General features: G+C 41.7%; 191 protein-coding genes, 2 tRNA genes and 3 pseudogenes (2 of these 196 running past the window's edge). 56 read left to right on the top strand and 140 right to left on the bottom strand.

All coding sequences use genetic code 11. The features are described from left to right. The 7 genes and pseudogenes from coaE to HXT55_RS02980 all read right to left on the bottom strand — a co-directional run. Positions 1-8, bottom strand: partial view of a dephospho-CoA kinase gene (coaE, locus tag HXT55_RS03010; protein ID WP_048729962.1) — the 5' end (the start) only. 688 nt of this gene lie to the left of the window's left edge; the window shows 8 of its 696 coding nt (coding positions 1-8); the start codon lies at positions 6-8; its stop codon lies beyond the left edge, outside the window. 69 nt (positions 9-77) lie between these two features. Continuing rightward, positions 78-686, bottom strand: a complete 609-nt coding sequence (locus tag HXT55_RS03005; protein WP_421792449.1) for an NINE protein — start codon at positions 684-686, stop codon at positions 78-80. Positions 687-910: 224 nt separating this feature from the next. Further along, a pseudogene (locus tag HXT55_RS03000) lies at positions 911-1027 on the bottom strand (dephospho-CoA kinase); the annotation flags it as partial. Positions 1028-1082: 55 nt separating this feature from the next. After that, the gene (locus HXT55_RS02995; protein ID WP_101892091.1) at positions 1083-1607 is read right to left on the bottom strand and encodes a GNAT family N-acetyltransferase; all 525 of its coding nucleotides are present in this window, start codon (positions 1605-1607) and stop codon (positions 1083-1085) included. A 284-nt stretch (positions 1608-1891) separates the two neighbouring features. After that, positions 1892-2221: a TM2 domain-containing protein gene (locus tag HXT55_RS02990; protein WP_020760807.1), complete on the bottom strand. Its 330-nt coding sequence runs from the start codon at positions 2219-2221 to the stop codon at positions 1892-1894. A gap of 220 nt (positions 2222-2441) precedes the next feature. Beyond that, complete coding sequence (rpsA, locus tag HXT55_RS02985) at positions 2442-3944, bottom strand: 30S ribosomal protein S1 (RefSeq protein ID WP_004113153.1); 1503 nt, start codon at positions 3942-3944, stop codon at positions 2442-2444. 163 nt (positions 3945-4107) lie between these two features. Continuing rightward, positions 4108-4992 (bottom strand): bifunctional methylenetetrahydrofolate dehydrogenase/methenyltetrahydrofolate cyclohydrolase, encoded by an 885-nt coding sequence (locus HXT55_RS02980; RefSeq protein ID WP_421792447.1) that lies wholly within the window; start codon positions 4990-4992, stop codon positions 4108-4110. Positions 4993-5235: 243 nt separating this feature from the next. On the opposite strand from HXT55_RS02980, the gene HXT55_RS02975 reads away from it, so the two are divergent. After that, entirely contained in the window at positions 5236-6309 is a 1074-nt protein-coding gene (locus HXT55_RS02975; protein ID WP_004114839.1) for a metal ABC transporter solute-binding protein, Zn/Mn family, read from the top strand. A 133-nt stretch (positions 6310-6442) separates the two neighbouring features. Here the strand turns inward: HXT55_RS02975 and HXT55_RS02970 are convergent, their stop codons facing one another. Continuing rightward, entirely contained in the window at positions 6443-7039 is a 597-nt protein-coding gene (locus HXT55_RS02970) for a CarD family transcriptional regulator (RefSeq protein WP_009994378.1), read from the bottom strand. A gap of 146 nt (positions 7040-7185) precedes the next feature. Here HXT55_RS02970 and glgB point away from each other — a divergent pair, with 146 nt between their 5' ends. The 3 genes from glgB to HXT55_RS02955 are packed head-to-tail and all read left to right on the top strand — an operon-like array spanning position 7186 to position 11352. After that, complete coding sequence (glgB, locus tag HXT55_RS02965; protein ID WP_004117613.1) at positions 7186-9459, top strand: 1,4-alpha-glucan branching protein GlgB; 2274 nt, start codon at positions 7186-7188, stop codon at positions 9457-9459. Between the two features lie 47 nt (positions 9460-9506). Then, positions 9507-10247, top strand: a complete 741-nt coding sequence (locus HXT55_RS02960; RefSeq protein ID WP_004113162.1) for a response regulator transcription factor — start codon at positions 9507-9509, stop codon at positions 10245-10247. Further along, on the top strand, positions 10219-11352 hold the full coding sequence (locus HXT55_RS02955; RefSeq protein ID WP_004114833.1) for a sensor histidine kinase: 1134 nt from the start codon (positions 10219-10221) through the stop codon (positions 11350-11352). Before HXT55_RS02960 ends, HXT55_RS02955 begins: the two co-directional genes overlap by 29 nt. Positions 11353-11359: 7 nt before the next feature. Here HXT55_RS02955 and HXT55_RS02950 read toward each other — a convergent pair whose 3' ends face one another. Both HXT55_RS02950 and HXT55_RS02945 read right to left on the bottom strand, forming a co-directional pair. Continuing rightward, positions 11360-12145, bottom strand: a complete 786-nt coding sequence (locus HXT55_RS02950; protein WP_004138176.1) for a ComF family protein — start codon at positions 12143-12145, stop codon at positions 11360-11362. Between the two features lie 118 nt (positions 12146-12263). Then, a complete protein-coding gene (locus tag HXT55_RS02945; RefSeq protein WP_004113169.1) occupies positions 12264-13082 on the bottom strand; it encodes an HAD-IIB family hydrolase in 819 nt (272 codons plus the stop codon). A gap of 175 nt (positions 13083-13257) precedes the next feature. Here HXT55_RS02945 and HXT55_RS02940 point away from each other — a divergent pair, with 175 nt between their 5' ends. After that, positions 13258-13686, top strand: a complete 429-nt coding sequence (locus HXT55_RS02940; protein ID WP_004138024.1) for a metallopeptidase family protein — start codon at positions 13258-13260, stop codon at positions 13684-13686. A gap of 28 nt (positions 13687-13714) precedes the next feature. On the opposite strand, the gene HXT55_RS02935 is transcribed toward HXT55_RS02940, so the two are convergent. Both HXT55_RS02935 and HXT55_RS02930 read right to left on the bottom strand, forming a co-directional pair. Further along, positions 13715-15316: a DUF5719 family protein gene (locus tag HXT55_RS02935; RefSeq protein ID WP_004114828.1), complete on the bottom strand. Its 1602-nt coding sequence runs from the start codon at positions 15314-15316 to the stop codon at positions 13715-13717. A gap of 49 nt (positions 15317-15365) precedes the next feature. Next, a complete protein-coding gene (locus HXT55_RS02930) occupies positions 15366-18665 on the bottom strand; it encodes a glycosyltransferase family 2 protein (RefSeq protein WP_421792444.1) in 3300 nt (1099 codons plus the stop codon). Positions 18666-18769: 104 nt separating this feature from the next. Here HXT55_RS02930 and HXT55_RS02925 point away from each other — a divergent pair, with 104 nt between their 5' ends. From HXT55_RS02925 to HXT55_RS02910, 4 genes are all read left to right on the top strand, one after another. Beyond that, positions 18770-20224, top strand: coding sequence for an LCP family protein (locus tag HXT55_RS02925; protein ID WP_285084903.1), 1455 nt, complete (start codon positions 18770-18772; stop codon positions 20222-20224). A gap of 141 nt (positions 20225-20365) precedes the next feature. Then, a complete protein-coding gene (locus HXT55_RS02920) occupies positions 20366-21751 on the top strand; it encodes an LCP family protein (RefSeq protein WP_009994387.1) in 1386 nt (461 codons plus the stop codon). A 95-nt stretch (positions 21752-21846) separates the two neighbouring features. Next, the gene (locus HXT55_RS02915) at positions 21847-23736 is read left to right on the top strand and encodes an FtsK/SpoIIIE domain-containing protein (RefSeq protein ID WP_421792442.1); all 1890 of its coding nucleotides are present in this window, start codon (positions 21847-21849) and stop codon (positions 23734-23736) included. Between the two features lie 179 nt (positions 23737-23915). Next, a complete protein-coding gene (locus tag HXT55_RS02910; RefSeq protein ID WP_004113182.1) occupies positions 23916-24188 on the top strand; it encodes a WhiB family transcriptional regulator in 273 nt (90 codons plus the stop codon). Between the two features lie 7 nt (positions 24189-24195). On the opposite strand, the gene HXT55_RS02905 is transcribed toward HXT55_RS02910, so the two are convergent. Further along, on the bottom strand, positions 24196-25680 hold the full coding sequence (locus HXT55_RS02905; protein WP_004114821.1) for a sensor histidine kinase: 1485 nt from the start codon (positions 25678-25680) through the stop codon (positions 24196-24198). A gap of 235 nt (positions 25681-25915) precedes the next feature. Here HXT55_RS02905 and HXT55_RS02900 point away from each other — a divergent pair, with 235 nt between their 5' ends. After that, entirely contained in the window at positions 25916-26269 is a 354-nt protein-coding gene (locus tag HXT55_RS02900) for a type II toxin-antitoxin system HicA family toxin (protein WP_013399666.1), read from the top strand. Further along, the gene (locus HXT55_RS02895) at positions 26263-26661 is read left to right on the top strand and encodes a type II toxin-antitoxin system HicB family antitoxin (protein WP_004113191.1); all 399 of its coding nucleotides are present in this window, start codon (positions 26263-26265) and stop codon (positions 26659-26661) included. Before HXT55_RS02900 ends, HXT55_RS02895 begins: the two co-directional genes overlap by 7 nt. A gap of 29 nt (positions 26662-26690) precedes the next feature. On the opposite strand, the gene HXT55_RS02890 is transcribed toward HXT55_RS02895, so the two are convergent. After that, entirely contained in the window at positions 26691-27299 is a 609-nt protein-coding gene (locus tag HXT55_RS02890; RefSeq protein ID WP_004114816.1) for a pyroglutamyl-peptidase I, read from the bottom strand. A gap of 325 nt (positions 27300-27624) precedes the next feature. Here HXT55_RS02890 and nox point away from each other — a divergent pair, with 325 nt between their 5' ends. Both nox and HXT55_RS02880 read left to right on the top strand, forming a co-directional pair. After that, positions 27625-28965: a H2O-forming NADH oxidase gene (gene nox / locus HXT55_RS02885; protein WP_004113194.1), complete on the top strand. Its 1341-nt coding sequence runs from the start codon at positions 27625-27627 to the stop codon at positions 28963-28965. Positions 28966-29146: 181 nt separating this feature from the next. Next, positions 29147-30277, top strand: coding sequence for a 4-hydroxybutyrate dehydrogenase (locus tag HXT55_RS02880; RefSeq protein ID WP_064623003.1), 1131 nt, complete (start codon positions 29147-29149; stop codon positions 30275-30277). A gap of 108 nt (positions 30278-30385) precedes the next feature. On the opposite strand, the gene HXT55_RS02875 is transcribed toward HXT55_RS02880, so the two are convergent. The 4 genes from HXT55_RS02875 to HXT55_RS02860 all read right to left on the bottom strand — a co-directional run bounded on the left by HXT55_RS02875 (position 30386) and on the right by HXT55_RS02860 (position 35558). Then, positions 30386-32464 (bottom strand): YhgE/Pip domain-containing protein, encoded by a 2079-nt coding sequence (locus tag HXT55_RS02875; RefSeq protein ID WP_064623001.1) that lies wholly within the window; start codon positions 32462-32464, stop codon positions 30386-30388. Then, positions 32454-33221 (bottom strand): ATP-binding cassette domain-containing protein, encoded by a 768-nt coding sequence (locus tag HXT55_RS02870; protein WP_020761271.1) that lies wholly within the window; start codon positions 33219-33221, stop codon positions 32454-32456. The genes HXT55_RS02875 and HXT55_RS02870 overlap by 11 nt, the downstream gene beginning before the upstream one ends. Before the next feature lie 610 nt (positions 33222-33831). Beyond that, positions 33832-34794, bottom strand: a complete 963-nt coding sequence (locus HXT55_RS02865; protein WP_064623601.1) for a 2-keto-3-deoxygluconate permease — start codon at positions 34792-34794, stop codon at positions 33832-33834. 11 nt (positions 34795-34805) lie between these two features. Beyond that, entirely contained in the window at positions 34806-35558 is a 753-nt protein-coding gene (locus HXT55_RS02860; RefSeq protein WP_004113203.1) for an SDR family NAD(P)-dependent oxidoreductase, read from the bottom strand. 278 nt (positions 35559-35836) lie between these two features. Here HXT55_RS02860 and HXT55_RS02855 point away from each other — a divergent pair, with 278 nt between their 5' ends. Both HXT55_RS02855 and HXT55_RS02850 read left to right on the top strand, forming a co-directional pair. Next, a complete protein-coding gene (locus tag HXT55_RS02855) occupies positions 35837-37168 on the top strand; it encodes a Na+/H+ antiporter family protein (protein WP_004138216.1) in 1332 nt (443 codons plus the stop codon). Positions 37169-37519: 351 nt separating this feature from the next. Next, positions 37520-39889, top strand: coding sequence for a hypothetical protein (locus HXT55_RS02850; RefSeq protein WP_421792438.1), 2370 nt, complete (start codon positions 37520-37522; stop codon positions 39887-39889). Positions 39890-40077: 188 nt separating this feature from the next. Here the strand turns inward: HXT55_RS02850 and HXT55_RS02845 are convergent, their stop codons facing one another. Beyond that, positions 40078-40632 carry a LemA family protein gene (locus HXT55_RS02845; RefSeq protein WP_004113214.1) on the bottom strand — a complete coding sequence of 185 codons (555 nt, stop codon included), beginning with the start codon at positions 40630-40632 and terminating at the stop codon, positions 40078-40080. A gap of 73 nt (positions 40633-40705) precedes the next feature. Then, positions 40706-41691: pseudogene (locus HXT55_RS02840) on the bottom strand (DUF3137 domain-containing protein). A 354-nt stretch (positions 41692-42045) separates the two neighbouring features. On the opposite strand from HXT55_RS02840, the gene HXT55_RS02835 reads away from it, so the two are divergent. The 4 genes from HXT55_RS02835 (at position 42046) to HXT55_RS02820 (ending at position 45172) form a co-directional block, all read left to right on the top strand. After that, positions 42046-42645, top strand: a complete 600-nt coding sequence (locus HXT55_RS02835; protein WP_004114802.1) for a sensor histidine kinase — start codon at positions 42046-42048, stop codon at positions 42643-42645. 78 nt (positions 42646-42723) lie between these two features. Next, positions 42724-43524 (top strand): energy-coupling factor transporter transmembrane component T family protein, encoded by an 801-nt coding sequence (locus tag HXT55_RS02830; RefSeq protein WP_020761102.1) that lies wholly within the window; start codon positions 42724-42726, stop codon positions 43522-43524. Then, on the top strand, positions 43506-44357 hold the full coding sequence (locus HXT55_RS02825; protein WP_064623397.1) for an energy-coupling factor ABC transporter ATP-binding protein: 852 nt from the start codon (positions 43506-43508) through the stop codon (positions 44355-44357). The genes HXT55_RS02830 and HXT55_RS02825 overlap by 19 nt, the downstream gene beginning before the upstream one ends. Next, positions 44357-45172, top strand: a complete 816-nt coding sequence (locus HXT55_RS02820) for an energy-coupling factor ABC transporter ATP-binding protein (RefSeq protein ID WP_004114797.1) — start codon at positions 44357-44359, stop codon at positions 45170-45172. Before HXT55_RS02825 ends, HXT55_RS02820 begins: the two co-directional genes overlap by 1 nt. A gap of 187 nt (positions 45173-45359) precedes the next feature. On the opposite strand, the gene HXT55_RS02815 is transcribed toward HXT55_RS02820, so the two are convergent. After that, positions 45360-47162: an ABC transporter ATP-binding protein gene (locus HXT55_RS02815; protein WP_064623399.1), complete on the bottom strand. Its 1803-nt coding sequence runs from the start codon at positions 47160-47162 to the stop codon at positions 45360-45362. Positions 47163-47434: 272 nt separating this feature from the next. Further along, positions 47435-48244: a nucleoside phosphorylase gene (locus tag HXT55_RS02810; protein WP_064623618.1), complete on the bottom strand. Its 810-nt coding sequence runs from the start codon at positions 48242-48244 to the stop codon at positions 47435-47437. A 647-nt stretch (positions 48245-48891) separates the two neighbouring features. Here HXT55_RS02810 and cysK point away from each other — a divergent pair. Then, entirely contained in the window at positions 48892-49824 is a 933-nt protein-coding gene (gene cysK, locus HXT55_RS02805) for a cysteine synthase A (protein ID WP_064623483.1), read from the top strand. Positions 49825-49963: 139 nt separating this feature from the next. Beyond that, positions 49964-50821 carry a serine O-acetyltransferase EpsC gene (gene epsC / locus HXT55_RS02800; RefSeq protein WP_004117532.1) on the top strand — a complete coding sequence of 286 codons (858 nt, stop codon included), beginning with the start codon at positions 49964-49966 and terminating at the stop codon, positions 50819-50821. A gap of 7 nt (positions 50822-50828) precedes the next feature. On the opposite strand, the gene HXT55_RS02795 is transcribed toward epsC, so the two are convergent. From HXT55_RS02795 to HXT55_RS02685, 23 genes are all read right to left on the bottom strand, one after another. Beyond that, a complete protein-coding gene (locus tag HXT55_RS02795) occupies positions 50829-51251 on the bottom strand; it encodes a GNAT family N-acetyltransferase (protein WP_004113245.1) in 423 nt (140 codons plus the stop codon). Between the two features lie 100 nt (positions 51252-51351). Continuing rightward, entirely contained in the window at positions 51352-52608 is a 1257-nt protein-coding gene (gene sstT, locus HXT55_RS02790) for a serine/threonine transporter SstT (protein ID WP_004117528.1), read from the bottom strand. A 209-nt stretch (positions 52609-52817) separates the two neighbouring features. After that, positions 52818-54125: an MFS transporter gene (locus HXT55_RS02785; RefSeq protein WP_064623609.1), complete on the bottom strand. Its 1308-nt coding sequence runs from the start codon at positions 54123-54125 to the stop codon at positions 52818-52820. Positions 54126-54544: 419 nt separating this feature from the next. Then, complete coding sequence (locus HXT55_RS02780) at positions 54545-55483, bottom strand: ABC transporter permease (RefSeq protein ID WP_014554499.1); 939 nt, start codon at positions 55481-55483, stop codon at positions 54545-54547. Further along, entirely contained in the window at positions 55480-56259 is a 780-nt protein-coding gene (locus HXT55_RS02775; protein WP_004114776.1) for a hypothetical protein, read from the bottom strand. The genes HXT55_RS02780 and HXT55_RS02775 overlap by 4 nt, the downstream gene beginning before the upstream one ends. A gap of 10 nt (positions 56260-56269) precedes the next feature. Continuing rightward, on the bottom strand, positions 56270-57376 hold the full coding sequence (locus HXT55_RS02770; protein ID WP_064623225.1) for an ABC transporter ATP-binding protein: 1107 nt from the start codon (positions 57374-57376) through the stop codon (positions 56270-56272). A gap of 666 nt (positions 57377-58042) precedes the next feature. Continuing rightward, a complete protein-coding gene (locus HXT55_RS02765) occupies positions 58043-58975 on the bottom strand; it encodes a nucleoside hydrolase (RefSeq protein ID WP_014554495.1) in 933 nt (310 codons plus the stop codon). Then, complete coding sequence (locus HXT55_RS02760; RefSeq protein WP_004114772.1) at positions 58975-59769, bottom strand: energy-coupling factor ABC transporter ATP-binding protein; 795 nt, start codon at positions 59767-59769, stop codon at positions 58975-58977. The genes HXT55_RS02765 and HXT55_RS02760 overlap by 1 nt, the downstream gene beginning before the upstream one ends. Positions 59770-59771: 2 nt before the next feature. Continuing rightward, positions 59772-60611, bottom strand: a complete 840-nt coding sequence (locus HXT55_RS02755) for an energy-coupling factor ABC transporter ATP-binding protein (RefSeq protein ID WP_004117513.1) — start codon at positions 60609-60611, stop codon at positions 59772-59774. Continuing rightward, positions 60611-61348 (bottom strand): energy-coupling factor transporter transmembrane component T, encoded by a 738-nt coding sequence (locus HXT55_RS02750; RefSeq protein ID WP_075038906.1) that lies wholly within the window; start codon positions 61346-61348, stop codon positions 60611-60613. Before HXT55_RS02750 ends, HXT55_RS02755 begins: the two co-directional genes overlap by 1 nt. After that, positions 61341-61952, bottom strand: coding sequence for an ECF transporter S component (locus tag HXT55_RS02745; protein ID WP_016820556.1), 612 nt, complete (start codon positions 61950-61952; stop codon positions 61341-61343). Before HXT55_RS02745 ends, HXT55_RS02750 begins: the two co-directional genes overlap by 8 nt. A 591-nt stretch (positions 61953-62543) precedes the next feature. Continuing rightward, a complete protein-coding gene (locus HXT55_RS02740) occupies positions 62544-63242 on the bottom strand; it encodes a Crp/Fnr family transcriptional regulator (protein ID WP_004113258.1) in 699 nt (232 codons plus the stop codon). Positions 63243-63797: 555 nt separating this feature from the next. Next, positions 63798-64004 (bottom strand): hypothetical protein, encoded by a 207-nt coding sequence (locus HXT55_RS02735; protein WP_064623652.1) that lies wholly within the window; start codon positions 64002-64004, stop codon positions 63798-63800. 281 nt (positions 64005-64285) lie between these two features. After that, positions 64286-64840, bottom strand: coding sequence for a hypothetical protein (locus HXT55_RS02730; RefSeq protein ID WP_075038907.1), 555 nt, complete (start codon positions 64838-64840; stop codon positions 64286-64288). A 295-nt stretch (positions 64841-65135) separates the two neighbouring features. Beyond that, positions 65136-65489: a DUF1016 N-terminal domain-containing protein gene (locus tag HXT55_RS02725; protein WP_004113264.1), complete on the bottom strand. Its 354-nt coding sequence runs from the start codon at positions 65487-65489 to the stop codon at positions 65136-65138. A 338-nt stretch (positions 65490-65827) separates the two neighbouring features. Then, on the bottom strand, positions 65828-67036 hold the full coding sequence (locus tag HXT55_RS02720; RefSeq protein ID WP_004114761.1) for an ATP-binding protein: 1209 nt from the start codon (positions 67034-67036) through the stop codon (positions 65828-65830). Positions 67037-67393: 357 nt separating this feature from the next. Then, entirely contained in the window at positions 67394-67690 is a 297-nt protein-coding gene (locus tag HXT55_RS02715) for a type II toxin-antitoxin system RelB/DinJ family antitoxin (RefSeq protein ID WP_421792791.1), read from the bottom strand. Between the two features lie 168 nt (positions 67691-67858). Continuing rightward, positions 67859-69130 (bottom strand): ABC transporter permease, encoded by a 1272-nt coding sequence (locus tag HXT55_RS02710; RefSeq protein ID WP_421792431.1) that lies wholly within the window; start codon positions 69128-69130, stop codon positions 67859-67861. Further along, positions 69121-70728, bottom strand: a complete 1608-nt coding sequence (locus HXT55_RS02705) for an ABC transporter ATP-binding protein (RefSeq protein WP_421792429.1) — start codon at positions 70726-70728, stop codon at positions 69121-69123. Before HXT55_RS02705 ends, HXT55_RS02710 begins: the two co-directional genes overlap by 10 nt. 100 nt (positions 70729-70828) lie before the next feature. Further along, positions 70829-71263, bottom strand: coding sequence for a hypothetical protein (locus tag HXT55_RS02700; RefSeq protein ID WP_032834394.1), 435 nt, complete (start codon positions 71261-71263; stop codon positions 70829-70831). A gap of 247 nt (positions 71264-71510) precedes the next feature. Beyond that, positions 71511-71651 (bottom strand): hypothetical protein, encoded by a 141-nt coding sequence (locus HXT55_RS02695; RefSeq protein ID WP_174143094.1) that lies wholly within the window; start codon positions 71649-71651, stop codon positions 71511-71513. A 153-nt stretch (positions 71652-71804) separates the two neighbouring features. Next, entirely contained in the window at positions 71805-72947 is a 1143-nt protein-coding gene (locus HXT55_RS02690) for a YcxB family protein (RefSeq protein WP_421792426.1), read from the bottom strand. Positions 72948-72971: 24 nt separating this feature from the next. Then, on the bottom strand, positions 72972-73097 hold the full coding sequence (locus HXT55_RS02685; RefSeq protein ID WP_275895718.1) for a hypothetical protein: 126 nt from the start codon (positions 73095-73097) through the stop codon (positions 72972-72974). A 345-nt stretch (positions 73098-73442) separates the two neighbouring features. Here HXT55_RS02685 and HXT55_RS02680 point away from each other — a divergent pair, with 345 nt between their 5' ends. Further along, on the top strand, positions 73443-73853 hold the full coding sequence (locus HXT55_RS02680) for a hypothetical protein (RefSeq protein WP_116437719.1): 411 nt from the start codon (positions 73443-73445) through the stop codon (positions 73851-73853). A gap of 97 nt (positions 73854-73950) precedes the next feature. On the opposite strand, the gene HXT55_RS02675 is transcribed toward HXT55_RS02680, so the two are convergent. Continuing rightward, positions 73951-74910, bottom strand: coding sequence for a hypothetical protein (locus tag HXT55_RS02675; protein ID WP_064623632.1), 960 nt, complete (start codon positions 74908-74910; stop codon positions 73951-73953). 115 nt (positions 74911-75025) lie between these two features. After that, on the bottom strand, positions 75026-75532 hold the full coding sequence (locus HXT55_RS02670; RefSeq protein WP_101888711.1) for a GNAT family N-acetyltransferase: 507 nt from the start codon (positions 75530-75532) through the stop codon (positions 75026-75028). A gap of 360 nt (positions 75533-75892) precedes the next feature. Between HXT55_RS02670 and HXT55_RS02665 the strand changes: the two genes are divergently transcribed. Together HXT55_RS02665 and HXT55_RS02660 are read left to right on the top strand one after the other, a co-directional pair. Then, positions 75893-76207: a type II toxin-antitoxin system RelB/DinJ family antitoxin gene (locus HXT55_RS02665; protein WP_004114757.1), complete on the top strand. Its 315-nt coding sequence runs from the start codon at positions 75893-75895 to the stop codon at positions 76205-76207. Then, complete coding sequence (locus HXT55_RS02660) at positions 76204-76536, top strand: type II toxin-antitoxin system RelE/ParE family toxin (RefSeq protein WP_004113282.1); 333 nt, start codon at positions 76204-76206, stop codon at positions 76534-76536. The genes HXT55_RS02665 and HXT55_RS02660 overlap by 4 nt, the downstream gene beginning before the upstream one ends. Before the next feature lie 254 nt (positions 76537-76790). Here the strand turns inward: HXT55_RS02660 and HXT55_RS02655 are convergent, their stop codons facing one another. The 3 genes and pseudogenes from HXT55_RS02655 to HXT55_RS02645 all read right to left on the bottom strand — a co-directional run bounded on the left by HXT55_RS02655 (position 76791) and on the right by HXT55_RS02645 (position 78232). Continuing rightward, positions 76791-76946, bottom strand: a complete 156-nt coding sequence (locus tag HXT55_RS02655) for a hypothetical protein (RefSeq protein WP_004114756.1) — start codon at positions 76944-76946, stop codon at positions 76791-76793. After that, positions 76933-77016, bottom strand: a pseudogene (locus HXT55_RS02650) (toxin-antitoxin system protein); the annotation flags it as partial. The pseudogene HXT55_RS02650 and the gene HXT55_RS02655, both read right to left, overlap by 14 nt. Before the next feature lie 22 nt (positions 77017-77038). Next, positions 77039-78232 carry a hypothetical protein gene (locus HXT55_RS02645; protein WP_004114755.1) on the bottom strand — a complete coding sequence of 398 codons (1194 nt, stop codon included), beginning with the start codon at positions 78230-78232 and terminating at the stop codon, positions 77039-77041. A 192-nt stretch (positions 78233-78424) separates the two neighbouring features. Here HXT55_RS02645 and HXT55_RS02640 point away from each other — a divergent pair, with 192 nt between their 5' ends. Both HXT55_RS02640 and HXT55_RS02635 read left to right on the top strand, forming a co-directional pair. After that, the gene (locus tag HXT55_RS02640; protein WP_019261341.1) at positions 78425-78628 is read left to right on the top strand and encodes a helix-turn-helix transcriptional regulator; all 204 of its coding nucleotides are present in this window, start codon (positions 78425-78427) and stop codon (positions 78626-78628) included. Further along, positions 78625-79026, top strand: coding sequence for a DUF2178 domain-containing protein (locus HXT55_RS02635; RefSeq protein WP_421792423.1), 402 nt, complete (start codon positions 78625-78627; stop codon positions 79024-79026). The genes HXT55_RS02640 and HXT55_RS02635 overlap by 4 nt, the downstream gene beginning before the upstream one ends. A 24-nt stretch (positions 79027-79050) precedes the next feature. On the opposite strand, the gene HXT55_RS02630 is transcribed toward HXT55_RS02635, so the two are convergent. From HXT55_RS02630 to aroC, 22 genes are all read right to left on the bottom strand, one after another. Continuing rightward, complete coding sequence (locus HXT55_RS02630; protein ID WP_421792421.1) at positions 79051-79695, bottom strand: helix-turn-helix domain-containing protein; 645 nt, start codon at positions 79693-79695, stop codon at positions 79051-79053. 918 nt (positions 79696-80613) lie between these two features. Further along, on the bottom strand, positions 80614-81600 hold the full coding sequence (locus tag HXT55_RS02625; RefSeq protein ID WP_103013161.1) for a helix-turn-helix domain-containing protein: 987 nt from the start codon (positions 81598-81600) through the stop codon (positions 80614-80616). 468 nt (positions 81601-82068) lie between these two features. Next, the gene (locus HXT55_RS02620; RefSeq protein ID WP_421792419.1) at positions 82069-83352 is read right to left on the bottom strand and encodes a YcxB family protein; all 1284 of its coding nucleotides are present in this window, start codon (positions 83350-83352) and stop codon (positions 82069-82071) included. 13 nt (positions 83353-83365) lie between these two features. Further along, the gene (locus HXT55_RS02615; protein ID WP_285068936.1) at positions 83366-83662 is read right to left on the bottom strand and encodes a type II toxin-antitoxin system RelB/DinJ family antitoxin; all 297 of its coding nucleotides are present in this window, start codon (positions 83660-83662) and stop codon (positions 83366-83368) included. Between the two features lie 213 nt (positions 83663-83875). Beyond that, complete coding sequence (locus HXT55_RS02610) at positions 83876-84487, bottom strand: CadD family cadmium resistance transporter (RefSeq protein ID WP_004120505.1); 612 nt, start codon at positions 84485-84487, stop codon at positions 83876-83878. 173 nt (positions 84488-84660) lie between these two features. Continuing rightward, entirely contained in the window at positions 84661-84939 is a 279-nt protein-coding gene (locus HXT55_RS02605) for a hypothetical protein (RefSeq protein WP_285068935.1), read from the bottom strand. A gap of 186 nt (positions 84940-85125) precedes the next feature. After that, positions 85126-85305 carry a hypothetical protein gene (locus tag HXT55_RS02600; protein ID WP_004128547.1) on the bottom strand — a complete coding sequence of 60 codons (180 nt, stop codon included), beginning with the start codon at positions 85303-85305 and terminating at the stop codon, positions 85126-85128. A 452-nt stretch (positions 85306-85757) separates the two neighbouring features. After that, positions 85758-87236 carry an Lsa family ABC-F type ribosomal protection protein gene (locus tag HXT55_RS02595; protein ID WP_004113321.1) on the bottom strand — a complete coding sequence of 493 codons (1479 nt, stop codon included), beginning with the start codon at positions 87234-87236 and terminating at the stop codon, positions 85758-85760. 107 nt (positions 87237-87343) lie between these two features. Continuing rightward, entirely contained in the window at positions 87344-87628 is a 285-nt protein-coding gene (locus HXT55_RS02590) for a hypothetical protein (RefSeq protein ID WP_004114737.1), read from the bottom strand. A 91-nt stretch (positions 87629-87719) separates the two neighbouring features. Further along, the gene (locus HXT55_RS02585) at positions 87720-88313 is read right to left on the bottom strand and encodes a DUF4097 family beta strand repeat-containing protein (RefSeq protein WP_004111245.1); all 594 of its coding nucleotides are present in this window, start codon (positions 88311-88313) and stop codon (positions 87720-87722) included. A gap of 270 nt (positions 88314-88583) precedes the next feature. Continuing rightward, positions 88584-90011 carry a class I SAM-dependent RNA methyltransferase gene (locus HXT55_RS02580; protein WP_421792416.1) on the bottom strand — a complete coding sequence of 476 codons (1428 nt, stop codon included), beginning with the start codon at positions 90009-90011 and terminating at the stop codon, positions 88584-88586. A gap of 55 nt (positions 90012-90066) precedes the next feature. Further along, positions 90067-90840 (bottom strand): DUF3159 domain-containing protein, encoded by a 774-nt coding sequence (locus tag HXT55_RS02575; protein ID WP_421792414.1) that lies wholly within the window; start codon positions 90838-90840, stop codon positions 90067-90069. 42 nt (positions 90841-90882) lie between these two features. Next, on the bottom strand, positions 90883-91689 hold the full coding sequence (locus tag HXT55_RS02570) for a DUF3710 domain-containing protein (protein ID WP_421792412.1): 807 nt from the start codon (positions 91687-91689) through the stop codon (positions 90883-90885). A 123-nt stretch (positions 91690-91812) separates the two neighbouring features. Beyond that, entirely contained in the window at positions 91813-92676 is an 864-nt protein-coding gene (locus tag HXT55_RS02565; RefSeq protein ID WP_004113341.1) for an exodeoxyribonuclease III, read from the bottom strand. A gap of 132 nt (positions 92677-92808) precedes the next feature. Further along, positions 92809-94836, bottom strand: a complete 2028-nt coding sequence (locus HXT55_RS02560; RefSeq protein ID WP_116437078.1) for a dipeptide ABC transporter ATP-binding protein — start codon at positions 94834-94836, stop codon at positions 92809-92811. A 23-nt stretch (positions 94837-94859) separates the two neighbouring features. Further along, a complete protein-coding gene (locus tag HXT55_RS02555) occupies positions 94860-95834 on the bottom strand; it encodes an ABC transporter permease (protein WP_004114677.1) in 975 nt (324 codons plus the stop codon). Positions 95835-95846: 12 nt separating this feature from the next. Then, the gene (locus HXT55_RS02550) at positions 95847-96773 is read right to left on the bottom strand and encodes an ABC transporter permease (protein ID WP_004114675.1); all 927 of its coding nucleotides are present in this window, start codon (positions 96771-96773) and stop codon (positions 95847-95849) included. 232 nt (positions 96774-97005) lie between these two features. Then, positions 97006-98637, bottom strand: coding sequence for a peptide ABC transporter substrate-binding protein (locus tag HXT55_RS02545; RefSeq protein ID WP_421792410.1), 1632 nt, complete (start codon positions 98635-98637; stop codon positions 97006-97008). A 543-nt stretch (positions 98638-99180) separates the two neighbouring features. Then, on the bottom strand, positions 99181-100848 hold the full coding sequence (locus HXT55_RS02540; protein WP_410309814.1) for a CTP synthase: 1668 nt from the start codon (positions 100846-100848) through the stop codon (positions 99181-99183). A gap of 49 nt (positions 100849-100897) precedes the next feature. Beyond that, positions 100898-101365, bottom strand: coding sequence for a type II 3-dehydroquinate dehydratase (aroQ, locus tag HXT55_RS02535; RefSeq protein ID WP_421792408.1), 468 nt, complete (start codon positions 101363-101365; stop codon positions 100898-100900). Between the two features lie 3 nt (positions 101366-101368). Continuing rightward, entirely contained in the window at positions 101369-103111 is a 1743-nt protein-coding gene (locus HXT55_RS02530; protein ID WP_421792406.1) for a bifunctional shikimate kinase/3-dehydroquinate synthase, read from the bottom strand. After that, a complete protein-coding gene (gene aroC, locus HXT55_RS02525) occupies positions 103108-104295 on the bottom strand; it encodes a chorismate synthase (protein ID WP_421792404.1) in 1188 nt (395 codons plus the stop codon). Before aroC ends, HXT55_RS02530 begins: the two co-directional genes overlap by 4 nt. A 211-nt stretch (positions 104296-104506) precedes the next feature. Here aroC and HXT55_RS02520 point away from each other — a divergent pair, with 211 nt between their 5' ends. Continuing rightward, a complete protein-coding gene (locus HXT55_RS02520; protein ID WP_004574870.1) occupies positions 104507-105037 on the top strand; it encodes a hypothetical protein in 531 nt (176 codons plus the stop codon). Positions 105038-105074: 37 nt separating this feature from the next. Here the strand turns inward: HXT55_RS02520 and mltG are convergent, their stop codons facing one another. The 12 genes from mltG to HXT55_RS02460 all read right to left on the bottom strand — a co-directional run bounded on the left by mltG (position 105075) and on the right by HXT55_RS02460 (position 120405). Continuing rightward, on the bottom strand, positions 105075-106232 hold the full coding sequence (gene mltG, locus HXT55_RS02515) for an endolytic transglycosylase MltG (RefSeq protein ID WP_285070642.1): 1158 nt from the start codon (positions 106230-106232) through the stop codon (positions 105075-105077). A 98-nt stretch (positions 106233-106330) separates the two neighbouring features. Next, on the bottom strand, positions 106331-106801 hold the full coding sequence (gene ruvX, locus HXT55_RS02510; protein WP_004113362.1) for a Holliday junction resolvase RuvX: 471 nt from the start codon (positions 106799-106801) through the stop codon (positions 106331-106333). Between the two features lie 58 nt (positions 106802-106859). Then, complete coding sequence (gene alaS / locus HXT55_RS02505) at positions 106860-109544, bottom strand: alanine--tRNA ligase (protein ID WP_421792401.1); 2685 nt, start codon at positions 109542-109544, stop codon at positions 106860-106862. Between the two features lie 187 nt (positions 109545-109731). Then, positions 109732-109971: a hypothetical protein gene (locus HXT55_RS02500; protein WP_004121066.1), complete on the bottom strand. Its 240-nt coding sequence runs from the start codon at positions 109969-109971 to the stop codon at positions 109732-109734. Continuing rightward, positions 109971-110405: a DUF948 domain-containing protein gene (locus HXT55_RS02495; RefSeq protein ID WP_004113368.1), complete on the bottom strand. Its 435-nt coding sequence runs from the start codon at positions 110403-110405 to the stop codon at positions 109971-109973. The genes HXT55_RS02500 and HXT55_RS02495 overlap by 1 nt, the downstream gene beginning before the upstream one ends. A 160-nt stretch (positions 110406-110565) precedes the next feature. After that, a complete protein-coding gene (locus HXT55_RS02490) occupies positions 110566-111240 on the bottom strand; it encodes a histidine phosphatase family protein (RefSeq protein ID WP_285067856.1) in 675 nt (224 codons plus the stop codon). A 153-nt stretch (positions 111241-111393) separates the two neighbouring features. Continuing rightward, entirely contained in the window at positions 111394-112788 is a 1395-nt protein-coding gene (galT, locus tag HXT55_RS02485; RefSeq protein ID WP_310648341.1) for a galactose-1-phosphate uridylyltransferase, read from the bottom strand. A gap of 1109 nt (positions 112789-113897) precedes the next feature. Continuing rightward, a complete protein-coding gene (gene rpsD, locus HXT55_RS02480; protein WP_004113375.1) occupies positions 113898-114524 on the bottom strand; it encodes a 30S ribosomal protein S4 in 627 nt (208 codons plus the stop codon). A 214-nt stretch (positions 114525-114738) separates the two neighbouring features. Next, positions 114739-115524 carry an ABC transporter ATP-binding protein gene (locus HXT55_RS02475; RefSeq protein WP_009994906.1) on the bottom strand — a complete coding sequence of 262 codons (786 nt, stop codon included), beginning with the start codon at positions 115522-115524 and terminating at the stop codon, positions 114739-114741. Between the two features lies 1 nt (position 115525). Further along, positions 115526-116737, bottom strand: coding sequence for an FtsX-like permease family protein (locus tag HXT55_RS02470; RefSeq protein WP_004113385.1), 1212 nt, complete (start codon positions 116735-116737; stop codon positions 115526-115528). Between the two features lie 21 nt (positions 116738-116758). Continuing rightward, on the bottom strand, positions 116759-117184 hold the full coding sequence (locus HXT55_RS02465) for a DUF4418 family protein (RefSeq protein WP_004113387.1): 426 nt from the start codon (positions 117182-117184) through the stop codon (positions 116759-116761). 374 nt (positions 117185-117558) lie between these two features. Further along, the gene (locus tag HXT55_RS02460; RefSeq protein ID WP_421792397.1) at positions 117559-120405 is read right to left on the bottom strand and encodes an ATP-dependent helicase; all 2847 of its coding nucleotides are present in this window, start codon (positions 120403-120405) and stop codon (positions 117559-117561) included. A 330-nt stretch (positions 120406-120735) separates the two neighbouring features. Here HXT55_RS02460 and HXT55_RS02455 point away from each other — a divergent pair, with 330 nt between their 5' ends. From HXT55_RS02455 to HXT55_RS02430, 6 genes are all read left to right on the top strand, one after another. Next, the gene (locus tag HXT55_RS02455; protein WP_004113391.1) at positions 120736-121317 is read left to right on the top strand and encodes a xanthine phosphoribosyltransferase; all 582 of its coding nucleotides are present in this window, start codon (positions 120736-120738) and stop codon (positions 121315-121317) included. Positions 121318-121539: 222 nt separating this feature from the next. After that, positions 121540-122790: a thiolase family protein gene (locus HXT55_RS02450; protein ID WP_004114646.1), complete on the top strand. Its 1251-nt coding sequence runs from the start codon at positions 121540-121542 to the stop codon at positions 122788-122790. Between the two features lie 191 nt (positions 122791-122981). Further along, positions 122982-124307 (top strand): hydroxymethylglutaryl-CoA reductase, degradative, encoded by a 1326-nt coding sequence (locus tag HXT55_RS02445; RefSeq protein WP_421780072.1) that lies wholly within the window; start codon positions 122982-122984, stop codon positions 124305-124307. Between the two features lie 143 nt (positions 124308-124450). Then, positions 124451-125758 carry a hydroxymethylglutaryl-CoA synthase gene (locus HXT55_RS02440; protein ID WP_421792395.1) on the top strand — a complete coding sequence of 436 codons (1308 nt, stop codon included), beginning with the start codon at positions 124451-124453 and terminating at the stop codon, positions 125756-125758. 182 nt (positions 125759-125940) lie between these two features. Beyond that, entirely contained in the window at positions 125941-126702 is a 762-nt protein-coding gene (locus tag HXT55_RS02435) for a Bax inhibitor-1/YccA family protein (RefSeq protein WP_004113400.1), read from the top strand. An 84-nt stretch (positions 126703-126786) separates the two neighbouring features. Next, positions 126787-126871, top strand: a tRNA-Ser gene (locus HXT55_RS02430). A 148-nt stretch (positions 126872-127019) separates the two neighbouring features. On the opposite strand, the gene HXT55_RS02425 is transcribed toward HXT55_RS02430, so the two are convergent. The 5 genes from HXT55_RS02425 to HXT55_RS02405 form a co-directional block, all read right to left on the bottom strand. Next, a complete protein-coding gene (locus tag HXT55_RS02425) occupies positions 127020-128297 on the bottom strand; it encodes a hypothetical protein (RefSeq protein WP_004113402.1) in 1278 nt (425 codons plus the stop codon). A gap of 371 nt (positions 128298-128668) precedes the next feature. After that, positions 128669-129475, bottom strand: a complete 807-nt coding sequence (locus tag HXT55_RS02420) for a GTP pyrophosphokinase (protein WP_004574898.1) — start codon at positions 129473-129475, stop codon at positions 128669-128671. 237 nt (positions 129476-129712) lie between these two features. After that, the gene (locus tag HXT55_RS02415) at positions 129713-130843 is read right to left on the bottom strand and encodes a class C sortase (protein ID WP_174190865.1); all 1131 of its coding nucleotides are present in this window, start codon (positions 130841-130843) and stop codon (positions 129713-129715) included. 316 nt (positions 130844-131159) lie between these two features. Next, positions 131160-132779, bottom strand: coding sequence for a SpaH/EbpB family LPXTG-anchored major pilin (locus HXT55_RS02410; protein ID WP_421792392.1), 1620 nt, complete (start codon positions 132777-132779; stop codon positions 131160-131162). Positions 132780-133073: 294 nt separating this feature from the next. Next, positions 133074-139226 carry a Rib/alpha-like domain-containing protein gene (locus HXT55_RS02405; RefSeq protein WP_421792789.1) on the bottom strand — a complete coding sequence of 2051 codons (6153 nt, stop codon included), beginning with the start codon at positions 139224-139226 and terminating at the stop codon, positions 133074-133076. A gap of 795 nt (positions 139227-140021) precedes the next feature. On the opposite strand from HXT55_RS02405, the gene HXT55_RS02400 reads away from it, so the two are divergent. Next, positions 140022-140303 carry a DUF6725 family protein gene (locus tag HXT55_RS02400; protein ID WP_009994887.1) on the top strand — a complete coding sequence of 94 codons (282 nt, stop codon included), beginning with the start codon at positions 140022-140024 and terminating at the stop codon, positions 140301-140303. Positions 140304-140542: 239 nt separating this feature from the next. On the opposite strand, the gene HXT55_RS02395 is transcribed toward HXT55_RS02400, so the two are convergent. The 15 genes from HXT55_RS02395 to coaD form a co-directional block, all read right to left on the bottom strand. Further along, on the bottom strand, positions 140543-141382 hold the full coding sequence (locus HXT55_RS02395) for a ParA family protein (protein WP_004113420.1): 840 nt from the start codon (positions 141380-141382) through the stop codon (positions 140543-140545). A gap of 53 nt (positions 141383-141435) precedes the next feature. Then, entirely contained in the window at positions 141436-142443 is a 1008-nt protein-coding gene (locus HXT55_RS02390; RefSeq protein WP_102720776.1) for a site-specific tyrosine recombinase, read from the bottom strand. Between the two features lie 24 nt (positions 142444-142467). Beyond that, positions 142468-143535: a prephenate dehydrogenase gene (locus HXT55_RS02385; protein ID WP_421792389.1), complete on the bottom strand. Its 1068-nt coding sequence runs from the start codon at positions 143533-143535 to the stop codon at positions 142468-142470. Then, positions 143529-144557, bottom strand: a complete 1029-nt coding sequence (locus HXT55_RS02380) for a prephenate dehydratase (protein WP_421792387.1) — start codon at positions 144555-144557, stop codon at positions 143529-143531. The genes HXT55_RS02385 and HXT55_RS02380 overlap by 7 nt, the downstream gene beginning before the upstream one ends. 128 nt (positions 144558-144685) lie before the next feature. Further along, positions 144686-145120, bottom strand: coding sequence for an alcohol dehydrogenase (locus HXT55_RS02375; protein ID WP_174190693.1), 435 nt, complete (start codon positions 145118-145120; stop codon positions 144686-144688). A gap of 9 nt (positions 145121-145129) precedes the next feature. Further along, positions 145130-147052 (bottom strand): translational GTPase TypA, encoded by a 1923-nt coding sequence (typA, locus tag HXT55_RS02370; protein ID WP_004114597.1) that lies wholly within the window; start codon positions 147050-147052, stop codon positions 145130-145132. 82 nt (positions 147053-147134) lie between these two features. Continuing rightward, positions 147135-147911, bottom strand: coding sequence for a Fe-S cluster assembly ATPase SufC (gene sufC / locus HXT55_RS02365; protein WP_004113429.1), 777 nt, complete (start codon positions 147909-147911; stop codon positions 147135-147137). Between the two features lie 9 nt (positions 147912-147920). Further along, the gene (gene sufD / locus HXT55_RS02360) at positions 147921-149222 is read right to left on the bottom strand and encodes a Fe-S cluster assembly protein SufD (RefSeq protein WP_421792384.1); all 1302 of its coding nucleotides are present in this window, start codon (positions 149220-149222) and stop codon (positions 147921-147923) included. Beyond that, positions 149222-150811, bottom strand: coding sequence for a Fe-S cluster assembly protein SufB (sufB, locus tag HXT55_RS02355; protein WP_004113432.1), 1590 nt, complete (start codon positions 150809-150811; stop codon positions 149222-149224). The genes sufD and sufB overlap by 1 nt, the downstream gene beginning before the upstream one ends. Before the next feature lie 155 nt (positions 150812-150966). After that, positions 150967-152040: a tyrosine recombinase XerC gene (locus HXT55_RS02350; RefSeq protein WP_064622834.1), complete on the bottom strand. Its 1074-nt coding sequence runs from the start codon at positions 152038-152040 to the stop codon at positions 150967-150969. Between the two features lie 42 nt (positions 152041-152082). Further along, positions 152083-152979, bottom strand: coding sequence for a ribonuclease III (gene rnc / locus HXT55_RS02345; RefSeq protein WP_048730208.1), 897 nt, complete (start codon positions 152977-152979; stop codon positions 152083-152085). A gap of 112 nt (positions 152980-153091) precedes the next feature. Continuing rightward, complete coding sequence (gene rpmF, locus HXT55_RS02340) at positions 153092-153286, bottom strand: 50S ribosomal protein L32 (RefSeq protein WP_004113441.1); 195 nt, start codon at positions 153284-153286, stop codon at positions 153092-153094. Between the two features lie 250 nt (positions 153287-153536). Continuing rightward, positions 153537-154181, bottom strand: coding sequence for a YceD family protein (locus HXT55_RS02335; RefSeq protein WP_421792382.1), 645 nt, complete (start codon positions 154179-154181; stop codon positions 153537-153539). 2 nt (positions 154182-154183) lie between these two features. After that, positions 154184-155113: a hypothetical protein gene (locus tag HXT55_RS02330; RefSeq protein WP_421792380.1), complete on the bottom strand. Its 930-nt coding sequence runs from the start codon at positions 155111-155113 to the stop codon at positions 154184-154186. A 73-nt stretch (positions 155114-155186) separates the two neighbouring features. Next, on the bottom strand, positions 155187-155756 hold the full coding sequence (gene coaD / locus HXT55_RS02325; RefSeq protein ID WP_014554409.1) for a pantetheine-phosphate adenylyltransferase: 570 nt from the start codon (positions 155754-155756) through the stop codon (positions 155187-155189). Between the two features lie 336 nt (positions 155757-156092). Between coaD and HXT55_RS02320 the strand changes: the two genes are divergently transcribed. Beyond that, positions 156093-157502: a nicotinate phosphoribosyltransferase gene (locus tag HXT55_RS02320; protein ID WP_421792378.1), complete on the top strand. Its 1410-nt coding sequence runs from the start codon at positions 156093-156095 to the stop codon at positions 157500-157502. Here the strand turns inward: HXT55_RS02320 and HXT55_RS02315 are convergent. Then, positions 157499-157846: a DUF3039 domain-containing protein gene (locus HXT55_RS02315; RefSeq protein ID WP_421792376.1), complete on the bottom strand. Its 348-nt coding sequence runs from the start codon at positions 157844-157846 to the stop codon at positions 157499-157501. The genes HXT55_RS02320 and HXT55_RS02315 overlap by 4 nt on opposite strands. A gap of 139 nt (positions 157847-157985) precedes the next feature. Between HXT55_RS02315 and cysS the strand changes: the two genes are divergently transcribed. The 7 genes from cysS (at position 157986) to trmD (ending at position 164897) form a co-directional block, all read left to right on the top strand. After that, complete coding sequence (cysS, locus tag HXT55_RS02310) at positions 157986-159566, top strand: cysteine--tRNA ligase (RefSeq protein ID WP_421792374.1); 1581 nt, start codon at positions 157986-157988, stop codon at positions 159564-159566. 72 nt (positions 159567-159638) lie between these two features. Beyond that, the gene (ffh, locus tag HXT55_RS02305; protein ID WP_004114574.1) at positions 159639-161339 is read left to right on the top strand and encodes a signal recognition particle protein; all 1701 of its coding nucleotides are present in this window, start codon (positions 159639-159641) and stop codon (positions 161337-161339) included. Positions 161340-161364: 25 nt separating this feature from the next. Further along, complete coding sequence (locus tag HXT55_RS02300) at positions 161365-162435, top strand: endonuclease/exonuclease/phosphatase family protein (protein WP_421792372.1); 1071 nt, start codon at positions 161365-161367, stop codon at positions 162433-162435. A gap of 308 nt (positions 162436-162743) precedes the next feature. Then, on the top strand, positions 162744-163205 hold the full coding sequence (gene rpsP / locus HXT55_RS02295) for a 30S ribosomal protein S16 (protein ID WP_004114571.1): 462 nt from the start codon (positions 162744-162746) through the stop codon (positions 163203-163205). Between the two features lie 2 nt (positions 163206-163207). Then, positions 163208-163441, top strand: coding sequence for an RNA-binding protein (locus HXT55_RS02290; RefSeq protein ID WP_421792370.1), 234 nt, complete (start codon positions 163208-163210; stop codon positions 163439-163441). Next, the gene (gene rimM, locus HXT55_RS02285) at positions 163438-164034 is read left to right on the top strand and encodes a ribosome maturation factor RimM (RefSeq protein WP_080576530.1); all 597 of its coding nucleotides are present in this window, start codon (positions 163438-163440) and stop codon (positions 164032-164034) included. The genes HXT55_RS02290 and rimM overlap by 4 nt, the downstream gene beginning before the upstream one ends. Positions 164035-164066: 32 nt before the next feature. After that, positions 164067-164897 carry a tRNA (guanosine(37)-N1)-methyltransferase TrmD gene (trmD, locus tag HXT55_RS02280; protein WP_065189543.1) on the top strand — a complete coding sequence of 277 codons (831 nt, stop codon included), beginning with the start codon at positions 164067-164069 and terminating at the stop codon, positions 164895-164897. 384 nt (positions 164898-165281) lie between these two features. Here the strand turns inward: trmD and HXT55_RS02275 are convergent, their stop codons facing one another. Beyond that, the gene (locus HXT55_RS02275; protein ID WP_101890344.1) at positions 165282-165863 is read right to left on the bottom strand and encodes an RsmD family RNA methyltransferase; all 582 of its coding nucleotides are present in this window, start codon (positions 165861-165863) and stop codon (positions 165282-165284) included. 225 nt (positions 165864-166088) lie between these two features. Between HXT55_RS02275 and HXT55_RS02270 the strand changes: the two genes are divergently transcribed. Both HXT55_RS02270 and HXT55_RS02265 read left to right on the top strand, forming a co-directional pair. Beyond that, complete coding sequence (locus HXT55_RS02270; RefSeq protein WP_004113476.1) at positions 166089-167027, top strand: nucleoside hydrolase; 939 nt, start codon at positions 166089-166091, stop codon at positions 167025-167027. 28 nt (positions 167028-167055) lie between these two features. Then, complete coding sequence (locus HXT55_RS02265) at positions 167056-168477, top strand: MFS transporter (RefSeq protein WP_004114561.1); 1422 nt, start codon at positions 167056-167058, stop codon at positions 168475-168477. 125 nt (positions 168478-168602) lie between these two features. Here HXT55_RS02265 and HXT55_RS02260 read toward each other — a convergent pair whose 3' ends face one another. From HXT55_RS02260 to infC, 18 genes are all read right to left on the bottom strand, one after another. Next, complete coding sequence (locus tag HXT55_RS02260; RefSeq protein ID WP_101886566.1) at positions 168603-169751, bottom strand: PfkB family carbohydrate kinase; 1149 nt, start codon at positions 169749-169751, stop codon at positions 168603-168605. Positions 169752-170005: 254 nt separating this feature from the next. Continuing rightward, the gene (locus tag HXT55_RS02255) at positions 170006-172417 is read right to left on the bottom strand and encodes an ATP-dependent DNA helicase RecG (RefSeq protein WP_421792366.1); all 2412 of its coding nucleotides are present in this window, start codon (positions 172415-172417) and stop codon (positions 170006-170008) included. A gap of 495 nt (positions 172418-172912) precedes the next feature. Then, entirely contained in the window at positions 172913-173107 is a 195-nt protein-coding gene (gene rpmB / locus HXT55_RS02250; protein WP_004105392.1) for a 50S ribosomal protein L28, read from the bottom strand. A gap of 144 nt (positions 173108-173251) precedes the next feature. Further along, positions 173252-175741 carry a type 2 isopentenyl-diphosphate Delta-isomerase gene (gene fni / locus HXT55_RS02245; RefSeq protein ID WP_421792364.1) on the bottom strand — a complete coding sequence of 830 codons (2490 nt, stop codon included), beginning with the start codon at positions 175739-175741 and terminating at the stop codon, positions 173252-173254. Next, on the bottom strand, positions 175738-176877 hold the full coding sequence (mvaD, locus tag HXT55_RS02240) for a diphosphomevalonate decarboxylase (RefSeq protein ID WP_174160413.1): 1140 nt from the start codon (positions 176875-176877) through the stop codon (positions 175738-175740). Before mvaD ends, fni begins: the two co-directional genes overlap by 4 nt. Before the next feature lie 66 nt (positions 176878-176943). Further along, positions 176944-178101, bottom strand: coding sequence for a mevalonate kinase (mvk, locus tag HXT55_RS02235; RefSeq protein WP_421792361.1), 1158 nt, complete (start codon positions 178099-178101; stop codon positions 176944-176946). 915 nt (positions 178102-179016) lie between these two features. Then, on the bottom strand, positions 179017-186525 hold the full coding sequence (locus tag HXT55_RS02230) for a peptidase (RefSeq protein WP_421792359.1): 7509 nt from the start codon (positions 186523-186525) through the stop codon (positions 179017-179019). Positions 186526-188143: 1618 nt separating this feature from the next. Further along, positions 188144-188590 carry a 50S ribosomal protein L9 gene (rplI, locus tag HXT55_RS02225; protein ID WP_004117309.1) on the bottom strand — a complete coding sequence of 149 codons (447 nt, stop codon included), beginning with the start codon at positions 188588-188590 and terminating at the stop codon, positions 188144-188146. Between the two features lie 16 nt (positions 188591-188606). Continuing rightward, a complete protein-coding gene (rpsR, locus tag HXT55_RS02220) occupies positions 188607-188855 on the bottom strand; it encodes a 30S ribosomal protein S18 (RefSeq protein ID WP_004105399.1) in 249 nt (82 codons plus the stop codon). 205 nt (positions 188856-189060) lie between these two features. Continuing rightward, positions 189061-189702 (bottom strand): single-stranded DNA-binding protein, encoded by a 642-nt coding sequence (ssb, locus tag HXT55_RS02215; RefSeq protein ID WP_004112976.1) that lies wholly within the window; start codon positions 189700-189702, stop codon positions 189061-189063. 94 nt (positions 189703-189796) lie between these two features. Next, positions 189797-190093, bottom strand: coding sequence for a 30S ribosomal protein S6 (rpsF, locus tag HXT55_RS02210; protein ID WP_004112977.1), 297 nt, complete (start codon positions 190091-190093; stop codon positions 189797-189799). Between the two features lie 172 nt (positions 190094-190265). Next, positions 190266-191282, bottom strand: a complete 1017-nt coding sequence (locus HXT55_RS02205) for a ribose-phosphate diphosphokinase (protein ID WP_004112979.1) — start codon at positions 191280-191282, stop codon at positions 190266-190268. Between the two features lie 67 nt (positions 191283-191349). Then, a complete protein-coding gene (locus tag HXT55_RS02200; RefSeq protein WP_182835734.1) occupies positions 191350-192372 on the bottom strand; it encodes a ribokinase in 1023 nt (340 codons plus the stop codon). An 81-nt stretch (positions 192373-192453) separates the two neighbouring features. After that, entirely contained in the window at positions 192454-193818 is a 1365-nt protein-coding gene (locus HXT55_RS02195; RefSeq protein WP_421792357.1) for a PFL family protein, read from the bottom strand. 13 nt (positions 193819-193831) lie between these two features. Beyond that, positions 193832-194125 carry an ACT domain-containing protein gene (locus tag HXT55_RS02190; RefSeq protein ID WP_101891779.1) on the bottom strand — a complete coding sequence of 98 codons (294 nt, stop codon included), beginning with the start codon at positions 194123-194125 and terminating at the stop codon, positions 193832-193834. 376 nt (positions 194126-194501) lie between these two features. Beyond that, on the bottom strand, positions 194502-194885 hold the full coding sequence (gene rplT / locus HXT55_RS02185) for a 50S ribosomal protein L20 (protein WP_004114536.1): 384 nt from the start codon (positions 194883-194885) through the stop codon (positions 194502-194504). Between the two features lie 56 nt (positions 194886-194941). Then, positions 194942-195136, bottom strand: coding sequence for a 50S ribosomal protein L35 (gene rpmI / locus HXT55_RS02180; RefSeq protein ID WP_004112988.1), 195 nt, complete (start codon positions 195134-195136; stop codon positions 194942-194944). After that, positions 195117-195851: a translation initiation factor IF-3 gene (gene infC / locus HXT55_RS02175; RefSeq protein WP_013399724.1), complete on the bottom strand. Its 735-nt coding sequence runs from the start codon at positions 195849-195851 to the stop codon at positions 195117-195119. Before infC ends, rpmI begins: the two co-directional genes overlap by 20 nt. Positions 195852-196152: 301 nt before the next feature. Between infC and HXT55_RS02170 the strand changes: the two genes are divergently transcribed. From HXT55_RS02170 to HXT55_RS02150, 5 genes are all read left to right on the top strand, one after another. Beyond that, on the top strand, positions 196153-196890 hold the full coding sequence (locus tag HXT55_RS02170) for a thiamine diphosphokinase (RefSeq protein ID WP_004112993.1): 738 nt from the start codon (positions 196153-196155) through the stop codon (positions 196888-196890). 175 nt (positions 196891-197065) lie between these two features. Continuing rightward, a complete protein-coding gene (gene gap / locus HXT55_RS02165) occupies positions 197066-198121 on the top strand; it encodes a type I glyceraldehyde-3-phosphate dehydrogenase (RefSeq protein ID WP_004117281.1) in 1056 nt (351 codons plus the stop codon). Between the two features lie 110 nt (positions 198122-198231). Next, positions 198232-198732, top strand: coding sequence for a Cys-tRNA(Pro) deacylase (ybaK, locus tag HXT55_RS02160; RefSeq protein WP_064623090.1), 501 nt, complete (start codon positions 198232-198234; stop codon positions 198730-198732). A gap of 71 nt (positions 198733-198803) precedes the next feature. Beyond that, on the top strand, positions 198804-199763 hold the full coding sequence (locus HXT55_RS02155; protein WP_421792354.1) for an aldose 1-epimerase family protein: 960 nt from the start codon (positions 198804-198806) through the stop codon (positions 199761-199763). A 102-nt stretch (positions 199764-199865) separates the two neighbouring features. Next, complete coding sequence (locus HXT55_RS02150; RefSeq protein WP_369803150.1) at positions 199866-199940, top strand: 50S ribosomal protein bL37; 75 nt, start codon at positions 199866-199868, stop codon at positions 199938-199940. A 335-nt stretch (positions 199941-200275) separates the two neighbouring features. On the opposite strand, the gene HXT55_RS02145 is transcribed toward HXT55_RS02150, so the two are convergent. The 3 genes from HXT55_RS02145 to HXT55_RS02135 form a co-directional block, all read right to left on the bottom strand. Further along, the gene (locus tag HXT55_RS02145; RefSeq protein WP_421792352.1) at positions 200276-201064 is read right to left on the bottom strand and encodes a zeta toxin family protein; all 789 of its coding nucleotides are present in this window, start codon (positions 201062-201064) and stop codon (positions 200276-200278) included. 38 nt (positions 201065-201102) lie between these two features. Further along, positions 201103-201576 (bottom strand): helix-turn-helix transcriptional regulator, encoded by a 474-nt coding sequence (locus tag HXT55_RS02140; protein WP_004113003.1) that lies wholly within the window; start codon positions 201574-201576, stop codon positions 201103-201105. A gap of 535 nt (positions 201577-202111) precedes the next feature. After that, a complete protein-coding gene (locus HXT55_RS02135) occupies positions 202112-203515 on the bottom strand; it encodes a hypothetical protein (RefSeq protein WP_421792350.1) in 1404 nt (467 codons plus the stop codon). Positions 203516-204352: 837 nt separating this feature from the next. Here HXT55_RS02135 and galE point away from each other — a divergent pair. Beyond that, positions 204353-205363 carry a UDP-glucose 4-epimerase GalE gene (galE, locus tag HXT55_RS02130; RefSeq protein ID WP_004116755.1) on the top strand — a complete coding sequence of 337 codons (1011 nt, stop codon included), beginning with the start codon at positions 204353-204355 and terminating at the stop codon, positions 205361-205363. A 224-nt stretch (positions 205364-205587) separates the two neighbouring features. Here galE and HXT55_RS02125 read toward each other — a convergent pair whose 3' ends face one another. From HXT55_RS02125 to HXT55_RS02110, 4 genes are read right to left on the bottom strand one after another with little or no spacing between them, the layout of a single operon-like run. Further along, complete coding sequence (locus HXT55_RS02125; protein ID WP_004113009.1) at positions 205588-206700, bottom strand: ROK family transcriptional regulator; 1113 nt, start codon at positions 206698-206700, stop codon at positions 205588-205590. Positions 206701-206747: 47 nt separating this feature from the next. Continuing rightward, positions 206748-207605: a carbohydrate ABC transporter permease gene (locus HXT55_RS02120; protein ID WP_004113011.1), complete on the bottom strand. Its 858-nt coding sequence runs from the start codon at positions 207603-207605 to the stop codon at positions 206748-206750. Then, positions 207602-208555, bottom strand: a complete 954-nt coding sequence (locus HXT55_RS02115) for a carbohydrate ABC transporter permease (protein ID WP_075038671.1) — start codon at positions 208553-208555, stop codon at positions 207602-207604. Before HXT55_RS02115 ends, HXT55_RS02120 begins: the two co-directional genes overlap by 4 nt. After that, a complete protein-coding gene (locus HXT55_RS02110; protein ID WP_421792347.1) occupies positions 208552-209892 on the bottom strand; it encodes an extracellular solute-binding protein in 1341 nt (446 codons plus the stop codon). The genes HXT55_RS02115 and HXT55_RS02110 overlap by 4 nt, the downstream gene beginning before the upstream one ends. Before the next feature lie 346 nt (positions 209893-210238). Between HXT55_RS02110 and HXT55_RS02105 the strand changes: the two genes are divergently transcribed. Then, positions 210239-211555, top strand: a complete 1317-nt coding sequence (locus HXT55_RS02105; RefSeq protein WP_004113017.1) for a PTS sugar transporter subunit IIC — start codon at positions 210239-210241, stop codon at positions 211553-211555. Positions 211556-211560: 5 nt separating this feature from the next. After that, entirely contained in the window at positions 211561-213462 is a 1902-nt protein-coding gene (locus HXT55_RS02100) for a DUF4838 domain-containing protein (RefSeq protein ID WP_421792344.1), read from the top strand. A gap of 206 nt (positions 213463-213668) precedes the next feature. On the opposite strand, the gene galK is transcribed toward HXT55_RS02100, so the two are convergent. Together galK and galT (HXT55_RS02090) are read right to left on the bottom strand one after the other, a co-directional pair. Next, on the bottom strand, positions 213669-214946 hold the full coding sequence (gene galK / locus HXT55_RS02095) for a galactokinase (protein WP_174190884.1): 1278 nt from the start codon (positions 214944-214946) through the stop codon (positions 213669-213671). Between the two features lie 118 nt (positions 214947-215064). Beyond that, complete coding sequence (gene galT / locus HXT55_RS02090; RefSeq protein ID WP_421792342.1) at positions 215065-216411, bottom strand: galactose-1-phosphate uridylyltransferase; 1347 nt, start codon at positions 216409-216411, stop codon at positions 215065-215067. A gap of 340 nt (positions 216412-216751) precedes the next feature. Here galT (HXT55_RS02090) and HXT55_RS02085 point away from each other — a divergent pair, with 340 nt between their 5' ends. Further along, positions 216752-217522: an exonuclease domain-containing protein gene (locus HXT55_RS02085; protein WP_421792340.1), complete on the top strand. Its 771-nt coding sequence runs from the start codon at positions 216752-216754 to the stop codon at positions 217520-217522. 21 nt (positions 217523-217543) lie between these two features. Beyond that, complete coding sequence (locus tag HXT55_RS02080; RefSeq protein ID WP_421792338.1) at positions 217544-219337, top strand: UDP-N-acetylmuramoyl-L-alanyl-D-glutamate--2,6-diaminopimelate ligase; 1794 nt, start codon at positions 217544-217546, stop codon at positions 219335-219337. 38 nt (positions 219338-219375) lie between these two features. Here the strand turns inward: HXT55_RS02080 and HXT55_RS02075 are convergent, their stop codons facing one another. Continuing rightward, the gene (locus tag HXT55_RS02075) at positions 219376-220830 is read right to left on the bottom strand and encodes a bifunctional folylpolyglutamate synthase/dihydrofolate synthase (RefSeq protein ID WP_421792336.1); all 1455 of its coding nucleotides are present in this window, start codon (positions 220828-220830) and stop codon (positions 219376-219378) included. Positions 220831-221347: 517 nt separating this feature from the next. Here HXT55_RS02075 and HXT55_RS02070 point away from each other — a divergent pair. Both HXT55_RS02070 and HXT55_RS02065 read left to right on the top strand, forming a co-directional pair. Further along, complete coding sequence (locus HXT55_RS02070; RefSeq protein ID WP_004114512.1) at positions 221348-222046, top strand: ECF transporter S component; 699 nt, start codon at positions 221348-221350, stop codon at positions 222044-222046. 145 nt (positions 222047-222191) lie between these two features. Further along, positions 222192-222265: transfer RNA gene (locus tag HXT55_RS02065), tRNA-Ile, on the top strand. A 106-nt stretch (positions 222266-222371) separates the two neighbouring features. On the opposite strand, the gene HXT55_RS02060 is transcribed toward HXT55_RS02065, so the two are convergent. The 6 genes from HXT55_RS02060 to HXT55_RS02035 form a co-directional block, all read right to left on the bottom strand. Continuing rightward, entirely contained in the window at positions 222372-223268 is an 897-nt protein-coding gene (locus HXT55_RS02060; RefSeq protein WP_004114510.1) for a carbohydrate kinase family protein, read from the bottom strand. A 248-nt stretch (positions 223269-223516) separates the two neighbouring features. Then, entirely contained in the window at positions 223517-225109 is a 1593-nt protein-coding gene (locus HXT55_RS02055) for an aminopeptidase P family protein (RefSeq protein WP_116439854.1), read from the bottom strand. A gap of 121 nt (positions 225110-225230) precedes the next feature. After that, entirely contained in the window at positions 225231-227843 is a 2613-nt protein-coding gene (gene pepN / locus HXT55_RS02050) for an aminopeptidase N (protein ID WP_421792334.1), read from the bottom strand. A gap of 36 nt (positions 227844-227879) precedes the next feature. Then, positions 227880-229859: a ribonuclease J gene (locus HXT55_RS02045; RefSeq protein WP_101888643.1), complete on the bottom strand. Its 1980-nt coding sequence runs from the start codon at positions 229857-229859 to the stop codon at positions 227880-227882. A gap of 147 nt (positions 229860-230006) precedes the next feature. Beyond that, a complete protein-coding gene (locus tag HXT55_RS02040) occupies positions 230007-230150 on the bottom strand; it encodes a hypothetical protein (protein ID WP_004113042.1) in 144 nt (47 codons plus the stop codon). A 271-nt stretch (positions 230151-230421) separates the two neighbouring features. Beyond that, positions 230422-230686, bottom strand: partial view of an MFS transporter gene (locus tag HXT55_RS02035; protein ID WP_004116711.1) — the final stretch only. Its footprint extends 1115 nt past the window's final position; the window shows 265 of its 1380 coding nt (coding positions 1116-1380); its start codon lies beyond the right edge, outside the window; the stop codon is at positions 230422-230424.

Raw genomic sequence — 230686 nt, 5'->3', positions numbered from 1 at the left:
ATTGTCATATTTTGATTATAATTAATGCCCCAGTAACTAATTACCGGGGCATTATATGCTAAATAGTAATTGTAAAATTAGTCTTGAAGTTCAGCACCATCGGCATCCTTATGCCACTTAGAACCAGGCTGAGAGCAAAGAATGCAAATTCCTTCAATAAATGCCCAAATTCCAGAAACAAAAGCCAGCAAGCCGAAAGAAAGAATAGAAATAAGAAGCTGGGCAATAGCCTTGCCTTTAAAACCAAGATAGAAATTGTGCACACCCAAAGCGCCCAAGAAAATCGCTAACAGGCCTGCAGCAATCTTGTTACGAGAGCTTCTGTATGTGTTTGATGAATAATTAGACCCATAGTTAGAGTATGAAGATGCTTGATTGTACTGAGGAGTAGACTGAGAGTACTGACCATATTGCGGCTGAGCATTGTACTGAGGCTGAGCATATGAATTCTGATTATACTGAGTCTGACCATACTGTGGCTGAGCATTGTACTGAGGCTGAGCATTGTATTGCGGCTGAGCATTGTACTGAGTTTGAGCACCATACTGGGATTGGTTGTTATATTGTGGCTGAGCCTGGTTATACTGCTGGGACTGATCATTGTACTGTGGCTGTCCGTACTGAGTCTGTCCGTCAGAGCCGGAGTAATCTCCAGTTTGCTTATCTAAATCACTCACAATAATCACACTTTCTCTCGTAAGAAATTTATTTTCTTAAAAACTGTATAATAAAAAATTAATAAATCAAAGCGTTATTACTAAAGATATTAAAAGATGCCCCGATGATTACTCACCGAGGGCATCTTATTTATAAGATTTTAGTAGAAAACTACTTCTTTTCGCTCAAAAGCTGTTCGCGCAAAGCTGCGAGCTGATCGGAATCAGCTAAAGCACCTTCGGTAGAAGCCTCATTCACGCGCTAAAACATCGTAATCTATAGCAAACGCGCCAAGCGAACGCAAATGATTTGCTACTGTAGATTTTCCAGCTGCAATTCCGCCCTTTACCGCAATCCGCATCATTGTCATATTTTGATTATAAACGATACACTTCTCACAATAACGTAAGTTTTAATTGACCCAACTAAAACTTCTTATATAGTACGCAGTAAATAGGCCCGTAATAAGATTTCCAATTATCGGTTAATAAACTGTATCCAAGCTTATTATAAAAATCTAAAGCAACAGCATTATTATCTTTTTCTGTAGATAAAATTATTGTTTTATATAATTTAAGATTTTCGACTTTCTTCATAAGCGCACTGCCAACGCCTATATGCTGAAACTCAGGATCTACAAACAACTCATTTAGCTCTAAGCTTTGATTGTACCAATCATAATTTTCTGATAAAAATGGCTTAATTTTATTCGCATACCAATTATCTTGTAATAATTCTATGCCATATAAAACACCGATAATACGATTATTCATTGTAGCAACAAGTAAAAGCGCACTATTGTTATCTTTCAAACTATCTAATATGCGCTCACGAACATTATCTATACGATCCAGTTCTTTAGGGAATGCTTTTAGATATAAATCTAAAATTATATTCATATTATCTTTGGCTTCTAAATAATCTAATTTTTTAATTTCAATATTCTTCATAAAAATCCTTTATACAAGCTACTATCCGTATTACAACACAACATATTTAATCGACATATGCATATTTGATTTTACATAACCATCGTTATATAAGTACTAATTATCTCTGCAGCATTAATGAAATTAAAAAATATGCAATATTAAAGAATAAGTGTATTTACTATATTATTCATTTGTTCTAATGTTTTAGGCATAAAAATAAAAGATGCGTTTTGGAAATTGAATTCTAAAACGCATCTTTTATTTGTAAAATTACTTATAAATCTTAATACTAAATATTTATTTTAGTCTTTTAACTCGGCACCATTAGCATCTTTGTGCCACTTAGTTCCAGGCTTTGAGCAAAGAATCAAAATACCCTCAACCAATGCCCATATTCCCGTAATAATCAACAGGAAACCAAAGGAAAGAACAGAAATAAGCAGCTGTGCAATCGCCTTTCCTTTAAAACCAAGATAAAAATTGTGAATACCTAAAAATCCTAAGAAAATCGCTAGCAAACCTGCAACAATTTTATTGCGCGAGCTTACTAAAGTTGCTTTAGCGTTTTCCTCATTATTCCCATCGTACGAAGGGAACTGAGCATTTTTCTGATTGTTGTCAAACGTGCTCATAATCTTCACCAATCCTTTTAAGAATTATGATTAATGTTTAAAAGCATCATATAATCATTATTCTTAAAAGAAAATTAATTGTACCTATATTTAATTACAAAACTTGAGTCACAAAAATACTCGTAAAACATACTCAAAACAGTAGTCAAACATAAACAAAATTGCCCCGATGGTAACTCATCAGGGCAATTGTTAATAAACTTCTGGTAGAAAGTAGAAACTACTTCTTTTCGCTCAAAAGCTGTTCGCGCAAAGCTGCGAGCTGATCGGAATCAGCTAAAGCACCTTCGCTAGCTGCTTCAGAAGAATAGTTGGAAGCAACTTCTTCCTTCTTTTCTTCCTTAGCTGGCTTCTTTTCAGCTTCTTCGTTCTGACCATCAGCGGCTGCGGATTCTGCTGCAGCTGCGAGTTCCTTAGCGGCAAACACCTTGTGCTGCTCCCACAATTCGTGAGCTGCTGCATACTGTGCTTCCCACTCTTCGCGCTGCTGCTCGTAACCAGCAATCCACTCGTTAGTGTTTGGATCGAAGCCTTCTGGGTACTTGTAGTTTCCTTCTTCGTCATACTCAGCTGGCATGCCGTAGAGAGCTGGATCGAAATCTTCAGAATTTGGATCAACAGCCTCGTTAGCCTGCTTCAAGGAGAGCGAAATACGACGACGATCGAGGTCTACGTCAATAACCTTAACGAATACTTCTTCGCCACCCTTAACAACAGTTTCTGGGTTCTCTACATGACGGTTAGCAAGCTCGGAAATGTGAACCAAGCCTTCGATGCCGTCTTCAACGGAGATGAACACACCGAACTGAACAATCTTGGTGACCTTACCCTTAACAACCTGTCCAGGAACATGGGTACGAGCGAAGCGCTGCCATGGATCTTCCTGAGTTGCCTTAAGGGAGAGGGAGATGCGTTCGCGATCGAGATCAACGTCGAGAACCTCAACAGTGACCTTATCGCCAACCTTAACAACCTCGGATGGGTGATCGATATGCTTCCAAGAAAGCTCGGAAACGTGAATGAGACCGTCAACACCGCCGAGATCAACGAATGCGCCGAAGTTCACGATGGAAGACACAACGCCTTCACGAATCTGACCCTTCTTAAGCTGCGAAAGGAAGGTCTCGCGAACTTCGGACTGGGTTTCCTCGAGGAATTGACGACGAGAAAGTACAACATTGTTGCGATTCTTATCAAGCTCAAGAATCTTAGCCTTAATCTTCTGACCAATGTATGGGGAAAGATCGCGAACGCGACGCATTTCAACGAGGGAAGCTGGCAAGAAGCCGCGCAAACCGATGTCTACAATCAAGCCGCCCTTAACAGCCTCAATAACGGTACCTTCAACAATACCGTCTGCATCCTTGATCTTCTCAATATCACCCCAAGCACGCTCATACTGTGCACGCTTCTTGGAGAGAATAAGACGTCCTTCCTTGTCTTCCTTAGTTACAACAAGGGCTTCGATGGTGTCGCCAACTTCAACAACATCATCTGGATCAACGTCTTTCTTGATGGAAAGTTCACGGGAAGGGATTACACCTTCAGTTTTGTAGCCGATGTCCAACAATACTTCGTCGTGATCAATCTTTACGACTGTACCTTCAACTAAATCACCATCGTCAAAATTCTTGATGGTTGAATCGACTGCCTTGATGAAGTCTTCTTCGGTGCCAATATCATTAATCGCAACCTTGGCGACTTCGTTATTATTCTCTGCCATTACTTATTAGTGGTTTCTTCTTGGGGTGGATATTACTCGATATTAAATTATGACTTTTGCACGCGCACTATGCACGCGCTCTGTCAATGTTATATATAGGCATAGCCAAAATCGCCGTTTTACTTCGGGCGTGTCGCGCTACTTGATATTTGCTACTTAACACTTACTTGCCGCTTGCTGCTCGCTCAGCCATGTCAACAACATTAGCCAATAACATTGCGCGAGTCATTGGACCCACTCCACCAGGATTTGGCGAATACGCTCCCGCGACTTCTCTACAAGCAACATCAACATCGCCTTTTACGCGATATCTGCCCACTTCTTCATCAAAAACGCGCGATACACCAACATCAACCAACACACATCCAGGCTTAACATCGCAAGGCTTTACAAATCCAGCGCTGCCCATTGCTGCAATAATAACGTCAGATCGCATCATAATATCATGCAAATCGCGCGTGCGCGTGTGGCATAATGTTACAGTTGCATCTACTCCCCTGCGCGTAAGAAGCAGCCCGATTGTTCGTCCAACAGTAATTCCTCGTCCAAGTACGCACACATTTTTGCCTTCAAGATCAATGTTATAAGCATCTAGCAGTGCCAAAATTCCTCGCGGCGTGCATGGAAGAGGTGTAACAATATCTCCCGAAATATGCATAACCAGCTCGCCTAAATTGTACGGATGCATTCCGTCGCAATCTTTTGCAGGGTCTATTGCCTCAATAATCTTCTTAGAATCCACGCCTTTTGGCAAAGGTAATTGCACTATAAAACCTGTGCAGGAAGGGTCATTATTTAATTTTTCGACAGCAGTAAGAATTTCGTATTCGCTAGCGTCTTCTGGCAAATCGCATCGGATTGAGCGAATCCCCACTTCTTCGCAATCCTTGTGTTTTCCAGCAACATACTTCAACGAACCAGGGTCGCTTCCAACTAAAAGCGTTCCAAGCCCTGGATTAATGTCCTTTTCTTTAAGCTTTTCTACTCTATTTTTTAAGTCGCTTTTAATACTTGCAGCTAGCGCTTTCCCATCTAATACAACAACCATGATTCACTTCCCAGCTCGCATGTTAATTCTTATGTTCAACTTACAAATCATCTAATACAATTCGTACACGTAGTATATTCGTATGGATAGGCTATCGTGAGGTATAGAGGTGCGCGACACAACTACTAATAACAGGATATTAATAATAGAATGGTATTTATTATTAGTAATACAACTTATTAGCTGTACCACAGCAGTACCACACTTTTGTACGTGCACGCTGTTTACGGAAGGGGCGCAAAGATGTGTGAAAATACTTTTCATTTAAGTCGCGCAAAGAAAATATGCAAAGCGATTTTAGCTTGCGCAATTGTGCCATCAATGTTGATTGGCATGGCTGGGTGCGGTGCAAATTCACAATCTTCTGAAAAAACAACACATACAAAAAAAGAAATTAAACAAATTAAAGTTGTTTCCACACTTGAATCTTGGGCAAGCTTAGCCAGAGAGATCGGAGGCAACGATGTTGTTGTTAAGTCAATAATAAACAAGCCAGATGTTGATTCCTCCTCATTTAAACCATCCAGTAAGGATTTGCAAAAACTTTATGATGCACAAGTTGTGATTTCTAACGGGGCTGGATATGACAGTTGGATTGCAAAATACTTATCTAAAAAGAGCGAAACAGTAAATGCTGCTTCTACAGTTGGCGCTTTAAATGGTGATAATCCTTACTTATGGTTGTCCAAAGATGCGAGAAGTGCTATGGCGTCTAATATTTGCGACGTTTTCTCTAAGATTCTTCCGTCAAAGAAGAAGATTTTTACTAAAAGACTTAATACTGTTAAATCTCAAGAAAAGAATCTTGACGAGTATATTGAAAAGTTTGGTAAAGATCACAAAAACTTAAAGTATGCGTCGACTAATCCTATTCTTTTCTGGCTTATGTCAGATATGAATATAGAGGATTCTACTCCTAAAGAATATGCTACTCAGGCTGCTCAAGACGATGCTATTGATAAGACTAATGTGGACAAATTCCAGAAATTAATAGAAGAAAGAAAATTTGACGTAATAATCAACAACAGTCAACGCAATAATACTGACATAAGCATTTTGACTGGAACAGCTGGAAGAAGCTACACGTCTGTAATGTGGGTTAACGAGCTCATGCCAACGTATGCAACCGATTTAAGAAAATGGGTTATGAAAATTTGCGAAGACATTGACAATGCCGGTAAAGCTACGATTAACATGAGAAAAGAGTTGGGAAAGCACGAAGCCTCTCAGCAAAATAAGCCTATTACAGAAAAGCCTACAGTTTCTAAGCCAGATCCAAGTAGGTCTAACAAAGGTCAGCAGGATCCTGGAAAGTAAATCTGAAAAATAAAAATAAGTAGAAGATATAGGAAGATATAAAAAAATATAAATAAAGAATAAAATTCACCTCCTAAATTTTTATAACTTAGGAGGTGAATTTTTATGTCCTATTTCTTTTTAGTTTTATGTCCTACTTCTTTTTAGATTTTTTAGACCTCTCGGCAAGCAATCTAAGAGTATCTGCAGCAGCTTCTTCTGGAGCTTGAGTATGGTGTTGCTCATCTCCAGGCAGAGGATCAGCATATCCAAGATTCACATTTAACAAGCGTTCTGCCTGCTCTTCGTCAATCTTTTCAGATAATGCAATTTCCGAAATAAGAATACTGCGAGCGCGAGCAAGCATACGCTTTTCTCCTGCAGACAAACCATGTTCGTCTACATCTCGCTGTGATAAATCTCGAACAACTTCTGCAATCTTGTTAACATCGCCAGTAGCGATTTTCTCAACATTAAGCTTGTATCTACGAGACCAATTCATTTCTTTTTCGAGAATAGGAGTGCGTAAAATTTCAAAAACTTTAGCAACTTCTTTTGCGCCTACAATATCTCGAACGCCAACTTTTTTGACATTGTCTACTGGGACATTAATCTCTAAACCATCTGAAGACAATACAACTAAGCGTAAGTATTGCCTAGTAATACCTTTGACAGTGCGTTCACTAATTTCCTCGACTCGAGCCGCACCATGACGAGGATAGACGACCATATCGCCGACTTGATAACCCACAGAACCCTCCGTATGCACAGAAAAACTCATTTCAGTTTTCCATAAGGCAAAGACTTGAGGCTCGAAAAGATATTTTTTTGACTGATTAGTCAAACTTTGCTCAAAACACACAAGACATACGCAAATAATGTTGTATGATAGACAACATGAGTACAGTATCTAACATCAATGAAGATGCAATCGCAATGGCTGTCCGTCAGGACGTGCTTGCTGCGGTCAGCAACGCAGAATACTACAATCCACACGAGGTCCTTGGTGGACATCTCGGAACTGGCAAAGGCGCTGGTACTGCCACGGTTCGCGTATTGCGACCAATGGCCAAGAAGGTAACAATTCTTACTAAGGGCGGAGAATACGAAGCCAAACACGAATACAACGGTATTTTTACTGCTGTTGTTCCTGCCACAAAGCATTCTAAGAGCAAAGAGTGGTCTGTTCCTAGCTATCGTATCCGCACTGTGGAAGTGGATGGAACCGAGTCTGTAGATGATGATCCGTACCGTTACTTGCCTCAGATTGGCGATATGGACATGTATCTGTTTGGCGAAGGCAGACACGAAAGACTTTGGGAAGCACTGGGTGCTCATGTTAAAAGCATTACCGATTCTTGGGGTCTTGTTAGCCCAGAAACAGGCAAGATGGTTAAAAAAGTTACTGGAACTGCTTTTACGGTGTGGGCGCCAAACGCACGCGCTGTAAGAGTTGTTGGCAACTTTAACTATTGGAATGGTCGCCGCCACGCAATGCGTTCTCTTGGATCTAGCGGTATTTGGGAGCTTTTCATTCCAGGAGTAGGTGCAGGCGAAGTTTATAAGTTTGAGATTATGACTCAAGCTGGAAACTGGATTATGAAGGCAGATCCTATGGAGCGCTCTCATGAGCTTCCACCTAATACTGGATCTGTTGTTGTTGATTCCGAATTTAAATGGCACGATAGCGAATGGCTTGAACATCGCGCAAAGACTAATGCTCACGATGGTCCTGTAAGCATCTACGAAGTTCAGGCAAATAGCTGGAATCGCGATTACGATAATTATCGCGAACTTGCAGATCACCTGGTTGATTACGTTCAGCAAGAAGGCTTTACTCACGTTGAGTTTATGCCTCTTACCCAATACCCGTTCTCAGGTTCTTGGGGTTATCAGGTGACTGGTTATTACGCTGTTGACTCTAGGCTTGGAAGCCCAGACGACTTTAAGTACTTAGTAAACAAGCTCCACAAGGCTGGAATTGGTGTGATTATGGATTGGGTTCCAGCACACTTCCCTAAGGATGACTTTGCTTTGGGTAGATTCGACGGCACTGCGCTTTATGAAGACCCAGATCCACTCCGCGGCGAGCACCCAGATTGGGGAACGTACATATTTAACTTTGGCAGACACGAGGTTCGTAACTTCTTGGTTGCTAACGCCTGCTTCTGGCTTAGCGAATATCACGTTGATGCTTTGCGTGTAGACGCTGTGTCTTCTATGCTCTACTTGGATTACAGCCGTGAAGCTGGTCAATGGCGTCCAAACATGTATGGCGGACGCGAAAACCTTGAGGCTATTGACTTTATTAAGGAAGCAAACGCTACTGCATACAAGAATAATCCTGGAATTATGATGATTGCAGAAGAGTCCACTGCATATCAAGGCGTTACTGCTCCTACAGACATGGGCGGCTTAGGCTTTGGCTTAAAGTGGAATATGGGCTGGATGCACGACACTTTGCAATACCTTAAGGAAGAGCCAATTAATCGCCGTTGGCATCACAACGAAATCACATTCTCTATGGTTTACGCATATTCCGAACATTATGTGTTGCCTTTGAGCCACGATGAAGTTGTCTATGGCAAGGGATCTCTTCTTGGAAAGATGCCTGGAGACGAGTGGCAGCAATTTGCTGGCCTTCGTGCGCTTTTGGCATATCAGTGGTCTCACCCAGGAAAGAACCTTCTGTTTATGGGTGGAGAAATCGGCCAGTCTTGCGAATGGAACTTCAACAATTCGCTTAATTGGCATGAGCTTCAATGGCCGTTCCATCAAGGTGTACAAAAGTTGGTAGCAGATCTTAACGCTTTGTATAAGAGTTCTAGAGCATTCTGGAGCCAAGACTTTACGCCAGACGGATTCCAGTGGCTTACTAGCGACGATTCTGATCACAATACTTTAAGCTACATTCGTATTGGTGATAACGGTGAAGAAATTGTTGTGGTTGTTAACTTCTCTGGTCAGGCTTGGCAAGATTACCAAGTGGCATTGCCTAAGGGTGGTCAATGGGAAGAAGTTCTTACAACAGACGACGCTAAGTATTGTGGTTCTGATATTCACAATGGCACATTCACAGCCGCTGCTGAAGAGTATCATTCAAGACCATATTCTGCAAGGATTACTGTTCCAGCGCTTGGAGCTGTATTCCTTAAGCCAGTCAGCAAGTAGTTAGTTGATAATTAATAACTTAAGTTAGGAATCTGAATTAGGTTAAAATGTTGGACACTCCATCAGAAAAAGGTGTTCCTCGAACAATTCTTGTTGTAGAGGATGAGCCAGATTTAGCCACAGCTATTGCGCAACGTATTGTTGCCAGAGGTTGGAAGGCTAGAGTTGTTTCTGATGGAGTGTCTGCTGTTAAAGCTGCTTTAACCTTAAAGCCTGATCTTATAATTATGGACGTCATGCTTCCTGTTATGGACGGCATTGAGGCGACTCGCAGAATAGTATCTAGATACCCTATTCCTGTGCTGATGCTTACAGCTAGAGATGCTGAGTCGGATAAACTGGCTGGATTAAGCGCTGGAGCAGACGATTATGTTACTAAACCGTTTTCTCCTAGAGAACTTATCGCAAGATGTGCTGCTATTTTGAGGAGAGTTGAAAGAGCTACTTTAATCGCAAATAGAGCGCAATATAACGCTCTATTTAAGTTTGGAGATTTGATTATTGACCCTAGACAGAGGCTTGTTACTCTTAACGGTAAAGAAATTCATTTTACTCCTACTGAATTTTCTTTATTGACTACTTTTGCAAAGCATCCTCATGATGTTTTAAAACGAGAAACACTTTTAGAAGAAGTCTGGGATTGGCCAGATGCTTCTGGAACTAGAACTGTTGATTCACATGTTAAATCTTTAAGACATAAAATTGGTTCTTCTTGGATTCGCACAATACATGGAATAGGTTATGCTTTTGAGCCACCTGATGAAGATTATGACCAAATATTTAACTAGAAATAATAAAAATAACAATAACAATTCTGTTGATAAAGTAGGTAAAGTCGATTCTTTTTCTGAGGTCACTTTGCGATCTGCTTTGCATCCTAATCGTTTTATAGGGTTTTTTGCGTCTTTAAAAGGTGAATTATCTGCGATTATTGTTGTTGCAACAGCTATAGCATTTGTAATGGCTTGGTTTCTTTTAAAAGTTGGGTTAAGCGGATGGATTGCAATGCCTATAACGCTAGCTGTAGCGCTAGGCATAACTTACGCATTTTCCAGAGGATTAACTGCTCCGCTTAGACAAATGCGAGATGCTTCCGAAGCAATGGCAGATGGTGATTATTCCGTGCGAGTTCAGATTGAGAATAGAAAAGACGAGGTTGGAAAATTAACTCTAGCTTTTAACGAAATGGCTGAAGAACTAGAGCATGCTGATAACATGAGGCGTGATCTTATAGCTAATGTAAGCCACGAGCTTAGAACACCTGTTAGTGCATTACAAGCTATGGTAGAAAATCTTGCTGATGGAGTTGTAGAGCCAACACCGTCGAATATGGAGGCTATTCTAAATCAGATTCACAAGTTGGCTGATTTAATCACTTTTCTACTCGATTTATCTAGAGTAGAAGCTGGTGCAGAAAGTCTTGTTATTACAGAGTTCGATTTTAAAGATTTTCTTAACAGTATTGTCGAACCTATAGAAATAGCGGATGCTGGGCATAATCATCATATAAGTCTTAATGTCGAAAATGATATTACGCTTGTTGGGGACAAAAATCGCCTATCGCAATTGTTTACTAATGTGGTTTCTAATTCTATTAAACATTCTGCAGACAATACTAAAATTCTTATAACAGCAAAATCAAATCATGAGAAGAATACTCTAGTTTGTAACGTTATTAATTTTGGAAACCAGATTCCTAAGGAGGATAGGGCTGATATTTTCCGAAAATTTGTTAAGGGAAGCCAAGGTATTGGAACTGAGTCTGGTGGCACAGGATTGGGTTTGTCTATTGCAAGATGGGCTGCACAATTGCATAACGGTACTGTAAAAGTTGTTGATGATAAGCGTGGAGCTAATTTTGAGATTACACTACCGCTTACGTATAACAAATAACGAGTTATTATAATCCGTATAAAACACTTTCCTTTGACCATACTCCTGCTATAGCAAAACACGCGAAAACTGTTATACCACAATCTTTTAATGCTTCAACACAATTTTTCATCGTAGATCCTGTAGTGATAATGTCGTCTAAAAGTATTACTTTGCATCCTTTTGGCACTATTCTTGTGTCTACTAAAAACCCTTTTGTGGTTCGCAAAGATCGTCCCCTACTTCCTTTAACTTGAACTGATTTTACTTTTATTTTGCCCATTTTGATTGCTTTTACAACCCGTGCATTAATACCATATTCTTTAAGATTTTTAGAAACGTATTTAGCAATAGGATCCATGTGTTTTCTTCCGCGTTTTCTTTGCGATTTAGAAGACGATGGAATTGGTACGATAATAAGATTTTCAATAATATTTTCATCGGTATTTTTGCAATTACTTTCATAACTATTTTTATAATCACTAATAACTTTGATTATCAATTGAGAAACCAAATATGAAAAAGGCTTATCGAGAAGTTGATTACTATGATCCTTCCAACACAACAAAGATTTCCTTACAAAACCTACATAAGTTGAGCACGAATAAATATTTCCGCACATTACGCTTATCAAAGGATCCTTATGCCATTCTTTAAACATACTCGTGCAATCATCGCACAAAACGCAATCAGGAAGATCACATCCTGCACAGCCAACTGGAAGAATAAGATTAACCATGGTTTTCAAAACACTCGTCCAAGAAATGTTAAAAATAAGCCCATTTATTTTATGAGTTAGATTTTTTAAAAGCATAAATCGACGATAAATATTACAAAATGTAATTGCAATAAAATTAAGTCAATGTGGTTAAAGGCTATTTTAAAATTTGAAAATATTTATGGAATTAGAAAATTGTCTAAACATCAGCGCACTAGGAATTAAGATGTTTTAACATTCCAGTGCACAAGTTAAATGTGTCACTAGGATCTTTTACTCTAATAGCCAAAGCTCTAGTTAAAGATGTTGGGTAATCATTACCGCCTTCATACATTCGATCTCCAACAAAAGCCATCTTATTTAAAGGAATATGGCAATAGGAAGAAAGAGCCTTAAGAGCTTGAGCCTTATTATCGCCTTTGCTGACAATATCGACACTAGTAAAACCACCAGCACGCACAGAAAAATCAGGCAAATTTTTAGAAATTTCTTGAGCTAAAGTAGTTTTTAAAATTCCACTAGGATCCCACTGTTTTTTAAATTCAACAGGAGCGAGTTGACCTAAAGCTGAAAAAGTGATTTGCGTACCACGATTCTCTATCTGACTCCCCCAAAGTTTCTCATCTGAATCACACTTCCACAAACCCATTTTTTTAGCACAAGATATAATTACTTCAATAACATGATTTGCATCATCGTCAGAAATATTATGCGAGTAAATGCAGTACAATCTCCCATCCGAAATGCGATAATAGCTTGCTCCATTAGTCGGCATAATGTGTAGATTATCAAGTCTTGTATATGCAGGTAAAACATTTAAAATCTGACTTTTAACTAGTCGCAAGTCACCGCCAGTAATAACAGCAATAGGCAACCTATTTATCAAATCACCAAAAACTGTACGCATTCCACTTGTCATAGGCTTTTTTGAACAAGCAAGAGTATTGTCTAAATCAAAACCAATAAGCGAATACGATACAAGATACTCACAAAGTCCTTGCTCATTCCACTCATGAATATTAGACTCCAACACTTGCCTCCTGTACAAACCTTGCAATTCAAGTATTCCATATTATTAACATATTTACTACAACGTGTCTTGCATGTTTTGCAGACCACTCATTTCACCATCTATTTCACCATCTATTTCACCATCTATTCCACTATGAGTTTGTCAAATTGCCCTAGCATACAAATAAAGTTAAAGCATGACGTCTTTAATATGGGAACAGCGAAGATATAAAAATCGACACGGCAGAGGAATGAGAATGCCAATGTTTGGCACAAGACTACCACGGTACAGAACAGCAAGCGGAATGTTTGACTCAATGGTAGCTGGTCAAATACGAAGACTTAATGGCGCATGGTCTAATCTTACAAAAGGCGTGCAGTTTGCTGTAGAAGACGTTCCACCATCTCAACCAGTACTTTGGGAAAGCAACAAAAGAATAATGTCTCAAGTATTTCCAGCTTCCAAAGGAATACCACCTAGAATCGTATTGTACAGGCTGCCGCTATGCACACATGTTACTAGTCGCGCAGAATTACAATACGCCATTCGAGATGAGATGGTCCAACGACTAGCAGAATTGTATGGCAGAAGACCAGAAGAAATAGACCCAGACTGGGGATTGTAAAGATAATTAAAATAGTTTACTAAATAAACTACTTCACAATAGCAGGATTTGCTCTAACCTTAACACTTATTCTGTTAGGATCAAGTGATTTAGAAGGAATCCAAGCAACTCCTGCAAGTCCCGCGCTATTTACCGTATTATTTTGAATCCTAGAAGCAAAAGATACGCCAGACTTTGATTTAAGCGTAAACATAATTGCTTTAGGATTAATATCTTTTGCATATATTGTTGAAACAGTATAAGGTTTAATATCAACCGCTTTAGAAGATACCTTTATTCCATAAGAATCATAAGCATTTATGGTTACGTGAGAATTATCCACTAAACCATTTGCAATATATAACGAAGTTTCATCTGCAGAAAGCGGAGATACAAAAGCACTATTAGTCATAGGATTAACAGCATTAACAAAAGCAATATCACTCTGACCATCTTTACCGTTTCTTTCAACAGAAGCCATAATAAAAGTCGAGACAGTGCTTTGAGCAAAAATAGCGCCAACTCCCTTAGGAGCATTTCCTAAATCAACAACCTGAACTTGCCTTGCATTAAGATCTACTTCCTTAATGCTTTTCTTTCCTGAATCATCCAGCCAATATAAATCGAGTTTCCCACTTTTATCAGACCAAATATAAGCTTTGACCTGATCTCCATCTGTAATGCCGGGTAAAACAGGTTCCTTAGACGCCGAGCTTGTTGGCTGAATAATATCCACTCCCTTAGAAACAAGTCCTTGAGAGCGAACGACTTTAACAAAAGATGAAACTGGTGCTTGGTCACTTGAAACTTGAATATACAGCCCATTAGTTTTCTCGGCTGCGGCAGAAATGTTAAAAGAAGAGTCACTATGCGCTGGAACAGTAAAAGTACTTCCAGTAGATAGATTCATTTGAGCACCTGATCTACTTGTTGACCACGCTTTAACACTCACAACAGTTGGTTTTGATGAAAGATTAATAGAATTTAATCTTATTGACACACCTTCCGATATTTGCGGAATAATAAAGTTTTGTCGCATTGATGGAGATACGCAAGAAGTAGCAGACAAACCTTTTAAATCCCCATTTGTTGCCCAAGATACACTAGAAGCAACTGATCCAGTACCAGACTGTGCATTAAGAAAATTGCTTTCTAAAATTTGAGCATCTTTGTCTACATTATTTTCAGCAAAATAAGCTTTACTATCATCATCTGAATTAGAAACATTAGTAAAAGATTTATTGACTAAATCTTTAGAATTTCCAGAATCTTTTAAACCATGTACAGAGGACTTATAAACATTGCCAAAGGACGCATATCGCGCAACCGACTTTAAATCACCTTCGGATTCTTGAAACTCACTATCGCCATAATTTGCTAAATCTGGCAAAGATACTCTAGTCGGACAAACCGTTTGAAAATTAGTAGAACTTACTTGTTTTTCCACACTTCCATTCGGATAAATAGGATCATCCATAATATGTTTAAATGGAGATGTGTAGGATATTACAACAGCAGTAGAAACTAGTATTGCAGCGCTTAAAAGCGACAATAACAATAATTTGAATCTTCTAAAACGAGTAGAAAGATTAACAGAAGCATACTCTTCTGCATGGCGATGACTATTTTTAGAATTCTTATTCGACTTCATTTAAATCTTCCCTGACATATTATTCGTTTAATAAATCATAATCATCTAACTAATCATCTAAACGCTCTATTAAATTGCTATTATTAAAACGCGGCAACGCTACTACGCAATACAATAATAGGACTAAAGCAAAAACAATAAACCAAGGCATTCTCCATGAAAGTGGACGAGAATGGCTATAAATCGATGTTTTTGAAACAGATTTTTTACTGTTATCAACATCAAAACGGCAGTATGTTCCGTGATCAGATGAAACAACAAGTTGAGTACCATCGGAAGCATTAACGTTAGCAATCAGGTTTTCTGTAGCCTCCTTATTAGAAGTACTATCAGAAGACAAGATGGAATTGTTAGCAGATAAGTTAGTTTTAGTTATGGAATCGTTAACAATATAAATTCCACCTATTCCAAGCTGTTTCAGAGTTTCTATAGACTCATCGTCTGCATGAGAAAGAAGCTTAGAAGCTGCATAATATAGTGTGTTTCTGCTAGGAGAATACCCGTAAAGTACATCTCGAACTTGTAATGCTGGAGATAGATCAATAAGATCACCTCGAACAGTTCGCATAAGTGAAATATCTAGCTCACGACTATTTATTGCTTTAATAGCAAGGACTCGATTAGAGTCATTCTTCCTTAAATAGTCAGAAACAACCATTGGTAAACCGTTATCACTTGCATAAACAGAAGTTAAAGGACCACTTGTTATAGCAAATAATCCGAGCAGAATAGCAACAGCAAAAATACCAAAAGCTAAAATTCCTCTAGCAAGATGAATAATCTTACGGAGCATCGCTTTAGCAGAGCGCCTAATAGCAGCACGCTTAGAAACGCGCGTCGTATAATCGTCTGGATTATTATCAATATTTATATTAGATCTTCGCAAAGGCTCAAAACGATGAACAGCTTTACCGGCAACCATGCACATGCAAGCAAGCACACCAAGCGCGCTTAAACATACGCCTGGAAGAACGCTAGAAGATATAGGACCATCAAAATCCGCTGCGATAACGACTCGAGATGCAACTAATGAAATAGCCATACCACTTACTATCACAACCCACATCATTCTAGAAGTTCTTAAAGCAAATGGAAGAGCAAGAGAAGCTAAAGCCATTAACAAAGCGAGAACAGCAAACACAATCATTATGATTCCGCGAAGCTGCATAATAGGCAAAGATTGAGAAGAAAAATGATTCAAATCAATATTGAAAGCTCTAAGTAAAACATCTAAATAGTTGACAACTCTAGGAGCACCATTGATTTTTTGCGATGGAACAGCCATAGTCGCAAAAAGCTGACGCCACATTCCAGATTCAAAATAGCGAACTACACTACCTAGAGTTGGAAGAAGAACCAACACAGAAGGTATAGGCATAAGCGCTAGCATAAAACGATGTGAACGAACCATTATCAATGATGCTACGAAAATAACAATCATAGGTAGGATAAGCTGAGGGCAAGCTGCAAGAGGAATCATAAAGCATAACGATGCGCATGCAGCACATTGTATAGATGGAACAGGAAGCACTGGATCTTCTGTAACATACATTCCTACAGCGTGGAAAGCAAACGCAAATGCTGCTGGCAAAAACACCATTGTTAGAAGCATTGGTAAGTCGCCTCTAGCGAATATGCCAAATGCCATTGCAATCATTGTCCAACAAATACCAGAACAAACTCTTACAATATCGGAACGAGTAAATACTCCTGCAAGCGCCCAAAAACTTAACAACATTGCTGGAGCTGCAAGGAAGAAAATAACACTTACTGCAGCGATTGTATTGCCACCAAACACAATAGAGGCGAGCATCCAAATAATAAGAAGAGGAGATGGAGGTATTGCAGAGGCAAAACCATCATCTGGAATATAAGATCCGATTGCAGAATTAAAAAGTTGATTAAAACTAGAGCCAGTAGGAAGTAATTGGCTTGAATAAAGCGATGATCCAGAAAAAATCTTACTAATAGGAGCACCATAAAGAAGCATAACAGCCGCAAACACAAGCAAAGAAGCAAAAATAGCAGCACTCCAACGAAGTAAAATTCGCTTATGCAAATGTCGCCTTGCAAGCGGACTTAAAATAACTCCCTTTTTTTGAGTTTTAAAAGCAACAGTCTTGTCTTTCCAACGTGTAATTTGGCTACGACTTGCTATAAGGGACGAAAGCCTCTTCAAAGACACTTTCGCCACTCTAGATACTCTTCTTCTAGCAAAAATAGCTTTAGGAAATTGCGCTAATGCTATCCACGGGAGCATAAGGTGCATGAATGCCACATATGGTTGCTTAGCAAACAAAGACTGCAAGGCGCGAATTAATGACATAGGCAGGCTACACAACCAAACAATTGGCCACATAATCACACGAATATCCGTGTACAAATATCTTTGTTTTGCCATAATCGAATACGCAGAACCGTAGCAAATACTAGATTTTTCAACAGGTCTTTCTTCTCCACTTCGAGTGCGGATTCCATCAAAACGCGCTCTTCTATGCGCTATGCGAGCTTTTGGCACAACAACTACTCGCCCACCGCTTAAAATAACTCGCCTACAAAAATCGTTAGACTCTTCAAACGTTGTTAACCAAGGTTGAGTCCCTCGCATCGTTTGCCATGCGCTAAGAGAAACAAGAGCACCAGCCAAAGAAACAGAATAAACATCTCCACGAAAATCATACTGCTCCTGATCTGGTTCACCTTCTACAGTAAGAGAATGCACTCTATGTTTCCATGCATACATGCCAACATTGTGCAAAATCTTACCCTGCCAATCCACTTGTTTTGCACCTAGAATACAAGCTGTTGGCGTATTTCTCCATGTTTCTCTTAAAGCCTCAAGACACTTGTTATCGCAAGGTTTTGAATCGTCGTGAAGAAGCCACAAGGATTTAATGCCTTGCAATGGTAAAAGTTTTCTCAAAGATTTTTCTACCGCATCGCCAAAAGATTTTGCAGATTTAATAGGTATAACAATAATCTTTATCTTTGCGTAAGATTCCTGTATATAACCCTGATTGTTGTTAGAAAAATCACCACCATAATTACTAACAAAATCTGCGCTAGAAATTAGACCAGATAATGTCGTTGGTTCTATTTGAACATTAAAAGATGTTACAGATTCTTTTTCTACTCTATTAGCACAATCAGCTACAACAATAGTTCCTGGAAGAACAGTTTGATTGATTAAAGCTTGCAAAGTGTCTTCATAAAACCGCGTATCTCTCTCAACACTCATTATTGAAATAATCGACGAATCAACTTCACGCGGTTGCTTGCGATTTAAAGCTGAAAAAACGTGTAAAACATTATTTTCAAACGTATCAGTCTCAGCGGTTAATGAATCCATACATAATAGTGTACGCAAGGGGTATGTATTATGCATGTTTAGATAATTCTCAATAGAATGCACTATAATAGTGGCTTATATGTGTGTTTACGAAAGAAGGAAGCATGGCAGCCTCTCGCTATGAACAAGACCGCCGGTACCAAACTAACTATTGGGACTCCTCAGCTCCACATCATAGCTTAAGCAATCATATTTTAGATAATTCTCGTAAATTAATTTCTATTGTTATTGTTGCCATTCTAGCCTTCTTTTCTACAATCATAGCAGCTGTTTGGCTTGATTTTTCGTCTACAATACAATCTCGTGTTGTTAACATGATTACAAAAGATGGCAAAAAAGTTCAAGCAGTAGACCCTAACGCTGGTAAAACAATCAACATTCTTGTTCTTGGTCAAGATACTCGAGAAGGCAGAAACCGTGCTTTTCAGGGCGGTGGCGAAGATGAAAATCATCAATCAGATACGGCGATGATTGTTCAAATCAGCGCAGACAGATCCTATATAAATATTGTTTCTATTCCAAGAGACTCAATGGTTAAAGCAGCATCATGCAATACGACTAATGGAAAAATTCCTTCCAGGCGCAAAGTGATGTTTAATTCTATTTTTGCTCTTGGGTACGCTAAAGGCGGAGATTTAGCGTCGGCAGCATCATGCACTCTTGCAACAGTAAATGAAATTACTGGATTAGATATAACTAATTTCATTGTTGCGGACTTTAGTGGTCTAAGCGACATGATTAACGCAATAGGCGGCGTAAATTTGTGTATTCCAGTAGATACTAAGGATTACTACACTGGAGTTAATTTAAAGCACGGATTACAGCATTTAGATGGTGTTCAAGCAACACAGTATGCAAGAATGAGGCATGATACTGCAAGTGACGGCTCAGATATTATGAGAACTACGCGTCAACAATATCTACTAAAACAGCTTATTCATCAAGCATTGTCTAAAAACTTGTTCACACAATCTGGTCAGCTATATCAGCTTGCAAAATCTGCTCTAAAATCGCTTAATATAAGCGAAGGATTAGCAAATCCTGCGACACTGGTTGGATTAGCAACAAGCCTTCACAAGTTAAATACTTCTAATATTTATGCACAAACAATACCGATTACAGCTGATCCAGCTGACGAGAATCGTGTTATTCTTGACGACAGTGCAGAATACGTTTGGGAATTGATGAGAGAAAATAAACCACTTACTAAGCATCTTGCCTCTAAGCAAAGTAAGTCTGAAAAATCTACAAAGAAAAATTCTAAAGAAGATAAAAAATCAACTTCTAAAGATTCCAATGTCTCAAATGACGATTCGGATAATACGAACGGTACAGGTTCCTACGATTCTACAAATAGCGGACCAGCAGGAAAACTTAGCGCTATTAATCCAAAAACTGGATTAGCTAAAGACGAATTAGGCAGACTAATAGACCCAAATAGTGGAGGCATAGTGGATCCAAATGATGGAACAATAAGAGATCCAAATACTGGGCATTACATGGGTATTGCAGATAAATACTTAAATAACACTATTTGCGCAGTTCCAAAAGGGAAATAATAAGAAAGATAGAAAATATATTTTCGACACTACTTTATAACCACAATGCTTTATAATGCCATTGTTAGTTATTGCATTGAGTTAATACGATTAGAAATTATTAATTAGCAAACACATACGAGTTATGCTACAGGAGGATAAATGAGCCAGCAACGTCCAGAAGACGCTTCAGGGAATCAGAATAATCCTCCTAGTTTTGCACCATCTAATCGTAGAAAAAATAAGAATGGCTCTTACTCACACAATACAAGCGCAAATAATGGAAATGCAATACCGAGTTTTCCTCCTAAACAGAATCACAAATTTAAAGAAATAGAAAATCAAAACTCACAAATCAATCAAAAAGCACCATCTTTTGCACCAACATCGCGCAAAAACGGCAACACAAGTCATCCAAAAATATCGAATATAACACCATCAATTAATGTGCAACCGATTAGCACAGCATATTCAAATTCCGAATCGTATATGATTTCACCTGAGTCTTATATAGGAACGTCTAATAAAATCTTTGAAAAACCAGACGATGTAGAATCAATTGATAATCCTGCTAATAACCCTATAGGTTATAGAAAAAAACATCATTTCTTAAAATATTTAACTTTATTGTTAGTAACGCTCTTAATTATTGTAGGAGTGTGTGGAGCGTTATCTTGGAACTGGGTTGATTCACAAATAAAACGCGAACCATGGTTGACTAATACAGAAGACACTCAAGAAACAACATGGCTTATTCTAGGATCAGACCAGAGAGAAGGCGAAGAGGCTAAAGAGATAACAGGCTTTAGAACAGACACTATTCTTGTACTAACAAAACCTGTAAGCGGACACAGCTCTTTAATATCAATTCCAAGAGACTCGCTTGTTTCAATAAATGGTCAGCAAATGAAAATAAACACTGTTGCGCAAGATATTGGAAAACGAGCCTTAACAAAAACAGTCGAAAAAATAACTGGTCACAAAATAGATCATGTAGCAGAAATAAAATTCGAAGGACTTACAAAAGTTGTAAATTCTTTGGGCGGAATAGATTTATGCTATAACCGTACTGTAAATGATGCATACAGTGGTCTTAATTGGACAGCTGGATGCCATAGCGTAGACGGAACAGTTGCGCTAGCTTTTTCCAGAATGAGATACGCGGATCCACAATCCGACTTTGGTAGAGCAGCAAGACAACGCATGGTGATAAGCGCAATAATGAAAAAAGCATTATCTAGCAGCACACTTACAAATTTTGGGACCGTAAAAGGATTTGCAAAAGCATCTCTCGATTCAGCAATGTTAGACGAAAACACAAATCCTGGAACACTACTAAACATGGGGCTTGCGTTTAAAGAAGCTACAGGAAAAGATGGTGTAACGGGAACAGTTTATTGGACAAACCCTGATTATGAGGTTTACGGAGTCGGATCATCAGTATTGTTAGACGACGCCAAGAATATTGAATTATTCAACCAGTTATCTGCAGGAACACATGCTCCTGGAAGCGTAGGAACACTTGCAGAATTAATGAATCAACAATAATACGAATACGATTAACACGATTAACACAAAAGTTTTATCGTATTTAAACCTTTAACCACACTGCTGTATTTTCCTTGCACAAACTGTAAAAACTCATGCATGATTGCGCTATGGAATATAAGGAATGTAAAAACTACGGAAACTATGAAAACAACGCAATCTATAATAAAAACGCATCCTCAAAATCAATGTTTTGGATGCAGATTATCGCTAATATTGTGCCAATTTTTGCCAATATTGCTCTAGCAATAATGGCGTGCTTGCAAAAAAGTTGGATGATGCTAGCAATGGTTGTCCCAAGCATAATGATGTATATTGCTTGCTTAATACCACAAATTATTCAATACAATGTGAATAAGAAAAGTGATAACAAAAACGAAAATAATATTAAAAAACGTGTTGAAACACAATTTTCTAAAAGGATAAGTCGCCAGCATGTTCAAGGTGTTCCAAATACGCTTGTTCCAATAAATTTAGAAGCAATACTGATAAATAATGCTAATCAAATAAGCAACATAAGTAATTCTAAAAATATAGTAAATAGCAGTACTCCTCCATGGAAAAATGTTGTTTACTCTTGGCTAAAATCTTCCAATGAGTCAAATAAAAAACTCGTAGCACCAATCGGGATAAGTGAAAACGGATATTTTTGTTTAGACCTTATTAGAAACGGACCACACGCTCTTGTAGCAGGTACAACAGGCTCAGGCAAATCTGTGTTACTAACATCATGGTGTTTGGCTTTAGCATTCAACTACTCCCCCAAATCTTTGCAATTTGTTTTTATGGATTTTAAGGGTGGAGCCACATTTGATGCTCTTTCCACACTCCCACACAGCATTGGGAATGTAGGAGATCTAAACCTTCAACATGCAGTAAGAGCACTTAGAGGATTAGAAAAAGAATTAGATAGAAGAGAAAGATTAGTAGCATGCCAAGGATGCCATGATATTAATCAAGTAAAACCATACCAGCCTTCACTGGCTATTGTTATAGACGAATTTCACGCATTAAAAAATCAATTGCCAGACTACATGAATCGTCTTATACGAATAGCATCAGTTGGAAGATCCTTAGGAATGCACCTTATAGCATGCACACAGAATCCAATGGCACAAGTAAATGCAGACATGAAAGCAAATATGTCTATAAACATATGTTTAAGAGTTAGAGATGCAATGCAATCTCATGAATTATTAGGATCATCTTGTGCAGCGAGCATAAATCCAAACAATCCTGGAGCAGCATACTGCAACACTGGAGATGGAATAATAGCATTACAATGCTCACAAAGCAGAAACAAAGATTCTCTTATACAAGCAATAAAATTAGCTGGAAAATTCTACTACTATAATCAACCTAAACAACTATTCAGTGCTCCATTACCAAGATATTTAGGTTATTCAACAATCAAAAATTATTGCAATAATACTTTTTGCAACGATAAATCTTCTAGGTTTAATTCTGACTTTAGCTATGACTTAAGTAAAGAAGATGGATTGTTAATAGGCTTAAAAGACGATGGCATTAATTTAAGCGAGGCAATTCTACCTACAAATCTGGGAAATATCGCAATTATTGGAGGAAATAAGAGAGGAAAAACTAATCTTATAAACGTAATTTCTAAAGCTATAAAATCAAGAAACACATACAACAATTCGCAAAATATTTATATTTTAGACAATGCAGACTCACTGCTAGAACCTTTTAGTAGCGACACAAAGTCTCAAGAATTTCAAAGTAAACTAGTCAATCCAAAAATAACTGTAATTTTCTGCGCACAAAACGCAAGGCATATTCGCATACCAGAACAAGCACCAGTAAGAATAATATTCCCAACAGGAGATGCTGGGACAGATACAATGCTCGGAATACCATCAGACTTGCTAAAAACTCTTAATGTAGATGATTATCAAACTCCAGGAAGATGCGTAATGGTAATTCCTGGAAGTGCTAATCTATTACAGATTTTAAGTTTTACATAAGGCTTTACATAAAAAATATTTTAAATTATTCAAAAAATTAAAAAAATAAAAAATTCTTAAAAAAGTCTTGAAAAAAAGTTATATTCATGGTTTCCTTGAGTGCGGATAGTTTTTAAAAACAAAGTTTAATAATAGTTTTAACCAGCGTAAGCTACGTTTTTTAAAGGGGATATTTATTTATGAGCAGCGCATTTGATTGGCGTTCAAAAGCAGCATGCAGAGACAAAGATCCTGAGCTTTTCTTCCCAGTAGGAAGTAACAGTGCATCTAATCAGCAGGTTGAGGAAGCCAAAGCAGTGTGCAGAACTTGTAACGTTGCAGACAATTGCCTAAGATGCGCGCTTGAAACAAGCCAAGATTACGGCGTATGGGGTGGTCTTAGTGAAGATGAACGACGATCACTAAAACGCAGGGCTATACGTGCAAGAAGAAACCAAAATGCAGAACTGTAATCTACATCTACTCCACTCCTGGAACTCGTAGCTTAATGTCGAGAAGAACACGAGTTCCACCTTCTCTACGTTGCTCCCATTTAACTGTTCCGCCAAAGTCGTTAGTAACAAAAGTATTGATTAACTGAGTGCCTAACCCAGATCCAGAAGACTTAGCCATACCGTGCAAAGACTCACTTTCAATACCCTCTCCATCATCTTCGACGACGATACTCAGATTATCCCCACCTCTACCAACAGAAATCTTAATATGTCCTTCACTAACTCCCTCAAAACCATGCTCTACTGCGTTAGTCACAAGTTCTGTTAAAACAAGAGAAAGAGGAGTTGCATCTTGTGCTGCCAACATGCCAAACTTGCCACAAAAATCTATCGTAATATTCTGATTTTGCGAAGCAAGCTCAATAGACATTTTAAGCAAACTAGAAATAACCTTATCAAAATCAACAACCTCATCAGCTGTTTGACTTAAACCTTCGTGGACAAGAGCAATCGTCTGAACGCGTCTTTGTGCTTCTTCTAATTCTTTACGTACTTCTGCAGACTTAGTTTTTCTAGCTTGAAGACGAAGCAAAGCAGAAACAGCTTGAAGATTATTCTTAACACGATGATGAATTTCAGAAATAGTAGCATTCTTAGTTTGAAGCTCTTTTTCCCTACGGAGAACCTCTGTAACATCACGACAAAGAACAACTGCACCCGTTCGATCATTTGGACCATACAATGGAAGCGAGCGCATAGAAACAACAGAATTATTAACTTCTAGTTCGCAATCAACATCCGCTTTACCGCTTAGTACAAGAGGCAAACTTTCAGGAACAACATCGTTTGTGTGCAACAATCTTGCTCCAAACTCGCATAGAAACTCGCCTTGCATAGTGTCTAATCCGCCTAATCTACGGAAACAGCTAATTGCGTTAGGAGAAGCATAGCGCACAACTCCGCTTTCTTCTAAAATAATAAAACCATCTGCAACTCTAGCATTGTGGCGCTGATTTAGCATTGAATCGTGGTATGGAAATTGCTCTCGCGAAATCATGTCGAACAGAGTTTTGCCAGCATTAATGCTTTCGGTCTCATACCTACCGTTTGATTCTCTTGTAGCAAGATTTGTTTCTCTAAGAACAAGACCTAACGTCTTGCCATTATGACGCACTGGGGCGTAAACATTACAAACTGTTGCTCTTCCAACAGTTCTTAATACAGAAGAGTGGAAGCTTGTTTCTTTACTCATTGCTGCATTTAATTCTTGATGCATTGATTCGTCTAGTTTTACACCTAGTAAATCTTCAGTTCTAAGTGTAATTGCTGTAGACGGACGACATTGTTCTGCTACAACGTAATCACCATTGCCGTTTTGAATAATCAAAAGCAAGTCTGCAAAACTTAAGTCTGCTATTACCTGCCAGTCTGCTACAAGGTGATGCAGCCATTCGCGATCAGACTCATCAAAATCTGGACGCGTTGCAAGAATATGAGAAAAATCAGCCATAACCACAATAATATAGCCACATGGATAAATCTAAAACTATGGAGGATTTACTCCTACCAATTACGTGGCAACAAATTACAATAACTCTTTTAATAAAATAGTCTTATAAATTTCTGTTCATAGATTTCTGTTAATAAAATAAATTTACGACTTTCCATATTTGTACGAACAAAAGTTAGTTTAAATTTGCATCGTTTCTTATATTTCACTCCAAATCATGATTTGCATAATTTCTATGCAGCAAACCGAATACATTGACACCATATGTAACACCACTTATAATTTTATAAACACCAAAAACACGCTATTAACTGGGGGTGAAATGTCGCAATGGGACAAATTACTTAAGCGAATACTTAGCTTATCTAAAGATATGAGATTTGAGGAATTGAAAAAAGTGCTAGAAGCCTACGGATATGAAATGTGCAATCCAAGAAGCGGAAGCAGTCATTATACTTTTCGCAAAAATCACGCCAACCCAATTACAATTCCTAAGCATGAACCAATCAAAAAGATATACGTAGAAATGGTGAAATCTGTAGTAGAAGCAGAAGACGAAGAAATAAAAGAGGAAAATCAAATATGGTGAAAACACTTACGAATAAAACGCTTAGCTACTACATGTCACTCCCATACAAGCTGGAGATTGTAAAAGATCCAGATGAAGGCGGATTTGTGTCCTACTACCCTGATTTGCCAGGGTGCATGAGTTCTGGAGAATCCGAACAAGAAGCAGCAGCAAATGCGCAGGATGCTAAAAAGGCTTGGCTGGAAGCCGCACTTCAAAGCAAAGTAAACATAAAAGAGCCGTCTTACCATGAGATAAATGATTATTCTGGGCAATTCAAACTGCGTCTTCCAAAGGAATTACATAGGCAGTTGGCTGAACAATCTCAAGCCGAAGGCATAAGCATGAACCAGTATTGCGTTTATCTTCTTTCGCAAAACAACGCTATTGAGCGCGTGCTTGAGCGAGCATAGAAAATAAATACCTGGCTATTTGCTAGCAATCACTCGCAATCACTTGCAATCACTCGCAGTGCAATTTCAATGCCTCGAAGCATATCAGCTAAACTCATAGAACTCGTGCTCGGCTTATTGAGAACCTGCTCAGGCAAATACGGAACGTGAATGAAACCGCTCTTAATTGGCAATTTTTTAGTCTGGCAATAATGACAAACACTGTAAAGCACGTCATTACACACGTATGCGCCCGCAGAAAAAGACACAGACGCCGGCAATTTTGCTTTATTTAAAGCGTCAACTATGCTTACAACTGGCAAAGTCGCTTTATAAGCCACATCACCATCTTGCACAACAGGCTCATACCAAGGCTTATATCCACTATTATCCGGTATGCGCGCAGCTCTACAGTTAATACCAACATACTCGACATTAAAACAAGCAGAACCGCCAAATTGCCCTAACGAAAGCACAGCATTAGGATGAACTTCCTCTATTTTCTCAATAACTTTTTGCGCACCCTTGTTAAATTCCGTAGGAATCTGCAAACGAACAAGTTCCACACCCTCAGGAGCATGCACTGATTGCGCAATCTCCCACGACGGATTTATAGACTCATTATCAAACGGCGTAAAACCAGTAATCAAAATACGCATTAAAATACCCCCTCATACAACTCTCACTTATCAAACTTTATCAAAGTTTATCAAAATTTATCAAAAGACATTGCGAAACTATATATACACGAATGCACTTATACAAAACACTCACGATTCTATTACATACTTCACGTTCATAGAAAAGATTAAATCGTAATTACAACTTATACAATAATCAGAAACAACACACCTAGAATCAAAATTAGCAAGACTCGTATCAATGTAATAAGATTTAGTACCAGCGTGTAACTAACAAACAATGTGGTTAACAGCACGCATATGAAAATTAAACAGTAACATCAACGACGAAAAGAGATTACCGATGACCAAGATTATTCAGATTGGCGCAAATCATGCTGGCACTGCCTGCGCTAACACCATTTTGAGCTACCCAGGAAACGATCTTACAATTTACGATCAGAATAGCAACATTTCCTTCCTTGGCTGCGGTATGGCTTTGTGGATTGGAAAGCAGATTCAAAGCAGCGATGGTCTGTTCTACCAGAAGCCAGAAGATTTCGTTAAAAAGGGCGCAAAAGTAAATCTTGAAAGCAAAGTTCTAGACATTGATTACGCAAAGAAAGAAGTTACTGTAGAGCTTAAAGACGGCACTGTTATTCACGATTCTTACGATAAACTCGTTCTAGCTACTGGTAGCCTTCCAAACAAGCCACGCATTAAAGGCATTGACTTGGAAAACGTGCAAATGGTAAAGCTTTTCCAAAATGCGCAAACTGTTATTGCTAAACTTCAAGAGCGCGATTTTAATAACGTTGTGGTTCTTGGCGGCGGCTACATTGGCGTGGAACTTGCGGAAGCTTTTAAGCGCCTTGGCAAGAACGTGACTCTCATCGACATGGAAGACCATATTCTTAACGGCTACTTTGACCCAGAGTTTTCCGATAATTTGAAGAGAATTATGGAAGATAAGGGCATTAAGTTTGAGCTTGGTCAAGCTGTTGAAGAGATTGTTGGAGATACTGAAGTTAAGGCTGTTAAAACAAGCAAGGGCACTTACGACGCCGACATGGTGATTTGTGCTATTGGATTCCACCCAAATGTTGCTCTTGGAAAAGATCATTTGAAGCAATACGAAAACGGCGCTTTCCTAGTTGATAAAAAGCAGCAAACTTCCGACCCAGACGTGTACGCTATTGGCGATTGCGCTACAATCTACGACAACGCTCGAAGCCGCGTAAACTACATTGCGCTCGCTACTAATGCCGTTAGAAGCGGCTTGATTGCAGGCCACAACGTTTGCGGAACTCCTGTAGAAACCGAGGGCGTGCAAGGCTCTAGCGCAATGATGATTTACGACTACAAGCTTGTTTGCACTGGTTTGAGCTTAACGGCTGCTCAAAAAGAGGGCATGGACGTTGATTACGTTGATTTTGAGGATACTCAAAAGCCTGCGTTTATGGAAGTTGAGAATCCAAAAGTTAAGATTCGCATTGTTTACAAGAAGGATTCTAAGGTGATTGTTGGATGCCAATTGGCTTCTAACTACGATATGTCTGCAGCAATCCACCTGTTCTCTCTTGCTATTCAAAAGAAAGTCACGATTAAAGAGCTTGCATTGTGTGATATCTTCTTTATGCCTCACTTCAACCAGCCATACAATTACATTACGATGGCAGCTTACACGGCTTTGTTGAAGGGATGATTAGCTTCTGATTAATCTCTGCTGATTAAGTTCTGCGATTAGCTTAAATCGCGTTTATTAAACCAAGCAATCTGTTCTATAATGGAGCGGTTGCTTGGTTTTTTAATCATCCGCGCACAAATCGCGAATTAAAACGCGCATATTAGCGTAAGACATGCAGATTAAAACAAAGGAGTCTAGGATGAAGCAGCTTTCTATTAAACCAACTATTCATAAGTTCGAGAACGCACGCGACTTCGCGCAAGAATTCAAGCTCAGCAAGGGCGATTTGGTTATTACAAACCAGTATATTTGGGAGCCTTATTTTGGCGATTTGAATCTTGATTGCGACGTGATTTTCCAAGAAAAGTACGGCAAGGGCGAGCCGAGCGATGCAATGGTTGATGCAATCGTTAGTGACATTCACACTACTCCAAAGCGCGTGATTGGAATTGGCGGCGGCACTGTTTTGGATATTTCGAAGGTTTGCGCGTTGAAGCAAACAAGTCCACTTGAAGATTTGGTCGACGGCAAGATTCCTGCACAAAAAGGCGCGGATCTTATTCTTGTTCCAACTACTTGCGGCACTGGCTCCGAAGTTACGAACGTTGCGGTGTTCTCGCTTACTAAGCGCAATACCAAGAAGGGTTTGGCGAACGATGCTTGCTATGCTACGGACGCTGTTCTTATTCCAGAATTGTTAAAGAGCCTGCCTGATTACGTTTTTGCAACCAGCTCTATTGACGCTCTTACGCATTCGATTGAGTCCGCACTTTCTCCTATTGCAACCGAGCTTACAAAAATGTTTAGTTACAAGGCTTGCGGACTTATTTTGCAAAGTTATATGCGAGTTGTTAAAGAAGGCAGCAGCGCAAAAAGCCAAGTTGTAAGCGACTTGGTTTCGGCAAGTCTTTACGCTGGTATTGCGTTTGGTAACGCTGGCTGCGGTTGCGTTCACGCGATGGCTTATCCGCTTGGTGGAACTTTCCACGTGGCTCACGGCGAAACAAATGCTGCGCTTCTTACAAGCGTTTTGCGATACTATGCTAAGCACGACGCAAACGAGAATAACACAGAAAACACTGAGCTTCCTAAGCTTTTCGGCTTCATGGCAAATATTCTTGAATGCCAAAAAGAAGACGTACTAGACAAGCTCGACGAAGTTCTTAACACGATTCTTCCTAAGCACAAGCTTCACGAGTATGGCATGACCAAAGACATGATTCGCGATTGGGCTTCAAGCGTTGTTAAAGAACAGCAGCGACTTCTAAAGAATTCATACATGCATATGAGCGAAGATGCTATTGCTGAAGTCTACGCGTCTACTTTCTAAAGTCGGATAACGTATTTATAAAGTAACTAAATTAAACAAAATTCACTAAAAAATCCCCGCAACCAACAAGAGCTGCGGGGATTTTAATTATCGCGCCTACATGAACGCTTATGCATCAAGCGTTATTACAGGATGCAAATCAAACATTTTTACAGTACGCTTCATGCGGAAGGCAATACTTGTTATAGCAATCGCAATAACGCCGAAAAGCACAAGCATTCCAATGCCTGAAACTATTTCACCACTGTTCTTTCCAGACATTGCTTGACGCAACCCCATAATCGAGTACGTCATTGGCAAATATGGGTGAACAGCTCTAAAGAATGCCGGCGTCATTTGTACTGGGAACGTTCCTGCAGAGCTTGTGATTTGCAACATAAGTAGCACAATCGCAACTATTCGCCCTGGCATGCGGAACACCACCATAATCATTTGCATTATAGCCATAAAGACTATTGACGCTATAATCCCCAGCGCGTAGAATGCACCAACATTATCGATTTGGAACTTCAACGCTCCTTGAACAACGCCCATAAGAATAATCGCTTGCGCAACGCCCATAATCACAAACGGCGTCAAGCTAATAAGCGCGCTTTTAAGCGGATTCATGCCGTTTAGTATCGCTCGCCTATCCATAACTCTCAAAACGAATGTTGTCATAAGAGCACCAACCCAAAGGGCGATAGAAATAAAGTAAGGAGCAAAACCAGTTCCATAGTTTTCAACGTGCGAATACTCGTGCTCTTCCAAGGAAACTGGTGCGCTCATCATCTTACTTTTTTGAACAATACCGTTTACTTTTCCAGACTTTTGAGCATCTTTAAGCCCGTCATGCAATTTCTTAGCACCATCAACAAGCTTTGGAGTGTTATCAGATAGCTTCTTAGCGCCGGAATTAAGCTGATCAGAACCGTTCACTATTTTCGCAGAACCTTGTGCAGCTGCATTCACGCCATTATTTAGTTTCTCGCTACCGTTACTTACTTGAGCCAAACCGTCAGCAAGATTATTCGCTCCAGCAGCAAGCTTATTTGAGCCAGTATTAACAGCTTCAATACCTTGAGATATTGCGTCAGCACCGCCCTTTATTTGCAAGCTTCCTGCAGAAAGCTTGTCTGCTCCAGCGCTTAAAGCAGAAAGATTTGTTTCTAGAAGATTAGAATTTTCACCTAATCCTTCTGCCAAACTTTGCAAATTAGCAAGCACGTCTTCCTTTGTTACTGCTGGGTTTTGCGCTTGCATAAGAAGACCAGTAATTTGTGCTTTTGTTTCAGCGTTTCCAGCTTTAACATGTTCTTCTAATTCGTTGCTTGAAGCTGCAAGCTTTTGAGCTCCTTCATAGAATTCGCTTGTCGCTGCCGATAGCCTTTGCGTTCCTTCGCTTAACTGTTGGGCTCCGTTTGCTAAATCTTGCGTTTTTTGTGCAAGATATTGAGCTCCTTCTTTGCTGCGAGCATTGGCTTCAGTTAGCGTATTCGCGCCTTTTTGAAGCTCCCCTAATCCGCCTTGAAGTTTTTGCAAAGATTGCGAAAGTTTATTCGACCCATCTGCAAGCTTATTTATTCCGCCTTGCAAAGACTTTGAACCTTCATGCAATGCTCCAGCACCGTTTGCAGCAGCACCAAGAGAATCGGAAGCTGAATTAACTTTCGCAAACATGTGCTCCCAATACTCTTGAGCAATCGCCTCGCTAATCTCAGTACGCATAGTGCGGAAAGCAGTTTTACCAATTTGTGAAGCCAGCATATTGCTTGCTTGATCGTACTTTACGTGAAGTTTTGCTTTAGTTGGAGTATCGTATTGCGCGGAAGCAATGCACTTACTGAAGGAAGCTGGAATAGTTGCTACCATAAAATAGTTGCCATTTTTAAGGCCCTTATTTGCTTCAGCACTATTTACAAAATTCCATTGGAAACCTTCACTACCGTCTTTTTGATTCTTTAAACGAGTTTTGATTTCGTTTCCAATGTTTCGCATTTTGCCGTTAATCATAGCGCCATTGTCTTCAACAACAACAGCCACAGGCACAGTATCCAAAGTCTTATAAGGATTTGTAAATGCCCATAAGTAAAGCGATCCGTATAAAAGTGGAATCAAAGCTACGGTTCCAATAACAAGCTTTCGAGCTTTTCCTTTCATCGTATTGTTAATCTCACGAAATGCAAGAGCAATAGTACTAACGTGCATTGTTTTCACCACCATTTACTTCACTTGTAGCAAGTTGAGAATCAGTATGAGAATTTTCTGCTTTCTCATTATTTGGCATAAGTCTTAAGACTTGATCCGCTTGCTTTTCTAACTCACTTTGCAAAACTCCAACAAGGCAGGAGCAGTAGTTTTTGCTAACATATTCGCGAATATCGGAAAGTAAGCATTCGCTTTGCTCGCTAGTAAGCTCTGTTTCAACTCCATCAACAAATAGCAACCACGGTTGCTTTAATAATGCCAACGCAATTGCCAAGCGCATGCGCTCGCACGGAGTCAACTCTCCTATTGCTGTTTTGTGAGGAGAAAATACTTTCCATTGAGCAAGAAGATTGTACGCGTATTGGCGCAATGCTTCGCGATTTTTTACATCATTTTTATACTGTTCGCGAAATAGTGGCGAAGATGATGCGAGTTTTAGCTCACTCATCAAAACTTCTTCTATTGTTTGCATTTTGTAGAATTCGTTAATTCCGTTGAATAATCCCAATCCCACATATTTACGTGATTCTTTAAAATCGTTAGGAAGAGTTGAGTCCGCAATAGTAAGAGTTCCGTTCGTAAATTTCATATAACCAGACAGTGCAAGCAGCAAAGCTGATTTTCCAGAGCCGTGTTCACCTGATATTGCAACGATTTGATGAGGCTCTACTTTTAACGATACGTCCCAAAATGGTGTTCTTCTAAATATTTGTAAGCCTAATTCTTTAGCTTCTAAAAGTGTTTGTTCTTCTTGCATAATTTGTCTGCGGCAAAATACCGATGGCATACATTTTTAAATGGTACACATTTTTAATGTTGCTATCGAAATTGCTATGCATTCCTCCTTTGCATCTAACTTTTTCAATTTTCAATTTTTAATTTTTTGATTTTCCTAACTTCAGACTCAATATTTAATTCTGATATCGCCTGTAATGATTTTGGCGACTACCTCATATTGCTATGCTGCAACAAAATGTTATCAGCCAAGAGACCAATTATTGACGTCAGTCTCCTGAAAGTACTTTCATCGTACTATTCAAGTCGAACAAATATTAACTTATTTTTAGACATTTTGTTCATTTGTCTATATTTTAGCCATAAAAATACGCTATATATAACAGAATCTCACATTTTTGATTTAATCATGTTACTTCCAAATATCATAGATAATCTTAAATCTATTTATGAAAGTTAAACCACTTGAGACGAATGCTGGCTTTTGTAAATCATTGCTGGCATATTTTAGTGTTGTTTACGTCTTTCTAAAATCAATCGCAATAGTAATTCAGCCCCACAAATTTTATTTTGCAGGGCTGAATTACTTATTTTATTTATTATCTATTTTTTATTTATTTATTATCTATTGATTACTTGCTAGATTTTTTAGCAAATTTTTTACTCACTAGTGCAGTTAACCATGGTGTAGCCAAAGCAGTAATAATTACTGCAGCAGCAATTTGAGGAGTTGCTATTAATGCGGCTTTTGCCAAATTTGGATCTATAGCCATCATTGCAGCTGGTGTTGCAACAGCACTTGCTGCAGTACTACTTATTGCAGCTCCAGCAATACCAGAGCCCCTAGTTAAGAAGCGATCTGCTAATACTGTAAATACAAATCCAGAAAGCACTATAATGCCAAGCAGCACACCAGAAAGTCCACCTTCAACTAGTTGAGCAAAGTTCATGTTTGCTCCTAGAACAAAGCCAAGAATCATGGTTATAGGGATTATGCCATTAACCAGTTGCTTCTTCATGTAAGGGAAACAATTTCCTAGAATCATTCCTAAAACAAGAGGCAAAATTGATCCAACAATCTGCCAGAATGGTATTACGGCTTGCCCAGAAGAGTTCATAACAATCATTGTTACTGTTGGACCAACGCTTATGGTTGTCATAGCAACAGCTCCACGATCTACTTCAGTGCCATAGTTTGCTGTAATACCAGAATAAAGTGCATTATTAGCTACAGTCATTGCGCCCAAAATAGATAACATTGACAATCCAAGTAGATTATTGTTGCAGAACTTGGAAACAAGCAGAGCAATAACAATAGCAGTTAGGATCTTAACGCTAATAATCACAGCACCGCGCCACAAAGCTTTAGGAGCGTTCTTAAATGAAAGACTTGCTCCAATGCAAAGCATGAATGCGCCGACTAAAGGACCAGTTCCGTTAATTACAGCTGTTGTAAAACCACCTATTTTTAAGTATGCTGGGAAACATGAGTTTACTAAGCATCCTATAAATAGAGGAACAACGATTGTAGCTCCTGGAATTTTTATTTTCTTTAAGTCTATTTTTGGGATTTGGCTTTTTAGGTTTGCGAACATGATTTTCTCCGTCAGCCGTCTAATACGATTCCGCCATCAACATCGCCAATCTCTCCGTTAACGAAGGAGGCTTCTTTAGATGCAAAGAATAGAATCATTTGCGCAATTTCCACAGGTTGTGCTTTGCGGCGCAAAGGAATTGCGTTAATAATTTTCGCTTCCTTTTCCTTATCTTCCTTCAAAGCTTGAGTCATTGGTGTTTCAGTATAAGATGGGCATACTGCATTGCAACGAATGCCATACTTGCCGCCTTCTTTTGCAACGGCTTTTGTTAAACCATTCACACCAGCTTTAGATGTTGCGTATGCTGCTGTTCCTAGTAAACCGCCACCAATTTTTCCAGCAACAGAGCTAACGTTTACTATTCTTCCGCCACCATTTTCCTTAAAATGCTCAAATAAAGCATGGTTTGTTGCGTAAGTGCCGTAAAGATTAATCTTTACTGTTCTATCAAATTCAGCGTCTGTTAACTGTTCAAATGGAACAGTTGATACAACGCCTCCGCAGTTTACCAAAACATCCACTTTGCCAAAATCTTTGATTATCTGCGCAAAAACGTCGTTAACATTTTGAACATCACCAAGATTTATCTTATAGACAAAGATATTATCTGAACCTAATTCAGATTTTGTTTGGTTTGCTTTTTCTTCATTGATATCGGCGATAATTACCTTTCCGCCTCCATCTAGTACGCCTCGCACGACTTCTCTGCCGATTCCTTGGGCGCCTCCTGTTACAATGACCACGTCATTTGTGAAATTCATTGTTTTTACCTTCTTTCTGAAAAAGAGATAATAACATGGCTGAGTCTACTCTTAAATGCTATTGTTAACAAATTTGTATTAATGTATTTAATTAGTGTATTTAACTTTTAAAGAGTACTTTATAAAAAAGTAATTTAAGTTTTACTTTGCAAATAAAACTTTACGTAAATCTTTATGATATTGTCTTTAATTATTAAAATTTAAAAATTATCAAAATTGAAAAACATATTATTTGCAAACATCAAAATGAAGATAACTTTAAAAAGAGGTGAAACAGTATGCAGATTTTAAACATTCTATGCAATCCGGTAATCGTATCGGTTGTAGTGTTATGCGCGTTAAGTCTCGCTAAACTCAATGTTTTACTCGCAATGATTGTTGCATGCGTTGCAGGAGGCATAGCTGGACATCTCCCTCTTTTTGGAGATGGAAGCCATACTATTATGGCTTTGCTATGTGATGGTTTTTCCACAAATGCGCAAACTGCGCTCGCCTACATTCTTCTTGGTACTTTTGCAGAAGCAATTACAGCAACTGGCCTAGCTCAAATCATTTCTAAAAAAATCAGTAAACTTATCGGCACAAACAAATTTATTCTTCTTGCAGTTCTAACAATTATTGCATGCATGTCTCAAAATATTGTGCCTGTTCATATTGCTTACATTCCTATTCTTATTCCGCCAATTCTTTCCATTATGAACAAGCTTAAGCTAGATCGCCGCGCCGCCGCATGCTGCACTGCGTTCGGACTAGAAGTGCCATACATTGCTATTCCATTTGGCTTTGGCTTAATTTTCCAAACAGTTATTGCAACTAATCTTTCTAAAAATGGTATGAAAGTTAGCGTTTCAGACGTTAGCGCTGTGAACTGGTATTTAGGTGCTGCAATGCTTGCAGCCCTCCTATTCGCCGTGTTTGTGCTATACAGAAAGCCTCGCGAATATAAAACAACCGAAGCAGATACTCGAGCAGCGGACGCTGTTGTTGGCCCGCTTACTAAAGCACACTATGTAACCATGCTTGCGATTATTGTTGTTGTAGTAGTTCAAGTTATTAGTAAGGATCTTTCACTTTCTTCTCTTGCAGGTCTTGCAACCATGATTATTTTTAGAGCCGTTGCATGGAAAGATATCGATAAGCAGCTTATGGGCGGCGTTAAGCTTATGGGTCTTATTGCATTTATTATGCTCATTGCTGGCGGCTACGCTAACGTGATTCAAGCTACGGGCGGAGTTAATGAGCTTGTACACTTTGGAGTTGCTTCTATGGGTCAAAACAAGCTAATCGCTGCATTCGTTATTACGATTATTGGTTTGCTTGTAACTATGGGCATAGGCACTTCGTTTGGCACGGTTCCTATTCTTGCAGTTTTGTTCGTGCCTCTTTGCCAAAGTATTGGTTTTAGCACTCCTGCAACAATTCTTCTTATGTCTTCTGCTGCAGCTCTTGGAGACGCAGGCTCCCCTGCTTCCGATACAACGCTTGGCCCTACTTCTGGCCTAAATGCAGATGGTCAGCATAGCCACATTTGGGATACTTGCATTCCAACATTCCTTATCTTCAATATTCCACTTATGGTTGCAGGTATTGTAATATCTCAGTTTATTTAGCAGATTATTTCTTAAGATTAGATACTAAATATCTTATATTATTTAGCTAAATATTTAGTTGAATATTCAATAGAGATTAAGTATTTCAAAATGCATATAAGTGTTTATTGATAATTTTATCAATAAACACTTATATTTTTTATCAAAATCATTATAATGTAGTATGCAATTATGTATTTGTTATATTTTATGAAATAAAGTAACAAAGGTTTAGTTAATTAATTGGGTATTTTATGGATAAGACAACGAAAATCATTCTGACTTCAACCATGATGGGTATTGCGACCGCAGCTTGCGCAGTATGCATGAGCCAAACCGCTTATGCTTCTAATGTTATTGCAAGTAGTGTCAATGGAACTAATGTTGAGAGTGCAAATAGTAGCACAAAAACAAATACCCCCCCCCCCACCACATACCGATTCCACTAATCAGCATAATTTAAAAAATGATAAATCTACTAACCACAACAACACTACCAGTGAAGATCGCGACTACGATACAAATACGGTTCAAACAACTGTTGATTCCAAAGGCGTAACGACAGATAAGGATGTTCAGCAAAACACATCACACGCTGATTCAACAAGCAATGAATTAGCATCGGGGACAGCGACCGATAAGAACGGCACACAAGTCAAATGGCAAGTAACGGATAATTCCAGTAATATCAAAGCTACTGACGCGGCAAAGATGAGCGAATATGGCAAACAGCTCAATTATGATTCTAATAATAATAAGCTAATCGCAACTATGAGCAATTTGCCATTCAAGAATGAAGCAGCAAATGTTGTTGCAAGAAAATATAACGAAATTACCTTAAAAGTTACAAACAACAATGAAACGACGCCTACAATCATTAGCAATATTAAAGAAACACCATGGTTCTACAAAAGTCAATATTTAAAGAATATTTTGGATGAAATTGATAAAACAACAATCGGTTCGTACAACTTTACGAGATACAATCAAGAACAAAAAGTTGGCGGCAAACACCTTAGCGGTTTGAAATACAACTTTAGTGCGCGCAAAGTTGAGGGCACGCCAATAATAACAGACTGGCAGGAAGGTGAAACAAGCCGCATAATTCCTGTATACATGGCAACAACCCATACGGGCAAAGATTCAGACTATATAACGTTGGGCATATTGCAAAACATTACTGTAAATAAGCCAAAGCCACCCGTTGTTTCACCAACACCACAGCCAAAGCCACCTGAGTCTGCTACTAATGTATTGGCATCTGGAACCGCAACGGACAGTAACGACAAACAGGTTCAGTGGCAAGTAATAAATAACGATAAAAATACTAATACTGAACAAATAAGGGCGTACGCTCAGTATCTCAGTTACAATCCCAATACAAACGCGTTGACAATGACAGATGTTGCAGCGTTTACAGAAGACGGTAAAGCTATTTCCGCAAGAAAACTCAGCAACGTTACGCTAAAAATCACGAAGGACGGAAAAACAACAGAAGAAAACATCAAAGAAACGCCATGGTTCTTCAAAGATCAAAATTCACAGAAGATGTGGGACTCAATTAACCAAACAACAATAGGCACGTATAGCTTTGCAAAACACAATCTTGAACAAAAAGTCGGTGGCGTAGGGCTGGAAGGTTTGACCTACGACTTTCTGAATAAGAATTTTGATGGCGCTCCTACGATTGCCTGGAAGAATGGCGAAATAAGCCGCGAAATTCCTGTGTATATAGCAACGATCCATAAAGGTAAAGATGGCTCAGACTATATGACGGTAGGTGAATTTAAGAAATTCAAGGCGTATAAAAATAGGAATGATATTTTTGAAGGCGAACCTGGAACTAATCCTCTAACAAAGCAGCAGTATAAATTTAGTGATCTTGGCGACAATAATGTTAGTAGAACAGTAACTGCCATGTATGCTAATGGCCCTATTTATCTTAAGCCGGGAGAAACAAAAACGGTGCCACTCAAGTTTTATCTGGTAGATGAAAATCGTAAGCCAATTAAGGATATTACTGATGAATTTATGAAGGTATTGAATCCAGAACCAAAGGAAGTGGAAATAAAAAAGGTTCTGTTTACTCGAAATCGGCAGACGTCTTTGATGGATATGAATGTGTCGTATGTGCTGCATACGGATTATTCAATTACATTTACCGCGAATAAAGATGCTCAGGTTGGGGATTCTTACAACACAGATGGCTCTAAGTTGGATAATCTTCCAATGGTTCTTAATCCAGCAGAAACGCCAAAATATACCTATGAGCCGGGTATAACGTTGCATGAGAAGAGCAATGCGAAGCACGTAGCTTTTATCAATGCTTTCTTTGATGTTATACAGCCTGATCCTAAACCAGCTCCAAAACCGGAGCCACCTAAACCGGAACCACCTAAACCGGAACCACCTAAACCGGAACCACCTAAACCGGAACCACCTAAACCGGAACCACCAAAGCCGGAACCAACTCCTGTTCCAACTACGAAATCGGAGCCTATTCCAGTTCCTATAATTCCTGCGCTAGAACAAATGCCAATGCCAGTGACAGAACTGGAACCAGAACCGGAACCAACGCAAGAAGAGACTGTGGAAGAAGCACCGACTCTACAAACGCACGAACCGCTTGCACGCGCAGGTTCTACAACCTCAACCATTGCAGGCACTGGATTAGCGTTCCTGCTGTCAGCTTTCGGCGCATTTTCGCTTAAACGCACGCGCATTGGCAAGCACAGCAAGTAACGAGCACAGATAACCAATAACGCAAATAACTAATAAACGCCAGTCAAGTTGAACTAAACTAACTGGCGTTTATTTTTAAAAACACCAATCAACCAATACAAATGTAGCCAATCGATGCAAATTCGCGGGCGATTGCCTACATTAGATATACCGTCTAGCTAAACATTTTCACTAACTAAACATATTCGCTAGCTCAGTATGCTATCAATATTCTTCTTATTGCTTAAATCATCTTCATCAAGAAAATCCATCTGCTTTATTCCGCTTAATCTTGCAATAAGCGAAACTGGGAAAGTAACAATATTTTGATTAAGAGCGCTGATATTACTATTTACGATTCTTTTTGTTGCAGCCAATTGCTCATTTTCGTCGTTTACTTCTTCTTGCAAATTCAAAAATTGTTCGGAAGACTTTAATTCTGGGTAAGCTTCTGCCAAAGCGTAAATCTTCCCTATTGCATTATTCTGATTTTTCATTGCTTCGCTAGAATCAGCGGAGTTTAATCCTTCTCTTAAACTCACTAAATCCACTAATGTTGTTTTTTCGTACTTTGCAAACGATTGTGCAACTTTGAACATTTGGCAAATCGTGTCGTATCTTTTAGCGAGCGCAATGTCAACGTTTTTTTGCGACTCATTTATAATCACTCTATATTTTTTTAGCCTATTTAACGTGCCAATAAACCAACCAATAGCCACTACAAGCACTGCTGCAATAACTATTAAAATAGTTTCATAATCCATAATGTCTCCTTTATTTTTAGCCTTTTTCTAGTCTTAATTGTCTCTGTTTTTGCAATTCACTAGTGTGCAATCTCTAATTTTGCAATTTCTCTCTAATTACGCTGATTATTTCGTAATATTCAGCCAAAACATCTCTAAATCTTGCATATTCTCTTGTTAAAGATAGGTTTTCTATTCCAGATTTTCCAGGACTTCCTAATATATACCGACCAGAATCAAAAGCTGCAATAATATGCTCGCTATCTAGATATATGCAAACTCTCATTCTTTTTTGCAAATTATTCAATATTTCTATAAAACTTGGATCTAATACAAACTTTGTATAAAAATCGTCTGTAGAAAAGATTGAATACGAATTGTTAAATTCAATGGATTCTGTTTGAACTTCGCTCTCCTCTTTTGTTTTTTTACCATAGTATCCACTTAGTTTTTGCCCCATAAAGTTCTTTCCAGTAACGGGAACGATTCTAATGTGACCATTTATATTGGTTTTTGTGTTTATTAATAAGACTTGCCCAATAAAATCCGTTTTTTTGACAGTTTTCCGCTTTCAGTTCTAGAAAAGTGCATTGCTTGCATGTTTGAAAATTCTGTTTTAGATTCATCGCCAAAAATTATGTGTTTGTTTGAATAATACCTACTCGATATTGGCAGAAGATTATTAAAAATACTGTCGTCAATTCCTTCAGAATTTTCTAATACCGTTCCAGGCAGAATCGCATTTAGAATCGGCGTTAAGACATTATTCGCATATAGAGTATTTACATCAACCTTATTTGTTACAAAAAACTTGCCAGCAAAGCAAACAACAAAAGCAATTATTATGAGTAAAGGATATTTATAAGTAGAGTAATCAAGAGAAGGCAGATAATTGCCAACAGCACCAATAATCAGTACAACTGGTATTAATGGGATTAAACGCATTGGGTCAAAAGCGTTATTTTTTACGCCTTCTTTTAACTCATTTAGTTTCCCTTGCATTTGTGGAGATTTTTCTAATTTATTAAGTCTTTCTAAAACTTCGGGATTTGTAAACACGCTACTATGTTTTACATTCATCGTCATCTCCCTCTTATAATTGCAACATTTTTATAACAAAATTTTTATAAAAAATATAAAAGGCTCTTATATTTTTTTATCATAAATAACCATTATTTGGAATACTAGAATTTTTGAATATTTGAATTTGAAATAGTTGAATAATAACCACTTTGATTTTGCTAGAGAAGTGGTATATCTGTGATTATTTTCCGCAAAAATTTAATACAAAATAAATAATAAAGAATCAGTTAAAATAACAAAAAATAAACAAGATTACAATTTATAACACATTAATTTTCAACTACTTTAATAACATTTCTCAAAGCGTATAATGAACTTGAATTTATTCCTTAACTGATAGGAAGTTCAAAAATGGTAAAGAAACTAAAAAATATTTGGAGCGTTAAATTAACTACTGCTTCACTCGTACTAATACCAGCCGCAATCGGCATAAATTATGTTGCGAAACTATTTGCAAGCATGCTAAAACTACCACTTTGGCTTGGCACACTAGGCACTTGCATTTCAGCATGCTTGGCTGGGCCTGTTGTAGGCGGAATTGCTGGATTTTTAACCAATATTGTTTACGGCTTAACAATTGATCCAATTTCTACAGTCTATAGCATTACAGCTGCAGCAATTGGAGTAAGCGTTGGAATCGCTGCACGATTAAAATATATGGACAAAGGCCTACACATTTTTATAACAAGCCTTATTGTTGCAGCAATCGCAATAATCATTTCTACACCTCTAAACATGATTTATTGGGGCGGAACCACTGGAAACGTTTGGGGTGACGCTGTTTTTGCAGCAATGGGTTCCAAAGGCTTCTTTGCATCATTCGTAGATGAGCTTGTTGTAGATATACCAGACAAGATTGTTGTTTTGTTCCTTGCAGCTGGAATTTATAAAGTTCTTCCTAAGAGTTTAATAGCCATATATCAATCAGATGACGAAGATCTTGATAAATAAACGTTTATCACCAGAAAATAAATCGCATAAACGCTAAGTTCTACAAGTTTTAATATAAGCACAATAAGACGAGATAGCATGAAAAGCATCAGCCTATTTGAAGATAAGCATTCGTTTCTAAACGGACTATCTGCAAAAACCAAGCTTGCATACGTAATATGCGCTACAAGTACACCGAGTTTGCTTGGAGGCTATAGTTCTTTCGCTATCTTTATTATTTTGAGCCTAATCTTACTTGCAACATCAAAGGTTCTAGCAAAAATAAAAATCGTAATACAAGTTACTGGTTTTATTATTGTAACTATTTTTATAGTTCAGACTTTCTTTAGATCAGGAAATTACACGATTTTATTCAAACTAGGACCTTTGATTGCTCGCAAAGAAGGTTTTGAAGTAGCTATGAAGATTGTGCTAAATATATTAAATATTTCGTTTGCATTTTGTGTTTTAACGCTTACAACTAAACCTTCTAATATGATGCAAGAGATGATACAAGCTGGATTACCACCTAAGATGGGTTATGTTTTTGTATCTCTATTCCAAATCATTCCTCAAATAACACAGCAAACTTCGACTATTGTTGACGCTCAAAGAAGCAGAGGATTGAAAACAAAAGGTTCTCTTATAACGCGTTTCAAAGCTTTTTTGCCTTTAATATCCCCGATTATAATGTCTTCATTTATGAGTTCTAAAGAAAGAACTATAGCTTTAGAAGTTCGCGGATTTTCGTGCAATAATCAAAAAACATTCATAAAACCATTTAAGCCAAGCAAATACAATACGCTATTTTTATGCGCTTGTTTAATTGTAATAATAGCGTCTATTATTTATGCGTTGCTTCATAATTTAGGATATATAGCATGGCAGCTATTCATATAGAGCACTTAAAATATCGCTATCCTTATAGTAATACTCTTGCACTTAATGACATTTCTTGCGATATTCATAAAGGCGAATTTATTGGAATAATAGGTGCTAATGGAGCTGGAAAATCAACATTATCTCAAGCCATTTTAGGTCTTGTTCCTAATCTTTACCACGGAGCATACGGCGGCAAAGTTGAGGTAGACGGTCTTAATGCAAAAACTACGCCAATAGACAGTCTTTGCAAAAAAGTTGGTTTAGTTTTTCAAAATCCTTTTAATCAAATTACTGGATCTAAGCTTACTGTGTACGAAGAAATTGCGTTTGGGCTTGAAAATCTTGGAATTGAGCAAAACGAGATGCAAAGTCGCGTAGAGAAAATCATGGACATGCTCAACATTGCCCATCTTAAAGATTGTTCTCCATACGATTTATCTGGCGGTCAAATGCAGCGAATGTCTATTTCCGCTATTTTAGTTATGCAACCAGAAATAATAATTTTAGACGAGCCAACTTCGCAGCTTGATCCTAAAGGTTCTGAAGAGGTTTTTAAGTCGGTAGAATCCTTAAAAAATCAGGGTCAAACTATTATTATGGTTGAGCACAAAATGGAAAAAATCGCGCAATATAGCGACCGCGTAATGCTTTTAAGCGAAGGAAAACTCATTGATTTTGATACTCCGCAAAAAATCTTTTCTCGCGAAGACTTGGAAGAATATGGCGTAAATCCTCCTGTTTATACTCAAATTTGCAAAAAACTTTCGTTAAAAAACAATAATGGCTTGTATCCAATAACTCTTGAGCAAACGTCACAAATTTTAAGCTCGCACGAAGGGAATCGCTTATAATGACTCCTACTATTGAAATACGAAACGTGTCTTTTTCTCATACTCCAACAACACAAATATTCAACAATCTAAATTTGTCTTTTGCTCCTGGAACATGCGCTATTGTTGGTCAAAATGGCACTGGAAAAACAACTTTACTTAAAATCCTTAGAGGACTTCTTACGCCGAAATCTGGAAGCGTTTTATTAAATGGTAAAGATATTGCAAAATGTAGCGTTCCATCTCTTGCTAAAGATATTGGCTTTGTATTCCAGAATCCAGATGACCAGATTTTTGAATCAACTGTTATACGCGAAGTAATGTTTGGACTTTTAAAAATTGGAATTGATAAGAGTCAAGCATTGATCCAAGCAAAAGAAAGTCTAAAACTCGTAGGACTTTTAGATAAAAGCGACTTAAATCCTTACGATTTAAGTCTTTGTGAAAGAAAAATGGTTTCTATTGCGTCAATTTTAGCAATGGATACTCAAGTTGTTATTTTAGATGAGCCTACGATTGCTCAGGACGATTGCGGAAAACGTTGTATTGAATCAATTATTAAGCACCTTGTTTCTCAGGGGAAAATTGTTATAGCTGTTCTTCACGATATGGATTTTGTGGCTCGAGTATTTAATCGCGTTGTTGTGCTTTCAAATGGCAAGGTTCTTTTTGACGGCACTGCGCGCGACGCATTTATGCGAGACAACATACTTTCTAGCGCACATCTTGATAAGCCAGATGTTGTGAAGCTGTGTGAGAAACTGGGTTATGAAAATACGTTCCTATCTGTTGAAGAATTTGTGAACTCGTATCGTGAACGAAATAATCGCAGATAGCAGAAACGGAATAATCAGAGCGCTAATCGCAAAGTATCCAATACCAAAGTAGCCAATCGCTGCAAATTCGCGGGCGATTGGCTACTATCGCAGAAAGCATGCTGCGTTAATATTTTTACCGAGATTGAAATTGCACAGCACATTACAACAAACCAGCGCAAGCCAGCCCCAAGCCAGCGCCATATACTCACATAGACACAGTGTAAAGCGAGTAGAAGTAAGCCTTCTGATTCATAAGCTCCTCAAAGCTTCCGCGCTCAATAAGCTCGCCGCTTTTCATCACAAGAATCTCATCATATTGCTTAAGTGAATTAGCATCCAAGCGATGAGTTACCACGAGTCGAAGAATTCCTTGCAAATCCAAAATAGACTGCGTTACGTTCGCGCTCGTCTCGTTATCTAACGCACTCGTTGCCTCATCAACCAGCAAAATCTCGGACTTTTTAAGCAAGCTTCGCGCAATAGCAATACGTTGCTTTTCGCCGCCAGAAAGATGACTACCGTTCTCGCCGCACTGATAATCCTTACCTTTAGCAGCAATCAAATCATCCAAACCAGCCAAGTGAATCACGCGATCCACCTCCGCGTCCTGAAATGGCTTAAAAAGCGTAATATTATCTAAAATCGAAGCATCAAACATAAACACAGACTGCTGCATAAGAGTCGTCTTATCATAAAGCGAACTCTTGCTCACATTGCTAAGTTCGTGATTATTCAGCTGCACGCTACCTTCATAATCCTTGTAATATCCCATAAGCAAATTAATCAAGCTACTCTTACCAGCACCAGAAGGCCCTACTATCGCGTAAGATTTTCCAGCTTGCAAAGTTAGATTTACGTTTTTCAAGACTTTACGATCAGCATCGTAAGAATACGAAACATCTCGCAAAACAATGCTTTTAATAGAATCGTCAATAATATCGCCAGAATCTTCCTTAACGTTACTCATATAATCAGCCATCTTACTAATAAGCTTCTTAGCACCCTTCATCTCGCCAAGCATTTGCGGAAGACTTGCAATAGGCTGAAGCACTCCATTCATCAAATTAGTGAAAGCTAACACCATTCCGGCAGTAATAACACCAACATGAGCGTTAACCATCCAAGCGCCAACAAGCATCACGCCAAGCTGAGTTGCAAGGCTTGAAATCGTTCCAAGAGCAGAAACAGTAGTCATCGTTTTTTCGCGAAGATTCTTAGTATGCTCAAGCTCCATCGACTGATTCTGATAACGGTTAATAACCTCCTGCTCCGCCTTAAAACTCTTAATAACCGAAACTCCATTCAAAACATCCTTCGTCAGGGCCGTATAAGACTCATTCGATTTAGAAACCTGCTCCTCACGAGCGGCAATTCCGTTAGCTGTAAGAATCGAGCACGCCATTGGAAGCACAGAAATAATAAGAGCAATAACAGTGAGCAGCGGACTGTAGTAAATCATAAGAGCCAGCGAGCTTACAAGCATAAGAACGTCTTGAACAAAGTCAAAAATCTTCTTCAAATACTTTTCTTGAATACGCTCGCAATCATTAGTAAGTACAGAAAGATACGTGCCAGAATTCGCAAGCGAAAAATCACTATAACTCTTTTTTAAAAGCTTCTTAATAACAGACTCTTTATACTGATTCATTGCTTTTTCAAGAAAGCGAGGATACGCGCTGCGCTTCAACGCAAAAATCAGGGAGATTACCAGCATAAAGGAAGCGACAAGCAGAAAAATAGTAGTTAAAGAGAAGGCTCCTTTGCCAGACATATAGTCGAAAATAATTTGCAAAATCCAAGAAATAGCAGTGAAAATCATAGACAAGGCAATAAAAACTATCATCGAAAGAAAAGCTACAAGTTTGTTTTCCTTGAAAAATAGTTTTACGTAATTTTTCACGTCGGGATGCAGTTTGGATGATTGCTGATTCGCGGACGATTGCTGATTCGCCACAGTATTTTGATTCGCGGACGATTGCTGAATTGCCGCGTTGTCAGTTTTACTCATTCTCGCTACCTCTCACTTCCTTTATATCTATACTATTTCTATTATCTCTTCTCTAATAGCATTTTCGCAGCTAGCATCTTCATAAGCTATTTGCTTATTCACTCGCTACAAAGCATTGAAAGCTACACTATCATACTTATCATAATTATTAACCCTTAACGTAATACTTAAACGCATTTATACGTAATTCTTGACAGAAATAATAAGCATAGAGTTAAAAAAAAAAATCAAATTAAAATACTGATTCCATATGTAATATCAGTGTAAACGTGTCAAATGCGCAACGTTGCTTCAATACAAAGCTCAAGAGCATACGCTTTAGAGTCTCCACCCCAATTGCGCTCATCGTAATTTTCAACATCGTGCAAAGTATCTGCAGTGTAAAGAATCTCACCCCAAACAATCCCACGCATTTGCGCACAAGCCGCTAAAGCAGAACACTCCATCTCAACAACCGCGCATCCCTCCTGCTTACGATTAGCAACTTTCGTCTTAGTTTCACGGAAAAACCCATCCGTAGTCCACGTTTTAACTTCATGATAAGGCAAATTATGCGCCTGTAAAGTTTGTAAAATAGCACGTCTCGAGCGCTCTGAAACGTCAACATAACGACTTGGAGGCAAATAATGATAAGAAGTCCCCTCATCCCTTAAAGCTTTATACGGAACCAGGAAAACATTTTCCGCATAATCAACTAGCGATCCGCAAGAACCAGCACTAACAACTTCGCTAACACCGTAAGAAATCAGCCAGTCTAAGATCTGAACAGCGGCAGGAGCACCAACTGGAGCCTGCACTAAGCAGATTTTTTGCGTTTCTTCTTCTACTTCGCTGACTGTATTTTCTCTTACTTTTTTCTCTACTTTTTCTTCCAAAACATATATTGGATATACTTTAGTTGCAGATTCAAAATTTGCTACAATCGTAGCTTTCTTGCTTAAAGCATACTGATCGATTTCATCGCCTAAGAAAGCAAAAACCGCTTTAGATGGAAGCTGAACAGAAATATTATCGTGTTTTGGCATTAAAACTGCACTTTTATCGTAATCATACTCTAAAATCGGCAAATCATATTCTGTCATATAATCAACTCTTTCATACAATCAACTAATTCTACAAGCCATTCAATCCTATATACCAGCACGCACATTATCGCACAAAAATCACAAATCAGCCAAACACAGCAAATTCGCAACAATTGGCTACTATCGCCAAACAGAGACACTCACGCATAAGAAAGAATACATATCAAAGTTTGACAAACACAAATCAAGTTTGACAAACACAAATCCATTCGCTATAGTCTTCACTTATCACCATTTCGACTAGTAAAGGAGTGCGCATGTATCATACAAATATGATGACAAATTGTTGTTGTAACGTATGCTGTTGCGCATTTCTTAATCGAAATGATGTTTGCAAGCACTAAGTATGCATCATCTAGCCTGTGTTAAAAACATTTACGTTAAAACACAGCAAATTACGATTCAAGAAACAGCGCGCTGTTTCTTTTTTTATGCCAAAAATCGAATATAAGACGTTAAAAAGATAACAATTTAATACGGATTAGATATTAAACAGATAAATGGCATCTTTAGAAACAACTAATAAAGCAATAGTCGCTTTATTAATAAAATCATTTTTTAAAAATTAAAAACAAATCAAACAAAACAAATCAAACAAAACAAAAACAAACAAGTAAAATAACAAACAAGTAAGGGGAAATATTATGTCTAATATTTACAAGTCCGTGCAAGAACTCGTAGGCCACACTCCACTTATGGAGCTTACGCACATTGAAAAAGAGTATAATCTAGCAGCAAAAATCCTTGTAAAACTCGAATACTTCAACCCAGCAGGCTCTGTAAAAGACCGAATTGCAAAGCAGATGATTGAAGAAGCAGAAGCCGAAGGCACGCTTAAACCAGGCTCAGTAATTGTTGAGCCAACCTCTGGAAATACTGGCATTGGTCTTTCAATGATTGCTCAAACAAAAGGATACAAAAGCATTATTGTTATGCCAGAAAGCATGTCTATTGAACGCAGAAAACTTATGAAAGCATACGGCGCCGAACTCGTGCTCACCCCAGCTGCAGAAGGAATGAAAGGCGCAATTGCCAAAGCGAAGGAAATCGTTGAAAACACGCCAAACGCGTGGACTCCAGGACAGTTTACCAATCAAGCAAATGTGCACGCGCACTACAAAACAACTGGGCCAGAAATTTGGCAAGACACTGACGGAAACGTGGATATGCTCATTGCAGGCGTTGGAACAGGTGGCACAATCACAGGTACTGGCACATATTTAAAGGAACAAAATACGCATCTGGAAGTAATCGCAGTAGAACCATCCGACTCACCTGTACTCGCAGGCGGCAAGCCAGGAGCGCACAAGATTCAAGGAATCGGCGCAGGATTCGTGCCAGATGTGCTCAACCAAAACATTTACGATCGCATTGTTCACGTAACAAATGAAGACGCAATCGAAAGCGGCAAGCTTATAAGCAAAAAAGAAGGCGTTCTCGTGGGTATTTCTTCTGGAGCTGCAATCTGGGCAGCAATCCAAGAAGCAAAAAGAGAAGAAAACAGCGGTAAAACCATTGTTGCAATACTTCCCGATTCAGGAGATCGATACTTGTCTACAGCATTATTTGAAGACTAACTACATTTAGGAGCACTACTGTAAATACGCAAGTTTTGATTAAATAATATATGGATAATAAATGGATAATAAATAACATTATTAGATAATGATCAAAACTATAAAATAAAGAAAATATCAAAAATAACGGGAGAAATGTATGAATGATCGCCTTGATCTTATAAATCAACTAAACTCAATTTACGATTCAGACATAAGACAAGCTACATTCATACCTAATTACCGAAATATTATTGCGCTCATACATGCGACTCAGGCTCTACTTTTGCCTGAGTTGCATGTGCGCAATGAAAGCAACGAGGCTACACAACTCAACGCTAGTTTGAATACTAACGCTAGTTTAAATACCGTTACTTCAAACGCATTAGACACTATAGAACGCATTATATTCCACGAACTTCAATGCTACACAAGCAACACAATTAAAATTCGAGAAACTTGCAATCAATTTATAAATACTCTTCCTACAATTAAAAAGTTACTTTTAACAGATATTCAAGCCATGTATGAAGGCGATCCTGCTTGCACAAGCAAAGTAGAAGTCACACTCGCATACCCTGGTTTTTATGCGATGCTTATTCACCGCACAGCTCACGCACTATACGAACTTAACGTACCGCTAATTCCTAGACTTATGAGCGAATATGCACACAGAAGAACTGGAATCGACATTCATCCAGGAGCAAAAATTGGCGCATATTTTTGCATTGATCACGGAACTGGCATTGTAATTGGCGAAACAACTGTAATCGGCGAGCATGTTAAGCTTTACCAAGGCGTAACGCTGGGTGCACAAAGTTTTGCGCTAGACGAGGATGGAAATCCTATAAAAGGCGGAAAGCGGCATCCAAATATTGGCGATAACGTAGTAATCTACGCAAACGCAACAATCTTAGGCGGAGAAACCACAATAGGAAGCGGAAGTATAATCGCAGCAAACGCGTGGATTAACCGCAGTATTCCTGCAAACACAACCTACCACTTTCCTAAAGCCTAATACGCAATCATGCTCTGTCTTTTATAAAACCGCAGCACTCGATTTCTGATAACTCAATAAAACCAGCAGATTTATAAAAAGCAATAGTTTTTTCAGTACAATCCGTGGTTAATTGAATTTGACGAACATTAGGGTAAAAATCCACAATCGCATTTAACAAAGCAGAGCCTATTCCCTGCCTTTGATACTCTGGCAAAACAAGAATATCCTGAATAAGAACAACCGTATATCCGTCACCAACAGCTCTAGCAATTCCAACTAGCTCATCATTTTTATACGCAGCTAAAACCTTGAGTGAATTGTTAAAGCCATTTTCTAAAGCAACTAAATCATCTGTATACGAAGACCAACCAACAGAATCATATAGTCTTAAAATATCTTTGCTATTATATTTTTCGTACTCTTTTAGTTGAACATCTGCTAGATTCATTTACAACAACACCTCGCAAAACATAACAAAAGTGCGCGATCTAAAACGTAAAAACGGAAGAACGCGCACTAATAATAATACTTAACAACAGCTAAAACAGCTACTTTTTAAGTTGCACTGGCTCGTGATCCTTGCCCATCTTAAACTTAAGACCTGCACGCTGCCACATGCGATATTCGCCAACTGCCGTAAAGAGAACATCTGTGGAAGAGTTAAGCGCAGTTTCGCACGAATCTTGAATCACGCCAATAATAAGACCAATAGCAACTACTTGCATAGCAATATCGTTTGAAATACCAAACGATGAGCACGCAAGAGGTATAAGCAAAAGCGAACCACCAGCAACACCAGACGCGCCTGCAGCGCTAACTGCAGAAAGCACAGACAAAATCACAGCTGTTGGAATATCAACGTAAATCCCAAGAGTGTGAGCAGCACACAAAGCCATAATCGAAATCGTTATAGCAGCACCACTCATATTAATGGTTGATCCAAGCGATATAGAAACTGAGTAATTGTCTTTGTTAAAACCGAGTTTTTCGCACAAATTCATGTTTACAGGGATATTTGCAGCAGAAGAACGCATAAAGAACGCTGTAACTCCCGAATCGCGCAACGTTCGCAATACAAGAGGATACGGATTCTTGCCAGTGAGAGCAAAAACCAAAATTGGATTAACAATCAAAGCAACAACAGCCATAGTGCATACTAATAAGGCAATAACGGAACCGTATTCACTAAAAATACGAAGACCATTGCTTGCCACTGTTGTATAAACAAGACCCATAATGCCGAAAGGCGCTGCGTTAATAATCCAGTGAACAATTTTTCCAATAGCAGACGAAACGTTATCAAAGAATGCTTTAGTGGAAGGCTCAGCCAAACGAAGCGCTACACCAAAGGCAATTGCCCAGAATAAAATACCAATAAAGTTTCCCTTAGCAAGAGCGTCTACAGGGTTTACAACAATATTTAACACAAGAGAATTAAGAACTTCACCGATTCCTTGAGGAGATGGTGAAGATGCTGCTTCAACATGCGCAAAAGTGAAGTCAACAGGGAAAATCATAGCTGCACATACAGCTATAAGGCTTGCAGTGAAAGTAGAAATCGCATACAACACGATTACAAGCTTCATGTTTCCAACACTTTTTGCTTTTGCAAGCGCTCCAATCACAAGGCAAAATACCAAGATAGGCGCAACGGATTTAAGTGCGCTCACAAACAGCTTTCCAATAAGATCTAACACGTAAACGTGAGCTGGCACAAAAAGACCAAGTGCAGCGCCAAGAAAAAGACCAATGACAATACGCAGAATAAGGTCAATGTTATTCCACTTTTGAATAATCTTGTGCATGAGAGTCTCCTGTAATTTAGTTTGTGCAGAATATTTTATACTCTTTTATTTGTATTCATACTCGCAAGATCTTCTATTTTTACATATTATACACACGCATGCATATATATGCAAATCGTTAAGTTCTAGCAATTTAACAATGCCTTTTGCTTAGAAGATAACACTTATTAATCACATATAAACTTCATATATTCTGCAGCGCAAATCATCTAATCTGCATAACTCGTATTGGGTAATTGAGGCAAAACAACAAGCAATCCTGCTGTGAAAATCAGCGCGAGTATAGGCAAAAGCTGCCATTGGAACGCCGATGAGAATGCAAATCCAATCCAAGAACCAGTAGTAGCACCAATCGCAAACGCGAGGCGCGCCCAACCAGAAAACTTAGCGAGAGCACTCCCATTAAACAGAATCTGACGCGCAACAATAATCGGCTCTACTAGTAGCATTCCGCCAATCGCTTCAAGTAAGAATGCAAAGCACATCATTGGCAAAAGATTAATAAACATAAGACAATAAGCAAGCAAGCTCACAGCAATACCTAAAATCGCCACTTTTCTTAAACCGAGCTTTTGAGACGAATGCGCATACAAAACGGATGCGAGCACGCTTCCTACACCAGTGAAAATATACAGTATTGTTAAAGATTTAGAGCCATATTGCTTACCTAGACCAAGAAGAATATAGGAAACAGAGCATGCAGGAATAAAAGCAACCAAAAGAGATCCAGCAAGAAGCATGATTTTACTCTTTAGTAATGGATTCGCAGATTTATTAGATGCAGATTTGGAATCAACATCATTTTCTTGATTTTCTTTCGATTCTTTCGACGCTTCCTCTACATCTTGCGGTGTTTCTTCTACTTCATTAGACGCTTGCGCTTTTTCCTCTATTTCGCAAGACGCTTGCGCAATGTCTTGTTTCATAATAAATCGCGTAGCACAAGCCGCAAAAGAAGTGACGGACGAGAAAATCAAAACCGCAGGAATCGACCAGCTTGCAATCCAAGATCCAAGCGGAGAGCCGAGCAAGGTTCCTGTAATACTTGCCAAAATACTAACAATGCCGCTGTAGTTGACAATCATACCGTCATCGCCACCTGCAGCATCAACCTCGAAAACTTCGCTAGCAATGTCAATCACTTGACCTGTAATCAACAATGCGCAAGAAAGAGCTACAAGCGACCACTTCCACGCAGGAGATCCAAGCATAAGAAGCGGTAGTAAACTGAGCACGCCTTCTACGCCTTCAGTCATAGCAAGAGCGCGAAAACCGCCAAGCTTATCAACTATCCAACCAGAGCATGGCGAAAGAAAATCGGCAACCGTCATAAAAGTCTTACGAAAACCAATCACCCAAGCCGGCAAGCCCACAATAATAATAGAAGGCAAAACCGAGCCTTCATACGCTTGGTTACCGAGCATAGAAAAACAGAAGCCAACCAGCGCCCATCGCAATGCTGGGCTAATAGATCTCATACGAATAAAAATATTATTCTTGCTAAATATTGACTTCACAGCAACCAACTCTCCTCTAAAACTCTTTCAAAATCGCAAATCATAATGCAAGTTTACGCAAACTTACAGGCAAACTTACACAACTACTCACAAATCGCTATCAAACTTAAATAATTCACTACAAATTACACAAATCCAATAGCTTATTTAGTAAATTTGATATCACTATACTCTTGTTTAAAAAAAGCAAAAATTGCGTTATTATCGCACATGAGTATTTCTACACTTTTTTGAGTGCACACTATGGATAGTGGGTGCACTTTTTAACGATAGAAAAAGGTAATCGTTAAAAAGTTTAAGATTAGCTTGGTAGCTTGCTGAACAATCTTACGCAATAATCAACATGCCACTAGCATTACACCCACTCCACACCAGCGAATCTAATCCTTATATAATTAACTAAATCCCATATTTATCAGCTAAAACCCTATATTGGTTAAAGTACCTTTACGCTGTTGAACCGCCACACCAACATTCCATATGATCACACCAACAATTGCCCATAACATGCCAACAACAAGAATCACAAGTAGCGATACGCCAACATTTACAGAACCATCAACTATACTACGCGATACTTGAGTAACATGAGTTACTGGAATCACATATAACACGTATTGCATCATCTTAGGAAATACGCTAATCGGAGCAATCACACCACAAACAATAGGAAGTATTGCACTAAGCGCGTTAGAAATAGTATAAACATCATTCATCATCATGCTTATAGCAGCTATAGCAATACCAAATCCCGTAGAAGCAACAGGAACAATAAGGAACAACAGCATCAACGCACTCATATTAATCATCAAGAAAGCACTTGGGCTTACTACAAGCATTGTTATAAACAAAGTCACAGCATCACTCACTAAAGAAATAGTCAAGAGCGCAATAATACGACCTAACCATAATGGTAATGCAACTTTTGCGCTTGTAAGCACGAATGGTGTTGTGCCTTCAAAACGATCCCATGCTAGTGCTTCTGACACAGTCATACTTGTGGAAATAGAACACGCTCCCATCACAGCAGCAAGAGTTGAAGCAATCAAACTATGATTAAAACCCGCGCTAGTTGCAGCACTAGCTGTTCCATTGAATCCTCCACTTACAGCTCCAGCTAGAAAAACGTATAAGAACGTGGATAAAAGAGGCTCAATAATCATACGAATAACAGCAGTATTCCAACTATTTAAGCTAGGTATACTCTGTATACTCACTCTTGCACCAGTTCGTATACTAGATAACACGCTCACGTGACCATACTGAGAATATTGATTATATTGATGCAATCTAGCGCACTTACTATTTTGAATAATTTTATTTCGCATAGTTTCAACCTGATTATTATTTCGTATCATATTATGTTTAAACTCCCATTAAGCGTTGCAAGTCGAATAGCATGACGTAACATAAAACCTGCAATAACAAGCAAAACGCTGGATAATACAACACATAACACAATTGCTAACACAGTAGTAGCATTAAACGATTGCGCATGAGCCACCCACACTGCAGACGTAAGCGGATGAATAAATGCAATAATGCGAGCAGGCAATGGCATTGATTCTACAGGGATTACTATTCCACAAAGCATCCATACAGGAATTAAAATCAAACCTTCATAAACTGTAGCTTTACGGCATAATACAAAAATTCCAGATAATAATGCAGCAGAAGCTACGCAAGCGAGCATAGAAAGTAAGTATCCAACTAGCTGCGTGAATGTTATCATAAAGAACCCATGGCATAAAACAGCAACGGTAATAATCGCAAGCGGCATACCAATGCACCCAAGTAAAGCTGCGGATCCTACAATAGGAAGAAACACTGCAGAAGGTGATATAACACTTAAAGTTAAATATTGTAATGTTCCTAAATAACGCTGGTATCCAATAATTCCAACAGCAGTAGTTGTAGCAGACCATAATCCAGCTATAGAAGAATCAACCCAAATATTATTAAGACAATTAGCGCAATCATGAGAAAAACCATAGTAGGCAACAATTTTCATCAACGCAAAACATACTGGAGCAAGTATCGCATTTTGCAAGAAAAACGTTGTTTTCGCTAAACTTTTAAGCTGAAACCACATGCCACGAATCACAGAAGCGTATGAATGAGTAGAAGTATTCATATTAAACCTCCTACTTACTTAATGGGAGCAAGGACGGCGAAGAAGACGGCGTAGCAGCAGAAGAAGTAGAAATATTTGATGCAGAAATATTGTCATTTTGCACAATAGCAAGATACGTTTCTTCCAAACTTGCAGCGCGATCACCTAAACGCGTAATCCCATCAACAGGAATTTTAATATTTCGTTCTTGAGATAATGTTTTGCTCCACGCGATAGTAATATTTAACACTCCGTGTGATTCAAAAACATCACACCACAACACTCCATCAAGTTTTTGCAATTCTTCCTTAACACTAGGAGTTCCGCTTGATAGTTCACAGTCATACGCGTACATTGTTACATGATCAATATGCTGCAAAGAAGCCAACTGCTGAACACTTCCCTGAGCGATAATATTACCGTGATTTATTACAGCAACAGTATCAGCTAATTTTTCAGCCTCACTCATCTCATGCGTAGTTAGCAAAATCGCTATTCCTTGATCTCGTAAAGCATGAATAATTTCACGTACTTTCCTAGCATTTTCAGGATCCAAACCAGTGGTAGGCTCATCTAAAAGCATAAGATCCGTTCTAGCGACCAGCGATCGAGCAATATGTAACCGCTGCCACATTCCCCTTGAAAAAGTTTGAACAGCATCATGAGCTTTATCAAGTAAATCGACTTGCTCAAGAGCATCGTGAATACGCTTTCCTTGCTCCCTATATGGAACAGCGGAAAGATCAGCAAAATAACGAAGATTATCTAATGCACTTAACCTTTGATAAAATCCTCGCTCACCTCCAAGAAGTAACGACACGTGCTTACGCGCTTCTCGAGGATTACTCACAGCATCAATATTGGCAATACGAACACTACCACTATCAGGAGCTAACAACGTACCAACAATTTTTACGGTAGTTGTTTTACCTGCACCATTAGGGCCAAGCAAGCAAAATATTTCACCAGAATGAATATCAAAAGATACGTTATGTAAAACTTGGCGAGTTGTTTTCTTACGACCGAATCCACGAGAATAAGATCTTGTTATATTATCAATACGCAATATTAAGTTGCTAGTTGACTGCTTATTATTGTTATCGCGACTATTAGTTGCGTCTTCTATATTATTATTCATTATTATTGCTTCGTTCTTACGTGTTATTAAAGCTTAATTCTTACTATTATTGAATAAATTTCAACAATGAAAATTAATTAGATAAAAAAGATAACGCTTGCTTACAAGAACGATAAGAACACGCAACAACATGCAAAAAACGTGCAAAAAACCAACGCGCATGTGCAAACATAATGACAAACATCATATGCAATGCGTGTTTAATACTGCTAAAGAATATGTATCTTAAGCTGTTTTATGTGCTTTTATATGCCTTTCAAACCGTTCTTAAGATTAGCGATCATTTGGGCAGTCATAGCGCAACACCTCATAAACTTAAATGTGCTTTACGTGGAAAATTATACGAGCATTACGTCAAAAACTCAAATATAAGCACGCTTAAAACTCTAAAAGAGCTATTGCTGAGTAACAATTATCACATTAACACATAGAAAATAACATTTATGCTCTATTGAAGCATCTTACTTTGCAATTTTTAATATTCATCAAAATCAATCACCTTATCAAATACATCACAATTAGTTTGCGAGCGCAACGCAACATCCAATTCAAGTAGTTATGAAGCAGAATGCAAAGGTAAAGCCGATATGAGACGCTAAGTCTATATCTTTATTTGGTCCATTGCTATATAACTTCTATATTTCAGCAATATGCATTACATCATCTTTACACTTCTTTATCTAACTTTTCCAATCCTTCAACTAGAGTCTCTACAAATTTTTTCCTGTCTACCTGTTTGAGCACAAACACATTATCTTTGTGCTTCGGAACTTTCCTCAGATCAGCCAATGTCTGTCCTCTTGAAATCCCATTATCAGTAACAATATCTACATAATAATTTTTCCCTGAAAAAATATCTGGTTTAATTAGATATTCCACAGCACAAAGATCATGAATAGGACTGTCTACAAATCCAAACTGCTTACCACTTTCGTTATAAAAACTCAAAAGTTCATAAGCTAGATGACTGACTTTCCCTTTATCTTTTAACGTTTTAATCTCATTCAGAGTAATCGCAGCATTCTCTGTGACGTCAAGACCCGCCATGATAACCGATATTCCTGAATGAAATACTATATGAGCAGCTTCTGGATCCACGTATATATTAAATTCTGCCAACTCCGTGCAGTTTCCATGGCTAATGCCACCGCCCATCATGCTGATGCACTCTATTTTTTCTTTCACTTCAGGATGTACTTTTAAAAGAAGCGCAAGATTTGTCAACGGCGCAAGCGCAACTAGCGTGGTTTTCTCTTTGGACTCCATAATTTTATGGTACATATATTCTACTGCATTTTCTGATACAACAGGATAATCAGTTCCATTAAAATACGATCCATCCATCCCACTGTCACCATGTGCCTCTGGCGCTGTATTTAATGGCTTCACCAGGGGCTTATCCTGTCCTTTCGCGAGAGGAATATCCGAATGCACAAATTCCAAAATATTTTTTGCATTTGTTGTAACTTTTTCTATTGTCTGATTTCCTCCAACTGTAGAAATTCCCAAAATCTTTAATTTTTCAGGATTCGCGATAGCTGTAAGAATTGCCATGGCATCATCGTGCCCAGGATCACAATCAATCCATATTTGTCTCATTATTTTGCCACCCCAATCATATCGTCTATTGTTAATACACTCTTGTATCCAAGAAGATTAGCGAACTGACAGATATATGGCTGTTTTAGATTACTAGATTTTAACAATTCCTCATCCCAGAAAATCTCTTTTGGACTTACATCCCTTCTTTTCTGTTTGTTTGCCATTACAATAACTCTATTGAATTCCTTCACTACAAATTCCATATCATGCGTGATGGTTATAACAATTTTATTCTTTGAGATAAGCCAATTTATGATTTCGCCAAGTCTTTCTGTAGAACCCCTGTCCTGCCCCGCTGTTGGCTCATCCAAAATCACAACATCAGTATCCATGGCTACAATTGCAGCAATCGTAATAAATTTTCGCTTTGAATACGATAGATTGTACGGATGTTCTTCCAATACATTCTCTACTCCACAAAGCTTTGCAGCCTCTTCTACTCTTTTATTAACATCTTCCTTTGCTATTCCTCTTTTTGATAATCCAAAAGCAATTTCTTTGTAGATACTATCCTGGAAAATCTGATCATCTGGATTTTGAAATACATAACCCACATTTTTAGCAATTTGCGCTGCTGTACGATTCACTGTGCTTGTACCATTTACCAGAACTTCGCCTTTTGTTGGGCGCAATAATCCATTCATTAATTTTACTGTTGTTGTCTTGCCAGCGCCATTCTGTCCAATAATTGCTACTTTTTCTCCCTTTTCAAACTTCATACTGACGTTTTCAACTGCCGTATACCCATTTGAATATTGGAATGATACATTTTTAAGTTCTAAATATGCCATTGTCACTGTACCTCCTTCATAATCTTTTCAACTGCTTTTTTGACCGTAAGCGGAATTTCATTCCCTTTTACACTTCCCTTTTTCAGAAAATAAAGCACAATCTGAGGGAGCTGACCGCCATACTCTAATACTTTTGGATCTGTCAAAACATCTTTCGACTCTCCATGCATCACAAGCTCTCCATTATGCATCAAAAGGATAGAATCACAGTACTCTGCTATAAGATCAATCTTATGCTCAATCAAAATGATAGTTTTGCCCTGTTTTTTTAAAATATTTACGATTTCAAATATATCTTCCGTACTCTTCGGATCGAGCTGTGAAGTTGGTTCATCCATGATAACAACTTCTGGATCTAATGCAATCATGGACGCCAGAGCAACTCTTTGCTTCTGTCCACCTGATAATTCATATGGATTTTTATCCACCAATTCTTCCAGATGGAAAATTTTTACCAGTTCATCTACTCTCTCTATCATCCGCTCCCTTGGGATTCCGATATTTTCCATACCATATGCAATTTCTTCATATACGTTGTCTTTTACACCTGAAATCTGCACAAATGGATTCTGAAAAGAATAACCTACTATAGAAGCGAGTTCACCCGAACCATAAGTATCAATTTTACGACCATTGATTAAAATTTCTCCTTCTAATTTTCCTCTATATAATTCAGGAATAAAACCGCGGATAATGTTACATAACGTTGTTTTTCCGGATTCATTTTCCCCTATAAGCCCGTACACTTTACCCTGCTCGAAACAGTACGTAAAATTACGAACCACTTGCTTTTCTTCCAAAGGATATCGGTAACTTACATTTTTTAAAACAATCTCTGCCATTACATCAACCTCCATACGACATATCCGATAAACAAAATCACGCTTAATACTTCCAGCACAATGTCTAATGCTGTTTTATTAAGAACGTAAACGGAAGTTTTCTTGCCTTTTGCTGAAAATGCTCGCGATTCTAGAGCAAGTACACGTTCTTCTGTCTGCTGAATTGACGAAAGTACCAGAGGACCAAGCATTGGGATAAATGCTTTCATCCTTGTTATCAATCCACCTTCTGTTTCAATTCCTCTTGATTTCTGCGCATCTGTGATTGTTTTTGAAATAATTGACATCTGCGGAATCAATTGGATTGTTGAAGAGATAAGAAATGTTACTTTTCTTGGAGTACCTGCATGTTCCAGAGAATAAGTGATATCTTTTACTTTCGTTGTTTCAAAAAATATCATTATCGCAGAAGCTATTGCTGCAATTTTCGATGTCATAGACAAACTTGTTGCAAGTCCTATCTGAGAAAAGTGAATAAATCCCCAGATTGGTGTCTGATCATCATTAGCAACAACAAATACTTGCATAACAAATATGAACAAAATAATAATAAAAATAGATTTAAAAAATGCACTTAAGAACTGTTTCGTTGTTCCCGCCATAAGACTAATAATCAAAAATACAGGGAGCAATGCGTACTGTAATGCATATCCTGGTGTAAAAATACTAATAATCACGACCAAAAGTGTAATCATAAATTTTGTGGTTGGGTATAATTTACCAATTCTGCTATCCATTGATTTTTGCCCCTTTCTTTTTAATATATTGAAGTCCATAGTTTAATTTGACTAAAAAGCGGTCTGGAATTCTTCGCACAACAATCCATGCAACCGCAAAGTTTACAATTGTATTAATTGTTCCTGAGATTACATTTGTTGTTAATACAGAATTCCAAAGAGCCTGTCCTGATGCAACGAATGCAGCTGTAAGAAGATCTGTTCCAGCTCCAGTAACTCCACCAAACATGAACACCGTGACTACAGCAGCAGATACAGATGACACTACATTTAGAAGAACACAACCGAATACAATCCCAAGAATATTACTATAGAATTTCCATCTGGAAAGGAATCCAGATACAAGTCCAATCAGCATTGATACTATTGCATAGCCAAAAGCTGTAGGATAAATCATTCCGTTTACTGCATTTCCAAGTAATCCTGTTACCATTCCAACCCATGGACCCATGAGCATGGATACCAGAATTGTTCCAATTTGGTCAATAAAAATCGGAAGTTTCAATATTTGAGACATCTGATAGCCTACTACGTTAATGGATACGCCCACGGGTATCAATACAAGTGCTATCAATGAAAAATCATATTTTAGTCCTCTTTTCACTTCTTTTCCTTTCTGCCCGTTTATATAGTTCGTTATATTCCTAAATGGACTCTTATGTTTCCCGCCTGAATACATTTATGGAAAATTCCCATGATTCAAATTTTCAACGCTTACACAATTTATTCTTCATTCTTCATGATTTCCGAGAAAAATATCCTGTAAGCCTACATCCCACTGATGTGGTGAAAATGCTTAGCACATAAAACTACATTGTCAGTGCTTCTTTACAGCTTTTACACACATTGATGCAACTACACTAAAACCCAGCACAATTGCAAGATTCGCACCTTCGCTATCGCAATGATACAACAAGAATCCCAGTGAGTATATCTACAGGCCTTGCATAATGATCCATCTGATACACATAATCAATATTTATAGAACCAAAAACAAGTCCTTTTATCTTGCATTGCTCACATTTTAACCTCCTTGTTCATGTCGCTTATTTTTCATTTATTGTATATACTTTCTATTTCCTTCTAAAGGTCATATGTCCTTTCATAAAATTAACAACAATTTATACAAAAACAGCAGGAATTTCATTACAAAATCCCTGCTGTCATACCAATTATGAATAAATTGTTTTAGTGATTATGAATAAATATTTGTTTGTAGTTCTTTATATTGATGTTTGCTAATAATGATTTTTTTCTGTACATTTTTTAGTTCACCAGTCTCTTTCAATTTCTGTAAATTGCGCCCAACTGTCCTAATACTCATTCCGATCCCATTTGCAATGTCCTTATATTCCGCTTCTATCAGTAACTCACCACTTGCATTCTTCATATTCTGATGACTTTCGTAATATGTAATCAAAAAGAATCTCACTCGATCCAATCCAGACATGTAGTACATAATCCCATCATTTCCCGAACGTTTATATAAATCGTCTGACAGAAGATTAATGCATTTCTTAAGTAATTCTTTGTCTTCCATGATTGTCTTATATACCAACGCTGCATCTATCCGTAATGCCTTCACTTTAGTTACTGTACTAAGCGTTGCAATATAACTATCTCTCCCCGCAAGAATCTCCAATAGACCAATACTCCCGTTAGTACTGTTTAACTGAAAATAACTGTATGTACTTCCATTCATATACTCGCGTATTCCAGCAACTATGCCATACTGTATGAAATATATGTAATATGGTCTCTCGCCCCTAGATACAAGAATACTGTTCTTTTCATATTCTACTAACACGCCTTTTTTTATTATAGACTCTGGCAATGCATGCAAATTAAAATCTCCGTCTGATCTATATTTATCCCATAACTTTTCCAGAATCATACTTATCACCTGCGGCTAATTCCTCTATTATTTTGTTATCTTACTCACCATAGTTTCCACCAACAATTAAGAACAGATTATCTTTATTGCAAATGTTTTAACAATCAAGATTCCAAGTATGAAATGATCTATGTGCACATCATGCTATCAAATCCGCATACTAAATCTTACTTTATTTATTATCCTTTTGCCTTTGTTAATTAACTTGCAGACATTACGCGATACATTGTTTTTGCAGGCGCTTATTGTTGAAGAAAACTTGACTAACACTCAAAATTTTGCGTTCGTGATTGCACGATTATTCTGCCATAGTCTACGTTATCTTTTAGCGTGTATCACATTATTATATATGTTTTGATGCATTTAATCACATAATTATACGCTATGTTAATCCTAGTATGACAATCGTTACCATACATGCAACCAGAATCCCAACCGTATTAATACAATCCCAACCCTATTAATATCAGAAAGCCTCACTCCGCGAAAAATATCACGAAGTGAGGCAATCAGTCACAAGCAAAACCAGACTAAAAGTCCAGTCTTAACATGCTACTACTTGTTGCAATGACGCGAAACACCACGACGCTTACCAGCGAAAAGTGTTACACAAGCAGCAGCCAAAACAGCAGCAAACAATGGATTCTTCGTTACGTTGGCATAAGCTATCGCAGGCAGAACAGTAACACTCAAGGTCATAGCTACAACACACAAAACAGCACTAGACACTGCCAACACACGATGCTTCATATTTTTCTTCATATCCCTCACCTCGTGATACGCAATAGTCGTTAATTCACGTAAAATGGCACATATCCCTTATTTTGCGCACTGACGAAGTTCTACCGTGAACCACACTATTTGCGTTCGCTATACATTTCATAGTGTACTCCTATAACACTAATCAGTAAATATACATAAACTATGCGCGAATTTGTTTGACATTACCAATTGATATGTGGGTTATAGATCCAAAAGTGCGTAAAGCTAGGATGATTAATATTTTTGGTTTATACTCCAAGACAATTAGAAACAGAGAGTTGTTAATTTTTTTGTTCAATAATCTTATCGGTAAATGCCTTTAAAAATTCTTTAGAATTGCTCCAGGAGAAATCAAACCCAGATATTTCATCTAAAACTTTACTACAAACCCATTCATACATTCCAGCCTCTTTGCTTTTATATATTATTAGGAACAATGGTTTCATTGCTTTTTTACCTAATAATATGACACTAATATATTGTTTAGAATACATTACATCGTTATACCATTGTCCTGTCAGCCAATAGAATTTATCTTTGCGCCCCTTTTCACCAATCTCATCGCATAGATTTTGTAATTGTTTAGCCACATACGTAAGAACCTTTTTATCTATGTTTTTTATAAGCAAAGTTTCATCAACACCATTTTTACTTATCTCTTTCCAGTCAACATCTTCATTATTTTCTGAATTTCCTTCATTTCTTGCAGACTTTTGATTTTCTGTTTTTACTTCTCTATTATTATTGCTAAAACTATTCTGATTCTTACAACCTGAAATAAGTGGTATAAGACAAACTACCATAGTCAAAAAAGCATAATGCTTGATATACTTCATTATTTATACCTCCTCTACAACTTAATCTCTACCTAATTGCAACTACGATTCTCATGTTCAATCTTCACTCTGTTATTCGCTATCATCTGCCCAATATTCATTCATCTCGTAGTACAAGTCATCTTTGAGTTTAATAAAACTGACGGGATGTAAATTATGGACAAAGAATACATATATTCAGTTTACAAAATAATTGTAGCTAAAAATCATCCGATAATCTACAGGATTTTATTTCCATACATAAACAAATGTGTGGCAAAATGAGTACACGCTTTAACGATAGAAGCGAGCAACGTTAAAAGGTTTGCCATTTATTAACAAATCCCAAATGCTTCAAATTCTCTAGAATTGACTTCTGAAATTCTCTTTCATTACCAAGCTCGGGAGCATGGATAAATTCTAAAACATAACTGTCCATAAACAAATTATGCGTCTCTTGTTTTACCCTTTGTATAGCAGGCAAATTATTACTATTTGAAAGCATATAACGCTCATAATAGCCACTGTCCATCTGCCTTACCAACTCTCGGTGAGTTAGATTCTCGTTAATAGCTAAGTTAATGTAGAATTCTCTTTCTTCTTTACTCTTAGATCCAGATATTATTTTCAAATGATTCGACCAGCTCAATTGTGTCAACAACGTTGACACTTTTTCATCATCCTTATCACAGCACTCATCGCTTATAAGTGAAATTTAATGATAAAATCGATAATTTATAAGTTATAACTGATAAAATAGCAAAATCGTATCTAAAATCTCAAGAAGTAAGCTTAAAGCCACAGCACGCTAAACCTTTTAACATTTAGTCCCTACAACCACATTTTTAACCAAAGCCAATCGTCGTACTAATATCCCGCCAAACGTCGGAATAAAAATCCGCCAATTCGCAAGGAAAACAATGAAACATCGCGCTTACGCTTGCAGACTAAACCTTTTAATAATAGCCATCGCGAAACATAATCTACATGAGAGCAAAATCAAGCAGATTACGCATTATCTTCCAGTAGAAAATCTGGTAAATATTTGTGTATAATACCTTCTTGCGAAAAATTCATTGTATCCATAGATAAAACGAATTTAGGATAATTATCCTTAACCAATCGATAAACACCAAATTCCCGGCTACGAGTCTCTTCGCTAGCCATCAAATAAGAGACTTGATAATACTCAGTTTCACCTTGTCTAGTAGCAATGAAATCGATTTCTTGATTATTAATACGACCAACTTGAACCTGAAAACCACGAGACAAAAGCTCAATATAGACAATATTTTCTAGAATACGTTCAATTGACGCAACGTTTGAGAAGCCTACTGCTTGTCTAAAACCATGATCTGTTATATAGTATTTTTCCTCAACCGTCAATAACTTTTTTCCAACACTGTCATAGCGTGGAACTTTTTTCAGAAGATACGCCGCTTGGCAAAAATTCAAGTAATTCAAAATGGTATCAACTGAAACTTTACGATTTTCGCTAACAAAATATTTACGTAAACTATTAGCCGAAAAACTTTGTCCAATATTATCTAAACAAAAAAGTAAAATGCGATTAAATACGTCAACATCTCGGATCGAATTGTATTCAAGTATATCCTTAACAACAACGGTATTATAAATGTCGTTTAAATATCTAAAGCTCGGTTCCTCTTCCCCATTAAAATAATGAAGAGGAGGCATACCACCAATTTTGATATATAGCTGAAATAATTCCTGTATGCTTAAATTCAAACTTTGATACAAATTCACGAATTCGCTAAAAGTAAAAGGAAGCACCTCAAAACTTACGTAACGCCCCGCAAGCAAGGTGGCAAGCTCGCCGGACAATAATTTTGAGTTAGAACCAGTCAAATAAATATCGCAATCATAATCAACTCTAAGCGCATTTATAACACGTTCCCAGTGAGAAACTAATTGAATTTCATCAAAGAAAAAATATATTTTACCTTCGATTTGTTGACTACGTTCTGTAATTAATTTCTGCAGATCAAAATCATTTTTCACAGATAAGTATTGAGCTGATTCTAAATTGATATAAATAATATGACTTTGAGGAACGTCTACAAGCAATTCAGATTGAATCATTTTTAACAAAGTGGACTTTCCCACTCGTCTCATACCTGTAATCACCTTCACAATAGGCTTGTCAATAAAAGGTTTGATCTTATTAAGATATTTTTTACGTAATATATATGACATATCCTCACACCTTTCGATTACAGCTTTGCTTACAATTTCGATTATAGTCGATAAATTTATTGTTTTTTATAGTTGTTTCTATTATAATCGAAACAAATTAAAAATTCACTTTTGGGCTTTATAATTAAAAAAAAAAAATAAAACATCTTTATTCAAACGTCTGCAATTCGTATGCTTTTAATACACAACCTTTGACATCAAGCAAATGTTCTAAACGTGAGATTTAGGAAACTTACGAGTATAGCTACACTTTTTTCAAGTGCACACTATGGATATTAGGTGCACTTTTTAACGATAGGAAAAGCTATCGTTAAAAAGTTTAATTTTCTAAAACCAAGCTTACCCCACGGCTGCCAATCAGCGTTCAAGCTCCTCAAAAACATCATCTATCGGACAACTATCACCTTGAACCGCCTGATCATAACCTTTAGCCATCAACGCGTTAAACGTTTTCTCATCCATATCATCTTGTGCTGGAAGAGACTTTGGAATAGTAAGCGAAAACGGAATACCCTTATTAAGAATGATTTGACGATAAAACATGTCAATAGCCGTAGCCCTAGGAACTCCAATCGTTTCCAGAATCTGCTCCGCCTGCTGCTTAATATTTTCCTGTATTCTCACATTCATATTCGCTGTTTTAGTAACTGCCATATCAACCAATCGCCATACACACACCATAAATACTGTATCGCATATTGCAACACATTCCACTTGTTGCTTCACAAACGTATACAGTATGCAATTACGATATGAATTCAAGCCCAACAATCCACCATCAGTAACGTCTCAACGAACGCAACTCACAGTACTTTTGGATTCTTAATATTCATCAAAATTAATCACTTTATCAAATACATCACAATTAGTTTGCGCGTGCAACACAACTACAAGCTTGTTATTCCTCGTTTTAGCACATCTAATAGCTCGCACAATTATTTCACGTTCACTACAACCATAAGCATCAGTTACACTTTTGAACGTCTCATCCAACATAACAACAGTTCGCTGCTGAGAACCAATACACTTTGTGAGCGACGTGAAATCTGGAGCAACAATAGCACCGTTATCATCAAATAAGTAATCTTCAATCAGCATACAATTCTGAGTATTGTTATGATCAAACCAATCTCGCAACAATACTGATTTACCAGCACCACTAGCGCCAATAATAGCAACTGAAGAAATATCACTATCAGCAATAGTTTTACTAAGATTCTGGTATGCTAATTCATTCCTCTTATACGCTTGCTGCTTACGCTCATAATTTTCCAAACTGAAAACTCGCTGAGCAGTCTGGGTTAAAACTCCTGAATCTTGCAAAGTTTCAATCACATTTTCCAAGCTTGACGACAGCATTACCACAAAATACAACACAGCACTAGCAGAAGCAAAATTCATTGATGATACTGTAAGCATATAAAGTATTGAAAATTCCAACACTAAAGAAAGACTTTGCATCATGCAATTTCTCACTGTGTAAATATTGATAAAACGACGCATACGCTGCCAATACTTATTTTCTGACGAAGCATAATGATACTTGCGCGAACTATCAAAAATAGTACCTTGCGGTAAGCTTCGCGTTGATAATAACGACGATAATGCTCCTAAGAACTTATCGCGATATTGTGCTTGTTTATCCGCAGCCGTATTAAGTAATCGAGAACCGGCATACCATATTAGACAAGATAACGGCACCATAATAATCATTATGTATACGTACTGCGGTACTGCAGCAATTGTCATAGCAAGAACTATTACTGTTTGAACAATAATAAAAATAACGTGTGCAATAGCACTAGGAATACTCATCTGTAAGTCAGAAAAATCATCCCCAAGTCTACCTAAAACATCACCTTTATTATCAATATTTGAATACTTATGCAAACGCATAATCAAACGATTATGCAGTTTTGTAAGTCTCACAATTGGCACAGCATATACAGGAAAATTAAGAGCAATAATACCAACTACAATAAGCAAGCTTGCAAACAATGCAGAAGACTGAAGCATATTTAAGTTGGTGTTCGTAGCAATATTCTCTACAAACATTAACTCAGCAAGAACTATGAGTACTGTTGCTATCGGCAAACAAACAATACTAGCGGAGAATAATTCGCGCACAGTTCTAATGAACTTACCACGTGATTCTGCACCTGTAGGAATTTTCGATTCCACACAATCCGCTTGCATAGTTTTACACTACAAGTATTCTGCAAATGATTTTCTTCAACCACACTATGCGTGACTTGCTTAGAGTTGTTACCATAAAACACGCAAGGAATATACTCTGGATTACGTGCAAATAAAACAATATGATGAACTTGAGAACTTAGCATAGCTTGTGAAACTGTTTCTCGAAGCTCTGGATTTAACACAGAAAACACGTCATCAAGCACCAAATATTCCACGTCTTGAGCAAACGCCATAGCCAGCACCACGCGTTGACACTCACCAACAGATAACGTTTCAGGATTATGCAAAAACCTATCCGCAACCTCACGTGACACATTAAATAAACGCAAGAAGTTTTCGTACTTCCGACGAGTATCATCGCTCGCAATATCAAACCAAGCTTCAATAAGCCCCTGCGACATAATAGGATTACAAGGCACCAATATTTTACTACTGCTAACAATGGAATCATACGCATTCAACGCCGATCCAGCTTCTTTAGACAAAAGAGCGAACTTATTATCAAACACAACAGAATCAGAAATATTAGTAGCATCCGCGAGAGTATTATTCATAGCATTTTGCTCTAATTGCACTAAATCCTTGTCCATTGGAAGAGCAAGCCGAATCACGCGATAATTCACAATATTATTCTGCATGGCGCCATACAAATATTTAATCGCAAAAAGAATTCCAACATTAAACAACGCATTTGGAAAAATAGTTACATGAACAAGAACAACACCAGCAAGCAGTAATGTCAACCCACCTTGCTCGACAATATTACTCAATAATTGAGGAAATATGCGCTTATAAAGCACTCTTTCTTCTGCTTTACGTGCATCTTCAATCGCTGTAATACCAACATTATAACGATACACTCTTGAAGCGTGAGGAAGTTTATCAATAATTTTACTGAGAAGATTACGACGTTTACCTTCTAAATCCACATAGTTCTTCCACAATACGCCAATCCAACGTATAAGGAACAAATTACCAACGCATAATAGAACTAATAGTAAAACCGCTACAATACTATTCTCGTGATATTGAACAACACAGATAGCAAAAAGAATAATAAACTGCAATATTGATAACACAAAATCAACACCATAAGCTATCTGACTTATCTGATTTGGATATGTTAATGCCGAAGACTGCAATGTTTCATCATCATTATTCTGAACAGATAAACGCACAAAACGATGGAAAGTAAGCTGACGAAACAAAGCGATAAGAAGCATTTCACAACGATCTTTAGCAATAAAACCAGATGCTTGTAAGAAGAAAGATAACGCCAACTTAAACGCAACAAACCCTTCAAGCAGCGTCGAAGCAGAATGCAACGATCCCATCGTATAAATAAGCAGCAACATTCCAGCAAGCTGTATCAAACCAGTAATAAAAATTGATAACACCTGCGGCATAAGAACTATAAAATATACTAAAGCACCTTTTGTACGTTGATGCTTCGCAACGAACGAATCATAACGAGATACAACCCTATTTAACATATACCTCCAACATACATATTCATTCCAAACCCTCTAATCTACAAGTTTCATTAACTAATTCATCATCAGGGAAACGATTCAAATCAAGTGCAAAATATCACTATTTCTTCTTATAACCTACAGCAACATTACCTGCTTTATTAAGCCCTGGTACTTTAAGAACATCAGAGCCTGGCTTGTCTTTTAAATCAAATTTCCCAACTAAAAATAAAGATTTAAGTCCTGGACCAGGTAAATTGAACGATGAGTCAACTAACTTAATACGCTTATCTCCAAGAGTGACTTTAGACAAATCATAGTGAGAATCAAGAATATCGCGCGACACAAAGAGATACAACTCATCCTTATTCATATAGTTTTCTGGTATACGAAACTCTTCCCGAGACACCGCCACCGTTTCCCAATGATACGACGCAAGCTCCGCCTTCTCATCATCATCAGCACATCCAGCAAGAGAAAAGATAGTACCTAGCAGCAGAAGCACAACAAGACAACTTTGAAAAATGGTTTTACCAAAAATAGTTTTACTTCTCATAACACTACTAGTCTCCTTTTCGTTAACACGACTCTGTATCAAATGATTATAAAACAGACTATTAAGTAAACAAGATCTACCATTCGCTCTGATTACTGTAATAATCTTAATAAAGATATTACTTTTTTGTATTAATTTGTCTAGATTATCAACGCTAATCTCTTCGTTCACTATCAAACTATAATTTTCATAAACAGCAAGGTTCACGAAACAGAAGAACCAGAAGGATCAATATCATCATGCTCGTTTAATGCTTCCAACAATATTCCCTCATAAACGAAGCAATTACCTGCAAATCTTCACCTTCATAATATTCAACAAACAACTTCTTAAACTCAGGAACCCTATTTTCTTGAATAACCAACAAGCCATTACCATGAGAAATCAAATAATGCAGGGAACTTTCTACAATTTTTACACTGATTTGTTACCTAAAACATAAGCAACTAGCGCACACAACTATGGATTCTACTATCTGGCAATCTTCAGACACTCTTCGATTCTGGCATCCAACGATTCTGCCTACTACCAATCAACCCTACTACCAATATGCCCTACTGCTCTTTGCAATTAGCCCAGTGCTATATTCATAAGTATAAGTGTTCTGCATATGAGCATCACTCGACGACCAGCTTCCATTTGAAGATTTTGAAGCCTTAAACAGAATATAAAGACCACATTTTCCATCCTGAGAGTCCCTGTTATACTGCAGATAAGTAATGTCCGAACGGCTTTCACTCAGAACAAAGTACATATCCCCCTTGGCGGTATAGTTCTCCTTGAACGCAAAGCCTTTCGCCGCAAAATACTTATCAAATATCTTAAGCGCTGCATTTCTTTCCTTCTTTGATTCTAAATCACGCTCATCTGTCATTGGTCGAAGATACTTAAGGAAAAACGGACCTTCAGACCGATAAAGATAATACTCAAAAGGAGCATACATATCATCCACGTGCTCTGTGTATGTACCATTATCATTTTGTTTCACAGAATATCTTCCAACAATAAATAAAACGTCAAAAAATCCAAGACCTAAGATAATCAATACGCAAAGTAGAACAGATAGATAACGAAGTACAATTCTTATACCTATTTTCCGTATACGCGAAATAAGATAGAGATTATAGAAAACAAATTCAAGAGCAATCGTAATCATCCAAACAACTGGCATTGCCGCGCATATAACATATACCCAAGTCTGCAAAAGCCACCGATTTGGAAGATGCAACGCAGTTATTTCAAAAAATGCAGTTAGAATACCACTTAACACAAAAAAGCAACAAAGAACCAGTGAGAGTCTACCCTTCCCCTGTTGATTATCATAGCTAAGAAAAGATTTGTTACGCTCTACATTTGCACTCCTAAAACGACTATGTATATTGCGCTGCCCAATAACACAAATAACCCAAATAAGAGACACTACAACAAGAAGAAGAATTGCAAAACAATAGGTGATCCATCCAAAAAGCTGTAGCTTATTGGACGCCATAAAAACAGTTCCAATAATCATTAAGATGGAAAAGATTTCCGCACTCAGTTGTAAAACCTTATACTTGGACAATTCCTTATTTGCACTGTTAAGGTTCTCACATATTTGCTCATGTGATTCACAATATAGTGGATTTTTCTCATCTGTGGGAGTATGTTCCTGCTTTTCCTTCTCTTTCATCGATGAATCTGACATTTTTCTATCCCTATATTCTGTTTACTATATTGCGCTTACGATTTGCAATTGTTCTAATTGTTCCAGTCGCTTAGCCTGTTCTCTTCTAGCGTAAATAATCGCGAGTATTTCAACTTCTTTTCTACTCTCATCAACACAACGTTTTCTCATCCATATAAGCAAGCATATTCGATACGCAATATTAAATATATTAAAGACGTTACTTATGTACAAACCGATACTTATGACACATCAAATCGTCAAAATTTCTCTTAACTTTATGTCATGCTCATAAAAGCAAACAAAATCTCGCTTATCACGCCTACACTGCCTTCATGAAAACGGTACAGTATTTACCCAAGCTCCTTAAACCACGTCTTCCCATGGCCGCTGGATTTTAATCGGATATGATTATCCCAACTTTCCAAGTAAGATAAATTAACGTAAAATGAGTGAAAAATAGTCCGTCTACGACAGTAGTCATCCACTTGGCTATATAAATTTAAGGAGGTTTGTATGAAGAAATCTATGTATCAAGCTATACGATTATTCCTTTTTTCATTATTACTCCCTCTTTTAGGTCTTATTATTAACTCTCTTAAATCACTCAGTTGGGAAATTGTTTATGACTCACCCTTTTTATTAATTGTTATAGCTCACGTATTTGGTTTAACAAGACTTGTACTTTACTCAATCATCGTCAATCAAAAAACACTCGAAAACTTAGGAGTTTGTAAAACCATCGTTATTGCGCTCATCGCCCCTGCTATTGATTTATTGATATTACAAGAGTCTCCTCGGCAATTGGGTAATAGCTGGACTTGCACGTACATTACATTTTTTATTACTCTTGAATGTATCCCAACTATAATTCCAATCATTGTTAAAGAGTTTTTACGCAGAAGAAAACAAAAACACAAAGCCTAAAATTGCACCCACCTAATCTGCCCTTAACATCAATACTATAGTCTCGACGTACGTAGAGTCTTTTGCTCAAAAGAGAAGAAAACAGTCTTATAAAATCTTATGCGGCTACTGCGGTTCTTCTCCGTGGATGCCACTTGATAACGAGAACAATATTGGTAAGCACAATGCCAACAACTACGCTCACCCATACCAAACTCGGTGTAAGAAGCCAAGCGAGAACACCAAAAATCAGCAGTCGAAGCAGTACAACAATAACTAAGAAAGGCCAACTTTTTGTTAGGCATTTCGGTTGATCATCCTTCAATGCGCCCATCAGAACCATAATCGCAGCCGCCGCGCAAGAAAATAGCATATTGCCCAAGAATATGACGAGTAGCGTTCGCCAGCCAGCGATACTACCCAGCATCCACCATTGCAGCATCAATGCAAGCAAAAATGTGACAACAGCATATACTGCTTCCATCAGCATATTCGCAACGATTAACGAGGAAAATGTTAAAGACACATCTCTAGGAGTGCCTGTTTTACCTGCGCTCGCATGCTGTAATGCAATCATATTTCTCGCCTCGGCGCGCTTTACGCGCTCTTCTTCAAGCATTTGAACGCCAAGCTCAACCGATTTCTTTGAAGCTTCCTGTAATTGCGCATCCGTCATACATGGCTGCCAAGGCTTTTCAAAAACAAACAGCAACACACTAGTAACCGCTGCACCAATAATAATGCTTAGCAACGTGATATCGGAAACAATCAATGAAGCAATACCAGAGGTCACCAGCAGCCTGAGCACAAAATCGATGATTCCAATAAGCAAATCACCAGACCCGTCATCTGGTCTACGATGCCTATCCCACTGCAAATACGCTGTACTTAGCAGCGAAAACACCACAACACTCAACGCGAGTATGACCACAGTTTCCCAACCTAGTACGCGGTGCCCTACGAACTGCTGTACAAGCAGCGAAATAATAAGCGTGCAAACGCTAGCAACAGTTTCTGTAATCACATGACCCCAAAAAGCATGCTTGAAAAGCACTGGCCTTACATTCGTCTCACTCATCATCTTCTCCTAGAAAAAGCAATCACGGAATATCGTGCTTTGATTATACAAAATGTCTAAAAATTGTCCTAAGCCACGATTGAGTGGTCAGTACAGATAAAATTTAATATTTTTCCTATATATTAATCCAATACCTTCTTGTTGTAACGTTTCCTCTTGATAAGCTATTTTTCACTTTGTTTTCTAAAATTCCACCATTATTTTCTATAACTCGTATGGATCCAATATTGTCATCATCACACGTAATCAGAATTTTATGTAGATTCAAAGTCTCTTTACAATATGTAAGTGCCATAGAAAGCATTTTTGTTCCATAGCCCTTCATACATTCAGACTGTCTAATCTCGTACCCTATGTGACCACCATAGTTAATTAAAAAAGAATTTAATTCATGCCTAATATTAATTTCACCAATAAATTTTTCATTATCTATCAGCCAAAACGTAGTAGCTTTAACATAATTTTCAGGCAAATTTATACCATGTTCAATATTATAAGAACTCTCTATAATTGTCTCATAATTTCTAAAACGTCTCTCTGCATTCGGCCTAAAAATTTCATCTTCTTCATTTGCTTCTATATAACCTTGGATATATTTACTATCTGGTCTAATTAATTTCATAAGTTCTCCTTATTCTTAATATGCAACTCTAATAAGAATGCAATTCTATTAAAATTAGAATCCATAATAGTCTGTTTAGTTTTAATAGTATTACTATTAAAAAAAAAACCACACATACAAGCTTTATTAAAGAAAAATTTTTTAATTTTTCAAGTGCACACTATGGATATTGGGTGCACTTTTTACGATAGAAAAAGGTAATCGTTAAAAGGTTTAAAATTGGCTTAATATCTTGAGTTTGAATCCGAAGATACAACAACGGAAAGCTATAATCTGAATAGTGATTAAACTTTTGCTTTCATTCGCTTGCATATGCTTGCAAGAATTTTGTAAAATAAGGTCAGAAAGGAAGCCAACACAATGACAAACACGAACGCTGTATATGCAAGAATCGATACAAATCTTAAAGAAAACGCCGAAAACATATTGAACCAACTTGGAATAACACCATCTTCAGCAATCCAAATGCTTTACAGCCAGATTGTTTTACAAAAAGGTATGCCTTTTGAACTCCGATTGCCAACTAATAAGCAAGAAGAACCGCTTACTTTAGGTAATTTAACTCGAGCCGAACTGGATGCAGAATTACAAAAAGGCATCGACTCTATTTCAACTGGCAAACAATATAGTGCAGATGAAGTAGACCAATTCTTCGCTAAGAAATACGGCGTATGAGCACAACCTATAGCGTCATTTATTCTCCGCAAGCGTTCCTTGATCTCAGCGAATTATACGAGTATATTCGCTTCACATTACAAGTTCCAAAAACGGCGGAAAAACAAGTCAACCGCATTAAGCATGCTATACGTTCTCTTGAGACTATGCCTATGCGATATACGCTTATTAATTGGGAACCTTGGTGTTCTAAAGGAATACGCAGAGTTCCAGTCGACAACTACACTGTTTTCTACCAAGTAGACGAAAACCAAATGACTGTAACAGTTATTCGCATATTCTACTCAGGCAGAAATATAGAAAGTATTGTTAACGACACAAACAACTAATGCGCGTTTGTATTAGAAAAGTAACGAACGAAGTAGCGTAATTTCGAACGTTATAAAACACACTCACCTAATCAGCCTTTGACATCAATACTATAGTCTCAACGTGGATTTAGAGAACTCCTAGTATGGCTACACTCTTTTCAAGTGCACACTATGTATAGTGGGTGCACTTTTTAACGATAGAAAAATATTGCAAAAAGGTTTAAGACCTGCTTAATAACACGTTTACATTACAATTGTTCCAGTTGCCTAGCCTAGTAACTTCTAACGTAAATAACCGCGAGTATTTGAATTTCTTTTCTATTCTCATCAACCAAAAAGTAAATGTAATAATTTTTTACGCGTATTTTTCTAAAACCAAGATTACCCCACGGTTGCCAATCATCGTTCAAGCTCTTAAAAAACATCATCTATCGGATAACTATCACTTTGAGCCGCCTGATCATAGCCTTTATCCATCAACGCGTTAAACGTTTTCTCACAACATGAAACAATATATGACTTACAACAAATATATTTTTTCTTTATCAACACATATTTGCGAAGTACGATTGTAAATTTGAGTTATATCCTCCATTTTTTCAACAAACACTTTTGTTTCCGGATCACGCAAAACAGCAAACTCCTTTACTGCTTTTGCTCCCATTGCATTAGCATTTTCATGTAATCCGTTTCCTTTATCTTGTAAAAACTCATCAACAGAACCATCTTTAACTAAAGGAATACCACCAATTAGCTTACCAACAGCAGTACCAGCAGTACCTATAGCTTTCACAACGTTGACTTCCACTTCCGAATTACCAAGTTTTTCTAAATATAAAGAGCTTTTTTCAAATTTCTCACAGTAGTCATCAGACAATTTCTTTATCTCATTTTCTGCATTACTAATGTACTCTTCCGAAAAATTACCACTTAACATTATTTCCATCAAAGATGATAGAGAGAAAATATACAACGACAATCTGTAATACTTAAACTTTTTCCCTAAATCAGACAACGTCGAATTTACGTTACTTTTAGACACAATAAACTTCTTTAACAGAAGAATATCAGTAATCTTTTTCTGATAAGCAATAATGTTCTTTCTAGCACGATTCTTAATATCGATAACAAGCTTATGATTATTCGTAACAGAAATTTCATTATCCCAACTGCACTTATAAGTAGAAGCAATCCCCATCAATGACTCAACATCTGCCTCAATCTGTGACTCATTCTCAACTTCCATAAAGGTAAGTATCTTTTCCTGCGTCTCTTTAATCTTTTTCATATCTTTTTCAATAGAATAAATAGCCACAGCCATCATTAAAAGAGCAGGATTAAACGGAAGTGCTGTTTTCATAGAACCTTGCAAAGACTCCATCTTTGAAATCTGCATCATTCTAGAACCACCGTCAGCTTTTCTTAAAGATCCCCATAGATTCCCATTTTTTGCGTATTTTAGAGTATCACCTGCAGCTTTATTAGCAATCTTATAAAGACCATCCGTAGGAATTGTTATTGTTTGAGTAACCGTATTACATGCAGGAATTAATGACGATAAACCAGATCCAAAATTCAATAATTCAGATACGGGAACACTTAATACTTTATTGTTGTTCTTAGTAAAATCTTTAACATCCACAAGAAGTTTTTCAGTAAAATCTACTAACGCATTTTCACTGTTACTTGCCGAAAGCTCACTACTGTTACCCATAAGAACAATACTATCTGAAATAGTATCTGAAAGAAAATTATACTTCTATTTTTTCTTACTCTCTTGAATACTATGAAACTTTGCAAACAATATTATCGAAATTAAATCCAATGGAAAGCAAACTTGACATTTACTTTCGAAACGATTATCTTATATGTAAAGCTAGCTTTCCATTAGAAAGGAGAATGTAATGTGAAAAATAGACTTGAACAAATTAGAAAAGAAAAAGGCATAACACAAGAAGAACTTGCAGACGCACTTGAAGTATCAAGACAGACAATCGGTTCTTTGGAAAATGGAAGATACAACCCGTCAATCATATTGGCATACAAAATTGCCAAGTACTTTGATTTAACAATCGAAGAAATATTTATCTACGAGGAAGATAAAAAATGAAAAAACAAAAAACACAGAATTTTTGGTACATAGGATATGTAATAGGAGTTTGCGGACTAATTCTTGCACTGACTCTTAAACTGAACGAATCCGTAGAAATTGCACTGTCAGTTGTTTTTGTTGCAACTATCTCACTTTCACACGTAAAAATCATGCACTATAAGATGATGAAAAAAGACCACAACTACAAAATAAACGTGAACGATGAAAGAAACGAGAAAATCAAAGATAAAGTAAATGCAACAATAGCATTCATACTAATGCACCTAATGGGAATAATTGCCATAATTGCATTTATCACAAAAGCATATTTGCCAGCTGCTCTTTTAGCTATTTCGATTGCCTTTTCTCCATTAATCATGTTTTTTATCAACAAATATTATGAGAAAAAATATTAAAATCAGACCTGACCAGCTCATTTACTAATTATTACGAAGCTTACCAACTTTCATAAATTCCTTATCTCCAATACGGAACTTTTTACTATTAAACGCCACTCCCATAATTCTGCTAATAATATACTCATCAGTTATAAGCACGAAATACTGCTTATCTTTTTTATCCACCAAATAATACTGATCAGCCCCAAGAGTGGCAACAGCTTTACTGAAATCATATATGCCAAACAATGGCAATCCTCCAAGGAGAGTAGAAAACCATCCAACAAAATTATCCACCATTTTCTCAGATGAACTGTTATAAGTCTTAACAACAGTTAGCATATTGATTTCTGAGTCAGGATATTCATCTAGGACAATCTGCTCTTTAACTTTCGACTTCTTAAAACTGCTCAACCTACCGTCGAAACCATATTTATTGAGATTAATAGGCTTCTTAGTAATAGAAAAATCAACACTATTGTTCTCATCCAAAAGATAATCAACACTCACGCTTAGAGCAGATGCAATAAATTTCAGATTCTCGATATCTGGCAAACCCCGATTCGTTTCCCATTTTGCTACAGCAGCACGAGATACCATCAATAATTCCGAAAGCTCCTCCTGCGTCAACCCAGCTTCCAGACGAGCCTTTCTAATTTTTTCCCCCAAAGATATAACACTACTCATGACACAACTCCTTTCAAATCACTTATTACACATCATGAAATTACTTGACGGAAACCAAAATAGTATTGAAACATTTGATTTATATACCGCCTAATTACAAACTAACAAATAATTTACAACGGAAAAAGAAACAAGGTGAAACACTATAGTTACCAACTGTAACAGAATAAGAAATCAAATAATGTAGGGAACTTTTTTACAATTTTTACACCGATTTGTTCCCTAAAACATAAGCAACTAGAGCACACAAACACTCGACAGCAGAATAGCAAAATCACATCTAGAATCTCGAGAAGTAAGCTTAAATCCACCGCACGCTAAACCTTTTAACATTTAGTCCTACAACCACATTTCTAAACAAAGCCAATCGTCGCACTAATATCCCGCCAAACATCGGAACAAAATCCAGACAATCGTCGGAATGAAAACCCGCCAATTCGCAAGGAAAACAATGAAACATCGCGCTTGCTCTTGCTTATTAAACCCTTTAATAATAGCCATCGCAAAACATAATCTACATAAGAGCAAAATCAAGTACCTTACGCATTCTCTTCCAATAGAAAATCCGGTAAATATTTGTATATAATCCCTTCTTGCGAAAAATTCATTGTGTCCATCGATAAAACGAATTTGGGATAATTATCCTTAACCAATCAATAAACGCCAAATTCCCTACTACGAGCATCTTCGCTAGCCATCAAATAAGCAACTTGATAACTTGGAGGAATAAGTCTTATCGAGAACAGAAGTAAGCTGGGTGTGGCTATCTAAAAAAATGTCCGCACCCCGACGGTAAAGCCTATATGTGCGACATTTTTAATCATACTTTCACCCTTGGGGGTAATATTAAGCGCAAGCATACCATATTTCGTTCGGATAGCACCTGTTATTCGCCACAAAATCGACGCTGAAAGTCACTTATTTCTTTCCGAGCCTCCACGCTTTGAGCACTACTTCTATTACTCCGTAAGTCAATGCGGACAACGGCCAAACAATCCAACTTTTTCCCCAATCGGACGTGATGAAACTGTAGACTAAATAAATGCAGACAATTATAAGCCAGTAAGCTTGGAGCAATAACCTAATCTTTGCAGGATAGACAATCTTTTTCTTCGGTTGCAGCAAACGGTAATAGGACGAGCGGATAATATTCGCCTGTACAAATAAATAAACAGCTGCTGCCACTAGGGCAATAGCGATAACTACAAAAAAGTCGGATGAAAGTTGATAAAATTCCGGCACTATATCCGAAATTATAAGAAAAATAAAGGCAACCATACATAAAACGACACCGCTGACCGTCCGCAGCACATACGACGGCATGAACCGTTCCAAGCGTTCTTTGAGCACACTGTCAACTCCGTAAGCTGTTTCAAAGTCCTCTTTTTCCAAATATTGATAACGCTTTTCGTGGAAACTCTGAATAATAAAAATAGCTACAGCTACGGCAATAATAGCAACGCTGAATGCTAAGCCAATAGTTTTACCGACTTGCGCATTTACTGTGGTAGAAAGCAAAAGATTACTGCCGATCAACGGGATTGCCGCCAGAATACAAAGAAGAACGCCTAGAGCAACATAGGCGGCAAATGATATTCTGTGAGCAATATAAGCGGAGGCTTCTTCCAGCTCAATTACACGCATGCGGACGCCGGCTTCTTCCTGGCAGGCATTTTCATTTGCGTTGACGTTCTTCCCCATAACATCAATTTCATCTTTTACAAGAAGATCTGTACTAACACCAAACAAACGGCTCAATGCAATTATCCGTTCCATATCCGGGATACTTTGTGCGCCTTCCCATTTGGAAACAGCTTGGCGACTGACGCCCAATTTGTCCGCCAATTCTTCCTGCGACCAACCGTTTTGTTTACGCAGTTCCAATATTTTATCTGCTAAAATCATAAAAACATCTCCATTTCAAACTAGAATTCATCATGATCGTGGTGAAATTATAGCTGAAACAGCAGTTGCGTAGTAGCAAGTGCGATTGGCAATTTCCGTTGAAAGCGCAATTTCTGCCGACAAATGAGCGCAACCGACCGCCAATTTGTTTTCTCTCATGTTCGCACCGCATTTTCCAATCATCTTCACTAACGCAAGCAAGCGCATCCGTTACAGACTGCAAATCTTAATCCTCATAATATTCAACAAGCAACTTCTTAAACTCAGGAACCTTATTTTCTTGAATAACCAACAAGCCATTACCATGAGAAATCAAATAATGCAGGGAACTTTTTTACAATTTTTACACCGATTTGTTCCCTAAAACATAAGCAACTAGAGCACACAAATATGGATTCTACTATCTGACAATCACTATCTGGCAATCTTCAGATACTCTTCGATTCTGGCATCCAACGATTCTGCCTACTACCAATCTGCCCTACTGCTCTCTGCAATCAGTCCAGTGCTATATTCATAAGTATAAGTGTTCTGCATATGAGCATCACTCGACGACCAGCTTCCATTTGAAGATTTTGAAGCCTTAAACAGAATATAAAGACCACATTTTCCATCCTGAGAGTCCCTGTTATACTGCAGATAAGTAATGTCCGAACGGCTTTCACTCAGAACAAAGTACATATCCCCCTTGGCGGTATAGTTCTCCTTGAACGCAAAGCCTTTCGCCGCAAAATACTTATCAAATATCTTAAGCGCTGCATTTCTTTCCTTCTTTGATTCTAAATCACGCTCAGCGGCATCATGCAAATCGTAATTTTTATCTGGCTCTTCAACCTTTAATCTTGTATCTTTTAATCTTGTATCTTTCCTGTTATTGCGATCGATTCTGCGATACCACTCAGATTCACTTATTTTTGGATCAGTATCACTTGAATCTGTCATTGGTCGAAGATACTTAAGGAAAAACGGACCTTCAGACCGATAAAGATAATACTCAAAAGGAGCATACATATCATCCACGTGCTCTGTGTATGTACCATTATCATTTTGTTTCACAGAATATCTTCCAACAATAAATAAAACGTCAAAAAATCCAAGACCTAAGATAATCAATACGCAAAGTAGAACAGATAGATAACGAAGTACAATTCTTATACCTATTTTCCGTATACGCGAAATAAGATAGAGATTATAGAAAACACATTCAAGAGCAATCGTAATCATCCAAACAACTGGCATTGCCGCGCATATAACATATACCCAAGTCTGCAAAAGCCACCGATTTGGAAGATGCAACGCAGTTATTTCAAAAAATGCAGTTAGAATACCACTTAACACAAAAAAGCAACAAAGAACCAGTGAGAGTCTACCCTTCCCCTGTTGATTATCATAGCTAAGAAAAGATTTGTTACGCTCTACATTTGCACTCCTAAAACGGCTGTGTAGATTGCGATGCCAAATAACACAAATAACCCAAATAAGAGACACTACAACAAGAAGCAGAATTGCAAAACAATAAGTGATCCATCCAAAAAGCTGTAGCTTATTGGACGCCATAAAAACAGTTCCAATAATCATTAAGATGGAAAAGATTTCCGCACTCAGTTGCAAAACCTTATACTTGGACAATTCCTTATTTGCACTGTGAAGGTTTTCACATATTTGCTCATGTGATTCACAATATAGTGGATTTTTCTCATCTGTGGGAGTATGTTCCTGCTTTTCCTTCTCTTTCATCGATGAATCTGACATTTTTCTATCCCTATCATCGTTCAAGCTCTTCAAAAACATCATCTATCGGATAACTATCACTTTGAGCCGCCTGATCATAGCCTTTAGTCATCAAAGCATTAAACGTTTTCTCATCCATATCATCTTGTGCTGGAAGCGACTTCGGAATAGTAAGAGAAAACGGAATACCCTTATTAAGAATGATTTGACGATAAAACATGTCAATAGCAGTAGCCCTAGGAATTCCAATAGTTTCCAGAATCTGCTCCGCCTGCTGCTTAATATTTTCTTGTATTCTCACATTCACATTCGCTGTTTTAGTAACTGCCATATCAATCAACCTCCATACACTCATCATAAAATACTGTATCGCATATTGCAACACATTTGCACGAATGGGATTTTTTGACTGTCATACACGATTTTTATGTTCGCATTACTGCATCTGATAGCACAATCAAGCGCCGTGACGGTGGGAAGCACCACTTATTTTTCTCCTTTGAGTTTGAACATAAAAATAGCAGATAAAGGGAAGGAAATGAATTTACACAACTTTTAGGACTTGACCTATGAAATAATTAATAGTTCCATTTTCAATCAATATATAAAGACCGAGTCCAATAAACACGACAGGTACAATTACTTTTTCGTACTTTTCCACAGTCTCTCCGATAGCAGAAATTGAGGCGAGATTTTGAGATAATTTGCATAGAATCAAAATCCCTAAGGCAAATATTACTAAACTTATACTAATCTCAATCAAACTCTTTCCTGTAAAATAGGGGATATAAATTCCTAAATTATCTCCACCCATTGCCACTGTTAAACTTGTAAATGCTAAGATTTTTGATCCATCTCCGGTAATTTTCCCCTCGATATCTTCTTCATCAATATCTTCATCCACAAAAATTGCTCTTATACCAAGACCTAGCGGAATTAGACCAAGGAGTCCGATAATCCAATCTTGTGGAATAAAATTTAAAAAGTAAGCGGCAATAAGACTAGCCAGTACAAGCAGTCCTGTACCTAAATACTGCCCTACATAAATTGATTTCAAACCTTTCTTTCCTTGACTAGCGAATAAAATAGTCAAAACAACTAAGTAGTCAATGGATGTAGAAACAAAAACTAATAAAGCGGATACTATTGTTTCCATTATTTCTCCTTTCAAAATGTTAAATTTTTTAGACAAGGGGGTGCGGACATTTTTTCGACAGACGCACCCTCTTCTCTCCATTGATACTCAACCCGTAACTCTTTTAACAGCAAAAAAGCACGTCAGAGACTTGCTGATATACTTTTATTTTACCTTACACTTTTCCTGTAAGCTTAACACTTTAGTTCCGTTTTGCTCCCATCAATGAAAGTAAGATCAACCTTTCCATCGTGATGCACAGTTAGATGGTCAACAATGCTAAGCCAGACGTTTTCATCGAACACTGTTAACAAGTCCTGTTTTTTCAAGTCCTCGATAAAATATTCAACTTCATCATGCCTCATTTGCTTGTCAACAATGCGAGCTTTTACTTCCTTAAGCCTTGATTCTACAGTATTAAACCTGTTCACTAGACTCGTATATTTTTTCTCATACTCATCCTGGTTCTGCAATTTCCGTGCATTTTCATTGATACAGTTGTTAATCTTTTAACGATTACCCTAACTAATCACCGGCTAAACAGGACGGACATTGAGCCTGACTTTAAGATTCATAAAAAGAAGTGACTATTACTGACAGAGATCAGTAATAGTCACCCAACGTGAGATATTCAACTATTGACTTGAACCAAACAAAATTCAATCAGTCTTTCGAAGGACAGTCTTAAGCGAGATCACTGTGACACCAATAGCAAAAGAGGTAAAACCAATTCTAATAGCAAGTGTGCCATCCCATATTAAGGCAACCAGCATCGCGATTAAGGCAACCGTCAAGCCGAATGTCGCTACTTCACGGCAAAAACGAACGAGCTTGTCCATTCCTTAAATACCTCCTCGTTCACATACTAATAATCAGGTTTCATTTTAACTTTTGAGCTATATTTTACCACTCAACAAAGTGGGTGCAGGGTGGGTGCAAAGTGTGTGCACTTTTTAACGTTAACATCCTGTGCACTCAACCCTAGAGCGTCGATATCTTACCTCATACAGAAAAATAGCGCTCAAAAACCGCGCCAAGGCAGCCTAAAGCCGCCACGCATTAAACCTTTTAACGATAACTCTCGCAAACCCCTGCTATACAAGGGCAAACTTGCACCCACCTATTAAGCCCTAAACATCAATACGACAATCTCACATGTATCAAGACTACCCTTATGATAACCATGCATCAAAAAAGAGCCTTAACGTTCGTTGCAGGAAAGAAGCTGACAAGGGGAATGTCGTATGATGATAAAAGTCTAAGGCACTACAAACTGGGATTTGGATTTTACTTAAAATTGTATTATTTTATTAGCGATATCTTCTACAAATCGCTTATCGTGTTCCACAAATATGAGTGTAGGCTTTGCTTCTTTTATAATTTCCTCAATCTGTATTCTTGATATTACATCTATATAATTCAGTGGTTCGTCCCAAACAAATATATGAGCTGGCTTTGAGAAACTTACAGCAATTAAAACTTTCTTTTTTTGTCCATCACTATAATTCTTCATATCCATTTCAAATAATTCTCTTGAAAAATCTAATTTTCTTAGAATTGTTTTACACAATGTTTCATCAACATCTTGCTTGTGAATATATTCATTTAGGCTACCTGTTAAATTAGATGTGTCTTGAGGAATATACGAGATTTTTAAATTACCTGCTAATTTTATCTCACCTGTATACTCGTGATTTATACCTAATAAAATTTTAATCAAGGTTGATTTTCCGCTACCATTACCCCCATATATAGCCACTATGTCGCCTTGCTTTATCTCGAAACTTACATTATTTAGGATCTGTCTCTCTCCATAGCATGATGATAAATTGCTAACCGATATTAGAGGATTTTTATGATGATGTAATGGATGCAATAATAGACTTTCCTTTGTTTCGATATCTTTTAGTAAACTCTGTTTTTCTTCTATTGCCTTGTTTTGTCTATTCTCCAAATTCTTAGATTTTTTCATCATCTTGGCTGATTGATGACCTATATGTCCTTTGTCTGGTTTTACACCTGATACTTTTACACCATTTTTAGTATTTTCAATTTTATCAGACCAAATTTGACTTTGTCTTGCAGACTCTTTTAATCGTTTAATATCTTTTCTTAATCTCTCATTTTGACTAATTTCAAATTGGTCTTTCATCACTTTGTTTTCATACCATGATGTAAAATTTCCCGATTGGACATCAATAGAATTCCTGTTAATAGAAATAACATGATTGATACAACCATCTAAAAAATCTCTATCATGAGATATAAGCAAAAATCCTTTTTTACTTTTCAGATATTCACTTACAATTTTTCTTCCGTCCATATCTAAATGGTTTGTTGGTTCATCAATAAGTAAAAAGCCATCTTCTCTTGTAAACAAAATAGCTAAAAGGATTTTTGTTTGTTCCCCTTTAGAAAGCGTTTCAAACTCTCTGTAAACAAGGTTCTCATCTACATTTAGCAAACTGAGTTCTCTAAATAACTTCCATTCTTCATCATCTGATATTAGTTCTTTATATAACTCAATTCCTAATTTTGAAGTATCGCTTATATTTGGTGGAAATTTAATAAATTCAACATCCTTGCTTATTTTACCTTGATAAGTTTCTTGATTTAAAAGTAACTTAAATAGAGTTGATTTACCGATTCCATTTCTTCCTATCAATCCCGTTTTCCAGTTTGTATCAAAGGAAAACGATACATTTTTAAATATGGGTTTTACATATCCATAATATGAGAAAGTGAGGTTTTCAATTTTAATTACTGACATAAAACGCCTCCCTAAATTATCATTTACCGCCCGGGTGCAAAGTGTGTGCACCTTTTAACGTTTAGTTTTTCATGTATTACTACGGTTATCACTGCTTTGCTTTTCAGTCATTTCAATTCTCGATTAGGTAATTTTCCAGTTCTCAAAGCGACAGTAACAAACTCAACCTCTTGCAAGCACTTCTCGCAAAGTTCATAACCTTCATTGAAGTTCACTCTTGACCTAAATGTGCTAGCAATGAATTCGCATGGTGAGGTGATCCTTTCAACTACACCGCACCGTTCGCACTCAGCATACACATTCCCATCCTTAATCGGAATAAACATTCCATGATCTTTCTCATTTCCCATGACGCTAACATCTTCGAAATCATCAAATTTTACATAGAGCATATACGGCTTCCTCCTTTATCGGTATGTCTATATACGCTCTAATTCCAACTTATATCAAGTTTTATTGCTTCTTTTTTGATCTATATGTCTGCTACTTCGCAATAGCTTTCCCATTAAGACAGTGCACCATGTAATGCGCAAATCCATCGTTTTTACAATTTACCTTCTTCTTATCTGAAACCTCGGTGACACCATTCTCACAATCTACTTCAAGGCTTGCATCCTTGGTGATTGTTCCTTCTAAAATACTCATGCCATTTAACGTATCAAGCGTACAAACATGAGTTACTTCTACGTTTGTTGCTGAAGCCAACCCATTATAACATTTAAGAAAGACATCATCCGCCTTCAAATTAACAACTTCTACCTTGCCATTGTTCACTTCTACATAAAGCTTACCAATCTCAATATCCGTGATGAGCACTTGATTAGAATCAGATTCAACCTCACAAACTTCCACATCATGTGGCAAACTCACAACAATTTCAGGCATACCCTGAGTAAGCCACCTCACCCAATTCGAAGCTGAGACTTTTTTAGTTTGAATAAGCCTTATAACATTTTGCGCTTCCTCAACCCTCAATATATCTTGTTCACAGTTAACAAAGCTCACACCAAAGGTATCAGCACGTTTCACCGTTAAACGAACATCTTTCGTCTCTGCGATAAACTTCTTATTATCCATTCCTTAAGCACCTCCTCGTGCACATACTAATAATCAGGTTTCATTTTACCTTTTGAGCTATATTTTCCCACTTCACAGGGTGGGTGCAAAGTGTGTGCACCTTTTAACGTTAACATCCTGTGCACTCAACCCTAGAGCGTCGACATCTTCCCTCAAACAGCCAAACTGCACTCAAAAATCACGAGAACCCAGCTTAAAGCCGCCGCACATTAAACCTTTTAACGATAGCCCTCGCTAAGCCTTGCTACACAAGGGCAAATTTGCACCCACCTAATCAGCCCTTGACATCAATACAACACTCTCGACGTGATGAGTTTCCGGATATAAGTCGAATGCGCGCAAAGACTGAACGCTGTATCCAAGCTCTCTAAACGTGCCAACATCGCGAGCAAGACTAGTCGGATCGCAGGCAACGTACACAACAGCTCTTGCTCCAGACTTCGCAATCTGCTTACAAACTTGAGCTTTAGCACCAGCGCGCGGAGGATCCAACACAACAACATCTGGATGCGCAAATCGGCGCACAATTTTAGACGATTTACTCGCCTTAAACACCTGCGATTCAAGCGTTTGCGCAACATCCCCTTCAAGCGCTTCAACAATATCTCTGCTAAGCCCTGCGCGCCCAATGTTTCGCCTTGCGTTCTTTACAGCAATCGGCGCACCCTCAATACTAAGCACGCGCGCTGGCTCTGCAGAACCAAAAGTGCCAGTAGTACCAAGAGCACCCACAGCACTAGAAGAATCTCCTCCAACATTAGCCAAAGTCGCAAGCGGAATCGTAAACAAACCCGATCCAGAATACAAATCCCACAAAACCGTATTCTTAGTACGACCACCAAGCGCAGAACGAACTAATCCCAAAACGTAGTTCACCAAATGCTCTGGAGCTGCGCGATGAATCTGCCAAAAACCGCGGGCGTCAACATCGTAATCAAAAGTACGCATACGCGATGAATCTCCATCAACAGCAACGCGTACACGCTCACTCAACAATGCCGATCCTGCAACCAACTCATCATTTACTATAAGCGCATAATTTTCGCCAATCGCACTAAGAATCGCAGCCTTATCATTAAAATCCAAGCCCTCAACCCTAGGCTCTGGAACAGCAAGACGAATTTGCGAATTTGGCTCAAATTCTCTATTCCACAAGCCCAAAGAATCCGCAACAGCCAAAACCGCGCGCGACGCAAGTGGCATAGTATCAATCGCAATGCGATCATGCGACTCACGCTTACGCATAGACAATCGCCCTTCATCATCCGCAACCAACTCCATGCGCGTACGCCAATTAAACCCGTTAAGCTCCTCATCCCCCGGCATGCGCTCAACAGTAATATCGCTATCCGCAACATCCATATGCGCTAAACGCTGGAATTGATTGGCAATTACGGACGCCTTCCAACGAATCTGCCCAGGCAAAGAAACATGAATTAAATCCGCGCCACCAACTCCGCCACCCTGAGCCAAAGGACCAGCGAGTTTCCATTGCGGCTCCACACGATCCGCGCTAGGCTCCAAAACTTCTACAACTTCTCCAGTGAAAAAGTGCGCTTTTGCACGCATTGGCTCATCCATGCGCACAACAACCAGCTCACCAGGTAGCGCAAATCGCACGAATACAACGCGTCCGTCAAGATGACCTACGCATCTTCCTTGATCCGCATATCGCTCGATTCGCATCGTCACTTGCATAAACTACCCCTTAGTTTTGCGTTTTGTTAAGCCGATTCTCTAACGCTGATTTTTGTTAAGCTGATTTTACTTCACTTGAATTTACATCGTTTTGATCTTCGTCAATTTGATTTTCTTCACGATAATTTTCTTCGCGATTTTTATGATGAAGACGCATAAACGGCGTTGCAATAATCAAGTAAGAAACCCAAATTGCGAGCGCCCAGAATGGCAATCCCATAAGCAATCGAACTGTACCGAGCCAGACAACGTTATTCGCCAAATACAGCGGCACTTGCAAAACAAGCCTAAGCGCAAAAACACCAATCCACAATCCAGTAACATACATGTATGCACGCTTAAGCGGCTTATAATCAAGCCATTCGTGCAGCCACTCGCCAAAATTTTCCGTAGGCATTTTGCGAATCGATTCAATCACAAGCCCAAGCGCTGGCACGCGCACAATCAGCGAAATCGCAAGAAGCGCACCATACACAGCGTTTGTAATAAAGCCCATCATGTAGTAGTCGCGAGCTTGATGACTCGTCCACACCCAAATAAGGCAAATCCCTACAGAAACCAACCCACTTAGAGCACCCATAATCGACTGGCGTTGAATCATGCGCGCCACAACTTGCAAAACTGCAAGAGCTGCAGACGCAATAACCGTTGTTTGTACGTTTCGCGTTACAACAAAGCAAATAACAAACAGCAAGCCTGGCAGCATGGATTCAATTACGCCTCGAACTCCTCCAAGGGAGTCAATAACAGAAAACGTGTTTCCTTCAGATCCAATAGAAGCCAAAGAGGCTAATCCTGAGCGTTTTTTGCCGCGCGAATCTTTTTCCAAGACAATATCCTTTGCTGCCTGACTTTTACTATCGACTCTTAACTATCTGATTTCAGAAAACATTGGTCCACGAGTTAGCGTGGTTTTGACTTCTACTTGCTGATCTGCACCAAGTGGACCCTTTGGACGACCTAGATTTTCTTCAGAATCATCAGAACCAGCAGAAACATCTTTACCTGCATTACTTGGAGCAACCAAATCGTGCATTGGAATCATATCTCTAGGAGCAAGTGGCTCTGTTCCGCGGTCTATAACAATATCACTAAACCACTTGTTAAGAAGCACAGTCTCTTCGCTTGTTTTTTGCGACTCTAAAGCAGCACTCCCAGAAAACACTCCGCGAAGCATCCAACGCGGACCATCCACACCAACAATTCTAGTTTCCACTGTCTTATCGTCAACCTTGACTGGAAGTATGAGTTCCTTGCCAAAAACTCCATTCGCTTCCCTAGCATTAGAGTTTCCCTTAAGCAAATCCGCACGAACTTCACTCCATATTCCTTCTGTTTTAGGAGCTGCAAATGCTTCAACCTCAATGCTAGAAGATTTATATGTAACAGTTATGCCAAGAACTTGACCAGTTTCACGCTGCTTTTTTACTCGCAACTCTATACCTTGTAAATATGGTATATATATGGAGCCGAAATCAACATAAGTACCTAAATTAGGTAGTTTTTCATCAGATATGTCCCATGGACCTCTAAGACTTCCGCGTCCTAAGTACGTGTCTGCATCATATCCGCCTGCAGTCAGATCGCTTAGAGCGGAATTTTGGGATTGAAATTCTGCAAGATTCTCAGCATCATCTTTGGCAGCTTTCGACTTGCGCTTGGATTTAAACCATCCCATGGCTCCTCTTTTCTAATGGATTCTTCTTAATAAGCTCTAATTGCCATTTTTCGATGAATACTTTACATATTTCTAATGGCTATTTTTACTCAACTTCACCAGCCTATCACAAGCAAAGCAAAATCACACATTATATTTTATGTTTAAAGCAGCATGGTCAGACCAGCGAGAATCGTAGCTTTGAGCACGATCAATTACGAATCCGCATGCAGTTTCTGCAATTTCAGGTGTTGCAAACTGATAGTCTAATCTCCATCCAACGTTATTATCAAAAGCTTTACCTCGTTGACTCCACCAAGTGTATGGTCCTTGAATATCGCCAGCAAGCATACGCATAACGTCCACAAATTCATACTCGTTAATCCAACGATCAATATAAGCGCGTTCCTCTGGCAAAAATCCAGCACTTTTCTCATTCGCTTTAGCGTTTTTAATGTCAAGAGGCGTGTGTGCAATATTAAAATCACCGCATAAAATCGCCTGATTTCCGCCACTTGCAGCAATATCTCTAAGCTCCCCTAATCGCTTTAACATAGTATCTAGAAAGCGGAATTTTTGCTGCATTTTCTGTGGATCATCAACGTTTCCAGCGTGAACATACACAGATGCAACAGTAATATCATACCCTTGCGGAGTATGTACGTCGGTTTCTACCCATCGCCCAGAATCAACGTCTTCACTTAAACCAGGCAAACCGTAACGCTGCTCTACAACTGGCAAAGTCGTTACAAGCGCCACACCAGCTCTACCTTTTATTTCACAAATCTGATTTGTAACAGAAAATCGCCTGTCATTTTGACCAGATTCACCACTTTTAGACGTATACAAATCCTTGATTTTACTCATAATCGGATCAATCGCATCTTGCGGAGCGCGAACCTCTTGCATACACCACACATCTGGCGTGTGATCTTGAACCCAATCGAGCATCCCCTTGCGCCAAGCCGCACGAATCCCATTCAAATTTGAAGTCGTAATTGTAATCATAAGTTCCACTCTAATATGCACACAACACAAAGTACGCAAAAATAAAGGTGCAGAAGTTTTGACTCCTACACCTTTATTTTAAATTTATAGTTTATAAGACACTAGTTTTAAGGCCCATAAACCAGCTTGCGACTAATCCAAGCCAAGTTCCAAATTTCCACCTGGAATTGCATCGAGAAGATCGCGAGTGTACTCCTTTTGAGGATGATCAAACACTTCGTCGGTTGTAGCATGCTCAACAAGTTTGCCATGTTGCATAACAACAACCTCGTCCGCAATCTGACGAACAACAGCCAAATCGTGAGTGATGAACAAGTAGCTTAATCCTCGCTCCGCTTGCAAATCGTTAAGCAAATGCAAAACCTGATCTTGCACAAGCACATCCAAAGCAGACACAGCTTCGTCGCAAACGATTACATCCGGATCCAATGCCATAGCACGCGCAATCGCAATGCGCTGACGCTGTCCGCCTGAAAGCTCGTTCGGGAAGCGAGTCATAACAGAAGCAGGCATACGAACCATGTCCAAAAGCTCGCGCACACGATTCTGTCTACTCTTTTTATCGCCAATCTTATGAATTCGCAAAGGCTCTTCAATAGAACGATAAATCGAATACATTGGGTCTAGCGAACCATAAGGATTTTGGAATACTGGCTGCACATGTCGACGGAAGTCAAGCAAATCAGCACCCTTGAAATCAGCAATATTCTTGCCTTCGTAAGTAACTGTTCCACTTGTTGGATTTAGAAGTCGCAAAACCATGTTTGCAACAGTAGACTTACCAGAACCAGACTCACCCACGATTGCCAACGTTGTTCCGCGCTTAATCGAGAACGAAACATCGTCAACAGCCTTGAAAAGCTCCTTCTTGCGCGGAAGCTTAAACTCGCGAGTTAAGTGATCGACTGTAATAATATGCTCGCTCTTTTCAAGAGCTTGCTCGCCTACTACGTGATGCTCAAGCAAATTATCCGCGTTACCACCATGCTCCTTAACAGAAATGATTCGTTGAGAAGCAAGACTTGGAGCGGCAGCAACAAGTCGCTTAGTATAAGGATGCTGAGGATGTTGCAAAACGTCCAAAGATGGACCAGATTCAACAACGCGACCCTTATACATAACAACAACGTGCTGTGCGCGAGCTGCAGCCAAACCTAAATCGTGAGTAATGAACAGAACGGAAGTGCCTAGAGAATCTGTAAGAGTATGCAAATGGTCCAGAATGCGCTTTTGCACAGTAACGTCGAGTGCGGAAGTTGGCTCGTCTGCAATCAGCAAATCTGGGCGGCACGCAAGGCCAATCGCGATTAACGCGCGCTGACGCATACCGCCGGAAAACTCGTGTGGGAATTGCCTTGCGCGAGTTGCTGCATCTGGCAAACCAGCTTCATCAAGCAAACCAGCAATGCGGTCTTCAACACTTGCTCCAATAACATACTTTTTGGCGATTTCCCAAGCTTTGTCGTCGTCTACGCCATACTTGATTAAATCGTCGGCAACGCGCCAACGAGTTTCGGAACCTGGAACCCACTCTTTTTTGTAGTATTCCATAGCTTCATTAAACTTTTCGGCATTTGTTTGCTCACTAAGACCAACCTGCGCCAAAGCTTGCTTTGCAGCGTTCAATAATGCGCTCAGTTCTTTAGAGCCAAGGAAGATTTCATCTTCATTGCTTTTGACTTCTACAGCGTCTCCTGCTAAAGCTTCTGCAAGTGCGGAGCGCTTCTCATGACTAACGTCAACGCCATTTGCAAGAAGAGCTTCTTTAACTTGAGTTCCAATTCGCCAAACAGGATTAAGGTTGCTCATAGGGTCTTGCGGAACCAATCCCATTGCTGTACCGCGCAAAGCCGCATAATCTTTAGGCTTTAGATTACTTATTTCTTGACCTTTAAGCTTAATAGAACCACCCGTAACGTGACCTGTTCCTGGAAGCAAGCCTAAAACCGCCATTGCAGAAGTTGACTTTCCAGAACCAGATTCACCCACGATTGCAACCCATTGACCTGGGTAAACGTTGAAGCTCGCATCGCGAACAGCGTGTACGGCTTTTTTAGAATCCGTTGTAAAGTCAACTTGAAGATTTTTAACTTCCAGCAAAGGACCCTGCTCGCGTTGCATTGCAAGGGTATCTACATTTTTACGTGTTGCTGTGTTCATAATCACTATTCCTCCACGCTAACTTACGCCTTACGGCTCTTTGGATCCAACGCATCTTTTACGGCGTCACCCATCATAATAAAGGCGAGAACAGTAATAGCGAGCGCAATAGACGGATAGAACAAAACTTCTGGATTTGTAGTAAGAACATTCCTAGCGGTAGAAATATCTACACCCCAGCTAACGGTCGTAGTTGGCAAACCAATACCAAGGAAGCTAAGTGTTGCTTCCAAAACAATGTAAGAACCAAGGGATGTTGTTCCTACAACAATGATTGGGGCCAGCGAGTTTGGAATAATATGACGGAAAAGATTACGCATTGGAGTTGAACCTAAAGCTGTAGAAGCCGTATTAAACTCAAGATTCTTGGATTCCATAACGGCACTTCTTGCGATTCGAGCAACGCCTACCCATCCAAAGAGAACCATAACAAACACGATTTTCCAAATCGACTTAGATGTGCGGAACATTTGCAAAACTACGATTGCACCCAACAGCATTGGTAGAGCCAGGAAGATATCGGTGATTCGGCTAAGAACCGCATCAATCCATCCGCCAAAGAATCCAGCCAAAGCTCCAATTAGCGAACCAACTAACACCACTAAAGCCGTTGCGAGCAAGCCAACGCTTAAAGATGTACGTGTTCCATATACAACTCGAGCGTAAATATCGCATCCTTGCATGTCGAATCCAAACGGATGTGCAGCAGAAGCTGGCTCAAGCGAATGCTCCAAAACACAGTAATTAGGATTGTGCTTTGTGAGAGCGCCTGGGAAGAGCGCAACAAAAATAATTGCAATAATCAAAATTGCAGAAACAATAAACAATGGATTTCTGCGCAAAGATCTCCAAGCATCAGCCCACATGCTTGTAGCTGGAGCAGATTCGTCTACAGAATCAACTTCTTGAAGAGGCGTATCGTCAAGAGGAGCAACATAGCGTTCCTGACCTGGCAATGTGTTGTAATTTGCATTATTTGTAATCAAATTATCTTCCATAATGTGCTCTCCTTACGCGTAACGAATGCGCGGATCTAGAGCCGCGTACAACATGTCAACAAGAAGATTGCTGACTACAAATATCAACATAAGAAGCGTAACTATAGAAACAACAAGGTTTCCTTCTCCCTTTAGAATTCCCTGATACGTAAGGAATCCAACGCCATGAATGTTGAAGATTGTTTCCGAAATCATTGCGCCGCCCATAAGAGCGCCCAAATCTTGACCTAAGAATGTAACAACAGGAATAAGCGAGTTACGCAAAATGTGTCGAACAATAACGGAACCTTCTTTTAAGCCCTTTGCACGAGCCGTGCGCACGTAATCAAGCGATATGTTTGACGAAATTTCCGACCTTGTAAGTCGAATAATATATGCCATTGAAACGGATCCAAGAACTATTGCAGGAAGAAGAAGATCGTAGAATCCAGGATCATTGCTTGCAGTAACAGGCATAATATGCCACTTAACACCAAACAAATATTGGCCAATAAAGCCAGTAACAAATGTTGGCACAGAAATAAGAAGAAGTGATACAACCAGGATTACGCTGTCGTACCACTTTCCTTTCTTTAAGCCAGAGATTATACCGAAAGCTACGCCGAACAAGGCTTCGAAAGCAAACGCCATCAACGCAAGCTTAATGGTTACTGGGAATGCGCGGCCAATCTCGTCAATTACTGGCTGACCAGCAAACGTATGACCAAAATCAAGAGTAAGCGCATTCTTTAAGAACAACAAATATTGAATAATAAATGGCTTATCCAAGTTATACTCGGCACGAATTTGCGCTTCTACAGCATGGTTAATTGGCTTATCGCCAAACATTGCTTTTACTGGATCTCCAGGCAAAGCAAACACCAAAGCGTATACCAACAATGTTGTGCCGAGAACCACAGGAATCATCTGCAAAACACGGCGCAGAACATATTTACCCATTGGTTTCTCCTTATATATTTACTTAAAAATTCGCATAGCACACACCCAACTTGTGGCTTGCATATTGATTTAACCCAACCTAAGTAAAAACACAAAGTGCTGCCTCGAACAGCGGATAGAATTTTGTAATTTTATTCGCCATTCGAAGGCAGCAGCACGTTTTTACATGCTATTAAATTATGGTTTATTTTTTAATAGCTACTTGATATTAATAGCTACTTGATTTTGATCTTTACTTGTGGAGCTTGTAGTAAAGTGGCATATTCTGCCAATCCATTACAAAGCCCTTCAAGCTTGGAACCATAACAGCCTTGGCGTTCGAGTAGAACAGTGGGACGTATGGAAGATCCTCAAGAAGAATCTCGTTAGCCTGCTGATAAAGCTTAGTTGCCTCAGCTGGCTGAGAAGAAGAAGCCTTCTTAAGCAAAGCATCGAACTTAGGATTCTTGTAATCAGCTTCGTTGGAACCATTGCCATCCGCAGCAACGGAAGCAAATTCCTGAGTCAAGTAATTTTCTGGGCTTGGGTAATCTGGCATCCAGCCTGCACGCCATGCACCCTTAACCTGACGCTGTTCGCATGCGTTACGGAACTCTTGGAATGTTGGAACTGGAGTGGTTTCGGCATTGATTCCAAGATGATTCTTAATGGAGTTTACAACTGCGTCGAACACAGACTTAGCGTTGCCATCGGCGTTGTAAGTAAAGGTAAGAGGACCATCATACTTAGAGATCTTATCTGCCTTTGCCCAAAGTTCCTTAGCCTTTGCGGCATTAAACTTAAGGTTTTCATGTCCCTTAAGATCTGCCTTGTAGCCTGGAGTCAAAGGAGAAGTGAACTCGTTTGCAGGAGATGCAGTGTTGTTAAGAACCTTCTTGATGATGGTTTCGCGGTCGATTGCCATAGAAACAGCTTGACGACGCAAGCGGCCTTCTTCGGTAGTTACATCGAAGTGCGGCAAGGATGCAGGAATACCAAACTGCTGGATTACAGAACCTGGACGGTTGTATGCCTTAACAGTGGTGTCCTTTTGGAAAGTCTTTGTTTCGGTATCTGGAATGTTATCGGTCATATCAAGATTGCCAGACTGAACATCGCGGTAAGCAGCGGTGCCGTCGGTGTAAATCTTAAAGGTAACGCCGTCATTCTGAGCCTTACGTGGGCCATCGTAATCTGGGTTCTTTACAACTTCAATCTGCTTGTTGTGATCCCAGGACTTAAAGAGGTATGGACCAGAAGAAACTGGCTTTTCGCCATAAGCCTTTGGATTCTTGTAGAAGGATTCTGGAAGAGGAGCGAATGCAAGGTAACCAACCTTAATAGCAAACACAGAATCTGGCTGGTTCAAATCAACAGTAAAGGTGTACTTGTCTACAACCTTCAAGCCAGAAAGCTGCTCGTCACCCTTAGTGTCATTCTTCTGCAAGTCTTCGTAGCCCTTAATTGTTTGGAAGAAGGAAGCGCACTTCTGAGCATTCTTAGCGTTTGCTACAAAGCTCCAAGCCTTAGTAAAGCTTTCTGCGGTGATTGGTGTTCCGTCGCTAAACTTCTTATCTTTTTTAAGCTTAACAGTGTACTGAGTTGCATCCGCGTTTGGAGTTACGCTCTCGGCATCTTCGTTTACCGTGTTGCCCTTTTCATCAAAAGTGACCAACGTGGAGTTGACCAATACAGCAGGACGAGCGCCAGCATTTTCGTTAATGTTTCCTGGAACAAGCTCGTTCTGAGGCTCGGAGTCGTTTACTGTAATAACAACCTTGCCACCATTTGTTTGAGCGGTCTTCGAGGCAGAAGAACCGCATCCACCGAGCAGCATAGCAACCGAGCACGCAGCTGCGGCAAAAAGTAATGCCTTATTCTTCATATGTTTTCTCCTAACGTTGGGTATGGCAGGATTCAATTAAATATCACGAAAAAGTCTCATTACAAGCTTTACAGGCTTTTACAGGCTTAATAAATAAAATCCACCTAGTATTTATTGCCAGATGGATTCTTTGCAAAGCCAATAAGGAGGCCTCTTCGTTGATTAAAATTCAATCATACGGATTTTATTAAACAACGCAAGCTAAAAGTCTAAATGTAAAATTTACTGTTATTTTGTCTATAAATCATAAAAACAACTATTATAATAGAAAAATATTAGATTAAATCGTATTTTATATGGTATTTTGCCAAGTCTTTTACATTTGTATAGATATTACAAAAATGTAAATTTGCACTAGAAATATGTAACAATCATGTTAAACGATGCAAAATATGCAACAAGATATTCAAATATTAATCAAAATAAAAGTGGTGTAAATTCGCACCCAAATGCACGAGTCTACACCACTTAATAAATAAAATCAAATGAATATTGAAATTATTTTTAAAATATTTTTATTATATTTTCACCTATTGGTAAATACTACTCAGCCTCGCTAGCCTGATGTTCCAAAGCCGCAGCAACCAATCCAGCAAACAGTGGATGAGGCTTAGTTGGTCGAGACTTAAATTCTGGATGAGCCTGAGTTGCCACATAGAATGGGTGAACTTCCTTTGGAAGCTCCACAAACTCAGTCAAATTACCATCTGGGCTTTGACCGCTAATACGCAAGCCGGCTTCACGCAAACGATCTTTATACGCCACGTTCACCTCATAACGGTGACGATGACGCTCAGTAACATGCGTAGTGCCGTAAAGCTCAGCAACAATAGAGCCTTCTTCAAGAGTTGCAGGGTAAGAACCGAGTCGCATTGTGTGACCCATATCTCCCTTACCGTCCACAATATCCTTCTGCTCTTCCATAGTCGCGATTACTGGATCGCCACAATCCTTCTCGAACTCTGTGGAATTAGCATCCTCAAGACCGAGAACGTGACGAGCGTACTCAATAACCATAGATTGCAAACCAAGGCAAAGACCAAGCGTTGGCAAACCATGCTCGCGAGCGTAACGCAAAGCGCCAATCTTACCTTCAATACCGCGAATTCCGAAGCCGCCTGGAATAACCATGCCATCCATTTGGTCAAGAGCCGCCGCCGCACCTTCTTGAGTTTCGCACTTGTCGGCAGCAACCCAGCGCACGTTAACCTTAGCCCAGTTTGCAAAACCGCCAGCCTTAATAGCCTCAGTAACAGAAAGATACGCATCTGGCAAATCAATGTACTTGCCAACAATTGCAATGTTTAGCTCATGCTTTGGATGATGAACGCGCTCAAGCAAATCTTCCCACTCGTTCCAATCAACATCGTGGAATGGAAGCTCAAGCTCACGCACAACGTAAGCATCCAAGCCCTCGTTGAACAAAATCTTCGGCACATCGTAAATGCTTGGAGCGTCAACGCAGTTCACAACGCCTTCAGCATCAACATCGCACATAAGCGAAATCTTGTCTTTAATGCCTTGATTAAGCGGACGATCCGAACGCAAAACAAGCGCGTCTGGAGAAATACCAAGAGATCGGAGCATCATCACAGAATGCTGAGTTGGCTTAGTCTTTAATTCGTGAGCTGCGGCTATATAAGGCACCAAAGAAACGTGCACAAACATGCAGTTTTCAGGACCTAAATCGCGACGAACTTCGCGAGCAGCCTCCAAAAATGGCTGGGACTCAATATCGCCAACCGTTCCACCGATTTCCGTAATAATCACGTCTACATCGTCGCTAGCCTGCGCGCGCATACGCGACTTAATTTCGCCAGTAATATGCGGAATAACCTGCACGCACTGACCCAAATATTCGCCAGCACGCTCCTTACGAAGCACAGACTGATAAATCTGACCAGTTGTAACATTCGCTTTTTGACTTAAGAAAACATCGAGGAATCGCTCGTAATGACCAATATCAAGATCTGTTTCTGCGCCGTCTTCTGTAACGTAAACCTCACCATGTTGGAATGGGTTCATTGTACCCGGGTCAACATTGATATAAGGATCGAGTTTTTGTTGTAAAACGTGAAGACCACGACTACGCAAAAGTCTGCCTAATGAAGATGCAGTAAGACCTTTTCCGAGGGACGAAACAACGCCACCAGTGACAAAAATATGCTTTGTAATATGCTCCTGAGAGTTACCATGTTTTCTTCTAACCATGGAACTCCATAGTATCTTCGAGCCTCGACTCGGAAGAATAATTGAAAAGTCAAATCAAATGAGCAACAGCCTCGAGCGCAAGCTTATATCCATACAGTCCCATGCCTGTAATAGTTCCAGTTGCAACAGGACTAATCACGCTTATTTTCCGGAAAGAATCGCGGGAAGAAGGATTAGAAATATGCACTTCCATTAGTGGCACTCCAGCATCCAAAACCATGTGCGCAGCATCCGCGAGCGCATAACTGTAGTGCGTAAAAGCAGCAGGATTCATAACTACTGGCGTATGAGTATCAGCAGCTTCGTGCATCCAATGAACCATTTGCGCTTCGTCGTCGCTTTGGCGAACTTCCACTTGTAAATTAAGCTCTTGTGCCCACTTTTTGCAAAGCGCACACAACGTTTCAAAATCTTGACTGCCATAAACGTCTGGCTGACGAACGCCTAATCGCCCCAAATTTGGGCCATTTACTACTAAAACTTTACGGATGTTTATAGCATTTTCTGCATCTACCATTTTCTAACCTCTAATCTTATTAAACGCATCTCGAATCGCCTCCAGCGGCGGATTATCTAAGTGAATCGGGTTTCCAATCCCGTCTAAAACAACAAATCGTAAGGTGTTGCCTCTAGCTTTTTTATCTTTATGCATCAAATCAAGAACCTTATTAAAAGCATCGTCACTGCTGCCGCCGCCATTCCAAGATATTGGCAATCCAAGTGATTTCAAAAGTGAACGATGATACTCAACGTCTTCTGGACTTAAATAGCCCAAAATTTGCGCAAGGCTCGCCGCAAAAACCATTCCCACAGCAACCGCGTTTCCATGACGCCAAGAAAAATGCTCGATTTGCTCAATCGCATGCCCTAAAGTATGCCCATAATTCAAAAACTCGCGCAAACCTTGTTCTTTTAAGTCGTTAGAAACGTGGTATGCCTTAACGCGCACGCTTTTTTCTATTAGATCGCAAACCATATCATTTAAATCTGCATCGTCTAAAATAGAAGGACCATCAACAGAGCGCAACTTGCTAGCATTTTGAGGATCTTCCAGAATTTTTAAGATGCTAGAATCGCCAATAAACCCTGATTTTGCAACTTCTCCAAGTCCTTCAACAAAAATATCGTTAGGAAGAGTAGAAAACGCGCAAGTATCTGCCAAAACGCCAGCAGGAGTGTAAAAACTACCAACCAAATTCTTGCCAGCTGCAGTATTTACACCAGTTTTCCCTCCAGTCGAAGCGTCTACCATTGCAAGAAGCGAAGTCGGGCAATTTACGTAGCGGATTCCACGCATCCAAGTAGAAGCAACAAATCCAGCTAAATCCGTAGCCGCTCCACCACCCAAGCCAACAATCGCGTCTGAACGCGTAAAACCAGCGTTTGCAAGGCGCGACCACACAAAATCCGCAACCTTAACAGTTTTACCAGCCTCTGCGTCTGGAATAAGAATATCGAAAACATCGTAGCCAGCTGCGCGCAAAATAGATCTTGCTTTATCGCTATGTCTTTGAACAGGCTGAGTGTGAATTAAAGCTACTCGAACAGGCTGTTTTCCAAGCATTTGAGGTAAAAGACTCATAGCGCCTGCGCCAATATGAACATCGTAATCTTCAATACCTTTACCATCTACATGAACGATTCGTTGCATAATCATATCTTTTACCTTTCTTGCGGCAGGTTTTGGCGTTAATCCGTAAACGCGAGCGTGTAAATTCGCCACTTTGCAAAACACAGGATCACGCTTATCAAACAAATCCATCCATCGTTTTGCGCCATCTTCGCCGCTTAACATAGGACGATTAGAATTCCAGCTTACGCGCTCAATTGCATCACTTGCATTTACTTGCAAATACACAACACGACCGCCTAGCTTTGTATATTTTCTTAAGACATCTTGCGTCTCCTTACGCATTGGAGCACCGCCACCTAGGGCGACTATTGGGGCGGATTGCTCAAAATCTGGGAAAATAGCATCTCTAACAATTTGAGTTTCAATATCTCTAAAAGACTCTTCGCCAAAATCCTTAAAATATTGAGCAATCGGCATATTGATTTTTTGCTCAATTAAATCGTCTGTATCTATAAAAGGAACATTCAAAATATGCGCTAATTCCTTGCCAACACGCGTTTTTCCAGCTGCAGGCATGCCGATTATAACGGCTAACGGCATTTGAGTTTGCGATACATCTTGCGAAATGTCTTTCAAAGAATCTCTAAGCGAATCTGGCAAGGAATCATGCAAAGAATCTTCTTCGCTCATCTCATATGCTCTTTCCAAGATTGAACGTAATTTATAGCATTTCTAGCGGTTTCTTCTAGCGAATCTCCACCAAACTTTTCTAACGCATACTTTGCAAGCGTTAATCGAACCATTGCTTCTGCAACTACTGAAGCGGCTGGAACTGCCGTAAAATCGGAGCGCTGATTAATCGCTTGAGCTGGCTTGCCAGTAAGCACATCTACAGTGCGTAATGCGCGAGGAATGGACGGAATTGGCTTCATTGCAGCGCGCACACGAATCGTCTCACCATTTGACATTCCACCTTCAATGCCACCAGCACGATTACTAAGTCGCGTGATTTTGCCATCTTCGCCTGTTACGATTTCGTCGTGAGCAACCGAGCCAGGGCGATTTGCTTCTTCGAAACCGTCTCCAATTTCCACGCCTTTAATAGCTTGGATTCCCATAAGCGCGCCTGCTAAAGCCGCATCCAAACGGCGATCCGACTCTACATACGTTCCAACTCCAGCAGGCATACCATAAGCAAGCACCTCCACTACGCCTCCAAGCGTATCCGCATTGGCTTTTGCTTCATCAATGCGAGCAACCATGCGAGCTTCGGCATCTTTATCTAGAGTACGAACTGGCGACGCATCCAACGCATCAACATCGTCTGGTGTTGGCAGGGGTAAACTTTTGTTAGCATATTCGCCGCCAATTCCAATAACATGCGCAACTGTTCGCACACCCAACGCCTGCTGCAAAAACGCATCAGCCACAGCACCTAAAGCCACGCGAGAAGCCGTTTCCCTCGCGCTCGAACGCTCCAAAACCTCGCGAGAATCATTAAAACCATACTTTCGCATGCCCGTTAAATCCGCATGCCCTGGGCGAGGGCGGCTTAAAATAGCATTTCTACCAGTTCGCTCAAGCTCATGATCCAAAGGATCCGCGCTCATCACTTCCACCCATTTTGGCCACTCACTATTTGCGATTTCTATAGCAATTGGAGACCCAAGAGTAACACCGTGGCGAACGCCTGTAAGCAAACGCACTTTGTCTTGCTCAAACTTCATTCGCGCTCCGCGACCATATCCAAGTCGTCTACGCGCAAGAGCAGAAACAATGTCTGCGCTAGTAATCTTAACTCCTGCTGGCACGCCTTCAATCATTGCCACCAGTGCTTCACCATGCGACTCCCCTGCCGTTTGCCATCTAAGCATGCCTTCTCCAATCGCGTTGTGCGTTATATTTATTGTTATACTTCTTGCACTTAATACTGTACTTTATTTTAAATCAATACTAGATTCTAAATTCTTTATTTTACTAACAACTAAGTATTGCTAATAATCTATGAAATAAATCGCAAAAAGCCTTTAACCACATTGAGTAAAATTTGTTGCAATGCAATTTTCGCTTATTTAGCATAATCAAATGAGTCAGTTTATTATAGCGTGTTTATTTGCAACACCAACGCTTGTATGCACGATTGCACTGTGCGCAACGGATTTAGTAAACCGCGTTGTGCCTAGACTTTGGGTTCTACTAGCTGCTTTTGCACAATCTGCAGCAAACCTTATTTTTTCGCTTATTACTTTTCATAATGTTAATTTTCTTTTGCGCGGATGGCTTTGTGCAGTAACAGTTTTTGCAATCTACGTTTTGACGCAAAAACTTTGTGTGCGCGGAGCACTTGGATTTGGCGATGTTACGTGCGCTTCTATGATTGCTCAAGCTTTGGCGCTATTTGGATTTGATTGCATAATCTACTGGTTTGCATTAGTTGGAATATTTGGATTAATTTGGATTTTAGTGTGGAAAATCTGCTCTAAAGTCTGCTTGCGATTTTTCCGCGTGCATCTTGTGCAAAATGAGCAAAATAAAATCCCGTTCGTACCCGTATTAGCTGCATCTTCCATAATCGCCGTTATGTTTTGCGGTTTCTGTTGCTCATTAAGTCTGTAGTGCGATTGCGCAACAACAAGCAAAGAAAACCGAACAGCTAGTTGGCGTTTTCGTTAGAACGCTTATACTCGTCGCGAATCTTCAAGAAATCATCGTAGTTATCCGCAAACTTAGTTTCGCCGGTCTTTAAGTTAGTGGTAACAAAATAAATCCATGATCCTTTTTCTGGATTAAGCGAAGCCAGAATAGCATTATCTCCAGGAATACTTATAGGAGTAGGCGGCAATCCTTTGCGAATCCTAGTGTTGTATGGATTACTTGCATCATCTAATTGTGTTTGCGTAAGGTTAATTGCCTTAATTCCAATACCGTAAGCAACCGTAGTGTCCATTCCCAAAGGCATGTCTTTAGCTAAACGGTTTAATATTACGCGCGAAACTTTACCATAGTATTCACGATTATTTACTTCCGCTTCCGCAATAGACGCAATTTTGAGAATATCTTGACGCAGTTTTCCTTTAGGAACTCCCAATGAATCAAGTTTCTGAATACGCTTATCTACCATTTTGGCAAGTATTTTAGTAGCAGATTTCATGGATTTTACGTTGTAAACTCCAGGCTCCAACCATCCTTCAAAACTTCCACCTGCTTCTGGCGGCAAAATCCCCGCTCCGTCTGTTTTTTGAATCGCGTTAAATTGAGCAATGTCAATTCCAGAGATTTGTGCAGCCTTACGAATAACGTCTGTTGATCGTTCTCCTGCTTTAACGTCTAAGAATCCGCCTGCTTTACTTTGATCTGAAAGAATATTTACAACATCAATTGAGTTCATATGCTTTTTGAGCGCATAAATTCCTGGGTATAAAATCTTGTTGTTCGCAGCAACAATATTAGAAAAAGTGGATTGTGACTTTACAACTTGCGCTTTAACAAGATTGTTCCCAACTTCTACAGATCCTTGACCTGGCTCTATCGTAAACTCAACGAATCCGTTTCCAGGTCCTGGCCAATCGTCCATAATCGTAGACTGATTGTTGGTTTTTATGTAAACCGCAACCCTATATAAGCCATATCCAAGAACAAATAGTATTGCAAAAATTAGCGTAAGAATAAACGCTATTATACGTTTTCTCTTACTTTTACGTCGTTTTTGTGCTTTTAAATCTTTGCGCGATTTTGGAGGCACAGGTGGATTAGGAGTTTCGTGACTCCACTTAGCGTTTCGATCGAAAAAATCGTCGATATTCTCAGTCATTAAACGCTTCCTCCCGCTTGGACTGCTGGTTACTATTTCACAGTGACATTATTTCAGAATAACATTATTTCACAATATTGTCGTAGCTATTGTCTGCTTTAATTATTTTTGCAATCATTCTTATAATCGTCAATCGCAGATTGCAAAATTAACACTGCTGACTGCTGATCAACCATAGGACGATGCTTCCTAGTAGAAAAATCTGCATCTAACAGTTGTTTATGCGCCGTAACAGTTGTTAGTCTCTCATCTTTCCAAACAACTTCTGGAATAAAATCGAGAGACCAATCTCCATAATCAAAAAGCGACTTCATTCTTTTGACTAAATTAGTACCCCAACGACGCGCTTTTTTAGCAGATTTTCCTTCAGTTCCGTCTAATTGCAAAGGAAGACCTATTACAACACGACTAACACTATTATCTTCGATAATGTTTAAAACATCTTCAATCGCATTAAACGAATCACCATAGGATTGAACATTCCCGGCAGGATGAGCGAAAGTGAGCTCAGGGTCGGAAAGAGCTGTTCCGACCCTTGCGTCACCTAAATCAATACCTAACCACACCATTTTTTGTGCCGCTTTTGGTAAAGATCGCATCGTTTTGTTTTAAGCGTGTAGCTACGCACTAGTCGAGCTTAGCCACTTCGCTCTTAACAGCCTCAAGCGCTTCGTCAATCTTAGAAGCGTCTGTGCCGCCGCCTTGAGCAAAGTCTGGCTTTCCGCCGCCACCGCCACCAAGCACCTTGGAAGCAGTACGAACAAGATCGCCAGCCTTAGCACCAAGACCACGTGCGGCGTCGTTAGTCGCCACCGCCACCATTGGACGATCCTCCTCATTCACGCCACACAGCGCCACAATCACAGGAGCATCCTCACCTAAGCGAGAACGAACATCAAGTGTTGTTTTGCGCAATGCATCGAAGGAACCAAAGTTTCCAACATTCTTTACAGCAAGCTTAACCGTTGCGCCACTTTGTTTAGCCGCCTCAACCAATTCTGGAACAGCATCATTAAGCTGAGACTCATACACCGAAGAAAGCTTGCGGTCTGAATCCTTCATCTTGTTGAGCAAAGACTCCAAGCGCTCAGCTAACTCATCTGGGCGTGCATTAACCATGCCAGCAAGTTGCGCCACCAAAGCGTGCTCACGAGCACCATATTCATACGCCTCTTCGCCGCACAATGCATCAATACGGCGTACACCAGAGCCAATGGAAGATTCCGAAAGAATGGTTACCATACCAATCTTTCCAGTGCTCTTAGCGTGAGTACCACCGCAAAGCTCGCGGCTCCAACCGTCGCCAATCTCAACAACTCGCACAATATCGCCGTACTTTTCGCCGAACAAGTGCATTGCTCCAAGCTTGAAAGCGTCATCGATTGGCATTTCCTTTGGAACAACCTGCAAATCGTCACGAATACGCTCGTTTACGCGAGCTTCTACACGGAGCAGCGCATCTTTATCAACAGCCTTTGGCCACTGGAAGTCAAAGCGCAAGCGGTCTGGATCAACTACAGAACCGCGCTGAGTTGCCTGTGGACCAAGCTCTTCGCGCAAAGCTTTGTGAAGAGTGTGAGTAGCGGTGTGGCTTCGAGCCAAAGCAGCCCTGCGAACCTGGTCAATATTGGTGTTTACTGGAGCACCAACACTAAGAGTACCTTCAGTAAGTCGGCAGCTGTGAACAATCAAATCCTTGATTGGTCGCTGAACGTCGTCAACTTCCAAAATTGCGCCGTCGTCGGAAATAATCTCACCCTGATCAGCAATCTGACCACCGCGCTCAGCATAGAATGGCGTGCGATCAAGAATAACTTCAACGTTTGCAGGAGCGCTAACGCTTTTAACAGCACCCTTACCGGCTTCAACAATTGCTAAAACGTTTGAACGGCTGGAGAAGTCAGTGTAACCGAGGAAGTCGATTGGCTTTTCAAGCTCCTTCTTAATGTCGTCGTAAACGCTAACATCCACATTGTGACGCTTCTTCAAAGCATCCGCGCGAGCGCGACCTTTCTGCTCGCTCATAAGCTCGCGGAACTTAGCTTCATCAACCTTAACACCCTGCTCAGCAGCCATCTCCAAAGTCAACTCGATTGGGAAGCCGTAAGTATCATGCAAAGTAAATGCGTCGGAACCACCAACAATAGGGTCATCCTTGTGTTCTTTCTTAGCTTTTTCAACAGCCAAGTCAAGAATAGTTGTGCCCTTTTCAAGAGTTCTGCGGAACGCGTCTTCTTCACCATATGCAGCTTCGCTAACCTCGTGGAAAGTGTTGTTAAGCTCTGGGTAGCTTGGTTCCATTGCAGCCTTAGAAACTGGGAACAAGGTTGGAAGTACTGGGTCCTGAACGCCGAGCATGCGCATTGCGCGAACAGTTCTGCGAAGAAGACGACGAAGCACGTATCCGCGTCCAACGTTACTTGGGCGCACACCATCACTCATAATCATCAAAGCGGAACGCACGTGATCTGCTACAACGCGGAAACGCACGTCAGCATCATTATTATCGCCGTACTTTACGCCGCTAAGCTTTTCTGCCGCTTCAATAACTGGGTAAACTTCGTCTGTTTCGTAAATATTTTCCTTACCTTGCATAAGGTAAGCCAAACGCTCCAAACCAGCGCCGGTATCGATATTCTTCTGGTCAAGCTCACCAACAATATGCAAATCAGTCTTGGACTTGACGTTATCTACCTGGAAGTTTTCGAAGACCAAATCCCAAATCTCAATGAAACGAGATTCATCAGCAGCAGGACCGCCATCCTTACCGTATTCTGGGCCGCGATCAACGTAAATCTCGGAGCATGGGCCGCCAGGGCCAGGGCCACCAGTAGTCCAGAAGTTATCTTCCATGCCGAAAACTTGCATGTGCTCTGGGTCGAAGCCTTCGTTCTTCCAAATTGCGCGAGCTTCATCATCGTCAGTATAAGTAGTTACCCAAAGCTTTTCCGGGTCAAATCCGTATCCGCCCTTATCTTGCGGAGTTGTTAAAAGCTCCCAAGCGTAGTGAATAGCTTCTTCCTTAAAATAATCACCAAACGAGAAGTTACCAACCATCTGGAAGAACGTGCCGTGACGAGTAGTCTTGCCGACTTCGTCAATATCAAGAGTACGAACGCACTTCTGGTTAGACGTCATTCTGCGAGAAGGAGGCGTTTGCTCTCCCAAAAGATAAGGTATGAATGGAACCATGCCTGCAATCGTGAAAAGCGTCGTTGGATTTGGTGAAATCAGCGATGCTGAAGGCACGACCATATGACCATGATTACCAAAGTAGTCAAGATAACGCTTTGCAATTTCTGCTGTGCGCATAGGTACGAACTCCTTGTGTTATATTAAAACGCCATGCAACAGGGCGGCACAAAAGAATATCATACCATCATGCTTTAAGGCGCGAGTCGCAGAATGATTAATCTGCAAGACCAATTTTTGATTATAAAACTTTACCTATAAAAACTTTAGTTATAAAAAACTTTCAAGACTTATTAGCAAGCTTATTTTATTTAGCATACTTATTAGCATACTTAGAATTAAGCTGCGACTCGTGAGTTTTTCTGCTGGAATTAAAATCCTTAAATAAAGACAAAATCGTGGTTAAAGTAAGATTCTTCGGATCTTTATCAAAGAAAAAATCTCCAACACTTTCTGGGAATTTTCCTTTAATATAAGCGCGAGCCTTAGTAACAGACATCACGCCTATTACTATTCCTATGCAAAGCCAGAATAAACGCTTAAACATCACTCCCCCTTAGACTCACTCGACTCACCAGAATTAGCTGCGTGGCGTGCAGAAGATTCTGAAAAATCCGTTGGAACTGTAGGCTTATTGAAGAACGCGTTAATAGTGTCCTTAAGAGCATATCCAGCTGCAGCAATCTTAATAATAGGTTTTCCAAGAAAAGCACCATACAAATCTGTAAGAGCACCAACATTAGTCGCAGTGGTGCGAGCAGCATCCGTAACAGCATTAACATCTTCTAAGGTTTTGTTTACTTGCTTTACTGTAGTAACAGACTCATCAATAGCAGGCAAAGCATGTTCACCTGATTCCTTAACGGTTTGAGCAATCTGATTAAACATCTTACCCAACCTAATCAGAGGATAAATCATAAAACCAGAAAGAACCGCAAACGAAATCGCGGCAATTAGAGCAGCTATGTCTCCAACGCTCATCGTAACCTCTTTCCTGCTGTTTTTACGCGCGACCAACCCACGCAATGTATTTAAAAGATTAACGAAGAGTCAAGACTCTTCGAGTAAACCACTAACACATATCTTTCTTAATATATCAACACTAATATATCAATATATAAAAGTAGATTTACAGTACGATCTACTCGTTGTAACCCTTAATAGTTATAGCCTGATCAAGCGGCTTAGAAGTGTCAAAATCTAAACGAGTCACACTACCATTTTGCGGACGCTCACTCAAATCGTAACCAGCAGGCGCAAAACGATGCATAAGACTTAAAAGCGTGTTCCCGTGAGATATTTGCAAAACACTATCTCCATCTTTTAACACTGGATTGCTGGCGATTATTTTAAAACCGCCCTCAACACGCTTCCAATACTCAATATCCGACTCAGCATCGTGGAATGGATCCGCCTCTTTGAGCATATCTCGGGTAGCCGAAAGCCCAAACTTTTCAACGATTTCATTATATGTTTTTGCTCCGTGAGGAGCACCTGCTGCCCACCAAGCCATATTCATGTCTTGTCCTTCAAAATATCCGTAGCATTGCTCACGAAAATGCATATCGCTTATGAGTTGTGGTCGAGCATGAGTGTGTTTTTCGTTTTCGCTTAAAATACGCTCAGCAGTGATTTGAGCACGAGTTGTATCTGAACAATATGCTGCAGCAAAAATGACATTAGCTAATTTTTCTGCTGCACGATCTGCGTCTGCAAGTCCTTTATCGGTAAGAGGAGAATTTGACCAACCTTGAAGACGATTGTAGCAATTAAACATGGTTTGACCATGACGAACTAAATAAAGATGCAGCAACATAACTTAATCATCTCACTTTTAATAAATTGTTCTACACAATGTTTTATACAATGCTTTATACAATGCTTTATACAATGCTTTAAACAATGCTTCACACAGTGCTTCACACAAATTGACTTTGTTATTTGTTTAATCAGACTAATACAGGTCAGACTAATCTAAATCAACATCGCCTAATTCTTGGAACCTACTTGCAATCAGCTCTGGCGTTGTATCAGAAATCCAAGATGCCATCCCAGCTTCCGACCCAGCCAAATACTTGATTTTGTTAGCATCTCGCATAAACGAGAAGAATTGTAAATTAAGACGATAATGCGCACGACGAGAATCATGCACAGGAGCCTGATGCCATGCTGCAACATAAGGCAAATCAACAAATTCGCTAGAATTTGCAGCACTAATACCAGAAGATAAGTCGAAAGCAGCCGAACCTGCAAACGATTTAGTACTAGAGTCGCCATTAAAACCAAAGAACTTATTAGCACGTCTAAGAAGTGTTATATAAATTTGTGCCAAATCCCAACGCTCTTGGTCGTCAAGCTGATCCAAAGTAAGAACATCACGAACAGGAGCAACATGCACTTCTAGAGGCCAACGCGCTGCTGCTGGAACATACGCAACCCAACTATGATTATGCATAATCACACGCTTTTTAGCCTCAATCTCCGAATTCATCAAATCCTTAAGAAGATTACTGCCAGTGCGCTCAAAATAAGCCTCCGTGTGGCGCAACTCCTGCTCCAATCTAGGAGCAATAAACGGATAAGCGTAAATCTGACCGTGAGGATGATTCAAAGTCACACCAATTTGGCTGCCGTGATTTTCAAAAGGATAAATCTGCTTAATGCCATCAATTTGGCTAATTTCCGCGGTTCTAAACGCCCAGGCTTCAACAATCGTACGCATGCGCAAAACAGAAAGATTAGCTGGAAGCATGTTTTCGTTGGAACTAAAGCAAATCACCTCACAACGACCAGCTGCAGGAGCCTGCTTCCACAGCGGATTGCCGTCAACGTAGGTTGTTGTGTTTGGCACTCCTGCAACCTGAGCCATAGCTGGATAACGGTTTTCAAAAACAACAACGTCGTAGTCTTCGTCTGGAATTTCACCATCTTGATACTCAGATTCTGGCTTTCTACCAGCGAATGGGTCGATTCTTGATTGCTGATTACTATCACTATTTAAGCTATCACTATTTGAACTCTCTCTAAGAACAGGGGCTGGTCGTTTTGCCCACAGCCTAGACATAGGAATCCAGTCTCCTGTAAGCGGATCCTGACGCATTTGCGGAACTTCGCTAGGAACCTCATTACCTTCGCTATCAAAATGAGATGTAAAGCGATACGCCAACTTTCTAGGGTCGATCAGCTCCCTTGTTTTGTGCCCGCTAACATATTCTGGGTTGTCGTCGATGTAGAAAAAGTCACGACCGTCGGAAAGCTTTGTTGCCGTAATACGAATATGCTCACGTGCGTATGTTCCTGGACGATACAACTTATACGGATACTCTCCACCGAAATCTCGAATAGGAGTTTGAACAGTCGGAATTTGTTGCGTTTGGTAGAAGGAATTATCTCCTATCGAAGAATGCATTGGTGACTGTAATCCTTGGTATGAGTCCGAATGCATAGTGGATTGCGCAGACTGCACGTTTTCAGCCGCCTCTTCTTCTGCTTGAGCTACAAGACTACTCAGCGAAGAATCTCCAACACCCGTGCTGGTTATTTTGTTAATAACCGAGTGGTTTGCGCCGCCAGCCTTGTTCCTAGCGCGAATTGCATTAATGTCTATTGCATCAAAAGCATCTGTGTCTTCCAAGCTTTTTTCAACTTGACGCTCATCTGCCTTCTTATGCGTAGTGCCGTCTTCATCAATTTCAAATCCTGCTGCAGCGCCACCTTCAAATCCACCACCAGGACCAGCGAAACCAGCTGTTGTTGGAATATTGTGAAGTCCTGCAACTTTTTTAGGCTTTTCCACAAAATCATCCCCTTCAAAAACGTTATTGCTTAACACGTCTTTTGCGTCTCTTACATCTTCTGCATCTTCTGCATACTGTGCGTTGTGCGCAGTCATATATTGCTGTGCTTCTTGCACCGCTTTCACATCTTCTTCATTGCTAATTTGAGACATCTTTGACTCCATCGTCTCTTTATTCTTCTTTATCTTCTTTTATTTTCGTATAACTTCTTATTCTTGTATCTTCTTACTTACAACGCTTACTAGACGCTCAGTTATCTATTATATATTTTCTGATTCAACACTCGCAGAATGTTATATTTTGTAATATAACGAATATTATTGTGAATAATTATATATGATTTTGTTTTTTTATTAAACTGTTTTGTTACAAAATGTACGGTTGCTGGCGACTAATCCCAAACAAAAGTTAATGTGCACCAACATGTAACCAACTTTTACGTAGTTCATACTGATTTTATACAAATGCACTACGATTCGTGCAGTATTTTCCGCACTTTGTAGCTCTAAACAGCGTGTTGAACAACAAAATGCGGAAAAACTTCCGCACTTTGTAGTCCAACACACCAATCAGAACTACAAAACACGGGAAGAATAGCAAATAAAACGCATTGACCCCCACTATGCAATGCACAGCAGGGGTCAAGCGGTATGTCCTTAAGAATGAAATCCAGAATTTAGCGAGCGTAGTACTCGACGACGTACTGGATGTTGACTTCAACTGGAATCTGATCGACTTCCGGCTTACGAGTCAAAGTAGCCTTCAAAGAGGCAAGATTCACATCGAGGTAACCAGGAACTGCTGGCAAAACGTCACGATGAACGCCTTCAGCAGCCATCTGGAATGGCACCATTGTCTGGCTCTTAGCGCGAACCTGAATGGTCTGGCCTGGCTTAACACGGTAGGATGGGCGATCAACAAGATTGCCATCTACCAAAATGTGACGATGCACAACAAACTGGCGAGCCTGAGCGGTTGTGCGAGCAAAGCCTGCGCGCAAAACTAAAGCGTCAAGACGGGTTTCCAAATCGGTGAGCATTGCGTCACCAGTCTGACCTGCAGTGTGCGTACCCTTTTCGTAAGCTGCACGAAGCTGCTTCTCGGAAAGACCGTACTGAGCGCGAAGACGCTGCTTCTCGCGAAGACGTACTGCGTAATCGGACTCGGTACGACGACGAGTGCGGCCGTGCTCACCTGGAGCATATGGACGCTTCTCGAAAATACGCTGAGCCTTTGGGGTCAAAGCGATGCCGAGGGCGCGAGAAAGACGCACCTGACGGCGAGAACGCTGAATATTAGTCATTACTAATCCTTTATTCTGTCGTTATCTGAACGGAACGTGAACCAAACATTTACGATTGTTCACGCTGAGCCGGCCTCTCCAGTGCTTCTTCGTGCTAACACACGAACGCGAAAGCATTAAAACGCTGAAATAACGCCATAATTCTTGCGCGCCGACCCACTGATGGGCTAAGGCTCCAGATAATGCCTACAAAAAATAGGCATCGTTCCTTATACTACTCCGCGCCGTAGATACTCGCGCTCACATCAACGTCATCTTTTGCACGAAGTATGCCAGAGTCCATTGTGTAAACACTGTTAGCGCTTGCAGCAACCGATTCATCGTGAGTAACGACTAAAACAGCCGCGCCAGAATCCGCACAATCGCGCAGCAGAGACACCACAGTTTGAGTGTTTTGCGAATCCAAATCGCCCGTAGGCTCATCCAACAGCAGTAAACGTGGGTTGTTAATCAAAGAGCGCGCAATCATAACGCGTCTCATTTCTCCGCCAGAAAGCTCACGTGGATAACAATGCGCAAGATCGTCCACGTTAAGTCGCTTAAGCAAATCCATAGCGAAGGAAGTCACATTCACACAATCTTCTGGATGAAGTTTTTCCGCTGAATCGCCTATTCGCTTAGAAGAAGCATCAAAAATCTTAACAGGCAAAATAACGTTATTTATCACATTCAAATTAGCAAGCAGCGTCTGCGATTGCGTAACAAAACCAATGTTTTTTGCGCGAATCGCAGAAATTTGCTCGTCGCTTATAGAAGGCAGTGAAATATTGCATCCAAAAATCGTAACGTTTCCACGCGTCGGCTTTAAAAGACCTGCAATCATGTTTAAAAGAGTAGATTTTCCATTGCCAGACTTGCCCACAATCGCAACAAAGTCGCCAGCTTTAAGCGAAAAATTAACATTGTCTACAGCAATAAACTTCCTATTTTTGCGTTTAAATTCGCGAGTGACATTTTTAAGATTTACTACTAAATCGTTACTAACAACTTTATTCGCCATTTTATTCGCCATCTCTTAAAGTCAAATACGCTTCCCTGCTTGCGATTCGCCCCACAATAATCGCAGAAGTTACCAAAACACTAGCGAGCGAAAACGCTACGGAAACTACCGCAAGCGAGCACACAAACCAAACATTCGACTCCAAGTACGGCAGTTGCAACTGTTGAGAAATAACAACATTATATGGGAACAAAATAAGCGAAGCAAAAGCAACGCCAATCACGCCTCCGCCAAAACCAATCGCAGACGATTCACGCGCAACCATCTTTAGAAGCATGCGCCTATTTGCACCAAGAATCCTCAATGAAGCAAATTCCCTCTTGCGCTCCGATGTAGAAGACGCAAAAACGCACACAAGAATCAACACACCCACAAGCCAAAACGCAAGAATGCCAAGAAAAATCGCCTTATTTAGCACCTCTAAGCTCTTTTTAGTCTGCTCGGTAATTCCGCCTGGAAAGACAACTCCAAGGCTTTTAATTCCGCTAGTTTTACGAATATTTTCCGCAACTTTTTGAGCGCTAAAACCCTTGCTCACTTTTACAAGAACAGCGCTAACTGCCTTGCGCGCGTATTTTGCAGGAATCGCAGTGTGCCCAACTTTAGAAGAATATTTAATAACCGCTGGAATCGTGTCTCTGTTTACAAACACTGAGTTGTCTAGGCTAGTGCCCGTTTTAGCAAGTTGCGCAACAATCGGCCATTCGTGCCCATACAAGCGAACCGTGTTTTTGTAAGACACAAGCACGTTTGCGCCTGCAATCATCTGCCCTTTTTTAAGCTCGCTTTTGTGTTGCGAATAAATCCATGGCGCGATTACAAAGTCACTCGTAGGGTCAAAACCTATGATTTGCAACTTTTCTGCGCAGCATCCAGCAGATAGAGAAGATATGTAAGTTTGTACGCTTGCTTTTTCAACGCCTTTTGATTTTCGCACAAAATCCTCAATATTGTTCGTAAAGTAAAACGTGCTCGATCCGCCATTAGTTAGCAACGCTTCCGCACGATTGTAAGTGTTTTGCGGAATAACCATAATATCCGCGCCAAGGCGAGCGCGCATACTACTTAAACCATTAGAAAGATTAAGGGAGATTAGCGAGCCGCCAAAAAACACTGCAGCTAAGCACGCGGAAACCACAATTAACGCGGCGGTTCTAAGCGGCTTTTGCTTTAGGTTTTCTAGCGGCAATCGCTTTAATGTAATAGTGTGCATAGTAAATTACTTAGATGCGCACTAGCAAGCAGATTTAGTGTCAAGATACACGCTAACGGATGCAAACACCAACGCTAGTACAGATAGCACAATCAACGTTGGACGCATAACAGATGCGCAATGCATCATTGGACTTTTGCAAACACCAATAAGGAATGTTGTAGTAGCGATCATAAACAGAGAGTTAACGATTACAGCAATATTTAAGCCAGCACGAACGTGTTCTTTAACAAATAGCGCAATAATGCCTAGAATTGCAATAACTACGCCAATTCCAATAGCCACGCGGCTGGTGTAGTAGCATGCCATAGGTTGCATCATCATAGGCATTTTTTGCATTTTATGCATGCCTCCAGTTGAGCATGGTTTTGCAAATGTCAATGGCGCTATAGCAATAAGAATTCCAAAAATAATTGCATGAAGCGATGCGAATAATTTGTTTTTCATAATAAATACCTCATTAAATCTAGTTATTATTTTTTAGTGTTGCTTTTTAACGCAACACGCTTTACGGCACTTACGTTTGTAAGCGCCACGCCTTTTAAAATCTCTTTATAAATACAATCGCAATGTTTAAGAGCTTAATCGACTTACTCTTGAGTCACGAATCTTACACATTTGCGGTTTCGTCTACTTCTATATTTTTCCTACTTTTATATTTTTTCGTATAGCTTAATAGAAAACAAGTCTTGAATATTTTGTTTTAGTGTATATAATCGCGCACTAGTTATAACAATATTACAATTGACAATTTAAAGTAATCTTCAATAGGATTTCATTATTTTAAGTGCAACATTTATAAAACAAAAAATTTTACAATTTTACAATTTCTCAATTGGTGCAACTCTTAACATGAGTCTTTTTACACCATCCGAACCAAAGTCAACTGTAATAATTGAGTTTCTTCCCTTGTCTTGCGTTTTAAGAACAGTTCCAAGACCGTAAGTGTCGTGCGAAATTTTATCACCTTCGTGGAAATCGTTGATGTTTAAGTGATTGTCTTTTTCTTGCAAACCTTGTTTTTTGTAAGACAATGATGATGAAGATGACTGCAAATTTGAAGTGAATGATTGATGCTGGTATGATGCACTCGATTTTCTGGCGATGCGAGTGGTGACTTTTCCAGACTTTGAACCATACGACTTGCCATATGAGCTGCCATATGAATTAGAGCCATAAGACTTTGAGCCATACGACTTGCCATAATGCGATTTTCTGTAACTCGATCCGCCGTAAGTGGTGTACGAATCGTCGTCCCAACCGCCATCGCTTCCAAAATCACTGTCAAAATCGCGGTCAAAATCACTGCCCGCTCCCCTAAGCCCAGCACGCATAACATCTGCTTCCTTGCGCTTCCAAGAAATCAAATCGGCAGGAATCTCGTCCAAAAACTGGCTTTGGATCATTTCCGCTGACTTGCCCCATTGCGATCTCTCAGCCGCCCAAGTGACGTACAAAATCTTCTTAGCGCGAGTTATGCCAACGTATGCAAGACGACGCTCCTCGCAAAGCTCCTTTTGATTGTCAACACAGCGCGAATGAGGAAAAGTGCCCTGCTCCATTCCAGTCAAAAACACAACAGGATATTCCAAACCTTTAGCCGTGTGAAGTGTCATAAGCGTAACTTTTCCAGTATCTTCGCCCTGGTCTGGAAGCTGATCAGAATCCGCAACCAAAGCCGTAGTCTCCAAAAAACCAGCGACATTAGCATCAGGCGTATTCTGCTCATACTCGGCTGCAACAGATTGTAATTGAGACAAGTTATCTACTCTAAATTCGTCTTGAGGGTCCTTAGACTCTCGCAAATCCTGCAACAATCCGCTCTCGTTAAGCACGTTCTCCACAACCTTAGAAGGCTTGGAATCGTTAGCTTTCATAAAGTCAATAAGCGAAGTCATAAGATCCCTAAAACTCTTAAGCGCATTAAAAGTTCTAGATGAAATACCAATTTGTTCTGCAATCTTATCTATTTGACTAAGAGCAGACCAAAAACTTATAGAATTTTCTTTTGCATAAGACGTAATCTGCGACTCAGCACGCGCACCAAGACCACGCTTCGGAACGTTTAAAATGCGGCGCATATTGACATCGTCATCAGGGTTTGCAATCGACTGCAAGTAAGCAAGCGCATCTTTGACTTCGCGACGCTCATAGAACTTAGTTCCGCCAACAAGTTGATAAGGCAAGCCCGACTTAATAAGCGCATCTTCTAAGCTACGCGATTGCGAATTTGCGCGATACATAATCGCAATATCTGAATAGTTTACGCCATCTTCGCCTGCCAAACGCGCGATTTCTTGAGCAACCCAAGAAGCCTCACCTTGCGCGTTATCTGCTACATAACCGACAATCGGCGAACCTTTGCCTAAAGATGTCCACAACTTTTTAGGTTTTCGATTAGCGTTGTTGGAGATCACAGCATTTGCAGCATCCAAAATGGTTTGCGTAGAGCGATAATTCTGCTCCAACATAATTGTTGTAGCGCTTGGAAAATCCTGCTCAAAGTCTTGAATATTGCGAATATCTGCACCGCGGAAAGCGTAAATTGACTGGTCGGAATCGCCAACAACCGTGATTGAAGATTGCGGAAGTTGAGTGGAATCTGGTGAAACAGTGGAATCAGTGGAATAATCATCCACACCTGCAAGCTCACGAATCAACACGTATTGCGCGTGATTGGTATCCTGATATTCGTCAACCAAAATGTAACGGAACTTTCGCTTGTAATACGCGCTAACTTGCGGATTTTGGCGCAAAAGCTTAACCGTTAACATAATCAAATCGTCAAAATCAACAGCATTCGAAACGCTAAGCCTATTTTGATACTCCGCGTAAACAGCAGCATAAAGCGCATCAGCATTGCCAGCAGCATTAAAGCTAGATGCACCAGATACAGACGCGCCTGGCTTATAATCTGGTGCGTAATTTTTAAGATTTTCCTGCCAAGTAACCAAATTATTTTTAAACTCAGATATCTTAGACAATAAAAGTTTAGGAGTAAACTTTTTAATATCAATATTCAATTCGGATGCGATTATTTTAACAAGACGCTCACAATCGGAAGAATCGTAGATAGAAAAACCTGATTTTAAGCCGATTGAATCGCCATGAGCGCGAAGAATTTTAACGCAAGCGGAATGGAAAGTGGAAACCCACATGCTCTTTGCACTATTGCCTATTAAGCTCGCCAAGCGCTCGCGCATCTCCGCAGCCGCTTTATTTGTAAACGTGATTGCAAGAATTTGGCTCGGCCACGCCTTGCGATTAGCCAAAATCCACGCGATTCGGCGCGTAAGAACACGCGTTTTGCCGCTGCCTGCGCCAGCTCCGATTAAAAGCGCTGGGCCAGTGTATTGAACAGCCTTGGATTGCTGTGGATTTAAGCCTTCTAAAAGCGATTGTGGGTTGATTTCAGGAATGTTGGAAGATTGTGCGGATGTTTGAGCGTATTGGGCAGCGGCAGAAGATTGAGCTGTTTGGGAAGATTGTACGGAATTTGAATATTTTGCGGAAAAATCGCCAGCAACCGTAGAAGCAGAAACTTCGCTCGTCATATCTTTATTAATAGGTGCATCGCTAATAGGAGCATTGCTAATAGAAGCATCGCTCTGCTCGTCGGCATCTTCTGGATTGCCAAACAAATCAAAATCGTAACCGTACTTGCTCAAAAGCCCCTCACTCCCGTGTTCCAAATCGCAAAAATTAAACTCTAACCAATTTTAACGAACGGCAGCCAAACACAAATCGTGCGTTTTGCACGGCGACGATTTCGAGCTACAAAATACGGAATCACCTTCCGCTTTTTGTAGTCCAACACGCCACGAATCGCTACAAAACCCGTCGTCTTTTTCCGCTTTTTGTTGTTCAACACGCTGCCCAGAGCTACAAAATGCGCGGGCGCTACGGCAGGTTGGCGCGCAAAATGAGTCAAAGCGGGGGGTAAGCTATACAGATACCGCTGCACACGCAAAACACGGCGCAATTTGAAAGGAATAATCGTGCAAGAACTTGAAGAACGTATCCAAAAAGAAGGCATTGTTAAGCCAGGAAATGTTTTGAAAGTTGACGCATTCCTTAACCACCAGTGCGATTGCGCGCTTTTTGACGCAATGGGAGCTGCATGGGCGCAGCATTTTAAAAACACGCAAATCAACAAAATCCTAACAATCGAGTCTTCGGGAATCGGAATCGCGTGCGTTGCTGCGCGTCATTTTGGCAACGTTCCAGTGGTTTTTGCAAAGAAAGCGCAATCAATCAACTTGGATGGCGATCAATACGTGTCTACCGTATTCTCGTTCACAAAGCAACGCGAATTCCCTGTAATTGTGTCTAGAAAATATTTGAGCGCAGACGACCGCGTTTTAATTTTGGACGATTTTTTGGCTAATGGCAAAGCTTTGCAAGGGTTGATTGACATTTGCGATCACGCTGGAGCCACGGTTGCTGGCATTGGCATTGCGATTGAAAAAGGCTTCCAAGGCGGCGGAGATGCGTTGCGCGAAGCTGGATATGACTTGGATTCGCTGGCGATTGTGGAGTCGATGGATCCTAACGATGGGTCAATCACCTTCCGCCAATAGCCAAGTCAATATGATTGTGCGCAAATTGTGAAAAAATTAAACATAATTCTTCACAAATCGCAATTTTGCGTAAAAATACGATAAAGTAGTTCGGTTGGTGTTTGAAACCTATTACTCTAAATGTGCTAGCTTTCAACATGCAATTTTTAATAATTTTCAATAAGATAGCTTGATCAAGATAGCTTTAATCGGCTAGTTTTCAACTGATTGGCGGCTAAACGTATGAGTGATGTTGTGATTGTAAGCGCAGCGCGCACACCGATAGGAAAATTCGGAGGCGCGTTGAAATCGCTCACATCTGTTGAGTTAGGAACAATCGCAGCAAAAGCCGCAATCGAACGCGCAAAAATCAGTCCAAAATCTGTAGATCAAGCAATTTTTGGCAACGTACTTCAAGCAGGCAGCGGTCAAAACGTTGCGCGCCAAATCGCGCTTAGCTCGGGGCTTGACGAGTCAAGTTGCGCAATGACAATCAACGAAGTTTGCGGATCTGGTCTTAAAGCCATTCGCCTTGCGCAATCTGCGATTTGCATGGGAGATGCAAAAGTGGTAGTTGCTGGAGGCACGGAAAGCATGAGCAACGTGCCGTTTTACGCGCAAAACGTGCGATTTGGTGGCCTTCGCTACGGCAACAGCGCACTGGTTGATGGACTAAAAAAAGACGGACTTTGTGACGCTTTTACTGGCAAAGAAATGGGAGTTACTGCCGAAAACGTGGCCGCGAAGTTTGGCATAACGCGCAAGCAGCAAGACGCTTTTGCGTTAAAATCGCACCAGAAAGCCGTTTTCGCGCAAAATAACGGCGATTTTGACGCGGAGATTGCACCCGTGCAGCTTTTGGACGGAACTGTGATTAACAGAGACGAGCATCCGCGCGCCAACACTTCTATAGAGAAACTTTCTAAGCTTAAAACGTTGTTTGAGGCGGATTTTGACAGGTGCGAAACTGGTGGAATGCGCGAGGCAGATGAAACTCGCGAGGCGTATTCTGGAGCAAAACACTCTCCTACTGTAACAGCCGGAAACGCAAGCGGCATAAACGACGGCGCAGCAGCACTCGTCTTAATGAGCAAAGACTACGCAATCGCGCACGGAATCGACTATTTGGCAGAAATCGTAGGATTTGCAGAAGGTGGAATCAGTCCAGACCTTATGGGCTACGCGCCAAAACACGTTATGGAACGCATGCTAAAAAACACGGGCTACACCGTTGAAAACATTGACCTTTTTGAGATTAACGAAGCGTTTGCCGCACAAAGCATAGCCGTGTGCCAGCAGCTGAACATCAACGAAAGCAAACTGAACATAAGAGGCGGCGCGATTGCGCTCGGGCATCCTTTGGGCGCTAGCGGAGCCAGGATTTTAACAACACTTCTTTACGCACTTAGAGACAATCACATGCAAAACGGTGTTGCAGCTCTGTGCGTGGGAGGCGGAATTGGAGTGAGCATGCAAGTTAGGATGCGAAAGTAGACGTGTGATAGACGTGCACGTGTTGTGACACGCGCGAAGTAAGTCGCAGAACGCATACGGAGTGTTGTGATACGCGCGGTTGCTGGCGGTGAATGTGGCGGTTGCCGGCGACTTGAATAGCGTCAATAGCGTCAAAGCAACATTGCAAAAGTGAAAATCGCGAAAATGACGTCAAAAAAAAATGGAGAAACATGGCAGCTTTTCGAGAATTAAGCGTAGAACAGCGCATAAAAACGCTGGAATCAGAAGGCACGCTTAGCGGCGATTACACGCAACTTCTGCTCGCACAACTCGCGCAAAGCAGCGAAACAAACATTCCTGCAAGCGTTGCAAACAGCATGATCGAAAACCAAATCGGGCGATTCAGCCTGCCAGTAGGCGTTGTGCGCGGCCTAAAAGTAAACGGAGTTATGCAAAACGTGCTGATGGCTACAGAAGAGCCATCCGTAATCGCTGCCGCATGCAACGGTGCAAAAATCGCAGCAAAAAGCCTAGAAAACGGCGTTGTAGCACACAGCGCACATTACGTTACGCGCGCACAAATAGTTTTTGAAGACGCGGACGGAAGCGTAGCCAAAAAACTAGATAGCATAATGCGTAATGAGTCAAAACGCACGGCGATTAGTGAGGTTGCGCGCTCCGCACACCCATCAATATACCAACGCGGCGGCGGATTAGAACGCGCGCAGGCGGCGGCGTTAACAGGCTTCGCCAAGCTAACACTAGACATAAACGCATGCGACGCAATGGGAGCAAACATAGCAAACACCATTGGCGAAGCTGTTAAAACCCAGCTGGAAAGCTGGGTTGGACGCAAGGCGCTGGTGGCAATTCTTGCCAACTCCAGCCGCGCGGCAACAGTCGCCGAAGTGCGCATACCCGTAGAAGCGCTTGTGACTAGCGCAAAAACAGCCGCGGCTGGAGATGCCGACGGCATGCGCCTTGCGCGCCGCATCGCCGCCTTAAGCTCCCTGGCCGCCGTAGACGCGGAGCGTGCTGCAACCCACAACAAAGGAATCCTAAATGGAATAGTTGCAGCAGCACTCGTATCTGGCAACGACACGCGCGCATTACAAGCCGCCGCACACGAATGGGCAGCAAAATCTGGTCGTTACATGCCTCTTTCAACCTGGACCTTGCAAAATTCAGGTCAAATCCTTTACGGTCGCATCGAAATCCCGTTGCAAATCGGCACAGTGGGCGGCGCAATCGCCTCGCTCCCAATGTCAAAAGTCGCGCTGCAAGTTTCTAAAGTCAATAACGCCAATGATTTCCGTAACGTTCTAGCAGCCGTAGGACTCGTGCAAAACCTGGCGGCTCTTCGCGCACTCGCAGGTCCTGGAATCCAAGCTGGTCACATGCGCCTTCAAGCCGCAAATATCGCTATAGCATCTGGAGCGCGCGGAGACGAAATTCAAAAAGTTGTGCACGCGCTTCTAAACGAAAATTCTTCCGATTTAAACACGAATTCTGCAAGGATGATTCTTGATAATTTGCGAAAAGACAAAAATACTTAGAGTTTAAAATGATAATTACACGTGTTACTCGGTTAACTGCGACTTCCTTCTGTTTGGGATAAGTCGCCAGCAACCACGCCGTAAAATTTACACCACTAAAATCGTCCTTAAAAAAAATCGCCTTAAAAAAAAAATAGGAAATCATGAGCAATACTTCAAAAAACACGCCAAAAGTCGGAATCGACCGCATAACTTTCGCAACCCCAAATTGCTATCTAAGCATGCGCGACCTTGCGATTGAGCGCGGAATAGACCCGAACAAATTCACAATCGGAATCGGTCAAAGCCAACAGGCAGTGCCACCAAACCACCAAGACATCGTAACACTTGGCGCTCAAGCTGCTCTGCCGCTTATGCAGTACATCGACAGCAACCGCCTCAAAATGGTGATCGTTGGCACAGAAAGCGGCGTCGACGCCAGCAAATCCAGCGCGCTTTATATTCACAAACTTCTAAACCTTAGCTCGTGGGTGCGCTGCGTGGAAGTAAAAGAAGCGTGTTATGGCGGAACTGCGGCGCTTATGATGGCTCGTGACTACGTTTTGACGCATCCTGGCGCGCAAGTTTTGGTGATTGCTGCAGACATTGCGCGCTACGGCGTTGGCACTCCTGGCGAGGTGACGCAAGGCGCTGGTGCTGTGGCGATGCTTGTAAGCGAGAATCCACACGTGTTGCAAATCAACGACGACAGCGTTGTAAAATCGGCGGAAATCCAGGATTTTTGGCGTCCCGTATATCAAAGCACGGCGTTGGCTCGCGGAAAGTTTTCAACCGAACAATACATTCGCATGTTCTGCGACGTGTGGCAGCGGTACAGTGCGGAAAACGCCTGCAATTTCAACGATTTTGAGGCGATTTGCTTCCATCTTCCATACACAAAAATGGGGCTTAAAGCGCTTCGAGCTGGGTTGGAGGAAAAGTCGAGCGCGCCTATTACAAGCGATACGCGCGAACGTCTTCTTGCGCGATACCAAGACAGCACACAATATAGTCGCCGAATCGGTAATATTTACACTGGTTCACTCTATTTAGGATTAATTTCTTTACTTGATTACGATTATTTTAAGAATTTTGACGATTCTGCGGTTGATGGCGATAGTGAGGTTTCTTGCGACTTATCTTCCGCAACACACACAAACGAATCGCCGACATGCCTGTCTCCTTTACTCTCAGGTCAAAAAATCGGCTTGTTCTCCTACGGTTCTGGCGCTGTAGCAGAATTCTTTAGCGCAACACTTGTTCCAGACTGGCGTAGCGCGCTGTTTTCTAATCAGCACTTAAAGTCGCTAAACAATCGCACGCAATTAAGCGTTTCGCAATACGAGGAGATGTTTAACAGCGCAGCGCCTTATTCTCCGCAGGATTTTATAAGCAGCCAGAAGAATCGAAGTGGCGCGCGATTCGTACTTGACTCCATCGCATCTCAAGAGCGTAACTATCGTTCTATCTAGTCTCTCCGCATTTTGTAGCTCAAAACCACGTCTCAAACAACAAAAAGCGGAGTTAATTGACGCACTTTGTTGTCAATATTTTGATATTGCGCGTTTCGTACAAATGTACTATAATCAAATTTTCAAGGGTTTATATAGTTGTATAGAGTTATACAGAGTCTTACAGAATTTTAGGAGGATTTATGGGAGATTTTGGAAATTTTAACGGCAATTATGCTGGCAATTTTGCGCAAAACCCAACAATTGTAGACGCGCAGGCTACTTATGTGCGCGAGCATGCTGAGCGCGTGAGCGTGCGTCGCGTTTACGCAGAGATGACCGTTGGCTTAATAGTTACAACGCTTGTGGCAATGTTTACACAAAGTACGGGTGCGCTTTACTCTTACTTGTATGCTACGGGTCGATTTGGATTCTTCGGCATTATTATTGCGCAAGTGGTGCTTGCTGTTGTTCTTGGAATGCGCGTTATGAAAATGAGCGTTTTTGCTGCGCGTGCGATGTTCTATGTATATGCTGCGCTTACTGGCTTTACGCTTAGTACGATTTTTACTGTGTTTAGTCTCGGCTCTATTGCAATGGTTTTGGCTTTAACTGCTGGATTCTTCCTGTGCCTTACAATGCTTGCGCTCACTACAAAAGTGAATATGCTTAAGGCTGGCCCGATTCTTATGGTGGCTTTGCTGGTGTTGTGCGTGAGTCAGGTAATTCTTATGTTTGTTGCTCCAAGTGCTGGAACAATGCGATTTATTGCTGCGATTGCAGTGCTGATTTTTGCAGGTCTTACGGCTTACGATGCACAGAAAACTCGTGCGATTTTTGAAGCGTATGCTGATCAGCCAGAAATGATTAAACGTATTTCGATTATTTGCGCGTTTAATCTTTATTTGGACTTCATCAACATGTTTGTGTACTTGCTGGAGTTGCTGGGAAATAGGCGCGACTAGATACGAGTATGTGCGTTTTCCTAGGGATTATGGTAGGCTATTCGCTTGTGTGATTGATGCGCATATTGCGTAGCAATCACACATGGATGGGTGTCCGAGCGGTCTAAGGAGACGGTCTTGAAAACCGTTGTAGGGAAACCTACCGCGAGTTCGAATCTCGCCTCATCCGCGAACGGGGTTTCTAGCAATTTGCTAGAAACCCTTTTTTGTTCTTTCCATTTATAACAACAAAAAGCGGAAGATTTTCCCGTTTTTGTAGCTCTAATCAGCGTGTTGAGCAACAAAAAGCGTAGATGATTAATCGAGAATGTTGTAAATCACGCAACGGCCACAGGAACTCCCGCAGAAAGCAGCTTCTTCTTAAACTCAATCGGATTCAAGATATCGCAATAATCAAATCGCACAACCCTAACAACTCCGCAATCCATAAGACACCGCTCTCTATTGCGTTCCTTCCTAACTGCATCACGATTATATCTATATAAGTTATTTGTGCTGAAGTTGTTGACATTTTCAACACTTCCATCAAAATACTCAGTACGCAAGTCGCAAGCAACCGAGCGGCTATCAAGCAAAGTTCTATCTTCAATCAAATATTTATCAGTGCCATCAAACTCTCCAACAATAATTTTTCCGTTAACTTTCCACATAAAATCTGCGCGATATGGACTCTGTGGATAATTCGGGTTTGGAAACTCGTGCTGCAACTCTGGCTCCACAAAACCAAGCTCAAGCATTATCGCCCGCGCAAGTGACTCTCCGCCGTTTTCGCTCTTAGGGTTCGCATAGTTTACCAAAGTCTCCATTCGCGACAAAACATCAAATTCATCGGTGCCAAGAAAATTTGGATTGTTAATAGGAGAATAATTTACACCATAAAAATCCGCGTTTTTTGGATTCTGAACACTGTTCAAGAACTGCGGCGTATCGCTACAACAATCCATGGAGCCGTAAAATTTACGACAAACACGCAAAATTTTGTTAAGATCTTCACCTTTTCGAGCAGCAGAATCGAAAGTTGCTAGCGACTCGGAGAACGACCCCTTCCAAGCGCACACGTAGAGAACGTTGTAAATGCTGGCAACATGACTAATCGCAAGCTCTTCAGCAGTCGGAATATGCCCAAAAGTATGGCCAAATGACGACGCCGCCTCATTTTTATAGCTGTTTTTATTAAAATCATCAAGCCTTATGCCAGACTCATCCTCTATTATGTCTGAAAGTTTTAGTCGGTTATATTTATGTCTAAATGCACTTCGCACCGACTTTTTCTTGTCCAAAGCAGATTTTTTACAATTTGAAGCAAATTTTTCCGCATAACTAGACGACACATATATTTCGGTAAGCGAATGATGTATGTAAGGCAAGTGAACCACCTCCAGCCCCAAAAGCACAGCGGCAGTTTCGCCAGTAAAATTCCACTTTTTTATCTTTATCTTATTTGTAAGAGTGACTGCAATACGCTTGACTTTATCTTTGTACAGTAATCGATTCCAGTGATCGCGAATAGCGTAGAAGCCATTGTAAGGCTCAATCAGCTCTCCAGACTTAAGATATCGGCGCAGAATTGAGCGATCGTTGAAACGCGACGCCATTAGGCATGAATTATTTCGCTCCGACTCAAGTAAATTGTTCATGAGTCTGGCAGGGAGATTTGTATTTCTACAAGATTCCTCTGCACCATATGAGAAATTTTTGTTAGTAAACATAGACCGATAATAAGTGGCGGCGTTGCGCTTGTAAATAGATTTTTAGCAATGTGGTTAAAGGCTATAAACCGTTGAAAACCGCGCGTTTTGTAGCGATTCATGGCGTGTCGAGCAACAAAAAGCGTCAAGTTTTCCCGATTTTGTTGCTCAAAATGGCAAAATCAACAACAAAAAGCGGACGATTTTCCCGAGAATGTTGCTTAAAATGGTGTGTCGTGCTACAAAAAGCGGAGATGTAGGTCGTCGCGCATTAGTTGTTACGACTCAGGCGCATCCTCCACGCGCGGCGCACCATTAATATCGCGATGAATACCCTGCATTTGCGCCTCAATTGCCTGCAAATTCTGCGCGCACTCAAGCAGCGTCTTAGAATGCTCCGCCAACTTTGCGTCCGGCAAATCAGCCTTATAGCGCAACGCGTGCTCCAAACTCGCCCAATAATCCATTGCGATTGTACGGAATTGCACTTCCACAGGCGTGTAATGCGCACCCGACGACAAAAACACTGGCACAGCGTAAATCACATGCAAACTGCGGTACCCATTCGGCTTTGGGTTTTTAATATAATCCTTAACCTGCAAAACTTGAATATCCGTTTGCTTGGAAAGGTATTGCGCAACCGCGTACACGTCGTCGCGATAGTTGCAAATCACGCGGATTCCAGCCACGTCGAACAGATTGTCGCGAATCGAACGCGTTGATATGCTTAGGTTTCTGCGGCGTAGCTTCTCAAAAATCGAGTGCACGGATTTTAGTCGCCGCTCCATGTGATGCACGGGATTGTGCGAAAATCGCACCTGAAACTCGCCGTCCAAAATCTCCAGCTTCGTGCTTATTTCGTACATCGCGCCTTCGTACACTTGCATCATGTTTACGAATTCGTCCATTTGATCGGGCGGAAGATGCGGCGTTTCGCTTTTTATAGGTGATTTTTGCGCGGACTTTTCGTCAGCGGTTGCTTGCGACTTTTCCGCGGTGGCGTCTGGCGCCCCACCATCTCCCGCTCCTTGCAAGCTGGCGTAAAGTTCGGCCAAATTTAAACGATTATGACGATCAAGTATCACGGTTCTTATTCTACTCGTAATTTTGTTATAAGTCTGATAATCGCCTGAGAATATGCGCGACGACCTGCCTTCGCGCTTAAAGCGTAGCGAGCGAAGGCAATTCGGAGCGCTGAGCCGCTCAAGGCAGAAGCACTGCTTCTGCGCGGCGAAGACGTGAGCGCGGCTAATCCGCGCGAACGATGTGACGCACTTTCTAGCTCTAAACAGCGTGTTGGACTACAAAATCGGGAAATAGCGCTAGCGCAGTTTAATCTCGCCGCGCCCAACCCACAGTATGTGCTTGCCGCGAATATCCCACTTACGCCGCCTCTTACCAGCAACCACAGTGATCATCATGGCAAGAATCGCCGCCGAGAATATCATCGCAATAACAAACAACGTCATCCATAGCGGCCATTGCACATGGTCTTCTGGCGGCGCAACAGGGTCCGGCAGCACACGATACCCCGTAACCAGCAACCTATGCGAGTTCACACCATACGGCGTACAAGTAAGCAGCGTAGCTAAATCGCGCCCCTTCTCGCGCTGCAGCAAACTTATATCGTGCGGATCCACCACGTTTATACGAAACACCTTGTAACGCAAGGTCTCCCCTTGCACATCAAGATAAAAGTAGTCACCCTTTTTAAGGTCTGTTAGCGAATCAAACATGGTTGCGTTCGGCAAACCAGTGTGCGCGGTGATCACAGTATGCCGCCCCTTACCACCCACTGGCAAATCCGTGCCGTACAAGTGCCCCGCGCCTCGCGCCAACGTGTCTTCTTTTGTACCGTGGTAAATCGGCAGCTTTACGCCAATCTTCGGAATCTTTATAATGCCGATAATGCCCATCGGCTCCTCAAGCGTTTTAAGATAACGCTTGTATCCAGGCGTGTTAGTTATATCTTCCTGACCGTCGCCTCCGTACGGGTCGCGCGTGAGCATGTCTTTGCGCGTTGCGTTGTAGCGCTTTGCGCCGCGAATGTGCGCGCGCCGCACGTCGCCAGCCTGATCGTGATTATACTTGTCGTACGCTGTCGATATCTCCTTCGAAACGTGATTGTTCCACAGCGTTGAGCACACAGGGTAGCTAAAGCACAAAATGCCTGCAAGAACCAGCGCAATCGGCTCTAGGATACGCATCAGTGCGCTTTTCTTTTTAGTTATTTTTTTAGTTTTAAGTGTATTTTGGTTTATATTTTTGCTTGAGTTGGATCGTGGAGTTTGCTCTTCGGCTGCTTGCGATTCTTCCGCTAGCAAATCACTCGCACCAGCCACACTGCTCGTGCTAGCCACACTGGAGGTACGCTTCGCCTTATTCTTAAACAATTTAGCAACAGCGCGCTCGCTCAACGAGTGGCACCAATTGCTAATATCGGCTAGCTTCATAACTCCTCCAAGCTCAAGCTATTTAATGAAAGATAATATTTGGTTTGATTTTGCTACAAACGCAGTGGGATTTTGTGCTTTTTGTTGCTCAAAACGGCAAAATTAACAACAAAATCGGGAAAAACTTACCGAAAATGTTGCTTAAAACCACAAAATCAACAACAAAAAGCGGAAAACGACGGGTTTTGTTGTTTTAACAGTCCACATAGGATTGAGTCTAGGGTTTTTGCCCTAGACTCAATCGTTATAGACTCAATCGTTTATAGATTTAATCTTATAGACTCAATCTTTATGATTTGCTAATCAACTGAGCAAATCACGCAGCCTGCTGCTCTTCTTCCTTCTTGCGATTCTTAAGGAATACGAACATACCAGAGCCCACAAGACCAAGACCCACGAGAGCGAAGATAATCACGCCAGCAGCACCAGTCTTTGGAAGCTTGAACCAATTCTTACCATTCCCATCAGGACCACCATTTGGAAGATCCTTGAAAGTATAGGTATAAACATTATCAGTTGATTCAGCAGCTGGGATGGTCACTTCGTCTATAGATGGAGACAAAGCAAAACCATCAGGAGCTTTAGTTTCTACAACGTAGAAAGTTTCGCCAACCTTTGCCTTAAATCCAGCTTTTGTTAAACCAGTGTTTTCAGCAGTTTCAGTATCAGTATCAAAACCCTTGGAAGACTTATTCTTGCAGTTATCGGCAGTACGAGATGAATCGTTCTTGCAGGACTCTGCATCAGCCTTCTTAGCAAAGATTGCAAACTTTGCGCCCTTAAGAGCTTCACTTTCCTTTGCTCCATTAACCTTCTTAATCTGGAACTCGCGAAGAGTTACCTCGGATTTTGTATCAGGAGTTGGGTTTACAGGCTTTGGCTTATCCGTGTCAGGAGTACCTTTCTTATATCCTGGTTGGAAGCCATACTTGTTGATAAGCTTTCCTGAAGCAACACTATCTTTAAGTGTAAACTTAAGTTCTACTTTCACTTTCGTAGATACATTTGTTTTATACGCTTCTGCAATCTTTTCTAGACCAGCATCTTTAAATGTGATCTTAATGCGCTTACGCGTCGCTTTATCAACGTCACTATCGCTTACACTAACCTCGTAATAGGTTTTGCCTCCTTCCTTCTTAATCTCAGTATCACCAATAGAAACTTTCTTGACTACGTTTGCATCAATAGAATCGTATGCACTAATTAATGCATCATCCCATATTGCAAAACCATCAAAATCTTCCTTTGTCACATTTGCAGAAGGTGTATCGCTATTTGTCTTTATTGCGCTTTCAATGGTATATGGCAAATCATCTTTTACGCCAACCATGCCTTTAGTATCAACGGTCTTCTTAACAGCATCCTTAGTGTAAGCGTTCTTAGGATCAACAGTTACGTTATACTTGTAGGTATTATCTGTTGAATTATTAACACGAGTGACTTCTGGAATAGTCATATAGAATGGCTTCGGAAGCTTTTCGTATCCTTCTGGAACTTCAGTTTCTTCTACTTTATACAAACCAATTGCAAGATCACCGAATTTTGCTTCACCTGTATCATTAGTTGTTTTTTCTGTTCCAGCATCAAATGTAAAACCATTAGCTTCTTTTGGATTTGTGTTAACAGATTCAACCTTGCTTGCAACAGTCAGCCAATTCTTATAATCAGTTAAATCAAAGTTCGTTACTTTGTAAACCTTGAATTTTGCATTCTTAAGAGGTTTAGACTTATCATTATCACCTTTATATTCATACTTAGTGATCGTGATGGAACCCTTCTGAGTCTTGCAAGCATCAGACCAAGGTGCACCATTATTGCATGTAGTCTGAGCAGCCCAAGCGGAGCTGCCAGCAACCACGGCGCCAGCAACGCACAGCGTGCCAGCCATTGCGAGCGAAGCCACCGCGGCAACGCATTGTTTAGTGAACTTATTCACTTTCTTCTCCTTTATATCAGTGCCCTTTTGGGCAGGTTTTTGAGGAAAATACGGTTATTGTTTAATGTTTATTGTTTATTTTGTGTTGCGATATATAGGCAAGCCACAATCTGTAAGCAAGCCACGGTTCGTGATCGATCCACAATTTGCGAACGAGCCACAATTATTCATCGCGCTAATGTTTACGCGAATCGTAGTACGCAACAAGTTTTAGCGAGAATCGCACCGCAAGCTTGCAAGCCAGCGCTACTCTTTCGACTAGCCGACTAGCAGGATTGCGTGCAAATTTTTTCATCAGCATCGCCACCTTTCGCTACGTCGCCTTAAAGCGCGAAGCTTTTTGGCAGTTTTGCAGATAAAATCTTTAATCAGTGTCTTACGCAACAACGCATCAAGCATCGCGCGCCCCCACTTGGTTTGCTCAAGGAAGAACCCAGCTGCCATCACGCCCGTGCCAATCACGCACAGCACGCTCATCAGCATGTTCCAGTTCACGCAATCTTCCCCGCCTGTCTTCGGCAGCTTAAATTGTTCGACCACGTGTACTTTGAAGGATATGCGATCCCAGTCTCTAGATTGCGCTACGCCAGCAAGTTTTACATTCCACATATCGGTTGATGAATAACTACCATCATTCTGAGGAATACCATCTTTAACAGCTTGATTAAAAGCAGTAAGCGCATTATCTTTCAGTGCAAAAACAGAGCAAACATACGTTCCAGTCTCTTTTGGAGCACCTTCGATTTCTTCTTCCCTGCGAGCGGTTGAACTTTCCACGCTTCCTGCCTGAGTATTATTCGCATTCAGCATTCCATACAAAACATGGTCAGCAGAACAATTTCCATTTTCTCTACAATCTTTCTGCTGAGATTCGGTCGCAAAAGTCCATTCAGGAGTGTTTTCGCCATAATCATGACCCAGATGCATGTTCAATGTATCCTCAAGTCCGCGACTCCACTTATTCGTGTTGTCTTTTGAACACATCATACGTAGATGAATCTTGGTCTTATTTTTTACGCTCCAAGCTTGTACAAACGGATTTCTAATAAGACCAATGCCTTTCATAACAGTAAGATCATTACTACCATTAAGCACACTGTTAGTATCTTTAGATTTAGTTAGACTCATTCGCAAATCGTTACCGCTATAGCCCAAATCAGTTACTTTAACTGGAGCATACACAGGGTTCATAGTATTAGTTGCATTATCATCATGCTTAAACTGGTTATTGCCAGCATCTGGATCTTCTGATGTAGAACCATCTGGATAATGCACAACAACATGTGTCTTATAATGGTCTTTTGGAGTAACAGTTACGTCTGGATGGAATGTAACATTACCATACCTAGAGCCTGCACCTATTCCAGTATCATTACCATTGTGATTAAGCGGATTGTTATTATCTCTAGGAGCATTACTATCCTTCTGACCATTCTTCCAGAATGACCAATCATATGCGTCTTCAGATGAAGATGCAGCACTACCGTCATCCTTCTTCAACTCAAACCACGTACCGTCAGGGAACGATACACTGTCTGATATAGCTCCATACGCAAGCGACTTAGTATTTACATGCTTCCCAGTTGGCTTCTTATTCTTTGGCAAACCAGATTGTACTTCATCACCAGCTCGAACATTTACTTTATCATACACAGGATTGTAGTTGTGAGCTTGAGTGTGAATGTGGATTGGTATTGTGCGAGACTCATAATCGACACCTTTTTTAGCCTTAACAATGTTATTGCCACTGCCACTAATATTCCACTGGAAATCTTTTAAAGGATCAGTATTATTTTTACTTGCATCTTTGTTAAGTTTTTTTACTGCATTATCAAAGTTAGTAAGCAAATTATTAGTATCTTTACTGAACTGCTTCTCTTTAATCGCGTACACTACACACTCGTAGTCGCCAGTTTCCTTTGCAGTACCCTTAATCCATCCGCGAGTACGCTCGGTAGTTTTTTGCGAATTACCGTTAGAAATATAGTCGTCGTATAAATGCTTAACTTCACATTCATTGCTATTTTCTTCGCATTTCTTCTGCTTTTCAGGATTTTCAGTATGATCCCACTTTTCTACATTTTGCATAGTAATTCCAGCAATGCCACCAGATTGATAATGAGACTTAGTGCCATCTGGATTATTCCTATAGCAAATAGTGCGCAGGTTAATCTTACCAGGCTTATACTGTGACCATGAATCAAGCCAACGACCCTTACTATTATTAACTGTAAGTTCCTCGTTCTTACTAAGGTTAATCGTAGGATCATTCCAATTACCGCCACCTTCACGATCACTTACATTCAGGTGTAGATTATTAGCATCTTCATCATGAGAACGAAGTACGTTAACTGAAGCAAAGACTGGCTTACCGTTGTTACCAGAATCAGAATCTTCTGATGTAGAACCATCTGGATAATGCACAACAACAGGAGTTTGATCTGGATTATTCTCACTTGTAGCAGGGAACCACTTGTGCGGACGGAATGTTACTTTACCATATAATCCATCTTTGCTTTTAGCTGAATTATTATTATCAGTATTATTTTGCCCATCTTCAAAGAACGAATAACTCAATGGAGGTTTATGAGCATATCCTTTATACATCTTAAACTCAAACCAAGTACCTTCAGGAAGTTCTCCTTCCTGAACCTCACTCTGGTTAAGTTTTGCTTTGTTAGCATCACGAGCACTCTTTGGACGTTCTGATGTTTTCTTAGTACCAGCCTCCATAGTAATGGTCTCATACTTAGGGTTGTAGTAGTGAGCGTCCGAGTGTACGTGAATTGGGAATGTTACAGAGTCCCAATCAACGTGTCTTTGAGTGCTATTCTGAGGATTTGTTTTATCTTGCTTATCTGTTAATACTCTTTTAACAACATCTTCAAACTTACGGTCACCAGGTTTCTTTACAAAGTCATTTACAGCCGTATCAAACTTTTTTTGTAATTCACCATTTTTTCCATTGTATTTAAGTTCTTTAATAGCGTACACAGTGCACACAAAGTCGCCATTATCTTTCACTTTGCCGTGCAGCCATCCCCAAGTGCGAGCAGTAGTATCATTCTCATTACCATATAAGTAATGTTTCGTATCACACTGTTTTTTATCTTTACAATCCTTTTTTTGCTGCTCTGTAGCTATCTTCCATTGAGAAGTTTTACCACCTACAGCATTAACCAAATCACCATCTTTGACATTTTTTCTACCTGCAAGCTTCAAACCGTTTATTCCATCAAGTTCATAACTTTCAGGCTTACCAGTTTCCCTATTCTTTTTATAGCAGAGCATTCGCTGGTAAATAGTTCCTTGTTTCTTGCTTGACCAAGAGTCAAAAAACATTGGTTTAGTATCATTACTACCATCGCCTAACGTTTCACCCTTACGGAAACGCACACCATTTTTATCATTATCTTTAATAAGTCGTCCGCCATGAGTTTCACTATCATAAACTTTCAACTTCAAATCATCATCTGCAACTTCTGTAAGAGTTACAGAGACAGGAGCGTAAATCGGCTTTCCGAGATTACCAGAATCAGAATCTTCCGACGTGGAGCCGTCTGGATAATGCACAATTACAGGAACTAAATAATCTCTTGCTTCTGTAGTCTTTTCTGGTTTAAACGTAATCTTTCCATACCTTTTATCAGTAGTTTTATCTTTCGCCTCATTACTACCATTTTTCTTATTGCTCTGATCTCCTTCAAAATTCGACCAAACAGGCTTTTCTCTAGAATCTTTATGCTTAGAATACTTTTTAAGCTCAAACCATGTGCCTTTTGGCAAATATGTTCCGTCTTGCACTAAATCCTTTTGGCTTTGATCATCAGCTGCAACACCATTGGCACCAGTTTGGCTTACTGGAGCAGCATTCATTACACCTTCTGTATTACCAGCTTGTACACTTACCTTCGTGTACTGCGGGTTATAATAATGCGCGTCAGAGTGAACCTTAATTGGCACAGTTCTAGATGTATAATCAACACCTTCTCTTAGACCATTGAAAGTATTTGTATTAATGATATTAGTAGCAGAACCGTCTGAGCTTTCAATCTTGGAATCTTTTTTCTTTGCCTCTTCAAATCTCTTCAAAGCATTAGGTTTCAAAGCATAGACAGTACACTGATAATTGCCAATCTTTGTTGGTTTCCCTTTAATATGACCACGCGTACGCTCCATGGTATTGCCGGTGCTATCAAATAATTTGTTTGCTGCACAACCCTGACCATTTCGACACTTTTCCTGTTCTTCATCAGTTGCATGCTGCCAAGGTGTATCACCTTCTATTTTTATGCCATTAATACCGTTAAGATGATACTTCAAACTCATAGGATTCGTAGTATCAGCGCACACAGAACGAATACTAATATCTCCAGGCTCACGTACAGACCAAGAATCTATCCATGGCTGTGGAGTAACATCGCGATTCTTGCGGAATACGAATCCATTGGTGTAATCAATCTCTTGACCATTTTGGTTCTTATGAATATGGAGCTGCAAGTCACCTGATTCAGAAGCATCTCTAGTGACTATTACAGGGGCATTAACTGGATTACCATTATTACCAGAATCAGGATCCTTTGAAGTTGAGCCATCAGGATAATACACAACTACAGGTCTATTTTCAGGTTGATTAGGTTTAGAAGCAGGAACCCACTTATTTGGGTGGAAGGTAACAACACCAGTTGACTCATTCTTAATCTTTGCCCAAGTTGGTGGATTCTGATACTTATTATAAGTTTCTGCTCTGAACCTAGTGCCAGAGGGGAATGCTTTGCCTCCCCTATCCCTAGGAGAATTAGAATCTTTACCTTCACCAGCTTTTACTGTAGTAGTGTCGTAGTACGGATTATACAGTGAGGCTTGTGAAACAACGTGTATATCAACGCCTTTAACCTTCACAATTGAATTGTTCATTTTACAATTGTTAGGTCTAGGGTCAGGATAGTTTATTTGAACATCAAAATGTATGGTTTTCCCTCTATCAGAAGGCTTAGGACTATACTTAACTTCGCCTGTTTTTGGATTAATATATGCTTCACCAGGTTTCATATTATTAGGATTATTAACTCTTGTAACACCATCAGGAAGTTCTTCTTTAGTACCGAAACTGGTCTTTTTAAAAGTAAATTCTATTCCAGCATCAGTTGGAATTACCTCAGACGTAGTTCTGATCCCTTGATTTGGCATGTCCTTGTAATATTTAAAATCGCCGGAATATGAATTGCCAACCCACTCACCAGTGTTGATATACGGCTTTACGGAAGTAACTTTACCGTAAACAGCATCATTTTTAGACTTCTTTGGGAATTGGATATCATCATTATTTTTAGGATTTAAACCAAACTTAAACTCTTCCAAGTCTGGTATGCCGTCACCATCGTGATCATAGGGACCAAAAACTGTAAACTTGTGCTTATCTCCTGTGTAGGAAATCCAACCTGCCATAAAAGGTAATTTATAAGGATCAACGCCATCTTCAACTTCTGCAGTAACAATCCAGCGAATAGAATCTGCATCGTTATCTTGTTCCCAAGATTTAAATAATCTACCAAAATTACCAGCTCGACGCCATGTATCGACTTCACATGTTGCATCTGTACCTAAACCACATCGTTCAATAGAGTCTTTCCAGAAACTATCATAATCAGGATCACCCGGTATGCGCGTAGAATTACTAAAAACATTATTAAAATCGCTTGGTACTTGATCTTTGCCTCGTAATTCCCACGCAAACTTGTTGCCACCAATACCGAGAATAGCTTTTGTACGATATCTCGTAATTCTTATGGTATTATCCTTGATGTTTTTTGGCAAAATAAGATAAAAATCAGGTCTACCATTATACGCATGTTGAAAATTGTCAGAAGTACACACTGCATTTGGATTTTCTATTTTTTTAAGTCTGCATCCATTTGCGTTAAAAAGAACATTCCAAGTGATGGTCGTTTTTTTCTTTCCATTAATTGTTATTGTATCTATATCTGGTGGCTGAACATCGAAATCACGATATACATCGTGACTCGCAACAGAATCAGGAGAAATATATCCATTACCAATGTAATCCCAAGCAACATTAGCAGCATTAGCTTCTTTTAGCGGCGGCACGATGAGCATGGTTACTATGGTGGCAAAGGTGACAATTATTGCAAGAATCATGTTTCGGAAGATATGCGATTTTCTTGCTGTTTTACCTACGTATGAGCTTAATGAATCATTCTCAGATGATGAAGATAAAGAAGATGATGAAGAATTTACTTGCATATTTGAGTACGAATAAATTGGCGCACTGTGATAATCGGAATCTGGGCGCGTTGAATAGGTAGAGTCAGAACCAGCAGACGCATCTGCCACACTATTCGCATTGTCAGTATCGCTCACAGAAAAAACCTTCTGCGCAATGCGGCACACGCGAGATGCGAAACGAGCAAACTTTGCAGGTAACATAATCGACTCACCTTCGATTGTCATTTTTGGCTAGTTTGTACATCCTAGCCATTTTGGCAATTTCGGCTATTGCATAAGCAACACCCTGCTTTTACACGAATCCCAAAATTGGGCAGAATACTACACGTATCAAGTACAGAAGTACTAAGAGCATTCAAATACATGAACTAGCATTTAGCAATTGCAGCATTTACAAACAACGCTTAATGCGATTCCACATGTGAGCACAACAATAAAGCAGCAGAACGCGCAGCTTTACTAAAGTACTCAAGCAAAAGCATTTAGCAAATATACCCCCCCCCCATAACGAATTGCAAGAAAAAATAGACTTTAACAGAACTTTAAGGAAAAGTTTTTACAATCGTTCTCTTTTACAAAAAAATCTATTGATTGATTGCTAATAACAGAATAGTTTTATGTAGTAGGTGAAGTGTTTTGCGTGACCTGCGTGTCGTAAAACCACAACATCTTGTGGTTCGGATGCGCACTGACCACAAATCGCCAGCTATGTAGTGCGATTGTACTGAATTTCAGCGTTTTTGATACAAACGCACTACATAAAAGCGCTCAGGCAGGTCGTCGCGCAAACTCGGGAAAGCAGATCATTCGTTCGAGCACTGCAGAGTATTGCAAAACGTTACGAGTTTGATAGCACTGCGATACAATTAACAAAGTCAAAGCAAAACACACGGCAAATAACGCGAATACACAAATAACACGGAAGGCAGCACTACGATTAGCTTAATTAGGCGGCAGATTCTGCCAGAGTTTATACCAGTTGGCGCACGAATTGTTGTGCGAACATACAAAGTCGCGCAATTAGGCGGCGACGAAAGATTGCAAACAGCCACTGGCAGATCGCAAGCAACCGACGCCAGCGAAGAAACAACCGACGCCAAATCGCAAAAAATCGAATACCACGACGCGATTGGTCACGTAATCAGCTGGGACGGAGCAACATTGCATCTTATGCGAGACGCGGCAGCAAACGGAAGCCGACCCGAGCAAGAAATGTTCATCGACGCGCGCACAATCGTGCGATTAAAGCCCGTGCCCGAGCGCAAACATCGCAGCTAATCTACGCAAGCTATGTAGTGCGATTTTACTGAATTTCAGCGTGTCGTACCGCGTGCTACGCTTTAAGCAAAAAGGCAGGTCGTCGCGCGAGAGAATGTTGCTCTAATTGGCGTGTCGAGCAACAAAAAGCGGAAAGTTTTCCCGACTTTGTAGCTCAAAACCACAAAATCAACAACAAAAAGCGGAAATATCGTTCGCGCACTACAGCGCAATGTGAAGGCAGATCGTCACGCAAAGCGCTATTCAACAACGCCGTTAGAAATCAGCTCGCGCGCAACCTCGCGATACTCCTTAGCAGTCTTATGCTCAGGAGCAAAAATCGTAATCGGAACCGCCGCAACAGTGGAATCTGGCAGCTTAATCGAACGCGAAATAACAGAATGCAGCACGCGCCCCTGGAAAGCCTCGTAAATCCTTTGCAAAACCTCTTCGCTATGCAAAGTGCGCGTAAACATAGTAACGAGCACGCCAAACACTTGCAAATCTGGGTTGATTCTGTGCTGCACTTTTTCAATCGACTGCATAAGCAGCGCCACGCCTCTAAGCGCAAAGAACTCCGCAGCAACAGGAATAATCACACCATCCGCCGCCGTAAGCGCGTTTACAGTGAGCAAGCCAAGCGAAGGCTGGCAGTCAATAATAATAACGTCGTATTCGTTACGAACTTTGCGCAACACGCCAGCCAAAATCTGCTCGCGACCAACCTCGGTAACAAGCTGCACCTCTGCAGCAGAAAGATCAATGTTTGCAGGCATAACGTCAATGTTTTCGGTGGCAGTGTGACGAATCACATCGTGCACGTCTACAGAAGAATCAAAAAGCGCCGTGTAAACCGTGTTATCAAGCGCGTTCGCATTAATCCCAAGCCCCACCGTTGCAGCGCCTTGCGGATCGAAGTCAACAATTAAAACTCGCCTACCGTATTGACTCAACGCACCAGCGATATTGATGGAGCTGGTGGTTTTACCAACGCCACCCTTCTGGTTACACATAGCAATAATGCGCGCAGGACCGTGCGTTGTAAGCGCATCGGGCGCGCGGAAAGTCTCATATTCGCGTCCAAGTAAATCAGTAGGCATAAACTTCAGTCTATCAAAAGGTATGTTCAGTGAATCGATGCGTCGTTGTGTATCTATCTCGCGCGCGGATGACTCATAACATACGCCTCCATAAGCGCATCTGGGCTTATATGCGTATAAATTTGCGTTGTTGTAACGGACGCATGACCAAGCAGCTCCTGCACAGTGCGAACATCGGCGCCCCCCGAAATCAAATGCGTTGCAAATGAATGTCGAAGCGTGTGCGGATGCAATTCTTTGCCAATTTTAGCCATTTTGCCAGCACGCGAAATCGCCTCCCACGCGGATTGACGAGATAGCGATTTGCCACGTTTGTTGAGGAAAATCACGTGAGTATTAGCAGATTTTGACGATGAGCTTAAGGGTGACTTGAGTCGCGACTTTGCGGTTGCTGGCGACTTTTGCGCGCGACTTGCAAGAATAGGTCTTGCGTTAGCTAAATAATCGCGCAACGCGCGTACCGCGCACTTTCCAATCGGCACAAGCCTCTGCTTTTGACCCTTGCCACTAAGCCGCACAACTGATTCCGTCAAATCAATATCCTCGAATTTTAGTCCAACCGCCTCGCTCACGCGCGCGCCAGTCGCGTACAAAAATTCCACAAGCGCACGGTCTCGAAGCGAGACGGCATCCGTGCTACCAAATCCGCCAGCAGCATCGATTACGCGCTCCACTTCGCTAATGCTGAGCACGTCTGGAAGATGCTCCGCTTGCTTTGGCGCTTTGACTTCTGCAGAAGGGTCGCTTGCGATTTGCGCGTTGGAAAGCATGAATTTGTTCCACTCGTGGATGCTTGCGATTCGCCGCGCAATCGTGCGAGGTCCTAAGTTTTGCGATGACATTGCTTGTGATGACATTGCGCGCACGTATTCTTCAATATCTAGTTGCGTGATTTCATTAACATCGTTTATTTTTCGGGCTTCGCGCAGCCAGTTCGTGTATTTTGTAAGATCCGACTCGTAAGCTTCAACGGTTTTTGGCGAAAGCCCGCGCTCCACGCTTATGTGGTTTAGAAACTGCTGGATTTTTGGGGAAAATGGCGATTGCTGCGATTCGGTCATATGTCAATTATATGCCGCTCGAATCTACCACTTCGAGTTGCGTAATGCGCAAGCAACCGCAGAATCGCTAAACGCCACGCCAACAATCTGCTCGCCGCTTTGCGCGCTTTGAATCAGCTGACTTTGCCAATCACCTGCACAATCAAGCGCAAATCGAAGCTCGCGCAAATCGCCAGCCGACTTATCGCAAGCAACCGCGCGCTCCTTATACTTGTATTCGCGCCAAGAATCAGCCTTAGCAAAAAACGCGCGCTCATCGCTAGCAACCGCCGAATCGCCATCGCTCCTCTCAAGCATCTTCTTCGCAAAACTCAACTCCTCAATCACACTCCCAAGCAAATCCGCAACATTTCGCCGATTTTCCGCAACCATTGCACGCGTGCGATCTGGATCCGTAAGCGCCACTCGCGTCATATCTCGCCAAGAACCAGCCGACATTTGCAACGCAACATTGCGATTTTCGCTTCCGCACAAAACGTTCGCCAGCGCTGTAGAAACAACGTGCGGCATGTGCGAAATCAGCGCCGCCGAAGCGTCGTGTATAGAATCGTTCAACACAAGCGCGCGATTGCCACACAACGACACAATAACGCGCAAAACCGCCAAAAACCGCCAAAAATCACTATTCTCATCAACGCTAACTGCCCAAAGCGCGCCGTCCAGCAGCTGCGCGCTAGACGCCTGCCAACCCGTAAACTCGCTTCCAGCCATAGGATGCGCGCCAATGTAGCAATCGCCAAGCCCCGCGGCCTTAACCTGCTCTCGTACAAGCCTCTTAACGCTACCAACATCCGTCAAAGTTGTGCGCTGCTTGTTGATACCGCGCGAAATCTCGCCAAGAACTTCTGGCATAGAGGCAAGCGAATTGCACAAAATCAAAACATTTGGCTGCATGCTCGCAAGCTCCGCAACGCTTTCAACGCAAGTGATTCCAAGCGCCCTCGCCTCTTTATACATTGTTTGATGGCGATTATACGCGTACACTTTGCAGGAGCCAGTGGCAGCCAAACGCTTTGCGATTGATCCGCCAATAAGTCCAAGTCCAACAATACCAACAGAAAATTTTTGAGAAAATCCAGCATCTTCTACCATAATAATTCTCTTTCTGCATGCATTACGTTCAAAGCGCTCAAAGCATCAACTGAAGCATCGCCTGGAGCATCAATACACACTCCGCCATTAGGCAGCATCCAATCATTCATAACCGGATTATTGCGATTATCAGAAGGATACACCGCTAAAACTCGCACCCAATCACCATGTTCAACAACTTCTTGAATCATAGCTTTACACGTAGAATCCCAAGGAGCAGCATCAACAGTGGCAATAAAACTATATAAACCATCTTGACCTTTAATCGGCCTAGACATAAAAGAAGTCATATTAAGACCATGATCGCGCACAACGTCAAGCAAATTTGCTAGCACTCCAGCACCTGTACAACGCGGAATAAAAGCAATAATCGAAGAAAAAGATGAATAGCATTCGCGATGCATACTAACAAAATTGAAAGCCTCATCTCTAGGAGCTAACACTAAAAACTCAGTGCGCGCGCCAGAAAAATCTTCAACAGCTTCACTCACAATTTGCCTATTGTATAAATCAGCACAAATTTTAGGGCACAAAGCAACTTCGCCAGGAACTAAATCCCTACAAGCAGCAGCGTTTGAAGACGCAGTTTTTTCTTTCAATCCATGCTTTTGAGCAAACTTACGGCATTGTGCCAACGCGTGAGGGTGAGCAACAATAGTCGAACAGTTATCGATTGAATCCGACTGGCAAACAACAGCATCAAAACTTATATCAACGCCCAAGCGAGCAATGCCAACCATATTTTTTGCATCAATTAATAGATCTAAATTAGGTATTACTACGCCTTCAATATTGTTTTCCCACGCAATAATACCCAAATCGTGACAATCTTCAATTTTGCTAGCGATATTACGAATATTCTCACACGCAGTTGGAATAAGACGCAAAGCACCTAACGATTTACATTGTTCTTTAACTTTTAAAGCAGCTTGATGAGTAAAAGAACCTTCTGGTCCTAAATAACATAATTTGCGGGCACTACTTCTGTTCTTATTACTATTCATGACTATATTGCTATTCATGACTATTCCTCAAAACTACTCTAAGACTGTAAGTAAGACTACTGCATAATGCTATTTTTGCACAAACATGCAGCAAATTCACCTATAAAAATTCACCTATAAACTAACTTACACTTATTTAGCACCGCTTATTTAGCATCAGAGATAACAAAGAATTTATTAGGGATAAAAAGCAAAACTACGTGAACAATAATAATGCCATAAAGCCAAAAATATCCAGCATTTTGCGCAATCCACGGAAGATTATCCGCGCCAAAACCAACTGCAACAAGCACGCCTCGAAACGCGCCAAAAATCCTAAACCATCCAAGCGCAATCATCCACACAACCGAACAGCACACAATTGCGTGCAAAATAAAGCCAAACATGCCACAAAGCATGCGAGCAAAACACGCGCTCAAAGTAACAAGCAAAAGCGCGATTACAAGACCGTACGGAAAGTTGTACATAGCGCCCATTCGATGCGCAAAAGTGCCCAAAACCGCGCAAAATGCCGCCAAAACGCATAAAGCCGCACACTTGCTAACAAATAGCACGGAATGCGACTTTATGTTAAACATCATTTTAAGGAATCACGCAGCATTATTTTGACGACGCTGCTTAGCGCGCCACTTATACCATTCATCACGGCTCAAAATGATCTTGCGCACGCGAATCGACTCAGGCGTAACTTCCACGCACTCATCTTCGTTAGCAAAGTCAAGCGACTCTTCCAAGCTCATCTTAATTGGTGGCGTCAAAGTCTCAAGAACATCTGCTGTAGAAGAACGCATGTTAGTCATATGCTTAGCAAGCGTAATGTTAACGTCCAACTCGTCTGGCTTATTGTTAATACCAACGATTTGACCTTCGTACACAGGGCTTTGCGGATCCACAAAGAACACGCCACGCGCCTGCAAACGCTGCATAGCATAAGGCGTTGCAACACCCTTACGATCGCAAACCATGGAGCCGTTTTGACGAGTTACAATCTGACCAGCCCATGGAGCATAGCCTGCAGAAATAGAGCTTGCGATTCCCGTTCCGCGAGTCGCAGAAAGAAGAGCTGTGCGGAAGCCAATAAGACCACGCGAAGGAACAGTAAATTGCAAGCGAATCCAGCCAGATCCGTGATTGCTCATAGAATCCATGCGACCCTTGCGATCCGCCATAAGCTGCGTAACAGTACCCATGTATTCTTCTGGAACATCAATCGTAGTGTTTTCCATAGGCTCGTTAATTTGGCCGTCAATCGTCTTAGTAACAACTTGAGGACGACCAACTGTAAGCTCGTAGCCTTCGCGACGCATTTGCTCCGCCAAAACTGCCAACGCCAACTCGCCACGACCCTGAACTTCCCAAGCATCTGGGCGGTCTGTTGGAAGAACCTTAATAGACACGTTACCAATAAGCTCTCGATCAAGCCTATCTTTAATCATGCGCGCTGTAAGCTTGTGATCCTTACCTTCTGTGCCAGCAAGCGGCGAATCGTTAATGCCGAAAGTCATGGAGATAGCTGGGTCGTCAACGTGAATCAATGGAAGAGGCTTTGGATCGTTCTGGTCCACAATCGTCTCGCCAATCATAATGTCATTAACGCCTGCAACTGCAACAATATCTCCAGGACCTGCAGATGCAACAGGAGTGCGCTCCAAGCCTTGCGTGCGCAAAAGCTCAGAAACACGGAAGTTTTCAATAGAGCCGTCTACACGAGAAAGCCCGTAAGTCTTACCCTTTTCCAAAGTGCCATTGTAGATTCGCACTAAGCCGAGGCGACCAAGGAAGTCGGAAGAATCGATGTTTGCAACGTGCGCCTGAAGAGGTGCGCCTTCCTCGTACTCTGGTGCTGGAATGTTGGAGATAATGGAGTCAAAAAGAGGCTCCAAATTATCGTTATCTGGCAAGCCACCGTTTTCTGGCTGATTCAAGGATGCATAGCCAGCTTTTGCCGCGCAATAAATAACAGGCAAATCAAGAAGCGAATCAATATCTAGGTCGATTCCTTCTTCAACAACGTCTTGTGCAAGACCGAGAAGCAAATCTGTAGCTTCGCTCACAACCTCGTCAATACGCGCATCTGGACGATCCGTTTTGTTAACGCACAAAATCACTGGCAACTTTGCCTCAAGAGCCTTGCGTAGAACGAATCGAGTTTGTGGAAGTGGGCCTTCGGAAGCGTCAACAAGCAGCACAACGCCATCAACCATGGAGATGCCGCGCTCTACTTCGCCACCAAAGTCGGCGTGACCTGGGGTATCGATTACGTTGATTGTAATTCCCTCTGGGTGACCGTACTTTTCTGCGAGCGGGCCAGTGTATTGCACAGCAGTGTTCTTGGCAAGAATGGTGATGCCTTTTTCGCGCTCAAGGTCGTTGGAGTCCATTACGCGGTCTGGCACTTCTTCTCGCTCAGAGAATACGTGCGACTGCTGAAGCATGGCATTTACGAGCGTTGTTTTACCATGGTCAACGTGCGCTACGATTGCCACATTTCTTATATCACCGCGAACAGTCATTACAAACCTCTTCCGTTTTATTTAGCCAAACCTAGACGAGTTTACTCGCGGCTTTAGACACGCCGCTCATGCAATCGCAGACTCACGCAATCGCAGATTCGCTGGCACCTTCTGGCAAATACTTGTCGTATCCTTCTTCTTCCAACTCGTCTGCAAGCTCCGGTCCTGCCGTCTTTACAAAGTGACCTTGCGCAAAAACGTGAACAATATCTGGCTTAATGTACTTTAGGATTCGCGTGTAATGCGTAACCATCATAATTCCCAAACCAGTGCTTTCTTTGGCGCGATTTACGCCTTCCGAAACAATTCGCAAAGCATCCACGTCTAGACCAGAATCCGTCTCGTCTAAAATCGCAAACTTTGGCTTTAAAATCTCTAGTTGCAAAACTTCCGCGCGCTTTTTCTCGCCGCCCGAAAATCCCTCGTTTACAGAACGAGATGCAAACTTTGGGTCCATTCTTAAGCGCTTCATTGCTTCGTTAAGCTCTTTAACCCACGCGCGCAAAGTCGGAGCTTCGCCGCTCACTTCTGTTTTTGCTGTGCGCAAAAAGTTCGTCATCGAAACACCAGGTACCTCTACCGGGTATTGCATTGCAAGAAACAGCCCAGCTTTTGCGCGCTCGTCTGGAGTCATCTTCAAAATATCTTCGCCGTCTAGAAGCACCTGACCCGAATCCACTTCGTACTTTGGGTGACCTGCCAAAGTGTATGCGAGAGTAGACTTTCCAGAGCCATTCGGACCCATAATCGCGTGCGTTTCGCCAGAATTAACTGTAAGATTTACGCCCTTTAAGATTTGCTTGCGCCCCTCCTTTGTTTCTACAGACGCGTACAAATCCTTGATTTCTAAAGTTGACATGTTTATCTCCTATTCTTCGGTTGCTGGCGATTTTTCCGCATTTACAGATTCTGCGGCTGCTTGCGATTCTTCCGTCTTAGCTAAACGCCTCTCAATCGCAGCCATCAAATGATCTACGATTTGCGGCACGCCAATCTCATCAATAAGCTCGTTAAAGAATCCGCGCACAACAAGCTTTCTCGCATCCGCTTCGCTCACGCCGCGAGATTGCAAGTAAAACAGCTCCTCGTCGTCGAATCTGCCGACAGAACTTGCATGACCTGCGCCAATAATATTTCCATTTTCGATTTCTAGATTTGGCTCCGAATCGGCAATCGCGCCAGGAGTTAGCACCAGGTTTCTGTTCAACTCGTACGAATCCGTGCCTGGAGCTTCTGGCTTAATAAGCGCGTTTCCAACCCATGTAGAATGCGCTCCTTTGCCGTAAAGCGCGCCCTTATACACTACTCGCGACTTGCATTCTGGGTGATTGTGCACAACCATCGTACGATGCTCAACATGCTCGCCTGGATCCACAAAATACATGCCAAGCATGTTTAAATCGCCCTTTTCGCCACCAAAATCCTGATCCATGCGGATTCGCACAACGTCTCCGCCAAGCGTGACCATTGTGTGACGAAGCGAAGCACCCTGCCCAACGTGAATCCTATGATTTCCAACGTGTTTGCTGCCTGAATCCCACTCTTGAATGAACGTTGTAGAAACATGCGCGTTATCTCCAAGAATGATTTCTACGCCTTCAGCAAGCTTTGCAACTCCTGTGTGTTCTACGATAATATCCGCGTTTGTGTAAGAATCAGCTTCAATCACTAAGTGCAATGCGTCTAGTGGCAATGCATCTAGCGATTGCAAAGTACTTTCATTTTTAAGATTCCCGTGAATTTGCAATATTATTGGCTTTGTAACTTCGCCACAAACATGCAAAACGTACGCCGACTTTGCAGAATTCCACGCAACAGCAGCCACGCGATCCGAAGGCTTCATCTCTGTATGCGGAGCCTCGTTTTTAGGCAAAATTTGCATCGTTACATGCGAATCGCCATCAACACCTTTTAGCTCCACAGCAACGTTGTTAGACGGCTTAAAACTATCAAAGAACTCGGAAATTCGCTCAACTGGAGTGTATCGCCAATCTTCCTGCTTCCTAGTTGGAATCGTAAAGTCTTGCACATTAAAAGAGCGCACGGATTTATCTGCACTAGAAGGCATTGCAGCAGGAACCGCGTAAGGATCATTAGGGTCTGCTACAGGAATATTAATTTCTTTTTCCGTCATTTTATTGCCTAAATTCTTTTTCAGATCTTCGCTCATCACCCCACGGATCCTTCCATTTGCAATTCCACAAGACGATTAAGCTCCAGAGCATACTCCATAGGCAACTGGCGACTAATCGGCTCCACAAAGCCGCGCACAATCATTCCCATAGCCTCTTTTTCTTCCAGCCCTCGACTCATCAAGTAGAAAAGCTGATCTTCGGAAACCTTGGAAACAGTGGCCTCGTGAGCCATCGAAACGTTATCTTCGCGCACATCAACATGCGGATAAGTGTCGGATCTAGAAAAATCGTCAACAAGCAAAGCATCACACACAACCGAAGAGCTAGAGCCGCTCGCTCCCTTAACAATCTTCACAAGACCGCGGTACGCAGAACGTCCGCCGCCGCGCGAAATCGACTTAGCAACAATCGTAGAACTCGTGTGCGGAGCCAAATGAATCATCTTCGCACCCGTATCTTGGTACTGACCGCGGCCCGCAAAGCTCAAAGACATGGTTTCTGCTTTTGCGTACGGCTCAGCAAGAATGCATGCAGGATACTTCATAGTAGCCTTGGAGCCAATGTTTCCATCAACCCACTCCATTGTACCACCTTCGCGCACGTAAGCTCGCTGAGTTACCAAGTTATACACGTTATTTGACCAATTTTGCACGGTTGTGTAGCGCACGCGCGCATGCTTTTCTACAACAATCTCAACGTTTGCAGCGTGGAGCGAGTCCGTAGAATAGATCGGAGCTGTGCAACCTTCAACGTAATGCACGTACGATCCTTCGTCTGCAATAATCAACGTGCGCTCAAACTGACCCATGTTTGGCGTGTTAATGCGGAAGTAAGCCTGAAGCGGAATATCTACATGCACGCCTTTTGGCACGTACACAAACGAGCCGCCACTCCAAGCCGCTGTGTTAAGAGCCGCAAACTTGTTGTCGTCAACTGGAATCACAGTTGCAAAATACTTTTTTACAAGCTCCGGATACTTTTGAACTGCTGTATCCGTATCCACAAAAATAACGCCTTGAGCCGCTAAGTCCTCGCGAATCGAATTGTAAATAACTTCCGACTCGTACTGTGCTGCAACACCTGAAACTAAGCGCTTTTTCTCCGCTTCTGGGATACCAAGCCTATCGTAAGTTTTGCGAATATCTTCTGGCAAATCATCCCAAGTTTTCGCTTGATCATGGACAGGGCGCACGTAGTATTTAAAATCGTCTGCGTCAAAACCGCTTAAATCCACGCCCCAATCAGGCATCGGCTTTTGTAGAAACGCGCGATAGCCTTGCAAACGAAGGTTTAGCATCCACTCTGGCTCGTGTTTGTCGGCGGAAATTGCGCGAACAACCGACTCGTCAATGCCCTTCTTTGCAGCTTCGCCTGCAGCATCTGAATCATGCCAGCCGTAATTGTACTCGCCAAATTCAGCAACAATCTGCTCGTCTTGGCGAATTTTATCTTCGTTTACGCGAGCGCGATCTGCCACGTACTGGCTCATTTCAACGTCTGCCGCGCTGGATTCTGAAATACTGGATTCTGCAGAATTAGACTCTTCAGTACTAGACCCGTTTTGATTTGCTGCATTCTCATTCAATGATGCGCTTGATTCAGGCTTATTTGAATCATCAACCACTGTTTTACCCTCCTATCAAGCTTATAAATCGATTATACATTTAGCCACGCAACGCACGCTCCGAGATTTTTGACTTTGCGCGATTTTGCCACCATTTTGCCACCAAACGTGACTCAAATCACATCTTTGTATTCTCTGTATAAACCTTTGTCTTTCTACGCACGAGGGAAAGCCTGCGAGTAACGCTGTTTAAGAGCCTGAATAGAAACGTGCGTGTAGCGCTGCGTTGTGTTAAGCGACGAATGCCCCAAAAGCTCCTGAACCTCGCGAAGGTCCGCTCCCCCGTTGAGCATATGCGTTGCAGCACTGTGACGAAGCGCGTGCGGCGCAACGTCTGGCACGTTTGCAGCAGCTGCAGCCTCGTGAACAATGCTCCTAACAATGCGCTGGTCAATGCGCTTTGCTCGCACGCCCAAAAACAACGCTGGCGAGCTTGCGGCAGATTTTTCTTGCAGCGCACTTCTCCCACAGTCAAGCCACTTTTTACACGCTTTCGCAGCAGGAACACCGAATGGTACTACACGCTGCTTGTTTCCCTTACCTGTAACTTTTACAGTGTGATTTTCAAAATCCATATCTTGCACATTAAGACCCGTAAGCTCCCCCACACGCATGCCCGTGGCATATAAAAGCTCTAAAATCGCAGCATTTCTGAGTGCGATTACATACTCTTGTTTCGTTTCTGTTTGAGATTTTATTTTAGATTTTATTCGCATTTTTATTTGCGACTTTAGTGGTGTATTTTCTTGATGCTCGGTTGCTGGCGACTTATCCACAGCATAATCTTCAGAACGATCCTCAGCACAATCCAATAACTTTTCCGCTTGCGCCTCGTCTAAAACCGTAGGAAGCTCATTAACAATTTTAGGTGTATTAAGAATTTGCGCAGGATTTGCGCTAATCAAACCAACGTGCGTAGCCCACGCAAAAAAGCCGCGCACAGCCACTACTTTGCGAGCCAAACTAGAGCGCGCGTGATTCTTATTAAGCCAATACATCCATTGACGCAGAACGCTTGTAGACACAGAATTTAAATCAGAAAGATCGTTTACACCACACCATTCAAGGCATTGCAAAACATCTACCCTATATGCGAGAAGAGTGCGACTTCCAAGGCCTTTATTTGAACGCAAATAATCAATATACCGATCGGATAAGTCGGAAGCTTCCGTTGACGATACCAAACCATCGTCAAATAATAAATCATTATTATTACGACTGCTAGCCATAGAACCGCCTCAAATCGCTTATATCACAGCAATCAGAAAGCTCTAATTACCGCTTTCTCCGCTAGACTTACGCCTTCTATCCAACACGTGCCAAGCTTTATCTGCAGCAGCAAGCTGAGCCTTGCGCTTGCTAGAACCATCCGCCTCACCCAACAGCTCGTCGCCGCTTTCGTGTGCCAAAACCGCGCGCGCATGGAACACGGGCGCATAATCTGGGCCAGAAACCGACATCCTATATTGCGGCTCGTCAAGCCCCATCTCGTGCGCCAAAACCGTAAGCGAAGTCTTCCAATCCAGAGCAGGACCTTCTGTAAGAACCTCCGCCAAAGTGTCGTCAATCAAACGATGCACTACAGCGCGCGCCTCGTCAATGCCATGCTCAACAAAAGTCGCGCCAATAAGCGCCTCAACAATATCGCACAAAATCGAGTCTTTTTGAGCGCCTCCATGCTCCATCTCGCCATGACCCAAAAGAATATACGGTCCAACGTGCAACTTATCTCGCGCAACCGCGCTCAAAGCCCACTCCGAAACAGCCTTAGCGCGAAGCTTAGCCAACTGACCTTCCGTCATATCTGGGTGAGCAGAAAACAGCGTTTCTGTAGAAACAAGCTCCAAAACAGCGTCTCCCAAAAACTCTAGACGCTCGTAGTTTTTAGTGCCTGGATGCTCGTGCGAAAACGAGCGATGAGTGAGCGCCTCAACAAGTAAATCTGGCGAAATCGTAGTACCGAGCGCGCGTAAAAGCTCCTGAGTAGGGTCACCATCATGAGTATGTCCGTCTTTAGAACGCGTAACACCTATGCTGCTAGTTCTAGCATTTTCTAGATGATTTGGGTTCTGATAACCGCGATTTTGAACGTCATTTTTTACATCATCTTGAATGTCATGCTGATCTTTTGTATTGTTCCCACTCATATTTTCAACATTATAGCGCATGCGTTGAAGTCGTTGATTTACAACCTCATGCAATTTCAAGCTCAATAAAAGCGTGCAAAAACACAAGAACCCTGCCACCCGTCGATGGCAGGGTTCTTTTTTAAAATACAACCTACTTGGTGTGCGCAGAGCGAATTGCTTCGCGATACACGCGACCGCGGAAGTTACCGCAGGTTGGGCAAGCCATGTGAGACAACGCTGGCGAACCGCAGTTCGGGCAGGTAATAGTCTGCACGGCAGAAGCCTTCCAATTGGCGCGACGCGAATGAGTATTAGCGCGCGAGGTCTTGTACTTTGGCAGTGCCATAATCTTTCCTCTATTTCGTTCAACCGATTGAGCTTAAGCGTTCTGTATATTACAGCAAGCGCCATACATTATTCAGAATCGCACTACATGGCAGGTCGTGTCGTTCGCGCAGATTAGCTGCGCTCACGCCTTCGCCGCCGTAGAAGCACACCGTGCTTCTACGCTAAGCGGCTCAGCGCTCCGAATTGCCTTTTCGCGCTACGCTCTAAGCGAAAAGGCAGGTCGTCGCGCACTACGTAATTAGTGTAAATCAGCAGCGATTTTGCGAGTTTTCAAGCTTTTGCTTAAGTCCTTCAAGCGCCGCAAACCGAATATCCGTAATATCGTGATGATGATCTGGATGTTCGTTCAAGTTTTCTCCACATTGCGAGCAAAGACCCTTGCAATCTGGCTCACACAAAGGTTTAAGCGGCAGCTCGCTAACCATTGTGTCCCTAATCAATGCCTCAATATCGGCAAAGTCGCCTCCGCCAACCAGTGGATACACGTTTCCAGAATCGTCGCCCTCGTCCCAAATATCAGCATCTTCTAAATCATCATTATCGCCATTAGATCTATTAAATTTGGAATTATTGGAACGCGCACCACCCTTGCTTTCCACCTGTGCAAAGAACGCGCACACATCGACGCTCCAATCCCTATGCAACGGCATCAGGCATCTAGAGCACTCTGCGTGTACGCGCGCTGTAATCGTACCCTGGAACATAAGCCCATCCACTACGGAATCAAAGTTGCCGTCTACTGTAACATCGCTCCCTGGCTTCACGCCAATAACGCTGTCTCCTATACCTTCTGGCGCCGGGAACACGCGATGCAATTGCATGCTACTTCCTGCTCGTGCCGCCATTTGCGCAACTGGTACCGCCCATAAAGACTGGGAGGGATGCGATGCCATTTTTAGTTCCTTTCTTCGCTTTCGTTTACAACTTCTCCATTAACTTGTCTGTTAATCTCGTCTTGCACATGCGCCGCCGCACGCCTGCGTTCTTCTAGAACTCGCTGACCTGCCTGAACATCCTGCTCTAGCTTGTCTAACTGCTGTTTTAAACCTTCCATAACCGTAGCACTGTACTGATCCGCACCACGCGTGAGTTTATCAGCCTTTGCCTGCGCCTCGTTTACGATTCCTTGCGCCTGATTTCTTGCAATGGCGACCACGTTTTCTTGCCCAGCCAAGAATTTAGCTCTCTCTTGTGCTTCTTCAATCATCTGAGCAGCCTGGCTTTGCGCAGAACTTACGATTGAATTTGCTTGAGCCTGAGCTGTGCGCAAGCGCCTCTCTGCCTCTCGCATTAATGCACTCGCGCGCTCAAGTTGCACTGGTAGCATGTCTTTTAACCTAGATAAGTAGTCGCCGAATTCTTCGCGATCAATCTTTGCCATTCCAGCAGAAAACAGCACGCCTTTTGCTTCATTTAATGTGGTTTCCATTGTGTCGATTATGTCGTAAACTGTTGTGAATTCTTCACGCGACTTTGTTCGCACTTCTTCGCTTACTGTTTGCGGATTAGCGGCTTTAAACACGTTTTCTTTTTCATCTTCAAATTCTATTGCACCACCGTCTTCGCGTTCACGCAAATCTGGCATTGGGAACAAGTTTTGCGCATTATCGCCAGCAGCCGCAGAATCAGCAGAAGAATCGCCAGCAACCGCAGAATCTCCAGCACTATCATCCTTAGTCTTATTTGCCGCAGGCACTGCGTCGTAAGCTTCAAAAGCAGCACTGGGCGAATCATCGTTGTTTGCAATCACTGGATTTAATGGCAACTTTTGGCTGCGATTTGCCGATACTTGGCTTTCCATTGTGTCGTCTTCGTTTTCGCTCATTTTTTCTCCTTCGCTAAGTAGCTGCTCTCTGTTTCTCCTAATAATTTTATTTTATTATTTTAATTTTATGACTTTATTGTACGTATTTTTGTGATATTGCAATTGTTTTAGAAAAAACGTTCTGTAAAAGTGGAACCACATTATCTGGCACCATTCCCGAAACGTCTCCGCCGTGACGAGCAACATCTTTTACAACGGAGCTAGAAACATGTTCCAAAATAGGGTCTGCAGGCAGGAACATGGTTTCTATCCCAGCAAGCTTGCGATTAACCAGAGCCATTCCAAGCTCCGCCTCATAGTCACCATTTTGGCGCAATCCTTTAACTATTACGGTTGCGCCGACTTTTTTGCAATAATCTGTGATAAGACCATCTGTTGAGGCAACAACTATTTTGCACGCTGGCGACTGTGCTGCTCCGCATAAAGGTGGAGCAAATTCCCCGACTGGAAAATCATTTTTTAGGTTTTTAACAGCATTGCGAATAATATCCACACGCTCCGATTCGGAAAACATTGGCGTTTTTGCCGCGTTAACAGCCACCAAAACATGCACTTCTTTAAAGAGATGCGTACAACGTTGTATCACGTCTAAGTGTCCGGCTGTAACGGGATCGTAGGAGCCTGGGCAAACAGCTATAGTCATATTTTTAGGTTACCACGAATCTGCCACTATCCAGACACAAGCCGCAACTAGCATATTTTGCACGAGTTTGTACTGGATTTACTGCGTATTGTGTCGTTCGCGCGTTACAGCGCGCTCACGTCTTCGCCGCACGTAAAGTCCACTGGACTTTACGTTTGAGCGGCTCAGCGCTACGAATTGCCTTTTCGCGCTACGCTCTAAGCGAAAAGGCAGGTCGTCGCGCACTAATCGTAGATAGGCATAGGACTATGATTGGCTGCAGGTAAAAGTCGCGTATAAAAGTCGTAAAGAACGCGCTTTAAGTTTGATTACTAAAATTGCAAGAAAGGATTGAAAATGCTTGATTCTTTTGATTTCTCAAAGTCTGAAGCAAAGTCCGAAGTAAAGTCTTACACAAACTCTTCCGTACTCATGACAGACATGTACGAGTACACAATGCTCGACGCAGCACTAAAAGACGGCACAGCAAATCGCAAATGCGTTTTTGAGATTTTCGCGCGACACCTTCCTCAAGGTCGCCGCTACGGAGTGGTAGCAGGCACAGGCAGAATCCTCGAAGAGCTAACTCGATTCCACTTTAGCGACGAAGACTTACGATTTTTGCAAGATCGAAAAATCGTAAGCAAAGACACTATTAAATGGCTGGAAAACTACCATTTTAACGGCAAAATTCGCGGTTACAGAGAAGGCGAAATGTTCTTCCCAGATTCGCCGATTTTGCAAGTTGAAGGCACTTTTGGCGAGTGCACGTTGCTAGAAACGTTGCTACTTTCCGTGCTTAACTACGATTGCTCAGTGGCGAGCGCCGCAGCACGCATGGTCTCCGCATCCGCTGGCAGACCGTGCATGGATATGGGCGGTAGGCGCACAAACGAGTGGTCGGCTGTGGCTGCTTCTCGCGCGGCGGTAATCGGCGGTTTTAAAGGCACGGCAAACCTGCTTGCGGCAAAGCTTTACGGGCTTAAGGCGATTGGAACGGCCGCGCATTGCTTTACGCTTGTGCACGATTCGGAGCGCGATGCCTTTGAGTCACAAATTGCAGCACTTGGAAAAGGAACAACGTTGCTTGTAGACACATACAACGTAGAAGAGGCTGTTAAAACCGCCGTGCAAGTTGCTGGTGCAGATCTTGGCGGTGTGCGCATTGATTCGGGCGATTTGTGCGTTATGGCTCGTCGCGTTCGCGCTCAGCTCGATGCGTTGGGTGCTAAAAATACTAAAATCACGGTTACGAACGATTTGGACGAGTATGCGCTCGCATCTTTGCAAAATGCGCCAGTTGATTCCTACGGCATTGGAACAATGCTTGTTACAGGTTCGGGCGCGCCTACTTGCGCAATGGTTTATAAGCTTACGGAGCGCGAGGGCGCGGATGGAGTTATGCAACCTGTTGCTAAGAAGTCTAAGAATAAGGCGACTGTTCCAGGGCGTAAGATTGCGTACCGTTCCTACGATTTTAGCGGCGGTGCAAATGGCGGCGTGGCTAGCAATGGCGTAGCCGATTGTGAGCATGTAATTTCTGGCTCGGAGAGTGCCCTCGCGACTTTTAAGCCGCAAGATTCTTGGGAAGATTTGCTAGTTGACTACGTGCAAAATGGCGAATTTAATACGGAGTTTATGGGTCATGACGCAATTATGCGAGCACAGGACTATTGTGCTAAAGCACTTAGCAGACTTCCGATTTCTGCTCAAAGTCTTATGCGTGGCGACCCTGCTATTCCTACAGAAATCAACGTTTTAGGCTAAAAGCCCAGATTGTTCATCTCTTCGTAGATTTTTTTGCACTCTGGGCAAACAGGATAGTCGTTAGCTTCGCGCTTTGGAATCCATACTTTTCCACACAGTGCTACAACTGGGCGGCCAGTCAAGCGCGATTCGATTACGCGATCCTTGGAAACGTAGTGTGCAAAGCGGTCTGCGTCACCGCCATCGTCCATTCGCGCTGATTCATCTACCTCTGGCTTTTCAAGTATGCTCGTGCTTGTGCTAGACCCAGAATCTGGGAGGCTTTGTGAATCGTCTTCCATAACAGCGTTCAAATCAGCAGCGTTTGGATCTTCGCTATACTTTGAATCATTTGAAAACGTCATTGCATCCCTTTCGTACAAATCGCGCTTTGTTGATTGCGACTCATGTTTATACAAGCATAAGTCATAATCGCAACAAATACTCGAATCGACAACTTCGAGCTTAACGCGTGAGTTATTAGCTAAACATATAATTGAGATTATGCTTGAAAATACGAACAGAACTCTTACAGCAGCAGCGGCACGATTGCGCCTATACAACACAGCAACGCACAACACTAGCGAGTTTACAACAGTTACTCCTGGCCACGTTGGAATGTACGTGTGCGGCGCAACCGTGCAAAGCTCGCCTCATATAGGTCATATTCGCGCAGCAATCGCCTTCGACGTTGTTCGCCGATGGCTTTTGCGCCTTGGCTACACTGTTACTTTTGTTAGAAATGTTACAGATATTGACGATAAAATCATCAAAAAAGCTAGCGAAAATGGCCAAACATGGTGGCAGCGCGCCTACATTTACGAGCGCGAGTTTACTGAAGCTTACAACACTCTTGGCGTTATGCCGCCTACTGTGGAACCGCGCGCAACTGGTCACATAAACGATATGGTGGAGCTTATACAGCGCTTGATTAATCGCGGACACGCATACGCAATAACAGACGCGAATGGCAATCCTACTGGAAACGTGTATTTTAGTGTGCCAAGTTGGCAAGATTACGGCGCACTAACGCATCAAAATGGTAATTCAGATGACAACAATAGTGCTGACAAAGCCGACAAATACAATCCAGTTGACCCTGCTGACGCAAGCCCAGATAAGCATGATGCTCGCGATTTTGCACTTTGGAAAGCACCTTGCGATTTTGACCAAAAAGACGCGCGCTGGAACACGCCGTTTGGAGCAGGACGCCCAGGTTGGCACATTGAATGCTCAGCAATGAGCCACCGCTATCTTGGCGATTCCTTCGACATTCACGGCGGCGGACTAGACTTGCGCTTCCCACACCACGAAAACGAGATGGCACAAACACTCGCTGCTGGATGGAAGAGTGCAAACGTGTGGATGCACTCCGCGTGGGTTACATCTAAGGGCGAAAAAATGAGCAAATCCCTTGGAAACGGTCTTTCTGTTCCATCTGTTTTAGCTCAAAAATCCGCGTGGGTCGTGCGATACGCGCTAGGCGGCGTGCAGTACCGCGCAATGCTTGAGTGGTCGGATCAATCTTTGACCGAGGCACAATCTGCTTATGATCGCATATCTAACTTCCTCGAGCGCGCAAATCGCGTAATCGAAAATCAGCCAGATTATGCGGAAGTTCAAAGCGTTGATGCAGATAATCTTCCAAAAGATTTTACTAAAGCTATGAACGACGATATTAACGTTTCGGGCGCGTTGGCTGCGATTTTTACTGCGATTCGCTCTGGTAACGCGCTTTTGGATGACTATGCGCAAAATCAAAACGAAAATCAAAGCAACGGCATTAAAAGCCTTATTAAGACTTGTGTTTTGCAAGTTCGTGCAATGCTAGACACTCTTGGACTAGACCCTTATTCTCCACAATGGCGCAATCTTTCGCAAAAATCGCAAGATTTAGGTGCGAATAATGGCGCAAGCGCGGAGCATAAGGTTCTTGAATCTTTGATTGCAAATCAGCTTGAACAAAGGGCTATTGCACGCGCAGCTAAGGATTTTGCACGCGCAGACGCGATTCGCGACTCTTTAACCGCCGCTGGCGTTGTAATCGAAGATTGCGCACAAGGGTCATCGTGGCATTTGTCTTAAGTAAAAGCAATGTAAACATGATAAAAAGCAATACAACAAAACATTCCAAACAACCTGTAGAATAGAGCAATTATGGCAGCATTTAGTTCGTTAACAGAAAGACTTTCTGGCGCATTCAAACACTTGCGCAGAAAAGGGAAATTATCCGACGCAGACATCGACGGCACGATTCGTGAAATTCGTCGTGCGCTTTTAGACGCAGACGTAGCTCTAGATGTTGTGCGATCGTTTACTGCTAAAATTCGCGAGCGCGCACTAGGCGAGGAAGTTTCTAGCGCACTGAATCCTGCTCAGCAAGTTGTGCGAATTGTAAACGACGAGCTTACAAACGTTTTGGGTTCAGGCGTTGATAGACCGCTGAATTTTGCAAAATATCCACCAACTGTAATCATGCTTGCTGGTTTGCAAGGCGCTGGTAAAACAACGCTCGCTGGAAAGTTGGGCTACTGGCTTAAGGATTCGGGTCATACGCCTTTGCTTGTTGCGGCGGATTTGCAACGTCCTAACGCTGTTACGCAGCTTGAGGTTGTTGCAGAGCGTGCAGGTGTGGCGATTTTTGCGCCAGAGCGAGGCGTGCAAAGTGACGGTGGTAGCGAAGTTGTTTCGGCTGGTTTAGCCACTGGAGACCCTGTTAAAGTTGCGCGAGATTCTATTGACTACGCGCGCGCAAAAATGTACGACACGGTTATTATCGATACCGCTGGTCGCCTTGGCGTGGACGATGCTCTTATGCAGCAGGCGCGCGAGATTCGCGATGCTGTTAATCCGCAAGAAATTCTGTTTGTTATAGACGCCATGATTGGTCAGGACGCTGTTCGTACGGCTCAAGCGTTTAACGAGGGCGTTGACTTTACGGGTGTTGTGCTTTCTAAGTTAGATGGCGATGCACGAGGCGGCGCTGCGCTATCTGTTGCAAGCGTTACAGGAAAGCCGATTTTGTTCGCTTCTACTGGCGAAGGTTTGAAGGATTTTGAGATTTTCCATCCAGATAGAATGGCTTCAAGAATCCTCGACATGGGCGATATTCTAACGCTTATTGAGAATGCGCAAAAACAGTTTGACGAGGAAGAGTCTAGAAAAGCTGCCGCTAAAATATCTGAAGGAACTTTTGGACTAGACGACTTTTTGGATCAGCTTCAGCAGGTTAAAAAGCTTGGTTCTATGAAGAAGATTCTTGGTATGATGCCTGGAATGGCAGCGCACAGACAGGAACTTGAGCAGTTTGATGACCGCGAGATAGACCGTACGGAAGCTATTATTCGTTCGATGACGCCTAAAGAGCGCAAAGACACCAAGATTATTGATGGTTCTAGGCGCGCGCGCATTGCAGCTGGCGCAGGCGTTCCAGTTTCTGCAGTGAATGCGCTTTTGCAACGCTTTGAGCAAGCAGCTAAAATGATGAAGCGCATGAGCAATGGCGGCGGCGCAGGAATGCCTGGAATGGGCGGAATGCCTGGGTTTGGCGGTCCTGGCGGAAAGTCTAAGCGTAAAGACAAGAAGAGCAAGAAGAAGGGCGGAAAGTCCGGTAATCCTATGCGTCGCGAGGCCGAGGAGCGCGCGCTTAGAGAACGCTTGTCTGGAAATTCTTCTGCAAATAGTGCAAATGATAACGCGAATGGCGAGTCTGCTTTTATGAAGAAGAAGCAGGACTTGCCTAATAATTTGCCAGAAAATCTTCAAAATCTTATGAGTGGCGAAGGTGACTTTGCTGACGAAATGCCTGATTTACCGCCTAATTTGGGCGGCGGACTCGCAGGTCTTTTCGGCAGATAACGCGAATAATACGAATAATCAGTAGATGATTTACGCTATTTTACTTGCGATTTTACTTGTTGCACTTGTTTTGCTTCTAGCTTGGCAGCTACTTAGGTGGCTGCCAGCTGGAGCGGATAGACTAAAGCCACTGCCATATGTTATTGCATTGCTTCCAATTGCGCCGTTTTGCGCTGCGCTTGGGCTAGTCGTCAGCGCTGTGGCTGCAGTTGCAACACGATTGCAAAATGAATTTTATAAATCTTATTTATTTTTGTGCGTAGCATATGCGCTGTTATTCGTAATCTCTTTAAAATCGTATACGCCGTATTGGGCAGTAAGATTGCGGCGAATAAAACAGGAAAAATCGCCAGAATTATCACTAGAAAAATCGAGAGAAATCCGCGTTATGACGCTTAATTGCAGATATGGTCGCGCAAACGCAAGTCAAATAATAAAGTTAGCAAAAACGCATAAAATCGATACGATTCTTTTACAAGAAGTAAGCAAAAAACTTGTAAAAAACCTTGAAAAACTTGGGATTAAGCGCGATTTTGCACATGTGCAATTGGGAAGCGCGAACGGACATGAAAATGGCGGCTTTAACGCGATTTATACGCGACTAAGCAATGTTAAATCTTTTGGTAAGTCTATTAAGATTGATGCAGCAAACGTTCCAATCGTTACGGCGGTTACTCGCGACTCATCCGCGGAAAATCTTTTAATAACATTCGCTTCGGCGCATCCAAAGTCGCCTATGCGCGGATGTGCGGCTTGGAGCAGCGGAATAATGGCGCTTGCAAAAATCGGCGAAAATCACAATGAAAACAACGTCAAAGACGTCAAAAAAGTCAAAATAATCGGCGGAGACTTAAACTCTACTCCAGACCACCCAAGCTTTAGAGCGCTACTAAAATCAGGCTTTTTAGACGCATCAATGCAAATCGGCAAGCGACTAAAGACTTGGCCAACGTGGCAAAAATGGCCGAATCTTGCACTTGACCATGTGCTAGTAAAATCAACAGGATGCAACGCTATAGCCACAGAGCAACGCGCAATTCGTGTGGATGGAAGCGACCACTTTGCGTTAATCGTTTGCGTTTCAATCCTACTCTAGTTTGCCGCTTCTTGATGGTTTATTACTTTACCTTCGCGCATTTCCTTGCTTACTGTTGCGTGAGGGCTGGGTGTTTCTGCGCTCGCGCGGATTAGCCGCGCGAGCGACATTTCCTGAGTTTGTAGCTCAACACGCCAGTTTGAGCAACATTCTCAGGAAAACATATAGTCCACGCAATCAGTCATAATAGAAAAGTTATTCGCGTGAATCGAAGCCCTCTTATCGACCACGCGAGGAACAGTGGAACTCGCAAGGAGTGCCCCACACCCGAGCGAAATTCTACGACTCTAGTTATAAGGAGAGCCATTTTGGCAACCAAGATTCGTCTTAAGAGATTGGGCAAGAAGTTCTACGCCTTCTATCGCGTTGTAATTTCTGATTCGCGCAACAAGCGTAACGGCAAGTCCATCGAAGAGATCGGCATCTACGATCCAAACAAGCAGCCATCTTTGATTCAGATTAAGTCTGACCGCGCACAGTACTGGCTTGGCGTTGGCGCACAGCCAACCGAACCAGTGTTGAAGCTGCTAAAGATTACTGGCGATTGGCAGAAGTTCAAGGGTCTTGAAGGTGCAGAAGGCACTTTGAAGACTGGCGAAGCTGGTCCAGACGCACAGGCTCGCGTTGAGGCTGTAGAAGCCGAAGCTCAGAAGCTTAAGGCTGCTAAGTCCGAAGCCGCTGCAAAGGCTCAGGCTGCTGCAGAAGCCGCTAAGAACGAAGCTGAAGAAGCTCCAGCAGCAGATGCTGAAGCCGAGGAAAAGGCTGAGTAATTATGCTGGCTCAAGCTGTGGAACATCTCATTAAAAACATCGTTGATTTTCCAGATGACGTGTCCGTGCATTCTCACGAAAACGCTCGCGGCGAACTCTTGCGCGTGCGCGTAAATCCAGAAGACATCGGTAGAGTTATTGGAAGAAACGGTCGTACCGCTAATGCCATTCGCGTTGTTGTACAGGCTTTAAGCCGCCACAACGTTCGCGTTGACATTATGGACGTACGTAAGTGAGATTGAACGTGGCTAAAAACCAACTTTTTGACGACCCTCAGCAAGGTTCAAACAACCTACTGAGGGTTTGTCGTATTGGAAAAGCGCAAGGACTAAAAGGCGAAGTCACTGTCCAAATTTTTACCGACGAACCTTATGAGCGCTTTAAAGCAGGCAATGTGCTTTACACGCAAGACGGCGAGCGCGAGTTTACAATCGAGTCTGCGCGAACGTTTAAAAGCCGTTGGATTTTGCTTTTTGAACAAAGTCTAAATCGCAACGATGCAGAGGCCTTAAACGGCTTAGAGCTTTATACTAAGGCTCAAAGCGCGCAAGAGTTAGAGCAAGAAAATGCTTGGTATATTAAGGATTTGGTGGGTCTTAGCGCGCGCATTTGTGAGAATAATTCACTTGGAGTTGCGCCGCGTGAAATCGGCAAAGTCGTAGACGTTATTGATGGTGCTCAATCATTGCTTAAAATCCGACTTTCAACTCCTGTTGGCGATGATAAAACTGCGCTAGTGCCTTTCGTTCAAGCACTGGTTCCAGAAGTTAATCTTAAAGAAAAATATTTAACTTTAGATCCTCCAGGTGGATTAATCCCAGGAATCTAAAACACATGATTTAAGCTTAAAGGCTTTATAAAATGCAAATCGACATAATCTCCGTGTTCCCTGAATATTTTCGCATGCTAGATTTGAGCTTGCTTGGTAAAGCGCAAGATAATGGCTTGCTTAAAATCAACGCGTATAATCTTAGAAAATGGACGCATGACGTTCATCAATCTGTTGATGATACGCCAGTTGGGGGCGGCGCTGGAATGGTGATGAAGCCAGAAGTGTGGGCGGAATGCCTTGATGAGCTGCTTTATAATGGAGATGACGCCGATAATGACGATAACAAAGCCGATATTGGCGATAACGGCACAGTTCTAATCTTCCCAAACCCTTCTGCCCCACTGTTTTCGCAAAAAGACGCTACCCAATTAGCAAGCGCAAAGCGACTTGTATTTGGGTGCGGACGCTACGAAGGCTATGACGCGCGAATCCCAGAATACTATCAATCGCGCGGAGTAGATGTGCGCGAATATTCCATTGGCGACTACGTTCTTAACGGCGGCGAAGTGGCTGTTAGCGTTATGGTAGAGGCCATTACGCGCTTGATTCCAGGCTTTATGGGTAACCCAGAGTCGATTGTTGAAGAGTCGTACACTGGCGCAGATGCGATTCTTGAGCATCACCAATACACTCGTCCCACAACTTGGCGCGATATTAGCGTGCCTGCGATTCTTACTTCGGGCGACCACGCTAAAGTGGATCGCTTCCGCAGAGATGATGCACTAGCGCGCACGAGCCAGATTAGACCAGATTTGATTGAGAAACTTGATTGCAAGTCGCTTAGTAAGCAGGATAGAAAAACTCTGATTAGCCTTGGGTGGGAGGTTTCTGGCGATTCGCCAAAGCGCGCCAACCTGTAAAATTTAGCTGCGCTAGCGCGATTTCTTACTTGATGTTGCGTGAGGGCTGGCTAATTCTTGTCTCACAACGCTCCGCCTATTACGTGTAGTCTAGAGTTGCGGTTGTTCCGTTTTGTCTTTGATTTTGTTTTTTGGTTGAGGTTTGTTTGTAGTGGTTGATCATTGGATTATTTGGTATCGGCTGCCGCTCTTATATTGTTCGACCAAGAATCACCCAGCCCTCTTACAAGTCTGAACAATTGCGTATCACTTAATCACCGAGATTCTCGATTTTTCTTGCTCTCTCGGCGAGTCACCATCTAGCGACGCTGAGGCTCGCCTCTTTCGCTGCGAAAAATCAAGAATCTCTACCGCACTTGGTCACGCTCTAAACGCGAATAAAGGTCAATTAGTAGATTGAATGAACATAACAGCAGTTTCGCCATAGTTGCGCGTGTCGAAAATCTCCCACCCAGCACAAATCTTAGGCGCAACACTGCGCGCGCTACGCTCTAAAACAATAAGCGTGTCAGCTGCGGCACTTACAACGCCCTTACTGACCATATTCTCAATCAAAAGCTCAACTTGCTCTGTCTCTAATGCGTACGGCGGATCCACAAACACCAAATCGAACGCTTCACCGCTGTAGTCTTGTACGAACTGCTCTGCGCGTCTTTTATTTACGCGAGCGCTTAAATCTTCACTCCACGCGCCTTGACTTTGTAGTACTTTAACAGTTTTTGTTATTAACGCCGCCGCAGCTGCGTTCGCTTCTACGCACACGAGTTCTTTTGCGCCCCTAGAAATCGCTTCTACGCCTAACGCCGCTGTGCCAGCGAATAAGTCGAGTACTCGAGCACCATCGCATACTCCCCATGAGTCGAGCCTAGAAAAAATCGCCTCTTTTGTGCGATCTGTTGTTGGTCTTGTACATGACTTTGCAGCGCATAATGGCGTGCCTTTAAATCTTCCTGCAATTACGTGCATGTTTTAAGCATATCATTTTAAATTATTTAGACTTGTGTCGAATTTTGTTATTGATATACTTGGAACGGTCATTTGTTTATTTATATAAACAAATGTTGCTTAGCACTGGTTTCTGACGATTTATCCCAAACTACGCTAAACAATGAAGTTTGCTAAAAAGCCTAAGCATAAAATATATAAATCCCAACTACAACTGACATATAACTAAACAATTAAGGAGCTAAAATGACCACAATCATTCTAGATTGCGATCCAGGTCATGACGACGCTATGGCTATTCTGCTAGCGCTTGGCAATCCAAACATTGATTTGCTTGGTGTAACAACAGTCGGCGGAAATCAAAGCCTAGAAAAGGTGACTTACAATGCGCGAGCAACTCTAGAAATGGCACATGCTACAAATATCCCTGTTCACGCAGGCTGCGACCGCCCAATGATCCGTCCTCTAGAAGTTGCTGCTGCTGTTCACGGAGAAACCGGCCTGGATGGAGTGACTTTGCCAGAGCCAACTCGTCCTTTAGATGAGGGACACGCAGTAAACTGGATTATTGACACAATAATGAGTCATGAGCCAGGCACGATCACACTTGTACCAACTGGACCTCTTACAAACATAGCTATGGCAGTTCGCTTAGAGCCACGAATCGTTAGCCGAGTTAAGGAAGTCGTTCTCATGGGCGGCGGCTATCACGTTGGCAATTGGAGCGCAGTTGCAGAGTTTAACATTAAGGTAGATCCTGAAGCCGCTCACGTTGTGTTTAATGAAGATTGGCCTATTACAATGGTTGGTCTTGATTTAACTCATCAGGCACTTTGCACTCCAGAAGTACAAGCTAGGATTGACGCTATCGGTACGCCTCTTTCTGCTTTTGCAAGCGGATTGATGGACTTCTTCCGTAAGGCATACAAGAACAACCAGGACTTTATCGACCCACCAGTTCATGATCCTTGCACGGTTGCATATTTGATAGATCACAGCGTTGTACAAACTCGTAGATGCCCTGTAGACGTTGAGATTAAGGGAGATTTGACGCTTGGCATGACGGTGGCAGATTTGCGTGGACCAGAGCCATCGGCTGACAAGTGCCATACTCAAGTGGCAACTAAACTCGACTTTAACAAGTTCTGGGATTTGATTATTGACGCTTTAAAAGAATTGAAATAATTGAGGTAATTGAAAATAGAGGTTAATTATGACTGAGGTTTCATCTAAAAAACCATCTATGTTGGATAAGGGTGGACGATCAATCGTAGCGCTTATGGTAGCGCTGCTTGTGGCGATTTTCGCATTCCAGCTTAACGCATCTATGCTTTCTCCAGCTCTAGCAACAATGACTCGAGAGCTTAAAACAACGGATTCTCAAATCGCCTTAACTCAAACAGTATTCTTTACTGCAGCAGCATTATTCTCGCTGTTCTTGCCGCGTTTAGCTGATCTTGTTGGACGAAAAAAGGTTCTTACTGGAATTTTAATCTCCACTATTTTGGGTTGTGCAGTTAGCGCTATTGCGCCAAATGTAACAGTTCTTATGATTGGACGAATTCTTCAAGGAGCAAGCGGACCTGTTGTACCAATGTGCTTGATTATGCTTCGCGTGCGCGTTAGCGAAGAAAAACGCTACGCAAAGCTAATGGCAATTCTTACTTCTGTGAACGGCGGTATTGCAGGCGTTGATGCGCTTCTTGGCGGCTGGCTTGCAGGAAACTTTGGCTTTAGATCCGTATTCTGGACTATGGCAGCCATTGGTATAATCGCTGTTCTTTTGGTTGCTTTCTATGCTGAAGAATCCCATGCTCAAGATACGCCAAAGATGGATTGGGTTGGAGTTGTAACCCTTGGTATAGCATTCCTAGCAGCATATCTTGCTATCAACGAGATTGGTAAACTTGCTGGCGCGAATTTGAGTCTTGTAGCAGGTCTTGTGGTTCTTGCAGTAGTATTCTTTGTAGTGTTCTGGAACGTAGAGGGCAAAAACTCTGCTCCTCTTGTTTCTACAAAATATATGAGTCAGCGTCGCACTTGGGGCTTGCTTTCTTGCACGCTTCTTACTATGACTGGCGTATTTGCAATTATGAACGGCGTTGTTCCACAGCTAGCTCAAGATGCTAAGGCTGGCGCTGGAATGGGTGCGGACATCGTAAGCTTTGCAACGCTTACACCTTACGCAATCATCGGCTTCGTGTTTGGACCTGTTGCGGGTATGCTTGCTGCAAAGTTCGGGTATCGTCTGGTGCTGCGTGCTGGAATTCTTGTGAGCGTTCTTGGCGTGGTGTTTGGAATTTATGTTGCAGCCTCGCCTTCTGTTTGGTCGCTTGTAGTGCTTTCTTTGTGGCTTGGTATCAGTTATGCTGGCGTTGCAAACATTATGCTTAACGGTCTTGGAATTGTGCTTTCGCCAAAGGATAATCCTGGATATTTGCCTGGAATGAATGCTGGCGCGTTTAATCTTGGTGCAGGCTTGAGCTTTGCGATTCTTTACGCTGTTATGACTAATTTTGTACAATCTGCTGGAGCATCAGCTGGATATATTGCTTCGATGGTTGCTGGAATCGTGCTACTTGCTTTGGCGTTTGCATGCTCGTTCTTGATTCCTAAGCCAGAAGATTGCGAGTGATTCACTAATCTAATTCATTCGTTTTCATTCTTTTAATAATTGCCTGAGAATGTTGCAGAAATAATATTTTGCGCACCATTCTCAGGCTAATTTTTTGCTCAACACCAAAGATAGAGATTTGGTATTTACACGCGCTCGTGAATGTTTTCCATTCTCTCCATTACAAGCTCTGGAGTCATCGACTCGTGCACAGCTTCTACCGATTCCGTGTTAAGAGCTGCGGCGGCTACAGCGAATCGCCCTGTCTTCGTGTTATCAAAATGATTATACCTAGCGTAGATCAACGCCGCTGTAGCAGCATCGCTTGATCCATTGTCGTTGCCAACCGCGCGCACGCCTTCTCCACCGTTTCCGCGCGCAACAATCATTCTTTGTACACGTTTTAGCGGTACGGGATAGAACGCTACTCCCTCGTCCGCTACGCCATACGCTACTCCCTCGCGCCCCGAGTTAACAAACACATGCCCAACTCCGCGTTTTAGCAATACTTTAGCGCATCTTACTGCAGATTTTTCGTCTACCGCACAAATGCCTGTTAACGCCTGCGATTCGGCTGTGTCTAATATGAGTGTGTCTATGCAGTGTAGTCTGGAAAGTATTCGTGGAGCTTTTGCATCGGTTATTGCGCGCACCATTATTGGTCTGTGATAGTTGTCGCACACCCATTCAAAGGATTTTTGTGAAATGTTGGTATCTAGTGCAACTATGTCTGCGTTTTCTATTATCGATATTCTTTCGCGCAAGAAGTCTGGTGTCATGTAATCGTAGATGCTCATATCGTCTAGTGCTAAAAGCCTTTGCCCCGATGCGTCTCCTACATACATGTATGATGCTGTCATTGCATCTGGTAGCTGCTTTGAGTATCCTATTTCTAATCCGTTTACAGACGCGTCGACTTTGAATAATTCTCCGTTGTGGTCGCCGCCGTACACGGATACTAGGCTTACTCGTGTGTTCATTCTTTCTAGTGCAACGGCTATGTTTCGTCCGACTCCGCCTAGCGCGTATCGTACTTTTGCAGCGTTTGAAGTGTAGTCCATTAGGTCTCCGCACGCGATTCCCAGCACGTCCATGCTTATTCCGCCTATTACTGTTACGTAGCTAGGTGGTGTGACTATGTATCCTTTTCCTCTAAGGTATCCTTTGCGAATAAGATTGGAAATGTGTGCAGCTACGCCTGATCTTGTTATTCCTGCTAGGTCTGCAAGTTCTTGCTGACTAATCATAGGGTTCTGTTGAATCCACGATAGAATTTGTTGTTCGCGCTCAGTCATCTTTGCCTCATCTCTCGCGATTTTACCTTTCTATATATCTAGGATATTCAAAAATTGTTTTTTTCGCACGTTTATTGTGAAAATATATATTATTTTTTATTATATTATTTTTTATTTGGCGTTTATTTTTTTATTTGGCGTCTGGGTGCTTAATCGTTATCAGCCGCTTTTAATAGTGCTTTTAGCCTATTAAAAGCGATTTTTGTACAAAACTACTTGGGCAATTTGTGTTTCATGAATCTGATTTCATTAATCTAATTGCTTAGTATTGCTGTGCTGCTACCTTGTGTAAAGTCTAAAACTGCTCCGGCGGTTTGTGGATGTTCTAGTAAGGTCGGGTCGTGTTCTAGTAGCGTGTTTGCGTCCTCTCTTGCTTCTGCAATGATTTTTGCGTCTTTTACTACTCTTAATAGTTTTAGACTGGATTTTCCACCTGACTGACTGTCTCCTAGAACGTCTCCAACGTTTCTTAATTCTAGGTCTTTTTGGGCTATTATGGCGCCGTCTAACGAGTTTTCTACTACTTGTAAACGTTCAGCTGCTAACTGATTGTTTGGTGCGTTTGACACTAGGAAAGCCCAGGATTGTGTGCCTGAACGTCCCACTCGTCCTCTGAGCTGGTGTAGTTGTGCTAGTCCGAAGCGGTCTGCGTCGAAAATCACTATACAACTTGCTTTTGCTACGTCTACTCCGACTTCTATAACCGTTGTGGAAACTAGGATTTGTACTTGTCCACTGTCGAATTTGTGCATTATTTCGCGTTTTTCTTCGTCGCTTGTACGACCTGTTAGTTGTGCGAATTCTACGCCTTTGAATTGTGGTAGGTTTTGTAGGCGTTTTGATATTTGTGAAACTGTGTGGACTTCTCTCTGAGCAATTTGTGTATTTTGGGTATTTTGTGAATTTAGAGTGTATGAGTCTTGGTTTTCTTGGTAGATCGCATCAGCATTATTGTAAGTATTATCGTTGTTTTCTTCACTGTCTATTCGAGCACATACAACATATGCTCGCTCTCCTGCATCGATTCTAGAGCGAATGTGGTAGAACATGGATGCCATCTTATGCGAGTCTTCTTCGTTTATTACAAAAGTGCGGATTGGTTTGCGTCCGCCTGGAAGCTCTGTTAAATAGGATGCGTCTAGGTCTCCAAACCATGTCATTGCTGCGGATCGCGGTATTGGTGTGGCTGTCATGACTAACAAGTGTGGAACCGCGTTTCCGCTTATCTTGCGTAATAGTGTGTCTCGTTGTTCTACGCCAAATCTGTGCTGTTCGTCGATTATCACCAGCGCTAGGTTTGTTGGTTTAAAGCTTGCGGAGAAAGCTGCGTGTGTTGCCACAATAATCGCTGGCTCTCCACTTGCTACTTTTGCTAGTGCACTTCGTCTGCTGGCTAGCTTCATTCCGCCTGTTATGAGCGTTATTTCAACGTTTATCCCTGCACGCTCAATCATCTGTTGTAGGTTTGTGGCATGCTGTGATGCTAATACTTGTGTTGGGGCTATTAGTACCGCTTGGTGTCCTGATCCTACGGCTTGTAGCATTGCGCTCATTGCTACTATTGTTTTTCCAGAGCCGACTTCTCCTTGCAAAAGACGACGCATTGGTTTTAATGGGGACTCCTCGGTTGCTTGAGATTCGCCTTGCATATCTGCTGTTATTTCGCTAATAACGTTTTTTTGTCCTTCTGTTAGCTCGAATGGTAGGCTTTCTTCAAAGTGTTTTCTTAGCTCGCTGTTTTCGCACGTGTATGCCTTATTTTCCCCTGATTTTTTGCGTGATTGCAAAACTGCTATTTGTGATATGAATGCTTCTTCGTAGCGCATTGTGTGTATTGCGTTTTCAAAGTCGTTTTTGTTTTGTGGATTGTGGATTGATTCGAATGCTGCCGCGCGGTGCATTAGGTTTCTACTGTTTGTGACGAATTGTGGCAGAACATCTGGCAAAACATCTGGCAAAACATCTGAAAGAACATTTGTATCAGGAACATTTGTATCAGCAACACCTGTAGTATCAACATTAAAATCGCTAGAATCGCAAGTCTTAAAAAGTCGCAATAATCCTAAAATCGTCTCGTGAATATGTTCACTAGATATTCTCGAATTTGCGTGGTAAATCGGTTGTGGCGCGCAAAGTTTTTCAATCCCATCTTCTACACTTTGCACAGAAAAATCATCGCTGTTTTGCACGCGCACATCAGTATTATAAGCAGAATCATCGCTTTCAGCACTCTTTGCTCGAACAGTTAGAATCTGCGGATGTGTAAACTGTAGTCTCCCATTGAACTCGCCGCTTGTGCCTCCTACAACAACGGTTTGTCCTACTGCAATTCTGCCACTAACCCATTGCACGTATTGTCTGTTCTTTGAAAAATACACAATCTGTGCTTGTGCCGCATCTTGCGCTACGTTTACTTCTAGCCGATATCCTCGTCGCGCTGCCATTTGCACTATGTTTATAGATTGTATTGTCGCTGAGAACGCCACTTCTTGACCTGGCAAAATTTGGCTTAAATGCGCGCGTTTTAGCGGATTTGTGACTCTAAATGGGTAGTATGTTAGCGCGTCTTTTACTGTGATTACACCTAGCGATTTTAGAGCAGACGCGCGTCTCTTGTTGCTTACGATTGACGATATTGCTGTGTTTAGTGTTATGCGTGCTGCCATACTTCGATTATAATCGTTGCGCTACGATTTAAGCGAAAAGGTAGGTCGGAGCGCAAGTGAGGTGGAGATTCGAGATTTTTCGCACTGAATGAGATGTATCGCTCGCGCGTTACAGCGCGCTCACGTCTTCGCTTGCGTTGAAAGCACACTGTGCTTTCAACTTTGAGCAAGCTCAGCGAATCGAAGTGCATTCGCGCGCTACGCTTTAAGCGCTCATGCAAGTCGATTCGCAGTCCTCCGATGGTGATTCATCGAATGAAGAAGAAAAATCGAGAATCTCGGTGATAAAAACCACGCAAAAGTTTTAGATATTCAGAAGGTTTGATGTATTTCTATACGAGCAATAAAAGAGGAGCGTAGCGACGGGACTTGCGAGGAGAGAAATACTCAAACCTCGCGCAACAACAAATAGGAAAGCGTGCTACGATTTAAGCGAAAAATAGGGAAATAAAAAAGCCCCGAGCACTGCTCAGGGCCTTACATCTAACACGCGATTCACGCCTCAACGCGCTGAACCTTGCCTGCCTTAATGCATTTTACGCACACACGAAGGCGAACATTTTCGCCATCAATGGTGGTGCGAACCGGCTGAAGGTTCGGGCGGAAGGTGCGCTTATTGCGGATGTGCGAATGTGAAACGCTGAAACCGGTTTGCGGTCCCTTGCCACATACTGCGCAACGAGCTGCCATAATTGGACTCCTATTTTCTTTGACTTGCAAGTCTTGCGTCGCTCACCCACGCAAACCGCCCACGCGACTAACCGACGCTAAATCGCATAAACAAATAAGCATGCTTGAACGCACAACTACACAAGTATATCACTACGCCCGACATTAAATCACACAGGGCTTATCATCAATCAAAATCCGCGAATTTTCGCGCAAATCCTCAATATTCTTGCATCCAAGCAACGCCATAATCACACGAATCTGCGCCTTCCAAGACTCAATTTGCTCAACAAGCGCATCTTCTCCTTCGTTAATAAGCGTGTGCAAAAACTCGCCAGCAACTCCAACAGCGCTTGCACCAAGCCGCAATGAGCGCACAACATCAAGCGGCGTACGCACTCCTCCGCTTGCAAACACTTGCATTCGCGCACTATTGCAAGAATCCGATGAATCGCGCGGCTCGCACAAAATCTCATCGCATTGCGCTATGTCTAGCAACGATTCGACAGTTGTAAGCCCCCAGTAGTCGAGGAACTCGTAGTCGCTTTTACGCCCACGCCTTGCGTTTTCAATCGCAACAAAATTCGTGCCTCCGCGTCCGCCAACGTCCACCGCACGCACGCCCACATTTTTCAACCGCAGCACATCATGAGCGCTCATTCCGCACCCAGTCTCTTTAACAACAACTGGCACTTTCATTGAATCAAGCTCGCGCGCAATGGCCTCAATATTGTTAAGCCACGCACTAAAATCGCGGTCTCCTTCGCTCATCACAAGCTCTTGTGCCGCGTTTAGGTGGATTTGCAACGCGTTTGCTTGCAAAATTTCTACAGCTTTAATCGCCTGCTCAGCGCTCACTCCTGCGCTTACATTCGCCATTACAAATCCATGCGGATTAAAGCGTCGAATCACGCTAAAAGTCTCTTCAAGATGCGGATTTTTAAGCGCTGCGCTTAGCGAGCCAGAAGCCATTGCTAAGCCAGTTTTTGCAGCTACCCTCGCTAGCGACTCGTTTATATTTTCGCCTTTTTTGCTTCCGCCCGTCATTGCGTTAATATACAGCGGAGTATCCCATTTTGTGGTTTCGTCAAACACGCTCACACTTGTATCTACATCGCTTAATGCCAATTGCGGCAGCGCGTTTGAAATAAACCGCACGTGTTCAAAACCAGCGTCCGCGTGCGCATCGTATTGTTCGCACGCGAGTTTTATGTGATCGTCTTTGCGTTGTTCAATAAGCGAGAGGTCGCCGCTTTCATCAAATTCTGCGACTTTCAGATTAAGCGCCTCAATACCGCTGTTTTGCCATTCTTCTTCAATGCGAGCAAACACAGCATCAAAATCTTCCGCGCGCGCAATCGCGATTCCGCAATCTCCTCCGCCTGCTCCACTTGTTTTGGACGGCAATCCTGCACCATTGGCAACTTCTATTAGCCGCGTGAGTTTTGGCGTTTCGATTAATGTTCCTGTGATCTCGCCAAGATCTTTTAGCAGCGCACGATTTCGCGCAAATCCGCTTAATAACGCGTCTATGCGCCCATTTTCTAGCGCATTTGCGATTTTTTGCACGCATTTTTCGCTTTGTACGCAAAAATCTTCGTATGTTTTAGAGTAAGTCTTAGCGCTTGTTTTAGAGGGATTGTGCGCGGTTAAATCGCCAGCCTTCACTCCAGCTTTTACACTTCCAACAAGTTCTGCACTGCTGGCAGGATTCCCCGTCCACCCAACTAAGAGTCGCAAGCCTGCGCCTACTTTTAATCGTTTTACTTCAAATCGCGGCCATTTTTTTCTAAGCAGCTTGTGTAGGCTTGAGTCTCCACTTTCAATCATTTCTATTTCTGCTTCAAGCCATTCGCGATTGTACGCGCGGTACATTACCCATCCGCCGTATGCGCTTGCTGCCACGTCTCCGCCGCTTCCTGACTTTTTTACTAGCGACGATGCAATTATGGCTAGCTTGCACAATTCTGGCGTTGTAAGCGTTAATCCGTACCATTTGCACAGCGCTCGCACAGCCGCCACCGTTACGGCTGCAGATGATCCAAGCCCGTATTTTTTGCCTGTTTTTTTATCGTCTAAATCACTTTCTATTTGTAGATTGTATAGGTTTATGGCTGTATTTCCTTCATCTAGTAAAACGTTTTTTACTTCTTTTGTTTCGCGCGCAAAATCGTCTACTATTTGCATTGCGGAAAATACGTATGAATAGATTTTTTTTAATTTTTTTATTTGAGAATCTTGGTTTTGTTCATCGCTGGCTGCTGGCGACTTTTCCGCTGGCAAGTCGCAAGCATCCGTTGAGTCTTTTGCGCTCATAGTTATATCTTCTGCATCTTTTTCGTCTAAAATAAATTCCCTGCCGAAGATTCCACGCTTCCAATAAAGAGGCTTATAGTTTTTAGACTCACTCGTGATTTTTCCGTAAAATGTTGGTAAATCTAGTTTTTTAAGATTATTTTTTTCGGATTCGTTTTTATTAAAGTCGCAGCTGTTATACGTTTTTCCATGGCTATCGCGTATTAGTAGGTTGTCATCGTCAACTGTAACTTTTACATAACGATTCACAGCTGCTACGATTGCAGCGCATCCATCTACAACAGCGTATTCGCCTGCTATGTAAAGTTTTCCAGGCGCTAAAGCTTGTTCATTAGTCATGATTCTCTCCGTATGCTAACGCCACTTCCTGGGCGCGCAATAACAAACTGCGGATTGGATTGCGCAAAGCTGCTAAATGACGGCGATTCCTGCGACTCGCGCAAACGCTTAATCTCACTCAACACGCGCAAACTCAACTCGTTTTTAACTCGCAAAACTTGCTCCGCGCTAGTTAAAACTTTAACATTCGGACCAGCATCCATTGTAGCCCAAACTGGAAATCCGCTTTCATCGCGCATTTTTCGCACAACGTTAAGCACAACATGCGTTTCATCTGTTAAATAGTTTACGCTTTCAGCAGCCGCGCGCATTGCGTCATGCATTCCTAAAGCGTTTCTCTCCGACACTTCTCCCAATGCTTGAATATCACAATTTTTGATAGCTGATAACGCCGTATTTAGGTCTTTTTTGCAGTTTTTGATCCAGTCTGCGTAGATTGGTGATGTTTCTACTGTGCGTCGCATTGCTTCACGGCTTGAAATCTTCTTTTTACTAGAGTTTAAAATAACAGTTACCATTGCGAGTTGAATCTCTTCTGGTGTTTCGATTGGCTCTGCGTAAGACGTTTCGTCGCTTGTGCCAGCGTTCCATAATACTAATCCGCCGTAAATCGACCTGCATGCTGATCCAGATCCTTTGCGAGCTAGAATCGATAAGTTGCGTGGGCTTAGGTTTAATCCTGCGGCGTATGATGCTGCAGACGCAAGTGCCGCAAAACCAGATGCGCTAGAAGCTAATCCTGCGGCTGTTGGAACTGTGTTTACGCTTACGACTTGCGCTTTGCTCTTAATTCCAGCCATTTTTCGCACAATATCTAGCATTTTTACTATTCGTGCACGCTCTGAACTTTGGAGTAAATCGCCTGTAAAGTTTACTCCGTTTAAGCAAATCGAGTCTGCCTCTAGGCAATCATCAAATCGTACTTTTGTTGTTGTGGAAAATCCGTCTAAAGTCAGAGATAATGAGGAAGTATATGGCAAAATCAGAGTTTCATCTCGTTTCCCCCAATATTTGATTAGCGCAATATTTGCGTTTGCTGTAGCTGTAAAAGCGGCTCCGTGATTACTGTTATTAAACGAATCAATATCATCAAGCACATTAAACGCTATTTTTGGCTCAATTTCAACGTTTTCCACGCGTATCCTTTCTTAAGTCTTTAGTCTTTAAAGCGTTTTTAAAGCATACTAACGAATTAGTTATGATTATTGTCCGATTTCTACAATCCACGTTCTAGCTGCTCCAGCGTTTTTAAGCGCTATGCTTACTTTAGACGCATCCTCCTGACTTTGCGCAATGGCTATAATGCATCCACCTCCGCCTCCGCCTGTAAGCTTTGCTCCTAGAGCACCATTTTCGCAAGCATTTTTAACTAGAGCGTCTAAAAATGGCGTACTTATACCTAATTCCGCAAGAATTTTGTGAGCACGAGTCATGCTCGATCCAATATTTTGTATATTACCAAACTCTAAATCATTCTCTGCGTTAAGAGCGATTTGACCAAGCTCTTGCAAAAGTGCATTTACGATTTTCGGCTGGCTATCGCGTTTTTTGCGTAATGCTTCTACTGTTACTTTTGTTGTTCCTTTGAATCCCGAATCAGCTAGCACAATCCAAGCACGTATTGTTGGGCTTATGCTCATTCGGCTAAATTTGCCATCCAAGAAGCGAACTGGCTGCTGCAGCATCGCACTGGTTGCTGTGGCGTCTAATCCAGATGCTTTCCCGTGCGCAACGCGTTCTGCGTCTTGCGTAATCTCGAATAGTTTTTCATCGCTGGCATTAATACTGTAGTAGTCGAGTATTGCGCGGATCACTGCTCCTGCTGCTGCCGCCGAAGACCCCAATCCTCGCTCTGGCGGAAAATCGCAAGCGGTTTCTATTTGCAATGCTTCGCCCTGCCAATTGGCGAAACGTAATGCCTCTTGTATTGCGGTTTTAATCGACGCGAATCGCGCAGGTGCGCTTCGTAAAAGACCATCAAATCCTAATGCTTTAAGTGTTATGAGGTTTTGCATCTGGCAGCTAAGGTCTTCTGCTGAATCGCATAATTCTGCTCTTTTGCCTTCGTCTGCTGTGGCGCTTGTGTCGTTGAGTGTTCGTGCACTTGTTACTGTTGCGTGCATCTTAAGATTTTGCAGTGGAAGCGCTACTGCGCTGTAGCCATAAACAACCGAGTGTTCGCCAAAAAGAATCACTTTTGCGCAAGTTGTGCCTCTGCCGACGCGATTTTTTGCGCGCGCAACCACGAGCATACTATTGAACTCGTTATTGCGCTCTTTATCACGCTCATTCTTGTGTGCGTTCTGGCGCTCGCACGGATTGGATGCGTGGCGATTCGCTAAAGTGTTGCACTCAGTCACTAATCCTCCTTTGCGACACATCTGGCTTACTTGTTGGCACTGCTTAATTGATGCGCGTTTAAGCTTATTTGCCCAACTTTTATAATCTAGTCGCTAAAGCGATTAAACACCACGATTTGCGCTATACGCACACAACACATTCACATTTCCCGAATTTGCGCTCCAATCTACCTTTTCGCTTAAAGCGTAGCGCGAAAAGGTAATTCGGAGCGCTGAGCCGCTCAAACGTAAAGTCCAGTGGACTTTACGTGCGGCGAAGACGTGAGCGCAGCTAACCTGCGCGAGCGACACGACACGTCGTAAACTCGGTACAATCGCACTACATGATTACGCCAAACTAGGTAGAGATTCGAGATTTTTCGCAGCTATCGAAGCGAGCCTCAGCGTCGCTAGATGGTGACTCGCTGAGAGAGCAAGAAAAATCGAGAATCTCGATGATTAAGTGATACGCAATTGTTCAGACTTGTAAGAGGGCTGGGTGATTCTTGGTCGAACAATATAAGAGCGGCAGCCGATACCAAATAATCCAATGATCAACCACTACAAACAAACCTCAACACAAAAACAAAATCAAAGACAAAACGGAACAACCGCAACAACAACCAATACGCAAGAGGCAGAGCGTTGTGCGAATCGACGACTTCGAGCTGCATAATGCGCGAGAAGTCACCTCGATTCGCTGAGCCGCTTAAATGTAAAGTCCAGTGGACTTTACGTGCGGCGAAGGCGTGAGCGCGGCTAATCCGCGCGAGCGTAGAATTAGCCAGCCCTCATACAACAGTAAACAGAGAATGTCGCGCAATACCAAGTAAGGAATAGTGCGCAACACCAAATAATTAATGGCTTGAAGAAACTATCCCCAAGCCATTAATTTACATTACGTTGCAGCAGCATCACACACTGCTACAGATTAAACTAACGAGCCGAATGCTTCCTACGCTTAGACGCAGCACCAGCCACTCCGAGCCCAGCAAACACCGCAGCCAAAGCAGCAAACACCGAGGAACTAGCGCCAGTATTAACACCACTCACGTCACCACGCTTGAGATTCATTCCAGCAGAATCACGCGCCGCAAGCATACCCTCGCGCAAAGCTGCACGCGCAGCACGCAAACGAGCCAATGCCGAATCAACCTGCCCCTGAGTAGCATTCGCGTCCGCTAACACTAAACGAGCATGATTCAAAGCCGCATTAAACTCACTGACCAAGTTAGAATCAGCCACTACGCCATTAGCATTAGCCGAAACATCACCAAGAGCCGCATCAACCTCAGCCTGCAAAGCACCCTTATCAACAACATTATTAACACTAGTATTATTCGAATCATTAACACCAACACCAGTATTGTCACCAACACCACTGCCACTATTAATAAGTCTGTTATAAGCATCAATCAACTTTTGCTTAGCATCACGAAGCCTACGAAGAGCCTGATCAACCTGAGCTTGTGTAGCATTAGGATCCTTAAGCACACTATCCGCATCATTCAACGCCTGCTGATACTCTGCCAAATCAGCAGCCTTACCAATAATGAACGGAATCGACTTACGGAAATCAGGATCATTGTCAGCCTCAGTGTTCAAATCAGACTTATCGGTCTTATGAGAATCAGCAAGCTTCTGCTTAGCGTCCTGAAGCTTCTTCAAAGCCTCATCAACCTCAGCCTGAGTTGCATTCGGGTTCTTAAGAACTGCATTAGCTTCATCCAATGCGCGCTTGTAATCGTCTGCCTCTGGGCTTCCTGCAGCATTCTGATACTCAGGAGACTTAGTAAAGTCAGAATCCTTACCAGCCTCAGTATTCAAATCAGACTTATTAGTCTTATAGCCTTCAGTAATCTTCTTCTTAGCGGCTTGCAATGCATCTAACGCATCGTAAAGCTCTTTTTGAGTTGGAACTTTAGTACCAGCTGGAAGATCAGCCTTTGGCTTACCAGTTGTGCGATCAAAATTAGCGAGAAGAGTCTTTGCAGCAGCAAGCTTGTCGTTGTAATCCTTGAGAGCTTGTTTAGCAGCGTCATCGCCCTTAGCAGTTGCGTTCTTGAACTCTGGCGTATTCTCGAACACGTCATCACGCTTGTCTTTATCTCCGTCCTTAGACTTATCAACTTCTTGCTGAAGCTCAGTAGAACTGGTCTTGTAGTCAGCAAGAATCTTATCCTTGATTTCCTTCAGCTTCTGAAGAGCCTCGTCCACTTCCTTCTGAGATGGAATATCCTTTTCACCAGAATTTGGCTTACCATTCTGATCGAACTTGTTAAGCAAAGCCCTAGCATTCTTCAACGCTTCCTTATAAGCAGTGACATCAGCATTTTCCTTGCTATCTTCACCCTTCTTGGCATTGGCATTCTTGAACTCTGGCGTATTCTCAAACTTGCCATCTATAGAAGCACCTTCACCATCTTCCTTAGACTTATCTGCCTCAGTCTTCAAATCCTTAGCACTGGTCGTAAAGGAATCTTTGATAGCTTTCTTTGCATCTTGCAAAGCCTTAAGAGCCTCATCAACCTTCGCTTGAGTTGGACGATCTTCTGGCTTTGTGTTTGGATCTGGGTTCTTCACCTGATCGATGATCTTTTGCGCAGCCTTAAACTTCTCGTTATAATCTTGAAGCTTCTTGGTGGCAGAAGTATCAGCCGTTGCATCATTACCAGTTTCGGACTGCTTCTTATACAGAGCATTCTTGTACGGAATCGACTCCTCAAATGGAGGTGTTACATCCTTGCCTTGCGCGTCCTTATCACCAACTTCGTTTTCAAGAAGCTTTGCATCAGTCTTATAGCCACTAACTTTGTTCATGGCTTTTTGCAAAGCATCAAGCGCATCATCGACTTCCTTCTGAGTCTTGCCAGTAGGATTATCGATAATATCCTTGGCTTTCTTCAAAGCACTATTGTTAGTGTTCTCATCCAGAGCATCTACGTCTTTTTTAGCTTCATCTTTCTTAGTTTGATCAGCATTCTGATCATCTTTAAGAGCTGAAGCATTCTTATACTCAGGAGTCTTTTTGAAGTCACCATTTGCAAAATCTTTAGCAGCGGTTAGCGCATCAAGATTAGTCTTGTAGTTATCAGTTATTTGCTTCTTGGCCGCTTTAAGTGCGTCAAGCGCATCGTTAATCTGTTGCTGCGTTGGACGTTCGCTGTTCTTCTTGCTTGTATCCTTTGCGTCATTTACTAACTTACGAGCATTGGCAAGAGCCGTATTGTAAGCAGTAACATCTGCATTTTCATTACCATCGCTCGTCTTAGCTTTAGCATTCTTAAACTCTGGAGAGTCCTCGAACTTGCCATCTACACTAGCGCCTTCGGTATCTGCCTTAGACTTCTCAGCTTCTGTGTTCAAAGCAGTGGTATCAGTCTTGTATGTGTCAAGCTTGGTACGTGCTTCATCAAGAGCCTTAAGTGCATCGTTGACGTCTTTCTGCGTTGGCTTTGCGTCTTGCGGTGTATCCGCGCTGTCATGCTTCTTCAAAAGCTCCTGAGCTTTGGTCAAAGCTTCATCATACGCCTTCTTGTCTGCAGCAGCCTTAGTGTTCTTGTCATCATCAGGAACAAGCTTGCCGTCCTCTTCCTTCATGAAGTGAGGATCAGACGCATTGCGATACGCATCAGATGTAACAGTACCTTCGGTAGCAGCTGCGCCACCCTGCTTCTCTTTACCGTGTTCGCTAACACTCTTTTGGAGCTTGGTGGTGTCGGTGTTGTACTTGTCAAGCTCTTTGCGAGCTTTGTCAAGCTTATCCTTAGCGTCGTTGATGTCCTTCTGCGTAGCGTTTGGATTTTTCAACAAATCCTTAGCTTCATTAAGAGCTTGACCATAATCACCGGCAGCCTTACGCGCAGCATTGTTCTTGTCGGTATTGTCAGAACCATCATCGTTTTTGTAGTTTGGCTGCGAAGCGTTCTTAAACGCGGGGCTTGGATGCGTGGTTGCGTCCTCGTTAATCGACTTAATCAAGTCATCGGTCTTGGTGGCAAACTCATCCAGCTTCTTAGCAGCGTCGTTGAGCTCCTTAAGAATAGCGGTAACATCCCTATCCAAAGGCTCGCCCTTTGCGTGCTGTTGAATATTATCAAGACAATTAGGCTTTGTGGTATCTACATCTGTTCCAGGAGTATTATCTTCAGATATAGCTTGACCGCCTGCGTCCTTATCCTTCTCCATCTTGTTGTCGAATGCATTATGAAGCTTCTCGAGAGCAGCATCGTAAGCGTCTTTAGCTTTCTTGGCTTCAGAATTTGGATCAGTATTTGCAGAAGCATTCTTATACGCAGGACTTGTAGTAATAGCTAGGCTATTAAGTAATGCAGCAGAAATCTTGCTTGTGTCAGTTGCGTACTTATCAATAACTTTACGAGCCTCATCAAGAGCCGTCTTAGCAGCATCAATCTCGTCTTGAGTTGGCGCGGTTCCACCAGATGTAGCAGCATCTAACTTCTGTTTAAGAGCCTTAGCCTTCTGATAAGCATCGTTGTAATTCTTGAATGCAGTAGCAGCCTCTGTATCCCCTGCCTTGCCTTTATCAAATGCATTGAAGTATGCAGGCATAAGGTAACCGCTAAAGTTATCTGCAAGAGCTTTCGTAAGATCGTTAGCATCGGTCTTGTAACCATCGTGCAACGCCTTTTCAGCATCTTCAAGTTTTTGCTTTGCTTCGTCAACTTGCGCCTGTGTTGCTTTTTCGTTCTTAAGAACATCGCGAGCATTCTTCAGCGCAGTGTCATAGTTATTGATGGCAGTTGTGGCAGCCTGATCATTACCATCAGCCTTGGTCTTGGCATTTTTATAGAAGGTACTCTTTTTTCCACTAGTGTTATCAGGATCAGGATTATCAAAACTCTGCTTTTCCGCAGCAGCTAGCTTAGACTTATCCGTAGCTTTAGCGTCAAGAGCCTTCTTAGCAGTCTCAAGAGCTGTAATCGCCTCGTTCACTTCCTTCTGGGAAGCGTTTGGATCTGCTGAAAGTTCGTTCGCCTTCTTTACAGCCTTGTCGTATGCTTCACGCTCTTCCTTGGTGGAGTTCTGGTAGGTTGGGTCGGCAGCAGCTAGTTTCTTAGCTGGGTCAGTTTGCGTAGCATCGCCCGTGTTTACCTTGCCATGCTCAGCGATAGCAGCGTTAAGCTTATCCTTGTTGGTGCTGTACTTATCAAGCTCCTTACGCGCAGCGTCGAGTTTCGCCTTGGCTTCGTCAACAGCCTTTTGGGTGGCGTTCTTGTCGTTGTTTACTTTCTCAGCTTCAGTCAGCGCGTCATCGTAAGCTGTCTTGGCTTTCTTAGCAGCTTCGTTCTTGGTGGTATCTGTATTACCGTTAGCATCCTTGAAGTCAGGCTCAGTAACATTCTTATACTTGTCAGTAGTTACAGTACCAGGAGTTGCAGCAGTACTACCATCAGCAGCTTTACCATTAGCTTCAATCGACTTCTTAAGCTCTTCTTTCTTAGTATCATCACCATCAAGAGCCTCACGAGCCTTATTCAGCTTAATCGTTGCGTTATCAACCTCAGCCTTAAGGTCTTCACTTAAATCAGCATCAGTTTTGTTACCAACTTTTTCAAGCGTTTCTTTGGCAGCAGCAAGTGCCTTGTCGTACGCATCTTTCTTATCAGCAGACGCGTTGTAGTACTTCGACTCGGTAGGAGTCTTCTGGTCGTCAGCAAGCTTGTGCTTACCAATCGACTTAGAAAGATCACCCTTCTTATTCTTCGTCTGCGGCACAAACACAACGTTGATACCCTTAGGAGTATTGCGCAAATTATACTTGTTCTCACCATACACGTAGTTGTAGTAATACAAGCTATAAGGCTCAATGAACAAGCGCCCAATCATGCACTTGCCCTTCTTGCCAGCAACTTCAACCGCTTTACTTTCGTCATCAAACGTATATTTATTTACACTTGACTGCTCGTCACCCATCTTCTTGTTGGAGTTATCAACAGGCTTTGCAAAGCCGCCATAACCACCGCCATTGAGCTTAACAAGGTTTAAAACACCAATCGGCTCTCCCTTGTCGTCAACAGTGTAAGACCTGTGACTACGTGTAGTTTGTCCTTTCAAACCTTCTCGCGCAACATTAGTAATCTCAGAGCCAAGAAGATCATCTCGCAACTGTGGGTTATCAGTCTTCACATCAGACTTTACGGTAGCTTTCAACAAATCAAGTACGGCTTGCGTATTGATTTGTTCGCCCTTATCTGGATCGTAACGGTAAACAAGCGTCTTGCCATTTTCTATCCAAGCAAGACCTTCATCGGTATCGCGTCCATTAATCTTGTTCTTGCCCTCTTCCCAGCTAAGCGTGTAATCCTTGCGCAAATCAATCAAACGCGTAAGTTGATGCTTCTTAATGTCGGACTTAAACTGAGCGTATGCTTTATCGGTTCTGATAGTAACGGTAATTTTATTTTCATTCATACCGTTGGAAATTCCCGTGTTCTGACCACCACTTGCAGTAGTATCACCCGTAAGGTACTCAAGTGAAATCTGCTTCTCGTAGTCTTTTTCACTCAGACCAAGCTCTTGATTGTCTTTATTAGCTTCGTAAATAGCTTTCTTGATTTGCTTCAACTCAGCTTGCGAATAGCCCAAAGGATTAGCAACAACCACTGCCTTAACCTTAGAGTTTTCAGAATCACTTGGAATTGCAACTTTATCAGTAGAAACTCTTGTAAGCACTAAGTCACTCAGAGGAATCTTTGGATCATCTTGCGGACTTAATCCATCAAAGTCGATTGTCGCATTGCCATTGTTATCAAACGTAACTTTGTCGGTAGATACGCCGTTAAGTTTTGCAAGATTCTTTCTGATTTGAGTCTTTTGATCCTCTGTAAGCTTGCTAAAATCAACTGTATCCACAACCGGCTTCTCAATGCGAGTGCTATAGCGCACTACAGTAAGAGGTATTTCCGGAGACTTCATTCCCAAATCTGTTACAAGATACGTTTTAAGCTTTCGCTCGCCAAATGAGTAATCTCCACTATCATTAGTTTTATTAATTTCTCCAAACATAGCTCCGTCATAAGAACCCATGCCCTGCGGAATTTTTGCATCTACCGTATCTGGAGTGTTATTAACAGTGCTTTCATCAACACGTAAACCAACACCCGCTGACTTACTTTGAGCAACAAGCTGATCAGCTACACTGCTACCAGACTTATGTTCAGTAGGAAGATTTACTGCATTGTGAAGAACTTCTCGTACTTTATCTGCCGACAACCTCTCGTCATACTTTAAGACAATTGATCCTGCTGTTTTTGGCGGAACAAGCGTTGCAACACGGAAGTTATTAGATGTTTGATCATGCTGCAAATTATCCTTATCATAATACAAGAAGATTGAGCGATTTGCACAATAGCCTTGACCCGAAGATATGCCGCCATCCCTGAATGGCTGCTTCATAACCAAGTCCACACTACCGTCAGTATTCGTCTTTAACTCGTAAATTCCGGAATAGCTTTGGTGCATTTCATCTACACGAGCAGAATCAAATTCGATGATTTTCTTGTAAGCTTCAGGATCATCAGTATTAATACTATCTTTTGAATCTGGAAGAATTACTACGCGTACAACCGTCTTACCATCCGCACTCTTTGGCAAATGGTACACAACTTGCTGCTCCGCAAGTTTCGTGTCAAACGTGTTGCTAGGAGTTGCCCAACCATAAATATTTGGCAGATTTTTGGAAAAAGCTACCTCATCAGGATTGTGCTCGTTGCCAGCGCGATCTTCTCCCTGAGCTACTGTGCTTGCAGGAGTCTCAGGTTGCTTATTTTCATCTATCGAACGCTTTGAACGACTCTTCTTTACAGTAGTTTCTGCAGGGGCGCTATTTTCCGCAGTGGTGCGACTGGTTGCATTAGTCCTATCAGCTGCAGAAGTCTTATCGGTAGTGGTCTTATTATCTACAGACTCAGTGCTCGCGGTCTTCTGCTCTGCGATTTTCTTCTGCTCAGCATTATTCTCAATTTGCTTCTTATCTTCAGCCTTTACTACAGACTGCGCAGAAGCATTCTTATTGCTAGTTAAATTCGGCTCAATCTTAGACTTGTTATCCTGAGTCTCGGCAACCTTATTATCAGTCTGATCTTTCTTAGACTCAGAAGGCTCAGTTTTCTTAGAATCCTCATCCTTAGAAGCCTCATTCTTCTTAGTAGCCTTAGAATCATCAGAAGTCTTAGAATTACCCTTATTAGCATCAACTAAATTCTGCTCTTTTGCTGTATCAGTATTTTTAACAGGCGCAGGATTCGCCTCCGCCGCCATTGCAGGAGTTGCGCCAAAAGCAATCGCAGCGCTAGCAATTACGCCAGCAGCACCAGCCGAAAGAGCAGCCACCTTACGCATATCGACAGCCTTTTCAATCGCTTTACTTACTACAGCATCTAACTTCACAGTATTCGCATGCTTTCTGGATTTTGATACCATGATATACTTCTTTCACTTAGTAATCCGATAACGAGGCAGATTCGCATGCCCGCCTATAGACATGCAAAATGCAAATTTTCAATAACGCTAATTTAAAATTTTCATAGCTCACGTTTATAAAATCGCAAGCTATCTTTGTTAGGTTATTATAACAATTTAAAAATTTTTTTGAAGTCAAATAACATATGTTTAAATCAAAAAAGCCTATAGTACCCCCCCCCCCAAGCCATATTTTTCAACGATTTTAGGGATTAATATTTTTTTGTAAATATTTTGAATAGGGGCGTTTTTTCACAACTTTTCATTAACCAATCTAAACATTTGTTATGATACAAATCACATTTTAGACCCTCTGCAGTGGGTTTTTTACTTTTATCCCGCGTTTGTTCCCATATTTGGTATTTCGATAAACAAACGCGGGAATACCCCTCGCGAACGTAGAAACACCCAGCCCTCGCGCAACAACAAACAAGGAATATCGCTCGCGCGGATTAGCCGCGCTCACGTCTTCGCCGCATGTAAAGTCCACTGGACTTTACGTTTGAGCGGCTCAGCGCTCCGAATTGCCTTTTCGCGCTACGCTCTAAGCGAAAAAGCAGGTCGTCGCGCAAGCAAGGTAGAGATTCGAGATTTTTCGCACTGAATGAGATGTATCGCTCGCGCGTTACAGCGCGCTCACGTCTTCGCTTGCGTTGAAAGCACACTGTGCTTTCAACTTTGAGCAAGCTCAGCGAATCGAAGTGCATTCGCGCGCTACGCTATTCCTCACGGCTATTAATAGCCGTTCGGCTGATTTGGCGCATAAAGTCCACTGGACTTTATGCTTAAGCCAAATCACGCTTTGAAGGAGCTTGAAATGCGTTATGCAATTTCAAGCTCAGTCAAAGCGCCCATGCAAGTCGATCCGCAGTCCTCCGATGGTGACTCGCCGAGAGAGCAAGAAAAATCGAGAATCTCGGTGATGAAGCGATACGCAATTGTTCAAGCGCGTAAGAGGGCTGGGTGATTCTTGGTCGAACAATATAAGAGCGGCAGCCGATACCAAATAATCCAAATGATCAACCACTACAAACAAACTTCAACCAAAAAACAAAATCAAAGCCAAAACGGAACAACCGCAACAGCAGAAAACACGTAAGAGGCAGAGCGTTGTGAGACAAGAATTAGCCAGCCCTCACACAACAGTAAATAGTAAATATTAAATGTCGCTCGCGCGTTACAGCGCGCTCACGTCTTCGCTTGCGTTGAAAGCACACCGTGCTTTCAACCTGAGCAAGCTCAGCGAATCGAAGTGCCTTCGCGCGCTACGCTATTCCTCGCGGCTATTAGTAGCCGCTCGGCTGATTTGGCATGTAAAGTCCACTGGACTTTACATTTGAGCCAAATCACGCTTTGAAGGAGCTTGAAATGCGTTATGCAATTTCAAGCTCAGTCAAAGCGCCCATGCAAGTCGATTCGCAATAAAAAAGCTCTGTGTGAGTCACAGCAAGTAAAACTCGCCACAACTCACACAGAGCCAATGCTTAAGATCAATCCAAATGGATTGCCTCCCAACGCAAATACAACGCAAATCCTACAAAACTCGCAACACTCGCGTGGGAAGCTGGAACACGTTTAACTACTCAGCTACAACCTTAACAGTAAAGGAAGCGCTGATTTCTGGGTGAAGAGCCACAGTTGCTGGGAATTCGCCAGTGGTCTTGATTGCAGCAACGCTAATAGCGCGTGCTTCAACGGCGGCCTTTGGTGCCAAAGCAGCAGCAATCTTATCGGCGGAAATACCACCGAAGAGCTTGCCAGACTCGCTCACCTTAGCGGCGATTTCTACAACAGCGCCTTCGATTGCTGCCTTAGCTGCAACAGCCTCTTCGCGAGTGGCAACAGCCTTAGCCAAGCGAGCGCGGCGCATTGCTTCAATCTGGGAAGCAGCACCCTTATTCCATGCAAAAGCTAAGCCTTGTGGAATCAAGTAGTTACGTGCGTAACCAGCCTTAACAGTAATAACGTCACCAGAGTGACCCAAGTTTGCAACGGTCTTGGTGAGAATAACCTTGGTTTCTGCCATGTTCTTATCCTCTCAATCAGCGACCAGTGGTGGCGTATGGGAGCAAAGCCATTTCGCGAGCGTTCTTAACTGCCTTCGCGATCTTGCGCTGTTCCTGTACGGTTACACCAGTAATACGACGGGAACGAATCTTGCCGCGGTCCGAAACGAACTTACGCAACAAAGCAACGTCCTTGTAATCAATTTCAGTAATCTTGGCAGCCTTCAAAGGATTTGGCTTCTTTTTGAAAGGCTTGACCGGTGGTTGCGGCCTCTTACGTGACATAGGATGTCCTCTCTCAAATGCGTTATAAACATTTATTTTTGTTTACACGCTAAACTGATGTTTTTAAGTTTATAAAAGTCAATTTTTAGTTAGATTTTAAATCAAATTCTAAATTATGTTTTAGATTAGACTAACAAGCGCCCAACCAGATAGTCGCAAGCAACCGCGGATTAACCGCCATTATCTCGCCTAGTAAGCTAGTAAACTAGAACTCTGGCTCTTCGTCTGATCCACCAAAATCGGAGCTAGCTCCAAACGTTGCAAATCCGCCATTTGATGGAGCAGAAGCACTCCACGGGTCTTCAACGTTTACGCCCTGATTAGCGCCATTTTGCGCATTCATTCCAGCACCAGCAGCCGCACTATTCGCATAATTCGCGCCGCCAGCATAACCGCCAGTGTATCCACCAGCATTCATACCAGCTCCAGCACCAGCGCCCTGATTGAATCCATTATTGTTCCCAGCAAAACCGCCTTTAGAGCTCAAACGATTAACTTGAGCAGTAGCAAATCGCAGGGATGGCCCAATTTCATCAATCATCAAATCGATGCTGTATCGCTTTTCGTTGCTGTTTTTATCAACGTAGTTGTTTGCACGCAATCTGCCCTGAACAATAACACGCATTCCCTTTGTAAGCGTTTGCGCGCAATGCTCAGCTAAGTCTCCCCATGCAACACATCTAAGCGATAATGGTGTGCCATTAATGTAGCTATTTGTTCTTCTGTCAAAAGTCGAAGAATTAGACACAATTGTGAAAGAAGTTCTAACACTGCCGTTAGAACTGGTGGCAGTTTCTGGCTCTTTAGCCAAATTTCCAATCACCGTTATAACAGTTTCTCCAGCCATTGCAGCCTCATTCCCTACTTTAAGACTTTTCTTACTTTGAGATTTTAGAACAAAAATCCAACTTTATTTTGACTTTACTTTGCGTCTTTTGACTTTACTTTGCGTCCTTGCGAAGAATCTTCGTGCGGACTACAGATTCGTTAAGATTCAAAACACGGTCAAGCTCGTCGCTAAGAGCTGGCTCAGCAGTGTAATTCACTACAACGTAGTTGCCTTCAGTCTTGCCGTCAATCTCATAGGCAAGCTTACGACGACCCCAGTAGTCGGTACCGTCAACGGAACCGCCCTCTTTGGTGACAAGCTCAAGATACTGCTCGGTCAACTTCTTAAGACCGCGCTCATCAAGCTCTGGATCGGCAATGAACATCAGTTCATACTTATGTGCAGACATCACCCACCTCCTTCGGACTATTCGGCTGTGGAATTTCCACAGCAGGAGTGTGTTTGCAAATCGTTCGCAAATTAAGTTATTACGCAATATTTTTTGCATATTTAATTTTACGAACAACCTATTAAGTCTACATCATGCTGGCGACTCGCCACCGCGCAGCTAATCAACAACACTAATGAGCGTAAATATTTCTGTGCTTCATGTCTTCTGGAAGTGCGTTTCTAAGCGAAACAAGCGATCCAGACCTGAACACAGACCTAATTCCAGCAGCAAGAAGAGGTGCAATCGAAAGAACCGTCATATTCTCTAAGCGCTTTTCTTCTGGAACAGGAACAGTGTCTGTCAAAATGATTTCGCGAGCTCCGCAACCTTTAAGTCGCTCTACGGCAGGTCCTGAAAGAAGCGCATGAGTTGCCACCAAAGTAACAGACTTCGCACCTGCTCCTCTAAGCGTGCGAACAGCTTCGCAAATCGTGCCAGCCGTGTCAATCATATCGTCTACAACAATGCAATCTCTGTCTTGAATATCGCCAATAATTCCGTGCGCTTCCGCGTGATTTGGCCTTGTTGTATCTCGAGTTTTGTGAATAAACGCTAACGGCAATCCACCAAGCTTTGCGGCCCACTGCTCCGAAACCTTGATTCGTCCAGCGTCTGGGGAAACAATCGTAGTGTTTTCTAGGCTCATAGTGTTACGAACGTAATCAATCAACACTGGCATTGCTGTTAAGTGGTCTACAGGTCCGTCGAAGAATCCCTGCTCTTGAGCCGCGTGCATGTCAACGGTAAGAATCCTTTTAGCTCCAGCGGAACGGAATAAGTCAAACATAAGTCGCGCTGTAATTGGCTCACGACCTTGATGCTTTTTATCTTGACGCGAATACCCAAAGAAAGGTGCTACAACGTTTATGCTTCTAGCGGATGCTCGCCTTAAAGAGTCAACCATAAGCAGCTGTTCCATAATCCAATTGTTGATTGGATCGGTGTGCGCTTGCAAAACAAAAACGTCTGCTCCTCGAACTGGCTGCGTAAAGCGCACATACATTTCTCCGTTTGCAAAATCGTAGGCAGTTGTTTCTAGAACGTCTATTCCAAGGTATTTGGCAGTTTCTTCCGCAAGTTGCGGATACGCTCTACCCGTTACCAGCATCATTTGCTTTTTTGGAGTGCCTTCAAGAATTGTTGACATATCTGCCTTCCCATTTGCAAAATCGGTAAAAACGCATACGCGATTAGTCTAGCAGCATACAGCGCCACTACTCAAACGCACGAACCACCTGTTGCGCGCTGCCGTAAGACGATTGCGCTCCAAATCCTGTTGCTGCGTATGCAGAAACATATGTTGCCACTTGCGCACTTTGAGCTAAACTAAATCCAGCGGCGAGTCCTGCCAAAACGGTTCCCATAAATGCGTCACCGCATCCCGTGGTGTCTACTGCAGAAACTTTTTGCGGGCATATGCGAACAGCCTTTTTACCATCTTCCGCATTGTAATCTAAAACAACAGAGCCTTCTGCACCAAGAGTCACAACTGCCTCGTCGAAACCATACTCGTGCATAATGCGCGCCGCATCAAACCAGTCAAAATCATCCCAATTGCCATCTTCTGGCTCGTGAATTTTAAGCAATTGCGCCATTTCATGCTCGTTTACAAGCAGTATGCTTGCGTTTTCAATCAACTCGCGTGGCAGCTCGCTTACAAAAGGCGAATTATTAAGTAAAACTTTTACGCCAGCTGTGCGCGCAATTTTTGCAGCCTCCGTTACAGTTTCCATTGGGCTTTCAAGGCACAATCCTAAAACGCTTGCACTGCTAATAGCCTTCTTAACATCTTCTTGACTAATATATTCCACACTTACTTTTGCATTAGATCCTGGAGCATAGACGATTGTGTTTTCGCCAGCTTTTGCATCTACTGTTATTACTGTTGCGCCACTTTTTATGCCTTCTACGTGCAAAATTTTAGACGTGTCTACACCTGCAGATTCTAGCGTGTTAAGAAGGAATTCTGCGTTTTCGTCGCTGCCTACAGCACCAAACATTTGCACATTCGCGCCGATTTTTGCTGCAGAAACGGCTTGATTACCAGATTTTCCTCCTGGTAGTACTCGCAAATCACTTCCGTTTACAGTTTCTCCAGGATTTGGAAGACGGTCGGCAACTATTGTGTAATCTGCGTTCATGGAACCTACTACAGCAACATGATTTTGACTTTCGCCTATTTTTTTAAGCGCGTTAGCAAGATTTTCGTTGCTTAACGGAGTAGTTTTTTCTATCATAGAAACCCTTTCATAAATATTCATAAATATTCACAGATATTCACACAATTTTAGACGTCGTCACTTTTAGACGACATCGCCCTAATTTTTAAAGCTATGCACAGGCGCTGGAATTCGCCCACCGCGCGAAACAAACTCCTCGCAGCTTTCGGTGTTTACTGGCATAATCGGAGCATACCCCATTAAACCGCCAAAATTGGCCATTTGCCCAACGCTTTTCCCTTCCACAGGGATTATGCGCACAGCAGTTGTTTTTTGATTTATCATTCCTATTGCTGCCTCATCCGCTATCATTCCAGATATTGTTGCAGCTGTTGTGCTTCCAGGAATTGCAATCATGTCTAAGCCTACAGAGCAAACGCACGTCATTGCTTCTAGCTTTTCTATTCTAAGGCAGCCTGACTTTGCCGCAGCAATCATGTTTGCGTCTTCCGAAACAGGTATAAACGCGCCAGAAAGCCCACCAACGTAGCTGCTAGCCATTATTCCGCCTTTTTTAACTTGATCATTAAGCATTGCAAGAGCGGCTGTTGTGCCAGGAGCGCCAACAGTAGAAAGTCCGATTTTTTCTAAGACTTCGCCTACGGAGTCTCCCACGGCTGGTGTTGGCGCAAGCGACAAGTCGATTATGCCAAACGGCACCCCTAGCCTTCTAGATGCCTCTTGCGCAACCAACTGGCCTACTCGCGTAATCTTAAAAGCCGTGCGCTTAATCGTTTCGCACAAGAACGCAAAATCCTTCCCGCGCGCCTCGTCTAGCGCGCGCGAAACCACGCCTGGTCCAGATACGCCAACGTTTATCACAGCGTCTCCTTCTGTTACGCCGTGGAATCCACCTGCCATAAACGGATTATCGTCTGGAGCGTTGCAGAATGCTACGAACTTCACGCACCCGTAGGAGTCTCGGTCTGCAGTCGCCTGTGCAATTTGTTTGACTACTCGCCCAAGTAGTTCCACGCAATCCATGTCAATTCCAGTGCGTGTGGATCCTACGTTTGCACTTGAGCACACAATATCTGTCTCACTCAAGGCTTTTGGCAGCGACTCTATAAGCATGCGGTCGGCTGTTGTCATGGATTTTGCAGGCAGCGCTGAGTAGCCGCCAATCAGATCCACTCCAACTTTTTTTGCTGCTTTGTCTAGTGCGTGCGCAATTTGCACAAAATCGTCTGGGCTTTTACACGCAGAAGCTCCAACTAGGCTTATTGGTGTTACGGTTATGCGCTTGTTCACAATAGGAATTCCGTAGTCGCGTTCAATCGCGCAGCCCGTACTGACTAAGTCTTTTGCAAGGCGCGTAATCTTGTTGTACACGTTTTCGCACACTTTTTGCACGCTTGCGTCTGCACAGTCTAGCAGGTTTATTCCCATTGTTATGGTTCTAACGTCGAGTTTTTCTTGCTCGATCATTGAGTTTGTTTCGCTCACTTCCATAATGTTTAGCATGGGTTTCTCCTACTCACACTCGGTGCATGTTTGTAAAAATTTCCGCGCGCTGGCAGTGTATGCGAACGCCGATTTCTTCGCCTAGTTTTGCTAGTTCTTCCGCTAATTCGCCAAATTCTACGCTTATTTCATTTACATCTACAATCATCATCATGTTAAAAAAGCCGTTGACGATTGTTTGAGATATGTCTAGTATATTCGCTTTGCGGCTTGCTAAATCTGATGTTACTTTGGCTATGATTCCTACGGCATCTTTGCCTACTACGGTGATTACGGCTTTGTTTTCATCATGATTAGTGGTGTTCATAATCACTCCTATTGGCGATTCTTCTCTTTATCGAGCTTATTATTTTTTTATTTTTTATTTTTATTATTTTTTATTAGGCGCAAACCCTTGCCAATCGACGGTTGCTGGCGACTTTTCAGCACGCCACCTGATCTGTTTCGCTCTAGCAAAGCGCTGGTTTTTGCTCAATGCTTATACTATTGCCCGTTATGTATAAAACGCAACATACATAATACATATGCAAAATACTTATACAAAAACCCGCCACAATGGGCGGGTTTAATATAAAAACCTAGCTAAACTATCTATTTAGCTTAATCTAGTCAGTCTAATCTATTTAGCCTGACTAGTCAGCTTAGCTAGAATAGTCAGACCGAACAGGCTAAATCAAACTAAATCAGGCTTCTACAGGAGCATTCACATCAGCTGGCAAAGCAGCCTTAGCAGCTTCAACGATTGCCTTGAAGGTTTCAACGTCGCTAACAGCGAGCTCAGCCAAAGCGCGGCGATCCAATTCGATGCCAGCCAAACGCAAGCCCTGAATGAAGCGGTTGTAGGTGATTCCTTCTGCGCGAACTGCAGCGTTAATACGCTGAATCCACAACTTGCGGAAGTCGCCCTTGCGAGCCTTGCGGTCGCGGAAGTTGTAAGTAAATGAGTGAAGCAGCTGTTCCTTTGCCTTACGATAAAGACGGGAACGCTGACCGCGATAACCCGAAGCCCTATCAAGAACAACGCGACGCTTCTTGTGAGCATTAACTGCGCGCTTTACTCGTGCCATAAGTATTCCTCAGCTTTCTTAAAAAATCTTTAATTGCGTCTTCGCTTTACTGCAACTTACTTAGCCAGCAAGCCCTTCAAATTCTTGCTCTGTGCTGTAGCCAAAACTTTATCTGCAGACAAAGCACGACGCTTGCGAGCAGACTTATGCTCCAAGTTGTGGCGCATTGCGCTACCATCGTGCATTACCTTACCAGTGCCGGTAAGGCGAACGCGCTTGGACGCTGCGGAATTAGTTTTCATCTTCGGCATTGCTGCCCTCCTTATGATTCTGATCAGATTCTACAGAAGCTTGTGCTGCGACTGCTGCCGCATCCTGAGTTCCTTGCTTTGCTGCAAGACGCGCTGCCTGGCGAGCCTGACGTTCTGCGCGCGATTCAGCGCCTCTACGACGCTGCTCAGACTGAGTATGAATCTTCTTGCCCTTAGGAGCGAGAGTCATTATTATGTTACGACCCTCCTGCTTAGGGGCAAACTCAATAGTTCCACTTTCGGAAACCTCATCTGCAAGCCTACGCAATAACTCAACTCCGCCGATAGGACGCGATTGCTCGCGACCACGCAGCATAATGGTGACTTTAACTTTATCGCCGCCATTTAGGAATCGAAGAACATGACCCTTCTTAACGTCGAAATCATGATCATCAATCTTGAGTCGGAAACGAATTTCCTTAATCTCAGCTGTGCTTTGATTACGACGCGCTTCACGAGCCTTAATCTTCTCGTTGTACTTGTACTTACCGTAGTCAATAAGCTTGGCTACAGGAGGCTTAGCAGTAGGTGCCACCTCGACGAGATCGAGGTTCGCTTCCTTTGCCAGGTTCAACGCTACCGAGGTCGCGATGACCCCCACTTGCTCGCCTTTCGGACCGATAAGGCGTACCTGGGAGACGCGAATCTCTTCGTTAATGCGTGGTTCGTCGCTAATGATGACTCCAATCCTTGTTAAAACAGTGGAACAGCACACCAAAAGGCAAAGATAAATTCAAGTTCACACATCAATCAAAATAAGCACGCAACCTAAATTCATAGCCGTGCGGCTTTGTAGCAATAAATAAATGCCACGTGACCGAAGTCATGAACCCGAAACCACTTTGGGCTTCCAGGTGGGATATACCACTTTCTTGATTACTCAAGCCAAATGTCTATTCTACTTGGAGCCTTGACATTAATCAATGCCAATAATCAGCCGTGCTCAAAAATACTAAACAAATCGCAGTAAAACACGCAAAATAAACGCAATTCCACGCGCGCGATATTATAAGTCTATGGAGCCTTTAAAGCGCTGCGTTGTTTTAGCAGCTGGAGATTATTACGACCATACGCGCGAACATGTTCCTGATCGCGCTTTAACTATTGCGGCAGATGGTGGCTGGGATCATGCGTGCAGACTCGGCTTGCATGTTGATGCTCTAATCGGTGACTTTGATTCTGTGCGCTTAAAGCTTCCAACAGACGCTGCAATTACGCGACTTCCCGCCGAAAAAGATGATCCAGATTTGCTTTCTGCTCTTAAAGTTGGCTGGGCTAAAGGTTCTAGAGAATTCCATATTTTTGGCGGCTTAGGTGGTCGCGTCGATCACACGATTTCCAATATTCAGCTTATGGTTCGACTTGCCGTTAGAGGCGGAATTGGATTCTTGTATGGAGACGGCACGATTGTTACAGCAATTCACAACGGTTCTCTCGACTTTCCTGCATCTAATGGTCACGAAGGCCGCATGGTGTCTGTGTTTTCTCACACACCTGTTTCTAGCGATGTAAATGAGATTGGTCTTAAATATCAACTTCAGCACGCAACTATGTATGGTGATGCCGTTCAAGGCTTAAGCAACGAGTTACTAAACGATACTCCTGCACATATCGACGTTCACGAAGGAACGCTTGTAATCACCTTCCCTATAGACGCTCCACTGCCGCAAGTCAGCTGGTTTAAGCGGCCAGTTGGCGATTTGGGAGATATAAACACTAGCATTTCAAGCGCTCTAGCTGTGCCATCAAAATAGCGTAAATAATCGCAAATTTGCGGTGTAGAGAGCAAAAATGCCTCGTAATGCGTCGTACATACCGCACATTAAAATGAACATGTTAGTTTAAATAACGAAGACCAAAACGTATTGTTAAAAATCGCGAAAAATCGCTAGAACTATGCGTTAAGGTTTCACTCAAGGGAGATCCCATATGACAGTCAAGATTGGTATTAACGGCTTTGGACGTATCGGCCGTTTGGCATTCCGTCGTATTTTTGAGCTTCAGGCTCGTGGCGGTCAAGCTGGCGATATCGAAGTCGCAGCCATCAACGATCTGACCACTCCTTCGATGCTTGCTTACTTGCTTAAGTACGACAGCACTCATGGCACTTTCCGCCACGACGACGGCACCCCAGTTGAGGTTACCTCCACCGAAGACGCAATCGTCGTAGATGGTAAGACTTACAAGGTTTACGCTGAAAAAGACGCAAACAATATTCCATGGGTTAAGAACGATGGCGTTGAGTTCGTGCTCGAATGCACTGGTTTCTACACTTCTGCAGAAAAGTCCCAGGCTCACTTGAACGCTGGAGCTAAGAAGGTTCTTATCTCTGCTCCTGCTAAAGACGAAACCACCCCAACCGTTGTGTTTGGTGTGAACCAAGAGATCCTAAAGCCAACCGACAACATTGTGTCCGCTGGATCCTGCACCACTAACTCCATGGCTGCAATGGTTAAGCTTTTGCAGGATAACTGGGGCATTAAGTCTGGCTTCATGACCACAATCCACGCTTACACTGGCACCCAGATGATTCTCGACGGCCCACGCGGCTCCAAGCCACGCAACAACCGCTCTGCTGCTTGCAACACCATCGAGCACTCCACTGGTGCTGCTAAGGCAATCGGCAAGGTTGTTCCAGAAGTTAATGGCAAGCTTCAGGGTCATGCTCAGCGTATTCAGGTTCCAGATGGATCTGTTACCGAGTTGACCACTGTTCTCGAGAAGCCAGCAACCACCGAAGAAATCAACGAAGCCTTCAAGAAGGCTTTCGAAAACTGCGAGTACTTCGGTTACAATGCTGACAGCATCGTGTCTTCTGACATCATCGGCGACACCCACGGTGGCGTTTTCGATCCAACTCAGACCGATGTTAACACTGTTGACGGCGTAACTTTAGCTCGTACCGTTACCTTCTACGATAACGAGTACGGCTTTACTGCTAACATGATTCGCACCTTGCTTTACTTCGCTGAGATTGCTGAGTAAAGTTAGCGAAACACGGTAAAGCTAATAAAGCTTAAATAAAAGCTATAAACCCCTTGCGGTGACTCATCGCAGGGGGTTTTCGCAAAGCATTTTGCACACTGGGGGTAAAAATGAGCAAAAAACATGCTACGACAAGTAAAGCAACGCCAGCAATCGCACAGTTAGAAAACGCTGGAATTACGTTCCGTGTTGTTGACTATGAGCACGATGCAGACCACATGGATGATGGATATGGCATGGAAGCAGCGCAAAAATTAGGCGTAAATGCTGAACAAGTGTGCAAAACACTTATGGTAGACACTGGGGAAAAACGCGTAGTTGGGATTGTACCAGTAAACAGTAGATTAAGCATGAAGGCGATTGCTAGCGCGGTACACGCCAAAAAAGCTAGTATGACAAGCCCAGATGTAGCTCAACGCGAAAGCGGCTACGTGGTTGGCGGAATCAGCCCATTTGGTCAGCGTACTCATCACGAAACCGTTCTGGATGCTAGTGTTATGCACTTTGATGAGATTCTTGTTTCTGGAGGCAAACGCGGTCTTGATGTTGTTCTAAATCCAAACGATTTAGTTAGCTTGCTTAACGCAACCGTAGCAGATATATTGGCTTAAGTAATACAATTTATATTAGAAGTATTAAATTATATTAGAAGTATTAAAACGTTTTCACACAGGGGTGATTTATGAAATCGTATTCGCTACCACCGCGAACAGGCAACCAATACACGATTTGCCACAAAGATTACAAGGCTACAATAACACAACTTGGAGCTGCACTACGCAATTTTACTTGGAGAAATAGTGATATTGTTGTGCCATTTGAGGCTGACGAGTTACCGCCTTGCTTCAATGGACAAATACTGATTCCTTTCCCAAATCGTGTAGATAAAGCGTCTTACAAGTTCCAAAACGTGTCTTATACTCTGCCTATCGATGAGCGAGATAGAGACACAGCTTTGCACGGCTACGGATACCGCTCATACTGGCAAACTTTAAGCGTTACACAATCCAGTGTGAGTCTTTTATGGCGATCACCAAATATGGAAGGATATCCTTTTGACATTGTTACAATAGCCACTTGGGAGCTTGACGATTATGGGATTCATTTAACGTTGAATACAACCAATCATGGCAATGATGATGCTCCATGGGCTGCTGCAATGCACCCTTGGCTGTGCAACGGATTACAAGGGCATGGAGACGAGATTGATCAACTAAACTCTAAGTGCAAGCTTAAGCTTCCTGCAAAAACGCATGTGCGCGCAAATGAACGTTTAATACCAGTTGGCACAGAAAGCGTGGACGGAACGCGATTTGATTTACGCGATAATCCATTTTTAGTTAATCAGCCATTTGATGATGCTTGGACTGATTTAATTAGGGATGGCGATGAGTGGACTACTGCGATTTTTACGCGCGCTGACGACTTACAAATAGCGGTGAAAGGCGACAAAAGCGTAACATCATTCCAAGTGTGCACTGCAACTGGTTTCCCTGCAGACAAGCATCCTTGCGGAGTTGCTGTAGAACCACAGACGGCATATGCGAATGCATTTAACACAGGAACAGACTTGACTGTTATAGCACCACAGGAAACTGTTGTTAACCAATTTAGAATTTCACCTCTGATTGAGAATATGTAATAGCTGCAGATATGTGACATCTTACGAAAGACAAAAGCTTGAACGTCTTGGCAATGTGCGATAATCCCTAAGGTTGTTCATTTTAATCGTTAGGAGTTTATTATGGGTATGCGTGGACGTAAGCGCAAGGCACGCCGCAAAAAGGCAGCAAATCACGGCAAAAGACCAAATGCTTAAGTTAGTGATTTATTAACCTTTATTTTTGGTGATTTTAAACTATTTTAAAAAAAAAAACGAGCATATTCACTTTTATTGTGGACATGCTCGTTTTTTATATTAACTACGACAAGTCTTTCTTGATATTTCAACGAAAACTCGATTTGTTGACACACCTTTTGCCGCTTATCTGAATTTTTTACCCCACAACTCTTCACTCGGCCTATCTCTTACCCCGCATTTGTTTATCAAAACGCCAAATATGGGAACAAATGCGGGATAAAAAAAAAAAACAAAATACTACAAAATAACCCACTCGCGCAAATCAACCACACTAATGCGAGCTTCTGCAAATTCTACAAACTTTTATCTATCAACTTGTCTAGTTCATTCAACCTATTCTTAGCGTGGCAAATCAACTTTTTCTCATCAATAGTTTTCTTGCCAAAGAGCACTTCCTTAAGAACACTAGCTGCTGTAATATTTGGACTATTTTTATACGAATCAGAATCATATATACATTTTTCGTCTCGCTTGTAAATCTGAATTCTGTCAAATATTTTCGATTGTTCTAATTTCAACAAGTTATCTACTATATTGTTCACAATATTGTCGTGATGATCCTTAGGAGTTGCCCTAGCACTTTTAGGATCTTCCAAATACATTTCCCTGTAGCGAATCAGCGTACTGATCCATGACAATTCAGGTTTTGTTGCAATGACAGCAAGAGAAACACGGTAACCACGATCTATCAACATTTTCGCAGTACTACTAGGAACTTCAACACTGCGCAAAGTACCTTCAATTATGAGATTATATTTTTTAGAACTTAACTCATCAATTAAGCTTCTTACCATTTTTGCGGAAAAAGCACTCGTATATTTAACACTTTCTTTACCGTATTTCTCAAGCAACTCGCAATAATAAGGGTGTTGAGTCCTATAGCTATCAGCATCAAGGATTATTATGTTACCGTTAAATTCTTTTTGTTTTATTACATGAATGGTCGTTTTGCCAGCACCACTTTGACCACCGAGTAAAACCGCCTTAGGATGCAAATCTGCATGCTTATACATTTGTAAAGAACGTAAATTTCTTAACAAACAGTGAGTAAAATACTCTTCGCTAAAATCTTCTATAACCATAGCAAAATCACACTTACCCATATTTTTCTATACGATTGTTAACTATTTTTATTGCAACTTACGTATTCAAGCAAGCGTTCTATGCCATCTAAATATCCGATATAACGATTTATATCTTCAAAATTTGTAGATGTATAAATCTTTGTATTAATTACATCTGATAAATCATCACTAATTGCAATCCATGCATTAGAAGAATCATCAAATTGTATATTCATACTATCCTCGTATTTATATAAACGAGCCAGTAAAAGTGCGCCACGCTCCTTTAAAACTTCAATCTTCATATTCAAATCGTATTTATCAGATGCAGATAATTCTTTTTCATGTACGATATCAAAAAGAGAAACCTTGAATTTATCACAAATCTTATCTATTAACCTAGTTGAAATAGCACTTGTACCATTTTCGTATCGCACAATGCTATTACGAGATACTCCTAATGCTTCAGCTAACTCTTGTTGAGTTATTTTTTTTGAGCGACGTAGTGCTCGAATATTCACAGAAACCATATATACGCCCTTTTATAAAAAATCTGCAATAACAATTAATTCAAAATTAAGATTTAAGATTTATTTGTGATATAAGCATATAACAAAAAACATTGAAGCACCAATTTTGGTGCAAAATCTTTACAAAATTTTTAAACTCTCACAACACATACAAAAATATTAAATTGCTCAATAATTGAAAATAAAAAGGGTCATAAGCCAAAATAAAAGATTTAAAGAAAACAAAAAGGCTCGGAGAGTTGACGCCCCTAGTAGCATCTATCTCCAAGCCCTTAATAATCACAGCACTATTACTGTCCCTAGCAAAAACAGCACTGCTAATTACCCTCAACAGTCAACTCACAAAACCAGCATCACCAGAATCCACTGCGAAAAAAGGAAATTAAGCAAAACAGTAAAAACCAGTAATGCAATCCTGCAAGAAAACTTGCGACAGAAATCAAAGAAAACTACCACAGTTGAGAGCAAAATCATAGAAGTGAGCGCACTGAAAAATACGCAGCACGCTCACCGATAACACTTACGTGCTTTTAGTTTAGTGACGCATCTTGCGAACAGCAGCACCCATACCAGCAAGCATAGAAGCAGCCAAAGCAGTCAAAGCAACACCAACACCAGCATTACCAAGCTTCTCGCCAGCCTTACCACCATGGCCATTGCCACCCTTGGTAGCAAGCTCACCCTTAGCAGCGGCAGCACCGGCCTTACCAGCAGCTGGAGCAGCAGCCTGAGCCTTAGCCTCAACCTTCTTAGCCTCAGCCTTAGCAGCAGCAGGAGCAGCAGGGAAATCAGTAGAAACTGGGTTCAAAGTGTTAGGATCAGCAAAGCCCTTAACAGCAGAAGCCTCAACCTCAACAGCCTTATTATAAGCAGCACGATAATTCACAAGAGCAGTATTATAAGCAGTAGCAGCAAGCAAAGCCTTACCACTCTTCTCTCCGAAATTCTTCTCAGCATCAGCATACTCATGAGTCCTATAAGCATTAGCCTTAGACTGAACAGCCTTCAAATCAATAACAGCAGCCTTGTAAGCATCAGTATCAGTCTTACCAGCCACGCGAAGAGCCTCTTCACGATCAGCAGCAGACTTCACCTGAGCATCCAAAGCAGCCATCTGAGTCTTAGCAGCCTCAAAATCAGCCTTAGACTTAGCAAACTTCTCCTGAGCATCCTTATTAGTAGCATCAGCCTCAGCAAGCACAACCTGAGTACGCATCAACTCAGCAGAAGCAGCAGACTTAGATGGATCAGCAGTCTGAACAGGCTTGGTGTGATCTGGGGTAGTCTGATCTGGCTTAGTCTCACCAGGCTTGGTCTGATCTGGCTTAGTCTCACCACCTGGATTCACACCACGCAAAGCGTTCAAATAACGCTGATTAGCTTCAACCTGAGCCTTAGCAGCAGCAACAGCCTCAGTCTGAGCTGTAACCTTAGCATCAGCAGCATCAAGAGTAGTCTTTAAAGCTTCAGCTTTCTGCTCAAGAGTCTTACCTTCAGCATCTGTAGCCTTAAGCTTCTGTTCAGCCTCAGTCTGAACCTTAGACAAGTTAGTGTATTCTTCAGACTTCTTATATTCTTCAGTAGCCTTGGACTTATCGAAATCCTTATCGCTAAGATGCTTTGCAAGATAAGCAGTCAAGCCATCTTCCACTGCCTTCTTAGCATCTTCTACAGCCTTCTTAGCAGCATCAAACTTGGTTTTAGCATTCTCATAAGCCGTCTTAGCTGCAGCTTGGGCGCTTTGAAGCTTGACCAAACTTATCTCTGCAGTTCTCACAGCACGCTGGCTTTCACGAAGAGTCTTGTTAGCCTCATGAATTTGTACAGCATCAGCAAGAGCATCACCTTTAGCACCAGCGAATGCTGGGGTTGCCATTGCGAAGCCGGCAAGCAAAGTAGCGCCAGCAGCGAAAGCGGCGATAGCCTTCTTATTCATCATTTTAATTTCCTTTCTTCTTCTCCTCCACGTAAAACACGCGAAGAGAAATTTTAAACATCCAACAACATTTCCGAAATATTGTGGATAACCACCATCTAGAGCATCTAGCTAGCAGCTGTTATTAACATACCCCCCCCCGTTTAAAAAAGTCAAGAGGCAACCACATAAAACAAACAGAAAAAAATAATGTTACACACAAACTAATCCACAATAAAAACTATTTTCACCATAATATTTGTGGATTAACACTAATAAAACCGTAAAAACACATTATTTCAAGGTTTTTAAAGAATTTTCCCAGACTTTTCTCAGGAAACTACGCAGACAAGAACACTAACACTATAAAACCATTGAAAAATCAACATTCCACACACATCACACACGCAACACGCCGACACAAACCAACGCCACACCAACACCACACGAAATGCAACACTACAATACAATCGCACACAACTATATTCCCGCATTTGTTCCCTTTTAAGCAAATCTGACTACAAACACGGACGCGATACCTGCCTTCGCGCTCAAAGCGTAGCGCGCGAATGCACTTCGATTCCCGCATTGCTTCTAAAAATTTGCTGCAAAAGTACAAATTCTCGAGCAAGTGTTGTATACTAAAATCACAAAAGATAACATATATGAGCAAAAATGAACACAGAACTGATGGAAAATGTGCATATCACAATCTGTATGTTTTTCAATCTTTCTATTTCAGCTTTTGCTTTATATGATGATTTTTTGCCTTAAAAAATATATAGCGACCTTATACAACCAAGTTCGTATAACAAATCTTATGCAATACTTTTGCGTAAAACATGCAAGAAAGGCTTCAAAATGACAGTCCTTGTAACAGGTGGATGCGGGTACATTGGCGCACACGTTGTTCACGCACTACATCAAGCCAAGCAAAACGTCGTCGTAGTGGATGACCTTAGCTATGGCAAACCAACTCGCATCGAAGGCGCGCGACTTTATGGAATGGATATATCTTCTCCAGACGCTGGTGCGCGACTTGCACAAATCATGAAGGATGAAAATGTTGACTCCGTTATTCACTTTGCAGCGCGCAAGCAGGTTGGGGAATCTGTAGAAAAGCCGCTTTGGTACTATCAGCAGAATATAAACGGCATGCTTAATGTTTTAGAAGCTATGCGACAAAGTGGAGCAAAAAAACTCGTGTTCTCGTCTAGTGCTGCAACATACGGCGAGCCTCCTGTAGAGGTTGTTCCAGAAGACGTTGTACCAATGCTTCCAATTAACCCATATGGTCAAACAAAGCTCTTCGACGAATGGATGGCACGGGCATGTGAAAAACCATACGGCATTCGCTTCTGCGCCCTACGCTACTTTAACGTTGCAGGCTGCGGACCTGTTGAGCTAGAAGATCCAGCTATACTGAACCTTATTCCTATGCTTCTTGAACGTTTACAGAAAGGCAAAGCGCCTGCAATTTTTGGCAGCGACTACCCTACTCCAGATGGCACTTGCATTCGCGACTACATTCATGTTTCCGATCTTGCAGATGCACACATTGCTGCACTATCATACTTGGATCGCGACGAGCGCAAGTACGATGCGTTTAACGTTGGTACTGGAAAGGGCACATCAGTGCGCCAGATTGTTGAAGAGATTCGCAAAGTTACGAAATTGCCATTTAAAGAGGCAATTCTAGATCGTAGAGCTGGCGACCCACCTCAGCTAATTGGCAGCCCGAAGCGAATCAACGAAGAAATGGGATGGCATGCAAAATACAACGTGCAAGACATAGTTGAATCTGCATGGAAAGCTTGGCAAGCAAATCCAGAACATCATATTGACGTTGATACTTGGAAGCAGCAAGACTAAAACAAGATACATAAAAATAAAGACGCATAAACAAAGACACATAAACAAAATAGCTCCTTCGTAAAACGCAACATATGAATCTAAATCACAACATATGTTTATAAACGAAGGAGCTATTTACATTATGATTTATAATTATTTAAATTTGCATTATTGCCAACCAGCCAACAATTAACACAAAACCACTAAGCACACAAACACACTAATGCATACATCAACACGCATCAACAAAGTTCGCTTCGCATAACAGCTACACTTTCTCCAAGCAATGACGCATCTTGTTCTAATGCTGGGAATCGCACTCTTACAGCCCCAAATAGCTTGCTATCAATCCTGCTGTTAATCGCAAACTGCATATTAGCAATAAAAGTATCGTTAATAATACTGCTATCACCATTTACTACCACATCTTCAATACCATTCATAGCTATAGGAATGGCTAATATCTTACCCAAAGAAGTTCCAGCCTGAGTAATAATCCTATCTTTTTCCGATGGAGCATCCGCAATACGCTGTTGCAAACGCGGAATCGATATAAGTGTTTCCAAACATCCTCGTTTACCACAACGACATAAAAGACCATCTTCATCAACAACAACATGTCCAATTTCGCCTGCAGTAAATTTTCCGCCGTCAACAATCTTATTAGAAATCAGTGTTCCTGCACCAACACCACGAGCGATTTGTATGTATATTAAATTACTCGATCCATTAGCAAGTTGTTTTTCTCCCAAGGCTGCAGCATTAGCATTATTATCAACACGAACCGGAACATTAAATATTTTTCGCAAATCATCCGCCAGTGTAACATTTTTCCAACCTAGATGAGGTGCTGATAGAATTTTCCCTTCATCGTCAATAACTCCAGGAGATGAGATACCAATTCCCAATAGTGGTGCCGTAGTCTTTTTACGCAAATCAACGATTAAAGACACAATATCATCTACAGAAAGCTTGTCATCTAAACGAATCGGAGTTTGAATACGCTCTATAACATTTCCAACAAGATTTGTTATAGCTCCAACAATCGTATTCTCTCCAGCAATGTCAACAACTATTATTTGCCTAGAATTCTCGCATAAATGCAATAAAACTGCAGGCTTACCAGGGCACGTTGCAGACTTTGTTTTGCCTTCTTTTACAAGACCGTCGGAAATCAAGGATTCTACCACTGCGGATGCAGACGATTTAGATATACCAGTTAATTTTGCCACATCAGATCTCGAAAGAATATAATTTGAGTAAAGAAGATTTAAAACATTACAACGATTCTTCTTACGAATATCTTCTGGCGTAAATGAGATCAATCTATTACGCGAATCATCAGAGTCTTTCATTCTTTGTTTCTCCTAAGATTCCCACACTAGGTAATTATTTATTTTTATCATTTTATTGCGCCTTGCATAGAACCAAACGTAAGACCATGTTGAATAATCAAGAAGAAAACAATCACTGGCACAGAGAAAATCAGAGATGCAGCCATCTGAGCACCAACATCAACTCCTGAAGGTGTTGCAAATGACGCCAACCATACAGGAAGAGTGTATTTTTCTTGAGTTTTCATAAAAGTATACGCTATTAAATAATCATTCCATGCGTGAATACAAGCAAATACTGATGTTGCGATAATCCCTGGAGCTGCAAGCGGAAATGTAATCCTCCACAAAATTTGCCATTCACTAGCACCTTCAACACGAGCTGATTCAAAAATAGACATTGGCATAGCTAAGAAAAATCCTCGCAAATTCCAAATTGCCACTGGAAGCACAGCAGTAACATAAGCTAAAACTAAACCAACGTAAGTATCAAGCATTCCAAAACGATTGAAAACAATGAATTGTGGTATAAGAATTGCTGTTGCTGGAATCATTTGCACAACAATCACAGCAGCCATAATAAGCTTTCTGCCAGCAAACGCGTGCATAGTTAAAGCAGCACAAGCCAAAAACGCTACAATAACCGCAATAACTACACTCAACACTGTTACCAACAGACTATTGCAAGCATATGAAAGCATTGAATCAGAAGAAAAAGCATCATGCATATGTTCAAACGACCAGTGACTTGGTAACAAAGTTGGCTTGGATTGTAGAACTTCGTTTCGAGGTGAAAATGCCGTAACACACATCCAATACACGGGGAAAATCCATACAATAATAAACACAAAAGCAAGCAACGTGTTAATAATTTTATTCAATGTAACGCGCCTACGAAGCAAATCCAATAAGGTAACTATCTTCATAGCTCATCACCATTCTTTAGAAGTCGTCTAATATAGTAAACCGTGGCAAAAAAGAGTATCAGAGTAGTTACCACGCTTATTGCAGAGCCTTGTCCAATAGAAAAATTAATAAATGCTTTCTTATATGTAAAAACTCCAACGGTTGCAGTAGATTCACGAGGACCGCCCTGAGTAAGTAACCATATTTGATTAAATACGTTGAAATCCCATATGCAAGAAAGTATGGTTATAGCCGTTAATTGTGGAGCCAATATAGGTACTGTAATTTGCCAATATATACGCGTTTTTGAAGCTCCGTCAACTGCCGCAGCCTCAGCATATTCAGGAGCAATCTGCTTTTGTGCCGCATATAAGGTAATAGCAATATATGGAACAGCCTGCCATACGATTATTAATCCAATACAGCAAAAAGCTAAATTCGTGTTACTAGTCCACGAAAGATTGCGAATATTGCCAAAAATTTTTAACTGAGTTAACAGCCAACCTACTACTCCATAACCAGGTTGAAACATCCATTTAAACACTAATGCAGCAGCAACATTAGGCATTGCCCATGCAGCTACAAGAACAATAGACATAATCACCCTTACTACTGCAGATTGTTTAAACATGGTTTGCGCAACCCACATCCCTATAAGCACGCTAGTAATAACGAGAAATGCAGCAAAAGCAATTGTGATTCCTAGAGAATAGTAGAATCCTTTGTCTGCAAAAAGAGCTAAATATTGCTGAATGCCAACGAACTCGAATTCTCCAGTAAACAACGATCTAGCATTAAAATTGCTAAGAGATGCTACAACAAGCATAAGTAGAGGCAAAATAACCAACACTATAAGTAATATGCAAGCTGGAAGTAGCATTAGAACTGGAACTATTTTACTAGCACTGTTACTAGCAGATTTACTAGCACATCTACTACTATAATTTTTGCTAACTTTTAGGAGCCTCATAAGTCACCACCAACCTGATTATGAGAGAAAATCTCTTGTGCATTGTCATGAAATACGCGTGCTGCTTGCAAAACAGATTTTGCAGACATAGCAGATGAAGCGAATAATTCTTTAAGAGAACCATCTGCTTCGATAGTCGACCATCCAGGAGCTGCAGGAGTTGATTGAGATACTCTAGCTGTTTCGAAGAATCCTTTTTGCACCTCGTCTAAATCGCGAGAATGTAAATATTCATCCAACAAGTCAATACTATTAGGAAGCCAACCATCGTGTTCCACAATCCACTTACGCTGAATTAAAGGGCTTGCAGCAATGCGTATCCATTTTAATGCCAACGCAACGTTGCTACTTCTAGACGGTATTGCCCAGTCTGAACCAGCAAGAACAGAAGGTTGTATACCCTTACCATTTACGCTTGGCATTGGAAATGTAGCAAAATCTTTTCTAGAAAGAGATGGATTAATTGAGATTGCCTTTGTAACAGCTGCACTATTTGTCAATACTGCTGAAGCTTTTTGTTGAGCGAGTATTTGCGCTTGATCAGGATTATTTATTTCAGCAGATCTTGATGCTTCTGTTGAGAACGCGTTTTGAAAATCTGCCCATTTTTTAAGTCCTTGTAAGGTTTTCTTACTTATTGCAGACGAATGCCATTGCATTCCATTGAATGAAGCTAAGCTTCCACCACAATCCCAAACAAATTGCATTCCAGCAAACCAATTTTGTCCTGGAAGATACATTGCACTAAAATCCGATTCATTTTTGTGAGCTTGTTTTATTGTGTTAAGTGCAGAAATCAGCTGAGTAAAAGTTGTTGGCTGATTTGTTATTCCAGCTGAAGACCATATGCGTTTGTTGTAAATAACAACTCTAGATGCTGCAAATGCTGGGACAGCATATAGCTTATCTTTATAAATAGCTGGCTCTCGTAATCCTTTAAGCCAACGTTTACCTTGTGAAAGCATTTTTTCGTGTTCTGTTATATCTAGTAATCCTCCACTTGCTGCAAAATCCGCTATTTTTGTATTACCAATATCAACAACATCTGGCGGACGAGATGTAGATAATGCAGTTGTAAGTTTTGTAGAAATACCGTCCCAGGGCTGAACTTGTACATGTACTCGCACGCCTGTTTGTACTTCAAACTGTTTGTTGATTGCGTTAAGTGTTTCTTTTGTAAAATCGTCTTGCATAACCCACACTGTTATGCCATTTTTGGATGAGGATTGGGAAGATACACTGCTTGTTGGCGCTCCTATAGAGCATCCACTAAGCATTATTGCCATTGCTAGCGTAATAACCGCATAAGCAGTACACTTTCCGTATATTCGTCTCATGCGCGCTCCTTGAAAACATATTTGGCTTCGCACCATTGCTTAATCCGTATTACTATTCTACACCTTCATAAGTACGATTTCCGCACTTATTAAATTTTATAAAATACATGCAAAAAATGAATCAAATAGCTCATAAGACAAAGAGCGACACGCTCATAACCGTTGGAATTAAAACGATTCGACAACAAAGTTTGATTTTTGATAATTTAAATGCAATGATAGATATACTTTATTTTTTAACCAATAATTAGAAAGTAAAGCGAACTAAATATGTTCAGTGAAGAACCCTATACATAACATAAGCCAAACAAAAAGTTCATTGATGAACAACAAACAAAGGATAAAAATGGCTAGAAATACAATGATGGATTTTTTGTCCAATAAACTTGCGCCGTTTGGTGAAAAAGTGGCAGCACAACGGCATTTGAAAGCATTGCGTGAAGGCGTGCTTATGGCAATGCCTCTTGTACTTATTGGTTCCATTTTCACATTAATTGGAAGCTTCCCTATTGAAGCGTGGACCAAATGGCTTCACACACACGGCGAATTAGATGCTTTACTTAGCACTATGGCAAATAATTCCTTTGGATTAATCGGTCTAGCAACCGCATTTGGAATTTCATACAGACTTGCAGAATCATACAAAACAGACGGACCTTCTGCAGGAGTTCTTGCAATCGGCGCATTCCTTCTCGTAACTCCACCAATCGCAAGCAAAGAAGGAGCAAACGGCATTCCTTACGGACTTATTGGCGGAAAAGGTTTATTTACAGCAATTGTTATAGCCTTCATAACCGCAGAAATATATCGCCAGTTTATTCAACGTAAATTCACAATTAAAATGCCAAAAAGCGTTCCAGAAGCTGTTGGACATTCGTTTGCAGCACTCGTGCCAGGAACAGTAATAATTGTTCTATTTGCAATAGTAACAAAAGTTTTGCAAGTCACAGGAATTGGCAGCCTCAATAATCTTCTCGCTATTATAGTTGGAACTCCATTAGCTCTTATTGGTGCAACACTTCCAGGAACATTCGTTGCCGTACTCCTCAACTCCGTATTCTGGTTCTGTGGCGTAAACGGCGGTCAAGTTGTTGGTTCTGTTATGAACCCAATCTGGCTTCAGCAAGCCGACGCCAATCGTATTGCTTTGCAAGCTGGTCACGCGCTTCCTAACATCATCACTGCACCGTTCATGGATTTGTTCGTGTACATGGGTGGCGGCGGAGCAACAATCGGTCTTGCGCTCTGCCTTCTCTTCTTCTCAAGGAGCCGCGAATACAAAACATTGGGTCGCATTTCAGGCATACCAGCATTGTTCAACATCAACACTGCTATCCTCTTCAGCTTCCCAACCGTTCTCAATCCTATTATGATCTTCCCATTCATCTTTACGCCTATCATCAATGCTGTAGTAACATACGGCGCTATGGCAACAGGATTAGTTCCTTACACCACTGGTGTCGCACTACCATGGACGACTCCACCAATCATCGGCGGATTCCTTGCTACAGGAAGCTGGCAAGGTGCTGTATTACAAGCACTGCTTGTAGTACTATCCTTTATAATCTACTTCCCATTCTTCAAGGCAGCAGACGCAGCTCATTCTAAGGCTGAAAAGGATTTAATGGATAGCAAGAACAGCGCTACTTCTAAGGAGGATTAATTAACATGTTGTCTAAGACACTATATGTTCAAGCTAATCCTAATACTGGTGAATTTATTTACAATGAGATGGAACGCCTCTGCAAAAGAATGTTTGGCATGAAAATAACGCCTGCAAGCACACTAGAAGAGGCAGATTTCAAGCTTTTATCCGACGAGCAGAAGCAACGTGCGAATCTAAAAGATGCTTTTAGCTTGAAAGTGACTAGCGCAAAAATCTCAATTCACGCTAATACAGATGTAGCACTATTAATTGCCGTTTACAGGTTTGCTTACGAGTTTGGAGCAAGATTCCTAAGACCAGGCAGAAGCAACGAAATACTACCTTCTCTTCGCGAAGAAGACTTTGAAAAGGCAAATATTCAACTTGATGAAACGGCAAGTTTTGCTCATAGAGGTGTATGCATCGAAGGAGCCGACAAGATTGAGAACATAGTCGATTTCATTGATTGGCTTCCTAAAATTGGCATGAATAGCTTCTTTATACAATTTGAAAACCCTTACCCATTCCTCAAACGTTGGTATGAGCACGAGTTTAATCCGTATCAAGAGAAAGAGCCATTCAGCATTGAGATTGCGCAACAAATGAGTGATTCTGTTGATGAAGCAATGCACAAGCGCGGTATTGTTCAGCATAGAGTTGGACACGGTTGGACTGGTGAAGTTCTAGGATACTCCTCAAAATACGGCTGGGAGTCAGGCGTCAGTCTTCCAGAAGACAAGAAGCCACTAGTAGCCGAAATTGCAGGGAAACGAGAACTGTTTAACGGCGCTCCAATATTAACGAGTTTGGATTTTGCAAATCCAGAAGTAACTAAGCAACTTGTTGATATTGTTGTATCGTATGCTAAAGAACATTCAGACGTAGATTATCTGCACGTATGGCTGTCTGACGCTTGCAACAATATTTGTGAATGTGAAGAATGCAAAAAGACATTCCCTTCCGATCAGTACGTTGATTTTCTTAACGCACTTGACAAAAAACTTACGGAAAAAGGTTTGGACACTCATATTTGCTTCTTGCTTTACCACGAATTATTGTTTGCACCAGAGCATGCAAAAATTGCTAATCCAGAACGTTTCACCATGATGTTTGCACCAATTAGTAGAACGTTTGAAAAAAGTTATGCAGACGTTGACTACGAGAATGGTATTCCACAAACTGAAGCCTATAATCGCAACAATACAGTTATGCCGAACTCTCTAGAAGAAAATCTAAGCTACCTGTTTTCTTGGAAAAAAGCCTTCCAAGGAGATGGATTTGTGTACGATTATCCACTCGGACGAGCACATTATGGCGATTTAGGATACATGGCTATAAGTTCAACTATTTACCGCGATATTGCACATCTTAGTAAGTTAGGATTAGATGGATACATTTCTTGCCAAGAGCTTCGAGCAGGATTCCCACATAATTTCCCTAATTATGTTATGGGATCCATGCTGTGGAATAATACGCGCACTTACGATGACATAAAGCAAGAATACTTTGCATCACTGTATGGCAGTAATTGGAAAACTGCTGTAGATTGGCTGCAAACCGTTTCTTACCTTTCTTCATGCGATTATTTCAACGCCATTGGTGAAAGAATTAATCTAAAGCAAAGCGAACAGTTCAATGCCATTGCTTGCTTAGCAGACTCAATGGTAACAACTATTTCTAAACAAATAAGTAATGAAACTGGTCATATTGCTGACGAATGGTTGCTTCTCTCTTGGCATCGTGAATACGTTAAGAAACTTTCCCAAGCATTGCGAGAAATTTCTTGCGGACACAATGAACAAGCGCAACAATATTGGTACGAATTCCTTGATTTTATTAGAAGGGAAGAAAACAATATTCAACCGAATCTTGATGTCTACAGAGTAATCGAAGTAGCTAAAAACTACGCTGGATTCAAGCTTTAATCAAAAATAATCCAAAAGATCAATAAATTACCATTAAGAAGTGCCTTTGATTGTTTCTACAGGTTGAAAAACAAGTAGAGACTTTCAAAGGCACATTTTGTTTATATATTATTTGTTTATACGTTATATGCTATTTATGCACAATATTTATAATACACAATCCTTAAGGCGATACTACTTAAGGTATACACCATTTAAGGCAGATACTACAAAATTCTCTCGCCACTTGACGATGGCACAGCCGAAAGAGCGCGAGGAGCAGCAAAACCACGTTTTGCAAACTCATCAGCAATAGCCTGAGCAATCGGCTTAGCCCTATTAGTATCAACTAAAGCAATAATGGAACCACCAAATCCGCCGCCAGTCATGCGAGCGCCATAAGCTCCCTCATTGCGAGCCACATCAACAGCAGTATCGAGTTCTGGAATAGTAACCTCATAATCATCTCTTAATGAATTATGCGACTGGTTCATCAACTCTCCTGCAAGAGTAATGTCTGTTTTATGGAAAGCCTCAACAAACTCTCGAACGCGATTTATTTCCGTAACAACATGGCGCACTCTTCTCATCATTGTTTCGCCACCAAGCTTCTGCACTCGATTAAGAGTATCTTGTAAAGTCTGCTGTGAATCCACACTATTAGAAATAGAATCAGCAACAGCTCGCAAAGATGACACGTTAAGCGCTTGAGCAGCCTCTTGGCACATCATTCGACGAGCAGCATATTGACCATCATTAAGCTGGTGAGGGGCGCACGTATCTACAACCAGCAGTTCTAGATTATTCGCCGCCAAATCAAACGGCTGTTGGCTAACACTTTGCAATGGCGTCAAATTCTTCTTGCAGTCCAACAGAAGCGCATTACCTTCAACACATCGCAAAGAAGCATTTTGGTCCAAGCCTCCAGTTGAAGCTCCAGCCATTTCATTCTCTGCCATAATCGCCGCATGAATAAGCTGCACGCGCCCAACATCCGAATCAGATAATCCTAAGTCAAATGCATCACTTAAAGCGAGCGCAATAGAACATGTCATTGCTGCAGAAGAGCTTAAGCCTGATCCAAGTGGAACGCATGAAACAAATGCAGCATCAAAACCACGTACCTTTAAGTAGCCTGCTTTACGCAATGCCCACGCTACTCCAATAGCGTATGCCGCCCAACCTTTTACATCTCCAGCATGTAGATGATCAAGATCCGCTTGTTCGATTGACATAGGGTTAACGCTTGAAACTACTCTAACTTTTGTGTCTCTTCTAGGATGCAACGCAACAAAAGTGCGATGCGGAAGAGCGATAGGCAAGCATAATCCTTCGTTATAATCCGTGTGTTCACCGATAATGTTTACTCGCCCAGGGCTTGCCCACACTCCACCATTATCTTGCAAACGCATGCTGCAATATTCGCCAAAAGTCTCGCTGAATAATGATGTTGCCTGTCTGGCACCATCATTATTCTTCACTGATTCGATAAATGATACTGGCATAATAGCACTCCTTTGTACTCACAAATCATAATAACATTTAATATTACTAATATAGTTAAGAACATTATCCTAATTATCCTAATTATCCTAATTATCCTAATTATCCCAACTATCTTAACTAGTCTAAGTCAACTGCACCGAGTTCATGGAATCGTTGTGCGATAAGTTCTGGCGTAGTATCTGAAACCCAAGCAGCCATACCAGACTCAGATCCAGCCAAATACTTGATTTTGTTGACATCTCTGCGGAATGAGAAGAATTGCAAATTAAGACGATAATTTTCACGACGAGGGTCATGCAATGGAGCTTGATGCCATGCTGCAATATATGGAAGGTCCATTCCCAATCCATCTCCCTTATCGAAGAACGCGTTTCCGCGACGCAATAATGTTGAGTACATTTGCGCCAAATCCCAACGCTCCTGATCATCAAGCTGATCCAAAGAAAGAACATCTCTAACTGGAGCCACATGCACCTCTAGTGGCCAGCGCGCTGCTGCTGGAACATATGCCACCCAACTGTGATTTCTCATTACAATGCGCGAAGCATTATCAATCTCTGAAAGCATTAAATCTTTCAACAAATTACTGCCAGTGCGTTCAAAATAAGCTTGAGTATGTCGCAATTCTTGCTCAAGTCTAGGCGCAATAAACGGATAAGAATAAACCTGACCATGAGGATGAGCTAAAGTAACGCCAATTTCTGCACCATGATTTTCAAATGGGAATATTTGTTCAATTCCATCAATCTGGCTAATTTCAGCCGTTCTAAAAGCCCACGCCTCTACTACAGTTCGCAAACGAGATACTGGCAATTGAGCCGGTAACATATTTTCGTCTGGTCCGAAGCAAATCACTTCACAACGCCCAGCTGCAGGAGCCTGTTTCCATAGTGGATTGCCATTAAGATAATGAGGTTCACGGCTTACACCAGGAACTTGAACCATGGATGGAAAACGATTTTCAAAAACCACAACATCGTAATCAGTGTCTGGAACTTCCCCATCTTGATATGCAGAACCAGGTTTGCGAGCGGCAAGCGGATTGCCCTTAGTAAGCGCTCCAGGGCCAGCAGTGATTGGTCGATTCATGCGCGCTGTAGACATAGGAATCCAGTCTCCAGTAAGAGGATCTTGACGCATTTGCGGAGCTGCATACTGCACTTCATTACCATCCGCATCAATATGCGAGGCAAACCTATACGCTAATTTTCGAGGATCTTTCAATTCGCGCGTTTTAAGACCGCTAACATAATCTGGGCTATCATCAAGATAGAAAAAGTCACGACCGTCAGACAATTTCGTTGCAGTAATGCGAATATGATTGCGAGCATACTCTCCTTGCTTATATGACTTATAAGAATTATAAGAATATTCGCCATTATTATTATCAGCAGCATTCTGATGATTTTGAGAGTTGTTAAGTCCGTCGCCAAGTCTTTCATTAAATCCGTCATTGATGTTCATGTTCATATACACCTTTGTCCTTTTGATTTTAAATCTTTTGCTATTTTGTTATTTTGTTATTTTGTATTTATTATTTTGTTTCTTTGCTTTTGCAAAGGTAAATCCACAACGACTCCTAAACAAAAAGCACATCTCAACTCTCAGAAAATGTTACTTTTTGTAACATAACGAGCGTTCTTGATGCTATTCTATCATATAATTGTGTACTTTGAGGGCATTTTATTACATATTTTGCAAAAATTCGCACTAAATAACTCATAGACGAAACATTACAAAAAATAACAATCCACCATTTACTAACACAAACTCAGGGTCTGCAGCGCATTCTACGATTAAGACTATGCCAAACAACATTAACGAGCTTATGGAAACGCTAAACGAAACACAGCAGCAAAGCGAAAAAACGCCGCTCAGCCAATCCTTCCTGCTCGGTTTCGACACAGAAACAACGGGCGCAATTCTCGGCGAAGACTCCATTTGTTCAGCAACTCTTGTGCTCAGAAACCCACAAAATAAGACTCACAATGATGTGATAGCAACCTGGTTAATAAACCCGCACAAGCCAATTAATCCAAAAGCAAGCCAAGTCAACGGGTTTACGGACGAGTTCCTACAAGAAAACGGTGGGGAACCAACGGCGGAAATCGAAGCATTGGCTGCGGCGGTAAGCCTCGCGCAGAGCAAAAATATTCCACTGCTTGCATACAACGCTCCTTTCGACGTTGAAATGCTAAGGCATGATTTAAAAAAATGGGGTTTAACAAGCCTGAACAATCGCCCGAATAGCACAATCAACGATGGAGAAATTCTTGTAGTAGACCCATTAGTTATAGACCGCGCTGTTTCTAAGCGCACAGGCAAGCGAACACTTACGCATACAACACAATTCTACGGCGTAGAGCCAATCGGAGACTTTCACGACGCAACAGCAGACACTGTAGCCGCAGTAGACTTGATTAAGCCTATAAGCGAATTACATGAAGATGTTGCAAATCTTGAATTATGCGATTTAATGACATGGCAACGCAAAGCGTATGCAAAGTGGAAAAACAGCTTTGACGAGTGGCTAAAATCCAAAGGAAAACCAGCTAGCAGCGGAAACTGGCTATAATTCAAAATCAAGAGGAACAAAATGAGCGAAAAAACAAATCTTCATCTAAACATGCTAGACGCAAGCACAATTTTAAAAAATTACAGACTTCTACGAGAAATTATCCAAAAACTCCCACAGACTAATACTGAACACTCAGACGAACAAAACAACTGCATAGAAAACAACATAGAAAACAACGATTTCGTGCATATTCGCAACGAAATCTGGTCTATGAACGCGGACGATTTTAAAAACTACAAAAAAACATACAACCACATAACATACGATTCACGAGATATTAAGAAAAACACTCTTCTGTTCATTAAAGGCAATTTTAAGCCAGAATATCTTAAAGACGCTGATAAAAATGGCTTAACTACATACGTTGCCGAGCAAAGTTACGCGGATTACACCAATGCAGTAGGACTTATAGTAACAGACGTTCGTAAAGCAATGAGCTTGCTTTCATCAGAATTCTTTGGAAACCCGCAAGAAAGACTTAGAGTTATTGGAATTACGGGAACAAAGGGAAAAACAACAACAGCTTACTTCACTCATGCAATTTTAAACGAACATTCTGAAGGCAAAGCAGCCCTATTCTCCTCCGTTGACAATTGCTTAGATGGAAAAACATATGTTGAATCTAATTTGACTACACCAGAAAGCCTAGACGCATTCCGCATGATGAGCCAAGCCGTAAAAAACGGTATGAAATACCTAGTCATGGAAGTTTCATCACAAGCATACAAAGTAGAGCGAGTATACGGACTACACTTTAATGTGGCAGCATTCCTAAACATAAGCCCAGACCACATAAGCCCAATAGAACACCCAACTTTTGAAGACTACCTGTATTGCAAACGCCAAATCGTAAAAAACACTGACGCGCTTATACTCAATGCAGACTGCGCTCACGCAGACTTAATACTCCAAGACGCACAAAACGAATACGTGGACGTCACAACATTTTCAAGAGTACGAAAAGAAGAAATGGGCGAAAACATCTGCAACTGCCCAGAATGCAGCGATAATTCAGACATTCACCCTTACGAAAAGAGCGAAAAATACCCAGAACTTATTTGGACAAAATATGTAGCAATGCCAGTTTCATCAGACGCGCAAGAACATTATGTTGCTATTTTAGACAACGAAAGCAAGAAAAACAAAAAACAATTCGTACCTAATTACACAACTATAGACAAATTCAATCTAAAAATCGCAGGCGACTTTAACTACGAAAATGCCACTGCAGCAATTGCAATAGCAAACGCATTAGGCATAAACGAGAACACAGATCGAAAAGCCCTACATGCTATAGAAAACGTTCAAATATCAGGGCGAATGGAAGTCTTTAAAGACACAGAATCCAATACAGTTGCCATAGTAGATTACGCACACAACTACATTTCCACAAAATCTGTTATCGACTTCGTATACGACAAATACGGTAACAATGATCTTAGAATCACGCTTGTAACAGGATCCACTGGAGACAAAGCCGTTGACAGGAGAAAAGAAATAGTTCAAGCTGCACAAGATCGAATCAGCCAATTTGTGTTCACTCAAGAAGACACAAATGTCGAAGACGAAATGGACATTTGCAAATACATGCAATCTTGCGTAACCAATACAAACGTTGAATCGCGAATTATTATAAACAGAGCTGAAGCTATTGAGTACAGTGTCGAAGACGCAAGAAAAGATGCGAGAGAGAACAACAGACTCAACATAATACTTGCTATCGGAAAAGGCGACGAACGCTGGATAAAGGTGCACAACAAGCATGTTCCTTACGAAGGAGATTCGTTTATTATTAAACGCTTATTCAGCTAAGCACCTCTCTTTAGCTAAGCACCTCTCTTTAGCTAAAGTCAATTCGCAATGTTTGGATGAATATTAGCGCGCTGATCCTTAGGCTTCTTTAAGTCTGGATTAACGCGCTCAATAAGCATAGTTCGAGCGTCGCCAGCTGTAACAAAACTGCCGCAAATCAACACTCCATGTCCGTATCCAACTCCAAGCTCATCGTCTTCGTCAACAAGATTCACAGCTTCTTGAATAGCGTCTGGAAGATCGTCAACACGAATCACTCGATCTCTGCCAAATACGTTAACCGCAATCTTCTCCAAATCTTTTGGATCCATAACGCGATCACGCCAAGAGTTACGAGTAACAATAATATTCGTTAAAATCGGCTCAAGAACACCCAAGTATTCTTCAACTTGCTTATCTGCCATCATTGCCACAACGCCAATAAGCTGCTCAAAATTATAATTCTCCTCGATTGTTTTACGAAGCGACTCAGCAGCATTAACATTGTGGCCGCCATCAATAATAATTGTCGGAGAAGTGCGCACTTGCTCAATGCGCCCAGGAACCTTAACTTGGCTCAAAGCCTCGGCAACCAAATCGCCATCCAAAGCGCCATTTACAGGCAGAACAACCTCCGCAGCAGCAAGCGCCGCCAAAGCATTATGCGCCTGATGCACACCAAACTTGTCAATCGGCACATCTTCATAAGTGCCATTAGGCGTGCGCAAAGTGGCAACTTGACCGCCAACAGCTGGAGTGCGCGAAATAACCTCTAGCTCGCCACTGCCGTCACTAAAGTCGCGTAAAAGCTTGGCATTATTGCGATTTGCCACCTCTTGAATAATCGGCAAGACTTGCGATTCGTGTGGCTGCGGCCCCAAAATCACAGTGCAATTTGGCTTAATAATGCCCGCTTTTGTGCGCGCAATCTCTTCAACCGTGTTTCCAAGCCATTGCATGTGATCCATGTCTACAGGACCAATAATCGCAGCATCAGCATTCATAACATTAGTGGCGTCCCATTCGCCACCCATGCCAACTTCCATCACGGCAACATCTACAGGAGCATCGGCAAAAGCCCAAATCGCCATAGCTGTAAGCACCTCAAAAAAGCTCATGCGAGGCTTACCATCAGCGTCCATGCGAGCGTCAACCATGTCTATAATGTCTTTCATTTGATTATACACGTCAACGAAATGGTCGTCGCTAATTTCCTCGCCATCAATCATGATTCGCTCATTGACGCGTTGCAAATGCGGCGAAGTGTAAAGACCCGTGCGCAAACCGTACGCGCGGCAAATCGCCTCCGCCATGCGAGCCGTGGATCCCTTGCCATTGGTGCCAGTAATGTGAATTACGTGCATAGATTGCTCTGGATGTCCCAAAATATCAAGTATTAGGCGCATTCTGTCTAAATCAAGATTCGTCTTATTATGTTCTGGAGCGCGTCGCATAATATCACGCTCAACGTCAATAATGCGCTCGCCGTTACTATTTGGATGTTCCATAGACATTTTGTTTGCACTCCCCCTGATTTAACTCTCGCCATACGCTGTGTTCGTTATATGCGACATTCTTATGCTCATTTTTCCAACTATCTAGATTAGTAACTGTAGTGTTTTTGTTCCTGCTTTACGGCGTGTCGAAGTAGAAATGCACTACAGATTCGTTAGATTTGTCTCACTCACGAGACATATGTAACAGTTTTTGGCTGTTTTTTGTTATATTTGCATCATTGATGAGACATTTGTAACGTTTTTTGGCTCAAATTCGTTAGATTTGTCTCGCTCACGAGACATTTGCAACGCGAGCGATATTCCTTGCTTGGCGTCGCGTAAGCGACTTTATAACGCGTTATAAATTTCTGCAATAGTAAAAAATGTTACAAATTATACAAAAAATTATTCAAAAGGCGTGTTAGTGGAAACTAAATGGTAGAGTACTCGATGTCGTTTCCGCCCAGGCTGCGTAGGTCAAGAGACGATTTTAAAGAAATTACAATACGCAGCGTCTAGTAGTTAAGGGACTCTTATGAGTGATATTTTCAATAATGAATCAAATAATGAATCAAATTACACCCAATCCAGCACGCCTATAACAGACAAGGCTCAGAATCAAGAAGAAGTTACGCCTACAATAATTAGCAGTCTTCGCTGGCGAGTGGCAGATATATCACTTGGAGCTGCTTTAGCTGCTTTGTTTGGTGTAATCTACTGGGGCTTTACTATTGTGTTCTTCTCCCAGATTTCACCTATTTTGCGAACGATTTTGCCTGGATTTGGCAGCATTTTGCATGGCGTTTGGTACATGTCTGGCCCTCTTGCTCTTCTTTTAATTCGTAAGCCTGGTGCTGCGATTTATGTTAATGTTCTTGGTGCTGTATTCGAAAATATTCTTGGTCAACAATTCTCCGCATTCATGGTTCTTGCTTCTGCCGCTTTACAAGCTGTGTTTAGCGAAATTCCTTTTGCGATTGCCAAATATAAGAAGTATAACCTTACCTTAAGCGTTATTGCTGGTGGTCTTACAGCTATTGAATATGGTATTTATTTGATGTTCGTAATCTACCAAGGTAAGTCTGTAAATTATCTAACAATTCACATGATTTGTGAGTTTATAAGCGGTATTGTGATTGCTGGAATTATTCCTTGGATTTTGTTCGTTGCAGTTCGTAAAACTGGAGCTTTGAGTAATTTCGCTTCTGGAAGAGGACAAGCTACAGTAGCATAATTATTCGAGCTAAAACAGCTGGCGACTAGACTAGCAGAGCACATAAGTGTGCATTGCAATACGAATTGTATATGAATAGTGTTGCATAGCGTGTTAAACGTTTATGGGTGTGTGCTAATCTAGTCGTTGCTGACTTTGTTAGCGTGGGGCTTTAGCTCAGTCGGTTAGAGCAGCGGACTCATAATCCGCCGGTCCAGGGTTCAAGCCCCTGAGGCCCCACTAGATAATCGCCTTAGTGGCGTATAAAAAAGCTTCAACTCGTTTGATTCTAGGAATTACCTAATTCATCTTACAAGTTGAAGCTTTTTGTTTATATTCTTACAGACTACAGTCCTGCTTTAGAAAGATAGTCTGGGATTTCGCTCGGGTACTCTGGCCAGGCTCCTGCTTGAGTGCAAACGTACGCAGCAGTGTTGATTGCAGCACGATGCGCGTCTTTAAGCGAATCGCCAGCCAAAATCCTTGCAGTAAAAGTACCAGAGAACGAATCGCCAGCACCAACTGTGTCATTAACTTCCACATGAGGGGTCGGATATGTGGAGCTTTCTCCCGTCTTAGTAAAGATTGTGCTAAAAGTAGATCCGCCAGTCAAAATCACATAATCCAAGCCGTAGCGCGCCTGGAACCATTTGCAAGCCTCATTGTCTGAAGTTTCGCGAATATTGAACATGTCTCTAAGAAGAAGCAGCTCAGAATCGTTAAGCTTAAAAACAGTAGCCTCTTTGAGCAGAGCATCAATTAAATCTTTTGAATAATGATCGCTACGAATGTTAATGTCAAAGAACTTCATGGCGTTTGGCTTAGTGTGCTTTAAAAGCTCCAAAACAGTGTCGTGCGTTTCTTGCGATCTTAAGCTAAGAGTACCAAAGCAAATCGCGTCTGCTTTGCTAACAAGATCTACAAGTTCTCGCGTATAAACAATATGGTCCCACGCAATGTTTCGCACAATCGTGTATTCTGGAATGCCATTTTTAAGTTCCACATCTACTGTGCTAGTTGGCCAAGCATTGCGCTGAATAACATGCTTGATCCCTGCTTTTTTAACTTCTTCAACAAGTTCATCACCGAGAGAATCTTCTCCAACCGCACTAATAACATAGCTTTCTGCTCCATTGCATTGCGCGTGATACGCAAAGTTGGCTGGAGCACCTCCAACTCGTTTTCCTTGTGGGAGCAAATCCCACAGTAGTTCTCCAAGCGAAAGAACGATTGGCTTAGTCATTATATTCCTTTCAAGAGCATCAATGATTTTGGCTACAACTTGTTGATTCAACATTTTTACCCGCAGCACGCCGATAATAAAATAATGCTGTTATAACAAAGCGATATAACAACATTATTGCGTTAAGATTAGATAAATTGGGTCTTTAGGATTTTGAACTTTACAACTCAACGGTTAGTTGCCACTTTTCCGCCGAAATATAAGAAAAGTGGCACTAATCTCATCGAAAAAAGTTGCTCTGCCGCACGTTACTTTGACGCGCACTGAGCCATCCAAGCCTCTACATCATCAATCTGCTTAGGAATATCGATAGAAAGCCATTCAGGGCCATTCTCCGTCATCAAAACATCATCTTCAATGCGGATTCCAATTCCGCGCATTTCTGGCGGAAGCATAAGATCATTGGCAGCAAAGTACAAGCCAGGCTCGATTGTGAAAATCATTCCTGGAGTAATCTTCGCACCCTGATACGCCTCGTAGCGAGCTTGAGCGCAATCGTGAACATCCAAACCCAAGTGGTGAGCAACACCACACGCATGCCAACGACGATGCTGCTGACCTTGCGGCGAAAGCGATTCTTCAACGCTAACCTTTAGAATACCCCACTCGTGCAAATGCTCCGCAAGCACGCGCATGCAAGCGTGGTGAATATCGCTGTAAGTGGCGCCTGGCTTAGCCGCCTCAAAACCAGCTTGCTGAGCGTCGAGAACGCACTGGTAAAGCTTCTTTTGCAAGTCTGTAAACTTGCCGTTTGTTGGGAAAGTTCGCGTAATGTCTGCCGTGTAAAGGCTGTTGACTTCTACGCCTGCATCAATCAAAAGAAGATCCCCGCTAGAAACCACGCCCGTGTTGCGCATCCAATGCAAAATTGGAGCGTGCTTTCCAGAAGCAACAATCGTATCGTAGCCAACCTCGTTTCCAACTTCTCGAGCAACGGAGTTAAAAGCGCCTTCAATCATGCGCTCAGAATGCTCTTTGCCTAAAGCTTGAGGTAAACGCGTAAGCATGCGATCAAAGCCTAACTTTGTAGCAGCAACAGCTTTGCGCATTTCACCAATCTCGTAAGCATCTTTAAGCATACGAGCTTCGGCTGCTACTTCGTGCAATTTATCGTCTGCAGCAATATTTGCATCTTCGTCGCTAAATCCGCTCGCTTCTCTTAACTCATCTACACGTGCTGTTAAATCGGAGTCCGCTTCTCGCACAATTCGCACACGCACGCTTTCGGCAGAGCTATTATCGTCGCTAACATTTTTTGCGATTGCGTCGTCAAGCTCCGCAATATCACGCGTTTCAATGCCTGTCATAGCTTTCAACTCTTTGAGTCCTGCGCGAGGACCAACCCAGTATTCACCGTAGTGCGGGTCTTTGTAGAACGCATCAGTGCTATTGTCTGCGCGAGGAGCCACAAAAAGCTGCGGAACGTGAGTTTCGCCAGCCGATTCCTCGTCGCTACCTGCTTGCACCGGCTCAAGTACAAGAACAGCGCCAGCTTCGTAATCCTGACCCAAGCCAGTGTAGTATGCGAAAGTTGTGTCTGGTCTAAAAGCGTAGTCGCAATCGTTATTGCGTACTTTTGGCTGACCTGCTGGGATAACAAGGCGCTCGCCTGGGAACCTCTTACCAAGCGCTTCTAAGCGTGCTGGCGTGTACTTTGAGGACTCAAGCGGTTCGATTTGTGGCTCCTGGTTATCCCAGCCACTAGTCATAAACTCTTTAAAGGAATCGCTGTTTGGGCGCAAAGATCGATTGTTTACGCGGTCTTGCGCTTTCTGCGTACCATCCGCGTTTAGTTGCTCACCATGTATTGTTGGCGTTGATTGATGCATATCTTCTGCCATCTTGCGACTCCTTGAATTAATCTTTAATCAACCTAATCTTTAATAAACTTAGATTCAATCTACATTTCCCTATTTTCTTATTAGGAATGTACATTGAAAATAGCCATTAACTTGCAAAATACTAAAGCGAAGCGTTGTAATGCTGCACCTTAAGCGTACGGCGAGAAGAATCAAGCTTGCCGAGCACCATACGACGCAAAGCTTGATCCGCATCCTTATGCTCATCAAGCCAGCGCTGTCCGCGCTCAACTAATTCGTCTACATCCGCATAATTTGGATACAAGCCTTCAATCAAAGTTTCCGCCATATGGAATGTGCGATTCTTCCAAATCCACTCAACTTCAGCAAAGTAGCGCTCAACATAAGGCTTAACCAAATCGCCTTTAGCTGTGCTTGCAAAGCCAGCAACCACAGCACCCATTTGCATATTAGTCAAATTGAGATTACGCAAAGCCTGTTCAAAAGCCCAATCCTTAGCTTCTGCAGTTGATCGAGCCGCACGAGCTTGGTAAGCGTATTCGCGATTCTCGGTAGTATCGCGCTTTTTAAGTTCCGCGTCAATTCCAGCTTCGTCCAAAGCGTTCACGCCTGCGAGCGCAATAAGAATGCTCCAGCGCAAGTCGTTGTCGATTTCCAAGCCTTCCAAACTCACGGAACCGTCAAGTAATCCGTTAGCTACGCGCACAAATTCAGCATCTCCAACTTCGCCGTAGCCAAGATAAGCCTTGAGCAACTGGAATTGCTCGTCAGAACCTGCAGAAGCTGCCAAAGCCAACTGCCAAAGTTCGTGAGCTACATGCTTTGCGACTTCTGCTTGACGCTCAGGCACCACGTAGTGGCTTGCAGTTACCTTTACTTGACCAAGAGCATAGCGGAAAGTAGTTGATTCGCGCTCAGTTGCCAAGGCTTTAAGGCTGAGTTCCACGAAGCGTTCTGCTGGGAATTCTGCGTCGCGAGTCATATCCCACAATGCGAGCCAAATAAGCGAGCGAGTCAAAGAATCCTTGAAACGATACAAGTTTTCTGCAGCAAACTCAAGCGACTTTGCGTCAAAACGCAACTTTGTGTACGTTAAATCGTCGTCGTTCACGAGAATAAGCGCAGGCATTTTTTCGCCGCGCGCTTCCGCCACTTCTGTCACTTCGCCGTCAACATCTAGTTCGATTCGCTTTGTGCGCACAATTTCGCCAGTTACTTCATCTACATTGTAGAATCCAACAGCCAAACGGTGTGCACGAAGAACAGGATGCTCAACTGGTGCGCTCTGACTCAAACGCAAGGAAGCAATAGTACCGTCAGCTGCTTCTTCAACTTCGGTAGAAATCGTGTTAATTCCAGCTTTTTCAAGCCACTGAGCACTCCAAGCCTTAAGATCGCGTCCGCTTGTAAGCTCCAACTCGTGCAACAAATCAGCCAAAGTTGCGTTGCTGTATGCATGCTTGCTCAAGTAATTGTGGATTCCTTCAAAGAACTTTTCGCGACCAACGTACGCTACGAGTTGCTTTAATACGGAAGCGCCCTTTGCGTAAGTGATGCCGTCGAAGTTAACGGAAGTGTCGTTCAAATCGTTGATTGGAGCAACGATTGGGTGGGTTGTTGGAAGCTGATCTTGATTAAGCGCCCAGCTTTTTTCTCCAGAATTGAAAGTGCTCCAAGCGTCATGCCATTCTGTTGCTTCAGCAGTTGCAAGCGTAGAAGTGAATTCTGCAAAAGACTCGTTAAGCCACAAATCGTTCCACCACTTCATAGTTACGTAATCGCCGAACCACATGTGTGCAAGCTCGTGCAAAACTGTTACAACGCGGCGCTCAGCATATGCGTCCGTGACCTTGGATTCAAACACGTATTGGTCGCGAATTGTAACCATACCAATGTTTTCCATAGCTCCAGCGTTATATTCTGGCACGTAAATCTGATCGTACTTTGCGTACGGGTATGGCACTCCCCAAGTCTTAGCGTAGAAAGCAAAACCTTTCTTCGTAATATCGAACAAGTAGTCAACGTCTTTTGCAAAAGCGTCTTTAAGTGCCTGACGGCAGTACATTGCCATTGGCACTACGCGACCGTCTTCGTTGTTGTAAGTCGTATGCCACTCAGCATAAGGTCCTGCGCAAATCGCAGTTAAGTAGGAGCTCATTTTTGGAGTTGACTCAAACACCCAGCGCTTCATTCCTTCTACAGCGCCATTTTCCAAAGTGCCTGCTTCAGTTTCGCGGCCTTCCAGCGCTGTTTCGCTCTTAACTGGCATGTTGGAAGTCACAATCCAGCTTTCTGGAGCATCCACGCTAAAATCAAAAACCGCCTTCAAATCTGGCTGATCAAACACAGCATAAACGCGGCGAGCATCCGGCACCTCGAACTGAGTGTACAAATACACGTTGCCATCGGAAGGGTCAACGCTTCTGTGCAAACCTTCGCCCGTGTTGGAATACTGGCAGTTTGCTACAACTTCTACAGTATTATGCTCAAGCAAATTTGCGAGCTCAATTCGACTATCTGCAAAAACCTTAGAAACATCAAGAGATGCGCCATTAAGCACAACGGATTCAACGCTGTTTGCAATCAAATCGAGGAAGCTTGTTCCACCAGCTTTAGCATCAAACTCAATCTTTGTGTGCGACTTAAAATCGCGTTCCCCTTTGCCTAAATCAAGCGCAACATCGTAGTGAATTGGCATTTGAATTGCGCTAAAACGTTCCGCCGCTTCTACGCGAGTCAGATTTGCTCCTGGCATATTTACCTTCCTTTTTATATTTCCTTTATATTTTCCTTATTCTTGATTATTTTCTGAAATATTTGCTACTACTGGCACAATCATTGGCTTCCTACGCAACGCACGCGCAATCCAACTTCCAAGCGTTCTTCGCATAATCTGCTGAAGCTTATACGTGTCTTTCTCGCCATGCATCATAGCGTCTTGAAGCTGGAAAACAATCTGACTACGAATCTTTTCAAAATCAGACTCGTCTTCTGCAACAGCATTCAAGTAAATCTTTGGACCTGCTACAACATCTGCGCTATCTGTATTTACCACTATAAAGCTAGACACAAATCCTTCTGTGCCAAGGATTCTACGCTTTTCCAGCTCTTCGTCTGTAAGCTCGCCAACGGAATCGCCATCAACATACACGTATCCGCATGGCACAGATCCAACAACGGCGGCGTTTCCATGGTACAAGTCCACAACATCTCCATCTTCTGCCAAAACAACATTTTTAGGATCCACGCCTGTTTTAACAGCAATCGAACCGTTTGCCACAAGATGCCTGTGTTCGCCGTGAATTGGCATAGCGCATTTTGGCTTAACAATGTTGTACAAGTAGAGCAACTCACCCTCATTGCAATGACCAGAAACATGAATCGCAGCATTATCTTTATTGATTACGCGAGCGCCCATTTGTACAAGCTTGTTGATTACTTTGTAAACTTCATGCTCGTTTCCTGGGATTAGTGAGCTTGCAAGAATTACAGTATCAAGCTCATTAACTGTAATATCTTTGTGTATTCCGTCTGCGATTCGCCCAAGAGCTGCCATTGGTTCGCCTTGAGATCCTGTGCACATATACACAAGCTTGTCGTCTTGAATATCTTTTGCTTGCTTTAAATCTACAACAGTATTTTCTGGAATATGTAAGTAGCCGAGATCTGCCGCAATAGACATATTTCTAACCATTGAGCGCCCAACGAACACAACTTTTCGACCATACTTGTGTGCAGCGTCTACGACTTGCTGAACGCGGTGAACATGGCTAGAGAAGCTTGCGACGATTATTTTGCGAGTGGCTTCCGCAAACGCGCGATTCAAAGCTGGTCCAATAGTGGTTTCTGGCTTAACGAATCCTGGAACCTCGGCATTTGTGGAATCCGCCATTAATAAGTCAATTCCCTGTTCACCAAGCTTTCCGAATTCAACTAAATCAGTAAGCCTATGGTCTAGTGGAAGCTGATCTAGCTTTATATCTCCCGTATCAATAAGCGTTCCTGCTGGCGTTTTTACACACACTGCAAGAGCGTCTGGAATGGAGTGTGTTACGCTAATAAACTCCAAATTAAAAGGACCTATTTTTAGCTTGTCTCTGCCTTCTACATGAATCATTTTTGGGTTGATTCTGTGTTCTGCACATTTTGCTTCAACAAAAGCGAGTGTTAATTTAGATCCGATTAGAGGAATGTCTGGACGCATTTTTAGCAAATATGGCACGCCACCAATATGGTCTTCATGTCCGTGCGTAAGTACCAGAGCATCTACTTTATCTAACCTGTTTTGAATGTAGTGAAAATCTGGCAAAATCAGGTCTACGCCTGGCTGCTCTTCTTCTGGGAAAAGCACTCCGCAGTCTATAAGTAAGATATGACCGTTGTATTCTATAACGTTCATATTTCTTCCGATTTCGCCCAATCCGCCAAGCGGAACAATTCTCATTGACCCCTTGCGATATTTTGGCGGAGCGATTAACGCACCATCGCGCTGATCGTTTACCACTGGTGGAAGCGCGTTTTTAACTATTTTAGAACTTTTAGAACTTTGCGTATTTTTGATTTTTTTGCTTGCTTTCAAAGATTCGATATTGTTATCGTTAATCTTGTTATCGCTTGTTTTATTGCTTTTTTTACTTGTATTAGTTGTTTTTTCTTTTTTCACAGTTTTATTTGACTTTTTATTCGTTATTTTTGAAGGTTGGGAGGTTTTTACAGAGTCTACAATTTCTGCAAGAATCTCATCCGTCAATTGCATCGTTGTCTTACTCATCTAATCCATTGTAGCGTTACGCCTCAACGGATTAACACTTAAAAATATGAAGCAAATCGCTTTGAATTTGTCGTAAATAACCTATAAAGCTAAAGCTAAAGTCAAAATGTTAAAGCGTGTGTTGAAACGTGTGTTAAAGCGTAAACTCTAATGCTTACCGTATTTTTTCCAAATCTTGATTCCGATGCCGATTAGTACTACAACGATTGCGAAAATCATTGAACCTAAAATTGCGGAGCCTGATTGAATGTCAGCAAAGCCTGCTGCTGCGAATAAATCTGAACCAAACATTACACACCTTCTAAAATTCTTGTTTATTGTTTTGTTATAAAAACCTATTATTCCTAATTCTACAATACTTTTTTGCAAAAGATAATACTCCGAATTGCCTTCGTGCTACGCTTTGAACGCTCAGACAGGTTGTCGCGCTTAGAGCGTAGCGCGCAAGGGTAATTCTCTGTTTGCTGTTGCGAGATATGCGGATTCGTTACATTTGTATTATCGGTGAGGCATTTGTAACGTTTTTTGGCTGTGGCATATACCCCTTTTAGTATGAAAAGCGTCAGTGTTGTTTGCGTGTTACAATAATCCACCCAATTGACGCGATTGGAATTGCAACAAGCGTAGAAATCCATGGAACCATCATTCCGCCGTGCGAGCTCCACGCGTCAATCGCAAAGCCCGCGACCATTGATCCAAGAGAAGCGCCAGTTGCAGATGCCGTTGGCAGCCACGATAATCCTTCGGTAAGCGAGTGCTCAGGAATCGTGTCTTTAACAATAAGATTTCCAGTTGCAAAAATCGGAGAAACACATAGTCCGCTTAAA

The organism is Gardnerella sp. KA00718, assembly GCF_049244285.1.
GTDB lineage: Bacteria > Actinomycetota > Actinomycetes > Actinomycetales > Bifidobacteriaceae > Bifidobacterium > Bifidobacterium vaginale.
The sequence above is the reverse complement of the archived record's forward strand: the minus strand, read 5'-3'. Positions and strand labels throughout refer to the sequence as shown.

Bases quoted from the DNA above. Each gene is read 5' to 3' on its own strand.
- HXT55_RS02995 (WP_101892091.1), bottom strand. From the start codon at position 1,607: ATGAAGAATATTGAAATTAAAAAATTAGATTATTTAGAAGCCAAAGAT.
- HXT55_RS02990 (WP_020760807.1), bottom strand. From the start codon at position 2,221: ATGAGCACGTTTGACAACAATCAGAAAAATGCTCAGTTCCCTTCGTAC.
- rpsA (WP_004113153.1), bottom strand. From the start codon at position 3,944: ATGGCAGAGAATAATAACGAAGTCGCCAAGGTTGCGATTAATGATATT.
- HXT55_RS02980 (WP_421792447.1), bottom strand. From the start codon at position 4,992: ATGGTTGTTGTATTAGATGGGAAAGCGCTAGCTGCAAGTATTAAAAGC.
- HXT55_RS02975 (WP_004114839.1), top strand. From the start codon at position 5,236: ATGTGTGAAAATACTTTTCATTTAAGTCGCGCAAAGAAAATATGCAAA.
- glgB (WP_004117613.1), top strand. From the start codon at position 7,186: ATGAGTACAGTATCTAACATCAATGAAGATGCAATCGCAATGGCTGTC.
- HXT55_RS02960 (WP_004113162.1), top strand. From the start codon at position 9,507: ATGTTGGACACTCCATCAGAAAAAGGTGTTCCTCGAACAATTCTTGTT.
- HXT55_RS02955 (WP_004114833.1), top strand. From the start codon at position 10,219: ATGAAGATTATGACCAAATATTTAACTAGAAATAATAAAAATAACAAT.
- HXT55_RS02950 (WP_004138176.1), bottom strand. From the start codon at position 12,145: ATGCTTTTAAAAAATCTAACTCATAAAATAAATGGGCTTATTTTTAAC.
- HXT55_RS02940 (WP_004138024.1), top strand. From the start codon at position 13,258: ATGACGTCTTTAATATGGGAACAGCGAAGATATAAAAATCGACACGGC.
- HXT55_RS02935 (WP_004114828.1), bottom strand. From the start codon at position 15,316: ATGAAGTCGAATAAGAATTCTAAAAATAGTCATCGCCATGCAGAAGAG.
- HXT55_RS02930 (WP_421792444.1), bottom strand. From the start codon at position 18,665: ATGGATTCATTAACCGCTGAGACTGATACGTTTGAAAATAATGTTTTA.
- HXT55_RS02925 (WP_285084903.1), top strand. From the start codon at position 18,770: ATGGCAGCCTCTCGCTATGAACAAGACCGCCGGTACCAAACTAACTAT.
- HXT55_RS02920 (WP_009994387.1), top strand. From the start codon at position 20,366: ATGAGCCAGCAACGTCCAGAAGACGCTTCAGGGAATCAGAATAATCCT.
- HXT55_RS02915 (WP_421792442.1), top strand. From the start codon at position 21,847: ATGCATGATTGCGCTATGGAATATAAGGAATGTAAAAACTACGGAAAC.
- HXT55_RS02910 (WP_004113182.1), top strand. From the start codon at position 23,916: ATGAGCAGCGCATTTGATTGGCGTTCAAAAGCAGCATGCAGAGACAAA.
- HXT55_RS02905 (WP_004114821.1), bottom strand. From the start codon at position 25,680: ATGGCTGATTTTTCTCATATTCTTGCAACGCGTCCAGATTTTGATGAG.
- HXT55_RS02900 (WP_013399666.1), top strand. From the start codon at position 25,916: ATGCAGCAAACCGAATACATTGACACCATATGTAACACCACTTATAAT.
- HXT55_RS02895 (WP_004113191.1), top strand. From the start codon at position 26,263: ATGGTGAAAACACTTACGAATAAAACGCTTAGCTACTACATGTCACTC.
- HXT55_RS02890 (WP_004114816.1), bottom strand. From the start codon at position 27,299: ATGCGTATTTTGATTACTGGTTTTACGCCGTTTGATAATGAGTCTATA.
- nox (WP_004113194.1), top strand. From the start codon at position 27,625: ATGACCAAGATTATTCAGATTGGCGCAAATCATGCTGGCACTGCCTGC.
- HXT55_RS02880 (WP_064623003.1), top strand. From the start codon at position 29,147: ATGAAGCAGCTTTCTATTAAACCAACTATTCATAAGTTCGAGAACGCA.
- HXT55_RS02875 (WP_064623001.1), bottom strand. From the start codon at position 32,464: ATGCACGTTAGTACTATTGCTCTTGCATTTCGTGAGATTAACAATACG.
- HXT55_RS02870 (WP_020761271.1), bottom strand. From the start codon at position 33,221: ATGCAAGAAGAACAAACACTTTTAGAAGCTAAAGAATTAGGCTTACAA.
- HXT55_RS02865 (WP_064623601.1), bottom strand. From the start codon at position 34,794: ATGTTCGCAAACCTAAAAAGCCAAATCCCAAAAATAGACTTAAAGAAA.
- HXT55_RS02860 (WP_004113203.1), bottom strand. From the start codon at position 35,558: ATGAATTTCACAAATGACGTGGTCATTGTAACAGGAGGCGCCCAAGGA.
- HXT55_RS02855 (WP_004138216.1), top strand. From the start codon at position 35,837: ATGCAGATTTTAAACATTCTATGCAATCCGGTAATCGTATCGGTTGTA.
- HXT55_RS02850 (WP_421792438.1), top strand. From the start codon at position 37,520: ATGGAACTAATGTTGAGAGTGCAAATAGTAGCACAAAAACAAATACCC.
- HXT55_RS02845 (WP_004113214.1), bottom strand. From the start codon at position 40,632: ATGGATTATGAAACTATTTTAATAGTTATTGCAGCAGTGCTTGTAGTG.
- HXT55_RS02835 (WP_004114802.1), top strand. From the start codon at position 42,046: ATGGTAAAGAAACTAAAAAATATTTGGAGCGTTAAATTAACTACTGCT.
- HXT55_RS02830 (WP_020761102.1), top strand. From the start codon at position 42,724: ATGAAAAGCATCAGCCTATTTGAAGATAAGCATTCGTTTCTAAACGGA.
- HXT55_RS02825 (WP_064623397.1), top strand. From the start codon at position 43,506: ATGGCAGCTATTCATATAGAGCACTTAAAATATCGCTATCCTTATAGT.
- HXT55_RS02820 (WP_004114797.1), top strand. From the start codon at position 44,357: ATGACTCCTACTATTGAAATACGAAACGTGTCTTTTTCTCATACTCCA.
- HXT55_RS02815 (WP_064623399.1), bottom strand. From the start codon at position 47,162: ATGAGTAAAACTGACAACGCGGCAATTCAGCAATCGTCCGCGAATCAA.
- HXT55_RS02810 (WP_064623618.1), bottom strand. From the start codon at position 48,244: ATGACAGAATATGATTTGCCGATTTTAGAGTATGATTACGATAAAAGT.
- cysK (WP_064623483.1), top strand. From the start codon at position 48,892: ATGTCTAATATTTACAAGTCCGTGCAAGAACTCGTAGGCCACACTCCA.
- epsC (WP_004117532.1), top strand. From the start codon at position 49,964: ATGAATGATCGCCTTGATCTTATAAATCAACTAAACTCAATTTACGAT.
- HXT55_RS02795 (WP_004113245.1), bottom strand. From the start codon at position 51,251: ATGAATCTAGCAGATGTTCAACTAAAAGAGTACGAAAAATATAATAGC.
- sstT (WP_004117528.1), bottom strand. From the start codon at position 52,608: ATGCACAAGATTATTCAAAAGTGGAATAACATTGACCTTATTCTGCGT.
- HXT55_RS02780 (WP_014554499.1), bottom strand. From the start codon at position 55,483: ATGATACGAAATAATAATCAGGTTGAAACTATGCGAAATAAAATTATT.
- HXT55_RS02775 (WP_004114776.1), bottom strand. From the start codon at position 56,259: ATGAATACTTCTACTCATTCATACGCTTCTGTGATTCGTGGCATGTGG.
- HXT55_RS02770 (WP_064623225.1), bottom strand. From the start codon at position 57,376: ATGAATAATAATATAGAAGACGCAACTAATAGTCGCGATAACAATAAT.
- HXT55_RS02765 (WP_014554495.1), bottom strand. From the start codon at position 58,975: ATGAGACAAATATGGATTGATTGTGATCCTGGGCACGATGATGCCATG.
- HXT55_RS02760 (WP_004114772.1), bottom strand. From the start codon at position 59,769: ATGGCATATTTAGAACTTAAAAATGTATCATTCCAATATTCAAATGGG.
- HXT55_RS02755 (WP_004117513.1), bottom strand. From the start codon at position 60,611: ATGGCAGAGATTGTTTTAAAAAATGTAAGTTACCGATATCCTTTGGAA.
- HXT55_RS02750 (WP_075038906.1), bottom strand. From the start codon at position 61,348: ATGGATAGCAGAATTGGTAAATTATACCCAACCACAAAATTTATGATT.
- HXT55_RS02740 (WP_004113258.1), bottom strand. From the start codon at position 63,242: ATGATTCTGGAAAAGTTATGGGATAAATATAGATCAGACGGAGATTTT.
- HXT55_RS02735 (WP_064623652.1), bottom strand. From the start codon at position 64,004: ATGAAGAAAAATATGAAGCATCGTGTGTTGGCAGTGTCTAGTGCTGTT.
- HXT55_RS02730 (WP_075038907.1), bottom strand. From the start codon at position 64,840: ATGAAGTATATCAAGCATTATGCTTTTTTGACTATGGTAGTTTGTCTT.
- HXT55_RS02720 (WP_004114761.1), bottom strand. From the start codon at position 67,036: ATGTCATATATATTACGTAAAAAATATCTTAATAAGATCAAACCTTTT.
- HXT55_RS02715 (WP_421792791.1), bottom strand. From the start codon at position 67,690: ATGGCAGTTACTAAAACAGCGAATATGAATGTGAGAATACAGGAAAAT.
- HXT55_RS02705 (WP_421792429.1), bottom strand. From the start codon at position 70,728: ATGTTAAATAGGGTTGTATCTCGTTATGATTCGTTCGTTGCGAAGCAT.
- HXT55_RS02700 (WP_032834394.1), bottom strand. From the start codon at position 71,263: ATGAGAAGTAAAACTATTTTTGGTAAAACCATTTTTCAAAGTTGTCTT.
- HXT55_RS02690 (WP_421792426.1), bottom strand. From the start codon at position 72,947: ATGTCAGATTCATCGATGAAAGAGAAGGAAAAGCAGGAACATACTCCC.
- HXT55_RS02685 (WP_275895718.1), bottom strand. From the start codon at position 73,097: ATGAGAAAACGTTGTGTTGATGAGAGTAGAAAAGAAGTTGAAATACTC.
- HXT55_RS02680 (WP_116437719.1), top strand. From the start codon at position 73,443: ATGAAGAAATCTATGTATCAAGCTATACGATTATTCCTTTTTTCATTA.
- HXT55_RS02675 (WP_064623632.1), bottom strand. From the start codon at position 74,910: ATGAGTGAGACGAATGTAAGGCCAGTGCTTTTCAAGCATGCTTTTTGG.
- HXT55_RS02670 (WP_101888711.1), bottom strand. From the start codon at position 75,532: ATGAAATTAATTAGACCAGATAGTAAATATATCCAAGGTTATATAGAA.
- HXT55_RS02665 (WP_004114757.1), top strand. From the start codon at position 75,893: ATGACAAACACGAACGCTGTATATGCAAGAATCGATACAAATCTTAAA.
- HXT55_RS02660 (WP_004113282.1), top strand. From the start codon at position 76,204: ATGAGCACAACCTATAGCGTCATTTATTCTCCGCAAGCGTTCCTTGAT.
- HXT55_RS02655 (WP_004114756.1), bottom strand. From the start codon at position 76,946: ATGATGTTTTTTAAGAGCTTGAACGATGATTGGCAACCGTGGGGTAAT.
- HXT55_RS02645 (WP_004114755.1), bottom strand. From the start codon at position 78,232: ATGGGTAACAGTAGTGAGCTTTCGGCAAGTAACAGTGAAAATGCGTTA.
- HXT55_RS02635 (WP_421792423.1), top strand. From the start codon at position 78,625: ATGAAAAAACAAAAAACACAGAATTTTTGGTACATAGGATATGTAATA.
- HXT55_RS02630 (WP_421792421.1), bottom strand. From the start codon at position 79,695: ATGAGTAGTGTTATATCTTTGGGGGAAAAAATTAGAAAGGCTCGTCTG.
- HXT55_RS02625 (WP_103013161.1), bottom strand. From the start codon at position 81,600: ATGATTTTAGCAGATAAAATATTGGAACTGCGTAAACAAAACGGTTGG.
- HXT55_RS02620 (WP_421792419.1), bottom strand. From the start codon at position 83,352: ATGTCAGATTCATCGATGAAAGAGAAGGAAAAGCAGGAACATACTCCC.
- HXT55_RS02615 (WP_285068936.1), bottom strand. From the start codon at position 83,662: ATGGCAGTTACTAAAACAGCGAATGTGAATGTGAGAATACAAGAAAAT.
- HXT55_RS02610 (WP_004120505.1), bottom strand. From the start codon at position 84,487: ATGGAAACAATAGTATCCGCTTTATTAGTTTTTGTTTCTACATCCATT.
- HXT55_RS02600 (WP_004128547.1), bottom strand. From the start codon at position 85,305: ATGGACAAGCTCGTTCGTTTTTGCCGTGAAGTAGCGACATTCGGCTTG.
- HXT55_RS02595 (WP_004113321.1), bottom strand. From the start codon at position 87,236: ATGTCAGTAATTAAAATTGAAAACCTCACTTTCTCATATTATGGATAT.
- HXT55_RS02590 (WP_004114737.1), bottom strand. From the start codon at position 87,628: ATGCTCTATGTAAAATTTGATGATTTCGAAGATGTTAGCGTCATGGGA.
- HXT55_RS02585 (WP_004111245.1), bottom strand. From the start codon at position 88,313: ATGGATAATAAGAAGTTTATCGCAGAGACGAAAGATGTTCGTTTAACG.
- HXT55_RS02580 (WP_421792416.1), bottom strand. From the start codon at position 90,011: ATGCAAGTGACGATGCGAATCGAGCGATATGCGGATCAAGGAAGATGC.
- HXT55_RS02570 (WP_421792412.1), bottom strand. From the start codon at position 91,689: ATGGGATGGTTTAAATCCAAGCGCAAGTCGAAAGCTGCCAAAGATGAT.
- HXT55_RS02565 (WP_004113341.1), bottom strand. From the start codon at position 92,676: ATGATTACAATTACGACTTCAAATTTGAATGGGATTCGTGCGGCTTGG.
- HXT55_RS02560 (WP_116437078.1), bottom strand. From the start codon at position 94,836: ATGAACACAGCAACACGTAAAAATGTAGATACCCTTGCAATGCAACGC.
- HXT55_RS02555 (WP_004114677.1), bottom strand. From the start codon at position 95,834: ATGGAAGATAATTTGATTACAAATAATGCAAATTACAACACATTGCCA.
- HXT55_RS02550 (WP_004114675.1), bottom strand. From the start codon at position 96,773: ATGGGTAAATATGTTCTGCGCCGTGTTTTGCAGATGATTCCTGTGGTT.
- HXT55_RS02545 (WP_421792410.1), bottom strand. From the start codon at position 98,637: ATGAAGAATAAGGCATTACTTTTTGCCGCAGCTGCGTGCTCGGTTGCT.
- HXT55_RS02540 (WP_410309814.1), bottom strand. From the start codon at position 100,848: ATGGTTAGAAGAAAACATGGTAACTCTCAGGAGCATATTACAAAGCAT.
- aroQ (WP_421792408.1), bottom strand. From the start codon at position 101,365: ATGGTAGATGCAGAAAATGCTATAAACATCCGTAAAGTTTTAGTAGTA.
- HXT55_RS02530 (WP_421792406.1), bottom strand. From the start codon at position 103,111: ATGAGCGAAGAAGATTCTTTGCATGATTCCTTGCCAGATTCGCTTAGA.
- aroC (WP_421792404.1), bottom strand. From the start codon at position 104,295: ATGCTTAGATGGCAAACGGCAGGGGAGTCGCATGGTGAAGCACTGGTG.
- HXT55_RS02520 (WP_004574870.1), top strand. From the start codon at position 104,507: ATGAGTCAGTTTATTATAGCGTGTTTATTTGCAACACCAACGCTTGTA.
- mltG (WP_285070642.1), bottom strand. From the start codon at position 106,232: ATGACTGAGAATATCGACGATTTTTTCGATCGAAACGCTAAGTGGAGT.
- ruvX (WP_004113362.1), bottom strand. From the start codon at position 106,801: ATGGTGTGGTTAGGTATTGATTTAGGTGACGCAAGGGTCGGAACAGCT.
- alaS (WP_421792401.1), bottom strand. From the start codon at position 109,544: ATGCGCACAGCAGAAATTGCAAAGCGTTATCTTGACTACTTTGGTAAT.
- HXT55_RS02500 (WP_004121066.1), bottom strand. From the start codon at position 109,971: ATGTTTAAGCGTTTATTCTGGCTTTGCATAGGAATAGTAATAGGCGTG.
- HXT55_RS02495 (WP_004113368.1), bottom strand. From the start codon at position 110,405: ATGAGCGTTGGAGACATAGCTGCTCTAATTGCCGCGATTTCGTTTGCG.
- HXT55_RS02490 (WP_285067856.1), bottom strand. From the start codon at position 111,240: ATGTTGCTGCATCTTTATTTAGTTCGTCATGGTCAAACCATGTTTAAT.
- rpsD (WP_004113375.1), bottom strand. From the start codon at position 114,524: ATGACTAATATTCAGCGTTCTCGCCGTCAGGTGCGTCTTTCTCGCGCC.
- HXT55_RS02475 (WP_009994906.1), bottom strand. From the start codon at position 115,524: ATGGCGAATAAAGTTGTTAGTAACGATTTAGTAGTAAATCTTAAAAAT.
- HXT55_RS02470 (WP_004113385.1), bottom strand. From the start codon at position 116,737: ATGCACACTATTACATTAAAGCGATTGCCGCTAGAAAACCTAAAGCAA.
- HXT55_RS02465 (WP_004113387.1), bottom strand. From the start codon at position 117,184: ATGAAAAACAAATTATTCGCATCGCTTCATGCAATTATTTTTGGAATT.
- HXT55_RS02450 (WP_004114646.1), top strand. From the start codon at position 121,540: ATGAGTGATGTTGTGATTGTAAGCGCAGCGCGCACACCGATAGGAAAA.
- HXT55_RS02445 (WP_421780072.1), top strand. From the start codon at position 122,982: ATGGCAGCTTTTCGAGAATTAAGCGTAGAACAGCGCATAAAAACGCTG.
- HXT55_RS02440 (WP_421792395.1), top strand. From the start codon at position 124,451: ATGAGCAATACTTCAAAAAACACGCCAAAAGTCGGAATCGACCGCATA.
- HXT55_RS02435 (WP_004113400.1), top strand. From the start codon at position 125,941: ATGGGAGATTTTGGAAATTTTAACGGCAATTATGCTGGCAATTTTGCG.
- HXT55_RS02425 (WP_004113402.1), bottom strand. From the start codon at position 128,297: ATGGCGTCGCGTTTCAACGATCGCTCAATTCTGCGCCGATATCTTAAG.
- HXT55_RS02415 (WP_174190865.1), bottom strand. From the start codon at position 130,843: ATGAAGCTAGCCGATATTAGCAATTGGTGCCACTCGTTGAGCGAGCGC.
- HXT55_RS02405 (WP_421792789.1), bottom strand. From the start codon at position 139,226: ATGTTACCTGCAAAGTTTGCTCGTTTCGCATCTCGCGTGTGCCGCATT.
- HXT55_RS02395 (WP_004113420.1), bottom strand. From the start codon at position 141,382: ATGCCTACTGATTTACTTGGACGCGAATATGAGACTTTCCGCGCGCCC.
- HXT55_RS02390 (WP_102720776.1), bottom strand. From the start codon at position 142,443: ATGACCGAATCGCAGCAATCGCCATTTTCCCCAAAAATCCAGCAGTTT.
- HXT55_RS02385 (WP_421792389.1), bottom strand. From the start codon at position 143,535: ATGGTAGAAGATGCTGGATTTTCTCAAAAATTTTCTGTTGGTATTGTT.
- HXT55_RS02380 (WP_421792387.1), bottom strand. From the start codon at position 144,557: ATGAATAGCAATATAGTCATGAATAGTAATAAGAACAGAAGTAGTGCC.
- HXT55_RS02375 (WP_174190693.1), bottom strand. From the start codon at position 145,120: ATGATGTTTAACATAAAGTCGCATTCCGTGCTATTTGTTAGCAAGTGT.
- typA (WP_004114597.1), bottom strand. From the start codon at position 147,052: ATGACTGTTCGCGGTGATATAAGAAATGTGGCAATCGTAGCGCACGTT.
- sufC (WP_004113429.1), bottom strand. From the start codon at position 147,911: ATGTCAACTTTAGAAATCAAGGATTTGTACGCGTCTGTAGAAACAAAG.
- sufD (WP_421792384.1), bottom strand. From the start codon at position 149,222: ATGAGCGAAGATCTGAAAAAGAATTTAGGCAATAAAATGACGGAAAAA.
- HXT55_RS02350 (WP_064622834.1), bottom strand. From the start codon at position 152,040: ATGGCTAGCAGTCGTAATAATAATGATTTATTATTTGACGATGGTTTG.
- rnc (WP_048730208.1), bottom strand. From the start codon at position 152,979: ATGCGCTATAATGTTGAAAATATGAGTGGGAACAATACAAAAGATCAG.
- rpmF (WP_004113441.1), bottom strand. From the start codon at position 153,286: ATGGCACTGCCAAAGTACAAGACCTCGCGCGCTAATACTCATTCGCGT.
- HXT55_RS02335 (WP_421792382.1), bottom strand. From the start codon at position 154,181: ATGGCATCGCATCCCTCCCAGTCTTTATGGGCGGTACCAGTTGCGCAA.
- HXT55_RS02330 (WP_421792380.1), bottom strand. From the start codon at position 155,113: ATGAGCGAAAACGAAGACGACACAATGGAAAGCCAAGTATCGGCAAAT.
- coaD (WP_014554409.1), bottom strand. From the start codon at position 155,756: ATGACTATAGCTGTTTGCCCAGGCTCCTACGATCCCGTTACAGCCGGA.
- HXT55_RS02320 (WP_421792378.1), top strand. From the start codon at position 156,093: ATGCTTGATTCTTTTGATTTCTCAAAGTCTGAAGCAAAGTCCGAAGTA.
- HXT55_RS02315 (WP_421792376.1), bottom strand. From the start codon at position 157,846: ATGACGTTTTCAAATGATTCAAAGTATAGCGAAGATCCAAACGCTGCT.
- cysS (WP_421792374.1), top strand. From the start codon at position 157,986: ATGCTTGAAAATACGAACAGAACTCTTACAGCAGCAGCGGCACGATTG.
- ffh (WP_004114574.1), top strand. From the start codon at position 159,639: ATGGCAGCATTTAGTTCGTTAACAGAAAGACTTTCTGGCGCATTCAAA.
- HXT55_RS02300 (WP_421792372.1), top strand. From the start codon at position 161,365: ATGATTTACGCTATTTTACTTGCGATTTTACTTGTTGCACTTGTTTTG.
- HXT55_RS02290 (WP_421792370.1), top strand. From the start codon at position 163,208: ATGCTGGCTCAAGCTGTGGAACATCTCATTAAAAACATCGTTGATTTT.
- trmD (WP_065189543.1), top strand. From the start codon at position 164,067: ATGCAAATCGACATAATCTCCGTGTTCCCTGAATATTTTCGCATGCTA.
- HXT55_RS02275 (WP_101890344.1), bottom strand. From the start codon at position 165,863: ATGCACGTAATTGCAGGAAGATTTAAAGGCACGCCATTATGCGCTGCA.
- HXT55_RS02270 (WP_004113476.1), top strand. From the start codon at position 166,089: ATGACCACAATCATTCTAGATTGCGATCCAGGTCATGACGACGCTATG.
- HXT55_RS02265 (WP_004114561.1), top strand. From the start codon at position 167,056: ATGACTGAGGTTTCATCTAAAAAACCATCTATGTTGGATAAGGGTGGA.
- HXT55_RS02260 (WP_101886566.1), bottom strand. From the start codon at position 169,751: ATGACTGAGCGCGAACAACAAATTCTATCGTGGATTCAACAGAACCCT.
- HXT55_RS02255 (WP_421792366.1), bottom strand. From the start codon at position 172,417: ATGGCAGCACGCATAACACTAAACACAGCAATATCGTCAATCGTAAGC.
- rpmB (WP_004105392.1), bottom strand. From the start codon at position 173,107: ATGGCAGCTCGTTGCGCAGTATGTGGCAAGGGACCGCAAACCGGTTTC.
- fni (WP_421792364.1), bottom strand. From the start codon at position 175,741: ATGACTAATGAACAAGCTTTAGCGCCTGGAAAACTTTACATAGCAGGC.
- HXT55_RS02230 (WP_421792359.1), bottom strand. From the start codon at position 186,525: ATGGTATCAAAATCCAGAAAGCATGCGAATACTGTGAAGTTAGATGCT.
- rplI (WP_004117309.1), bottom strand. From the start codon at position 188,590: ATGGCAGAAACCAAGGTTATTCTCACCAAGACCGTTGCAAACTTGGGT.
- rpsR (WP_004105399.1), bottom strand. From the start codon at position 188,855: ATGTCACGTAAGAGGCCGCAACCACCGGTCAAGCCTTTCAAAAAGAAG.
- ssb (WP_004112976.1), bottom strand. From the start codon at position 189,702: ATGGCTGGAGAAACTGTTATAACGGTGATTGGAAATTTGGCTAAAGAG.
- rpsF (WP_004112977.1), bottom strand. From the start codon at position 190,093: ATGTCTGCACATAAGTATGAACTGATGTTCATTGCCGATCCAGAGCTT.
- HXT55_RS02205 (WP_004112979.1), bottom strand. From the start codon at position 191,282: ATGTCAACAATTCTTGAAGGCACTCCAAAAAAGCAAATGATGCTGGTA.
- HXT55_RS02200 (WP_182835734.1), bottom strand. From the start codon at position 192,372: ATGATAGAAAAAACTACTCCGTTAAGCAACGAAAATCTTGCTAACGCG.
- HXT55_RS02195 (WP_421792357.1), bottom strand. From the start codon at position 193,818: ATGCTAAACATTATGGAAGTGAGCGAAACAAACTCAATGATCGAGCAA.
- HXT55_RS02190 (WP_101891779.1), bottom strand. From the start codon at position 194,125: ATGAACACCACTAATCATGATGAAAACAAAGCCGTAATCACCGTAGTA.
- rplT (WP_004114536.1), bottom strand. From the start codon at position 194,885: ATGGCACGAGTAAAGCGCGCAGTTAATGCTCACAAGAAGCGTCGCGTT.
- rpmI (WP_004112988.1), bottom strand. From the start codon at position 195,136: ATGCCGAAGATGAAAACTAATTCCGCAGCGTCCAAGCGCGTTCGCCTT.
- HXT55_RS02170 (WP_004112993.1), top strand. From the start codon at position 196,153: ATGGAGCCTTTAAAGCGCTGCGTTGTTTTAGCAGCTGGAGATTATTAC.
- gap (WP_004117281.1), top strand. From the start codon at position 197,066: ATGACAGTCAAGATTGGTATTAACGGCTTTGGACGTATCGGCCGTTTG.
- ybaK (WP_064623090.1), top strand. From the start codon at position 198,232: ATGAGCAAAAAACATGCTACGACAAGTAAAGCAACGCCAGCAATCGCA.
- HXT55_RS02155 (WP_421792354.1), top strand. From the start codon at position 198,804: ATGAAATCGTATTCGCTACCACCGCGAACAGGCAACCAATACACGATT.
- HXT55_RS02145 (WP_421792352.1), bottom strand. From the start codon at position 201,064: ATGGTTATAGAAGATTTTAGCGAAGAGTATTTTACTCACTGTTTGTTA.
- HXT55_RS02140 (WP_004113003.1), bottom strand. From the start codon at position 201,576: ATGGTTTCTGTGAATATTCGAGCACTACGTCGCTCAAAAAAAATAACT.
- HXT55_RS02135 (WP_421792350.1), bottom strand. From the start codon at position 203,515: ATGATGAATAAGAAGGCTATCGCCGCTTTCGCTGCTGGCGCTACTTTG.
- galE (WP_004116755.1), top strand. From the start codon at position 204,353: ATGACAGTCCTTGTAACAGGTGGATGCGGGTACATTGGCGCACACGTT.
- HXT55_RS02125 (WP_004113009.1), bottom strand. From the start codon at position 206,700: ATGAAAGACTCTGATGATTCGCGTAATAGATTGATCTCATTTACGCCA.
- HXT55_RS02120 (WP_004113011.1), bottom strand. From the start codon at position 207,605: ATGAAGATAGTTACCTTATTGGATTTGCTTCGTAGGCGCGTTACATTG.
- HXT55_RS02115 (WP_075038671.1), bottom strand. From the start codon at position 208,555: ATGAGGCTCCTAAAAGTTAGCAAAAATTATAGTAGTAGATGTGCTAGT.
- HXT55_RS02110 (WP_421792347.1), bottom strand. From the start codon at position 209,892: ATGAGACGAATATACGGAAAGTGTACTGCTTATGCGGTTATTACGCTA.
- HXT55_RS02105 (WP_004113017.1), top strand. From the start codon at position 210,239: ATGGCTAGAAATACAATGATGGATTTTTTGTCCAATAAACTTGCGCCG.
- HXT55_RS02100 (WP_421792344.1), top strand. From the start codon at position 211,561: ATGTTGTCTAAGACACTATATGTTCAAGCTAATCCTAATACTGGTGAA.
- galK (WP_174190884.1), bottom strand. From the start codon at position 214,946: ATGCCAGTATCATTTATCGAATCAGTGAAGAATAATGATGGTGCCAGA.
- galT (WP_421792342.1), bottom strand. From the start codon at position 216,411: ATGAACATCAATGACGGATTTAATGAAAGACTTGGCGACGGACTTAAC.
- HXT55_RS02085 (WP_421792340.1), top strand. From the start codon at position 216,752: ATGCCAAACAACATTAACGAGCTTATGGAAACGCTAAACGAAACACAG.
- HXT55_RS02080 (WP_421792338.1), top strand. From the start codon at position 217,544: ATGAGCGAAAAAACAAATCTTCATCTAAACATGCTAGACGCAAGCACA.
- HXT55_RS02075 (WP_421792336.1), bottom strand. From the start codon at position 220,830: ATGTCTATGGAACATCCAAATAGTAACGGCGAGCGCATTATTGACGTT.
- HXT55_RS02070 (WP_004114512.1), top strand. From the start codon at position 221,348: ATGAGTGATATTTTCAATAATGAATCAAATAATGAATCAAATTACACC.
- HXT55_RS02060 (WP_004114510.1), bottom strand. From the start codon at position 223,268: ATGACTAAGCCAATCGTTCTTTCGCTTGGAGAACTACTGTGGGATTTG.
- HXT55_RS02055 (WP_116439854.1), bottom strand. From the start codon at position 225,109: ATGGCAGAAGATATGCATCAATCAACGCCAACAATACATGGTGAGCAA.
- pepN (WP_421792334.1), bottom strand. From the start codon at position 227,843: ATGCCAGGAGCAAATCTGACTCGCGTAGAAGCGGCGGAACGTTTTAGC.
- HXT55_RS02045 (WP_101888643.1), bottom strand. From the start codon at position 229,859: ATGAGTAAGACAACGATGCAATTGACGGATGAGATTCTTGCAGAAATT.
- HXT55_RS02040 (WP_004113042.1), bottom strand. From the start codon at position 230,150: ATGTTTGGTTCAGATTTATTCGCAGCAGCAGGCTTTGCTGACATTCAA.